At 44.9% G+C, this 230686-nt stretch carries 193 protein-coding genes, 3 riboswitches and 1 other annotated feature (2 of these 197 running past the window's edge); of the genes, 42 read left to right on the top strand and 151 right to left on the bottom strand.

Annotated elements, in window-relative coordinates; all coding sequences use genetic code 11:
• Positions 1-281: the start of an NAD(P)H-dependent oxidoreductase gene (locus tag RQP52_RS08075; protein WP_315950712.1), read on the bottom strand. 307 nt of this gene lie to the left of the window's left edge; only the first 281 of its 588 coding nucleotides appear in the window; it begins with the start codon at positions 279-281; its stop codon lies off the left edge, out of view.
• Positions 282-400: 119 nt separating this feature from the next.
• Between RQP52_RS08075 and RQP52_RS08080 the strand changes: the two genes are divergently transcribed.
• On the top strand, positions 401-829 hold the full coding sequence (locus tag RQP52_RS08080; protein WP_315950713.1) for a MarR family winged helix-turn-helix transcriptional regulator: 429 nt from the start codon (positions 401-403) through the stop codon (positions 827-829).
• A 174-nt stretch (positions 830-1003) separates the two neighbouring features.
• Here the strand turns inward: RQP52_RS08080 and RQP52_RS08085 are convergent, their stop codons facing one another.
• The 12 genes from RQP52_RS08085 to RQP52_RS08140 form a co-directional block, all read right to left on the bottom strand.
• A complete protein-coding gene (locus tag RQP52_RS08085; protein WP_315950714.1) occupies positions 1004-2578 on the bottom strand; it encodes a hypothetical protein in 1575 nt (524 codons plus the stop codon).
• Between the two features lie 104 nt (positions 2579-2682).
• Positions 2683-3201: a GNAT family N-acetyltransferase gene (locus RQP52_RS08090; protein WP_315950715.1), complete on the bottom strand. Its 519-nt coding sequence runs from the start codon at positions 3199-3201 to the stop codon at positions 2683-2685.
• Positions 3202-3226: 25 nt separating this feature from the next.
• A complete protein-coding gene (locus RQP52_RS08095; protein WP_315950716.1) occupies positions 3227-3679 on the bottom strand; it encodes a MarR family winged helix-turn-helix transcriptional regulator in 453 nt (150 codons plus the stop codon).
• A 160-nt stretch (positions 3680-3839) separates the two neighbouring features.
• Positions 3840-5132, bottom strand: a complete 1293-nt coding sequence (murA, locus tag RQP52_RS08100; protein WP_315950717.1) for a UDP-N-acetylglucosamine 1-carboxyvinyltransferase — start codon at positions 5130-5132, stop codon at positions 3840-3842.
• An 18-nt stretch (positions 5133-5150) separates the two neighbouring features.
• Positions 5151-5864 (bottom strand): FHA domain-containing protein, encoded by a 714-nt coding sequence (locus RQP52_RS08105; RefSeq protein WP_315950718.1) that lies wholly within the window; start codon positions 5862-5864, stop codon positions 5151-5153.
• A 202-nt stretch (positions 5865-6066) separates the two neighbouring features.
• A complete protein-coding gene (locus RQP52_RS08110; RefSeq protein ID WP_315950719.1) occupies positions 6067-6231 on the bottom strand; it encodes a zinc ribbon domain-containing protein in 165 nt (54 codons plus the stop codon).
• A 9-nt stretch (positions 6232-6240) separates the two neighbouring features.
• Entirely contained in the window at positions 6241-7680 is a 1440-nt protein-coding gene (locus tag RQP52_RS08115) for an MDR family MFS transporter (protein WP_315950720.1), read from the bottom strand.
• A 117-nt stretch (positions 7681-7797) separates the two neighbouring features.
• Complete coding sequence (locus tag RQP52_RS08120) at positions 7798-8838, bottom strand: ABC transporter substrate-binding protein (protein WP_315950721.1); 1041 nt, start codon at positions 8836-8838, stop codon at positions 7798-7800.
• 167 nt (positions 8839-9005) lie between these two features.
• Positions 9006-9977, bottom strand: a complete 972-nt coding sequence (gene yjfF, locus RQP52_RS08125; RefSeq protein WP_315950722.1) for a galactofuranose ABC transporter, permease protein YjfF — start codon at positions 9975-9977, stop codon at positions 9006-9008.
• The gene (locus RQP52_RS08130; RefSeq protein ID WP_315950723.1) at positions 9967-10998 is read right to left on the bottom strand and encodes an ABC transporter permease; all 1032 of its coding nucleotides are present in this window, start codon (positions 10996-10998) and stop codon (positions 9967-9969) included. The genes yjfF and RQP52_RS08130 overlap by 11 nt, the downstream gene beginning before the upstream one ends.
• A 5-nt stretch (positions 10999-11003) precedes the next feature.
• A complete protein-coding gene (locus RQP52_RS08135) occupies positions 11004-12512 on the bottom strand; it encodes a sugar ABC transporter ATP-binding protein (RefSeq protein WP_315950724.1) in 1509 nt (502 codons plus the stop codon).
• Between the two features lie 81 nt (positions 12513-12593).
• Entirely contained in the window at positions 12594-13628 is a 1035-nt protein-coding gene (locus tag RQP52_RS08140) for an ABC transporter substrate-binding protein (protein WP_315950725.1), read from the bottom strand.
• Between the two features lie 264 nt (positions 13629-13892).
• Between RQP52_RS08140 and RQP52_RS08145 the strand changes: the two genes are divergently transcribed.
• Genes RQP52_RS08145 through RQP52_RS08155 form a run of 3 tightly spaced genes read left to right on the top strand, consistent with a single transcriptional unit; the run spans position 13893 to position 18308 of the window.
• Entirely contained in the window at positions 13893-15704 is a 1812-nt protein-coding gene (locus tag RQP52_RS08145) for a sensor histidine kinase (protein ID WP_315950726.1), read from the top strand.
• Positions 15701-17350, top strand: a complete 1650-nt coding sequence (locus RQP52_RS08150; RefSeq protein ID WP_315950727.1) for a response regulator — start codon at positions 15701-15703, stop codon at positions 17348-17350. Before RQP52_RS08145 ends, RQP52_RS08150 begins: the two co-directional genes overlap by 4 nt.
• Positions 17334-18308, top strand: a complete 975-nt coding sequence (locus tag RQP52_RS08155) for a sugar ABC transporter substrate-binding protein (protein ID WP_315950728.1) — start codon at positions 17334-17336, stop codon at positions 18306-18308. Before RQP52_RS08150 ends, RQP52_RS08155 begins: the two co-directional genes overlap by 17 nt.
• A gap of 123 nt (positions 18309-18431) precedes the next feature.
• On the opposite strand, the gene RQP52_RS08160 is transcribed toward RQP52_RS08155, so the two are convergent.
• The 7 genes from RQP52_RS08160 to RQP52_RS08190 all read right to left on the bottom strand — a co-directional run bounded on the left by RQP52_RS08160 (position 18432) and on the right by RQP52_RS08190 (position 27740).
• On the bottom strand, positions 18432-19934 hold the full coding sequence (locus RQP52_RS08160) for a cohesin domain-containing protein (protein ID WP_315950729.1): 1503 nt from the start codon (positions 19932-19934) through the stop codon (positions 18432-18434).
• A 26-nt stretch (positions 19935-19960) separates the two neighbouring features.
• Positions 19961-23935, bottom strand: coding sequence for a beta-L-arabinofuranosidase domain-containing protein (locus RQP52_RS08165; protein ID WP_315950730.1), 3975 nt, complete (start codon positions 23933-23935; stop codon positions 19961-19963).
• Between the two features lie 6 nt (positions 23936-23941).
• Positions 23942-24202 (bottom strand): hypothetical protein, encoded by a 261-nt coding sequence (locus RQP52_RS08170; protein ID WP_315950731.1) that lies wholly within the window; start codon positions 24200-24202, stop codon positions 23942-23944.
• 30 nt (positions 24203-24232) lie between these two features.
• Positions 24233-24595, bottom strand: a complete 363-nt coding sequence (locus tag RQP52_RS08175) for a SurA N-terminal domain-containing protein (RefSeq protein ID WP_315950732.1) — start codon at positions 24593-24595, stop codon at positions 24233-24235.
• Between the two features lie 640 nt (positions 24596-25235).
• Positions 25236-25889, bottom strand: a complete 654-nt coding sequence (locus RQP52_RS08180) for an MBL fold metallo-hydrolase (RefSeq protein ID WP_315950733.1) — start codon at positions 25887-25889, stop codon at positions 25236-25238.
• Between the two features lie 28 nt (positions 25890-25917).
• Entirely contained in the window at positions 25918-27129 is a 1212-nt protein-coding gene (locus RQP52_RS08185; protein WP_315950734.1) for a multidrug efflux MFS transporter, read from the bottom strand.
• A gap of 44 nt (positions 27130-27173) precedes the next feature.
• Positions 27174-27740, bottom strand: coding sequence for a cysteine hydrolase family protein (locus RQP52_RS08190; protein WP_315950735.1), 567 nt, complete (start codon positions 27738-27740; stop codon positions 27174-27176).
• A 110-nt stretch (positions 27741-27850) separates the two neighbouring features.
• On the opposite strand from RQP52_RS08190, the gene RQP52_RS08195 reads away from it, so the two are divergent.
• Positions 27851-28462, top strand: a complete 612-nt coding sequence (locus tag RQP52_RS08195) for a TetR/AcrR family transcriptional regulator (protein WP_315950736.1) — start codon at positions 27851-27853, stop codon at positions 28460-28462.
• Positions 28463-28519: 57 nt separating this feature from the next.
• On the opposite strand, the gene RQP52_RS08200 is transcribed toward RQP52_RS08195, so the two are convergent.
• From RQP52_RS08200 to RQP52_RS08240, 9 genes are all read right to left on the bottom strand, one after another.
• Positions 28520-29107, bottom strand: a complete 588-nt coding sequence (locus tag RQP52_RS08200; RefSeq protein ID WP_315950737.1) for a TetR/AcrR family transcriptional regulator — start codon at positions 29105-29107, stop codon at positions 28520-28522.
• 15 nt (positions 29108-29122) lie between these two features.
• On the bottom strand, positions 29123-30034 hold the full coding sequence (locus tag RQP52_RS08205) for an SDR family oxidoreductase (protein ID WP_315950738.1): 912 nt from the start codon (positions 30032-30034) through the stop codon (positions 29123-29125).
• Positions 30035-30208: 174 nt separating this feature from the next.
• A complete protein-coding gene (locus RQP52_RS08210) occupies positions 30209-31156 on the bottom strand; it encodes a 5,10-methylenetetrahydrofolate reductase (protein WP_315951488.1) in 948 nt (315 codons plus the stop codon).
• 153 nt (positions 31157-31309) lie between these two features.
• On the bottom strand, positions 31310-32182 hold the full coding sequence (locus RQP52_RS08215) for a quinone oxidoreductase family protein (protein ID WP_315950739.1): 873 nt from the start codon (positions 32180-32182) through the stop codon (positions 31310-31312).
• 228 nt (positions 32183-32410) lie between these two features.
• Entirely contained in the window at positions 32411-33250 is an 840-nt protein-coding gene (locus RQP52_RS08220; RefSeq protein ID WP_315950740.1) for a helix-turn-helix transcriptional regulator, read from the bottom strand.
• Between the two features lie 46 nt (positions 33251-33296).
• A complete protein-coding gene (locus RQP52_RS08225; protein WP_315951490.1) occupies positions 33297-34964 on the bottom strand; it encodes a glutamine--tRNA ligase/YqeY domain fusion protein in 1668 nt (555 codons plus the stop codon).
• Positions 34965-35043: 79 nt separating this feature from the next.
• Positions 35044-35297, bottom strand: a binding site (T-box leader).
• 60 nt (positions 35298-35357) lie between these two features.
• Positions 35358-35690 (bottom strand): ArsR/SmtB family transcription factor, encoded by a 333-nt coding sequence (locus tag RQP52_RS08230; protein ID WP_315950741.1) that lies wholly within the window; start codon positions 35688-35690, stop codon positions 35358-35360.
• Between the two features lie 25 nt (positions 35691-35715).
• The gene (locus RQP52_RS08235) at positions 35716-36624 is read right to left on the bottom strand and encodes a hypothetical protein (RefSeq protein ID WP_315950742.1); all 909 of its coding nucleotides are present in this window, start codon (positions 36622-36624) and stop codon (positions 35716-35718) included.
• A gap of 46 nt (positions 36625-36670) precedes the next feature.
• Positions 36671-37654, bottom strand: a complete 984-nt coding sequence (locus RQP52_RS08240; protein WP_315950743.1) for an SLAC1 anion channel family protein — start codon at positions 37652-37654, stop codon at positions 36671-36673.
• 278 nt (positions 37655-37932) lie between these two features.
• Here RQP52_RS08240 and RQP52_RS08245 point away from each other — a divergent pair, with 278 nt between their 5' ends.
• The gene (locus RQP52_RS08245) at positions 37933-38844 is read left to right on the top strand and encodes a LysR family transcriptional regulator (RefSeq protein WP_315950744.1); all 912 of its coding nucleotides are present in this window, start codon (positions 37933-37935) and stop codon (positions 38842-38844) included.
• Here RQP52_RS08245 and RQP52_RS08250 read toward each other — a convergent pair.
• The 3 genes from RQP52_RS08250 to ilvB are packed head-to-tail and all read right to left on the bottom strand — an operon-like array spanning position 38831 to position 41060.
• On the bottom strand, positions 38831-39037 hold the full coding sequence (locus tag RQP52_RS08250; protein WP_315950745.1) for a hypothetical protein: 207 nt from the start codon (positions 39035-39037) through the stop codon (positions 38831-38833). The two genes, RQP52_RS08245 and RQP52_RS08250, sit on opposite strands and share 14 nt — an antisense overlap.
• Positions 39034-39318: an acetolactate synthase small subunit gene (ilvN, locus tag RQP52_RS08255; RefSeq protein WP_379171996.1), complete on the bottom strand. Its 285-nt coding sequence runs from the start codon at positions 39316-39318 to the stop codon at positions 39034-39036. The genes RQP52_RS08250 and ilvN overlap by 4 nt, the downstream gene beginning before the upstream one ends.
• A complete protein-coding gene (gene ilvB / locus RQP52_RS08260) occupies positions 39315-41060 on the bottom strand; it encodes a biosynthetic-type acetolactate synthase large subunit (RefSeq protein WP_315950746.1) in 1746 nt (581 codons plus the stop codon). Before ilvB ends, ilvN begins: the two co-directional genes overlap by 4 nt.
• Positions 41061-41210: 150 nt before the next feature.
• Between ilvB and RQP52_RS08265 the strand changes: the two genes are divergently transcribed.
• Positions 41211-42119, top strand: coding sequence for a LysR family transcriptional regulator (locus tag RQP52_RS08265; protein WP_315950747.1), 909 nt, complete (start codon positions 41211-41213; stop codon positions 42117-42119).
• 50 nt (positions 42120-42169) lie between these two features.
• Here the strand turns inward: RQP52_RS08265 and RQP52_RS08270 are convergent, their stop codons facing one another.
• Positions 42170-43006, bottom strand: a complete 837-nt coding sequence (locus RQP52_RS08270) for a phosphotransferase family protein (RefSeq protein ID WP_315950748.1) — start codon at positions 43004-43006, stop codon at positions 42170-42172.
• A gap of 93 nt (positions 43007-43099) precedes the next feature.
• Here RQP52_RS08270 and RQP52_RS08275 point away from each other — a divergent pair, with 93 nt between their 5' ends.
• The gene (locus RQP52_RS08275) at positions 43100-43903 is read left to right on the top strand and encodes a hypothetical protein (protein ID WP_315950749.1); all 804 of its coding nucleotides are present in this window, start codon (positions 43100-43102) and stop codon (positions 43901-43903) included.
• A gap of 9 nt (positions 43904-43912) precedes the next feature.
• Here the strand turns inward: RQP52_RS08275 and RQP52_RS08280 are convergent, their stop codons facing one another.
• From RQP52_RS08280 to RQP52_RS08325, 10 genes are all read right to left on the bottom strand, one after another.
• Positions 43913-44485 (bottom strand): DinB family protein, encoded by a 573-nt coding sequence (locus tag RQP52_RS08280; RefSeq protein ID WP_315950750.1) that lies wholly within the window; start codon positions 44483-44485, stop codon positions 43913-43915.
• A gap of 745 nt (positions 44486-45230) precedes the next feature.
• A complete protein-coding gene (locus RQP52_RS08285) occupies positions 45231-46838 on the bottom strand; it encodes a gamma-glutamyltransferase family protein (RefSeq protein ID WP_315950751.1) in 1608 nt (535 codons plus the stop codon).
• Positions 46839-46840: 2 nt separating this feature from the next.
• Positions 46841-47860, bottom strand: coding sequence for an ABC transporter ATP-binding protein (locus RQP52_RS08290; protein ID WP_315950752.1), 1020 nt, complete (start codon positions 47858-47860; stop codon positions 46841-46843).
• The gene (locus RQP52_RS08295; RefSeq protein WP_315950753.1) at positions 47808-48830 is read right to left on the bottom strand and encodes an ABC transporter ATP-binding protein; all 1023 of its coding nucleotides are present in this window, start codon (positions 48828-48830) and stop codon (positions 47808-47810) included. Before RQP52_RS08295 ends, RQP52_RS08290 begins: the two co-directional genes overlap by 53 nt.
• A gap of 12 nt (positions 48831-48842) precedes the next feature.
• A complete protein-coding gene (locus tag RQP52_RS08300) occupies positions 48843-49673 on the bottom strand; it encodes an ABC transporter permease (RefSeq protein WP_315950754.1) in 831 nt (276 codons plus the stop codon).
• A gap of 4 nt (positions 49674-49677) precedes the next feature.
• Positions 49678-50625 carry an ABC transporter permease gene (locus RQP52_RS08305; RefSeq protein WP_315950755.1) on the bottom strand — a complete coding sequence of 316 codons (948 nt, stop codon included), beginning with the start codon at positions 50623-50625 and terminating at the stop codon, positions 49678-49680.
• A 27-nt stretch (positions 50626-50652) separates the two neighbouring features.
• The gene (locus tag RQP52_RS08310) at positions 50653-52236 is read right to left on the bottom strand and encodes an ABC transporter substrate-binding protein (protein WP_315950756.1); all 1584 of its coding nucleotides are present in this window, start codon (positions 52234-52236) and stop codon (positions 50653-50655) included.
• A gap of 25 nt (positions 52237-52261) precedes the next feature.
• Positions 52262-52738, bottom strand: coding sequence for an Lrp/AsnC family transcriptional regulator (locus RQP52_RS08315; protein ID WP_127450662.1), 477 nt, complete (start codon positions 52736-52738; stop codon positions 52262-52264).
• A 321-nt stretch (positions 52739-53059) separates the two neighbouring features.
• Positions 53060-55666 carry a phosphoenolpyruvate synthase gene (gene ppsA, locus RQP52_RS08320; RefSeq protein ID WP_315950757.1) on the bottom strand — a complete coding sequence of 869 codons (2607 nt, stop codon included), beginning with the start codon at positions 55664-55666 and terminating at the stop codon, positions 53060-53062.
• Positions 55667-55886: 220 nt separating this feature from the next.
• Positions 55887-56852, bottom strand: a complete 966-nt coding sequence (locus RQP52_RS08325) for a zinc-binding alcohol dehydrogenase family protein (protein WP_315950758.1) — start codon at positions 56850-56852, stop codon at positions 55887-55889.
• Between the two features lie 221 nt (positions 56853-57073).
• On the opposite strand from RQP52_RS08325, the gene RQP52_RS08330 reads away from it, so the two are divergent.
• Positions 57074-57460, top strand: a complete 387-nt coding sequence (locus tag RQP52_RS08330; RefSeq protein ID WP_315950759.1) for a MarR family winged helix-turn-helix transcriptional regulator — start codon at positions 57074-57076, stop codon at positions 57458-57460.
• Positions 57461-57583: 123 nt separating this feature from the next.
• Here RQP52_RS08330 and RQP52_RS08335 read toward each other — a convergent pair whose 3' ends face one another.
• The 14 genes from RQP52_RS08335 to RQP52_RS08400 all read right to left on the bottom strand — a co-directional run bounded on the left by RQP52_RS08335 (position 57584) and on the right by RQP52_RS08400 (position 72194).
• Positions 57584-58189: a TetR/AcrR family transcriptional regulator gene (locus RQP52_RS08335; RefSeq protein ID WP_315950760.1), complete on the bottom strand. Its 606-nt coding sequence runs from the start codon at positions 58187-58189 to the stop codon at positions 57584-57586.
• Between the two features lie 123 nt (positions 58190-58312).
• On the bottom strand, positions 58313-59404 hold the full coding sequence (locus tag RQP52_RS08340; protein ID WP_315950761.1) for a GerAB/ArcD/ProY family transporter: 1092 nt from the start codon (positions 59402-59404) through the stop codon (positions 58313-58315).
• On the bottom strand, positions 59401-60561 hold the full coding sequence (locus RQP52_RS08345) for a Ger(x)C family spore germination protein (protein WP_315950762.1): 1161 nt from the start codon (positions 60559-60561) through the stop codon (positions 59401-59403). The genes RQP52_RS08340 and RQP52_RS08345 overlap by 4 nt, the downstream gene beginning before the upstream one ends.
• Entirely contained in the window at positions 60558-61955 is a 1398-nt protein-coding gene (locus RQP52_RS08350) for a spore germination protein (RefSeq protein WP_315950763.1), read from the bottom strand. The genes RQP52_RS08345 and RQP52_RS08350 overlap by 4 nt, the downstream gene beginning before the upstream one ends.
• 147 nt (positions 61956-62102) lie before the next feature.
• Positions 62103-63125, bottom strand: coding sequence for an ROK family transcriptional regulator (locus tag RQP52_RS08355; protein ID WP_315950764.1), 1023 nt, complete (start codon positions 63123-63125; stop codon positions 62103-62105).
• Between the two features lie 103 nt (positions 63126-63228).
• A complete protein-coding gene (locus RQP52_RS08360) occupies positions 63229-64305 on the bottom strand; it encodes a metallophosphoesterase family protein (RefSeq protein WP_315950765.1) in 1077 nt (358 codons plus the stop codon).
• A gap of 230 nt (positions 64306-64535) precedes the next feature.
• Positions 64536-65336: a class I SAM-dependent methyltransferase gene (locus RQP52_RS08365; protein ID WP_315950766.1), complete on the bottom strand. Its 801-nt coding sequence runs from the start codon at positions 65334-65336 to the stop codon at positions 64536-64538.
• A 119-nt stretch (positions 65337-65455) separates the two neighbouring features.
• Entirely contained in the window at positions 65456-66553 is a 1098-nt protein-coding gene (locus tag RQP52_RS08370) for a Gfo/Idh/MocA family protein (RefSeq protein WP_315950767.1), read from the bottom strand.
• Positions 66554-66627: 74 nt separating this feature from the next.
• On the bottom strand, positions 66628-67704 hold the full coding sequence (locus RQP52_RS08375) for a GNAT family N-acetyltransferase (protein WP_315950768.1): 1077 nt from the start codon (positions 67702-67704) through the stop codon (positions 66628-66630).
• A 50-nt stretch (positions 67705-67754) separates the two neighbouring features.
• Positions 67755-67834: riboswitch (ZMP/ZTP riboswitch) on the bottom strand.
• A 66-nt stretch (positions 67835-67900) separates the two neighbouring features.
• Complete coding sequence (locus tag RQP52_RS08380; RefSeq protein WP_315950769.1) at positions 67901-68401, bottom strand: CBO0543 family protein; 501 nt, start codon at positions 68399-68401, stop codon at positions 67901-67903.
• Positions 68402-68454: 53 nt separating this feature from the next.
• Complete coding sequence (locus RQP52_RS08385; protein WP_315950770.1) at positions 68455-69414, bottom strand: alpha/beta hydrolase; 960 nt, start codon at positions 69412-69414, stop codon at positions 68455-68457.
• A 109-nt stretch (positions 69415-69523) separates the two neighbouring features.
• Positions 69524-70147: a carboxylesterase family protein gene (locus RQP52_RS08390; protein WP_315950771.1), complete on the bottom strand. Its 624-nt coding sequence runs from the start codon at positions 70145-70147 to the stop codon at positions 69524-69526.
• A gap of 29 nt (positions 70148-70176) precedes the next feature.
• Entirely contained in the window at positions 70177-70917 is a 741-nt protein-coding gene (locus RQP52_RS08395) for an SDR family oxidoreductase (protein ID WP_315950772.1), read from the bottom strand.
• Positions 70918-71027: 110 nt separating this feature from the next.
• Positions 71028-72194 (bottom strand): MFS transporter, encoded by a 1167-nt coding sequence (locus tag RQP52_RS08400; RefSeq protein ID WP_315950773.1) that lies wholly within the window; start codon positions 72192-72194, stop codon positions 71028-71030.
• A gap of 150 nt (positions 72195-72344) precedes the next feature.
• On the opposite strand from RQP52_RS08400, the gene RQP52_RS08405 reads away from it, so the two are divergent.
• Together RQP52_RS08405 and RQP52_RS08410 are read left to right on the top strand one after the other, a co-directional pair.
• On the top strand, positions 72345-72947 hold the full coding sequence (locus RQP52_RS08405; protein WP_315950774.1) for a TetR/AcrR family transcriptional regulator: 603 nt from the start codon (positions 72345-72347) through the stop codon (positions 72945-72947).
• Complete coding sequence (locus RQP52_RS08410) at positions 72944-75010, top strand: glycoside hydrolase (protein ID WP_315950775.1); 2067 nt, start codon at positions 72944-72946, stop codon at positions 75008-75010. The genes RQP52_RS08405 and RQP52_RS08410 overlap by 4 nt, the downstream gene beginning before the upstream one ends.
• 53 nt (positions 75011-75063) lie before the next feature.
• Here the strand turns inward: RQP52_RS08410 and RQP52_RS08415 are convergent, their stop codons facing one another.
• From RQP52_RS08415 to RQP52_RS08425, 3 genes are all read right to left on the bottom strand, one after another.
• Positions 75064-75615: a dihydrofolate reductase family protein gene (locus RQP52_RS08415; protein ID WP_315950776.1), complete on the bottom strand. Its 552-nt coding sequence runs from the start codon at positions 75613-75615 to the stop codon at positions 75064-75066.
• Positions 75616-75688: 73 nt separating this feature from the next.
• Positions 75689-76099 carry a GNAT family N-acetyltransferase gene (locus tag RQP52_RS08420; protein WP_315950777.1) on the bottom strand — a complete coding sequence of 137 codons (411 nt, stop codon included), beginning with the start codon at positions 76097-76099 and terminating at the stop codon, positions 75689-75691.
• A gap of 119 nt (positions 76100-76218) precedes the next feature.
• Entirely contained in the window at positions 76219-83130 is a 6912-nt protein-coding gene (locus tag RQP52_RS08425; RefSeq protein WP_315950778.1) for an S-layer homology domain-containing protein, read from the bottom strand.
• Positions 83131-83514: 384 nt separating this feature from the next.
• Between RQP52_RS08425 and RQP52_RS08430 the strand changes: the two genes are divergently transcribed.
• Positions 83515-84282 carry a class I SAM-dependent methyltransferase gene (locus tag RQP52_RS08430; protein ID WP_315950779.1) on the top strand — a complete coding sequence of 256 codons (768 nt, stop codon included), beginning with the start codon at positions 83515-83517 and terminating at the stop codon, positions 84280-84282.
• Positions 84283-84714: 432 nt separating this feature from the next.
• On the opposite strand, the gene RQP52_RS08435 is transcribed toward RQP52_RS08430, so the two are convergent.
• The 3 genes from RQP52_RS08435 to RQP52_RS08445 all read right to left on the bottom strand — a co-directional run bounded on the left by RQP52_RS08435 (position 84715) and on the right by RQP52_RS08445 (position 88658).
• A complete protein-coding gene (locus tag RQP52_RS08435) occupies positions 84715-86421 on the bottom strand; it encodes an S-layer homology domain-containing protein (RefSeq protein ID WP_315950781.1) in 1707 nt (568 codons plus the stop codon).
• Positions 86422-86604: 183 nt separating this feature from the next.
• On the bottom strand, positions 86605-87198 hold the full coding sequence (locus tag RQP52_RS08440) for a TetR/AcrR family transcriptional regulator (protein WP_315950783.1): 594 nt from the start codon (positions 87196-87198) through the stop codon (positions 86605-86607).
• Between the two features lie 14 nt (positions 87199-87212).
• A complete protein-coding gene (locus tag RQP52_RS08445; RefSeq protein WP_315950785.1) occupies positions 87213-88658 on the bottom strand; it encodes an FAD-dependent oxidoreductase in 1446 nt (481 codons plus the stop codon).
• Between the two features lie 197 nt (positions 88659-88855).
• Here RQP52_RS08445 and RQP52_RS08450 point away from each other — a divergent pair, with 197 nt between their 5' ends.
• The 6 genes from RQP52_RS08450 (at position 88856) to RQP52_RS08475 (ending at position 95882) form a co-directional block, all read left to right on the top strand.
• Positions 88856-90613, top strand: coding sequence for a sulfatase-like hydrolase/transferase (locus RQP52_RS08450; RefSeq protein ID WP_315950787.1), 1758 nt, complete (start codon positions 88856-88858; stop codon positions 90611-90613).
• 81 nt (positions 90614-90694) lie between these two features.
• Complete coding sequence (locus RQP52_RS08455) at positions 90695-91357, top strand: class I SAM-dependent methyltransferase (protein ID WP_315950789.1); 663 nt, start codon at positions 90695-90697, stop codon at positions 91355-91357.
• Between the two features lie 12 nt (positions 91358-91369).
• Positions 91370-91975: a class I SAM-dependent methyltransferase gene (locus tag RQP52_RS08460; RefSeq protein ID WP_315950791.1), complete on the top strand. Its 606-nt coding sequence runs from the start codon at positions 91370-91372 to the stop codon at positions 91973-91975.
• Positions 91976-92106: 131 nt separating this feature from the next.
• Positions 92107-93603 (top strand): spore germination protein, encoded by a 1497-nt coding sequence (locus tag RQP52_RS08465; RefSeq protein WP_379171955.1) that lies wholly within the window; start codon positions 92107-92109, stop codon positions 93601-93603.
• A gap of 1 nt (position 93604) precedes the next feature.
• Positions 93605-94762 carry a Ger(x)C family spore germination protein gene (locus RQP52_RS08470; RefSeq protein WP_315950795.1) on the top strand — a complete coding sequence of 386 codons (1158 nt, stop codon included), beginning with the start codon at positions 93605-93607 and terminating at the stop codon, positions 94760-94762.
• A gap of 16 nt (positions 94763-94778) precedes the next feature.
• A complete protein-coding gene (locus tag RQP52_RS08475) occupies positions 94779-95882 on the top strand; it encodes a GerAB/ArcD/ProY family transporter (RefSeq protein ID WP_315950798.1) in 1104 nt (367 codons plus the stop codon).
• Positions 95883-96048: 166 nt separating this feature from the next.
• On the opposite strand, the gene RQP52_RS08480 is transcribed toward RQP52_RS08475, so the two are convergent.
• The gene (locus RQP52_RS08480; RefSeq protein WP_315950799.1) at positions 96049-96759 is read right to left on the bottom strand and encodes a metallophosphoesterase family protein; all 711 of its coding nucleotides are present in this window, start codon (positions 96757-96759) and stop codon (positions 96049-96051) included.
• A gap of 340 nt (positions 96760-97099) precedes the next feature.
• Between RQP52_RS08480 and RQP52_RS08485 the strand changes: the two genes are divergently transcribed.
• Positions 97100-99556 (top strand): S-layer homology domain-containing protein, encoded by a 2457-nt coding sequence (locus RQP52_RS08485; protein ID WP_315950801.1) that lies wholly within the window; start codon positions 97100-97102, stop codon positions 99554-99556.
• A 140-nt stretch (positions 99557-99696) separates the two neighbouring features.
• Here the strand turns inward: RQP52_RS08485 and RQP52_RS08490 are convergent, their stop codons facing one another.
• The 3 genes from RQP52_RS08490 to RQP52_RS08500 form a co-directional block, all read right to left on the bottom strand.
• Positions 99697-100659, bottom strand: coding sequence for a hypothetical protein (locus tag RQP52_RS08490; RefSeq protein ID WP_315950803.1), 963 nt, complete (start codon positions 100657-100659; stop codon positions 99697-99699).
• A gap of 2 nt (positions 100660-100661) precedes the next feature.
• A complete protein-coding gene (locus tag RQP52_RS08495; protein WP_315950805.1) occupies positions 100662-101726 on the bottom strand; it encodes an ABC transporter permease subunit in 1065 nt (354 codons plus the stop codon).
• Positions 101727-101854: 128 nt separating this feature from the next.
• Positions 101855-102622, bottom strand: a complete 768-nt coding sequence (locus tag RQP52_RS08500) for an SDR family NAD(P)-dependent oxidoreductase (protein ID WP_315950807.1) — start codon at positions 102620-102622, stop codon at positions 101855-101857.
• Positions 102623-102870: 248 nt separating this feature from the next.
• Here RQP52_RS08500 and RQP52_RS08505 point away from each other — a divergent pair, with 248 nt between their 5' ends.
• The 8 genes from RQP52_RS08505 to RQP52_RS08540 all read left to right on the top strand — a co-directional run bounded on the left by RQP52_RS08505 (position 102871) and on the right by RQP52_RS08540 (position 117714).
• Entirely contained in the window at positions 102871-105102 is a 2232-nt protein-coding gene (locus RQP52_RS08505; protein WP_315950809.1) for a helix-turn-helix domain-containing protein, read from the top strand.
• Positions 105103-105363: 261 nt separating this feature from the next.
• Positions 105364-106302 (top strand): ABC transporter permease, encoded by a 939-nt coding sequence (locus RQP52_RS08510; protein ID WP_315951491.1) that lies wholly within the window; start codon positions 105364-105366, stop codon positions 106300-106302.
• 17 nt (positions 106303-106319) lie between these two features.
• A complete protein-coding gene (locus RQP52_RS08515; RefSeq protein ID WP_127450708.1) occupies positions 106320-107195 on the top strand; it encodes a carbohydrate ABC transporter permease in 876 nt (291 codons plus the stop codon).
• 42 nt (positions 107196-107237) lie between these two features.
• Positions 107238-108911 carry an extracellular solute-binding protein gene (locus RQP52_RS08520; RefSeq protein ID WP_315950812.1) on the top strand — a complete coding sequence of 558 codons (1674 nt, stop codon included), beginning with the start codon at positions 107238-107240 and terminating at the stop codon, positions 108909-108911.
• Between the two features lie 117 nt (positions 108912-109028).
• Positions 109029-114086 (top strand): OmpL47-type beta-barrel domain-containing protein, encoded by a 5058-nt coding sequence (locus RQP52_RS08525; RefSeq protein ID WP_315950814.1) that lies wholly within the window; start codon positions 109029-109031, stop codon positions 114084-114086.
• 127 nt (positions 114087-114213) lie between these two features.
• Positions 114214-115530, top strand: coding sequence for a spore germination protein (locus RQP52_RS08530; protein ID WP_315950815.1), 1317 nt, complete (start codon positions 114214-114216; stop codon positions 115528-115530).
• Between the two features lie 26 nt (positions 115531-115556).
• On the top strand, positions 115557-116657 hold the full coding sequence (locus tag RQP52_RS08535; RefSeq protein ID WP_315950817.1) for a GerAB/ArcD/ProY family transporter: 1101 nt from the start codon (positions 115557-115559) through the stop codon (positions 116655-116657).
• The gene (locus RQP52_RS08540) at positions 116647-117714 is read left to right on the top strand and encodes a Ger(x)C family spore germination protein (RefSeq protein ID WP_315950819.1); all 1068 of its coding nucleotides are present in this window, start codon (positions 116647-116649) and stop codon (positions 117712-117714) included. The genes RQP52_RS08535 and RQP52_RS08540 overlap by 11 nt, the downstream gene beginning before the upstream one ends.
• A 38-nt stretch (positions 117715-117752) precedes the next feature.
• Here the strand turns inward: RQP52_RS08540 and RQP52_RS08545 are convergent, their stop codons facing one another.
• On the bottom strand, positions 117753-118532 hold the full coding sequence (locus RQP52_RS08545) for a class I SAM-dependent methyltransferase (protein ID WP_315950821.1): 780 nt from the start codon (positions 118530-118532) through the stop codon (positions 117753-117755).
• A 162-nt stretch (positions 118533-118694) separates the two neighbouring features.
• Between RQP52_RS08545 and RQP52_RS08550 the strand changes: the two genes are divergently transcribed.
• A complete protein-coding gene (locus tag RQP52_RS08550) occupies positions 118695-119234 on the top strand; it encodes a cupin domain-containing protein (protein ID WP_315950823.1) in 540 nt (179 codons plus the stop codon).
• A gap of 6 nt (positions 119235-119240) precedes the next feature.
• On the opposite strand, the gene RQP52_RS08555 is transcribed toward RQP52_RS08550, so the two are convergent.
• Entirely contained in the window at positions 119241-120584 is a 1344-nt protein-coding gene (locus RQP52_RS08555) for a hypothetical protein (RefSeq protein ID WP_315950825.1), read from the bottom strand.
• A 134-nt stretch (positions 120585-120718) separates the two neighbouring features.
• Positions 120719-120994: a hypothetical protein gene (locus RQP52_RS08560; protein ID WP_315950826.1), complete on the bottom strand. Its 276-nt coding sequence runs from the start codon at positions 120992-120994 to the stop codon at positions 120719-120721.
• 421 nt (positions 120995-121415) lie between these two features.
• Here RQP52_RS08560 and RQP52_RS08565 point away from each other — a divergent pair, with 421 nt between their 5' ends.
• The gene (locus RQP52_RS08565) at positions 121416-122669 is read left to right on the top strand and encodes an esterase-like activity of phytase family protein (RefSeq protein ID WP_315950828.1); all 1254 of its coding nucleotides are present in this window, start codon (positions 121416-121418) and stop codon (positions 122667-122669) included.
• Positions 122670-122713: 44 nt separating this feature from the next.
• On the opposite strand, the gene RQP52_RS08570 is transcribed toward RQP52_RS08565, so the two are convergent.
• The 7 genes from RQP52_RS08570 to RQP52_RS08600 form a co-directional block, all read right to left on the bottom strand.
• Positions 122714-124036: a hypothetical protein gene (locus tag RQP52_RS08570; protein WP_315950829.1), complete on the bottom strand. Its 1323-nt coding sequence runs from the start codon at positions 124034-124036 to the stop codon at positions 122714-122716.
• A gap of 224 nt (positions 124037-124260) precedes the next feature.
• Positions 124261-125403 (bottom strand): acyltransferase domain-containing protein, encoded by a 1143-nt coding sequence (locus RQP52_RS08575; protein WP_315950830.1) that lies wholly within the window; start codon positions 125401-125403, stop codon positions 124261-124263.
• A 153-nt stretch (positions 125404-125556) separates the two neighbouring features.
• The gene (locus RQP52_RS08580) at positions 125557-127815 is read right to left on the bottom strand and encodes an excinuclease ABC subunit UvrA (protein WP_315950832.1); all 2259 of its coding nucleotides are present in this window, start codon (positions 127813-127815) and stop codon (positions 125557-125559) included.
• A 78-nt stretch (positions 127816-127893) separates the two neighbouring features.
• Positions 127894-129138 carry a DUF4153 domain-containing protein gene (locus tag RQP52_RS08585; protein ID WP_315950834.1) on the bottom strand — a complete coding sequence of 415 codons (1245 nt, stop codon included), beginning with the start codon at positions 129136-129138 and terminating at the stop codon, positions 127894-127896.
• Positions 129128-129367, bottom strand: coding sequence for a helix-turn-helix domain-containing protein (locus RQP52_RS08590; protein ID WP_315950835.1), 240 nt, complete (start codon positions 129365-129367; stop codon positions 129128-129130). The genes RQP52_RS08585 and RQP52_RS08590 overlap by 11 nt, the downstream gene beginning before the upstream one ends.
• A 10-nt stretch (positions 129368-129377) precedes the next feature.
• Positions 129378-129860 (bottom strand): DUF2975 domain-containing protein, encoded by a 483-nt coding sequence (locus RQP52_RS08595; RefSeq protein ID WP_315950836.1) that lies wholly within the window; start codon positions 129858-129860, stop codon positions 129378-129380.
• 179 nt (positions 129861-130039) lie between these two features.
• Positions 130040-131020 carry a hypothetical protein gene (locus RQP52_RS08600; protein WP_315950837.1) on the bottom strand — a complete coding sequence of 327 codons (981 nt, stop codon included), beginning with the start codon at positions 131018-131020 and terminating at the stop codon, positions 130040-130042.
• A 130-nt stretch (positions 131021-131150) separates the two neighbouring features.
• Between RQP52_RS08600 and RQP52_RS08605 the strand changes: the two genes are divergently transcribed.
• The gene (locus RQP52_RS08605) at positions 131151-132251 is read left to right on the top strand and encodes a GerAB/ArcD/ProY family transporter (RefSeq protein WP_315950838.1); all 1101 of its coding nucleotides are present in this window, start codon (positions 131151-131153) and stop codon (positions 132249-132251) included.
• A gap of 3 nt (positions 132252-132254) precedes the next feature.
• Here the strand turns inward: RQP52_RS08605 and RQP52_RS08610 are convergent, their stop codons facing one another.
• The 16 genes from RQP52_RS08610 to RQP52_RS08685 form a co-directional block, all read right to left on the bottom strand.
• Positions 132255-132485: a hypothetical protein gene (locus RQP52_RS08610; RefSeq protein ID WP_315950840.1), complete on the bottom strand. Its 231-nt coding sequence runs from the start codon at positions 132483-132485 to the stop codon at positions 132255-132257.
• Positions 132486-132497: 12 nt separating this feature from the next.
• Positions 132498-133646, bottom strand: coding sequence for a Ger(x)C family spore germination protein (locus RQP52_RS08615; protein ID WP_315950841.1), 1149 nt, complete (start codon positions 133644-133646; stop codon positions 132498-132500).
• 1 nt (position 133647) lies between these two features.
• Positions 133648-135174, bottom strand: coding sequence for a spore germination protein (locus RQP52_RS08620; RefSeq protein ID WP_315950843.1), 1527 nt, complete (start codon positions 135172-135174; stop codon positions 133648-133650).
• Positions 135175-135307: 133 nt separating this feature from the next.
• On the bottom strand, positions 135308-136081 hold the full coding sequence (locus RQP52_RS08625; RefSeq protein ID WP_315950845.1) for a pirin family protein: 774 nt from the start codon (positions 136079-136081) through the stop codon (positions 135308-135310).
• Positions 136082-136210: 129 nt separating this feature from the next.
• On the bottom strand, positions 136211-136699 hold the full coding sequence (locus tag RQP52_RS08630; protein WP_315950847.1) for a MarR family winged helix-turn-helix transcriptional regulator: 489 nt from the start codon (positions 136697-136699) through the stop codon (positions 136211-136213).
• 143 nt (positions 136700-136842) lie between these two features.
• Positions 136843-137184: a DoxX family protein gene (locus tag RQP52_RS08635; protein WP_315950848.1), complete on the bottom strand. Its 342-nt coding sequence runs from the start codon at positions 137182-137184 to the stop codon at positions 136843-136845.
• A gap of 140 nt (positions 137185-137324) precedes the next feature.
• On the bottom strand, positions 137325-137996 hold the full coding sequence (tenA, locus tag RQP52_RS08640) for a thiaminase II (protein WP_315950849.1): 672 nt from the start codon (positions 137994-137996) through the stop codon (positions 137325-137327).
• An 88-nt stretch (positions 137997-138084) separates the two neighbouring features.
• Positions 138085-138185, bottom strand: a riboswitch (TPP riboswitch).
• Between the two features lie 37 nt (positions 138186-138222).
• Positions 138223-140211, bottom strand: a complete 1989-nt coding sequence (locus tag RQP52_RS08645; RefSeq protein WP_315950850.1) for a right-handed parallel beta-helix repeat-containing protein — start codon at positions 140209-140211, stop codon at positions 138223-138225.
• Positions 140212-140266: 55 nt separating this feature from the next.
• A complete protein-coding gene (locus tag RQP52_RS08650; RefSeq protein WP_315950851.1) occupies positions 140267-141097 on the bottom strand; it encodes a carbohydrate ABC transporter permease in 831 nt (276 codons plus the stop codon).
• Entirely contained in the window at positions 141090-141968 is an 879-nt protein-coding gene (locus RQP52_RS08655; RefSeq protein WP_315950852.1) for a carbohydrate ABC transporter permease, read from the bottom strand. Before RQP52_RS08655 ends, RQP52_RS08650 begins: the two co-directional genes overlap by 8 nt.
• 30 nt (positions 141969-141998) lie before the next feature.
• Positions 141999-143309 (bottom strand): ABC transporter substrate-binding protein, encoded by a 1311-nt coding sequence (locus RQP52_RS08660; protein ID WP_315950853.1) that lies wholly within the window; start codon positions 143307-143309, stop codon positions 141999-142001.
• 48 nt (positions 143310-143357) lie between these two features.
• Entirely contained in the window at positions 143358-144914 is a 1557-nt protein-coding gene (locus RQP52_RS08665; protein ID WP_315950854.1) for an FAD-dependent oxidoreductase, read from the bottom strand.
• Complete coding sequence (locus RQP52_RS08670) at positions 144911-146047, bottom strand: hypothetical protein (RefSeq protein ID WP_315950855.1); 1137 nt, start codon at positions 146045-146047, stop codon at positions 144911-144913. Before RQP52_RS08670 ends, RQP52_RS08665 begins: the two co-directional genes overlap by 4 nt.
• Positions 146044-146832 carry a creatininase family protein gene (locus tag RQP52_RS08675; protein ID WP_315950856.1) on the bottom strand — a complete coding sequence of 263 codons (789 nt, stop codon included), beginning with the start codon at positions 146830-146832 and terminating at the stop codon, positions 146044-146046. Before RQP52_RS08675 ends, RQP52_RS08670 begins: the two co-directional genes overlap by 4 nt.
• On the bottom strand, positions 146829-147587 hold the full coding sequence (locus tag RQP52_RS08680) for an SDR family NAD(P)-dependent oxidoreductase (protein ID WP_315950857.1): 759 nt from the start codon (positions 147585-147587) through the stop codon (positions 146829-146831). Before RQP52_RS08680 ends, RQP52_RS08675 begins: the two co-directional genes overlap by 4 nt.
• Positions 147588-147598: 11 nt before the next feature.
• Entirely contained in the window at positions 147599-149320 is a 1722-nt protein-coding gene (locus tag RQP52_RS08685) for an amylo-alpha-1,6-glucosidase (protein WP_315950859.1), read from the bottom strand.
• Positions 149321-149550: 230 nt separating this feature from the next.
• Between RQP52_RS08685 and RQP52_RS08690 the strand changes: the two genes are divergently transcribed.
• Positions 149551-150369: an AraC family transcriptional regulator gene (locus RQP52_RS08690; RefSeq protein WP_315950860.1), complete on the top strand. Its 819-nt coding sequence runs from the start codon at positions 149551-149553 to the stop codon at positions 150367-150369.
• Here the strand turns inward: RQP52_RS08690 and RQP52_RS08695 are convergent.
• Genes RQP52_RS08695 through RQP52_RS08715 form a run of 5 tightly spaced genes read right to left on the bottom strand, consistent with a single transcriptional unit; the run spans position 150366 to position 155223 of the window.
• A complete protein-coding gene (locus RQP52_RS08695) occupies positions 150366-151151 on the bottom strand; it encodes an IclR family transcriptional regulator (protein ID WP_315950861.1) in 786 nt (261 codons plus the stop codon). The two genes, RQP52_RS08690 and RQP52_RS08695, sit on opposite strands and share 4 nt — an antisense overlap.
• On the bottom strand, positions 151148-151537 hold the full coding sequence (locus RQP52_RS08700) for a RidA family protein (protein ID WP_315950862.1): 390 nt from the start codon (positions 151535-151537) through the stop codon (positions 151148-151150). The genes RQP52_RS08695 and RQP52_RS08700 overlap by 4 nt, the downstream gene beginning before the upstream one ends.
• Positions 151534-152385 carry an SMP-30/gluconolactonase/LRE family protein gene (locus RQP52_RS08705; RefSeq protein WP_315950864.1) on the bottom strand — a complete coding sequence of 284 codons (852 nt, stop codon included), beginning with the start codon at positions 152383-152385 and terminating at the stop codon, positions 151534-151536. The genes RQP52_RS08700 and RQP52_RS08705 overlap by 4 nt, the downstream gene beginning before the upstream one ends.
• Before the next feature lie 31 nt (positions 152386-152416).
• On the bottom strand, positions 152417-153742 hold the full coding sequence (locus tag RQP52_RS08710; protein ID WP_315950865.1) for an aspartate aminotransferase family protein: 1326 nt from the start codon (positions 153740-153742) through the stop codon (positions 152417-152419).
• Positions 153739-155223, bottom strand: coding sequence for a M81 family metallopeptidase (locus RQP52_RS08715; RefSeq protein WP_315950866.1), 1485 nt, complete (start codon positions 155221-155223; stop codon positions 153739-153741). The genes RQP52_RS08710 and RQP52_RS08715 overlap by 4 nt, the downstream gene beginning before the upstream one ends.
• 215 nt (positions 155224-155438) lie before the next feature.
• Between RQP52_RS08715 and RQP52_RS08720 the strand changes: the two genes are divergently transcribed.
• Entirely contained in the window at positions 155439-155648 is a 210-nt protein-coding gene (locus tag RQP52_RS08720) for an alpha/beta-type small acid-soluble spore protein (RefSeq protein ID WP_127450781.1), read from the top strand.
• A gap of 94 nt (positions 155649-155742) precedes the next feature.
• On the opposite strand, the gene RQP52_RS08725 is transcribed toward RQP52_RS08720, so the two are convergent.
• Positions 155743-156525, bottom strand: coding sequence for a phytoene/squalene synthase family protein (locus RQP52_RS08725; RefSeq protein WP_315950867.1), 783 nt, complete (start codon positions 156523-156525; stop codon positions 155743-155745).
• Positions 156526-156743: 218 nt separating this feature from the next.
• Here RQP52_RS08725 and RQP52_RS08730 point away from each other — a divergent pair, with 218 nt between their 5' ends.
• Positions 156744-157415, top strand: a complete 672-nt coding sequence (locus tag RQP52_RS08730; RefSeq protein ID WP_315950868.1) for an SIMPL domain-containing protein — start codon at positions 156744-156746, stop codon at positions 157413-157415.
• 1 nt (position 157416) lies between these two features.
• Here the strand turns inward: RQP52_RS08730 and RQP52_RS08735 are convergent, their stop codons facing one another.
• Entirely contained in the window at positions 157417-158292 is an 876-nt protein-coding gene (locus RQP52_RS08735; RefSeq protein WP_315950870.1) for a cation diffusion facilitator family transporter, read from the bottom strand.
• A gap of 261 nt (positions 158293-158553) precedes the next feature.
• Here RQP52_RS08735 and RQP52_RS08740 point away from each other — a divergent pair, with 261 nt between their 5' ends.
• Both RQP52_RS08740 and RQP52_RS08745 read left to right on the top strand, forming a co-directional pair.
• On the top strand, positions 158554-159027 hold the full coding sequence (locus RQP52_RS08740; RefSeq protein ID WP_315950871.1) for a MarR family transcriptional regulator: 474 nt from the start codon (positions 158554-158556) through the stop codon (positions 159025-159027).
• 145 nt (positions 159028-159172) lie between these two features.
• Complete coding sequence (locus tag RQP52_RS08745) at positions 159173-160408, top strand: MFS transporter (protein WP_315950872.1); 1236 nt, start codon at positions 159173-159175, stop codon at positions 160406-160408.
• Here the strand turns inward: RQP52_RS08745 and RQP52_RS08750 are convergent, their stop codons facing one another.
• On the bottom strand, positions 160409-161125 hold the full coding sequence (locus tag RQP52_RS08750) for a hypothetical protein (protein ID WP_315950873.1): 717 nt from the start codon (positions 161123-161125) through the stop codon (positions 160409-160411).
• A gap of 134 nt (positions 161126-161259) precedes the next feature.
• Here RQP52_RS08750 and RQP52_RS08755 point away from each other — a divergent pair, with 134 nt between their 5' ends.
• Positions 161260-161886 carry a nitroreductase family protein gene (locus RQP52_RS08755; protein ID WP_315950874.1) on the top strand — a complete coding sequence of 209 codons (627 nt, stop codon included), beginning with the start codon at positions 161260-161262 and terminating at the stop codon, positions 161884-161886.
• Positions 161887-162201: 315 nt separating this feature from the next.
• Here the strand turns inward: RQP52_RS08755 and RQP52_RS08760 are convergent, their stop codons facing one another.
• From RQP52_RS08760 to RQP52_RS08795, 8 genes are all read right to left on the bottom strand, one after another.
• A complete protein-coding gene (locus tag RQP52_RS08760) occupies positions 162202-164475 on the bottom strand; it encodes a chondroitinase-B domain-containing protein (protein WP_315951493.1) in 2274 nt (757 codons plus the stop codon).
• A 247-nt stretch (positions 164476-164722) separates the two neighbouring features.
• Positions 164723-166966 (bottom strand): glycosyl hydrolase family 95 catalytic domain-containing protein, encoded by a 2244-nt coding sequence (locus tag RQP52_RS08765; protein ID WP_315950875.1) that lies wholly within the window; start codon positions 166964-166966, stop codon positions 164723-164725.
• 15 nt (positions 166967-166981) lie between these two features.
• Positions 166982-167860, bottom strand: coding sequence for a carbohydrate ABC transporter permease (locus RQP52_RS08770; RefSeq protein ID WP_315950876.1), 879 nt, complete (start codon positions 167858-167860; stop codon positions 166982-166984).
• A 19-nt stretch (positions 167861-167879) separates the two neighbouring features.
• On the bottom strand, positions 167880-168812 hold the full coding sequence (locus RQP52_RS08775) for an ABC transporter permease (protein WP_315951495.1): 933 nt from the start codon (positions 168810-168812) through the stop codon (positions 167880-167882).
• A 114-nt stretch (positions 168813-168926) separates the two neighbouring features.
• On the bottom strand, positions 168927-170567 hold the full coding sequence (locus RQP52_RS08780) for a type 2 periplasmic-binding domain-containing protein (RefSeq protein WP_315950877.1): 1641 nt from the start codon (positions 170565-170567) through the stop codon (positions 168927-168929).
• Between the two features lie 204 nt (positions 170568-170771).
• Complete coding sequence (locus RQP52_RS08785) at positions 170772-173096, bottom strand: helix-turn-helix domain-containing protein (protein WP_315950878.1); 2325 nt, start codon at positions 173094-173096, stop codon at positions 170772-170774.
• 85 nt (positions 173097-173181) lie between these two features.
• Positions 173182-174309, bottom strand: coding sequence for an alginate lyase family protein (locus RQP52_RS08790; RefSeq protein ID WP_315950879.1), 1128 nt, complete (start codon positions 174307-174309; stop codon positions 173182-173184).
• 120 nt (positions 174310-174429) lie between these two features.
• Positions 174430-179358, bottom strand: a complete 4929-nt coding sequence (locus RQP52_RS08795) for a chondroitinase-B domain-containing protein (protein WP_315950880.1) — start codon at positions 179356-179358, stop codon at positions 174430-174432.
• Between the two features lie 534 nt (positions 179359-179892).
• Between RQP52_RS08795 and RQP52_RS08800 the strand changes: the two genes are divergently transcribed.
• Positions 179893-180546 carry a FusB/FusC family EF-G-binding protein gene (locus RQP52_RS08800; protein ID WP_315950882.1) on the top strand — a complete coding sequence of 218 codons (654 nt, stop codon included), beginning with the start codon at positions 179893-179895 and terminating at the stop codon, positions 180544-180546.
• Between the two features lie 61 nt (positions 180547-180607).
• On the opposite strand, the gene RQP52_RS08805 is transcribed toward RQP52_RS08800, so the two are convergent.
• The 14 genes from RQP52_RS08805 to RQP52_RS08870 form a co-directional block, all read right to left on the bottom strand.
• Positions 180608-181480, bottom strand: a complete 873-nt coding sequence (locus RQP52_RS08805; protein ID WP_315950884.1) for an NAD-dependent epimerase/dehydratase family protein — start codon at positions 181478-181480, stop codon at positions 180608-180610.
• 187 nt (positions 181481-181667) lie between these two features.
• Positions 181668-181811, bottom strand: coding sequence for a hypothetical protein (locus RQP52_RS08810; protein ID WP_157320977.1), 144 nt, complete (start codon positions 181809-181811; stop codon positions 181668-181670).
• Between the two features lie 273 nt (positions 181812-182084).
• Positions 182085-182321, bottom strand: a complete 237-nt coding sequence (locus RQP52_RS08815; RefSeq protein WP_127450801.1) for a tautomerase family protein — start codon at positions 182319-182321, stop codon at positions 182085-182087.
• 70 nt (positions 182322-182391) lie between these two features.
• Positions 182392-183132, bottom strand: coding sequence for an SDR family NAD(P)-dependent oxidoreductase (locus RQP52_RS08820; RefSeq protein ID WP_315950887.1), 741 nt, complete (start codon positions 183130-183132; stop codon positions 182392-182394).
• A gap of 48 nt (positions 183133-183180) precedes the next feature.
• Positions 183181-183810 (bottom strand): DsbA family oxidoreductase, encoded by a 630-nt coding sequence (locus RQP52_RS08825; RefSeq protein WP_315950889.1) that lies wholly within the window; start codon positions 183808-183810, stop codon positions 183181-183183.
• Positions 183807-184352 (bottom strand): NAD(P)H-dependent oxidoreductase, encoded by a 546-nt coding sequence (locus tag RQP52_RS08830; RefSeq protein ID WP_315950891.1) that lies wholly within the window; start codon positions 184350-184352, stop codon positions 183807-183809. The genes RQP52_RS08825 and RQP52_RS08830 overlap by 4 nt, the downstream gene beginning before the upstream one ends.
• Before the next feature lie 30 nt (positions 184353-184382).
• On the bottom strand, positions 184383-184706 hold the full coding sequence (locus RQP52_RS08835) for an NIPSNAP family protein (RefSeq protein ID WP_315950893.1): 324 nt from the start codon (positions 184704-184706) through the stop codon (positions 184383-184385).
• Positions 184707-184793: 87 nt separating this feature from the next.
• Complete coding sequence (locus tag RQP52_RS08840) at positions 184794-185363, bottom strand: TetR/AcrR family transcriptional regulator (RefSeq protein WP_315950895.1); 570 nt, start codon at positions 185361-185363, stop codon at positions 184794-184796.
• A 229-nt stretch (positions 185364-185592) separates the two neighbouring features.
• Complete coding sequence (locus tag RQP52_RS08845) at positions 185593-186441, bottom strand: DUF6454 family protein (RefSeq protein WP_315950897.1); 849 nt, start codon at positions 186439-186441, stop codon at positions 185593-185595.
• Positions 186442-186477: 36 nt separating this feature from the next.
• Positions 186478-187323 (bottom strand): ABC transporter permease, encoded by an 846-nt coding sequence (locus tag RQP52_RS08850; protein ID WP_315950899.1) that lies wholly within the window; start codon positions 187321-187323, stop codon positions 186478-186480.
• Complete coding sequence (locus RQP52_RS08855) at positions 187320-188501, bottom strand: extracellular solute-binding protein (RefSeq protein WP_315950900.1); 1182 nt, start codon at positions 188499-188501, stop codon at positions 187320-187322. Before RQP52_RS08855 ends, RQP52_RS08850 begins: the two co-directional genes overlap by 4 nt.
• A gap of 24 nt (positions 188502-188525) precedes the next feature.
• Positions 188526-189557, bottom strand: coding sequence for an ABC transporter ATP-binding protein (locus RQP52_RS08860; protein ID WP_315950902.1), 1032 nt, complete (start codon positions 189555-189557; stop codon positions 188526-188528).
• A gap of 35 nt (positions 189558-189592) precedes the next feature.
• Positions 189593-190417, bottom strand: a complete 825-nt coding sequence (locus tag RQP52_RS08865) for an ABC transporter permease (protein WP_315950904.1) — start codon at positions 190415-190417, stop codon at positions 189593-189595.
• Between the two features lie 5 nt (positions 190418-190422).
• The gene (locus RQP52_RS08870) at positions 190423-191454 is read right to left on the bottom strand and encodes a LacI family DNA-binding transcriptional regulator (RefSeq protein ID WP_315950906.1); all 1032 of its coding nucleotides are present in this window, start codon (positions 191452-191454) and stop codon (positions 190423-190425) included.
• 325 nt (positions 191455-191779) lie between these two features.
• Here RQP52_RS08870 and RQP52_RS08875 point away from each other — a divergent pair, with 325 nt between their 5' ends.
• Positions 191780-193279, top strand: a complete 1500-nt coding sequence (locus RQP52_RS08875) for a glycoside hydrolase family 26 protein (RefSeq protein ID WP_315950908.1) — start codon at positions 191780-191782, stop codon at positions 193277-193279.
• A 91-nt stretch (positions 193280-193370) separates the two neighbouring features.
• Here the strand turns inward: RQP52_RS08875 and gudD are convergent, their stop codons facing one another.
• Complete coding sequence (gene gudD, locus RQP52_RS08880) at positions 193371-194738, bottom strand: glucarate dehydratase (RefSeq protein WP_315950910.1); 1368 nt, start codon at positions 194736-194738, stop codon at positions 193371-193373.
• Between the two features lie 175 nt (positions 194739-194913).
• On the opposite strand from gudD, the gene RQP52_RS08885 reads away from it, so the two are divergent.
• Positions 194914-195777, top strand: a complete 864-nt coding sequence (locus RQP52_RS08885; protein ID WP_315950912.1) for an alpha/beta fold hydrolase — start codon at positions 194914-194916, stop codon at positions 195775-195777.
• Between the two features lie 51 nt (positions 195778-195828).
• On the opposite strand, the gene RQP52_RS08890 is transcribed toward RQP52_RS08885, so the two are convergent.
• The 24 genes from RQP52_RS08890 to RQP52_RS09005 all read right to left on the bottom strand — a co-directional run bounded on the left by RQP52_RS08890 (position 195829) and on the right by RQP52_RS09005 (position 225497).
• Positions 195829-196212 (bottom strand): hypothetical protein, encoded by a 384-nt coding sequence (locus tag RQP52_RS08890; protein ID WP_315950914.1) that lies wholly within the window; start codon positions 196210-196212, stop codon positions 195829-195831.
• 86 nt (positions 196213-196298) lie between these two features.
• Positions 196299-196436, bottom strand: a riboswitch (cyclic di-AMP (ydaO/yuaA leader).
• Between the two features lie 58 nt (positions 196437-196494).
• Positions 196495-197325, bottom strand: coding sequence for an alpha/beta hydrolase (locus RQP52_RS08895; RefSeq protein WP_315950915.1), 831 nt, complete (start codon positions 197323-197325; stop codon positions 196495-196497).
• Positions 197326-197379: 54 nt separating this feature from the next.
• Positions 197380-197823 (bottom strand): MarR family winged helix-turn-helix transcriptional regulator, encoded by a 444-nt coding sequence (locus tag RQP52_RS08900; protein ID WP_315950916.1) that lies wholly within the window; start codon positions 197821-197823, stop codon positions 197380-197382.
• A 61-nt stretch (positions 197824-197884) separates the two neighbouring features.
• Entirely contained in the window at positions 197885-198997 is a 1113-nt protein-coding gene (locus RQP52_RS08905; protein WP_315950917.1) for an oligogalacturonate lyase family protein, read from the bottom strand.
• A gap of 25 nt (positions 198998-199022) precedes the next feature.
• Positions 199023-200735, bottom strand: coding sequence for a hypothetical protein (locus RQP52_RS08910; RefSeq protein WP_315950918.1), 1713 nt, complete (start codon positions 200733-200735; stop codon positions 199023-199025).
• A gap of 80 nt (positions 200736-200815) precedes the next feature.
• Positions 200816-202369 carry an extracellular solute-binding protein gene (locus RQP52_RS08915; protein WP_315950919.1) on the bottom strand — a complete coding sequence of 518 codons (1554 nt, stop codon included), beginning with the start codon at positions 202367-202369 and terminating at the stop codon, positions 200816-200818.
• A 46-nt stretch (positions 202370-202415) separates the two neighbouring features.
• Positions 202416-203312: a carbohydrate ABC transporter permease gene (locus RQP52_RS08920; RefSeq protein WP_315950920.1), complete on the bottom strand. Its 897-nt coding sequence runs from the start codon at positions 203310-203312 to the stop codon at positions 202416-202418.
• Between the two features lie 12 nt (positions 203313-203324).
• A complete protein-coding gene (locus tag RQP52_RS08925; RefSeq protein ID WP_315950921.1) occupies positions 203325-204302 on the bottom strand; it encodes an ABC transporter permease in 978 nt (325 codons plus the stop codon).
• A 96-nt stretch (positions 204303-204398) separates the two neighbouring features.
• Positions 204399-206735 (bottom strand): helix-turn-helix domain-containing protein, encoded by a 2337-nt coding sequence (locus RQP52_RS08930; protein WP_315950922.1) that lies wholly within the window; start codon positions 206733-206735, stop codon positions 204399-204401.
• A 220-nt stretch (positions 206736-206955) separates the two neighbouring features.
• Entirely contained in the window at positions 206956-208365 is a 1410-nt protein-coding gene (locus RQP52_RS08935) for a PAS domain-containing sensor histidine kinase (protein WP_315950924.1), read from the bottom strand.
• Between the two features lie 77 nt (positions 208366-208442).
• Positions 208443-209075, bottom strand: coding sequence for a class I SAM-dependent methyltransferase (locus tag RQP52_RS08940; RefSeq protein ID WP_315950926.1), 633 nt, complete (start codon positions 209073-209075; stop codon positions 208443-208445).
• Positions 209076-209394: 319 nt separating this feature from the next.
• Complete coding sequence (locus tag RQP52_RS08945; protein WP_315950927.1) at positions 209395-210795, bottom strand: sulfatase family protein; 1401 nt, start codon at positions 210793-210795, stop codon at positions 209395-209397.
• A gap of 70 nt (positions 210796-210865) precedes the next feature.
• A complete protein-coding gene (locus RQP52_RS08950; protein ID WP_315950928.1) occupies positions 210866-212536 on the bottom strand; it encodes an ABC transporter substrate-binding protein in 1671 nt (556 codons plus the stop codon).
• A gap of 22 nt (positions 212537-212558) precedes the next feature.
• Positions 212559-213452 (bottom strand): carbohydrate ABC transporter permease, encoded by an 894-nt coding sequence (locus RQP52_RS08955; RefSeq protein ID WP_127450845.1) that lies wholly within the window; start codon positions 213450-213452, stop codon positions 212559-212561.
• 27 nt (positions 213453-213479) lie between these two features.
• Entirely contained in the window at positions 213480-214388 is a 909-nt protein-coding gene (locus RQP52_RS08960) for an ABC transporter permease (protein ID WP_379174730.1), read from the bottom strand.
• 203 nt (positions 214389-214591) lie between these two features.
• Positions 214592-216919 carry a helix-turn-helix domain-containing protein gene (locus tag RQP52_RS08965; RefSeq protein ID WP_315950929.1) on the bottom strand — a complete coding sequence of 776 codons (2328 nt, stop codon included), beginning with the start codon at positions 216917-216919 and terminating at the stop codon, positions 214592-214594.
• Between the two features lie 173 nt (positions 216920-217092).
• Positions 217093-218124 (bottom strand): zinc-dependent alcohol dehydrogenase, encoded by a 1032-nt coding sequence (locus RQP52_RS08970; RefSeq protein ID WP_127450849.1) that lies wholly within the window; start codon positions 218122-218124, stop codon positions 217093-217095.
• Positions 218125-218168: 44 nt separating this feature from the next.
• Positions 218169-219161, bottom strand: a complete 993-nt coding sequence (locus tag RQP52_RS08975; protein WP_315950930.1) for a hydroxyacid dehydrogenase — start codon at positions 219159-219161, stop codon at positions 218169-218171.
• Between the two features lie 42 nt (positions 219162-219203).
• On the bottom strand, positions 219204-220232 hold the full coding sequence (locus tag RQP52_RS08980) for a Gfo/Idh/MocA family protein (RefSeq protein ID WP_315950931.1): 1029 nt from the start codon (positions 220230-220232) through the stop codon (positions 219204-219206).
• A gap of 23 nt (positions 220233-220255) precedes the next feature.
• Complete coding sequence (locus tag RQP52_RS08985; RefSeq protein WP_315950932.1) at positions 220256-221800, bottom strand: type 2 periplasmic-binding domain-containing protein; 1545 nt, start codon at positions 221798-221800, stop codon at positions 220256-220258.
• A gap of 29 nt (positions 221801-221829) precedes the next feature.
• Positions 221830-222711 (bottom strand): carbohydrate ABC transporter permease, encoded by an 882-nt coding sequence (locus RQP52_RS08990; protein ID WP_315950933.1) that lies wholly within the window; start codon positions 222709-222711, stop codon positions 221830-221832.
• Between the two features lie 32 nt (positions 222712-222743).
• Entirely contained in the window at positions 222744-223709 is a 966-nt protein-coding gene (locus tag RQP52_RS08995; RefSeq protein WP_315950934.1) for an ABC transporter permease, read from the bottom strand.
• An 18-nt stretch (positions 223710-223727) separates the two neighbouring features.
• Positions 223728-224486 (bottom strand): sugar phosphate isomerase/epimerase family protein, encoded by a 759-nt coding sequence (locus RQP52_RS09000; RefSeq protein WP_315950936.1) that lies wholly within the window; start codon positions 224484-224486, stop codon positions 223728-223730.
• Between the two features lie 72 nt (positions 224487-224558).
• Positions 224559-225497: a sugar phosphate isomerase/epimerase family protein gene (locus RQP52_RS09005; protein WP_315950938.1), complete on the bottom strand. Its 939-nt coding sequence runs from the start codon at positions 225495-225497 to the stop codon at positions 224559-224561.
• 234 nt (positions 225498-225731) lie between these two features.
• On the opposite strand from RQP52_RS09005, the gene RQP52_RS09010 reads away from it, so the two are divergent.
• Complete coding sequence (locus RQP52_RS09010) at positions 225732-226937, top strand: ROK family protein (protein ID WP_315950939.1); 1206 nt, start codon at positions 225732-225734, stop codon at positions 226935-226937.
• Between the two features lie 101 nt (positions 226938-227038).
• Here the strand turns inward: RQP52_RS09010 and RQP52_RS09015 are convergent, their stop codons facing one another.
• The 3 genes from RQP52_RS09015 to RQP52_RS09025 form a co-directional block, all read right to left on the bottom strand.
• Complete coding sequence (locus RQP52_RS09015; protein WP_315950940.1) at positions 227039-228001, bottom strand: bile acid:sodium symporter family protein; 963 nt, start codon at positions 227999-228001, stop codon at positions 227039-227041.
• Positions 228002-228145: 144 nt separating this feature from the next.
• Positions 228146-228682 carry an NAD(P)H-dependent oxidoreductase gene (locus RQP52_RS09020; RefSeq protein ID WP_315950942.1) on the bottom strand — a complete coding sequence of 179 codons (537 nt, stop codon included), beginning with the start codon at positions 228680-228682 and terminating at the stop codon, positions 228146-228148.
• 168 nt (positions 228683-228850) lie between these two features.
• Positions 228851-229420: a TetR/AcrR family transcriptional regulator gene (locus RQP52_RS09025; protein ID WP_315950944.1), complete on the bottom strand. Its 570-nt coding sequence runs from the start codon at positions 229418-229420 to the stop codon at positions 228851-228853.
• Between the two features lie 129 nt (positions 229421-229549).
• Between RQP52_RS09025 and RQP52_RS09030 the strand changes: the two genes are divergently transcribed.
• Together RQP52_RS09030 and RQP52_RS09035 are read left to right on the top strand one after the other, a co-directional pair.
• A complete protein-coding gene (locus tag RQP52_RS09030; protein ID WP_315950945.1) occupies positions 229550-230431 on the top strand; it encodes a LysR family transcriptional regulator in 882 nt (293 codons plus the stop codon).
• Positions 230432-230493: 62 nt separating this feature from the next.
• Positions 230494-230686 carry the 5' portion of a GerAB/ArcD/ProY family transporter gene (locus RQP52_RS09035; RefSeq protein ID WP_315950947.1) on the top strand. It continues 908 nt past the right edge of the window, so the window shows 193 of its 1101 coding nt (coding positions 1-193); its start codon is at positions 230494-230496; its stop codon lies off the right edge, out of view.

Here is a 230686-nt window from a genome sequence, read left to right on the forward strand (position 1 = left end):
ATGGCTGGAGGTCGCCCCCACCAGATCGGATATACAAAGACAATTTTTTCGGCCCAGCTGAGTTGCTCCCTGTAGATGGCTAGATCAGGGTCGGCGTGCATATCCCTCCTACGCTTATGTTCATTAAAAACCAGGACCGGATTAAATCCTTCCTCGTATAGATCCAAAACCCTCACTTCACTAATTTTCGGATTCTCCCTACTTCCTTGAACGACCTTTTGTAAAAAGGCATAACTTAAACTTTGATGATTGGGATGTGTGTAAATAATCAATGTTTTCATTTCAACACTCCTTTACTTATCTTTTGATAAGTAAAGCGTAGCACACTTTATTTTTTATTGTCAAATGATAATTGTTTATTGATAATTATTTTGCTATTATTTTTATATGAGGTGATCATGTGGAGAACAATGTCCTATTCCAGAAATTCGTGTCCTTCACGGCCGCAGTCCACCAAGTAACGCATGAAATGACCAAAGATGTGAGATCAGAGTCGCTTACTCCCGTTCAATATAAGATTCTAGAATACATTTCCGTCAGCCAGCCCGTTACGCTCAGCGAAATCAGTGACTGTATGCATATGTCTATGCCAAATACAAGCCGTGAGCTTAGAAAACTAAGTGAAAAACAATTGTGCGAGAAGATTACCGATACTGAAGACCGTCGCAAGCAATCGATCCGCCTTTCGAAAGAAGGAAGTGCGATGATGGGCGACATTTTTCAGCAAGTTGAATCTCAGTTCGTCCAGAAAATCGGAAACGTAACCGAAGCAGATTTGAAAGAAATTGAACATGCGTTGGATGTTTTGATGAGAAGAGTATTCTATTAAAATGACAAAAAAAGCCGCTTGCTGGAAATAACAATCCACAAGTGGCTTTTTGTTAGGAATCGATGTGGTGAAACCCCCACCCGTACATATCGGTCAGAATAGCACTTAATGTTCTTCCATGGTCACCGTACCGTTTGGTCCCTGAAAACAAGGAGAACCTAGCTGATGGCAATACTAAGGTTGCAACAACATGACATAGAAATAGCCTTCGTTGCTGTAACCCGGCCCCCGCGGTGTGGCTACCGGACGATATAACTGCACTTGATACAATCCGTTGCCATTGCTTAAAGTAAGGGGCATCTGGAACTTGCCGTCCTTCACTTCCACCTGTACCGGAGAAGAAGCTCTGGTAACGAGACCTTGACCCTCTTCAAACTTGGAGACTCCATACGCAAAGCTCGAATCCGCCTTTCCAGTAAGCGTATTAGTCGAGGCATCCGTTTTGATATAGCCCACTTCAGTCTGATCCAGCTTGAAACCAGGGATACCAACATTCAGTGGAACGGCTTCATAGCTAGTCTTTACTGGGTAGGAAGCCGAGTACAAGATGCGATCACCTTGAGCTAACTCAGTAGTAATCCGATTATCTCCTAGATGCAGTCGAATCGGTGCCTCCATCCAGGAGACTCTTTCATCGGCAGCTCCTGTTTTCTGCATTGCCGTATTGAGATTGCCGAAGATATTGTCGTTATCCAGCTTCAGGGCCATTCCTCCGTTTAACGAGAAGTCCCACGGCGGCTCCGTCACAACAGCCTTCACGGTCAGCTTGTCGCTGGGCTCTTGAGTAGGGAGGCCATAATCTTTCACATCGTAGCTCGTATACCGAATCAAAAGATTCCGAGAATCCTGGTTCCATTTACCAATGTATCCGAATAAACGCTCCAAATCTATGCTGTACAAATAAATGTCTCCATCTTTCACTTGCGGAGGGAAGATCAACTCAGACGTGTGCACAGCCTCCCCGCCCCAATACGTGATCGCCTGTTCGCTCCCAGGTTGAATGGAGAAAGAATAGAGACCATCGCTAAGCTCAGTGTTCTTCCGGTCTATATGCTTCGCGAACCCAAATTTGTCAGCGAAAAAATCCAGCTTCATATACGGCAAGCCATTCTCTCCGAACCCCACCTGTTCATCCTCATAAAACTGTCCCTCTTCCCTGAAATCCAGGGAAAAGCTAACATTCTTTACCGAGTGGAGCATTAGGTTCGCTCCCGCTTCCCGCCAGGCTTCCTGCGTTCCCGACTCCGCAATTGGCTTCGCTTGGAACTGGATTGTGCGTTCCACCTCGTTCCAAGTTACCGTACCGAAGGCATAGAGATCGTTCAGGAGGATGGCCGTCCGCCCGTCAATGTTGAAAGAACGAACCGGCGTATCGCCATAATAGGCTTGGATGTCCGTGTACAGCACATCCTTCAGGTGCGTTCCGATCGGAAGCGTGGCGGGTTCCCTCATTAGCGTCGTATCCACTGGAGCCTGCTCCCCTACCGCCTTCGGAGCGATCCGCAGCGTCCTCGCGCGCGGCGACCACGAAACATCGAAGCCGCTCTCGCGTAAATCCTCTACCGCTATAGCCGTTTCACCCGCGATATTCATGGATGGTATCTGCTTCCCATTGACATAAGCGGCGATATCGGTGGATACCACTTCACCAACCCGTTCACCAACAGAGCTGGCCTCCGCCAGAGACCGGCCGTTCCAGATAACAAAGCAGCAAGCCAACAGCATCACAGCAACCTTTCGATTTCTCATGATCTTTGCCTCCATCTTCTCAAACATTCTAAGACATTAGACTTTTGAAATCAGGAAAGGTTGCTTGCTTTACCATAAAAAGTGAAAATTTCCCAGTGAAAATGTTAGTTAAGTATTTTGGTCATGATAATATCGATTTGTTCATCATCCCCCATATAAAAGGAGTGGGCTCCTGTTTTTACAAAATCCATTTTTTGATAAAAGGCTATTGCGTTCTCGTTTTGTTCCCAAACCCCTAGCCAGATCTTCTCTTTATTACGTAGCCTCGCAATTTCAATAGCTTTATTCAAAAGATATTTACCAAGCCCCTGTTTGTGAAAATGTTTCCGTATATAAATCCTTTCGATTTCCAAAGCATCTTTTCCCATTAATTCCGTCTGAGCATCGAGGATGTTTACCTTTAAATACCCTGCCACTTCTTCATTCGAATAAATAACATAAAATTCTGAGTAGATATTTGACAATTCTTTTTCTAATTGTTTCAAATTAAATGCTTTATCGAGGTAATCTCTCATATTATCAATCGAATTTTGATCCTTGAAAGTCTCTGTAAATGTTTCTATACTAATTTCTTGCAGCAATCCTAGTTCCTCGAAAGTACATCGCTTTATATAGGTAGTCATGATGGTTTTCCTCCAATTTTCCAAATCAATAATTTCGCTTGTTTCCTTTTTTTACAAACTCCCAATCTTTTTCAACATTTTTTCTGACTTTTTGCAGTAGGTTAAAAATGGTTTCTATTTCACTATCGGAGAGTCCGGACAGTGCGACATTATTGGAGTAATCGTTCTCCCTTTTTATATACGGGTAAACCGTTCTTCCTTTCTCTGTTGGAAAAAGCTTTTTGATTTTTTGGTTGTTCTGATCATCCGTCTTTTCAATAAATCCATTCATCTCCAGCTTTTGAATCGCACGGGCAGCTGTCGTTCGGTCTACCTTTATCATTTCAGCTAACTTTTCTTGAATAATTCCCGGATTTTCACAGATTCGGACAAGGTACAAATATTGACCCTTTGTAAGATCATATTTTTTAAACTCAATATTACTAATAGAATCTAACGCTCGAGCAATCATTCCAACTTCACGTAAAATTTCTTTCATCATCTTGACTCCACTACTCATGTATTTTTCATATGCGGTGTAAAAACAGTACAACACTTTTGTTGTATTTGCAACATAATGCACGCCATTTGTTTTAGTTAAATAAAAAAACACCGCCAATTTCGATGGCGATGTTTGTGACTTGCCGGTTGTATCTACTTCATTGAGATTCACGAATCTGGTCAAGGTGCTCCTGCGCGGTCAGCTCATGCATCGAAAGTTTGGCCCCTATGGATCTGAAGCTGCCAATAACGTCTTCATAACCGCGCTCAATGTGTTCAACACCGGTAATATATGTATGTCCCTCTGCCGCTAATCCCGCCATCAGCAAACAAGTGCCTGCACGCACATCGGAGGCATGCACCCATCCGCCTTGCAACGGGCGTCCACCCGTAATAAAGGCACTTTCCTGCCGTAACTCGATCTCGGCGCCGAGCCGCCGCAGCTGCGCAACATGAGCGAGCCGCTTAGGGTAGACACGATCTGTTACTATGCTCTTACCCTTGGCTTGCAGTAGAAGTGCAGTCATGGGTTGCTGTAAATCGGTAGCGAAACTCGGATACATGCCTGTACGAATACGTGTCGCTTTCAGTGAATTCGTTCCATATGCCGTAATATGGTTTTCGCCGCATTCCACGTGCATCCCTATTTCCTGCAACTTCGCTAGACATGAACCAAGATGCTCCGGGATGACGTCCATGACTGTAACCTGTCCCCCATGAAGTCCGGCTGCCATCAGAAAAGCTCCGGCAATCAGCCTGTCTGGAATAACCGTGTGCGTTCCCCCGTCCAAATAGGAGACGCCTTCAATGCGGATATGTTCCGTTCCTGCACCATAGATGCGTGCGCCTAATCGATTAAGGAAATTTGCCGTATCGCAAACTTCAGGATCCATCGCTGCGTTATGCAATTGTGTCCGCCCTTTGGCCAGCACAGCAGCTAACATGGCATTAATCGTAGCGCCAGAAGTAATGGTGTCGAAAAAAATGTCGGCACCTTTCAGCTCGGCAGCTTCGACGACGTAATAATCTTTGAAGAGATGGACCTGCGCTCCAAGCGCTTTGAAGACTTTAATATGTTGGTCAATGGGCCGTGAAACAAAATCATCCCCACCAGGCAACCCGATGGTGACCTTGCCGAATTTGGATAGTAGAGATCCTGCAAAATAATAAGACGCCCGATAGCTCGAAGCTTTGCCTGGATCGATCACAGAACTGTGAATCCATCGCGGATCAATGATAACTTGTCCGCCATCCTGGTGCAGCTTCAATCCGATATCACGGCCAATTTCGGCAATGATACGGACATCATCGATTAATGGGATGCCTTCTAATGTGACGATATTGTCTGCCAGACAAGCTGCGGCAAGTAAAGCAAGGGAGCTGTTTTTCGCTCCAGGAATATGTACGGTTCCGTTAAGTGAGCCAGAATACTCAGCCTGTATATATTTCAAGAAGTGTCCCTTCTTTCCTTATGACGATTTCAGTTCTGTTTCGAGCATATAACCGCTACCGCGCACCGCGCTAATCAAAAAGGTAGCTTTCCCGTATTTTTTTCGCACCCGATAGATCAGGGCATTCAGTTCGTCCAATGTCACATCGGAGAAGCCTTCTGCACCCGTTGACCGTTCCGGCCATACCTTGGATTTGATTTCCTCGAGCGGAACGAGCCGGTTGGCATGATCATGCAGTACACGAATCAGTAAATATTCTTTCTCGGACATGAGGATTCGCTTGCCCTCCACGACACATTCTCTTCTTTCCCAATGAATCGTAAGCGGCAGTTCAGGCATTTCTAGATGACTGGTGATGCTGAGCGGTTCGAATTCTAAGGTTTGATCGGCAAACATATAAGAAAAGTGGATGACGGTCATCCCCTTAGAAAGCTTAATAATATCGAAATTATTCAACGTGTATGGCGTGTGTGGCGTTAGCAGCACGCCGTTGATCTCAGTTCCATGGCGACTCCCTAAATCATATAGCACAGCCTTGTCCTGCTCCTTACGGATGACAAAATGCTCACGTGAAATAAAAGCGTTCGTAAAGGCTAAATCAGGAGTTAACTGATTGGATACCCGGCCGACCAGTGTTTCATCCTCACTGAGATTCACGCAGGTGCCCGGTCGATAAGGTTCGCCGCGTACGATGTATAAGCATGCAAAGTTTTCCAGTATGCTTCCCTCCATTTGCTGATGCAGCTTTACTTCTTCTAGTGAAAAATACCCCAACAATTATCGTAACCCAAAATGAGACGGATGAAAACCTCTTGACACTGACGCCTCGCTCACATTTCGGTAATAGAAATCAGTTTTAACCAATTTGAGAGCAATCTATCATTGATTACAAAAAAAGACCCACAGCAAATGAGCTGAGGATCTTAATTCAAGACTAACCTCCAAATAAAATATCCATTATGGTTCCTAACTTACCTGACTTATGTCCTTTCAATACATCCGGGTTATAGACTTCTACAAAGCCGCAGTTCAAGCAAGAAACGAATAGAAAGTGATTGTATTCGATATCCAAAATCTTACTAAGACCCGTACCATTCATTGAAATTAATTACTCCTGAAGAACCGCCGGTTGAGGCTTATTTCGTTTCTCTTTCAGTACGAAAGTAAGCGGAATTGCCACAATGCAAATAAATACGGCAATTAAGAACACATCTTGAACTGCTAACGTCATGCTCTGATCACGGATGAACGACGCATCTCCACTCAGCCCTTTCTGGTGAACAAACGACCTTGCAGCAAGCAGGGAGCTGAAAACTCCAATCGAAAGCGCCCCTGTTGCTTGCCTGACCCAGTTCGTCACAGACGAGGCATGCCCCGACCTCTCTTTTGAAATAGACGACATCCCTGCATTCATAACCGGCATGAAGGCCATGGAAATCCCGACATAACGAAGGGTCATCCAACCCGCGACATACACGTGGGAAGCATGCAAACTAATATGGCTCAACTCCCAATTGGACGCGATTAGCAGCGCTACACCGCCCATGATGAGCGGAAAAGGCCCTGTTCGGCTGTAGAGCTTGCCGACTACAGGGGAACAAAGCGCCATGACGAGCGAACCGGGCAGCAGCACGAGAGCTGTAACCAGCGGGGTCGAATGCTGGACGTCTTGCACAAATACGGGAATCAATAGAGTGCCCGAGTATAACGAAGCCGTAATGATACAGTTGATGATCAAACTGTACGTAAAGCGGTTCGTTCGAAACACGCTAAGGTTAAGCAGCGGATTAGCCAGACGCAGCTCCCTGCGGATAAAATAAATAAGCGCCGAAGTCCCAACAAGCAAACAGACGAGTGTTTTCCAATCGGTCCATCCCCAGCCGTTCCCTTCGGTAAACGAAAGAATAATAAAGGAGCTGCTGAGCAGAACGGTAATAAATCCCGGAAAATCAAACGTCTTCGATGTGTTGATACTATGATAAGGCAGGCATTTGAACGCCACGGCGACAGCTGCAATTCCGAGAGGCAAATTAAGCAGAAATAACGACTGCCAGCCGAAATATTCCGTTAGCAAACCTCCCAAGGTCGGTCCGAATGCCGGCGCCAGCATGGAGGACAAGCTCCATAAGCTCATTGCGAACGGCTGTCTGTCTTTTTCGATAAATTGATAAATCATTGTCAGTGTCGTTGGAATAATTAAACCGCTGAATACGCCTTGCAGGATTCGGAAAAGGATGAGTGAATCAATGCTCCAAGCTACCGTGCAAAGGGCAGAAAACAGCGTAAACCCCGACAGTGCGAAAATATACAACCGTTTATAGCTGAATCGGTCACCGAAATAGCCCACAATCGGAGCAACAACTCCCGTAGCGAGCAAAAATCCGGTAATCATCCACTGAACCTTGCCGAGCTCAGCGTCAAAGTCTTTCATAAATATCGGGAATGCCACGTTGATTGTGGTCGAGCTGAGAATCGACATAAAGTTCCCGAAAAAGACAGCTAAAATAATGAACCAGAACGCCGATCGGCCGGATGAGCTGCTCGTCACTTCATCTCCCCTTTCCACTGCATACGAATGGTTATTATGGAAATGATTGTATAGTGCAATTATTGTTAATATATGTATTATACAACTACATCCCCAATAGTCAATATAGGTATGAGGTCAGTATTTCCTTTTGCCAACCTCCTCCAATGCCATCGTCTCCGTAAAAACGCTCTCAGGGGTTACAATTCTTTTCGGCAAGCTCCGTCCTTGCATAAGTTCGTTGACAGCTTGCATCAAGTTAGGACCTAGCAAAGGATTGCATTCCACGACACTATTAATTTTGCCCTCAGCCATTTTCTCAAATGCTTTGTTCGTGCCATCTACAGAAATAATGATAATATCCTTTCCGGGACGAAGTCCGAACTCCTCAATCGCCTCGATGGCGCCTATAGCCATATCGTCATTATGTGAATACAAAACATTAATTTCATGACTCATCGTATTAAGAATGGACTTCATGACTTGCTTCCCCTGCGCAAACGTAAAATCGGCTGATTCACTTTTTAAAATCTTAAAGTTCTCATGTTCCTTAATGACATCGCGAAATCCTTTCCCTCTGGCAATCGAGGGGGTCGACCCTTCCGTGCCGACAAGCTCAACGATGCCGACGGTATCTTTTCGGCTGTTCATTTTATCAATCACGTATTTCCCGGCTTTTCTGCCCTCTTCGTAAAAATCTGAGCCGATATAAGTCACGTATAAGGAAGGATCACTTACATTTACTAATCGGTCCAGAATAATTAACGGAATGCCAGCTTGTTTGATCTCTTTTAAGATCGGTTCCCAGCCTGACTCGATAACAGGTGCGATCGCGATCACATCTACTTTTTGTTTGATAAAAGTCCGAATCGCTTCAAATTGCTTGGATTGCGATTGATCCGCATCCTCAAAATGCAGCTCGATGCCTGCTTCCTCCGCTGCTTCTCGAATAGATATCGTGTTCGCATTCCGCCATGCGCTTTCTGATCCCAACTGTGAGAATCCCAGTACGATCGGACGAACGAGCCCCTGATCTTGGTCACTGTGATTCACCACGTTTTTAACAGCTGTTTTCTCCTCGCTGGATGGAAAACCGGTGGAGGAATTATGCATAGAATCAAACATGTATAGAATTAAAATCATGCCCAAAAACAGAATAATCAACAATTTGCTTTTCATTAATGAGCGGAATGATCTTCCCAGCATTGGAATCCCCTTTTAGCAGAAATTTCCTTCCATTTCCTTTGGTTGTATTATAAAACGCTTTCAATAAAGTAACAATATGCAAGCAAAAAGACTTTGCTAGACAATTGTTCATTGCCCTTCAAAGCCTCGGGTAAAACCGATTACATGCTTTTTCTGGTAAACCAATTCCGTTCACTTAATGCCTTTTGAAGTAAAATAAATAAACAAAGCAGCATGCCGATCGCAATTTTCGTCCACCACGAACTAAGTGTTCCCTCGAAACTTACGATTGTCTGAATCACCCCTTGGATCAGAACCCCAAAGAAGGTGCCAGCGATATAACCAACTCCCCCTGTCAGAAGCGTACCGCCAATCACAACAGCAGCGATGGTATCCAACTCCATCCCCATGGCATGCAAGCCATAGCCAGAAAGCATGTAGAATGTGAATACTACACCAGCTAACGCAGAACAGAAACCACTGAACGCATATACGCCCATCTTCGTTCTAGCAACAGGCAAGCCCATCAGGATCGTCGACTGCTCGCTCCCTCCAATGGCATATGCATTGCGTCCGAAGCGCGTATAATGAGCAATGTACATGCCTATTGCAACAACAAGCAAAGCGATGATGACGCTGATCGAAATAAAGTTGCCGCCAGGCAGCGGAATTTTAGTCTGGGCTATGCTCGTGTATATCGGGTTATCGATGGTAATTGTGTTAATGCTGATCACATAACATAACCCTCGTGCTAAGAACATCCCGGCCAACGTGACGATGAAAGGTTGGATTTTGAAATAGTAGATGATAGCTCCCATTCCCCACCCGAACAGCGCGCCTAAGAGGAGTACAAGCGGAATAACAAGGACGGGAGACCAGCCTGCCTGCACCAGCGAAGCCGAGATCATGGTTGTTAAGGCGATTACAGAACCGACCGATAGATCGATCCCGCCGGAAACAATGACGAAGGTCATCCCCACAGCCGTTATCAATAAAAAGGCATTATCGATAAGCAGATTCAGCAGAACCTGCAGGGAGAAAAAACCTGCGTACCGGAAAGAACCTGCGATATACATCAAGGCGAATAAACAGATCGTTACATAGATTGGAATATATTTACGATTAAGCAACATGGCTTTTGACCTCCCGTTCGGCCGGATAATGGCGACTCTTCCAGCGGGTAACGATGGATTGGCGGAAGGCCTCAGATTGAATTAAGCAGACAGCCAGCACGACAAAAGCTTTCACGACCAGCGTAATTTCAGGCGGAACACCAATCATATAGATCGTAGTGGTCAGCGTTTGAATGATAAGTGCTCCGATCAGCGTACCGGTTAAGTAAAATCTTCCCCCATTCAGCGACGTACCGCCGATGACGACGGCAAGAATCGCGTCCAGCTCGTACCACAAACCAGCGTTGTTGCCGTCAGCGCTGGACACGTTCGAGCTCAAGATCAAACCGGCAATTCCCGCACATATGCCGCAGAACATATAGACAGCGAGCATAACCGTACGAGAGCGGATGCCCGCTAATCGGCTCGCTGTTGGTTTGCAGCCGACCGATTCAATAAACAGTCCGAGCGCTGTTTTGCGCGTCAATACAGCTGCTGCAGCAAACACGATAGCAACCAGAAAGATGGAGAACGGCAAAGTGGCTAGAGAACCTGCGCCAATATATTTGTACGTTGAGCTCGTGATGGTGATGATTTGCCCTCCCGTGATCAGCTGGGCAATCCCTCGTCCGGCGACCATCAGGATCAACGTAGCGATAATCGGTTGAATGCCCGCGTTCGCAACCAGGAAGCCGTTCCACAAACCGAGCAGCAGCGATAACACGAGTGAAATCGCAAGCGACAGCAGGAGTACGCCTACGCCGTTCTGATCACTGCTTTTGCTAATGGTTAGACAAGACAGCGCACCGGAAATGGCCACCACCGAGCCAACGGAAAGATCAATGCCTTTCGTTGCAATGACCAAGGTCATTCCTATAGCCACGAGAATGAGCGGAGATCCGAAATTCAAAATATCAATTAAACTTCCATATAAGTGCCCATCCTTCATTTGAATCGAGAAGAAACTGGGCGAATAAATGAAATTGAACACAAGCAGCACGGCTAACACGCTTACCGGCCAAAACAAATGATGCTTAACCATGTTCCTCAGCCTCCCGCTATCGCTTTCATGACATTACGTTGACTCATGTCTTCGCCAGACATCTCCATCACTTTCTTACGGTCCCGCAGTACGGCGATACGTTCGCTGACGCGAAGCACTTCTTCGAGCTCGGAAGAAATGAAGAGCACGGACATGCCCTTTTGAGACAAGGAGAGGACAAGCTTCTGAATTTCCGCTTTGGCCCCGATGTCGATACCCCGAGTTGGCTCATCCAAGATTAATAGCTTAGGATTCATGAGCAGCCATCTGGCAAGCAATACTTTCTGCTGATTGCCACCGCTCAAATTTTTGATAAGATGTTCCGGATTCGGCGGGTTAATATTCAAAGCGCGGATATATTCGTCCGCAATTTCATTCTGCCGCTTGCGGGGAATTGTATTGAACCAGCCACGAGTTGCCTGCAGGGCAAGGATGATATTTTCCCGAATGGTCAAATCGTCAATGATGCCTTCCGTTTTGCGGTTCTCGGAGCAGAAAGCGATGCCCTGGTCAATCGCTTGCCTCGGTGAGTGGATCGGATCATCCGAATTCGTGAACTTCAGCTTACCGGAATCGGCGCGATCCGCTGCAAAGAGCAACCTCGCAAACTCGGTTCTTCCGGATCCCAGAAGCCCTGCCAAACCAATGATTTCACCCTTATGAATGGTCAAATCCGTGGCTTCAATGGAGCCCTTTTTCCCCAGTGAATATGCCTCAATTAATGCCTCCGCTTTCATTCTTTGAACGTTCGCGCTTTTCGGAAGTTCCTCCAGCACATGCAGGTCCTTGCCAATCATCTTGGAAACCAAATCTATGCGGGAGAGCTTCTCAGCCATATACTCTCCAACAAATTCTCCATTACGAAGAATGGTTATTCGATCTGAGATTTCATACACTTGATCAATAAAATGCGTCACAAATAGAATCGCTAAGCCTTCCTTTTTCAGTCTCGTCATGACGGTAAATAGCTGCATAACTTCTCCTCGGTCCAGACTGGACGTAGGCTCATCCAAGATAAGCACCTTAGCGGAAATACTGACAGCTCTCGCAATCGCAATTAATTGCTGCACAGCGACCGAATAGTGATGCAAAGGCAGTGTCACATCAATTTCCAAGTTCATTCTTTTCTTCAGCAGATCCACAGCATCCAGGTTCATTTTCTTCCATAAAATACGACCGAAGCGACGTGGCTCGCGGCCAATAAACATATTTTCCGCTACAGAAAGGTTCGGACACAGGTTGACCTCCTGGTACACCGTGCTGATACCCGCATGCTGCGCATCCAAAGGACTGTTGATCTTGATAGGTTTCTGATCCATTTCTACGTAACCTTGGTCAATGGCATATACACCGGTGAGAACTTTAATCAAGGTTGATTTTCCAGCCCCGTTCTCTCCCATCAGAGCGTGAACTTCACCGGGGAACAACTGGAAGTTAACACCTGACAGCGCTTTGACACCTGGAAATTGTTTGTGAATATCCGACATTTGCAAGATCGGCTGACGTTCACTCATCGAAGGACTCCTCTCCATATAGAGAAAAGCCACTCCACCGGCTACTTGTATGGAGTGGCTTTCTTCTTTTCTCTTTAGTTGTTAATACTGGCGGTCAGCAAGAACTTTCTTCGCGTCTTCCGAAGTAAACACGCCCTCTTTGGTTACGATACGTTTCTCGATTTGCTTGCCGGCAATCACATCATTGACAGCTTGCATCAATTGAGGTCCAAGTAATGGGTTACATTCTACGATAAAGTTGATTTTACCTTCGCTTGCAGCTGTCATACCGTCTTTAACCGCATCTACGGAAATAATGGTAATGTCTTGACCTGGTTTGAGGCCAGCTGCTTCAATCGCTTGAATGGCTCCAAGCGCCATATCGTCATTATGGGCATATAGTACATCGATATCTTTATGAGCTTTCAGGAACGCCTGCATAACTTCTTTTCCTTTTGCCCGAGTGAAATCGCCTGTTTGCGAGGCAATGACTTTCAAGTGAGAGTTTCCTTTGATCTCTTCAGCAAAACCGGCTTTGCGATCATTAGCCGGAGCGGAACCTGTTGTTCCTTGAAGCTCAACTATGTTCACATCTTCCTTCGCATCCTTGAACTTATCGGCAACCCATTTGCCTGCTTTCTTGCCTTCTTCTACGAAATCAGAGCCAATAAAAGTTACATACAAAGAGGTATCCTTGGAATCAACCGCACGGTCTGTCAGAATGACCGGGATTTTTGCGTCCTTTGCTTCTTTCAACACCGTATCCCAACCGGACTCAACAACCGGCGAGAAAGCAATAACGTCCACTTTTTGTTGAATGTAAGTACGAATAGCTTTGATTTGATTCTCTTGCTTCTGCTGTGCATCGGAGAATTTCAAATCAAAACCGGCGTCTTTGGCTGAATCCTGAATCGACTTCGTATTCGCTGTTCGCCATCCGCTTTCCGCTCCAACCTGAGCAAAACCAAGCGAGATTTTCTTCCCTGCCGCCGGTGTTGCTGGCGCTGCAGTAGCTCCTGCGTTTGCTGCTGGAGCCGTTGTGCTTGATCCTGTGGTAGCGCTGTTCCCGCAAGCTGCTGAAAGCAGCATTAGACAGGAAGCCACAACGAGAACCCCCATTTTTTTCGTAATAATCATGTTTTTTCCTCCCCATCGTTCACCTCTTGTTCGGTGTGACCTCATTATAAAACGCTTTCACGTGCCTTTTATACGGAGTTTCACGCTCATTTCTTGTAAATTTTTTAGTGATTTACCCTGACTTTTTCGAGAAAAGTTTGTTTTTATAAGAGTAAATTGTTATTTGTGGTTGTATGTATACGTTACCATTTCCGCATGCAACACAATTTGTTATAGTAAGATAGAGGCAACTATCTCCGCATTAGAAAGGTTACTTAACCATTTATGAGATTAATCCAATGGATTTCCTCGAGCTTGCAAACCAAATTGCTCACCATGTTTATCATTCTGACTTGTATTCCTCTGATTGCGGTTGGACTTATCTCCTACCAGAAATCATTTAAAACGGTTTTCAATAACAGTAAAGCAGCCGCCATGCTTTCCGCAGATCAGCTTGCCCGTGATCTGGATACGCAATTTATTGATACGAGAAAGCTGCTTGAGATTAGCAAAAACACACAAGTGCTTCGATTCTTATTCTCCCAAGAAGATACATACGAGGATACCAAACAAATCCTAAGAACCATGGATTCCTACAGGCAAACGTACCAATATGATAGCGTTCTCAATATAACCATGATTAACTTGTACGGCCGTGGCATTAGTGAGAGGAAGGGGTTGTTCCAGCTTGAGAAAAATCCACTGCGCAACCAGCACTTGACTCATTTGACTAAAAATCCGGATGAGGTCTTGATTGTCCCTCCTTCCGAAGCCTCAACGCTGGACAGAATCGACGGTTTTCAGTATAGCAACACGAATGTGATTTCTATTATGGCCGCTGTGAAACAACAAATTACACACGAAGTCATTGGCTTTATCGTCATTGACGTCGATGATAAAGTGGTCACACAATTTTGCGATAACGTTACGATCGGTCAGACAGGGTTCTACTTTGTTGTCGATTCATCGGGCACCCCTATCTTTAAGCCATCAACGTTAAAAGCAACTGTCAAACTTCCGCTCCCCTCAGACTTAACACACATTCTTAACGGAACTGACACGAATTACATCGACTCAACCGAAGGCAAACCGAAATTCGTCTACGTAGCTCCTTCGCTGATGACAGGCTGGAGTATCGTAGGCTACGTGCCGCTTCAAGAAATTGTTGAAGAAGCAAATTCGATTCGACAGCTCATCATCATTACGGTTGTGTTAAGTTTTATCTTTGCCGTATCCCTTCATTTTTTCATTTCAAACCGCTTGATCCACCCTCTTCACCTTTTAAAAAGTAAAATGCAGCTTGCCGCTTCCGGATACCTGGAAGCCAAAGTCGTTCCCAAAGGCAATGATGAAGTGGCCTTATTGGGTAAAAGCTTTAACATCATGCTTAGCAAAATCCGCAAACTGCTCGAACAAAGCATTAAGGAGCAAGAGGAAATTAAAAAATCGGAATTACGAGCTTTGCAAGCGCAAATTAATCCCCACTTCTTGTACAACACACTGGATTCCATCGTTTGGATGGCAGAAGCGGGCAAGAATAATCAAGTCATTCAGTTGGTGCAATCACTATCCAAGCTGTTCCGAATTTCTTTAAGCAAAGGCAGAGACTGGATTATCATTAATAAAGAAGTCGAGCACGTGCATAGTTATTTAGTCATTCAACAAATGCGCTACCGCGATATTTTGGATTATGAGATTCAGATTGACTCCCGGTTAAACCCGTATCCGATCTTGAAAATGATCCTGCAGCCCATTGTAGAAAACGCTTTATATCACGGTTTAAAAAACAAGCGAAGGAAAGGCATGATTCGCATCAGCGGCCTGATAGAGAACGAGGAAGATATTGTACTGACGGTGGAAGATGACGGGATCGGAATGTCGCCGGAGAAGCTTGAACAGATGCGTGAGTATTTAGCGAACGATCAACTTCCAGAGCAAACCGGCAATGAAGTATCCGGAGGGTTCGGCCTGCATAATGTACAACAAAGAATTAAACTATATTACGGGGACAAATATGGTGTAAGGATCGACAGTATTCAAAACGAGGGAACGACCGTTTCCATTCGAATCCCCCTGACAGGAGGTAACATGCCATGAAAAAAGTACTGCTAGTTGACGATGAAATTTTAATTCGCGAAACGATTCGTGATACGATCCAATGGGAACAAGAGGGATTTATTTACTGTGGTGATGCTTCCGACGGTGAAGTTGCGCTGCCGATGATCGAACAGTATCAGCCTGATATTCTCATTACGGACATTAAGATGCCCTTCATGGATGGCTTGGAACTCAGTTCCTTTGTTAGGAGAAATTCACCGGATATCAAGATTGTCATCTTGAGCGGGCATGGGGATTTCGAATATGCGCGAACAGCTCTGCGTTTGGGCGTAGAAGAATATTGCACGAAGCCGATCAGCTCAGCGGATTTGCTCCAAACCCTACGTCAAGTGAGCGACAAGATCGATGCAGCGCGTCTGGAGAAATTGGAGATCGAGCAATTGAAGCTGGAAGAGAAAAAGCAAACCGGTTTATCGCAAAGTAAGCTGCTGAACGATTTATGCAGCGGATTTATTACAACGTCGGAAGCCGTTCATTTGAGTTCTAAACTGAACCTGAATCTTCTCTCCCGTTACTATGTTGTGGTAACCGCAGACTTCCGCAAACTAGCTCCTTCCGATTCTGCACCGGATGGCATCTCTGAGGATATGAAGCAAGCCGAGCATCTGTTGAATCTTAAGCTTGAAGGGAACAACCACTTGGTGTTCAAGCGAAGTAAGACGGAATGCGTATGGATACTGAAGTATGAATCGCAAGAGCAAATTAAACAAGCACTAGAAACGGTTCAGCAGGTGCAAAATCAGTCCATGGAGCATCTCTCCTACTCGATTTCCGTTGGCATCGGAAGTGTTCAAGACCGGATGCAGGGCATTCATGTTTCTTTCCTGGAAGCGATGGAAGACATGCACTGGCGCCGTTTATCTCGTCAGAATCGCCATGCGATGCTGGAGTCCAGAAACGGTTCTTTTGAACAGTCTCTCTTCTTAGACCGGGCAAAGTTTGTAGAATTTCTGAAGATCGGCTCTCCTGCACATGCAGATACCTTTATTCATTCTTTCGCTTCCACTCTTCAGCATACGGAATGGCACTCTTCGCTTATCGGCTACTATATTTTAAACGATTTGACGTTGGAAGTATTTCGATCAGCGAGGGATTCTTACCCCAACATAGCAAACTTCGACATGACCCTTCAGGAATTGCAGAAAACTATTGAATTAATAAGGACCCTGGATGAATCGCGCACCTACTTAATCAGATTAGCTGAACAATATTGGCAATGGCGTTCCGAAGCATCTGACAAACATGGGGATATGCTGATTAAAGTGAAAAAATACATCCACGAGCATTATGATAAAGATTATTTTTCTCTGCAAGACGCTGCTGATCATGTCAATTTAAGCTCAGGCCATTTAAGTAAAGTGTTCAGCCAGGAAAATGGCCAAACCTTCATCGAATACTTAACGCAAACAAGAATTCGCAAAGCGATGGAACTGCTTCAGACGACGCAGGCCAAATCCTATGAGATTGCCTTCCTTGTTGGCTATAACGATGCTCATTACTTTTCAAACCTGTTTAAGCGAGTAACGGGTATGACAACAAGAGAATTTCGCAAAAGCGGCCAGCTGAGCAAAGACCTGCCTGCTTCTGAGAGAGAGGAGCATAAGGGCTTTGTCAGTTACTCTTAAGAAATCCCTTCTCTTGTTCGTGTTTTTCTCACTATTTACAACCGTGGGCTGTTCGGATGCTAATTCTTCACCTGGTTCCTTATTCGCTACGGTAACCCCTTCACCACAAAAGAGTGAACGTCCTCCCGCATATACATTCGGGATTATATATCCAATGGCGCATTCTTTTTATGAAGTCATTACGCAACTTGCCGAGAAGACGGCTGCTTCCAATTCCGTTCAGTTAATTGTCAAAGCGCCGGAAGAGATTAGTTTAGAACAGCAGATACGCATGATGGAAACCATGATAAAACAAAAGGTAGACGGTATTGCGATTGCTCCTATTGACCCAGATGCACTTGTTCCTGCAATCAATAAAGCTGTGGAAGCCGGTATTCCTGTTGTTTGTTTCGAAACCGACGCCCCCTTAAGCCGCCGCCTTTCCTATATTGGTCCAGATCATTACAAAGGCGGGGCTTTAATGGGTGAAGTCGTCAGCAAGCTCATGAAAGGCAAAGGCATGGTGCTTGTTGAATCAGGCATATCTAATACACCTATTCAGAAAAACCGGCTTTCCGGCATGCTCGACTACTTGACTCGTAATACGGCTATTCAAGTGCTTGAAGTGGGATATAATGAGGGCTCCTCCGACAAGGCACTGTCTGACATGGAGCGTATGATCGATGACCACCCGCACTTTGACACGCTCATTACGCTTGATATTTTATCCAGCTCGGCTTCGATCCTGTTATGGAAAGCCAAAGGCTTGAAGCGGAATGCTCTGTCCTTCGGGATGATGCCCAATGTGAAACAAGCCCTTATCAACGGTCAAATTACCTCTGTTATCTCTCAGAATGAACAAGTATGGGGCGATTATATTATCGGACAATTGCTGCGTGCAGCACGTGGTGAAGCGATACCTGTCTATATGGATACCGGCAATAAAGAAATGACAAAAGATTCTCTTGCATTGAAATAAAAAGAACCCTTCCGGTCATGAACGGCTGGAAGGGTTCTTTTCTGTATGAACGAGTAGATTCGTTGATGCAAAGAAAAAACTGCCCCAGCTATTACACCGCTGGGACAGCCTCTTATTATTTGTTTATTCTTCCGTCAGCCACTCGTCGATAATCATTCTAGCAACTACTGCCAGATCTTGAATGTCAATCGAACCGGAATTGTTCATATCTGCTTTCTCAATTTGACTCCAGTTCGCGTCTGTCGAAGTAGTTCCGTAGTACTTAGCGATCATGGACAAGTCATTAATCGTAATTTTCGTTGCGCCAGGCACCAACGTAATGATGCTGTTCGAGAACACCTGCAGCGCTGAAGCCAATTCATCTTTCGCAGCATCCACTTGGGCTTGAGTTGCGGAAGCGTTATCGAATACAGCTTTTGCACGTGTAACCGCTGCCTGTAAAGTCGCTTTGGATTCACTTGCATATTGACCAACCTTCGTACCAACGACAACAGCATCGAGCTTGCTCTGAGCGCTGACCAGCAATGCGCCAAGGGCTTCTTTGTCTGCGTGACCTGGTTCAGGATCGGTTGAAGTGATCACCGAGTTAATGAATGTTCTTAATGCTGCGTCTAAGCTGCTCAGAGCTGATTGCACTTTCGCTTCCGTTGCTGCCGCATTGTCACGAACAACTTTCGCGTCGTTGATAGCGAGCTGCAACGTTTGTTTGGAACCGCTTGGATATTGACCGATATGAGTTCCCTCAACAGCCGCATCATGCTGGCTTTGAGCCGATGCAATCAGAGTGCTTAACGCTTCTTTATCCAAAACATGAATTTGAAGCGACAAGGAAGCTCCATCCAGATCTACATTAGTACCGTTTGAAGATACGGCGGCATCAGACACATAAACATTCGTCGTGACGGATGTGGCTACTTGGTTAGCCTTTGCATGCAGGCTAATTAAATCACCGCCGGCTACCTCATTCCCTGATCCAATACTGGACATCAGGATTAAAACTTGACCTTTTTCCGGCTTCACTCCTGTGACGAGCACCTTGAAGTTCTCTTTCAGCGAACCGATCGACGTCTCCGCCAAAGAGACAAGTCCATTATCCGTCACTGTTTCAAAATGCAACAGATTCGGATCATAATTCAATACGACATTCAAAATAGAGAATGCAGAGGATTGATTACTTACTCCCAGCTTCAAGTCGACAGGCTGACCGCCTAGGACAGAAGATGGTCCTGTCAATGTTGCCGACGGTGATCCCGTACTTGCGAGTTGGAAGCTTCCGGCATATGGAAGTGCTACGCCTTCACCGCCGATTTTGAACGTATACGCCCCCCCCAACCAACCGTTTGGCGAGTACGCAAAAGTAAAATGGCCACCTTCTCCACTGCTGGTTTGGTTCAAATACTCGAGTTGTCCTTGAGGATTGTTGACCATTATCGTGACATCTTTCCCCTTACCAAGACTGATTTCTCCATGAAAAGTGACCTTTTGTGTTGTTTGATCTACCGCAGTTTCTACGTAATTGATCTCAGCCGTTGCTCCAGCTGCTGCTGCTTTTGGCGCAGGAATAATTGCCAGCATACAGATGAGCATTGCCAGAGTTGCGACAACAGAAATGATTCTTTTAGACACACGTTCCCCTCCTTCTCGATAACTCATTACTGATTAAGTTTGAAATAAGCATGATAGGCAAAATTATAAGCGGTGTACATAGGCACTAACGTAACTCCGTTCGTTGTAAAATTCAGCGGTGTGCCGGCCACTGGTGTGATAGATTGTGAAAGATCAGATTCGTTCAAATTCAAGTTGATAAACTTCGTGCTGCTGCTTTTGCCAACCATGAGAAGCGGACCATAGAATATGCTGCCCATCGCAGGATCGTCCGGCGTTTTTTCTACACGTAAGCTATACGGCATGGAAATTTCAATCTTGTCGTTGTTTGCCCATACTTTACTTAGCGTGACATACGTGCTTGGTGTTGCCGTAATCGTTTGCTCAACCCCATTTACCTTGACTGTGAAGACTTTAACAGCCCAGTAAGGTACGCGAAGCTTAATATCCAGCTGACCGCTGCCTTTTACAGTAAGCGTACTGCCTTCCTCACTTGGGAAGTTCGTTGTTTGCACAACGGATATTCCTTTTTCAGCCCAATTCAAGGTGGATGGCATATACAAATTGACGTATAAAGATTTCTTATCGCTGGAGCGGAAATAAATGGAGTCTTGGTATTTGGTTTGGCTTTCCAAGCCCGTTCCTGCACAGCAGGTAAAGCTGGTACGGCCGTATCCCTTCGTGCTTCCCGGACCTAATGGCATGAAGTAAACAACACCATTGTTGGAAGCGCTTTGATCTTTGGAAGGAAGAATACCGTTATACAGCCCTCGCTCATAATAGTCCATATATTTGGCATCCGGATTGTGGAAGAATAACTCTCTAGTTAGTTTCAGCATGTTATATGTTGCACAATCCTCGGCTTGACTGTTTTTGCTGGTGCCGCCTTCCAGAATGTAGGAAGCAATTTTGTCCGATTCCTTGAACAACTCGCCTACACCACTGCCGCCATTACTGAATTGACGATGATTCGTCACCATGCCCCAGAAATTTTGAGCTACTTTATAGTAGGAAGGGTCATTCGTTTGATCGTATACTTTCAAAGCTCCAATAATTTGTGGTATATGCTGGTTAGCGTGAATGCCGTTTAATGTGTCTTGATTATTTGCTGTTGGCGTAAATAACTTTGAATTATCAAACAGTTTGGCTGTTGCTAAATATTTGCTGTTCCCTGTAATTGCACTAATCTCTGCTAAAGTTTCGTTCATGCCGCCAAACTCGCCGGCGATGTATCTGCCCCACATGCTGTTTAATGTGGTTTGCGGCAATTTGCTCAATCGGCCATCCACCCAATCCGACATTTTCACTAGGATGCTCAAAGCTTTAGCATTTCCAGTAGCCTTGTAACTGTCCAGTAAGCCCGCCATGATTTTGTGCAATGTGTAGTATGGAGCCCAGATCGTATTAAAATCAGTCTCGGTACCGTTGTACATAGCACCATTCTCTAATAAAATGAATTGCCATTCGCCATAGGCACTAAGATATCCTGGAGAGTTATTCCCTACTAAAGCAGGATTGCTTTTTCCGAGATTCGATTTCTCCATACTATTAGGTTGAGTGGCCAATGCATCCTGAACTTTCGCTAATTCATCGATCATGTAGTCGATTTTCGTTTTCCATTTCGCCTCGCCGCTGCTGGCATAAGCTTGAGCAAAAGCAGACAAGAAATGCCCCGTCGAGTGACCTCTTAATTTGCCCGCTGCCGAATCCCAGCCTCCCATTGCTGTGGCTCCTTTGGTATCAAGCCCCGCAGCTGCCCGGAAGGCATACAGCAATTTATCCAAGTTGTATCCATCCAGATACAAATATTCACTGTCTCTTAGCTTTGTAAAAATACTGTCCTGCAATGTCACATCACTTAAACCAAATGGCTGTACGACAAGGTTGGCCTCACCCGGCGTTGAGGTCACGTCTGCGCTGATGGATTTACTCCACGCACTGACACCTGAGGTGTTCTTAGCTCTCACCGCATAGGTATGCTTGGAGCCATAGAGCAATCCCTGATGGATAAATGGACTTGTGATATTACTAATGGTTGTGCCGTCCACTTCCAGGTCATAGCTTGCTGCCTCAGGAGATGGCTGCCATGCAATCTCAATTTGTGGAATAGTCGATGACGGGGACGTTGTCATTCCTACAGGAACCCCTGGTGCGCTTGTCAATTCTGCTGCGCCACTAAGAGGCTGCAAATGGGAAGTTTGCAAATCCGTGCCATCCCAGACAAGTACTTTGGCTGTATAACCTGTTACATTAGCAGGTAAAGTAAGGTTTGTGGATAAGGTGACAGGTGCACCATGCGTCACACTTTTGCTCACTTGTGATTTGTCGACCAATTTACCGGCAGCATCATAAAGCGCTAGCGTTACCAAAGAAGAAACAGCTGCACTGCCCTTATTCGTCCCTGTTACAGTAGCCGTAAGCGTTTGGCTGCCCTGCAAACTGCTCATATTGAACTCTGAATGGAAGCTCAGTGTTCTCACTTTAATGTGGGCAACAGCTTTGATGCCCGTTCCTTCAACCGTCCCTTGCACGGTGAAAGAACCTTCAGCCGCATAATCCGCCGGGTTCATATCATCCCATTTTACGCTCAGCTGTCTTGTCGTTTCCTCGTCATTATAGACCGCAATGACACTACTCGGCAGGACTGGCGCCGTGCCAATAACCGTATCGACATTTACGTCTTCAATACTGCTTAATGTCAACACGAATGGTTCTTCCAACACCGTCACGATGAAGGTTTTCGTATCACTCGCGTTCCCGTTTTTAATCGTGGCTGTCAGATTCACTACAGCATTGCCTGACCGAGGCGTTGGTCGAATGACCGTACCATCATGACCGATCACACTGGTATTGCTAGATTGCCAAGTAATAACAGAACCGTTGCGTCCTTCCGTTGGCAAATCCAAATTCTTGGTCACTGCGCTAATGTTCCCCAAACTAATAGCATCCTTATCTAACTGCAGTTTCTGTTGGTCGGATAATTGAGCGAGAACAACAGCTTCGAAAACTTTAGAATCGTGTGCTGCTCCTTTCGTCACAGTTGCCGTTAACGTAACGGCTGCGTCCGACTGACCTGGAGCAGGACGAGTGACTTTGCCATCCTTCGCAATCACATTTGTATTGCTGGATTGCCATGTAATATCGGAACCGTACGGCCCTTTGGTTATTAATGAGAGATCTGTGTCTACTGTTCTAAGGTTAACTCCTGCAAGAAGGGCGGCCATATCAGCTGCCACTAATTCGCTGTCCGGCTTATTGATTAACCCGGCAACCTCGGAAGCATCCAGCGCTCTATTATAAATACGAAAATCGGAGAACAAAGCGTTGATTGTCGGATCAGCAAATTGGCCTTTCCCAATATAGTTCGCCGTCGTTGCGCCAAGACTGGATGGATTCAAAGTCAACGAGGTGTTCTCCCCGACCTTCAACCCATTTTCATAAAGAGTAACCGTATGCCCATTTAAAACAACAGTTACATGTTTCCAAATATTTGTCGTTAATGCAGTGCCTTTTTGCGCCTTCTCTTCATTGGACCAACCGCTCGTCGTAATACCGAAAGCCAGGCCTTTTGCTCCGTCGTTATTCCCGGTAGGCGTTAAATACATGTAGCTGGTCGTGTTGCCGGAACCAAAATCGAAAATACGCATGTAACTCGTTGTCGCACGCATATTCACCCAGGTTGATATTGTAAAATTGGTAACACCATTTAGTATCCCGTTTGGCAGTTTGACATTAGCACCCGATGCACTCGTTCCACCGCTCAAGCTAATCGCTTTCCCCTGCTCCCAATCCGTAAAGCTATACGTTTCTCCTGCTGCTGTTGAATTGTTGCCTTTTCCTGAAGCATCTTTAATCACATTTCCGCTCACATCATCAAACTTATACCACGCAATTAATCCGTCCGTCGTTCCAGCAGCATGAGCAGTAGGCGTGATATCCGTAAAACCAAGCAGCAAATTCACGGCAAAAATAACAAGAATATTAACAATAGAAACCGTTCGCTTCAATGAGTAGGTTATCATTGTTGTTTAGCTTCCTCCTTTTGGGGAAATCATTTGGATCCCCGGTAACGATATCGCAATATTAGCTTTGGAGCGAAGTTCTTCAAACCAGGGCTCCATGAGATCAAGAATTTCTTTATTCACCAATTCATCTCGAATTTCAGCAATAACTTGCGCTTCACTTTTAGTATTGGACGCCGTATCATGCGACATGTGCTCTGCATAATGCGCTTTTACTTCATTGTCGTCAACCGTCACGCGAGGCTCCAGCAGTTTACGAATATACAACTGAGTTCTGAGCTCCGTACGCAGTGATTGCTACGTATAACCGTCCTTCTTGAGATTTTCCACAAATTCATCTTCCGTGGCATAAGAAGTTCGGACTTTATCGAAGGAGGCTTGAAACTCACTTTCGGTCACAACCACCCCCTCCGCTTTGGACTCTTTCATAATTAAGTCCTCTAAAATGAGTTTCTCCAGTATTTTCGGACCTTCGTAATCGACAAGCGCTTTATATAGCTGATCTTGGCTAATTTTTACACCATCTACAGTGGCAACAGGTATGTCACGCCCTTTATATAGGAAGACAATCAATAACGTCGTAATAAACAACACAATCGATACGATCGATAATCCTTTCCACAGCGCCACATGCTGATTCTCTTTCCTGGTAGCAGCCAAAGTAAATTCCCCCTTCTCGAGAGCAGAACCTCCTCTCCTGCAGTAATACTTTAACCTTATTTTTGCTAAAATTATAAAAAATTCCTTTAATGCACATAGCGATGGATGTGGGTAGTTGTAGCTTGCCAACGTAGATGTTTGTTCATGCTTAAGTACAGCAATCCAAGTGAATGTTGACTTGATGTGGTAGTGGATCTTTACATAGAAGGATAGGAAATAGCTCTGAGGATTATGGATATGGTTATAAAACACTGAATTTTTACATAGGTAGTATATAGAATGCGCTTACATTAAAACATTCAAAAGTTTTTGGTTTTGTGGACTTTTCTTGTCTTACCTTTAAATAGTCCACTCAACTAAAAAATGTCCACCTTACTTGTCCCCGTTAATCGTCTACAAGCGATCGTGCAAGCATTGGAAAACTCCCTCCCTCCTGCTTCTTCGCTAACCTATGGCGTATGTTTTAACCAATTCTAGGAAAAATGAGTTTAAAACTCAATGGAATATTTTATTTCGAAAATTGATTCTTTTTAGAACAAAAAAAGCCGCAACGGTGCGACTTTTAAGTTCATAAGCTATAGAGAAATCATTCGTTCCTGGTAATTATAAACTTTCACTTTTTCAGTTTGTTTTTATGTGGCTACCCTTCATACTGCATCGTTACGATGCCTGCGAATTGAGTGAGGTTTTCCTTTGACACTTGCAAAGTCTTCACATCTGTCCTGTGCGTTCCCGCAGCCTCAATAAACTTATCTACCTTTGCAAAAACAAGTCTTCCGAGAATGCCTAATGCTTTTGTACGATAATGCATCGGGATGGCAACAGTCGCCTGCAATTGGTGCATCACTTGAACAGCCTCCGCGCCGTCAAGCGTCATTTTTCCACCTACAGGAACGATGAGAATGTCCACTTTGCCGATTTCCCGGACTTGCTCCTCGGTAAGAAGATGTCCCAGATCACCACAATGACAGATCGTCAGTCCATCTATTTTGAATCGAAAAATAAGATTAGGCCCTCGTTTTTTGCCATTCACCTTGTCGTGGAACGTCTTGAATCCGTCGATGCTCACATCGCCGCGGCTATATGATTTCTGCTCCTTCACCAGCAAATAATCACCCGAAGCAGCTTGCACTTTGTTGTGATCAGCATGATCGTGCGTAACGACAACTATATCGGATTCAATCGGAACCGGCATGCGATAACCAAGAAATTTATAGTACGGATCGATGAGAATTCTCGTTCCCGATTCAGAAGTCAGCAGGAAAGATGAATGACCAAACCATTTAATCTTCATAAGAACAAACCCCTTTGATTACTCAATTTTACTGGATAATTGTCAGTTTTCTTCTGGCCTGAATCTTTTTATACACGTTAAAATAGACCCAGCCCGCATTGATCAGCAGCAAGGCACCCGTGACGAGAAATACATATCTACTGCCTAACCAAGCCGCTACCTGTCCGCCTAAAATAGCACCTGCAAAAACGCCTAAATAACCTGCCGACATGGTAAAACCGAAAACTCTGCCGGTTATCGCGGAAGGTGTGATTTTCTTGATCAATATATTGACCGTGGGGGTCAAACCTGCTGCCGTGAGCCCTAACAAAAAGCGAAGAATCATCAGCTCCCAGGGATTGGTTACGAAAGCTTGAGGAATGAAAATGATGCCAGCCGCAATCAGTGAAATCAACATCACTTTGTGCGCCCCTATGCGATCGGACAGCTTTCCCAGCCTTGGTGCAGCAAAGATATTCGCCAATCCCGATGCTGAGAATGTAAGCCCCGCAATCAAAGCTACATGGTTAAGATGATCGGTCAGCTGGGAAATATAGACCGTGAGAATCGGTTCAACGGAATAAAGCGCCACGGTTAAAATAAAAAAGGTAACAAACATCGTTATCGTCAGGCTCTTCTCAGGAATAAGCGTCCAAATTTCCTTGGCACTTTGCACTTGTCTGTCTTCGCGCGTGAATGTTTCTTTCACGAACATGGCCGTCGTAATGAAAGCAAGCAGCATCAGCCCACCTGTGATAAAAAAGACATTTTGCATGCCGAAATTCTCTACGAGAAATCCGCCTATGAGGGGTCCTAGCAATGAACCTGCAATGCTTGCCGTTGACAAGGTAGCTAATGCGTAACCTGCGTGGTCCTTCTCTGTTTGCGTAGCAATTAACGTGGTGCAGGCCGTCCCATACCCGGTTATTATGCCCTGCAACAATCGCAGCCCGATCAACACATACACATTGGGGGCAAAGCCCATGCTGCCAATCACGAGAGCCATCCCTAAACTTGCTCGCAATAACATGGGTTTCCGCCCAAATCTGTCCGCCGCTGCCCCCCAAATAGGTGAGAAAATAGCGGAAATAATAAAAGTAATCCCAAAGGCAATGCCCGAATATTGGGCAATTAAACTCGATTGACTTACACCTAGATGTTGGATAAAAAGCGGCAAAACAGGCGCAATCTGACTCATGCCCACGCCTGTTACAAACATGCCAAACCAGCAAACAATTAAATTTCTTTTCCAAATTGGCATCGAAACCAGCCTTCTTTCCATCTTCCTGCTGCTGTGTTTGTTTCTTATTGTGCTCCTAAAGAATGGATCCAAGCCTCTGTCGTCAGAACTTCTGCTTGACGAGGGAATACCTTCTCAACGAGAACCCGATGCACCTCGGGATCACCATCCAGGCAAGCATCTGCAAGAACTTTCAGCTGATAATCACGATCCGCCGCTTCTCGCAAAGTCGACAGAACGACACCGCTTGTAGCAATTCCAGTAAGAATCAAGGTGTCAATTTGAAGGGACCGGAGGATGATCTCCAGATCGCTGCCGGAGAATGCGCTGACGCGCAGCTTCGTAACGATAGGCTCACCTGGCTCGGGCTTTACAGAGTCATGAATTTGCGTCGCAATATCTGTGGTCGTCATGCCGCCGTATTGCGAAATTCTTGCCGCCATATTATTGCGCGGGTTAAGCTCAGGGTAACCTTCACGAAACGCAATTCGCACATAGATAACCGGGATGTCGTTCTTGCGTGCAGCTTCGATCGCTTTCTGGAACGGAATCAGATCCTCTTCTGCGAAACGAGAGGCGATACCATTCTGTAAATCCATGATCAACAAAGAGCTTTTGTCGTTATTCGGCATGTATTGAACACTCCTATTCCTTATGATACTATTAAACGGAGACCTCTCCATTTATGATAAACGGAGACCTCTCCACTTGTCAAGATAACGAATAGGAAGTGATGATGATCATGTTTGATTCAGAAACACCCCCTCGTACGGAACGCCGCGACGCTGCGGAGAATCGCCAGCGCATCTTGGAAGCGGCTTATCGCTTATTCGATCAGAATGGCGTCGAACAAGTTAGTATGAACCAGATTGCCGCAGAAGCACAGATCGGTCCAGGTACGCTCTATCGCCGCTATCGCAACAAGGGTGAGCTGTGTCTGGATTTAATGAAAGAGAACATCGTTCTCCTCTTCGAAAATATTGAAGCGTATATGCAGGAAAACCGCTCAGCACCGCCAAGCCAAAGATTAAATGGTCTTCTAGAGTTGTTTATGGCTTTCAGGGAGAAGAAATCCCAATTGCTTAAAGGCGTTGAGGATTCCGCTTCAACGAATCGAAATCGAGCTCGAACGCAGAGTCCTCTGTATCTCGAATTGCAGCAGCTGTTGGTCGAGCTTTTCGACGAAATTGCATTATCCAGCGGGCAGCAGCCCCAGCCTAACCATATTTTCAAGGCGGATATGCTTCTCATGGCTTTAAGCAGTGAATCTTATTCGTTTCAAAAAGAAGAGCGCGGCTATTCACCGGAGTCGTTCTTGGAACAAATCCGATTAACGTTTCATTTGTTTCCTTGAGTGGGACCAAACAAACGAAAAACCCTCACCACGATATGGCGAGGGTTTCTCTAACAATCAGGTCAAGAGCTTGATCAACCGGTTCACTTCCCGCTGCCAATACCCCTTACCCGCATGAGTCTCTTGTATCATTAACCCAGTGACAACGGAAAAATAAAGGAAGAGCATTTGTCGTGGTTCACCTTCTCCAAATTCACCAAGTTCCTGCCCTTTTTCAAAGATTGGAACTAACAAATCCATCGTATCCTGGGGACGATACCGCGAAATTGCTAACTTAGCTTGCTCCGGCACGCCTTCCGCAGTTTGAGCTTGCTGAATAAGCAAGAAATAGTGCTTGTTGGTGTCGTCCAACATGCTCCATGTCAGCGCTTTGAATTGTTCTAGTGGAGTTCCGGGAAGTATCGGTACGTTACGTATCGATGTTTGTGCCTCTTCTACAGCATCCTGAACGAGGAGTGTGAACAGTTCTTCTTTGGACTGAAAATAACGGTACGTAAGACCTTGGCTGATTTGGGCTTCCGCAGCAATCATGCTGATCTTCGTGCCGGCAATTCCCTTGCTTGCGAACACTTTAAGCGCAGCCTTTTTTATTTGCTCTCGCCTTTCATCGTTCTTGCTCTCCGTTGTGTGATTCGTTTGCGACATCTTAGTGACTCTCCTCTATCCTAATTTCAAATGCTGAGTTTGAAACTCGCTGACTTCCCATAGCTTCTGTGCTATTTCCCCGCTAAGGGCAGCAGCCGAAGGAATCGCTGCCTTCATATCCATATAGTACTTACCGCTCTCTCCACTAATGTCATTCGAATCCGCAAGCCAGACGAGCGTCTCTGCTCCTTTTTCCACTGGCCGGGAGAATCGTTTCATGACCGCCATCGTCATCCGGGCCAGCAAGCCGTTATCCTGATTAAAATTAGTCGTGACAAGCCCCGGATCAAAGCAGTTCGCGACCACTCCGGTTCCCTCAAGGAGACGGGCCAATTCTGTCGTGAACAAAATATTTGCTAACTTCGTCTCTCCATACCGGAAATTGGCCCCTCCCAATAGGACTTGAGGGAAACTATAGCGCTTCTCAGCGGTTAAATCATCAAAAACAATGCCTGTTTTCGCCATCTTATGCCCATGGGAAGACGTGGTAATGATTCGTGCTTGACCGCTCATCTTCAGCCGATCAAGGAGTAGTGTCGTTAGCAGGAAGGGTGCGAGATGGTTGACCGCCCAAGTTTTCTCAATACCGTCTCGGGTCAAGATCCGCTTCACGAACATCGCACCTGCGTTGTTAACCAGCACGTCAATCCGGGGACACCGCGTCAAAATTTCGGAAGCTGCGCTGCGAATCGACAGCTGATCGGTAAGGTCTGCCAGAAAGACGTCTACTTTCGTTTGGCCTCCAGTCAACTTCTGGATCTGTTCGACAGTCTCGTTCCCCTTAACTTGGCTTCGCGCCACGATTCCCAAATCTGCTCCTCGAACCGCCAGTTCCTTGGCTGCCGCAAGCCCGATACCGCTAGTCGCTCCTGTAATAAGCACATATTTCCCCGACACACTCCACGGCTTGGTTTTCAATTGCTCCATCACGATCTGACTCCTTTCGGATGAATGAATCGTTCATTCATTTTTATTTCATCATATTCCCATATTCAGGAAATGTCAATCGGGAACACGCATGATTCTTGATAAATTAAAAGAAGCAATCCTGCCGCGGCAGAACTGCTCCCTGTTGCGTTATAAAACGTTAACCTCACGTTACTAGATCGAAGTCAGCACGTTTCTTTTCAATTTTTTGTCCAACATAGATCTTATATCTCTGACGAGTTGAACAGATGCCTCGATCTCAACTTTTCTTGTCGAGACACTTTCAACACTACAACCAATCGGAATCCCTTTTTCCAATGCAAACTCTAAAATCTCTTCAAAGATGCCTAGTGACAATCTGATCGATTTGTCCAGTACATCTTTTGAATACAGCAATTCATTCTCTAGCCATGTCGGAATGCTGATTCCTAACCATTTCATGAATTCTAATGTTTTTTCGGAACCGCACGGCGCGAGATTGAACAGAATTGGCACCATTTCTAATCCATTATTTGTATAGTAATAATAGTAATCCGATAAGAAATTTTTCGATGCCTCCACATTATAGGTGGCTTGCGAGACGAAAAAGGAACATCCATTTTGCGTCTTATGATTCACTCTTAAGTGCTCATCATTCTTTTTCATGTGCCTTTCAGGAATGACGACTCCCCCAAAAGTTAAATTGTTATTTAATCTCTTGCTTAAATCATAAGCATCAGAAAGTTCCAAATTAATCTCTTGTTTACTGGAAGAAGCACCCACATAAACAGAGTATCGATCCTGTTCCATATCGGCTTTTACCCAATTCACGAATTGTTCTTCGCTGTACCTGCCGACGCAACGATATATAATTTGGGGAACTCGCAATTGATTTAAATACTCATCGCTATAGGTTGCAGGATCCATCGTTGGCAAATACGGGAAGGGTCTTTCTTGTTCAACTCGATCCGTTTCTTCCTGAACATCATACAAAATTAATGCATCTATATCGAGGTCATTTATTCTTTCAACTTGTTTCCGTGCAATCTCAGCTACCTTATCTGAGGTATTCGTTATCTTCGGAGGCGTCATGCCATAGGTCAAAATGCCCGCCTCTTTACTTTGTATTTTCTCTTTTAGCATATTCAACATTACCCTCCAGAACTATGATACCCCATGCCTCAATTTCGCTATAACTGTAATGATAGCATTGACTATCCTGGAAAAGGTAACTTTTTATTCCTATATCCTGTTATAGCTTTAAACTATAACAAGAAGCTCGCAAAGCCCTAGCAACTACCCTCCGACTTTCAGCAAAAGTTTACCCACCGTGTTCTTCTCCTCAAGAAGCTCATGAGCTTCGGAAGCTTTCTCCAAAGGGAAGACTCCGAATATTTCCGCCCTGATCTGGCCTTTTGCCATCAGAGTTAGCGCTTCTTTCGCCGATTTACCAACTTCAGCAGGAGCAGATTGGCTATATGCCCCGATATTAAACCCTTTCATGGATTTGTTAGAAAACCAAATATCGTTAGAAGATTGCGGGACATCCTCTGTGCCGCTAGCATTTCCGAGCATTACGATTTGTCCCATTGGACGCAACAGTTCTTGGCTAAGAATACGCATATCGCCGCCTACCGGGTCCAGAACGATATCGACATTGCGTGGACCTATCATCTTATTGATTGGCTCAATGAAATCAGATCGTATCAACAGCTCATCGTAACTTAAAGAAGTGGCTAGCTTTGTCTTTTCAATACTCCCGACTGTGCCAAAGACCTTGCCTGCTCCGGAAACTTTCGCCATTTGTCCCAAGAAGCTGCCCAGCCCCCCTGCTGCCGCGTGAACTAACACGTTTTCTCCTGCTCGCATTCTGGCTACGTTCCTGATTGTCATGTAGGCCGTCGTCAGGTTGACGATAGCTGCGGCAGCCGATGCCATATCAAGCTCCCCTCCCAATTGATCCAAAGGGACTGTCAACTCCGGCTTTACCTGGGCTACCGACGCATATCCGCCCATTTCCATTAGTGTCATCGCTGCTACCGGCTGTCCGATGTAGAAGCCTTTCACGCCTTCTCCTATTGCTTTAACGTACCCCGATACCTCGAGTCCAGGTACAACCGGCATAGGGATAAGAGACCCAAATTCCCCTCGGCGCAGCAGGACATCCACATATCCAATTCACACATAGGCAACATTAATGGTGAGCATGCCTGGTGCTGGTTGGAGTTCCGGCAGCTCCCTCACGACAAGGTCTGCAGCCTCACACGGTCGATCGATCACAATAGCTTTCATATAAAAAACCTCCTTCGGTTGACTATGAACTCAGTATAGTCAACCTAAAAGGAGGTAACCACAGTATGTTTATACGGGTAACCAGATTACTAGGCTACGTTGATCTTATAAAACCTTATCAAGAAAATCCTTTAATCTCTTCTCCGTTGGCGTACCCGTTATCGGTGTGAAAATACAGAAATGTAGATCGGAATCGGCATTTATGCTGACGAAGGAGTTGATTTCAAAGGCCAACTCGCCCGCTCCAGGGTGATTTAGAAGAAATTGGCTCGTCTTTTTCAACTGGATATCGTGCATACGCCAAAGCGAGTCAAACTCAGAACAGTCGGCTGCCAATCGTTCTGCCGTTTCTTTAAACCAAACATCACCATCATTACGTTCTAAATAAGATCGAAAGACCGCTACGGAATATCGCGCAAATTCGTCCCAATTCCTCATATGATTGCGAAAATAGGAGTCCATGAAAAAAATCCTCATGAGGACACGCTCTTCATTGGACATCGATGAAAAATCGGTGATGATCTCGCAAGCCGCTTGGTTCCAGGCGATGACTTCTGTTCTGTCATTCGCGACATATGCGGGAAAAGCCAAGTGGTCAATAATACTTTGCCATTCAGGCTTTATTTGTTCTTGTCTCTGAGGTGCACCCGTGTTTTCTGGACTCCACAAACGCAGTAAATGCAGCCTTTCATCTGAGGATAATTGAAGCGCCCTTCCAATGCTTTCTATAACTTCCCTGGAAGCTGTCACCTCTCGTCCTTGCTCCAGCCATGTATAATAGGTTGCGCTAACACCTGCCAGAATAGCGACCTCTTCCCTCCGAAGTCCCGGGGTTCTCCTCCGTCCATACGAATGCTGAAAACCCGCTTGCTCCGGGTGCAATCGCTCCCTTCTTGACTTCAGGTAGTCTCCCAAAACCTTCAGCTTGTTGTTATCAGCACCCATGCAATCCCTCCTCGATTTGTAGAAGCACTCGGATGCCTTTCTTTGTTCATTTCTCTTTTTTGCTCCAAGCATCTTTTAATGGTACGACACGGTTAAACTCAAGTCTATCGCTGCTTTTGGCTTCCAGCGAAAAATAACCATGCCGCAGAAACTGGAATTTTTGTTCCGGGTGTGCTTTTTGAATGTAAGGTTCCATGAGAACTTCATTTATGGTAACCATCGAGTTAGGATTAATCAGTTTCATCCAATCCTCACTGTCTTTCGGAACTTCCTGGTCAAGCAGCAGTTTCTCATAGAGATGGATATCAGCCTTAACGGCTTGCTCGCTTGAAACCCAGTGGATCGTACCCTTTACTTTACGCCCGGTGAATCCTGAACCACTTTTGGTCTCTGGATCATAGGTGCAACGGAGTTCTGTAATTTCTCCCGAAGCGTGATCCCGTATGATTTCTTCGCACCGAATGAAATAGGCTCCCTTCAACCTTACTTCAGCATGAAGACTAAGCCGGTGAAAACCCTTAGAGGGTACTTCCATGAAATCTTCACGTTCGATATAAATGGTTTTAGAGAAAGGAACTTCTCTCTTTCCAAGCGCCTCGTTTTCACTGTTGTTTTCAATCCATAACATTTCTACGGCATCTTCCGGATAGTTGGTAATGACCACCTTCAAGGGTTGAAGAACAGCCATAACCGTGACGGTCTTTTCTTTTAGATCCTGTCTCAGGCAATGATCCAATAGGGAAATGTCTACCGTGCTCTGAGTTCGAATGCTGCCAATTTCCTCAATAAAGGTGCGAATGCTTTCTGGTGTAAAACCTCTTCTTCGCAATCCTCGAAGGGTGGGAAGTCTGGGATCATCCCAACCATCCACATATCCCCCTTCTACCAGCTGCCTCAAAAACCGTTTACTCGTCACGACACCAGTTAAGTTCAACCGGCCGAACTCCCTTTGCCGCGGAGGCTCAGGAATCTCCAACTCATTCAAGACCCACTCATATAAGGGCCTATGATCTTTGAATTCAATAGAACATAAAGAATAAGTAATACCTTCAATGGCGTCTTGAATAGGATGAGCAAAATCGTACATGGGATAGATGCACCAGTCATCCCCCGTTCTATAATGCTCCGCATGAATGATGCGATAAATGACTGGATCCCTTAGATTCAAATTGGATGAACGCATATCGATTTTGGCGCGAAGCACTTTAGATGAAGTCGGGAATTCGCCATTTTTCATTTTCACCAAAAGCTCTAGATTTTCCTCGATGGTTCGGTTCCTATATGGGCTATCTATGCCTGGTTCCGTCAATGTGCCTCGATACGCGGTTACTTCCTCTGGCGTTAAATCACAGACATAGGCTTTCCCACGTTTAATCAAAGTGATTGCGGCGTTGTAGATCTCGTTCGAGTAGTCCGAGCCATAGTAGATATGTTCCCCCGGATCGTAACCAAGCCATTGGATATCCTCTATAATCGCGTTCACATATTTGATATCCTCCTTCAGAGGATTGGTGTCGTCAAAGCGTAAATGAAACTTCCCGTCGAACTTACGGGCAATTGTATAATTCGTGTGTATGGCGTAGGCGCTTCCAATATGAAGATAGCCGTTGGGCTCAGGGGGAAACCTTGTGCACATCTCCCTGCCGAATGCTTTTTCTCTCATTTCCTCATGAATTAACTTTAAGATAAAATTGTCCGCCAAATGTTCCTGCATCTTGTTCAATTCAGACTCCTCCTAATAAACGCAAAAGTGGTTTGAAAATAAAAAAAACTTCACCTCCAAGACGTTCAGTCTTGAGGACGAAATTTTCGTGGTACCACCCCAGGTTCATTAATATGTCGCCATATTAACCTCTTCAAGTACGGCATTGCAGGCAATGCTTATACTCTAGCTCAATAACGGGAGCGCCCGTCATGCCACCCCCCTTGCAGGTTCCGACATGCTGCTCATAGACTTGTTTCGTGGAAAAGCTCTTTACTCCTTTTCAGCTGCCGGAGCTCTCTGTGCAAGATCATCTTCCATTACTCTTCTAATCATCGCGTTCAATATTGACCTTATAATATCAAATGATTCCCTTTTTTGTAAACTGGTATTCTACTTATAACCCTATAATTTCTTGGCTTGCATCCCCGCGGCAAAGTCCTCCAAAAAGTTATCGATAGCTCCCTCATTACGTCGATAATATGTCCATTGACCATAACGACGCGATTCCAACAATCCGATTTTTTGCATGGAAGACAAGTAGGTGGAGATCACGGACTGTGCTAAACCGGCTTTTTCTTGAATGTCCGCCACACAAACTCCTCCAGGAAATTCAACTTGAATCTCGCTGGGCAAATCCTTGTGCAATTTATCCGGTTCACTCAGCCAGCAGAGGATATTGAGCCGGGTTTCATTCGATAAAGCTTTCAGCACAGCGAGCAAATCTTCATTTTTCATGACACTACACTCTCTTCTGGTTGGTTTATTCTTGTACTGCTTGTGTGTTTCTCAACTGTCGGTATGCCGCAGAGATACACATCAAAACGCCTGTTGTGGCAAAGACACCTACTGGAAACCCCCATGTCCCCCAGGCCGGGAATATAAGCGGCATCAATGAGACACCAAAGGCAACGGGAACAGGTGTTTTAAACCATTTACAGAGAATGAGCGTAATCACAACATTGATGACACCAACCCAAATAATAGATCCTTCCAATAAATGTAAAACCCCGACGGAAAGAATGGCTGTTGCCGTCAATACGGCTAGACGCGGCGGAATCAATTTCCAATGAAAATTCTTTGTATGAAACACTTCGAAAATGAGGGCAAATACCGGTGGAACCACAATCACTTCCAGATTCGTTACGAAAGCCAGTCCAATCCAAAGCGCTAAAATAATGGTGATGATCACCGTGTCTGTTTTTTTGCGAAACTTTTCAGAGCCCTCAGGCAAATTTTCTGATTTTCTCATTCTAAAAGCGGCTAACATAATCACAAACGTAAATACAGCTGTAGTTGTTGCAAAAACATAGTCATGCAAGCCTAAGAAAATCGGCAGCAAAGTCGCAGGAATCGTCGGTCCAAAATTGACGCGAAATAAGTGCATGAGAATGACAATAATCACAAGACCAAGCAATATTTTCGGCTGCGTCATAAGAGTCAACTCGTTCAATGCAGTACCAATGAATGCACCTATGGTTGGAGCAAGCCACAGATGAACAGGCTTCTTGATCCAATGAGCGACAGGAAAAACCATAACCCCCATCGCCATACCGGCGATTTCCGGGAAGAGTATATCTCTCTGATTTAGCACGACTGCTGCAACAAGCATCAGAATAACTAACAAATATGCTGACAAAAATCTTTTTGATCGTAGCGTATTCCAGATCATTTCAATCGTCTCCTTTCGACAAATCCTAACTATGACAGTTCTATTATTAACCTTTTAGTAAATTCCCATTAAATAAAGCCTTCAGCGTGCGAATAAATAATACGATTAATGCGATATTAAGCACGACCAGAATAACGGCGGAGACGGCAATTAACAGCCAGGAATTCACAAACATAGCATATTGCAAAGCGGCATTACTGAGTGCTGCAAGAGGAAAGCTTACGCCCCACCAAGAGGCTCCAAACGGGATCGATTTTTTGAATACTTTGAAGAACAACACAATGAACAGAAACAAGCCAAAATAATATAAAATGGACGCGAACTGATCAATTCGTTGCTCGAAGTTCACATAACCGAGAAAACCAACCTCGAACGGCGCAATCATAATAAGCATGGAGGGTGTTAAACCCGAATGCATAGGAGCATGGTGGATCAATCTGGATAAGATCATGGTAAGAAAAATCAGAGCAACAACTCCGCCAATCGCTAGCGAAATCAAATTAACTTCATGTGCCCATGGGAATGGCATTGACCCGCCGGCAACGGCAATATCCAGGGTCCCTACCCCAGGAATCAACCAAGCAGGCACCGCGTGACCATGCTCAATATTCCCATTCAACAAGCGTGTAACAATGATAAAACAAAGCACTAATGTCGTTACGGTTCCGATTACCCAAACCACTTGCCCTACGATATGACTGTAAGTACCTATTACGGAAGATAGCAATAGAATAGCAATCGTGATCGTACCAAAAAAATTGCCCATGATGGGATGAACGAATTCGGCTTTGACTTTCTGTGGGTATAGAACCCATTTCGAAATATAAGCTATGCTTAATATGATAAATGCTAGAACTGCAATGATCCCAATCATATCAGCGATAACAAGTGGAGCACCAAATAGCTTACTTGCTTGTCTCCAAGCCAATGCCAGTCCTGATATTCCCATAACCGACGCAAATAGATTAACGGGTAAAAATTGAACGGAACCGATGCTTTTTTGTTTTTGTACGGCAGTTATGGTTTGCATGAATAATAGTCACTACTTTCTAAAATTTGATTTATTTCCTTCGATTTTACCTATTAAAAGGTAGATGTTGAAATAACAATTTCGTTCATCTTGCATTTTCAGGGTATACGTTGTATAAATGATAAAATCACTCCTTCCACCAACATAAGTAACATTATTAATGAATTGATGAAAAGGATCAATATTCAATATTCTATTGTTATCATTCGTTAAATGAATCATTTATACATCGTACATCCTAATAACGTCCAGATGAACATCAAAGTGAGGTAACCTAGATGGAGTTTCGACAACTCGAGTATTTCGCGGCAATTTGTGAAGAATTGCATTTCACAAAGGCTGCGGAGAAACTGGGTATGAGCCAGCCGACCCTAAGTCATCAAATCAAGATGCTGGAAGATGAGCTTGGAGTCCCCTTATTCGACCGAATCGGTAAAAAAATTGCCATAACAGAAGCCGGCCACATTCTTTTAAACGAATGCAAAGTCATTTTCTCATCCATAAAAAATGTCAAAGTGCAAATTATGGAGCTCCAAAAGGTCACACGTGGAACTTTATCCATAGGTGCATTACCCGGAGAACTCACGCAGCTCGTATCGTCCTTGTTGATCGATTTTCACCAAGTCTATCCTGAAGTACAGATCAAAATCGTTAATTTTGACGATGTTGTGGAGAGAGTCATACAAAATCAGATCGATCTGGCCATCACCATTCTTCCTGTTGAAGATGATCGGGTTGTCAAATATCCTCTATACAAAGAAGATATTTATTTGACGGTCTCTAAGGACCATGTCCTGGCAGTGCGAGAAAGCATTAACTTTGACGAAATTAACAAGTATCCGTTCATCATGTTTCCTCAAACTCACAAATGCCGGCAAATTATTGATTTAACAAGCAGTACTTCTGGCTTTAATATTGAACCCATCATCGAAACGACCGCCATCGAAACCATTATAGGACTTGTCAAATCTGGTGCCGGAGTGACTGCCCTGTCCAGAACATACTTGAATTTGTACAACGACACGCAGCTAAAAGCAATAAAAATCGAGAATCCTACGCTGAGCAGGGAAATTGCCATCATCCATCATAAGGATAAATACCTAAGTCAAGCTACCCGTTTATTCATGGACCTATTATCCAATCATATTGCTGAATTAAAGCTGGCGGAAGAGATAATCACAGAGAAATAGGGGCTTGAGGAGCCGGCGCTTCAATAAAACTCGTGTTTTCACGTGCATATAATTTGTTGCCTATTTGTATCTCATAGTCATTATAGGCTTCAATAAGGCCCCCTCCGATCATTTTCCCCTCCTTCATAACCATTACATAGTGATAAAATAACATAGCATTGTCGAACTCCGTATCATGATGAAGAGTTTTCATGGTATATCTACCTCCATTATTTCTGTTGATTGGGCTGATGCTGTATCAGGTAATTCAACAATTTGAATAACGTCGATGAGTTTATTTAGCTGCTTTTGTATTTGCTCAAACGTGTGATCATCCCCCGACGTCACAATGATCATGCGTGACAATTCAGGATCTTGCGTTTTACCTACGCGGAGACTGTCAATGTTATAGCCGCGACGCCCGAATAATCCCGCAACTCTCTGTAGAACGCCTGGATGATTGTTTACAAGTACAGAAATCGTGTGCCGTTTCATTTTTCGTCCCCCATGATCATTTCGTCTATCGTTGCTCCTGGGACAACCATCGGATAAACATTCTCTTCCTGGCTAACCACAAAATCAATCAGTACAGGGCCTTGAATATCCATCGCTTTTTTCCACGCTTCTCGAGCCTCATCTTTATTGGTTGCCCTTAGGCCAGTAATACCATAGGCTTCCGCTAATTTTACAAAGTCTGGGCTGCCTGATAGCTCCATATGACTGAACCGGTTATCGTAAATGATTTCTTGCCATTGCCGGATCATGCCTAAAACCTGATTATTCAGAATAACGATCTTCACGGGGATGTTATGCGTTGCACAAATCGCAAGCTCTTGTGTACACATTTGAATCCCTCCGTCACCGTTGACAGACACCACGAGTCGCTCAGGGTTGCCTACTTGTGCCCCTATCGCGGACGGTAAACCAAACCCCATGGTCCCGAGTCCGCCTGAGGTAATCATCGATCGCGGGTGTTTAAATCGATAGAATTGAGCGGCCCACATTTGATGCTGGCCCACATCCGTAGTAATAATTGCTTCACCATTGCTGGTTTCACTGATCATTTCAATAACGAATTGTGGTTTTAGAGTTGTTTCTGAATCCGTGTAGCGAAGTGGAAACTCTCTTTTGTTTTCCTGAATTTCAGTCAACCACGCCTCTGATTTGGCCGGTTTCGCTTGAACGTTAGCCTTTTGTAGTACTGATTTTACATCGCCGATACAAGGGATCGCCGTTTGCATGATTTTCCCGATTTCTGCGGGATCGATATCGATATGAGCGATTACTTTCGCCTTTGGAGCAAATCCGCTAGTTTTCATTGTTACTCTGTCGTCAAAACGTGCGCCAATGCTGATAAGCAGATCGCAATTTTGCAAAGCTTTATTCGCTGTGTATGTTCCATGCATACCCGGCATGCCCATCCATAATTCGTGTGCGCTTGGGAAAGCTCCCAATCCAAGTAAAGTTGTTGTAATGGGGATTCGGGTTTTCTCTACAAATTCGAGCAGCTCCTTGGAAGCATCCGAATAGATAACGCCTCCGCCGGCCAGAATAACAGGACACTCCGCTTTTTCGATCGCCATGAGCAGCTTTTCGATTTGCGTAAGATTCGGCTGAACATATGGCTTGTAGCCGCGAATTTCAGGTATTTCTAATGGATATTGAAATTCCATTTGTTGACTCGTTATATCTTTCGGAATATCGATCAAGACCGGGCCTTTACGACCAGTAGAAGCAATATAAAAGGCTTCATGAATAATCTTCGGCAGTTCATTGACATCACGGACTAAAAAGTTGTGTTTTGAAATCGGCATTGTGATTCCAGTAATATCCGCTTCCTGGAAAGCATCCGTTCCAAGTAAAGCCGTAGAAACATTGCCTGTAATCACAACTAATGGAACAGAATCCATATTCGCGGTGGCGATTCCCGTAACCAGATTCGTCGCCCCAGGTCCCGATGTTGCAAAACAAACCCCAACTTTTCCAGTAGCACGTGCATAACCGTCTGCTGCATGAATAGCTCCTTGCTCATGTCGCGTTAAAATATGTTTTAATTCCGGAAGATCATGAATGGCATCATAAATGTTCAGAACACTTCCTCCAGGAATTCCAAAGACACACTCCACACCTTCAATCAGCAAACTTCTGACAATTGCCTCGGAACCTGTAACCCTGTCGTTCCTCAATAGCTTGGTAAACCATTCTTTCTCTGCATGCAGCCCCTCAATCGTCTTCATCCTATCTCCCTCCCATATTCCCTCCAATAAAAAACTTTCAATCCGTTTGCGTTGCTTAGACGTTATGTTATCATAGGCTCATCTATTTCAGTTATGGAAAGATTCAATATCTGTTATTTCGAAACCTGATAACCAAAGGGAGAGAAACTTATGATTGACTTGCTAGAGGGGAGATTTTTCAAGACATTTATTGCCGTGATGGAGGAAAAAAGCTTTAATCGTGCTTCAGAGAAATTAGGATATGTTCAGTCTACGGTTACCAACCATATTCAATTACTTGAGCGGGCATGTGGTCAGAAACTTTTTTACCGCTTATCAAGAGGAGTAAAGCCAACGGAAGCAGGCCTCAAACTTGCCAAGTTTGCACATCAATTTGTCCATTTAGGGCTGACTTTGGAAGAAGCCATGAATGAATCGAATCAACCAAGAGGGACCATTCACTTAAGTATGCATGAATCTTTTTTTGTGACGAGAATGGCATCGCTTATCGAGAAATTTCGCTTTGATTATCCAATGGTTAAATTCAAGCTGGAAACGGGCTACCATCAAGATGTTATTGACGATGTTTCTCAGCATGTTGTTGATTTTGGGATTGTACCTCGAGATCCTGGGCGAGAAGACCTAATTTTTTACCCTATGCTGCAGGAAGAATTGATTTTTATTGCCTCACATGAATTGACGGAAAAAGTGGAAACGGATGGTTTAATAGTGCTAAACCATGAAGCCGCGATCAGCTTTGGTAACAGCTGCTTGTACCATACACATGCCAACATGATCTTAGAGGAGACTGGGGTTGAAACAAGTGGTGCGATTCAATATCCTAGTATTGAAATGATTAAAAAAGCTGTGAAGTGTGGGATTGGATTTGCTTTAATTCCCAAAATAGCAGCTGAAAAAGAATTGGAAGAAGGTGACTTCCAATCGTTGCCTTTGCCTACCGGGATATTCTCCACCCATGGCATTATTGTAAATAAAGATAGAGAATTAAATTTCCCAGCCCAAATGTTCAAGTCATTCGTACTGGATAGTTATTCTAACGAGACCAATCATGATGCTTGATCATTCTTTGGCTGCGTAAAAGACTGCCGGTTCTGTGCCGGCAGCCTTCTTTAGGAAGCATATAGAGCATTTCGTATCATAGATACAAGCTTTGCAACTTGTTCTTCGGCCAATGCTCCCGATGAGATGGAACGAGCAGCAGCCGGTATATACCAGGCTCGTATTTCTTGCTCAGTATGCCCCGATAACTTACAGTACTCATCTATAAAAATGTTAAGGGCGACTTGTCGTGAAGTCTCAAAGAAATCTTTGACAGCAGTTGGGGTTTCTGGCGGCAATACAGCAAATTCAATCATTACACAAACTTCCGCGACATCCGCGGCGGGATTGCCGATGATAGCATGCATCCAGTCGACCATATACATTTTATTATTTTTTATGATGACATTCCCTGGGTTCGTATCGCCATGACAGAATTGACGTTGTACAGGCAGCTGGTCCATGTAGGTATGAATCGCAGATAATTCGTCGTCCGTAAACACGGCCGGATGACCAATAATCGATTTTAAATGCTTAATTTGCTCGGTAGCTATGCCGGTGACTTTGATCTGATGAATATCATTCAGAACTGCCGCTAATTTTCGCAGATCATGATCTGGTTCGTTAAAATCAAACGTTCGAAAAGCATACAGTCCCTCAAATATTCGATCCAAAAACGTTTCTCCTTCGATCTTTTCGAAAACGATACCGTGCCTTCCTTCCCAGCTAACTTGTTCAAAGGGACGGGCTGTTGAAAGTCCATTCTCCCAGGCGATATAGCAGTTGCGAAATTCACGTTGAACAGCATCCGCTTGCGTGTCCAAATTGAAAAGTTTGACAACTTTATTGCTGTCCATCCATTCGTATACTTCACAACTCGAACCCAAACCAATACGTTTACCAAGCAATATCAAACACCTCCCTCAGCCTTTTATATACATCTATTGCTAGTTCATGATATTCTTGGGACATCGATAGAATGATCCAATAAGGAGTAACAAGTGAACCTTTCGAGAATCTCGCAACTGTTAGTAACAAAATTCAACCGTTATCACCTTATGCTTATGGCTCTTGCAATTTTGCTTGTTTCATTCATTAATTACTATCAGAAAGACTTCAAACTACCCCATCATTATCATTATGAAAAACAAAAAGCTTCTAACGGTGTCCTCTTACATACAATACGAACTACTCCGGATAATATTCGACTTCAAGCCATCGATACGAATGTAACGAAGACTCCTTTCTACGGTATCAACGGGGGATTCTTCTGGGAAGGAGCTTTGTTGAGCATTGCGGTTCTCAACGATCAACCTCTGAAAGGTTTACCAGGCGATTATGGCTCTGGCTGGTACAATACTGGTATAGACACAAATTTAAAACGTGGAACACTCGTATGGGATGACATCACGAAACACTTCTCGATTCAAGTAGTCACACATGCCGGCGAGTTGTCCGTCACAGATAAGCACCATTATTGGGCTCAAGGGGGCGTCAGCATGAGACTTAACGATCGTTTGGATTGGGAGAACGATATGATTCTAGAGGAGATGCCAGCTTATGACGAAAGTCGTATGCGTTCGGCCATTGTTTATGATAGCCAAGAAAACGTGTACATGGTTGTTACCCCTACGAATTGTACAATTGCAGAGTTCCGAGCAGCCATTCTTGAAAGATTAGGCGACCGAAGATTAGTAGACGGCATCTATTTGGATGGCGACGGCTCTTCTCAAATGCAGTGCCGCTATGTCCGGTTGAAAGGAGATCAACGTCAAGTTTATCAGATGCTAACGCTAATCCACTGATATACGGTTCTATTCAGCAATCTTGAAGTTACTAAACTCATCTCTTACACGTTCCATTTGAGAAATATGACGTTTGGCGTGCTGACATAGGAAATAAATATACTGGTAAACATCAATCTTTCCAAGATTGATTACTGTCATTGTAGTTTGAAATAAAATGCCTTCTCCATTCGGTAGTTCTTTAAGTATTTCTTTGCATTCATTTATCTGCTCTTCCATTAAACTTTTTATTTCGGATATTGACTTATCTCCAATTGGTTCCATATGTTCAGGTCGTATCCAGACAAATGATTTATGTTTATCAATTAGATCAAGCTCCCCTAAATTGTATACGTAATTAGAAACTGCGTGATCTAGATTTATCGGTATTGCAAGATCTAGAGCTTTTTTCTTTCCTTTTCGAATCAAAATTAATAGGAAATAGTTAGTTAATGTGACATGCTCTAAAATTTGTTCTATACTCCAACCAACCTTAGGTCTAAACCTAAGCAAATCTGAATGAACATCTAACCAAGAATAGTAATCATTTAATGTTCTTGTTAGTTCATTATCAATGTGATGTATGGCTTTTTTTACTGACATTTTCTCGCCTCCAGAATACTACGTTAATCTTACAGCTGTTTTTTCTGACGATTCCTCATCCATATGGCGCTAAGTAGGTAGCAAATTGAAGTAACGATGAACAATTTAAAGATGCTGGGTGTCATAGCTAAATAGAGGCTTATAGGAAGTGACCAGATGAATGCTATGAACAATATAATTCGATTGTTAATTATTGAACCTATCAACGCTAAACATGCAGGGACTAAAAGAAACAAAACTGATCTCAGGAAAACGTCATTACTTACTTGCTCAGAATTGTACGGGTTATAAGAGACAAAAATCAGCCAAAGCGTTATCGATCCTAACGACGAGAGTATGCCCAAATGTGCCGCGTACTTCATCCTTGTCCTCCCTTATAAAATAGGAGCTAATTACTCAACATATTACCACATAATGGAACAGAATGGCGTACATGAATACGTGCTTCTACCCCAATTATCAAATGAAAGGGAACTGGAGTCCCCTATTTTAGATAAACCGAGCTGTCATCCCCCTTGAGCGGAACTACAGAGACTTATTTCTTCCCCATGGCCCGATTTCCAAGCAATAGTGGCGAATTAGCGAACTGTAGTTTCCCTAACTAGATGAAAAATTGCTTTTTCACACAAATAAGGGATCATAGTTCCCCATAAGCCCAAAAACATATAAAATCTATGCTAAAAAGACCGCGATATACGCGGCCTCATATAGAATATTTGTTCAAATCACCAGACATATCCTTAAATCACCATGCAGCAATAGATCCATCCGTTCTTGGCTCAGTTCCACCAGCATAAACATCAAATTCATCACGTATAATCACTTGCCCCCGACCAAAAGAGCCTGAATCCAAAGCCCATTCAATGTTATGTCCTCTTTTGACCAATTCCTGTGCGATATGTTCCGGAACGGAGTGCTCCAGAAGGACAGTTTTATCCTTTACCCACTGCCATCTAGGTGCATCTAGTGCCGCTTGCGGATTAAGGTGAAAATCGATCATATTCATAACAACCTGCACATGACCCTGTGGCTGCATAAATCCGCCCATAACACCGAATGGACCGATTGCTTTCCCATTCTTAGATAAAAATCCCGGAATAATCGTATGAAATGTTTTCTTCCCTGGTTCTAAACGATTATTGTGCTCAGGATTAAGGGAGAAATTATGCCCCCGGTTTTGCAAAGCAATTCCCGTTCCCGGAACGACAAGACCAGACCCAAAACCCATATAATTACTTTGAATATAGGAAATCATATTTCCCTCATCATCTGCCGCACAAAGATAAACGGTTCCTCCTCTTGGGGGATCTCCTGCTGCAGGTTGTGCAGCCAAATCGTTAAGCAGCGCTCTCCTGCGGTCTGCGTAGTTATCGGAAAGCAAATCTTCAACCGAAACCGTCATTTTATCAAACTGCGTAATATAGTGTAACCCATCGGCAAAGGCCAACTTGATCGCTTCAATTTGTTTATGGTAAACTTCAACATTATCCTTGGCAGCAAAATGAAATCCTTTTAAGATGTTTAGAGCCATCAAAGCGACCATTCCCTGTCCATTTGGTGGGAGTTCCCATACATCGTAGCCTTTGTAATTAACATGAATGGGCTTCACCCATTCAGGATGAAAATCAGCAAGGTCCTCTTTGGATATAAAACCGCCATACTGTTTTGAAAATCGGTCGATCTGAGCAGCTAAATCGCCGCGATAAAATTCTTCCGCCCCGGTCTCCGCTATCAATCTTAGTGTTTTAGCATGATCCGGTGACTTCCACACCTCCCCAATGCGAGGCGCTCTTCCTTCCGGTGCAAAAGTTTTGAACCAGCTTTGAAATTGTTCACCAACAGCTTCCGCTTTGAACTTCTTATATCCAGCTCCCCAGTACTTTCCAAGAGTTGGAGAAATCGGATACCCGTGTTCAGCATATGCAATGGCTGGTTTCAAGACTTCGGTTAGAGGAAGCTTACCGAATCTTTTGGACAAAGCCGCCCAAGCGCCCGGAGTCCCTGGTACCGTTACAGGAATAAACCCATATTGCGGCATTTCCTCGTAACCCGCATTCTTTACAGCTTCAATGGATATGGACTTGGGCGCAGGCCCGCTGGCATTCAATCCATACAACTGATCTTTTACCCAAACTAGCGCAAACGCATCTCCGCCTATGCCGTTGGATGTAGGTTCGACAACTGTTAAACAGGCAGCTGTAGCAATGGCTGCATCAATCGCGTTGCCACCTTTTTTCAAAATGTCTAATCCTGCTTGGGCTGCGAGCGGCTGAGAAGTAGCCACCATGCCATTTTTCGAAAAAACAGTATGTCTTCTCGAAGAATAAGGATACTGAGTCGCGTCATAATTCATGTTTAACCTCTTTTCTCCACGTATCCTCGTGAAGTTGCTGTATGATCAATTCCTTCTTGAACAAAGTGGCATGAAACCAGTTGACCTGCATAGATTTCGGTAAGCGTGGGAGCAATTGATTTGCAGATATCCTTCGCATACTCGCACCTAGTGTGAAACGAGCAACCGGAAGGTGGATTTGTAGGAGACGGCAGATCTCCTTTAAGAATAATGCGTGCTCTTTTGGCTAGTGGATCTGCGACTGGTAATGCTGAAAGCAGTGCTTTGGTATATGGATGGCATGGATTCCGGAAAAGCTCCTGCTTATCAGCAATCTCAACAATTTTCCCTAAATACATAACTGCTACACGATCGCAAGTATGTTTGATAACGGATAAATCATGTGAGATAAAAATCACAGTCAGATTTAATTTCTTTTTAAGATCTTTCAACAAATTTAGAATTTGAGCTTGTATGGAAACATCCAGCGCCGAAACCGCTTCATCCGCGATAATGAGCTTCGGTTTAACGATAAGGGCGCGGGCTATCCCGATACGTTGTCTTTGGCCGCCTGAGAAATCATGCGGATAACGATCCAAATGTTCTTTTTTCAAGCCAACGATTTCTATCATCTCTTCAATGTTTTGAATCCTCTCGGCTTTAGTTCCCACTTGATGAACATGAAGCGGTTCCAATAGGATTTGGCGGATTGTTTTTCTCGGATTTAATGATGCATAGGGGTCTTGAAAAATGATTTGAATGTCTTTTCTCATTCTGCGCATGACTTCATTGGAAAGCTTCGCTAAATCCTTACCTTCGAATAATACTTCACCTGCGGTCGGCTCGATTAATCTGATTATACTCCGCCCTGTCGTTGATTTACCGCAGCCAGATTCACCTACAATTCCCAAGGTTTCGCCTGTGGAGACCTGAAAATGGACACCATCCACAGCTCTTACATAACCATACTTTCGATTGAAGAAACCTTGTTTAATAGGAAAGAATTTGGTTAATCCCCTCACTTCCAGGAGCGGTTTGCTCATTCCCAAGCCCTCCTTCCGCGAACAACCAACATCTACATTTATGATTTGCTTTTGTAAATAATGGCGGCGTCTCTGATAAACATTGTTCCATCACCTGGCTGCAACGTGTAGAATATCTGCAGCCTTGGGGCATTTGATGGGCAAACGGGACAGAACCCGGAATGGCAGCCAAGTATTCCCTATCGTTATTTATATCGGGCAACGAGTTCATAAGTCCTATCGTATACGGATGCTTGGGGTTATCGAATAATGTATTTACATCTGTCTCCTCGACGACCTGCCCGGCATACATAACAATTACTTGATCACACATTTCTGCTACGATACCAAGGTCATGGGTGATTAATAAAATAGAAGTGTCAGAATGCTCCTTTAACTCCCGCATAAGATCAAGAATTTGTGCTTGAATAGTCACATCCAGAGCCGTTGTCGGTTCGTCCGCAATAATCAGCTTCGGCTCGCAGGCCATAGCCATCGCAATCATCACCCGTTGTCTCATACCGCCAGATAGTTGATAAGGATATTCATGATAAATTTCTTCGGGTCGCGGCATGCCCACAGCCTTTAACAAAGCTATTACTTTCTGTTTTGCTTCGACTTTTTTTATCTTCTGATGAATGCGGATTGACTCTTGAATTTGACGGCCTATGGTATGTAAAGGGTTCAAAGATGTTAAAGGGTCCTGAAAAATCATTGAGATTTCGTTACCGCGAATATTCTGCATCTGCTTTTCTGAGTAAGATAGTAAATCTTGACCATTGAATCGGATTTCACCTTCAGCATATCCTGTCTGCGGAAGAAGTCCCATAATCGACAAGCTTGTCACGCTCTTGCCGCTTCCGGATTCACCTACTATTCCTAATGTTTGTCCAGGTAACATGCTGAGATGCACTCCGTCCACTACAGTAATCTTTCCGTGAACTGTCTTGAAACTTGTTTTTAGATTTGTAATCTCTAATAGTAAGCTCACGATATCCACCTCCTATTCCTTTACCTTTGGATCCAGATATTGCTGCAGGCCATCTCCAAGTAGATTAAAGCCAAGAACAACAAGAAAGATCGCAGCCCCAGGGAAATAGGCGGCATACGGAGCTGCTGAAAGTAAGCCCTGAGCTTGATTCAACATGCTTCCCCAAGATGGTGCCGGCGGCTGTACACCAAGACCTAGATAAGATAAGGAAGCTTCAGCCAGAATACCGGATGCCATGGCTAAGGTGGATTGAATAATAATTGGACTTAATGCATTGGGAAGAATATGTCCAAAGATAATGTTTCGATCTTTGACTCCGATCGCCTTCGCAGCTTGAATATATTCAAGACTTCTCAGCGCCAGAACCTGACCGCGAGTAATACGCACAAAGGAAGGGGCAAACCCGATTCCAATAGCCAACATCGCATTACCGAAGCCTGTCCCTAGAACCGCTGCTATAGCTAAGGCCAAAATGAGAAATGGGAATGCCTGCATGGCGTCAACAGACCTCATAACAATCCACTCATCCCAAAAACCGCGATAATACCCAGATAACAGACCAATAGGAATGCCAATCAATAAAGCAATGCCAACGGAAATTACCGCAGCTTTAATAGAAATTTGCGCCCCATGAATAACGCGTGAGAAAATATCACGGCCAAGATCGTCAGTACCAAAAAAATGATCTTTACCTGGCTTCTCTAAAATATGGTTATAATCTTGAGCATTCGGATCAATCGGGGCTATTTGTTGAGCAAAAATCGCTGCAAGAAGTAAAGAAACGATTATAAGAGCACCAATCAATCCTAGTCCTGTGCGAAAAAACTTCTTGAACTCTTTCATTACCTCACCCCTCTCCAGCCCTGATGCGAGGATCGATAGCGGCGTAGAGCAGGTCTACGCATAAATTGACAAGAACAACCAGAGCAGCGGAAATGAGTATGGCGCCTTGAACGGTAACATAGTCCCGTTTGAAAACAGATTCAACGATCAAGCGACCAAAGCCTGGAATTGAAAAGATAGATTCCGTGATCACAAGTCCGCCAAGCAGACCTGCAATCATAATGCCGGATGTCGTGACAACAGGTATCAACGCATTACGCAGCACATGCCCTATGATCGTACGAAACTCATTTAATCCTTTTGCTTTTGCTGTCCTTACAAAATCCATATTTACAACATCAAGCAAACTCGAACGAAGCATTCTCATTAATACAGCAGACTCCCGAAGCCCAGTTGCAAGGCAAGGGAGAATCATCGCCGTTATATTTTGTGCCAAATTTTGTGTAATCGGTGTATATCCCGATGAGGGCAGCCAATTGTGTTTTACCGAAAAAAAAATGATAAGCATCATACCAAGCCAGAAGTTCGGCACACTCATTCCGCCAAGCGCTGTAAATGTGCTTGTATAATCCAGCCAAGTTTTTCGTCGCGCCGCCGCAAGAATTCCAGTAGGAATTGCAATGAGAACTGCCACGATAAATGTTCCGATCGTCAATTCTATCGTTGCAGGTAATCGTTGAGAGATTAATTGAATCACAGGAACATGATCGGTAATGGACATTCCTAGATCACCACGGAGCACTTTCCCTAACCAGTTCACATACTGAATAACAATCGGTTGATCCAATCCCAATTCGTGTCTTAAAGCTTGGTACGTTTCCGGTGTCGCTTCCTGGCCCAAGATGACCCGGGCGGGATCGCCCGGAATCAGATGGATCAGGGAAAATGTCATGATCGACACCAAGAAGAGTATTGGAATCGTGAGTACAATTCTGCGAATTAAGAAACTCATGCAAGTCCACCTCTTGATATCATGTGATTATTTTTTATCTATCGTTGCGGTGCGGAAGACACCATCGGGCACATAGTTAAATCCACTTATTTTTTTGGAAAGACCGAATACATTGTTAATATGGTAAAGGTACACATAATTAGCTTCATCATGCAGAATTGTCATTGCCTTATCGTAAATAGCTTTACGTTTTGCATCATCTAATTCTTGTCTTCCTTCGGTTGCCAATTTGTCAATCTCCGGAATCGATGAATGCGAATAGTTTTGCGGCCCTTTTGTTACAACGAAATCATAGAAACTTTGATCCGGATCTGGACGCCCAGACCAGCCTATTTGTAAAGCTTGGAAGTTACCTTTATCACCATTTTCTAATAACTGTCCGAATTCTATTTTTTCTAGCTCCACTGTTATGTTATAAGGCTTTAGCATGTTTTGAACGACAGCTCCAAACTGTTCCTGGGACGGAGAAGTCCCAATCTGGAACTTGAAGGAGAAACCGTCCGGTTTTCCGCCTTTGGCGAGCAAATCTTTAATTGTTGCAGGATCTGGCTTTTCAACTTTGTCCGAATCCCCATATGCTAAGTTTCCTGGAGCGAATGGTGAATTGGCAGGGCTGGCATATCCATCCATCAGCACTTTAATAACCGTGTCGCGATCAATAGCACGATCGACAGCTGCACGTAGATATTTATTCGTAAACGGTTCTTTGGTTGTATTTAAATGAATGCCTTGATATCCCATACCCGGATTGGAAATAACGGTTAAATTGGCATCTTCCTTAATGCTCGGAATAAGTTTGGTGGCGACTGTAAGATCATCAAGCAAATCCAATTGCCCCGATTTCAAGTTTTGAATCGCTGCAGGTCCGTTCGTAAATACTTTGAATTCGACACCGTCGAGCTTTGGCTTCCCATTCCAATAATTATCATTTCTTTTCAAAGTGACATGATCGCCATTGACGTGCTCAACGAAGATGAAAGGGCCAGTACCGACCGGATGATTAAGGAAATCATCGCCGTATTTTTTAACAGCTTCCGGTGAAACCATCATTCCAGCTCTGTCGGTAAGTACCGAAATAAAAGGTGAGAATGGCTGCGATAACTCGATCTTAACGGTGGCTGGGTCTACAACTGTTATCTTATCGACGAACTTTAACTCGTTTTTGCGTTTGGACTTGTCCACTTTATTGCGCTCAAAGTTAAACTTTACAACCTCTGCATTAAAAATTGTTCCATCCTGGAACTTCACGCCACTTTTCAATTTAATCGTATAGTTTTTACCGGCGCTATCCACTTCATAAGATTCTGCTAGCATAGGAATAATCTTACCGTCCTTGTCAAGATCGAATAATTTATCAAAAATGCTATTTTGAACCATTCGATCAACGAGAGCCGATGAGCCGTAAGGATCCAGGTTAGGAGGGTCTGCTTTTAAACCGATTTTGAGTATTTTATTTCCGGATGGAGCCGAATTGCTTGCCGTTGTTGTGCTTAGGGTTGGACTGGCAGAACTCATCGTATTAGTAGAACTATCGCCACATGCAGTAAGAGTAAACATTGTGCCAACTAGAGATGTTGCTAATAACAAACGAATATCCCTTAATGTGAACATTGGTTTCTCCTCCGTTACTATTAGTCTAGCGAATAAATTTCAGGCGAGATTTCAGCACTTTCAATTCAACTATCACATTAGTTCGTGTAATCCCATCCACCCTATTAAGTTTCTTCATCAAAAATTCTGAGAGTTCTTCATAATCGCGTGTGAAAACTTGAATGATCAATTGATACTCACCCGATGTTAGAACGACCAACCGCGCCTCATATGTATCCATTAATTCCTCTACGACTTGATCAAGCTTGTTCTGATCTACAGCGATTTGGATTAAAGCTTGCATCCGAATTCCAGCTTTTATAGGATTAACGACACCTACTAAACTTAGAATTCCATCACTTTGCATTTGCTGCACTCGCATTCGAATCGTTCTCTCTGTAACACCCAGTTCGGTTGCTATTTGCGTGAAAGGCATGCGCGCATTGTCTTCTAGAAACTTTACAATTCTGTAATCCAAATCATCTAGATCTGAATAAAGTTGTCGGTTAACTTTCTCTTCCATGTTTCGCTCCTTTCGTACTTTCTAGATGATTCTTTGAACCTTCACATAACTTTTTTTGAAAAATAGTACGAATTTGTATGAACCTTATTGTAGATTATAGTACGCTTGCCTTTTGTTGATGTTAATATATGTAACATAAATATTTAAAATTTTATTCGATAAGTCTTTAATGTTACTTTTAATAACGTTTAGTTTACATAAAAATGCCCCCACAGATATGATAGTGGACTTCCATCCAATACCGTATCAACGGGGGCACACATGGTAACGTGAATTGCCATTAGATTTTAATGACATCCCAGTTTACTTGATAATAAGCTATTACAATATCTCAATATACCCTTCTGTCCCATGCACACGGATGCGCTGCCCATCTTTAATCAATTTGGTCGCATCTTCTACGCCAACAACGGCCGGCAAGCCATATTCTCGCGCGATAACTGCGCCATGTGTCATCAGTCCCCCAACTTCGGTGACTAGTCCTTTTATAGATACGAACAAGGGTGTCCAGCCAGGATCAGTAAAGGCAGTGACCAGGATATCCCCCTCTTCTATATTTGCCTCTTCCATGTTTAAAATGACACGCGCTCTGCCCTCGATAACTCCGGAAGAAACGGGTAGTCCTACAATGGCATTGGCAGGCAGATTTTCACGTTTATACTCACCTGCAATGATTTCCCCATCAGACGTCATGACACGCGGAGGAGTTAGTTTTTCAAAAAATTTGTAATCATCCTTACGTTTGCTGATGATCTGATAATCCAGCTCATTCCTGCGTACGACCTCGTGAAGTTCTTGAAAAGTGAGATAATAAATATCTTCTTTTTCTCTTATAAGATTAGCTTTCACGAGCTGTTCGGCCTCTCTCAGTAAAGCCAACTTATATACGAAGTAGCGACTAATCATCCCATATTTGGGATATTCACGATAACCGATGAAGTTTCGAATTAGGCTGATCAACCGCTTCGTTTCTTCAACTTTTTCTTCCCCGTCCGGTAAATGTTGTAATCGATCTATAAGCTCTTTCTCTTTTTCCAAAGCTTCCTGTCGCCCTTGCTCGAATTTCCGATAAGCAGCATTCGGTTCAAAATTTTTGATATTACCGAGTATCATAGGGACTAGTGTCATTGGTTTTTCACTCCAACGAGTTCTCGTCACATCGATTTCTCCGGCGCATCGCATTCCGTATTTTTGAAGATAAGCATCGATGGCGTCACGGACTTCCGGTCCACCAGCAAATTTAACAAGCTCATCCAAAAAATTATCATCTTTTACCCGCTGTAAATATTCAATGACTTCCGGATAAGGACGAATGACATCCGCGACATCCATGAGCGCTAGACCCATTTCCGAAGTAATATTGTTTGCTACAGACTGCGAAAGCGTATCTGCAACATTCTTTTCGCCCAACCACTCGTTCATTTTTTCATTGATCCTTGATGAAGCATTCATAGCTGCCATAAAAACAGCCGAGCTTTGTGGGTCAAATAAAACCCTTTTTAATTCCTGAAAATCTTCCAGAATAAAATCAAGTAAAGCCACGCCTGATTTCGATTGTATGTTTTCTTGTAACGTTCTTATCGACGTTTGATTCTTTGTGATCAATTCTGAAACGATTAATGGTCCGAAATCGACTTGTGGCGATGATGGTATAACTTTGTTGCTGTTAGCAGGAGTCTGATTTTTTTCTTCATCTGGATCCAATTTGATGAAATCGCCACGGTTAATAATCGTCGTTAATGCGTCTTTAATGAGCGGATCGTTAGGTCCGAGCACATTAATCAAGTGATCTCTTCGAGAAGGTGAAGCCAGATGATTGGTGACATCAACAAACAATCTCCCACCGGCTCTACGCATGGGTGCTGGCGTCGTTAGCAAGTAAAAAGACAATCCCAATGGTTTGATGGGATCGGTCATCATTTGTTGATGCCCGACGGATAAATAAACGTGATTTTCTTCATCATCCGCTTCAGGAATCGGGAATAAGGTTGTGATTGGTCGACTCTGGACAATATAAAATGTACCATCAGCCAAACACCACTCAATATCTTGTGGAGATCCAAAATAGGCTTCAATTTGTCTTCCGATGCGCGCCAATTGCAAAATTTGTGGTTCAGTCAGGGTTTGTGCCTTTTGCTGATCAAGTTCGATTGGCTGAGTCTCTGTCCCGCCTTCTTTTCGACCATAGATAGCCAATTTTTTGATTGAGATCCGCTTATCGACGATTTCGTCATCTTGTACTTTATAACAATCGGCAGATACCAAGCCTGAGACCAACGCTTCGCCAAGCCCGAAACTGGCATCGATGGATAGCTGCTTTCGGTTAGAAGTTATTGGATCAGCCGTAAATAAAATTCCAGAAGCCTGCGGAAAGACCATCCGTTGAATAATAACAGATAAATAAACTTGGCTGTGATCAAAACCATTTTGCATACGGTAAATGACCGCACGGTCCGTAAATAAAGAAGCCCAACATTTGCTGATATGCTGTAGGATTGCTTCTTTACCGCTAATATTTAAGTAGGTGTCTTGTTGACCGGCAAAAGAGGCATGTGGCAAATCTTCAGAAGTTGCACTGGAACGCACCGCATAGGCATGTTCTTCGCCAAACTTGGCAAGATAGTGAGCAACTTCTTTCACTACGTCATTTGGTATCTCGGCTTCTATAATAAGTTGTCGGAGCTTTCTGCTGATCTCACTAATTTGATCTCGATCTCCAACTTTCAGTGAGTTTAGGCGTTCAAGAAAAGCATGATAAGACTCGTTTTTCTCGATCGTTTGTTGATATCCCACAGTTGTCACACAAAATCCTTCTGGTACTTGTATCCCTTGAATTTTTGATAGTTCCCCTAAATTTAAACCTTTTCCGCCAACAAGGGTAAGCTGTGTTTTCTCCATTTCCTGAAAACCGAGAACTAAAGAACTCATTCTACATCTCTCCTAACCATTAAATTGAGAAAACATTTGACAAGGGATTGACGACATGGTACACTTAGAGTGTAAGATGAATGAACTTTGACCTAAAACCAACAACAAAACATTCGTGTTCCGATTATAACACCGTGTGCACTTATATGCAATACGGAAGAACCTGATATTTTTATCAGGTTCTTTTTTGATTTTCCGCATCTGCGCGGATGCCTTCCACCTACTTCGTCGGGATAAAGATAACACGCTGCCCGGCATAAGCAGCATCATTCCATACTTCTTCAACTTTGGAAAGCGGCAAAGATATCGAGTTCACTTCAAGCTTGTCTGCAGCAATCACATCGATTAAAGATGGCAGCTCGGCCACATATCCTGAGGTCGAGACTGAACCTTGACCGCTGCCTAGCAAACAAAAGTTGGCTGATCGAAGTGCGACGGAAGGCACTGCAGCCGTAGGACCTGCAATGGACCCAATCTGAATCCATGACAATGCCCGGCTTCGCTCCGATCTATTTTTAAGCAAGGGTAACATCGCAAGTTCTGCTGGTTTGCCCCACAAATAGTCGATGACGACGTCGACTTCAGAGGCAATCTCCCCCAGTCGATCAGCAGATTCCTCCGGATCACCCGCAAGGGAAACTGTCACGTCTGCCCCCAGATCCTTTAGGCCATTAAGGCGATTCTCATCTCGCCCAGCACCAATCACCTGGCTCGCGCCGAGAAGCTTTGCAATCTGCACAGCCATCTGTCCAGAATTCCCTGTTGCACCAAGAACCAGAACCTTTTGTCCCTGCTGAAAATCAATTCGACGGCGGAATGCTACCCAAGATGACATGGCTGGATTCATTGCCGCAGCAATCCGGATAGGATCAACATCATCCGGCAAAGCTACACTTCGACGAGTGTCAATGACGGCCTTTTCTGCAAACGTCCCTATCGATGAGTCAGGTGCAACAAAATAGATGAATTGACCATTAGCCATACGACCAACGCCATCGATGCCAGGAACTAACGGCAGTTGATCGGAACTTGTATAATGGGAACCATTGGCTTGTGATCGCACGCGGGGGTGCAAACCTGCAGCAATCACATCTATAAGAACATCATTTTTTTCAGAAGGTATGGGAGTATCGACAATTTCATATTTCGGAGCAGTATCGAACGAACGCACAACAGCAGCATGCATAAAATGACCTCCATTCACGTTTCACATAAATTTAGTTTGTTACACAAACAATATAACTCGCATGGCATACAAAATCAATATCTTTTATGATAAAATACAAGATGAATTCACAGCCGCATAAGCTGTCTGTCCTTTTAATCTTATATATTTTTTGGAGTGAAATAATAATGGATAATGACCCAACAACCCATACGATGGATCAATCGTTCCTTGATGGACTGGTGCAACTCTCTTTCGCCGTTCACTCTATTCTTGGCCAGGTCGGAGCAGAGCACGATCTTTCAATCATTCAAATTCGCTTGCTTGGCATTCTGCGGGATCGAGAACCTAGCATGATGCAGCTAGCCCAGTACCTTAACCTTGATAAATCCAGCATTACCGGTTTAATCGATCGCGCTGAACGCCGCGGGCTCGTCCAACGTACCATTTCTCCCGTCGACCGACGCGGATTTAATGTGAGTGTGACTCCTGCCGGTAGGCAACTTATTCAAGTAGCTAGTCAGGAGATTAAGCATCAAATCCATGCCATCACCGCAAATCTAACCCAAGCTGAACGTTTGCAACTGACCGCCCTTGCCGGTAAAATTTTAAATCATAATTTGCAATAAAAAATAGCCGCGATACGCGGCTATTTTTTAGATTACTTTCTTATTTGAAAGAGAAGTCCCTTTGTATTCAAAAAATCGAAATTCTAAAACCATGGGCAGCTAAGCTGGTCCGACGAATCGAACCTATCCATGATCTTTTACCGTATCATCCTTAGGAGAAACGGCATTCCAGCAGGAACAGATGGCTTCGTTGATACTTTCATTCGTTAACTCAAATATCCCGTACGATTGACCTTTTAACATATAGACGAATGACCCGTAATGCATTTGAACCATCATTTGCGCATCCATCGGCACGAACAACTTATGTTTAATGGCTTCTTCATATAATTTATTCATCGGTTCGCACCAGCCACCTGTATAGACCTCTCGCTTCACCTCATCATAGATGTAAGGTGAGAAAGAATACTGCTCGATGAATTGAAACCCTTGCGGATATTTTTCACCCAATTCAATGACCCGCTTCCAGCCCAGCTCAAACTTTTCACGGATCGTTTTGCCCTGTTGTAAGCCTTCGCGCACATAATGTCCATTAAAAGTAACAATTGCTTTATAGAGTTCGTTGACTATATCTTCCTTGCTCTTAAAGTAATGATAAATGTTTCCTGTCGATACACCGGATTCTTTGGCAATTAGCGCCATGGATGTAGCTTGTAGTTCCTTCTGAATGATGATGTTAAGCGTTGTTTCCAGAACGGCTTGCTGTACCTTGTTGTATTCACCAAACATGCTGTTCCTCCTTTCCCACTTATGAATTGAACGATCAATCTATTTTAAAATACACTTCATAGTCCTATTAGTCAACTCAACGTCTATCCCCGGATATTATCTATATTTCTTAGGGATCACCTGTTATTCATGCGCGAGCGAGCGGCCTCTTAGGAAACTAACGAACAATAAAAGGATCGGCAATCCCACGATGAAAATTGGGAAAATGTAAATAATCCATACCAACTTTGCGAAATCCAATAGACCTACGATATTCGCAGGAATTAAGGAAATTGCGAAAATGACAATCGCAGCAAATCCGATGAGAATCCGCCAGTTCTTAACACCAAGCAATTGCGCAGTTCCATAACTGTTAATAAACAAATATATGGCTAACTTGACGAACACGCTGAAAATCCAGATAAACATAATCCAGACATCCATATTTTGAATGAATTCTAAATAATTAATAAATCGAACCATGCTAAAATACGGATAAATTAAAGTTGAGCCGATATTCGTTCCAAATGTCATAATAACAAAAATTGCCGTTAATACAGCAACCAAGGATGGAATACAGATCGCAAGCAGCGCGGGCTTCAGCATCTTTTGCGAGTTCACGATAAAAGGCGTTAACATCATGATCATCATAGACTCACCTAGAAATGATGCGTTCACGAATGAACCCTTCAATATTGCCATAACCCCTGAGTCTGCAAATACAGGAAAAATTAAATCAGGGTGCAGATTCGTTACATTTAATCCGAAAGTAATGAGAATGCCTAACAGCAGCAAGGGTCCAGCCATTTCACTGAAGCGAGCAATAGCTTCAATGTTTCCCGCGTAATTGATGTAGACCATAGCGGAGATCATCATGATTGTGATGACCCAAATCGGTGTATCGTGAAACAGAAATTGCTTAATAAATAAGGAGAATATTCGCAAAATGTCTGCAGATACTGAAAACCAAACCATAATATACAATGCAGCGATTAACTTTCCCACCCATTTTCCACAAAGCTTCTGTGCAAACTCGACTAGTGTATAAGCCGAATGCCGCTGGCTAACGAGAACTAAAATCATTGTCACGATAATACCAATTACGCCTGCCAATAGTAGTGATATCCAGGCATCTTGTCTAGCTGTCTCAATCGTAGGAGATACCGTGAGCCAAATACTCATTGAAATTTCTAATGTTGTGAACATCCAAAACAATTGCCAACGCGTAATTTTCACGTTCTATCTCCTATTCCCGGGATACGCTTGCCAATATCTCCCGTATTCTGAATTTTCAATTTAACATTCACGGATACTTCAACAGTCGGAAATAGTTGATCCCATTTATCCCGAAGTTCCTTCCATTGGTAAGGATGGTCTCTATGAATTTCTTCACCGATCCCAAACACATCCTGGCCAAGTTGAAGCTGTATTTTCTTGATTGTTGCTTCTACTTTCTTGGCTTTCATTTCATTAAGCTTGCGTTCCAACGGGATACGTTCTGACGAAACGGAAATATCAATATCCGTGTTGTTCTCAAGGACTCTTCCTTTTCCCTCCAGTTTCACATAGGCTTTAATTGTATGGCCATTTACTTCAGTTCGGATGGATTTTTTTAAGTTGGATTCGTATAAAGATATGCTGCCTTCCTCGGTTTCTTCTGTGAGAAATTGATCCTTTAACACACCTTTCACCCAGAACAATTCCAGTGACTCTCTTCCGCTCACTTCTCCGACCATAGCCAATTTTTTATTAAAAATGGCTACGGATTTCACTTCGATGATCTCATTTTTCTCTTGTTCATTATTCGGCGTAATTTCAACCATGGGCATGCATGGCCGGATGCCATCTCGCCCTATATCAAGTAAGACGTCTCGTAAAGCCGTGTCCCCTAACCGGCAAAACCGATCTTGATTAACAGCCACAATTGCTGAGAACTGACTAAAAGGACTGTTGATTTTCAAAACGTCTTTACCTTCTCCATTATTGACAACGAAAATATCCGTACGCATCCGAGTATCTGTGTTTCGTGTAAATTGATCCATAATATCAACTAAACCTTTTTTCGCTAGCTTTTCACCAATAAAAATAGACCTGCGGTGTCCAAGAAAAACCTTCCTGGGAAGCTTGTCTTGAATTTGTTGTGTCAGATCAACAATGGTGGTTCCGGAAGCTGTAAGTACAATGTTAGCCCTTTTTTCGGTTCCTCCTCCTCCTTTACTGCTTTTGAAATCAGCAGGAACGGCAACCTGAGCGCTTTTTGTAAGTTTACCGTTCTCCGATAGATCTAGGGCTGTCCCTATCCAGAAAGCGTAATCATTAATTTCATTCCTATCCCAACAACCGGAAATGAACAGAGTTACTGTCAAAGACAGAATTAAACACAATTTCTTCATTGTTTTCGCGACGCTGATACGTATTTTCTGTTCATTCGTATAAGCGTGTCCTTCCAGAATTTTTTTCCAATTGGCGTTACCGGACTTAAATAAGGAACACCGAATGACTTCAGTGTCACAAGATGAATCATAACGAACATGATCCCGATGGCAACACCATACAAACCTAAGAATCCGCCCAATACAAGAAGTGGAAATCTTAGTATGCGATACGGTAATGCCAAACTATAGCTCGGAAAAGCAAACGATGCGATTCCTGTTCCGGCAACGATCATGACAATCGGAGCTGAAATAAATCCTGCTTGCACAGCAGCCTCGCCAATAACCAGCGCGCCTACGATACTTACAGCTGAACCAATGGCTTTCGGCAGACGGAGACCTGCTTCCCGCAATCCCTCGAACATCAGTTCCATCAATAGAGTTTCGATCACGGTTGGAAACGGTATGCCTTCTCTAGATACTGATATACTAAGCATTAACGCTAGTGGAATCATTTGCGGATGAAATGTGGTAAGCGCAACATACACGGAAGGTAGTAAGCAAGACACGAGGGTTAGCAAGAAACGTATAATTCTGACTGCCGAAACGTATAAGAAGCGTTCATAATGATCTTCTGCTGCTTGAAAGCCAGACCAAAATGTCATGGGCAGCAATAAAGCGTTGGGAGAGCCATCGACGATAATGGCTACTCTGCCTGCAAGCAGACTCGCGGCTACGGTGTCTGGACGCTCTGTGTTTTGGATTTGCGGAAAAAAGGATAAGGACTTATCTTCGATAAATTCTTCGATATAGCCAGAATCCAGCAGTTGATTCGTTCGAAAAGAATGAAGTCTGCTTCTGACTTCCTGAAGCAGCTCCGGCTTCACTTGATCTTCGATATAGGCTACGACAAAATCGGTATGGGTCAAATCTCCTGCTTGATGCATTTCGAACTTTAAGGTGGAATGGCTTATTTTTCTTCGAATCATGCTTAAATTTGTTCTCAGATCTTCGGTAAATCCCTCACGTGGTCCACGAATCGAAGCCTCATTAGACGGTTCATTAATTGCGCGTTGTTTGAAGTCAGTCAGGTCTGCTATATAAGCAAAAGGCTTGCCGTCCAAAAAAATAGCCGTACAGCCTTTCAAAACTTCTGCTACGATTTTTGATAATTCAAAAACGGGCGTATACTGTGTGAGCCTTGTAAAATCATGACTCATCATACACGCCGAAATAATCTGCTCCAATCGATCTGAGTCTGTCATTTCTTCAATATAAACGAGGAGAATATTTGAGTGATCCATAAGTTTTAACGGTCTAAATACGATATCGGAACAATTATGAAAAATATGCTGTAACGCATCATAATTCATCTGTACATTTTCGTGAACATCCGCTGGAATGCTCTGCTCCATGCCACTTCCCCCCTTCCTCAAGTCTCGGTTTATATCATGCGTGATTTCAAGCTGTTTTATTCCATAAAATAGAAAAGAAGCCCTGCTCTGAATGACCCTAGCAGTGCTTCTTTCGTCCCGAACAATACCAAAATAATCTGATTGCTATTAACTATCCGTAATCATCAAGTTTAATGCTAAATTCTGCAAGCCGGCCAGGTAGTCCTCTCTCCAGTTGCTCCTCAAGAGTTGAGGCAAATGTTCTTGCGGGATGTAGGCCGAGCTTCTATCTACAATCTTATTCAAAAGCACTTCGTCTACTTCATCATCACAGAAAACAACTGTCCGAGGGTTGATAATGGCAGTGAATGTGGCAATTAATCGTGCGATCGCATCAATCTGATTATCTTCAGCTAATAACATTCGATGGTTGCTGCCCCCATTTTGCAAGGCTTGCAGAAACGTCCTATTATCATACTGGGGTACGAATGAAATCTCACCTGAGAAGAAGGTGCTGCCTCGCACAACATCGCCATTAATCATAATGCCGGACCCTGGCCCGTTCTGGCCGAAATACAGATAGATCAGCGACTCATTCTCTATCTCGTAGTTCGACGCATATCCAAGTACCGATGCATTCATATCATTTTCAACCACGACGGGTATCTGAAATTTGGATTCGAATTCCCCTTTCAGATCATAGTTAAAGTACTGCTGATACGGGGGTATAAAAATGATTTTGCCATTTTCGACAGCGCCAGGCACTCCGATTGCAATGGAACGAAGCCTTGGATATTTCTCGATCAACGTTTCAATAAGGTCTCCAAGCATTTGTGCATCTTGTTGTATGACGCTTGGTTTGGTCCCCTGCTCTTTGACCTGCCCAAGACAGTTGAATATCGAATAATTGGTTTCATTTTTCTCGATGAAAATGGCCAGTCCCAACATGAACTCAGGATCATAGGTATACCTCTTTGCCCTCCTGCCCCCGCTGGAATCATCATCACCTGTATAACGGATTTCGCCGTCCTTCTCCATCTGAGCTATAAATTTGCTGATCGTCGGAAAGCTGATCCCCAATCTCTGACTGAGCTCCGCTTTTGTTGCACTACCTAACAAGATGAGCCCTGCACGGATACGGTAAATTAACGGTTCGTTTAGCTCTTTCGGCGTCTTAAAGACATTTGTCATATCGATCAGAACCTTTCCTATTAAAAACAATACCACTTATTAAATGAATTTAATAAGTTTAGGTTCATCTTATCAGATGTTGCAAAAAAGGGCAAGACGCCCCTTAACCTTTAAACCAGCCTTTTCCAAGCATGTTTAACCAATGAAATAGCTCCGTTAGCGGCAATCCTTCCACTATGTGAAAGCGTTCTGGCTTTTTGTCATTTCCCCCCAATGCTACTAAGAATTGTGCCTCTTGAATATAACGATGACGATAAAAATCACGTCCTTTAATGGCCACTTTATCCTTGTACACCTCAACATACAGACCTTCACTTTCTTCTGGGCCTAATGCCACTTCACCGCCGTGGCCGTTGTCTGTCCACGGTTGTTGCACAGACGATGAATTGACCATGGTGAAATTATCTTTGACAAGTGTATCTGGGGACTTCAATTCCCAATGCGTATGGCCGGAGAAGAAGATCACCTGCGGGTAACCTGATAATATTTTTTTCAATTCCTCATGTTGAACGATTGCTCTGTTATTCGTACAGCAGAAATGCGTGCCCGCCACACTATTGGGTAAAGGTTGATGCAAAAAAACAAAGACCGGCTTACCTGCATCTACATCATCCTTCAACTTCATACTCAACCAGTCCAGTTGCTTTTGAGATAAATAGGCATCTTCCAGATTTGCCTCGTCGGATTGCCGATATTGCTCTGATCCAAGAAAAATAAAATGATACCCTTGAATGAACTGGTCATAATAGACTTGCTTTTCACCCGTAAGCTGTAAGAATCGGGATATGGAGGCCTGTTCCGTCTCCTTGTTTGGGAATGAATCCGCCCGCCATACTCGGTTTGGATCGAACCATGCTCGATAGAACTCATGATTTCCGATTGTCCACGCAATCTTTTTCGGATGAGGATTTGACTTCAGCAATTCATTTAATTCCTCATAGTCAGATGACATTCCGTTTGTTAAATCTCCATTAATAACTAGCAAATCGGAACTTGGATTCAGATCGTTTAAGTCACTCAGTGCGGCAGCGAACTTGTGTTGGGACTGCTTATCCCATGACTGCACGTGAATATCACTGATAACAGGGAAGGATAATCTAGGCTTCTCTTCTTCCTTACCGTTGAGGGGAACAGTGAATAAAGCAAGCGATAACCCAACTTTCAATAACTCTATTTTCACTCCTGCCACACTCCATTTCCTTCCATGATGAATTCCGATATGAACTACCATAACGTTGGAATGTCAGCAGGGGATTTGGTGGAGCTTAAGGTTATATGAACAACTTGAGGTCTCTTCACAACACTTTCACACAACTCGACAAGATCCGACCTGAGTTACAGGCAAAACTGACTCAGTATAAAAATAAAAAAAGCTTGATTTCTCAAGCTTTTCCTCGAAAATGTTATTTTTCATACTTTCGTGGCTTGCAGCGAGAATGTGAGGGGAATATGGTTATCGGCGTTTTTCCATCGCCACCATCCATCCTCACCTTTTTCCATGAATGGGAATCGTTGGTTGTTTCCGTGTGGAAACTCATGGAGATAATCCAATCGAAGGCCGGCAGCAATCAAGGCATTCAGTATATTGCTGAAACTGTAGCTCCAGACATATTCAACCCCCTGCTGATTAGCTGCTGGATCAGAATGTGGGATAATTCCCTCAATTCGAACGGGCTCTTCCGTGTGAAAGTAAGGATAGCGTGTGAGCAATTCGGTCACATGGGCAGCATCATCAAAGACATTGAGAAACGGATGCTCCTCTTGCAAGTAAAATATCCCCCCAGGTTTGAGGAAATGCGCGATAATCTTCGCCCACCGATCAAGATCTGAGAGCCAAAACAAAACACCGCCCGACGTAAAAACGATATCGAACTTATCCTCGAGCACCTTAGGAAGTTCGTAAATGTCCGAACAGAGAAACCGCGCATTTAACCCTGTTTCCTGGGTCAAACGTTCGGCGAGTGCAATCGCATCCTCGGAGAAATCTACCCCAGTAACTTGTGCGCCGAGACGAGCCCAGGAGAGCGTATCCAAACCGAAGTGACACTGGAAGTGCAACAACGACTTACCGGAAACATCGCCTAGTTCCTCTCGTTCGATTGGGGTCAAGGTAATTTTGCCTGCCTTAAACCCGGAGATATCGTATCTTTTGGCATTGACGGCTGTACGGGCGTTCCAGTGTTCGCGGTTCCGTTCCGTATAATCAGTCATAGCAGTCACGCTCCTCTGACGTTCTGTCTTGTGATAACAGCAGCCAGCTTGTGATAAAACATAGATATACGGATAGCTCGTTCCAATATGCCTGTTCTTACTTCCTAATGCTCGTTCATTTAGGAGGAAGCATTTGCACCGTCGTGCGCCCAAGGCTGAGTTGTTGTCGTTAACTCTTCCCCCGACTCGATGGCCGCTTGCATCATAATAGACAAATAATGATCCTGCATAGCCTCTTCCAACCCATAGCATTCCGGCCCACCTTGCAGATAGTCCGCCATCTTGCTTAAACTCGTAGCGATAGCAATCTCATCGTCAGATAAGCGGCTAGGAACAAATGGATTTTCATATACCCATTCATCATTTGCTGTAATGCCTCGGTGATAGTACCCTTCAAGGTTACCATTATGGCCAGTATCGATTCTTCGCAGATCACCGTATATCGGTGTTTTGAAATCCCGCAAATAGCGGTACGTTTCGTCTGTTAGTTCTCCGCGGTTTCCACGAACGAGGATGCGATTTTTGCGAACCCAAGAAAAATACTGATCTCCTGTAAAATCAAACAGTGCCAGCTTATTTCCGAAGGAAAGTGTAACGATATCCTGGACAGAATCAGCCATGACTTCACTTTCGGGAGGTCCATTACGCCCAGGACCTTTCACCAGATTCGACGTAAATCTCTGTCCCCGGATGACGGCATTCTCGAAGTCAATGCCTAGCAACTTTCGTATCAAACTAATGCCATGGTAACCATGAGCTGCCGAGACTTGCACTTGAGAAACGTCGCCTAGTTTGCCGGACCTCACTAAAGCAATACGCGCAGCATGCATCGGTTGATACAAGTATTGTTCGGCTACCTGTACGTGTCCTTTCAGCTTTTTCAGGGATTCGTACAAGTCGATCATGGTCGCGATGTCCTTAGCCGGAGGTGTCTCTGTCAAAACGGGAATTCCCCGCTCAGCTAATTCCAATGTGCAGGAAGGCGCTGCCTCCCATGGGACGCATACGACCGCGAACTGAATTGGCCCGCTTGAAGCGAAAGACTCCATATCACGATAGGTTTTCACACCCCACTCATCTTCAATCTCCTTGCCGCGTTCCTCGTCACGGACTAGCATCGTACGGACGGTGAAATGCTGGGGCAGCGCTTTGGCAATCCGCAAATAAAAATCGGCTCTCCACCCTCTGCCGACAATACCGAATTCTATTAATGACATGACCGTTCTCCTCGCTTTCGTTAAATGCCACTATGATAATAGAAAACTTACAAGTTTTACTAAATTTTATTTTACTAAAGGATCTGCCGTTCATACAAGTGCGCGGTCCATCCTTGAGCTTCATAGCGTCCACAAAACGCGAATCCTTCACGGGTATAATATCTGTTGAGTGTCTTGTTATCAGCCATACAATCAAGGCGAATCCAAGATTTCCCTTTTTCTCTGATATAGCTTTCCGCCCAATTGAGCAACCGCGTGCCTATCCCCATGCCTGGATAGTCCCGAGAGGTCGCCAAACGATGCACATAGCCAGCATTTTCGTGGAATTGCTCGCCCCAGATCTCTTCGTCCCTCCATTGAATGGAAAAACAGCCGACGGGTACTCCTTCCATGTGCGCCACAAAAAACTCATCCTGTCGAATCAAATCGAACACATACGCTTGCGTAAACCTCTCCTCACGCCACTGAATAAAGCCTTGCGTCCGCTCAATCCACCTGGCTGCATGAACCAGAAGCTCTCGCACCGACTCTGCATCTGCCAGTTCTGCTCTGCGAATGTCCAGCTTGCCCTGCCAACAGTACTCCAGCCGTGCAGCTGTTTCCATCGCCAATGCTTCACCTGACAACCTTGCTACAACATGTAACGCCGCATCAAATCCTGTAGTTACACCGCCGGACATGACGATTCTTCCGTTATCAACATACCGGACATTCTTCACAACTGTCGTACCAGGTGAAAGCATGCCCTGTAAAAGGTCGTACGCCATCCGATTCGTTGTCACACGAAGCCCCTCCAATAAATCCGCTTTCGCCAGCAGTAAAGCGCCTGTACATATGGAGAGCACAATTTCGGCGTTGTTCGCCGTTTCACGCACCCAATTGATCAGTGGCAAATTGTTTATTTCTGTGCGAGCTCCCCACCCTCCAGGCACAATGAGAATGTCAATTGCAGGGCAAGTATCAAAACTAAATTGTGGCGTAATAGTGATACCGCTAACGGTTGTCAATGGGGTTGCCTTTTCGGCTACCGTAAAGACCTGAAAATTGCTGCTCAAATACCCAGCCACCCCAAATACATCATGAGGACCGGTAAAATCCAACGTATCAACCTTATCGTACAGCACAACTCCGACATGCCTTGTCCTCTTCATCGACATCATCTCCTCAGAAATAAAAAAGAGCACCTGACCCATTGGATCAAACGCTCTGCCCAGGCGATCGGCTATATGACATACGCGCTCCCCCGTAGTCCTCTACGTTTCGCCAGTTACGCATACCAGAATTTCCCTTTATTATACAAATAAAAAATGAAGCCGTCTAGATGAATACACTTATTTCCTGAACCGATCATTTAATTGGAACTTTAAATAGGACTAATAAACCAAAAGCGAGTGTTATGGAAATCACATACGTAAGTATTGGCCGACTGAAATGTAAACGAAGCATTGGAAACGTGATCATATTAAATACAACGGAATAAAGCATGGTCCAACCGTTAAAATGTTTAATCGCTCCTGTAAACATGTATATGACTTCAATGAGGGAATAAATGACGACCCATAATCCTATCCATAATGTTGCTTTAGCAACTCCTTTTGGGTATAAACCAAGGAATATCAGCGTTGTAGCTGCAAATGCCACTAAACAACATATTTCAGTACCTATCCCACTATGAATTGGAGGCTTCGACTGATGCTGCCATAGAGGGTAATCTTTTGTCAGCAAAATATAAAATACGTCTCCAAGCAAGAAATATAACATTGTTGCATGGTATTTTTGCCAATTTCGCCAGTCTCCCCAACGCCATGCCGAAAGGACAGATAATATAGCCATAGCAATGAAAATCATTTCGAATACCCCGTAACATTGCATCGTTTTACTTGTATTGTTCCCAGATCCATTTACACGTATGCTCTCTCACTTTCACGGATCCATGCATTTGCAAGCAGAATAGCTCCTCTTGCTGCAGCTGTGTCCGCAAGCGCGTTGAGCATGAGGAAATCATGAATTGTACCTTGGAAGCGTACAGCTGTAACCCGAACCCCGGCTTCTCTCAATTTATTCGCATATGCTTCTCCTTCATCCCTTAGTACGTCTGCTTCAGCTGTAATCACAAGTGCTTCCGGAAGTCCTTTCAGTTGTTCTATGGAAGCTCTTAAGGGTGAGGCGGTTATTTCCGCTCTCTCTCCTGGATCAGTTGTATACTGGTCCCAGAACCATTTCATAGCATCCTGGCGAAGGAAATATCCTGTTGAAAAGTCTTTATAAGACTCCGTCTCAAACGACGCATCAGTGACTGGATAAAAAAGCACCTGTTTGCGGATCTGAGGACCTCCGCGCTCTTTGGCCATTAAGGTAATGGCAGCGCTCATATTACCACCGACACTATCCCCTGCAACTGTTATGTTGTTTGAATGTAATCCCTTTTCTTTTCCATGCTCGGCAACCCATTTTAGAGCGGCAAATACTTCCTCAATCGCAACCGGATATCTTGCTTCCGGCGACAGGCTGTAGTTTGTAAAAACAACTGCGGATTGAGACCCAACCGCTAATTCTCGAGTTAATCGGTCATGCGTATGGACATTTCCGAAGACCCAGCCTGCACCGTGAGTGTAAAGAATTACTGGTAAGGAGCCCGAATGGTTTTGAGGACGAATAATCGTTAGAGATATGTCCCCTTTGAGCCCTCCCGGGATTGTTAAATTCTCCACGTCAACAGGCAACTTGGCGATAGGTCCGTTTTGAACTTCGTCAACGGTTTCCCTTCCTTTTTTCGGCCCTAAATCAAAAAGAAATGGTGGGTTAGCTGTAGCTTTTACAAAGTCTTGTGCTGCTTTTTCAAGTACGATTTTCTTCTTCATTTTTGGAACCACCTTTCATTTAGCTTCATTTTGTGGTCCCAATTTATTAACCAATTTGATGGGAGATTAATCTCTTACTTTTCATTGTCACTTTTTAGATTGAATGGAATTACCCTAGTCGTGCATTTCTTTTGTGTTTCAGTAGCCACATATATAATTCTTGATTGTTATACGTCTCTTCCATGACTTTATGGCTGTGACCCAGTTCGGAGTAGTATGTCGCTCTGATGTTTCCACCTATATTTGTGATCGACCTAACCATATCTTCTGTCCCGGTTACTCGAACAACATCATCGTCCACACAATGAAAAGCCCAAATTGGTATATTCTTTAGCAGGTTAGCTTGCTCCGGCTCAAACCACCCTGAAATTGGCAGGATGGCTGAAAAAAATTCAGGTGCTCTTGAAGCAAAATCCCATGTTCCATTTCCGCCCATACTAAATCCAGTTAAATAAACTCTCTCGGTATCTACAGGGTTATTCATGATAATTTCATCAACCAAAGCCTTAACGGAATAGAATTGTTGTACCCAATTAGAGTCTGTAGGGCATTGAGGAGTAACCACAATAAATGGAAAATCGCTTTTTCCTTCTGCTATCCAGGTAAGTCCATAGTTATCTAACAAACTAATATCTTCGCCACGCTTTTTAACACCATGTAAAAAGACGATTAACGGATATTTTTCATCTCGGTTTATTCCATCAGCATACGGAAGGTATAATTGATAATTCATATTCACTTTAAATGGATTCTCTTTGCTAATTACGTTTCCGTCATAATGCCGCCATTTACATGAAGAACCTGACCCGTCACAACGGACGAATCGTCTGATGCCAAATAAATGTAGGTCGGTGCAAGCTCAAAAGGCTGCCCAGCCCGTTTCATCGGTGTTTCCATACCGAAAGTTTTTACGTACTCCGCAGAGTAACTGGATACAATAAGCGGTGTCCAGATCGGGCCTGGAGCTACGGCATTCACTCGGATTCCTTTACTCACTAATTGGAGAGATAACGATCTTGTAAAGGATACGATCGCACCTTTGGTTGAAGAATAATCGACAAGCAGCGGTGCTCCGGCATAAGCAGTAACAGAAGCCGTAGAAATGATCGTACTTCCCGGCTGCAAGTAGGGAAGCGCAGCTTTCGCCATATAAAATAGTGGAAATATATTGGTACGGTACGTGTCTTCCAGTTGTTCATCCGTAATATCCAAAATGCTTTCTTGTGGGAATTGAACCCCTTGATTCAAAACAAGCGTATCCAGCCTCCCATAATACTCTAAGGTCTGTTTCACGACCGCTTTAGCTGCCAGTGGCTGTCTTAAATCGCATTCATTCAACAAACATCGACCACCATAATTCTCGACCATTTGCTTCGTTGCAAGCGCATCTTCTTTTTCATACAAGTAAACAATGACTACATCTGAACCTTCTTTTGCAAATCCGATTGCCACCGCACGGCCAATACCACTGTCGCCACCTGTAATAATCGCCACCTTAATCATGGCGAGTCCTCCCTGCACTTCTTTGTACGATAGGGTATTCGCCTATATAATCATTGGTTCCTTTTTGAAAAATAGGACCGCAGTCAAGCGCCCCTATTTTCCAATCTAACTTATTTTGCAATTGATGAGCTTTGTCCCACTGTACGTTTCAAACCTATCCATGCCGCGCCAAAGAAGACTAATCCTAGAAACGCTAACCCACAGGTTAGGAACAAGGGTTTTAAATCAGTATCCGAATATAGTCTAGAACCAATCACAGGGCCAACCGCCATCCCCAAATAGCGAACCAGATTGTATACGCCAATTGCAGTCGCCCGCTCCTCCGGAAATTGTTCGGCTAGAATGGTCACAGGAAGCGACACGGTCAACCCCATTGCGAACCCAAATAGACAGATATCTCCAATTAACATTGGCAGAGACAAGTATGCTGTTATAGCAAACAAGATGACTGTGCATGACTGTAACAAAAATGCGAATACTAAACTAGCTTTATTACCTAGCTGATTCCGCATCCAGCTTCCGATTTTAATACTAACAATAGTGGAAGCGGACATAGCCAATAGAATGACTCCAATTTTCCCTGCGGCCATATGATAATGATTCCCTAAGATATGCGGTAGAAATACGAGATAAACTAAATACACAACGCTTTGTGCAAAACCATAAATCAAGACGACTGCACTAAGATGATTTTGAAAAGTCACACCGAAAGATTTCAAAGCAAAAGGCGTAGCAGTCGATCCCTGAGGTTTTGTTTCAACCAATAGTTTCACGTTGGCTATCAATAATAATAAAATGATAACTGTTAAAAATAGAAACACGCCTTGGTATCCAAATTTCTCTCCAATCACACCACCGAGAAGCGGACCGACGGCAGGGGCTAGCAGCAGCATTAGCTGATAAGTCGCCATACCTTTTGCTAATTCATTTCCACGGAACATGTCTCCGATAACAGCAGCTCCAACAACGGGAATTGCTGCTGAACCAATACCCTGAAGGACGCGGAACACAAGAAATAGACCGATGGAATGGGAAAAAACGCATCCAAAAGACGCTGCGGCATAAACAATTAATGCCGGTATAAGAATTTTTTTTCTGCCTTTTGTATCGGCTAATGAACCAAATACGACCTGCATGACAGCTAGAGCAACCAGAAATAAAGAAACCGTCAAGCTCATCATATAACTTGTTGTGTGTAAACTCTTCTGCATCTCGGCCAGTAAAGGCGTATATAAATTTTGTCCAAGAGATCCGGCAAATGCACTGAATCCGATCACGTACAAGATTAGTCTGAGTTTCATCTTAACATCACCCCTCATTATTCGACTGACAATCAGTCAGTTATTACTTTACGTTCTTATTATATTGACTAATAGTCAGTCAGTCAATACAATCATAGTAGCGATACAACGAGAGGGATGAAATTCATGGCAAGAGTATCCAAAAAACCGGAAATTCGGCGGCAAGAAATGATAGATGCTTCTTTAGAGCTTTTTAGCAGTAAGGGTTATGAACAAACGGCCGTCAGTGATATCGTCAAAAAATTAGGTGTGGCTCAAGGGACATTTTATTATCATTTCAAGACAAAAAGTGACATTATGACAGCTATTATAGACAGCTTGGTCACTGAGAAAGTGAACACGATCCGTGTCTTAACCGATAGCAATCTGACGACGGAAGAAAAGATCCATAAGCTCATATGGGCGGAAGAACCTAGTGAAGAAGAAAGTAAGATGCTTGAGTTTCTACACCATGAGAATAACGCATTTATACATCAAAAGGTTCTTGTACAGACGGTCCAGCAAAGCGTACCTTACGTGATCCGCATATTGGAGCAAGGGGTGGCGGAAGGTATTTTCCGCATTCAGCACCTGCAGGAAACCGCGGAAATTTTGCTCATGGGCATTCATTTTATGTTTGATCCAGGTATTTTCATTTGGTCTGAGGATACGCTGAAGCACAAGAAGCTGGCGTTTCAACAAGTCGTGGAGCGGATGCTAGGAGACTGCTTTGCCTTTTCTCAACGGTGAAGACAGCTCCATCTAAAGTGAGTATCGCCAAGAAAAACAATTATCTCGATATTCACTTCGATTCCATAGGCGCAGAGCAGTTTCAATGGCCTTCAGTGAAAGCACAGAGTTACGTACTTCCCTTGGGCGAAGGAAAGATCATTCCGGCAGACGACACGAATTGGCGGATTTTCTTGGATGATCAGAGCTACACTTGGAGTGAGTCGTTCTCGATGGACTTTTTTGCTTTGAAAAATGACCCCTTCTCCCTGGTTTATGTGGTTACAAATAAATTCAATGATGAGGTTCATTTCGATACGTCTTCTTCTCTTCAATTTCAATTTACACACGCATTTCCAAGCATCAATAAAGATAAAAGCTATGGATTCCGCCTGTATGTTATGGGCAATGATCCACAGCAAATGGTTCAACCTTACAAAAGCTATATAGAAGAAAGCGGAAAATACGTTACGCTTGCGGACAAATCGAAAGATAATCCGGATATTCAAAAACTGTACGGAGCGCCACAGATATACTTATGGAGCGAGTCGATCCTCACCGATCGTGATGTCCAGTGGCCGAAAATCCGCCCGCTACTCTCGGGTGCTCTTGGTGAGTGGCTGGTCAAGCTGCTCGCAGGTACAGCTGAAGGTAGCGATGAACTTGCGCAGGTGTTGAAGGACCTCGCGAAACAGAACAGTTTGGACGCCTATCAGAAAAGAGTTGTCCTAAGTGCACTCAATCAAGGAATGAAACTGAAAAGTTTCTATTCACAGGCCGTGTTTCCGAATCCGGGAAGTGAGGCGCAGAAGCTGATGGATCAGGGCATTGATCATTTAAGCGAGCAAAAACTGTACGACTTAAACAAGCTGTTGCTCAAGAGTGTGCTGAAAGATGCCGCGGGCGATATTTCTACTTGGGGACAGGCGGATTCAACCGATCTAATCAACGACATGCAGAAGTCGGGCGTTCAAAAAGCATGGATTGGACTTCCCAACTGGGCTGACGGTCTTAGCAATCCTCGAATGGTTGAAGCAGCCAATAAGGCGGGATATTTAATAGCTCCATATGATTCCTACCATTCCATTCAGGAGCAACCCGATCCTTCATGGAACACGGCGTTCTTCCCTGATCCTTCGCTTTATGATCAGGCAACGATCGCCAAAAAGGATGGTTCGAAGATTGCCGGCTTTCTTCAAAGGGGGCGAAAATTGAATCCAACTTTAGCTATGCCTAGTGTAAAACAGCGGGTTGAGGGAATCCTTCAAGACGGGATTGGTTACAACTCGTGGTTTGTCGACTCAGACGCAACTGGCGATGTCTACGACGATTTCTCCCCCAATCATCCGACGACACAGCTTCAGGACATGATGGCCCGCTTAGATCGGTTTAGGTACTTTGCGAAGGATAAACATATGGTGGTTGGCTCGGAGGGTGGTAATGATTACGCGAGTGGCGTTATCGCTTATGCGCAAGGCATCGAGAGCCCCGTCATCGCTTGGGGCGACCCGGATATGCGGGAAAATAAAAACAGCCCCTACTATGTAGGCGGATATTACGCTGCATCCGGCATCCCGGAACGTTACGGCAAGTCAGTACCGATTAAACCGCTGTATGAAAAGGTATACAATGACCCCATGTACGCCTTGCCTTTATACAAGCTTGTTTATAATAACTCCATTATTACGACTAATCATTGGGAGTGGGGTACCTATAAGATTAAGGGTGATAAAGCGGATAAAATGCTATATGGCCTTTTGTACAATGTGCCACCGTTGTATCACTTGAACCGTGCAACTTGGGAGCAAGAGAAAGCCAGCATTCTTAATTATTTGAAAGTATGGTCCCCTTTCCATCAGCAAGCCGTCACTCAACAAATGAGCAATTTCGCCGTATTAACCGAAGACAGACTTGTTCAAAGCGCTCAGTATGGTACTGATCTCAAGGTTATTGCCAACTTTTCCGAACATGAAGTCAAGGTCGAGGACGATGTTATTCCGGCGGTGTCGGCTGTTATTTATGAAGGAAAACAGCGTTCGATCTTCCATGCTGCAGATAACGTTAAGCTTCTTGCCCGTAAGTAGCATATAAACAAATAGAGAACCAACCGGCATAACGGTTGGTTCTTCTTTCGTTATTACTCATTCATATGATAGATTAGCTGCACAACGCCAGAGGAGAATGTTTTGGTAGTAATCAATTTTAGGTTTAGCCTCTGATTTATATCCGTAAACAACGGCTTTCCTTCTCCCAGAATAACAGGGTGCACAGATAATCTAAACTCATCAACTAGTCCTAAATGGATAAAAGTTGTAATAAGACTTGCTCCACCATACAGCCAAATATCTTGGCCTGGCTTATTCTTTATTTTATTTACTTCTTCCAAAATATGATCATTAATGAAGATGGCTTTATGATCTGTCCCATTTTGTGTTCTTGAAAACACATATTTCTCTTTACTATGAACGAGATCCCAAATTTCATGATCCGTCTCTTCATTTTCAGATTCAGGCGTATATTGCCCCCATAAATCATAACTTTTTCTTCCATATAGGATGGTATCAATTTGATTTAAGAATTGCGTGAACCCCATCTCAGCGTCCATCACGCACCAATCAACTTCCCCCTTACTTCCTTCAATAAAACCATCTAAAGTAACGGCTAAATCTAAAATTATTTTACGGGTCACGGATGGTTAACTCCTTTCGTTGATCTACTGCCTAGTATAGACATTAACCATGTCAATTAATGTCATAGTTCTATCAAATCAACTTTTTCGTAAAAATAATCTCCATAGCTTGATCATCCAGCAATAAGCATCCTGAGTCTTTGTAACCCAATTTTCTATAAAAATGCTGCGCCTCTTCATCAGCTTGGGTTGATGTCATAACCCGTTCAAAGCCTTGCTCTTTCATGCGATTTTCCCAAAAATCGACGACTTGCTTCCCCAACCCTTGTTTACGGTAAGGTTCGTCGAACCAAATCATATTCATAAACGGCGTATTATCCCAGAAGTAACTAAAACGCATCCAACCGATGATTTCATCACGCTCATCTCGGAACAAGAAAATTTCGTTCTCTCTGATTTTGGGTGCAATTAAGTTCTCCTTCAGATGGTGATCTCTGCTTTTTATAAAATCAATGTCTCTTTCTGTCGCTGTTATAATTCGCACACTTCTCCACCTCCGTTATTCATACATACAAATTCCTTCTATATGCTCGGATTCCTCTTACCCAAACAGCCGCCTTCGAGAAATCGAAGGCGGCTGCTTATTTTGAGACCTGGAGGAATTTAGTTAATAAAGCTCAGGAACTGCAGCACACGCTTCAAAATCGCAGCAGCTTGTGCACGATTTGCAGGTTCCTTCGAAGCGAAAACGGTGTCGGACATACCTTGAATAAGTCCGGCTTTCAAAGCCTGCGAAACGGCTTCTTTCGACCATTCCCCGATATCCGATCGGTCGGCGAATTTGTTCAATACCGAGATATCGCCTTGCATTTCCTTGCCGCCGACTTTCATAGCCCGGATTACCATCACAACCATTTGTTCACGAGTAATATTGGCGTTAGGTTGGAAATTACCGTCCTCATAGCCATCGATCAATCCAGCTTTTGAAGCCGAGCCCACGGCTCCGGCAAACCAATCCGTGGATTGAACATCGTGAAACACGTTTACTTTTGTTTCCACTAAACCAAGGGAACGAACCAGCATTGCCGCAAACTCGGCACGTGTCACATTGGCTTCCGGTGCAAATTGCTCATCGGTCATACCGTTTAGAATCAATTTACTTGCAAGCCATTCAATGTCTGTTTTAGCCCAATGCCCTTGCAAATCACGGAACGACTTCTCCGATTGGATAACGGTATAAACGCTGTTGTGAGGCGAATGAATTGTTATTTCCGTAGTTCCGTCTTTTGTTGTTACAACAGCCGGAACAAAGTGAACCTGCTTGTTGGAATCAACCCATACTGCGGTCAGTGTGGCGGGGTCCACTGTCAGCTGACCCAAGTTAATGGTACGGTCGACATAAACTCCCCCGAAATCCGTGATTTCCGAACCGTTAACTGTGATCCTAAATTCGATCGGGTTCGTAATCACTTGCTTCGCATTCAGGTTATTCACCGCAGCATTCACATCGTCTCCAGCTTTGCCCGTTACTTTTGCTATCGAGACGACCACTGTAGAGTCTTTCTGGATACTTGCAAACAGGGTTGCTGGCAATTCATAACGAATTCCGTTCGATTGAATAACCAATTTACTTTGTTTATTCGTCGCACTGAGAAGAGCATTGCCTGGAAGTTCCACTTTCATAGCCGAGTCGCTGCCTTTCACATCAATGATGACGAGCGGGTTAGCTAAGGCTTTCTCCAACGCTTTCGCATCCACAGTGACTTTTGTTACCGTACTTCCATCAGTCGCCGTTTCTTTTGTAACTTTGGCATCCTTATCAAGATTAATAATGCCCGGGTTCGTATTGGAACCACTAGGCGCTACAGGAGCTGTTGCAGAACCTGTCGAAATTGGAGTATCTGAAGAATCTCTTGATCTATTATAGGTCCGGAAACTAGCTGCCGGTCCGTACACGCTTCTAACGCCATCTTTATCTACGGCTTGAATCGTGAAGGTATAGTTGCTTCCCTCCATCAGACCCGACAGCTTATAAGTAAGAACATCACCGACCGATACGATCTCGGAATACGTGCTGCCGGTAACCGTATAAAGCTTATATGCTGCTATCCCTCTCACAGCTTGCGCTGCTGTCCATCGCAAAGTTGCCGTCGTTTCGCCAACTTCCGAAACGGTCAAAAGGGATTGAGCCGGCCATGTGACCGAACCTGAGGTAACAGCAACGTTAGCCAAAGCCTTATATACGCTTCCAGTAACGGTTCCTTCAACGGTAAAGTTCCCTGGAGCCGCGTATTGGATAGGATCAATGGGATTCCAAGCTACAGGCAGCTTTTGGGTCGAGCTGTCGCTGTAGACAGCGCTCACAACGGTCGGCATAACCGGTGCTGTCCCTACTACGGTCACAATGTTCTCCGGTGCAATGCTAACAATGACAGGATTGACATCCGTAGGTACACTAGGCACTGGATAAGTGGGTGCTGAGATCATAAATTTGCGGGAATATGGATCTGTTCCCTTTGACCTTACCGAGATTGCTGTAGTGTCAGACGAATTGTTTGGCAGTACATAACTTGTCGTATTTGCCGGCAATTCGGTAACAACTTCTGTCCCGTTATAAACCGTGAAGCCTTCACTCCGCTCACTAGAATCCCACTTTAGAACCGCAGACGAACCGTTGGTTGCTATTTTCAGATTCTGTGGAGGCGTCGGTGCGTTGAAGACTTGAACCTGTGTAAGCCGGGGAGGACCCGTTAAATCAGTACCTGCGTTGCCGCCCGATGCGTTTTCTACCATGATTTTGATATATCTGGCATGGTAGGTCTTTCCAAGATTCAACGCATAGGATGCATCTGTTGAGTCATCTCCGCCGTTAAGGTTTCCTGTAGCATAGGTATAACCTTCTTCGGTTTTGAGATCAACCTGGCTGAAAGTCAAGTTTTCCAATTCAACAGCCGACGAATGATTGCTGAAATCATCGGATACATAAACGGTCGCTCCTTTCAACCTGGTGGACTTGGCAAGCAGCCTGATTTGGCTGAAATCCATAGCTTGACCAAGGTCAATAACAAAACTACCTTTTCTAGCGCCATCCGTACCCAACCAAGAGTAATTTCCAATTTGATCCAAGTTGGTCACGTTGTTTACATTCCAAATCATAGGATCTTCAAGTACACCGCTTGTCAGTTTGTTGGCATTCCCATAAGCATTAGCATTAGCGGATGCAAGCTGCATCGGATTGGCACCTGCCGTCGAATCAACATTGTACGCTTTTTTATTCAGCGCCAGGTTCGTAGAAGATACTCCGGTTGCAACTTTGGTAATCGTGATATCAGAAAGCTGCAGCTCGGCGTCGTAAGCTGAATTGGTACCGCCGTTAGAGCTGCGGTAAATGCCCCATTTCGGACGCAAATATTGGTCAAAAGTAGCCGGATACTCGGTCTCGAAGTTGACATTGGCGCTTCCGACCTTGACGCTTCTTTCCGGTCTTCTCCACAAGTCCTTCACACCGTCTCCAGCCCCTTGTTTCGGAAACGTTTGGTACACATCCGGGCTGTCAAAGGTGTAGACTTTACCGGTAACGGTATCCGTGATTTTTATCGTCAGCCAACCCGAATCGGAGATTAATGCCTGAAGCTCAACTTTAATCCAATGACTGCCGATATCTTTCAACGGGATTCTCAGAAGGGTCTTATCGCCATCGTACCGGTTATGGTTGATGATAAGCTCCCTTGTATCCTTGCCGGTAATCGACATGGCCAGAATATACGCCCCATTCTCACCGGCACTGTTGCCTCCCGAGAGGGTATCGGCTGCCTGGGCATTCGTAGCTTTTAGTTGGAAAATATGTCTGAAGTTAGACTGGTTCCACTGATTGCCATCCGGAATGTTCCACATCCATTGATAGGAAACAATATCGCCATTATATGCCGTAAAATCCTTGGTCGAATCTTCATCCGGGCGAATCTCGATTCTTTGTCTGTCGTTGATGGCTGCACCGCCGACGACATAACCTTTTTCCCAGTCAAAAACACCTTTGTGTGCATATTCGCCGTTCCGAACTTTGTCTTCGAATTCATTTTTCAGACCTCTGCCTTGGGCAACAACTTTGAACACGTTTTTCTGAAGGGTGCTGTCCCAGACGCTTTGGACATGGTTGTCAGCTAGATTCGCTTCAGGACGATCCCCATAATAAGCATGGTAAGCATCTCGAATTCGCTTGGTTACTCCTTCAACCGGCTCGTCGGTGCCCATCGCACCTCCCAGAACATTGTATGGAGAAACGCCATCAATGGCATTCATTTTGATGGTTTTGCTATTCTCTCCAAGCCCACGCGCTGTCACGTCCAAGGTAAAAATAGAAGGTGTGCCGCTGCTGAGACGGAAAGTGAATTCATTCGTGCCCAGCGGCAGCTTCGCGAGGAACGAGGATTCGAAGGTAACCTTATTCCCAGTTACTTTATAATCCGTATTTAAAACAAGCTCCTTGCCTTGAGCATTCGTGATTCCCGTAATCGTCTGACCGCTGGCAAGGCTAACTGTGGTGCTGATTGGTTCGCTTTGATCCCAAGTGCTGTAGACAGCTTTGGATGGTGTAAGAGCCGTAGCGTTAGATACCGGATCTTTTCCATAAATCATCAAGCCGGACAACCCCATTGCCGACGTATTCTCATCCGTACGACGATCGCGTGGACCAACCAATACCGTGTTGATCATTACATAGCGCGCCGTGAACGGGTATAAGAACGTTTTGGTATCAAAGCCCCATTGCTGTCCGTTGTAGGTTACAAAGGACCACATGCCTTCGGTTTCCGTGCCTCCGGCCAGCTTCCAGCCGTTGCCTTCCCAATCATAGTTGTTAGCTACATCCGAAGTAGTTGGGCTGCTTGCCCAAGAAAGAGGATCATTGGAGTAGTAAACTTCGAATCGAGTAGCATTCTTCTGAATATTGGCAATGGCGTTCGGAATTTCAAGATATAGTTTATCCACTGTCTTCGGAGATCCCAAGTCAAGGCTTAACGCCAAGGAGGATGGCGCATAATTCTCCTTATACACATTGGAGCTAGAGTTTCGCCAAAATCCGGCTCCACCCGTCTTCAGGGCGTCTGCTCCAGGATGGTCAGGCTGCTCGGAGCTAACCTTGAGGTTCACCCCTGCTTGCGGTGTAAATCGGGATGGAGCCAACAGATTTACTGAACCGCTCTCTACCGATCGAGAAGGCTGACCGATAATGTTAAATACATTGCTTTTGATGGAGCCGGCACTGTTATCGAGTGTGAGATCGGAAACTAGCAGGACATATTGCGCATTTACCGTTTGGTTCAGTGTCAAATCGGTCTTCTCGTTGTTGCTCAGATCCGTCGTTTTTCCCGCTCCGGGGATCAGGATCCAAGAAGAACCATGCTCGGTTAGAAGCGGCTTCCTCGTTGCCGATGAGGTTGGCGAGACAGAAGTGCCTTCCTTCAGCTCGTCATATGCAGCAGCATCGTTCGTATAGTACAGCTGATAATTTTTTAGAAACTTGCTGTTGCTGGTCCATTCAAGCTGAATCCGGCTAATTTCGATGTTTTTTTCCAGTTTAACAGCAGCCCAGTATTGATACCCTTCTGTCTTGGTTAGCGAGCTGTTCGCTTGCCAAGCCGTATCCGACTGGTCGTCGATAAAGTTATTTTTGGTGCCTCCACTTTGAGAAACGACTTTAATTTCGGCAGATGGCGTAACTGCCCAGTTTTTAATGCCTGAAATATTGACTTCTACATACGGCTTAATATTTTGGGTATTCGTAATGCCAGTTCCGGCAAATTGCCCAATGATTTTGTAATTTCCCGTACCATCCGGATTATAGCCTTCCGGGCTCCACGTGACATTTACCTTTTCGATCTTGCCTGTGCTCAAGGTTACGTCCAGTTGTGCCGGTAAGCCCAAGTTCTCGAATGCAGTGCCTGGCGCCGCCGAAAGGACTGGCTTCCTATCCCATGCCACGATATCCTTAGGCTGGCTGTTTGGATCCCAACCATCAGGGAACACATAAGTGCTTGCATCCCTTTTAATTAAGTAAATATCGGATAAATACATCGTTGCAGCTTGGAATTCGTCGGCATAAACCGATTCATTCACTGTATTGTACATTCCCCGGTACAATCCCCATTTTGAACGGTTCTGTTGTCCAGGTACTGCGGGCAGATCGACTCGTTCCTTTTTCCCCGAATCCGGGTTCAAGACTTCAGGGCGTCTCAAAGTCTCCGCCGTCATGCCGCCTTTCCAGAGTTCTGTATTGCTTGCCACATCAACAAGTTTGCCGTAGACATAGCCTTTATCAGCGTTAAGAATCGTCACTTCCATATCCAGCCAACGGTCGACGACCTGATCTAATGGAATCGTGAAGAGCGGCTTAATTCGGTGTGCTTCTTGCCCATCCGGATTGTTTCTGAATTCCAAATAGCCTTTGCCATTGACGGAAACAAGCGTAAGCGTCGTTATCGGCTGCCCGGCTTCATCCCCTTCAATCGCCTTTAATTGAAAAATGTGGAAGAAACGTCGCGGAGCAATGAAGTCACCGGCTTCCTTCTCAGCGGCATCCATCTGATACTTAATCGTTTCCGAAGGAAGCATCAGCTTCCAGTGATGGGTCATAATATCGCCGCCCACACTATTGGCATCGCTATTCGATGCACTGGTATTGCTCTTGATTTCGAGACGCTGACGGTCACTGTTGACCGCTCCCCGGTCACCATCGTCACGGCTCACCCCTTCAGGCGTTTTGAAAGGTAAAAATTCATGATACCGCAAAATGTCCGTGTTTAGCTTGTCCAGTCCGGCACTAGCTTCAATTCCGTACTTCGTAAGCGCATTCACATCTGTTTTGCCGATGGTTTGCAGATACATGTTATCACCCAGCCAAGAGTCAGGAACGCTCTGAGCTGCCGGGTAGTCTCCGGAACGGTCATAAACCGATTCAAACCAATCCTTTCCGCTGTAAGACGAGGCTTTCCCAGGTCCTTCAATAGACCCTGTTGTGCTTCCAAATCCGATTTTGGAAGCGCCAAGTACGTCCCATGCACGCTCGCCTGATTTAATATTTAGCGGTAAATATTTGTCATTAGGACCCATAGAGTTGGCTATGGACGCCGGCAGTTCCTTCTCTACAGTTACGGTAATGGTGTATTTCTTACTGTTGCTGCTGTCACTCTTATCAGTTAGCACCAGATAGTACGTCGATATTCCATCTGGTGAAAATTGATCCAGCTTGGCATCGCCTAGGTTGATGCCGTCTGTAGCGAACGGAATTGCTGTTGTTTCATCGCTTCTGAAAACGGTTGGAGTAACGCCCGGATTCGTCGTTACGTTCAGCATTTGGTAAGATTCGCCGTAGGGCAACGAAATCCCAATGGTTGCATGAGAAACGTCAACTACTGCGTTTACTGGCTTGCTTACTTCGACTTCAAAAAGGCTTAACATCTCTCCCTGTGCGGCATGCGCCGTCGATGCAGAGAACCCGAAAGGGTTCAAAAGCGTAAGCATCATAGCAATTGTTAGAATAGCGCTTACAACTTTCTTCAAAGCTTGTTGCGTGAGCATCCTAGTGCCTCCTTATGATAGCTTCTAAAACATCATCCCAGCAGAACAATCAGTGAAAGTTATCCCCCCCTACTTGTAATCAAAGCAGCCTGTTTCGTTAACAACCTGCTCTCACCGAAGAACGGAAGCTTGACGACCGAATTAATAACCGTTATTTGGAAGCACATACATTCATTCGGATAGCTTCACTCTATTGCTGATAGTGGAAACAGACAATGGAGATTATTATGGTGGTATGTGTTTTTTTTGGGTTGGCGGTTGTGCTCCTATCGTCTATGGCGGTAAGTTTCGTTTTAATTGACTTTTCACATTGACCATATTTTTCCAAGCTACTTATAATTGAGTTAACTTCTGTTTTCATTCCAATCATGGAGGGAAAAGCGTATGTCGTTTAGTTATTACGGAGAACTTTGTACCGAAGTCTATAACCACACCAAAAAAATTGGTCAGTCAATTGATGGGGATTTGGAGTATTACCAGGGAAAACTTAAGTCTTGTAAAGGACGTATACTTGAAGCCATGGTCGGTTCCGGTCGTGTAATCATTCCTCTTCTTGAATCAGGCCTTCTTGTAGACGGGGTTGACTATTCTCCCGATATGTTAGCTTCTTGTCGTGAGCGATGTAAGGAACGTGGTTTAGTTACCAATCTATATGAGTCAAGCCTGCAAGATCTTTCTTTGCCCGATCAATATGAGGCTATTATTATTCCGGCCGGTTCATTTTTGTTAATTGAAAAAAGAGCAGAGTCACTTGAAGCCTTAAGGCGCCTCTACGAACATCTTCATCCAGGTGGCCGCTTAATGCTTGATATTTTCTTGCCAGATAAGAACTTTGAGTGTGGTAAATGGCATGGCACGTCGACCTTCAACTTGCCTGATGGGGACATCATCACCATGGAAAGCAAACAAATCGAGGCCGATTTATTCAATCAATATAAAGTTTCTTATATCAAATATGAAAAGTGGCGCAATGGCACGCTAATCCAAACCGAATTGCAGCGTTATGCCTTGCGTTGGTATGGCGTCGAGGAATTTAAGCTTGTTTTAGAAAGCTTAGGTTTTACCGATGTGGTTGTGTCAGCGGATTTTGACCCTACCAAAACCCCGACTCATGCGGAGCAGTCGTATGTATTTGAAGCTGTACGAAAGTAAGCTTCGTTGCCCTTTGGGACATAAATAAGCCTGACGGATCACACTCCGTCAGGCTTAAGTGGTTTCTACTTTACTAACCCCGTTACTCGTCTCCTGTTCACTTTTCAGTCGACTTCTCTCTATCCTGTCACCAACAAATTCAATAAAACTAGCTGATATATCCGGCGAATGCTTTCTTTAAGGGAACAGGAAGCCTCTATTTGGAGCAAATCGAGCCGTTTTCTTTCTTGGAGAACCTACAGGGTCTTATTTAAGCTCCAGGAAGTGATTTTCGGGTGAAAACGGTGAAATAGGGGAACGTAGTTCCCTCAGCAAGTGGAAAATGTGCTTTTTTAATGAAATAGCGGACCACAGTTCCCTGAATAGCTTCAAACATTCTATGAACATGCAATTCACGCAATTCCTTTACAGAATTGCCGATTGTAGCTGTTATCAATTAGCACTTTTCATCCGAATTTCCGTCGTGCGATCCTTAGCATCCGATTCCAGTTTTACAACATAGATACCTGCCTTGGTAGCGTTGAAAGGAATAGGTCCTGTCAGTTTATCGTCGACAAGCACTTCTTTACCGTCAGGTCCGAATATCGTCAGTTTTCTTTTTACAACTACGGTATTGTCGACTTCAGGAACTTCATCAGTAGGAGGATTCTGAAATCTCACTGCATTATTTTGGTCAATCACTACTGGTATCATTTGTTCACTGACTTCAATTGTATAATCCTTCCCTTCCTCTAATCCCATTTGATAATAAATCCCTGCGATTGAGTTGCCCTTATACCCAGTCTCCCATGTTCTTCTTCCCCATCCGATTGCAAACGCCTTATCTAAAGAGCTTCCATCCATTACTGTAAACGAGAAGGGCGTATTCACAGGTGTTGACAACTTTACTACACACTCGCAGTTGAGTGTATAAGGCTCTCCATTGAGTGTAGAAATGGAGAAATCGATATTTCTGACTTCGGGTTCAGGTTCAAGCTTGGTTAGTCTACCATTAATAAAGATGTAACGGTTATCTGTTCTGGGAGGATTCTTTTCCTTACTCACTTGAACAAGTTGATAACTAATCGCCCCTTTAGCCTGAACCATTAACGGATTGTCATGACTCGCCACGGCTTTAAAGTAAAGGTTCCCTTCTATTGGGAAAAGTTGATCAAAGTGCCCTGCCTTAAGGATAATAGGATGATCCGAATCCAGGCCAACCTCAGTGATCTTAAACGTAAACGTTCCCTTCTGCTGTTCCGTGCGTATCTTTGCATAAAAGATACCATCAGCCTCTGCCGTAACTTGCATGGAAGCGACGTTCCCTTCATTCAAGAGAGTTCCTTCTGCATTTGTCAGCTCCATGTTAAAAGAGGACTGACTCTCTCCATGCGCCTCTAACTCATACGTCTTATATTTCTTTAGCTCCGCTTGGATATAAAGCGGCTCACCGGCATTAACATTAACCGTAACTTCTTTCTTTTGTGTAGGGTCAAGAATCAGGGCATGCTCTTTAGTCGCACCATCAGGGCTAGCCGAAGCAGTTCCGGGTTGGTGTACCAGCTTCCCTTGCTCCTTAACATGCAGGGAAAGGCTGAGCAATGCCGCTGCCTCCCCACGACTTAAAGGTGCTTGCGTGTCTTCCAACATTGACTGCAATGTTCCGGGAAGAATGTCATGCCGCACGAAGGCCAATGCCCCTCCAGCCCAGTCCTGCTCATTTTGTTGCACACCCCCCGGAAAAAGCCTGCTTAACATAACGGCCGCTTCCTGTTTTCTCACATACTGCTTTGGCGAGAAGCTTTCCTCACTTGTACCTTGGATAATTCCTGCTTTGTAGGCGGATAAAATGTACGGAACGGACCATGCCTCCTTACAATCTTGAAACGGCAAACCTCCGTCTGCGGTAGGTAAATCAAACACCATAACGACTAGTTTCGCGAATTGTTCTCTGGTGAGTGGTGAATCAGGGGAAAACTGTCCGTCCGCTGTTCCTTCCACCAACTTCTTCGCTGACAACTCTTCGATGTAATTTTTATACAGATAACCATCCGGTACGTCCTGATATTTGCCTGTCTCCGCTAGTACCGAATTCCCAAACAGGAGCCCAGAACAAATAACCATTCCTAACATCCCAATAAGCTTTTGCCTTAGAATCATGTCTCAATCTCCTTATTTATTTCCGTATGTATTGGCAAAATCCGGTGTAACACAGCAAATTATACCACAATATTTTTTGCGAGATTACGTTATTTTTTTATGATTTCAACAAAAAAATGGGCTCTCTCAAAGTAGATTCTTCTACTTGGAAATAGCCCTTGCTTACCTTATCCTATTAATCTATTAAGGAGTAATCATTCTTAACAACACGTCAACTTTCGGAAGCTGGTAGCCTCCAATTTTCTGCACGTTCAGCACCATTAGACCGGAAAGGACCGATAAGTACGACGCAATCATTTCGTCCAAATCTCCCTCCGCAAGCTCACCGGCTTCCTGTCCTTCTCGGAACAAGGCACGCAGCTGCTTGACATAGTTATCCATGGAGTAGCGCTCCATTAACTCCACGACTTTCTCAGGCACTCCATCTGAAGTTCTCGCTTGATGTATAAGTAGAAAATAGTCCGTCCCGCCTTCATCCATCATGTCTTGCGTTAACGCTCTTATTTTATCAATCGGCGAGCCCGGCAGCTTGTAAACCATTTGCATAGCTTCATCCGATGCCAGCATGGCTTTTTCAACAAGCGTTGTGAAAAGCTCTTCTTTCGACGTAAAGTAATGATAGAGCAGACCATGGCTAATTTCGGCCTCAGCGGCAATCATGCTCATTTTCGTCCCAATAATCCCCCGTCTTGCAAAAACCTTAAGCGCAGCGCTCATGATTTGCTCTCTGCGTTCATCACGAATCTGAAGCTGTTGCTCTTCATTTAATGGAGACAAGACATCCTTCACTCCTAACTTGGAATCAATTTGATCAAAACTTCTTCTAATGGCAGCTCATATTCACTTAACAGATCGGCGAGTAATTGCTGCCCTTCCTCCGAAGATTCAAGAACCGACTTAACCATCTGTGGCTGAAACAACTCTTGCAGAGGCAACGATAATGAATTAACACCCCAGTACAAACCGAATAGTTTGAAATTATGATTCGCCGTACCCTCTCTCAGGATCAAATTCATATACCGGCTGCCAAATGCAATTCCCTTAAGCGGTTCTGAGCCAGCCTCGTATTCGACGCCATCCCACTGCAAATCCGCCGCACAGTTTAACCACCAAGCAGGTGTAATTGCTTTTTCTTGAAATGTACGTAAGACCTTTTGCTCAAAATGTGGTTCAGGATGATTTTGTTGCTCCTGAAGCATAGTGTCCAGCAGTTCCGCTTCTATGGCAGCAACCGTCATCCCTTGACCAAAAATAGGATCATAAATGCAGTATGCATCCCCCAATACTAACAATCCGTCCGGCCATCTGTCCATTTGGTCATAGTGGTGACGGTACAATTCAGGAACGCGAAAACCCTTAGGTGGGGTGATCGGTTCAAGCTCGCTCAGGATTTCTCCAATTAGGGAGCTAGGAAGCCCAGCGACCTCCCGCTCGAAATCTTCCGCATTCGTTGGCGGATACTTCCCGCCTGGGCGGTACAGCAGCACTTCAGCTACTTGATTTTCGATAAAGGAAAATACTCCTGTAAACGTTCCCTTTGCCGGTTGGCCCATGATGTTAATCACATCCCATTTCTCGATCAGATGCTTCATATGGGCAGGAACGTTATAGCGACGTGTACTATAACCAATAGCTGCTTTCATCCGATCAGGGGAAGGCACGTCATAGTTAAGTTCCTTCAGCCATTGCGTTAATTTGGACGAGCGGCCACTCGCATCCACGACAAGATCTGCCATGTAATCATGTTGGATGCCTGCTCCCCGCTGACGGACTTCTATGCCCGTAACAGCTTCATGATTCGGGCTCATATGCAGCCCAATGACATCATGCTCCGCTAGCAGTCGTACATTGGGAATCTTCCTTACACGATCACGTATCACCCACTCCAACACGGCACGGCTGAACTTCACATCATTCCGTTGGTAAGGTGCTTCCACGGTTCCATATTGATTCATCATATGAACGGTTTTATGAAGCGAGCTTGGTGAACCAAGCGCCACCAGTTCATCTTCGTAACCTGGAAAAAACTGCTCTGTAATCATTTTACCACGCTGTGTGAACCTATGGGGATGAAAACCGTGCGGAGCGCCATTCCGATCTGCGGGATGTTGCGGAAATGCATCCTTATCGACAAGCAGTACTTCTTCATAATACGATGAGAGGACTCTTGCCGTCATTAGACCTGTCATGCTGCCGCCGATCACGATAGCTTTGCCTGCTTTTTGCACAAAATTCATAACATTCACCTCTACAAAGTTTTTTGATTGACTAAATCAGTCAACGTTAGATTAAACCATTATTTTCCTTATGTCAATCATATAATTTCCTCATAAATTCTTCGCTGTGTTGGAAATATCTGCCATTGGATTCAGCATGGTAAACGTCTTCTCCGCATACAACTAGGTTTAGAACAGGTAAATTCGGAGGTGTATGTATGAGTAAAAAACCGAACTTCCTCCTGATCATTGTCGATGAGGAGCGGTATCCTCCAGCCTACGAAAGTCCGGAGATCTGCGCTTGGCGGCTCACGAATCTCCCTGCGCATGAACGGCTGCGTAAGAATAGCATAGAGCTACACCGCCATTATATTGGCAGTGCTGCCTGCTCTCCGAGCCGGACTACGATGTTTACCGGACATTATCCGTCCCTCCATGGTGTCTCGCAGACGAACGGCATCGCGAAGAGTGCTTTCGATTCCGATATGTTCTGGCTCCCGCCAAATACGGTGCCTACAATGGGCAACTATTTTCGCGAAGCCGGGTATCAAACGTATTACAAAGGTAAATGGCATATTTCCTATGAAGATATTCTGGTTCCAGGAACGCATACGGATATGCCCAGTTATGACCCAACTAGCGGTGTACCGGATCCAAAGCGGGAACAGCTTTATTTGTCCGCAGATCCGCTAAACGCCTTCGGCTTCTCCTCCTGGATCGGACCTGAACCACATGGCCGCAATCCCCATAACTCCGCTTCATCGTCAGCCACGGGCATGAGCGGCAGGGATGTCATGTATAGCGCAGAGACTGTTAAGTTGATTGAAGCACTGGACTATCAAAAAAGTGTAGAACCTGACACCAAGCCATGGCTCATCGTCGCCTCCTTCGTAAATCCGCATGATATTACACTTTATGGGATGCTAACCGCCAATCTGCCGAACATGTTCCATTTCCATGTTGATCCAATGCCAGAAGTCCCTCCTCCGCCAACGATTCATGAATCTTTACATACGAAACCAAGTTGTCAAGCCAGTTACAGAGATACTTATCCGAAAGCTTTGCAGCCTATTGGGAATGAGCCATTTTATCGAAAGCTGTATTATCAATTGCAAAAAAATGCCGACCATCAAATCATGAAAGTGTTAGATGCCCTAAGCCGCTCTTCTTTCGACGAGGATACCATCGTCATTTTCACTTCGGATCACGGCGAACTGCTAGGCGCCCATGGCCATTTGCGACAGAAAATGTACTGCGCCTATGAAGAAGTTCTGCATGTGCCTTTCTTCATTCACAATAGGCGGCTTTTCCCGCATAAACAAAGTTTTTCAGAGCTAACCTCCCATCTTGACCTGCTCCCTACCATGCTTGGTCTTGCGAATGCAGATATTCCTGCCATTGAAAACAGGCTGAAAAGCAGCTTCACAGAAGTTCGTCCCTTCGTTGGCCATGATTTAACACCATATTTGCTCAATCGCCCAGAGCACAAGGGAGCCGCTTATGCGAACGAACCGATTTATTTCATGACGGATGACTATATCACGCGAGGCCAACAACAATTTAATCCCTTAGGGCGTGCTTACAACTCTGTCATACAACCAAACCACATTGAGACCGTTATCGCCGATCTACCTGGGCACCGGGGACAACCGAGTCAAACATGGAAGTTTACCCGATACTTCGATAATGAACAGTTCTGGAGCGATCCCGGTGTACGCGATGTGACGATTCAGCTATTTGGCGAATTGTGTGCAGATTCTAATCAAACTACAAGTCAAGTTACATGCAAAACCGTTCCCGCTCCTGAGGAATATGAGTTGTACAACTTAACCGAAGATCCACTCGAAACGCGTAATCTCGCTCATCCTGTTTGGTCCAATTCACAAACGAAATATGTCCAATCCTATATGGCCCGCTTATTGGAGGAGCAACGGGGTCGCAAACGTTTGACACCAGAACCAATGAACCAAGAATAACACCTTCTAATGCCATCCAATTTAGCGTAGATATATAGTTTGCAGAATTGATTGCTTTGAGGAAAAAGGAGGTCTTCCAACATGTTTGATCCCCTGTTTCAAACCCGTTTTTTTATTCAGTCTGATCCTATGGAGCAAGAATTTCTTTACCGTTTACCCGACACTTGGTGGAGCCGGACCTATGAGTACGCGTGGTGCGCTTCCTTTATAGAAGATACCGACATCGCGTTGGATGCGGCTTGCGGGATCCCCCATCCTTTTAAATTTGTTCTCGGCCGTAGATGTAAGCAAGCCTATGCTTGCGATTGGGATTCGCGGGTGCTTTCAACCCAAAGCTTACTTGAGTCCATTCGTTCGGAGATTAATGAAGAGGCGGCAGAGATTGTACGAAAGGGAGATTACACGGAAACCATTCTAAGTCAAGCAAGCCTCACTCAACTTCCTTATGCCAATGACTTTTTTGATAAAATCTTCTGTATTTCGGTGCTCGAACATTTAAATCCGAATGATATGCTCCTGAGCTTGAATGAATTCAGCAGAACTTTAAAAGACGATGGACTGTTGATCCTCACACTTGACTATCCGACTGTTGACTTAAACATGTTTCAATCTATTGTCCACAATTCCGGTCTAGACTTCCTCTCCGAAACAAATTTCACTCTTCCTGCTGATGCGCTTCACACGGATTTATGGGGTGGATTGTATTGCTTCCGCGCTGTCCTAAAGAAAAGAGCATTGGATTGAGGAGGAATCGGGATGAGTTTTGATTATATTGACTTCTGGGACCAGAATTATAGGTTAGGAGGCGATTCCGGCAGCGGCTCCTATGGGTTATTGGCTGAATTCAAATCCCAAATAATCAATGATTTGATTCAAAAACATGCGATTTCCACCGTGATTGAATTTGGATGTGGGGATGGCAATCAGCTGCAAACAATGAATTATCCCCAATATTTAGGTTTAGATGTCGCGTTATCCTCAATAAACTTGTGCAAGGAAATCTATAAGGATGACAGTAGCAAAAGCTTCATGCTTTATAAGCCCGGCTATCTGATTAACCGCGGATTCTTCAGAGCGGATCTCGTTGTTTGCTTGGATGTGCTCTATCATATAACTGATGAAGAAGATTTTTGTACAACATTAAATGATTTGTTTCAATGTTCCAGCCGGTGGGTCGTCTTATATACGAAGATCACAACCGGATTAGAGCCTCAGGAGGTTCCTACGATCCTTGACCGGGATATTATTTCGTATTTATCCAAGCATTCTGATTTTAAAATGACTGAAATCATTCCGCAGCGCTATCCCCAGCTGTCTTCTTCCCATTTCATCCTAATGGAACGCGTTTCTCCTTCTCTCTGATATCGTGCATCTCAACGCATTCCTCCCGAATGAATAAGCCACTAATGCAGCTCCAGAATCGCATCTTCATCCAAAACCTTTGCATAGAAAAAACCATAAGAAGGATAATAAGGAAAAATTACTGGAGCTGCATGAGCTTGATATCCTCAAAAAATTCCGTTACCTATCCGCAGGATACCATCAGCACCGACTTGGCTGAGAACGAAGCGTTGCTTCACCAAGTATTCGCTCATTGTTTCGACATCGTCTTTCAACGGGTCGTTTTGTCTGACGAATGTACAATTCTCATGGTCTATGTCGATGGAATGATTGATAAGAACGTATTCACATCGCCTTTGTTTCAGTCATGGCTAGTGGAAAAATCCGGCGTCAGCGCCAAAGACACAGTCGACTATCCAATCTTGAAAGAGCATTTTGCGGTCGTACGTCCGCTTCGTAACGAATGCCGACTTAAGGAAATCGCCGAATCGATTCTGCAGGCTTACTTGGCTGTATTCATCGATGGTGAACCGGAAGCGATACTTCTGGAAACGGCCGCCTTGGAGCTGCGAGGAGTCGAGGAACCGGCGTCCGAGGTAAGTATTCGCGGTCCCAGAGAGAGTTTTACCGAAACACTTCAAGTCAATACGAGTCTCATTCGACGACGAATTCAAACCCCCATCCTGAAGTTTGAATCCGTCGTTCTCGGCACATTTTCCAAAACAAAAGTCGTCATCGCTTATGTGGAAGGACGAGCCCGTCCAGACTTGGTTGAACTGGTCAAACAGCGAATGTCCACCATCCGAATGGATATCGTGCTCGATTCCGGCTATATTGAAGAATTCATTGAAGATAAATCATTCACTCCTTTCCCTCAAGTCATGAATACGGAGCGGCCTGATATCGTGGCGGCTAATCTGATGGAGGGAAAAGTAGCGATTTTGACGGACGGATCACCGCAAGCCCTGCTTGTTCCGATGACGTTCTGGACGGCATTTCAAGCTGTCGAGGATTATTATGAGCGGTTTCTGTATTCCTCCCTGGTGAAGTGGTCCCGATTTATCCTGTTCTCCATTTCTTTGTACCTGCCTTCCTTATATGTCGCGATTACGACATTTCACCCGCAGCTGCTACCGTCAAACTTTTTGCTCAGCATAACGTCGGCTCGTGAAGGTGTTCCATTCCCAGCTGTTATTGAAGCGCTCTTAATGGAATTCTTGTTCGAAGGCTTGCGCGAGGCCGGTGTGCGGCTGCCGAAAGCTGTCGGCTCAGCCGTCAGTATCGTTGGTGCCTTGGTTATCGGGGAAGCTGCGGTAAGGGCGGGAATGGTCTCTGCCCCAATGGTCATCATAGTTTCCATAACGGGGATCGCGTCCTTCGCCATCCCCCGCTACAACATGAGCATCCCGTTCCGAATTCTTAGATTTCCGCTTCTTCTTATTTCCGGAGTTCTTGGCTTGTTCGGAGTTGCGATGGGAACGATCATCATCTTAATCCATATGGCTAGGCTTGAGTCGTTCGGAGTCGCTTATTTATCTCCGATCGCTCCTTTTCAACCCGACCAAATCAAGGATGTTCTTTTACGCGCTCCATGGCCAAAAATGACTTCACTTAAAGCTTTTATTCACAGAAAGCCTACACGGAGGTAATATGAGGAGCAAACGATATGCCTTGAAGCAAGCTCTCCTCCTCCTGCTTCTGGTCCCATTAACCGGATGCTGGGATCACAAAGAATTGAACGACCGCTTATTCGAATTGGGGTCTGGTGTTGATCGGCTCGATGAGGAAAAAGTATTACTGATCGGACAATTCATGAATCCGAAAAAGTCCGAAGAAGCAGGCGGCGGTGAGAAACAGTCTTACTTTATCGAGACTGGAACAGGTAAGACTGTGTCCGACTGCTTATTGGACATGCAGTTAAAACTATCGCGAAGAATAACCCGTGGACATCGCCAGAATATTTATATTGGCGAAAAGACGGCAATGATCGGCATTTCAAACGATATCGATTCGGTCACTCGGGATCCAGACAGCCGACTCAAATCGGATATATGGATTGTCAAGGGGGGAACCGCCCTTGAGTTTATGCGAATGTCCTATCAGCTGGAGAAAATGCCCGTCATTGCCCTTTCAAAGTTAAGACAAATTATTGGCAAGAGAACAGGTAATTCGTTACTAGAGTTATTAGTCGAGCAAAACGTTGAAGGAAGCGGTTCGACACTGCCTGCTGTCGAGATGTCATATGATTCGAAGCTCCAAAAAAAAACGTTGCATGTTTACGGCCGCGCGGTTCTTAACCGAAAACTGCAATTAGTCGGCTATTACGAAAGGTTGGAATCAGCTTATCGGTTATGGCTCACAGGTGAAACGGATCGTATGCCTGTCACTGTGTCCATGTCAAACGGAGAAGGATCGTACAGCGTTACGATCAGTCAATTGGGCAGCAAGGTGCGCACCGAAATCGAAGGCGAGCAAGTGGCAATTGGCGTTGAAGTGAAAGGAAATGCTGTTATAGTGGAGAGCACTGCAGCTGTCGATTTTCGAAATGATGAGATTCTGAGAACTTACGAAACCGAGTTGAACAATCATATCGAAAAGGCGATTTTGGACGTGATGCAGAAAGCACAAAAGCAGTTCAAAGTGGATGTTTTCCATTTTGGAAAAGCAATCTCCAGGCAGCATCCTGAAGCATGGGCAGAATTAAATTCCCACTGGGAGCAAGCATTTTCCGATGCCAAACTTACTGTTCATTCGAATGTGAAAATCAAGCGAATCGGACTTCAAGGGGCGCCTCCCAATAAAAGTTAACCCTAAGGAGCTTGAGATGAAGCTGACGAAATATCAATTGTTTTGGTTGTTATTTTCAATGGAGATGGGAATGACTTTGCTGATAACGATCAACCCGACATTCAAAATAGCCAGACAAGGCGCACCTCTGGCAACGCTCCTGGCTGGTGCTGCTTCCCTGATCATCACCTATATCGCGATCAAACTAAGCCTTCTTTACCCGGATCAAACATTTATCGAATATGTACCAAGAATTATCGGCAAATGGCTGGGCAAGGCAATCGTCTTCGCCTATCTGCTTATGTGGATCATCGTAGCTGGTATCATCCTTCGCCAATATGCTGATTTCGTACATTTGACCTTGTTCGTGACGACTCCTTTATGGGTCATCATCTTGTTCATGTTGTTGGTTATTGTCTACGCGGTGCACGGAGGCATTCATATCGTCGGGCGCTGCAGCGAAATCATCGGTCCGATCGTCATTTTTAACGTGTTATTGTACAGGCTTCTATCTATTAAAGATTTACGCATAGAGCGGCTGTTCCCCCTCTTGCCAACTACGGGTTGGATGCCTGTGTTAAAAGGGAGCATACCGACCATTTCCTTCTTGAGCGAATCGGTCATGATCGTGATGCTGATCGCTTTTCTTACAGAAAAAAAGAAGGCGGTTTCCTCTAGCTTGTGGGGTGTCGGCATTGCAGCTGTCATCATTGTGAGCACCACGATCGATGTGTTGCTGCTTATGGATAACACCCTTCCAGGCAAACTGCAGAACCCCATATATTCTTTCAGTCAATACATTTCCGTCTTGGAATTTATTCAAAATCTCGATAGTGTACTCGTCGTTGGCGTGAGTTTCACCGTTTTCGTTAAAGCATGCCTCTACATATTCATGGCCAGTTATGGAACGGCTCAATTGTTCCATATACGGAAATGGCGTTATCTGCTTTGGGTTGTCGGTACTCTCGTCTTCGTCATCGCCATATTCCCACGAAATGTGGACCAAGCCGAAGTAGCATTCCCTACTTTCTGGAAAAATGTGATACTTCCATGTTTCTTAATCGCTATCCCAGTGCTCTTATGGATGATCGGGACTGTCAAAAAACGCATGAAACGAATTGAACAGCCGAAAGCCCCCTGACGGGGGCTTTGCTTTTCACCGAGAAATTGATTGTAGCTGCGTGGGGTTGTCCATTTGCTGCCCAAGGTGCCATGAAATGCTTTCTCCACAAACGGCATAATTTCGAATCCACTCATCCGTCAGCATTTGTTGAACAATAAAACGCCATGCTGAGAATCTTTCAAACTTACTTCACCATGTAAACTTGCTGGCTTGGCAGTTCCAGACCATTTAACTGTCCGCCGTAAACGGCCCCGCCATCAATGCCAATAATTCGATTCATACCAAAGTAGACATTAAAGTTCTCAGTATCACCATGCAGTGTATCTGTAGAAGTGTGCCCGAAGACCACGATTTTTTTATCGGAATAACCGGTATGAAATTCATCGCGAATCCACATCAATGTATGCGGGTCCGTTTCGGAAATCGGAGTTCCGGGCTGTACACCGGCATGTACAAAGATATAGTCATCCGTTTCGATATAGTGTTCCAGATTCGTTATGAATGCCAGGTGTTGGGATAAAATCTCCGATTGCACCGTTGGTTTGATGAACGTCTCTGCGTTGTCATCGACTGCGAAATCAGCTTCCGTAAACCCATAGCTTCTAAGCGTCATATCGCCGCCATTGATTTGCGCCCAACGTCTCCAAGCACGCTCTTCCGGCGTCGTTAATGCTTTAATCATTAGGTCCTCGTGGTTACCCTTGAGTACGAGCGCTCCCGCTTCTTTTAAAGCGATCACCTTTTCAATGACTCCTCTGGCATTCGGACCACGATCCACATAATCGCCAAGCAAGATCAGTTGATCCTCTTCCGGATGATAGCGTGCAGTTTCCAGTAAACGTTCGAATTTCTCAAGTTCTCCGTGAATATCGCTAATGACAAGCATTCTTTTCATCTCGTTCTCCTCCTGATGACTGATGTCTGGTTTCAATTTTACTAGTATAAAATGAAAAGCTCTTATCTGCAATTACGGAATCTAGGCGCCTTAAGCCCTTAGAAAAGGTTGATTCAGCCTACTATTTCAGTTGAAATCGCTTACAACTTCTTAGTCCATCTTACTATAATTTCTATGTAAGCTTGTAAGTATTTTAGAAAGGGGCGGATAGGATCGTATATCTAAAAAGTGTACCAAAAACGAATTGTCTAAGATCAAGGTTATGCAATCGTATTGAAATTATGGGATAAGAAGGTGTGCGTGAATGAAGCGGCTTATATCATTATTATCTTTCGTCCTCATGAGCTTAACTTTAATCCCGGTAATCCATGCGGCGAATGACGCCGTTCCTGGAAACCGAACTACAATGGTACAACAATCAGAGAAATTTCATGATTTAAGTGATTTACCGCAGGATATCCTAGACAAATTTGACGTTTTGATTCGAGAAAATGTGTTTGATGGCGTCTCGGACCATACGTTTGGATTAAACGAGAAAATGAATCGGGCTCAGTTTGCCAAGGTTGCTGCGATGATCTTTGCACTGCCGATTCCTACAACGGCTATACAATCGTCGTTTGCCGATGTGCATGAGGATGACCCAGCTAACGGGTATGCCCTTCCTTACATTGAAGCATTAAAAACAGCCGGACTGACGAACGGAGCCGACGAGAGTGGCAAGCTTTACAACCCGGCGGGTCAAGTAACCCGTCAAGAGCTGGCAGCGTTCTTGGTCCGCGGGTTGAAGTGGCAAGTTTCCGAGGTCACACCAACGACGGACATGACCGTAGACGACTGGGCGAAAGGATATGTCACGTTGGCGATTCAGAACAAGCTTATGACGAACATAGCCGTTGGAAGCTTCGGAGGTAAAGCCCCCTCCACGCGTAAGACACTAGCGCTAGCCAGCTTTGAAGCGCGACATGCTTTCCAGACGCATACGATACCTGCTCCCAGCAGTCAAACCGCTGTGGAGAGCTTACCTCCTGGCATTACCGTGCTGCCAACAAAGATTGAGCTGGATGAAACCGTTCAACTCAGCGTTGGGGATAACTATTATGACGCCAATGGAAAAATTTCAACAACGGGGCAATCGCCGGTGATCGGCCTGAAAGTGACCGGACCGGACAAATACGAGTTTACCCTGAGCCAAATTGAAACGCTATATAGCAGTGGTTACTTGGATATCTCCGCTTCAGGCGGCCTTGTACTCGATAACCCGGTAATCGGTCAAAGCTATGCCGGACTAGGTAAAATTGTCGTTAAGCAGGTCAAGTCTGAAGGAGAAGCTTCCATCACGGCTAGCCTTACTCATATTGGTGATGCAACAGCGAGTAAGACTTATAAGATCGCACCGATGCGTATTCCCACAAGCATTGAAGTCAATACCAAGGAGATGGTTGTACTCGCAGAGAATGAACAGCCACAAGGATTCGTTTTTACAATTAAAGACCAATATGGAAAAGCATTTAATGCGGCTTCTGCGCTCGATCATATTCCGTACATGATCAAATATAAGCTCGAAAGGGTTTCCGGTGAACCTAGTTTGCAAAGTGCCGGGGGCATTTTTGACATTCCTTGGAATGAGGAAAGCTCCACCAGCTCCACCGACACGGACAATCACGTCCTAACATGGCAGCTGCCTATAGACAAAAGCGGTGATTTGAATAAATTTATGTTCAAACCAACCCAGAAAGCGGTAAGTCCAGATGGCTCGCATTATACAATCACAGCAAGCGTAATTAATAAAAACACCGATGAGTCGATAGCCTCGTCAACTTCAAATTTAGCGATTTACAACTGGAAGGATTACGATCCCTTCATGAAGTACGAGCTGGATATGCTGGATGATCATTTTGCAGCAGGTAAATATTTGTTCGGGCGAAATTTAATCAGCAGTGAGAATGATGTTGCAGCTATGAATTCGAAATATGCTTACTATGGCAAAGAAATCAACATTATCGCAACGGATGACAAGAACAGAAGAATCGATATTACGAAGGTACTCAAAGACGAAAAAGGCAAGGCGATTTCGATCATTCAACAACTCTCTGCCGATGCAAACGATTCTATCCTGGCTGCTCCAAGCGTAAATACATCAGGGATTCCCGTGTATAAGGCGTACGGCATCCAGCCGACGGAATTATTTAACGTTAACGTAACGTTTTACACGCCAAGCGGTTCCAAAACATTAACTAAACAACAAGTGACCGTCGATTATGCCGAGCCGGTAGCCAAGGCCGTGGCGTTGAAAAATACGACACTTCAATTCGACTTGAATACCGTATATACCATCCTCAAGGCGGACGGAAAATCGGAACAAATCACAGGCTCCGACTATCTCGCAAGTAACCCGTACGTGTGGGATTTTTTAAAATTTAGTGACAATAATGGTCAGAGTGTGAAAACCGAAAGCGGCTTCTTTAAATATTTTATCCAGGCGACGGATCAATTCGGTTACAAATATCAGAATACCAGTGATGGCCAACTCGCGGATTTCATCCATAACCTCGATATCCTGAAAGTTCAAATTACCATTGATACGGATAACAAATATCCGCCGAAATGGAGTGTAAAAGACGAGGCATTGAAGGACAAAATATGGATTGATGACCAGTTCCGGCTTCATTATGAGCCTGCTGCCCGAAACGCCGATGGATCATTCGACTATTCGAAGAAAAATTTGCAAAGCTTCAGCATCGAGCTTATTACCCCTTCCATGCAGCGGTCATGGTGCACCGTTACGTTAGGTAATTAAGGTATACCTGCGTACTAAAGACTAACATCACTAAGGCTTTACTAAAGGAACTGGAGTCCGCTATTTAAAGAAAATGAGCCATTTCCTCGATGAGCGGAACTACAGGGGCTTATTAGTCCTCCACAGAGAAATAGCGGACTCTAGTTTCCTTTATTCTGTTTCTTGAATTGATACAGGAAAAATTGCAAAGAAAGAATCAGCAAAGCGAACGCAATTCCTGATTCTATGACGATGTAAGGATAAACTTGGATATACTTAGCCCCGTAAGCAATCATCGCGGTCCACTCACCTGTTTTCGTCAAATAGATAAGATACGGCACTTCCCCAGGCACTAGCTTATCTACCATCACCAACGTTTCTGAACCTCCAATAATAAGATTGAAAATCGCCAACTGTCCCATAAGGAAAAGCACAAGGATAAATTCGCTTATCGCCATAAATAGCAACTCAAGTCGCATGTTGGTAACGATATGCCTTAAGATTCTATGAAAAGCTGTGCCGCCCATTAATCGGGATGCATCGACATAGGGTTTTCGATTGTAGAAGCGAGCTCTTTCGGCAATTTGATAAGCCAAAGGAAAGACGCCCAGAACGGTCACCATGACGAAAAAAACGATCGTAAACAGCTGAAAATCATGCGGATTCGCTTTATCAATCTCATTTAAGCCAAGTCCGAAGAATAAGCCTGATAGCGGCGGATATACAAACAAAAACACCGGCACGGCCGAGATGACCCATTGCATGACCCGCAGCCCCTCGGCTCCCCTGCCCGTCGTCCCCGACCACATGCCAAGCGGAATAGCAAACATAAATCTGAAAGCCGTTAATAGTCCGGCATTCACCAAGGTGTATTTCAAGCCATTCAGGAGCAAACTCAGCATATCAAATCCCCTGTGGTCGGTTCCTAGCAGATAAGTGGCATTCGGTGAGTAGGGTGGTGTTTTGCCAATCATTTTGCCATGGATGATTTCCGTTATCAAGACGACTTTATCAGCGTTCGCAAGCCCATGAGGCTTCAGCATCCCGCCGAATATCGCTAATAAAACGATGAATACGATAACTGCGCAAGCAAAATAGAACGACTTCGTGGATTTCTTTTTCATGGTCATGCCCCCTCCCTGCTCTGCAAGACAAAGAACTTGCCGAGCATCGCATACAGGATGTGAAAAAGAATGGCCAAAATCGTCAGCACAATGCAAAAAATCGGTGTTGCGCTTATGTTTTGCATTCTTGGACTAACAATGTAGCCGCCGAGCCCAAGAATATCGCACATCGCTTCCGCCACCGCCATGCTTGCTAACGCCAAAGTCGTCGCTTTGGGCAGCACAGTCAGCAGGTCAACCATGATGTTCCGCCAGATGTGCTGAAGAAGAACTTCCCGCCATGCCAAGCCTTTGGCTAGCGCCGTCCTGATGTATTCCTGCGTCATCTCGCGTTCAATCGCCAATCGCAAAGTACCGTAAATCAAGACCCCAGGAATTAATGCAATTGCAAGAAAAGGGATTAAAAGCGGAATATGATTGCCGTATTGCGCGACTAGGATAACATTTCTCCCAGTCATTCGAGTCAAGTAAATGGATATAAGCTGTAAGAGAACAATGAACAGAAAGTCCGGAAGCCCGCTCAATAGCGCGTGTATTGAATCTATGAATCTTCCTATCGCCCGCCACATCGAAGCCAGAAGCGATAGCCAAACGGATAACAACACACCTGCGATTAGACCCGGTATTAGGTAAGTGCACGTGCGGACGATTGAATCCTTAATTATACTTTTAACTGAAATCTCATAATCTCCAGTGCGAATCAAACCCAAATCACCATGCGAGTAGTCTTGTAAGAGTTCTTTAAGGGAAAACAAATAATAGCGAAATGAAATTTCTGTCTTCTCCAGCGGTATGGCTTTAGGTTGATACACACCGGTCAGTGCCGCGGCCAGCTTTCTATATGCATCGACTTTGCCGTAAGGAATAGCTATTATCCTTTTATTCGCATCAACAATTTTGCTTTCAGGAAGCTGCGAGATTACATGCTCGAGGGTCGTTTCAGAGCCGATGCCAAGCTGCAGCCTGTCGGGTTCCTCATGGATGAAGACTTTGCTGCTATTACTCATCAGGAAAACGGCTGCTATTGTAAAGAGGCTAAGCAATCCCCACTTCAAAATAATTTTCATGATGTCCAAACTCCTGAGCACCTATATTTTTGACACTAATAAGACAATTGGCGGCTTCCATCCGTGACATAACCCCCAAGCATGAACAAACGGCAGCCTCAATAACACAGGCCGCCGTTTCTTTTCTTTCAACGATATATAGGTGCCCCCAACGGTGCTGAACGCGCTCCCCCATCGACAGTAATTTCCGCTCCCTGTACGAAGGAGGATTCATCGGAAGCCAGGAACAATACCGCGTTGGCTATCTCCTCCGGATCACCCATTCGGTTCAACGGAATGGTTCGCGCCTGAGCACCCTCAAGCTTCGCGGTTTCTTCCGGCGTCGATTTCTTCCAGATCGGCGTGCGAGTTGCCCCTGGTACCACCGTGTTGACGCGAATACCCCGCGGCGACAACTCGGTGACCAACACTCTTGCCATACTGCTGATCGCACCCTTACTCGCCGCATAAGCAGCCCTTCCAGGCGCGCCGTCCGTTGCGCGTGTTGAGCCGGTCAAAATAACCGAAGCCCCTTCCTTCAAATACGGCAAAGCGGATTGTACCGTGAAGAAGGAGCCTGTCACGTTAATTTTGAGAACTTCATCGAAAACGGAAAATTCTGTGCTGCCTAATGGCGTAGCTGACGAAATGCCGGCATTCGCGTATACGATGTCTAGTCCTCCGAAAGTAGCGACGGCTTGGGACAGCGCTTTGTCCATGCTTGCCGGATCCGTTGCATCCGCTTGAAAGGCCAGGACACTCGGTCCAAGTTCTTGGGCCACTTCGTTTAGCGTGGTTTGATTGCGGCCTGTAATCACGACCTTTGCACCTTCTGCAATGAACAGTTTTGTGGTTGTCAATCCTATCCCGCTATTACCTCCTGTAATTAATGCCACTTTGCCATCAAGTTTTCCCATTTCACTTCTCCTTTGTCTACCCCTTTAATCCGATATGGAAATCGATTCGTAACTTATCTTCAGAATTTAATATTGTGTAAAATTCCCCAATTCATTCATTGGACAGTCTTGAGATGTCATCAATCGGATTCACGAATACAAGCATGATCCGCGATGATTTGGCATATAACGTACGACAGTGAGCGCACTACAACGTGGTAGAAGCGTTATTTACGGGGCATTATGTATTAATTTTGAGGAGCGTTAGTATGACAAAACCTTGGTTTTATCGACTTTTATTCTCGTATTTGCCTGTATTTTTTATGATCACTTCTGTCCTCATTGTGCTTATTATTCTTTCCATCAGCCACTTGTCCAAAAGAGAAGCTGAAAATGCAAATCAAACCTATGCTTTACATATCATGCAGTCCGTGGATTATACCTTGAAAACAATCGATGAATATGTCATTAAAGAACTGCAGACTAACCAGCGGATGGACCAGTTCTTTGATAACAAATTGGAGGGAAACCCTTACTACTCCGCCTACGAAGTTACAGAATTAATTCGAGGAATGATGAATTACAACAAGTTCATTGATTCCGTTTATTTTTACCGGGCTTCTGATCAAATGGTGATTAGTCCCAACACGATGATAGCGGCAGACCGCTTCGGAGATAAAACGTTTATCGATGAAATGATCAAAAGCCCTTCGCAATATGAACTGACAAACCAGCGGCAGTTTAAAGAATTTACCGAGATGGATCAACGTAAGGTCGTCATTTCGCTAGTCCGAAAGTTTCCTCTTTTATCGGGGCAAAAAGGCATCATTGTAGTCAACATCAGTATGGATGCTATTGTAGGCATGATCCGAGATATGTCCAATTCAAAAATCAGTTTCATCCAAGTCTTTGATCCCGCAGGCAATCAGCTGTTGGCTTCCGGAAATGCACAAGAGATTACAGAACCTAAGCTTAGAGGGTCTGAACTGACCCGCATCCATTCCAACTATACGAACTGGGAATACCGCAGTGGGCTTAATGATCGGTATTTGTATACCTTCACCTCTGTTTTCTCCTATGTCTGGATCGGATTGGGACTGGTTATGGTTGTTCTTGGCGGTATCTGGATGACCTATGTGACCCATCGTAATTACCGGCCCATTCAATTAATTATGTCTCGCATTCATGCCATCTCCGACCTGCAATCGATGAGTATTGAGGGTAAGAAAAAAGATGAATTCCAGTATATTGATCGAGCCATCAGCAACCTCATGGAATTATCCAGCCGTTATGAGAAGCAGCACGAGGAAGATATCGTATTCAGGCGGAGGCACTTTTTCAAAGAGTGGCTGGAAGGCAACCGGACGGTCGAATATGATGACTGGAAAGCCGAGATGAATCGACTGCACTTGCCTACCGGCTTCGGTCAGCTTACTGCGGCCGTTATTGAAATGGATAAATATATGGAGTTATGCCGTATGTTTTCTCAGAAGGATCAAGAATTGCTCAAATTTGTACTAAGCCGCGTCGTTTATGAAACAGCTGAATCGCAGGGCCTCACGGTATGGGCGGAATGGATGGCTTCCCACAGGCTAAGTGTTGTGATATTTACCGATGAGAATGTTAAAAACAGTGAGAAGCAAGCAGCTAATTTATGTGAAAATATTCGCTACTGGGTCGAACAGCATCTGCATTTTCGCATTACGCTGGGTGTCGGACATGTGGTCGGACAAGTACAGGAACTGGTTCATTCCTATGAAGCTGCCACCCACGTGCTCCGCTTTAAATCAACCTTAGGGACGAATCGAGTTCTATATCACTGGGAAGTTGAAGCTTCCACAGAGAAGGAAATGTATAAGCACCTGCCTTTGATCAAATCGCTGGCTCAATCGTTTCGTTTGGGGGACGAGGGTTGGAAGCCGGCTTTGGAACAATTTTTCACGGAATTAAAGATCGGATTATTGTCCTACGATGAAATTCGGAACCTTATGAATTACTTTGCTTATCATTTGCACCGGGAGATGATCGAACTCTCAACTGAGCTGCAGGAGTCCTTGCAAAGTGCACTGCCTCAGCTCAATGACGCTACCCAACAGTTCGATACGATTGAAGAACTATACGCCAGTTGTTTTCATTTATTAGATCAAGCCTCTAAGAGAATGGCTGATATTCGAGAAGTCAGAAGCAGTCATGCCGTCATGCGCCAAATCCGCAGTTATGTGGAGACTCATTATGCAGATCCTGAGTTGTCGCTTACCTCGCTAAGTGAGCAATTTCAGCTGCATGCCTCACAGATCAGCCGTGCATTCAAAGAGGAATTTGGGGAGAAGTTCGTCGATTATCTCGTAAAAATCCGGATGGAACAAGCGCAGCATTTGCTCCAAATCAGTCGCTACTCCGTCCAGGAGATCGGAGTTCAAGTCGGATACACGCATGCCATTTCGTTTATTCGCGCTTTCAAGAAATATACGGGCGTTACGCCTGGCGATTACCGGAAGTAGGCGTTGCAATGCCATTTTATCAAGAAATGTCTATCGTTAATTGTTGTTTATTCACCTTTGCCCCCATTCACGAAAGCCTTGTACAGCAAGGGATTTGAAATAGTTTACTCACTAATTCATGTATATTGAGAAGGATGGCGCTTCTAGGGTACATTGAATCCATCGATGGCAAGGTAGCATGTGATGGTTCAATGAATATTCGAAAGGAGGTGCCACACGATGCCGCATACACCGTTAGACAATACGCAATCAGTCCCCATGATGACCGCTCAGAGATCTACCCGCTATAAGGCCAAGTTGCTGCAGCCCCGTCGACGTCTCAAACAAAATATGCCTTTATTAATGATGTTTGTCCCGGTTATTGCTTACTTTATTATTTTTCGGTACTTTCCAATTTTAGGTAACCTCATTGCGTTCAAGAACTATAACTTAATGGAAGGCATATGGGGAAGCCCTTGGGTTGGCCTCAAACATTTCAAGACACTATTCACCCAACCGCAGACCCTGACGATTATCCGTAACACGGTCACTTTAAGCTTGTTAAGCATTATCACCGGGTTCCCTTTTCCAATTATCATTGCCATCTTACTGAATGAAGTTCGTGCCATGCGCTTCAAAAAGATTGTGCAAACACTGATTTATGTGCCTCACTTCTTTTCATGGGTCATTGTCGGAGGGATTGTCGTTACGATATTCTCCCAGCAATCCGGTATCATCAACAGGCTGCTGGAGCTATGGACGGGTCACACCACTGCCTTCTTGTATCAGGAACATAGCTGGATAGCGATCTTTCTCGGTTCCGGAATCTGGAAGGAAGCCGGTTGGGGAGCGATCATTTACTTGGCGGCACTTACCTCTATCGATTCACATCTGTATGAAGCAGCTAGTATCGATGGGGCTTCCAAATGGAGACAGATCTGGCATGTTACCCTGCCCGGTATTCGCAGCACGATTATTCTCATGCTGATTCTGAGTATGGGAAACGTCATGGAAGTCGGGTTTGATCACGTGTACACCCTCCAAAATGCAGCTGTTTCGGATGTCTCAAGTGTCATTAGCACCTATATTTTTATCGTAGGTGTTCAGGGAGGACAGTTCAGTTTAACTACGGCTGTCGGGTTGTTTGAGTCTCTGGTCGGCTTCTCCTTCGTCGTCCTTGCGAATCAACTTGCCCGTAAATTCGATCAAGGACTGTGGTAAGAAAGGAGCCTCCCCTCATGAAACCAGCATGGGATGAGAAAATCTTTTATACATGCAACTATCTATTCCTGGGACTTGCAGCATTAAGCTGTGTACTTCCCTTGCTTCACATCATTTCTCTCTCTCTAAGCAGCTATCAAGCGATTGTATCCGGGCATGTCTCTCTCTGGCCGCAAGGCTGGACAATGGAGGCTTATAAGGCCTTATACACAGGCACGAACATGGTAAAAGCTTTCCGCAATAGCATCGTAATTACCGTTGTAGGCGTTGTGCTCAGCATGTGGTTTACCATCATGGCGGCTTATCCGTTAGCCAAGAAATATTTCTATGCGCGTCGTTTTTTTACACTGGCTATTGTATTTACCATGCTGTTCGGGACGCCATTAATTCCTCTTTTCCTGATTGTAAAAAGCCTTGGCTTACTGGATACCTACGGCGCCATCTGGATGCCCGGACTGATCAGCGCATTTAATATGCTCGTGCTTCGGACCTTTTTTATGAACGTGCCTGAAGAGCTTGAAGAGGCAGCACGCATGGATGGTTGTGGCGAATGGCGACTTCTCACTCGGATCATTCTCCCTCTATCCCTCCCCGTGCTGGCAACGTTGACATTATTTTATGGCGTCGGATATTGGAATTCCTTCTTACATGTACTCATGTTTATCAATGACAGTACTCGGATGAACTTGGCGGTAATGATTCAACAAATGGTCGCCAGTCAATCCATTCTTCAAGAGCTTAACTCCGTAAGACCGGATGATCTGCAGCAAATGACTCCGGAATCCATCAAAGCAGCCGGCGTAATTGTTCTCATTGTGCCTATGCTCATCGTCTATCCTTTCTTGCAGAAGTATTTTGTCAAAGGGGTTATGATCGGCGCGATTAAAGGATGAATCGGAAGACCTTGAAAACGAATTATCTAAGGGGGTATTTCCATGTTCATGGTACCAAAGGGTCATCGGAAAGCCATACTTGCCACACTCGTCTGTGCCGCCGTCTTGGCAGGCTGCTCCACTCCCAAAGTAGACGATCCAGGGGCATTAACAAGTCCCCATACAACCCCAGGAGCCGAATCTGCGAAAAGAGGAGCGATTAACGTTTCCGTGTATGATCGGGGAAATATCCCACCGGAGGAAGGCAACTGGGATAAAAATCGTTGGGTGGATTGGATCAACAAGAACGGTCCCGTGGATGTGAAGTATACACCCGTCCCCCGCTGGGAGTCGTTCCCGAAATTTAATGCCTTGTTTGCCTCAGGAAGCGCACCGGACTTGATTCTGGAGTATGATGCCAATTACAGAAACAGCTGGTATTCGCAGAAACTATTGATGCCGATTGATGAGATGGTTGACAAATACAGCACGACCTACAAACAAATTCTCGAAAAGTATCCTTTGCTGCGCAAGATTGGAACTAAGGAAGACGGCAAATTGTATGAAATTGGACGTTTGAATGTCGTGGCTCCACATCATCGTCTCTTAATCCGTGAGGATTGGCTGGAGAAACTGAATCTGCAAGTCCCAACGACGACCGAAGAATTATACAATGTGGCCAATGCCTTCGTGAACCAAGATCCGGACGGCAACGGTAAAAAGGATACGTTCGGTATCAACCTGAGCGGTGTCGGCTTCTCCGTGATTAGCCATATCTTTGGGCGTTCAATCGATTGGGCTGAACAAAACGGTGCTTTCGTCCATGATTGGGACCGTCTCCAAGCTTCTGTCGAATTCCAGAAACGTTTGTTTGACAACGGTTTAGTGGATAAGGACTTTCTCACGGATAAAAACGGACAAAAAGGCATCCAGGATTTCATGAATGGTAAATTGGGGATTTTTGCGATCGACAGTGCCTGGTTTACCATCTCGAACTATGAAACTTTGAAGAAAAACAACCCTACGGCGAAGGTCATTCCCATCGCATTACCGAAAAGCCAGTACGGCCAATTCAGCCCGATTATCAGCACACCTGTGCAAATGGTCGGTGTCGTCAACGCCAAAGCCAAAGATCCGAAAGCGATTATGCAATATATAGACTGGATGGTGGATCCCGAGCACGCCAGTTTGCTGAAAAACGGCATCGAAGGTACGCATTCACAAAAAGGCTCGAATGGCTGTTTGCAGCCTATCGACACGGAGAAGAATAAGAAGGAGCTTTACACCGACGATTTGAACATGATGAGATCCGATTTACTGCTCGGCAAATGCGCGGAAGTGTATCTCGTGAATCTTCGCCCTGAAGTGCCTACGCAAAAAGAACTGCTCGATATCAATCTCAAATCCAAAGAAATTTATATCAATAAAGATCGTCCGGTTCCTTCGCTCGGTAACGACTTCCTGCCGGTCTTGCCGGATGACCTGCAAGCGATTGTCAAAAGCACCAGCAAGTCCAACAATATCGACAAAGGTGACATTTGGTTGAAAGCTTTGGTAGGCGGCCCCGGCTATACCGCACAGCAAGCGGTGAAAGATGCCAAAGATGTTTGGGAAAAGGCCGGCGGCAAGCAAGTCGATGACTATTATGCCAAATGGTACGAGAACAACAAAACCAAAATATTCAGCATTGATGATCTATACAAATTCGCTGAACAATCACAGAATGAATTGAAATAAAACGAAGGAGTAGCGGTGCTCTTAGGTTAGCAGAGTCGGAGCACCGCCTACACATGACGTGGACCCCGGATAGGATTAGGGAATCCTATTGATAATCTCATTCATTTGGAGGTAATTATGAGATCCCTACACAAGTCAAAACTCCTTGTTTCAATCCTTCTGTCGGCAATCATTGTCTCGCTGCTCCCTCTCTTCCCTGCTTACCGTGCCAGTGCTTCGGGAACAGGTATCACGCAGGACTATTGGAACAATATTCCTGGCGGGAAAGTCGAACAAATCCCAGTAAAGGCGCCTCCTTCGGGTTCGAGGGTCCTCACCAGCTTTGAGACCCCCAATAATACCGGGGATCTTTATGGTTCGCGCGTTTATGGTTTTCTGACGCCGCCGGTTAGCGGCGGTTACACCTTCTGGATTGCTGCGGATGACAGCTCAGAACTATGGCTGAGTCCGGATGGCGATCCTGCACACAAAGAGAAAATCGCATGGAACACGGTTTTCGCCAAGCCCAGAGAGTGGAACAAGTCTCCTACTCAGAAATCCGTGATCATTCCGTTATTAGGAGGCAAAAGATATTATATCGAGGCGCTGCACAAAGAAAACACCTCGAATGATAATTTGGCTGTCGCTTGGCAAGGCCCGGGTATGGCCCAACAAGTGATACCCGGTGCTTACTTAACACCTTATGTGCTGCCGGATGCGCCAACAAATCCCGTCCAGGACGACACAGCAAACACATTCGGGTGGACGCCTGTTCCCGGGTACTCGGATCTAGCCGCCTATGAATACAGCACGGATCGCGGCAACTCATGGCAAACGGTATCCATGAACCCGCTCCAGCTGGAGAATATCAATTACACGACCGGACAAATTCAGGTTCGGTTAAAAGAGACTTCGGCGCAACCTGCAGGCAAGATCTTGTTCTCAACTACCTTTTACACGCAAATTAAAGTTGTAGAGCCAACTCCTGCGTATTCGTTGCTTTGGCGGATAGGGCTTGATGATCAGCTCTCTTCTGAATTTAGCGACTATTCATCGTCTCCTACGGAATCCATCAACCTCCCTTCGGACTGGGCAACCCGCACTGATTGGAGTTCGGTATCCAAAGGCTTAAAGCTTAACCGCAACGGTACGATGGTGATTACTTACAACTTAGCCGCAATTCCGGATTATGGTGTGCAATTCAGCTTCAGGAGCTTGGATGCGTATGTATCCGTTCCACAGTTAGCTGTCTTTTCCAATGATACGATGGCCGGATTAATTCAAATTGTCGGCCTTACCGGAGGAAATACGAATCGGAAATTCAAAGAAACTTACGAGCTGTATATTCCTAAGGAAATGCTAAGGGTTGGACCTAATGAGCTGAAGCTCTCCTTGGATCGCGGTTTGTATGCCGGAACTGCAGGTGATGAATTCCATTGGTTTGAGTGGGATTATGCCAAACTTGAGGCTTTGGCGGCTCCAGCAACAGAACCCATTCACGGCCGGTATATCCGTCTGGGAACGGCGTTAGTGTCGCATGTGTTGAAAGACCGTGACTTGCAAACGATGGAAGTAACGAAGTGGCTGGGGCTTGCCTACAGCGGAAACGTCATACGCAGCAGCCAATTTTCGCGTGAATGGCTGACTGCCTTGCGGGACTTGAATTTGGCCCCCGTGCTGCTGCCTTTCGGAACCTACATCAAAGACCCGGAGCTCTCGGCCGGCGTTGTCCCGGAAAAACTGAAAGAATACTACAACAATCTCATTGCAGAAAATGGGGATTTATTTGACTACCTGGAGCTGGATAATGAACCTGGGGTGTTCAACAATGCCTTTGCCGCTGACTTGGCGCTGGCCAAGTATGTTAGCGAGCAAAAGCCATTGTTAAACCCTTGGTTGAAAGCGGTTTCTCCAGGTTGGGCCTACTGGCCATCCAAAGGCATTCCGGATGGCTGGGAGCGAGATCCCGCCTATCGCAAGCAAATCGAAGATTACACCGATTTGACAAACGGTCACAGCTATACGTTAAGCGGCATTTCAAGTGGTGATGGCGGCGCTCTTGTAGAGACACAGAAAACCTTTCCGGATTATCAGGGGGACGGATTGGCTAAACCGATGATGATGAGTGAAACCGGTGCTAATGATTTTCATACGGATAATAACCGGTATGACACCTTCACCCATCGCTTCGCCTCCATCTTCGATCGCGAAACGCGCAGTACGATTGGCTATCTGGATTACATTATGCAGCATGCCGCCTACTTCCGAGAGTACAGCCTGCTCAAAGAAGATATCGTGATGAATTCTGCTGACGATGCGGAAGCATGGATTAATGCGAGCGAGCCCGATGAAACGCGATTGAAGATTTTCCGCCGCTTGGCGCTTGCCTACAGTACGCATGGCAAACCCCTCCTTTATGTATACACAAATCAGAATGAGCTTGCCGGGAAAAAAGCTTACTTCCGTGCGGTGGATACATCAACGCTTGGTGTGAGCAGTACCGGAGCTAAATCCAACAAAATTCTGCTTAACTTTGTGAATTTCGAAACGACTCCGGTCACGATGAATGTGAACGTTACCCTGCCTGCTAACGTTCAGTATGCGGCAGAACGTTTTGGTGCAGGCAACACGTATGCGGCTGCTCGCAGTTTTAGTATCATTGACGCCGCTTCGGGCGCGCAATTATCGGAAACGATTCAGCCCGGTGAAGCCGTTCAATACATCCTGACGCCATACGAGAATGCCATACCGAGTACACCTACGCTGCAAGCGCGGGCCGTTTCTTATAAACAAATTAAGCTGACATGGCAGCCCTCTACGGATAATGCAGAAGTGGCCGGTTATAAGCTTTACGATAACGGCGTATTGCTTGCAAAGCTTCCTAGAGCAGTCACACGCTACTCACATCAAGATGTGAGTCCTGAAAGCGCTCACTCTTATACGCTTATCGCTTATGATGATTCGGGCAATGAATCCTTGCCGAGCGCCCCTATAGCCATATCATCCTTAACTTTACCTTCTTCCCCTTTTACAACGACATCTACGGGAGCTTTACATGTGGAATCGGAGCAAACGGAGCTGGAAGGTGTGACACATCATGGCACATTTGTCGGGATGTATTACACGCAAGGAAGAATGAATTTGCTGAAGCCTCCTGTCAAAGCAAATACCAATTATATTCTTAAGCTCAAATATAGCTCTGCAGCGAATAAGAAGGTCAATCTCACGATCAACAATCAGTTGATTCGCTCCATTGATTTGCCCGGAACGGAGCCTAACGTCTATACAACAATCGAATACAATGTCATGATGCCTGCGGACGTAAGCAATCTTGTGCTTTCCATTGTCAAGAGTACCGATAATGTGTTTGCTTACTTCGATTGGTTCGAGCTGACGGAAGGTCTTTTGGATGAAACGCCTCAGAACCTGTGGACAAATGTCGTTCATTCCAGTCCCAATACGTATTACTCCTCTGCTACCTTCGGTTCAGGGGCAAATGGTGCTGATCTTCATGAAACGTCAACACCTGGCGATTACGCAGCCATGGCTTTTAGAGGCACGGGAATTCGTTGGTATTCGGATATTGAGTCTACTTTGGGAGTCGCAGATGTTTATATAGACGATGTCCTGCAGGCAACGGTTGATTTGAAAACAGCAAACACACAGGGCGCAAAGAAGCTGGTTTTCGAAAAAACGGGCCTCCCCATGGCAAACCATATCATCAAAGTTGTCGCTAAAAACGGCCGTGTTATACATCAATCGTTTGAATTTTTGAGCTTGGAACGCCAGCCCCTGACACCTGGCCCTGATTTAATCGTAACCGACCTTGGAACAGATCCAGCCGGTCCTTATGCCGGGCAAACAGGTGTACGTTTCTATGTCACCGTGAAAAATGTGGGGCTTCTTCCCACCCCTGCCGGTCAAATTACTGGAGCCGTATTCGGTTTGAACGGGGGTTCGTTCGGCTATACGGATACGTACAATCAATCCATTCCAGTTGGCGGCACTGCTACGCTGTATACGAACGCAGGGGGTGAAAACGGGTATTGGGAAGTGCCCAATGGAGAAGCCACCTACCAATTAAGCGTCAATATTAATGATATCGGGCGCTTCACGGAGATGGATCGTACGAACAACACCAAAGAGATAACGTTCCAAGTAACTAAGCGGGACGTCTCCCCTCCTGTAACCACAGCGACAGCGAACGGAGCAACGGGTTCTGGCACATTTAATAAGCAAAATGTGCAGGTCGCCTTTACAGTCGCACATCCGACTGTCGGGGTAGGCATAAAGCGGACCGAGTACCGCATTCTGGGAGGAGCTGAGACTTGGCAGGCTATCACTGATCAGCCGATCACTTTCGCCGATGAAGGGATTTACCAAATCCAATACCGCTCCATTGATACGATGAATAACGAGGAAGTGCCCAAAGATTTGATTATAGGCATCGATAAAACGGCTCCAACTACCATTCATTCCTCATTAGAGGGATGGCAGCGGACACCACAAACCGTCACATTAGCGGCCTATGATGCATTAAGTGGTGTACAACAGACCTTTTATTCCCTAAACGGTGGAACGCCAAGCGCCGGAACATCAGTAACAGTAAACACTTACGGTGTGAACACAATCCACTACTACAGTACGGATATCGCTGGCAATCAAGAAGCTAGCCGCTCTGCGGAAGTACGTTATGATCCACAAGCTCCTGAAATCAACATAGCCGGTCCGTTAACCGTTTATTGGACGGATCCGATTGTCATGAATGTTGGTATCACAGATGCTTTTAGTGGAGTAGCTTCATCAAAAGTTCAACTGGACGGAATCGTTGTCAGTCCTAACATGAACCTTCAACCGCTTAGTTTATGGTTAGGTTCGCATACAATTGAAGTAACAGCAACCGATAGCGCGGGCAATACGATTGTACGTACCTATGTATTAAAGGTCATCATGGATCTGGATCATTTGGATGATCTCCTCCGGTTATTATGGAATTTAGGTTATTTCAAAAACCAAACCGTCTATAACAGCCTGCAGACAGCGGTCGCCGTGCTTCAGAAACTGGTGAACCAAAATCAACTGAAAGATCCGACTTTCTTTGATGCTGCTATTAAAGACGGCAAGTATGTGGACAGCGCGACCGCCAAGATGCTTCAAGATGCCCTGCTATTTTTACAGCAAAAATTTGGGAAGTAAATAGGAATAAGGGCCTTTGTCCAAAGCTGCTTTTGGATGATAGGCCCTTATTTGATTGCTTGCGTCCTGCAGGAGCCCGCTGAATAATTCCCATTTTATAGTAAACACTATCTCAGGGAGGTTAGCCATGAGCAATTTTTTGGAGGTCATAGGAAAAAAAGCAGAGCTACACCGTGATTTGAAAATCGAACGTTTGCAGCTCGGAGCAGAATATATGTGGTTGGTTTACTATGATTCTGTTGTGAATTCGCAGGAAACCATTATGTTTATTTGGAACTCCGGCATTACGTCAAACGTTTCCTACGATGATATTTGCATGCGATTGGCTGGCAAGCCTTGGAGCCCTGAGGCGATGAGTGAGCTTCAACTGGGACGGGTAGTTTTACTTCATGCCACGGGCGAACAAGCATTCAGTTTCCAAGGAGTTCCCGCTTCTCTTTCCCGTTCTATTGAAAAACCCGAGAACGAATCGATGCCTTTTGCTCCGGCCGTCGCCTTCATGGAACCGTTAACCACGAATATTGGACTCATTAGAAAAACATTGAATTCGCCCTATTTAATTGCTGAAGGTTTTACTTTTACAGGAGGAGCAACGAAAGAGGCGTCTTTGATTTACCATTCAGAGTTTGTGAATAAGGAACTGCTGCAACAAGTAAAAAGTCATTTGCAGAACGCTTCACACAGAGATTTACAAACAGGTCAAGACCTGATGGAAATACTTGGCTGCAGTCGTTTTGATTTGTTATCACCTTTTTACAAAACGGAAATCCCTATGCAAGCAACTTCGTCCTTGATGAAAGGCCGAGTCATCTTGTTGATAGATGGAGAGCCCGTGGCTTACGTGCTGCCCCTGCTATTTGGCGACTTTATTTCCATTCAGTGGGATAAGCAACTTCCCCTGATCATTATGTTTGCGCTCCGTTCCTTACGTTTAATGAGCCTGCTAGTCTCTTTGTTGACCCCTGGTCTTTATGTAGCTCTTGTCTCCGTAAATCCGGAAACACTGCGGATCGAACTCGCCCTCTCTGTAGCAAGCAGCCGAATCGGCATTCCGCTTCCTACTTTTTTAGAAATGGCCTTTTTATTAATTGTTAGCGAAATCAGTATTGAATCCACACAGCGGTTACCCAAGAGTATTGCAGCATCCATTACAGTCATCGGAGGCATCGTTCTTGGAACAGCCATTGTCGATGCAAAATTGGTAAGCAGTCTTGTCATCATTGTGCTGTCCATTTCCGTTACGGCCACCTTTGCTTTTCCTAATTACTTAAACACGTTGAATCTACGAATTATGAGAGCAGTTATCGTTGTACTCTCCAGCATTTTTGGTGTATTCGGTTTGTTCGCTGGTTTTATAGCGATTTGTTTCTACGTATGCAGAATTGAACACTTCGGTATACCGTTCATGAACTTTTTTGATTTCAAAAAATTAAGACAAACCTAACAACTGAAAAGGAGTGACGCCAGCCTATGAGTTCTCGATGGATTTCAATGTTAACAGTCCCCTTTTTTTTCATCGGATCTCATTGCAGTATCATATTTCTGCTGTTTCCAAGAGCGATGTTACATACGACGAAATATGGACATTGGGAACCAGCCATTATGTACATGCTTATTGAATTAATCCTCATGGTCATTTTGTTGAAGGGTTTGAACAAAGCAGGGAATTTGGATTATGCTGATCTACTTCTTCCTCTCGGTAGATGGGTTAGTACTGCCCTGCTTCTGCCACTTATTCTGTATATTCTCATGATCGGAGTTATGGGAATTCGCGGCTTTGCTGAGCTCATGATTATCGTATTCGTGGTCCGATCACCGTTAATTTCAATTTTGATATTACTTTCTTCTATTACCTTGCTTGGAGCTTCTATTGGCCCCCAAGGTATCTTAAGAGCTAGCACCTTATTGTCATTTCTGCATTTCCCTGCTCTTTTATTTGCCCTACTGGGATGTTCCGTTAATGCAAGGTTGACCAACATCTTTCCACTTGTAAATACAAGCTTTGACTTTATGCAGCATTTTGAGTTCCTCGTTCCCTTATTTACGATTTGCCCTTTTCTTCTTCTGGGTATGCTGCCTCCTGTTATAAAAGTACAGTTGAAGCCTCTTCTGATTACAATGATTCCATTGACTGTGCTGTATGTGGTCATCATCTATATTCCAATGCTTGTATTTGGTGTCAACGCGGCAACATTAATGAATTTCCCACTGGTAACAAGTATTGATACCGTCAATCTTACATGGTCCATATTTAATCGGATCTCTTTATTTTATGCCGTTGCTCTGCTTGCTTTCGTGCTAGTAATAACCTCCTATGCGCTTTGGGCTTCATCTGTGTTAGTTCGCAAAATGATACCAGGATGGAAAGAGACATATATTAGGCCCGTCCTATGCTTACTTGTGTTTGTTGCATCCGCGATGATTCCAAATTGGAGTTCCTACGTGAAGATCTACGCATCCGATATTGGGTTCCGTATCTTTGTCTTCTTGGCGATCCCCATTGCTGTCTATCTCCGAGGTGGTTTCATTCAAAGAGCGTTTAGAAAGAAGGTTTTCAAAAATGATGCGTAAGCTTCAGACTGGCGCTCTACTACTCACATGCGCAGTATTGTTAACCGGCTGTTGGGATATTAAAGACGTTAATCACCGGGTTTTACCTATTGTCATGGGTATTTCCTATGGGAAAGGGAGTAAATACAGAATTCACATTCAAATTCCATATCCTGAAAAACAAGGATTATCATCTAAAGTTTACTACAAAGAAGCCGACACGATTAGTAAAGCACTTACTGATATTGATACAGATATTGAAGCCGGAATAGATTTTATGCACGTGCAATTAATCGTAATAGATCGTGCACTTGCGGAAGATGGGATTCAAGAAGCGATAGCCTTCATCACGAGAAGCCAGCAGCTCCCTACCAAAGCGCTTGTAGCCATCACCTCGGAGGAAATCGGGGCTTTTCTAGCGCATACAGGTCGTGTCATCCAAACGGACGGAAGCGCACTCATGAATTTTTTCAATAAAAACGCAGGATGGAGTCCTGAAATTAATTTAGCTTATGTTTGGAAAATTTTTGGCGCTATGCACTCTGACACGGAAGATGTCACCATCCCTATTCTGCGATCGGGAAAATCAACAATGCTGGAGTTCCTAGGGTCTGCAGTCATGGCCAAAGGGAAAATGAAAGGGGAAATTAAAAAGGAACAATCACTGTTAATCAACTTATACGAAGAATTGTTTCAAGGTTCTGTTGTTCAAGTAACGAATCGGGCAAGCGTAGCCATAGTAAAATGTAAAAACCGCATATATACGGATTGGCGTGATGAACATCCCGTACTTCATATGAATATGCAGCTGTCCTTGCAACTTATTGAAAACAACGGTGGTTTGAATGAAAAACAAATCGAGGAAGCCTTTGCCAAAGATATGATAAAGCGTTATGAAGAACTCTTCGGTCAGCTAAAAACGATAGGTTCAGATGCTTTAGGGACTGGGCAATATTTCAGGAACAAGCTGCCCTTCGATCAGCTTGCGAACTGGCGTCAAGACTATTATCCTAAATTGGAAACGGATCTGACGATTGGATGCATAATCACGAATAGCGGCGATGTATATGAAAATTAACTGTGGGCAACAAATAAGTAATAGAGGCTTACTAGCCTCTATTTTTTTGTGGCTATCCATACGGTCCATGAATCTTTTTCGACAATAGGAAGCGTTGTATGTTCAAGCTTATTTGTAAGGAATATGACTAATTCCTGAAGCTCACTATCCGTAATTTCATGAAGAATAGAACGCCCTGTTCGTTGCAGCAAATCTTGTGTCAACGCTCCCAACTCTTCATAAACACGTCTTGTTTCCCAAAGTTGCGTCTCATTTAGCAGTTCAAATCCATTTGCTGCAAGTGCAATTTGCACTTGATCTGACGTATGTCTCCGAGCAACTTCTTTCTCAATCAATTGAGGAAATTTCTCAAAGAAGTAGCCTCTAAGGTGATTGGCATCCCCTGGAAGTGTACAATCTTTTGGGGTCCGATCTTGAATGATAAAAAGTCCATTCGTTTTTAACGTACGATTTGCTTCTTTAAAACAAGCCACTAGATCATTTAAATGATGGATTAAAGCTCTTTCCAGCACGATGTCATAGGTATTCGATGGTAGATTGGAACTAATAGCATCACCTAACACCAACGTAATATTCTCCTTTTCCTTACAGTTGTCCGCAGCCCCTTTTAACATTTCCTTCGAAAAGTCAACGCCAGTAACATGGCTTGCCCCCATCTCACTAAAGGCTTTCGTGTATATGCCGCCGCCGCAACCGATATCTGCCACTACTTTATTGCGAATTTCCATCCTTTTCTCAATGAATTTCACCCAAGTATCGTCAGCGATCCTTGTCGTATATGTAGCCTTGTTCTTATCATCGTGAAAATTGATCGGCATAAAAATTCCTCCCCAATTATTTTAATTTTGTTAATTGGCTGAGCGTATTGACGATACACAATTGGAAGGGATACCATGAAGCTGGGTGTCGTCTTTTCTTGGGATTACAACGAGGAATGACTCCCGCGTTAGCTGACTATGACCATAAATAAGGAGGCTGTCATGACAACTCTTGACAGACAAATAACGAATCCCCGCAGCGGACAAAGAATGATTTTCCGTACGACCGGGAAAGAGACGAATGGTGCCTTATTGGAAATTGAAAGCTTTAATCCCCCCTCGAAAGAACGAGAACCCGAACATATTCATCCGAGACAAACAAGTTCATTAGAAGTGATTACAGGCAAAATCCACTTCCATATAAACGGCGAAACCCGCGTTCTTGGACCAGGAGAGCGCTTGGAGATTCCTGCGGGGCTCCCCCATTATTTCTGGAATGAAGATGCTGAAGAAGCGCATACGATTCAAAAATTTACACCTGCACTGGAAATTGAAGGATTTTTCCGTACCTATTTCGCTCTTGCAAGAGACGGCAAGCTTAGCGCAAAAGGGACGCCTAACTTGGTTCGGATGTCTCTTCCAATGCTCAATTATCAGAACGAAATTCAGGTGGTAAATCCACCATGGCCCGTGCAGAAAACCGTCTTTAAGATCCTTTCCCCCCTAGCCAGGCTGCTTGGTTATAAAGAGAAATATGAGTGATAACACTTATAGAAAATCAACTGTAAAATACTGCGCTATTTTATTTAGATACCACTGATCCTTCGTAATCCATGAATCACCGGATGGCATGTAAGGTATGAAATTTGCCAATGTCTGAGAGCGATCCTCGATTTCCAATGCTTCCCTTGCATCAGAGGAGGACATCGTGCTGTCCATATGAAAGGCAACGACACCATGAATATATAGATCCTTATTGCCATTTTGCATGGAGAAAATCATGCTTGTGCTGTATCCATCGACATGCGTATGTTTGGCGGGTGTATTACGGGTTGGATTGTCGCGCCCGGCATTCCAGTTATTGTGAACCATGGAGACATATTTATCGAGCGCTTCATCTGTGGCTTGCTGATGAATGTATACCTCCGGCTTTGGTTCAGCGTTGAAATCCGCCTCTAAACTCTCGATGCGCCGGGAGAGCAATGCTAAGTTATCCGACACTTCCTTCAAAGGAAATGCGCCTAAATCTTCAGCTTTTACATATAAGAACGTATTCAAATAATCTTGAATCTGAGGAGCCAACCGTACAAGTGTTGCATCTTGTGCGATTCGGCTGTTCAACGTTTTCACCTCTTGAAGAATGGTTTTCGAGAAGTTTAGAAGATACGACTCCATCTCTTCAATGGCGGCCATATCCATAGTCAAAAGAGTATCCGGTTTGGATAAAGAAGCCATCGCATAGTAATTCAATAGCCGTTTTTTCATATCACCGGGAAAAATGTGCATGTGCGTTTTCAGATCTTCCAAGCGCGGCAGTATATCTTCCTTGCTTGTATGATCTTCAACCGTATCATAAAAAATCTCATTCTCCCCGTCGTCATTGGAGACCGTTGGGTCCAAATACAGCTTTTGAAGGACATTACTCGCAAGTTGGCTGATTTGGTCTCGAGACTGCTCCCACTGATCTTTCGCTAAATGCACGGTAAAGTCTGCTTCATCTATTTCCTGCTCCAATATCGCATTAAACGTATAAGGATTCACGCGCGCATTTGCTTTGGCCGAAAGGATTTGACTCTTCATCCCAATCAGCTCGAAAGCCTGCAACAAATCGCTTGTCGTTGCGCTGCGTTTCAAACTGTCGCTGTACTGGGCTACTAATTTCCGTTGAATACCAGGTTGCCCAATCGACGTGGTTGGTGCTGCCAGCTGTTGCGACATCATGCGCGCCACCTCTTTATTGCCAATCGTTCTCTGAAGCTGAAGAACAGAGGAAGCATTCGTCGGCATACGCAATGATGAAGATGGCTGATCCGCACTTTTTGAAGACGGGGATTGCTTCTCCAACGAGGGACCGCTCGCTCGGGTTGATTTCGAAGATGCATGGGCTTGCATACGGGTCTCGGGCCTCCTTAATGCTGATTTACATAGGTCAGATATCATTTATAGTACCACAATTTACCACGATAGCGATTAGCAGAATTGATTGAGTGCCCCGCTGTGCGAATAGTTGGTTTTTAAGCATTTACTTACGAAGCTTTTGCTGTTAACAAGTGATAATAATTAAGTATTTTCAGTCCTTGCGTTGTTGCATGCTTATTAAATATTACCTCGACATCTTGCAGACATTCTTGCCAAACAATTTCTTTTAGTTTAGAGTTCTGCCCATAACATTTTTTGATAAGTACATCTTCAGGCGTAGCAAGGTATTCTATCTCCTCAAGCAACTCTACATGAATATCCGTTAAACCACTCCCATGAAGATTAAGATCAGACAATAGGTCATTTGCCTCAGGTTGAGGCATTGGTGAATATAGACCTAGTTTAGGAGGCTACAGATCAAATCTACGGTAGAGCCAACTTATTAGTATTAAATGGAAATAATACAGTTATTCCATGCAATAACATAGTTTTTGCATGAATGAATGGTATTTCTCCTGTTAAAATAGACGATTGTGCTAGAAAGATGGGATGTCTGAGCAAATTTACTGGAGTTTTTCCAGTTAACCGGCTTACTGAGTCAGAACACGCTTAAAATAAAGGTAGGATATCCCTTTAATAAACTAATTCCGGCAGAGCGGAGCAAATATCTCACGAGTAAATGAAAGTCCCACAATTTAAGCTTATGTAAATTTTCCCATATCCTATTGTCCCGTTCTTACGCACTTCTATATAATGAGAGTGTCATCGTTACTGATGGATGAATTTGGGAGAGAAGGTGTTGACGTGAAGGTAAGAAAGCTCATATCCGCAAGTGCTGTCGCCGGTTTGTTGCTGGCCTCCGTACCATTCACTGCCGCTTCGGCCGCTACGACGGAAACAGGTGGACAAGCTCCAATGACGGAAGGCCAACAACCGAAAGCAGCGAAACCTCATAAGCAAGCTAAGCATGCTCAAAATCAAACGGTCGGACAACTTACGTTTATCGGTGAGCAACGGATTGCAAACGATCTAAAGTTCGAGGAAACGCTTGTTGGCGGATTATCCGGTATTGATTACAACCCAAGAACGCATCAGTGGATCCTGATCAGTGACGATCGTTCAGACAATGCTCCTGCCCGTTTTTACAGTGCGAAGCTGAAATACGATACCAAAAGTTTTTATGGCGTCGAACTAACCGGTATGACGGAGTTCAAACAAGAGGATGGCACCACTTATCCAAACAAAAAAGATTACACGGCTAATCAGCAAGGCATCGTCCCTGATCTGGAATCGATCCGTTTTGATCCTGACGGCAAAACGATCTGGTATACGAGCGAAGGCGATCGCACGCTTAACTTGAACCCTTTCATCCGCCAAGCGACATTAAAAGGCAAATATTTGTCTTCCATCCTGACTCCTAAAGCTTTCCAAATCGATGCCAACAGCGGAAGCTCCACGCAGAAAGGTTTCCGCAACAATCTCGCTCTGGAAGGAAGCAGCTTCTCTCCGGACGGAAAATACTACTTTACTTCCATGGAAGCCTCCCTCTACCAGGACGGCGAAATCTCGACGGTGGATGCTGGCTCTTATTCCCGTATAACGAAGTACAATCGAAGCGGTGACATCATCGCGCAGTATGCTTATCCGATTGACGCCATCCCGGCTAAACCCGGACCAGGCAAAAGCGCCGATAACGGCGTTTCGGAAATGCTTGCGATCAACGATCACCAGTACCTCATCTTAGAGCGTTCCGGCGTGCAAGCCGCCGACGGCAATTATTCCAATTATATTCGCATCTATGAAGCGGATGCCGCTCAAGCGACTAATGTGAACAATCTTAATTCCTTACCGTCCGGCCAATTTACGCCTCTTACAAAGAAGCTGGTGCTTGATCTTAATACACTAGGCTTGCCGAAGCTCGACAATGTGGAAGGCATGGCATGGGGACCGAAGCTCCAAAACGGGCACGACAGCCTTGTTCTTGTCTCTGACAACAATTTCGGCGCTTCGCAAGTGACACAGCTTCTAGCCTTCGACGTTTCACCTGAGAAGAAGTGAAAATCTCTATAAAAAAAGACCGCATTCGGCGGTCTTTTTCTTATTTATTGGCGCTCGAATTTCTTAACTCCCTTCGGAAGTGGGACATTCGCGGGATTCGGCTCCTCCCTCTTATCCGGGACGATCCTTCCATCCACGAGAATCGCCATATAAATCGTATTCGGATTCAGTTTATCTCTAGAAGGAGGTTCCATGGTTTCTACCTTACTGAAGAACAACTTTCCTCCAAATTCCCACAAAGGAAGACCACCGCTCTGCACGGCAGGACCAACCAGTTTTGTAAATTCTCCAACCTTACCATCTGGTATTACATCAATGCCTTCGGTCATACTTGAAGTAAGCGGCGTATTTTGACCATGTCGCATATTCACCTTGCCGGTTTCCCCAACTGGCATGTCACCGGTGACATCTACAGTTGCAAAGCCACCTAATGCGGATTCAAGCATATTGACAATAATCTCCCATTCTTCCTCATCTTTTGGAGGGTATACCGTAAGAAATTTATCGATAGGCTTAGAAGTTTGGGTAATATCGAATTTATGGTAGGCCTTCCAACTTTTAAGTAATGGACTGACCATCTGCGCAATTGCCAGACGCTGGCTGGCATCACCGGAGCCAACATGTGCTTTCCAACTTACGTGTGCAATCGTACCATTACCCCATGACATATAATTGCGGTCTTGCTCGTACCCACTCTTCTCCAAATAATCGTCCATCGTCTCGGAAGCTTTTATTTCTTTCTTCTCTTCCACGATCTCCTGTTGTCTTGTCAAAGGGGCCATTACTTCTCTTTTGCTAAAAGCCTCTGCACGACGGCGTCCATCTCGACCATCCGATGGTGCCTCCGCTTCTTGAATGACAGCTCGTCTCTGCTCGATACTCTCCAAAATCTCATTAACTTTAAGGAGTTTAGCCGGGTCCTTCTTCTTTAGTTTCTTATTGCTTTCTCTCAGGCTGTAGCTAGCACGCCAATCTCCAATAATAAGTTCGATCTTCTTTAATTGCTCTTTCTGAGCTGCATAATCCGTATTGCCTAATTTCTCGTAGACGACGAGCGCATCCCCGAGATTGCCCCACGATGTCTTACCGAACCCAAACTTTGTGCCGGCTGTCAGCCCATCGCTATCCAAATCCTGTTTCGTTGGCAGACCTGGTGCCCTTTGCACGACGTTTTCCGTTGGCGCTGCAGAAAGCTGCATGTCTCTTTGCAGCAACTCTCCAACTCTTCGGTTTCCCAATGTCCGCTGCAGCTGCATCCAATGGCTAGTTGTTGCGCTGCGCTCCACCTTGGGAACTGCTCGTTCGCCGCTTTCGCTATCCTTTTTCTGCACGCCCCGCATTGGAGCCTGCGAACGCATTCCTGTCATTCAAACCGCCCTTTCAGGATGGGAGTATATGGTAGTCAATATCTTTACTATACCATATCCAGCATGGAAGAGCGTTTCCCCTTTGATCACGCTCTTGTCCTTTGTTCCGCTTGATCTGAATCCTGCTCATCTCTACAGCAATCGTAACGCCAGATAAGTAAAAAGGAGTACCGACAGTTGTCAGTACTCCTTTTTCATTACTGATTCTAACAATAAATGGAATTTCATTTATCGTAAGATACGTTGCCAAAATCACCGCATAAATCAAGAAATATCCCATTCATATCAAATATCTCTTTATCCTCCTCTACATATTGAAGAACCTGTTTCCTTAACGAGGTATCAGGTTTGGCGTCTTTGACCTCCGTCAATTCATTAAACACAAAATTCCATAGGAAACGCACGGATCCCGCTGTCGGATATAGGTAGAACTGCTGTTGGAACTTTAAAATATTGCTCGTAGGCGGCAGCATCTCCCGAAGTTGAGGAGTAAAGAGCCATGTATGGCAAACCATGCCTTTATACTTGACTTCCGGGAAGTAGGCGGCAAAAAATTCCTTCGCTTTTAAATAAGTGTCTTTGATAGACTCCATATTAAATGCAGTATCTCTTGGGATGTGGATTTCAAGCAACGTATCATCTTTGTCCAGCACTTTTTCCCATTCATCTCTTTTAAGCTTAACTTGCTCCTGAAGTCCTTTGCCAATAGGAGTAATGGGATGTCCGATGAAGTACTCTTCCGTTTCTATATATTCCGTTACAAAACCATCGGTTGTCTTCTCTTTTTTACATACACCTTGCATATCGCCGTTTGCTCGCAGTTCCATTCCTTCACCGCATAAAAGTAAAAATCTTTCTTCCTTCGCATTGTAAAAACCTTTGACGACTCCGGAAAATTTCGCAGCCAGGAATTGCATGCCGCCAATCCGGAACATTCTGGCTTCGAGATGCCTCCAGATCCAGCTGAAATTTCTGATGGCATAATATCCCACTAGATTATAGGCATTTTGTACCCACACGCCGATATCCCGTAAAGTTTCTACGAATAATTCCTCACTCAGTCCCAATTCGGCATACTTCTGCTCGGCAAAAGGCAGCCTTTGCAAGGCGGCATGCAGATAAAACAACGAGGCTTCATTTCCGAACGTTTCTTCTACATAAGGGTGAATGGTTAAAGGTTCCCAAACCGTTGTCCAGTGACCACTTTCAATCGTATTTTTGTAAAAATCCATATAAATATCTAAAAGTTTTTGATCATTGTTCAGTTTATTGGCGATTTCCACCAATAGTTCGGTAGCTCCTTCAGGCATCAATATTTTCCTGCAGTACTGCTGGGTTAAATCTTTGGATAGTAACAAAAGTTCCATGAATGTACACCTCTCCTATTAAACAATTGCAAAATAAGCCGTGTTAGTATGTAAGTCTAGCTGTAACCCCATAAACGATGTTACAGCTATCAACTAACAAGTTTACAGCATGTAGGAGGTCCCTAGCAATAGAATCCGGTCATGATGGTTACGTTAAGTTCTCAAGTATTTTCCTGTGATCGAGTGCTCCGCATGGATAATCTGCTGTGGTGTTCCCTCGAACACCACTTGACCGCCATTGCTTCCTCCATCTGGCCCCATATCAATGATCCAATCCGCTTGGCTGATTACATCAAGATTATGCTCGATGACGATGACCGTATTGCCAGCATCCACTAGTCGGTTCATAATACCCAGCAGATGACCTATATCGGACATATGCAGACCAGTGGTAGGCTCGTCCATCACATATATGCTTCCCTTCTTATGCAGCTCACTGGCTAGCTTGATGCGTTGACATTCCCCGCCTGAGAGTGTGCTAAGAGGCTGACCGAGTGTAATATAGTTCAAACCCACATCACTCATCGCCTGCAGCTTGCGCACAACCTCTTTTAACTCAAAAAATTCCAAGGCCTGCTCCACAGTCATTTCCAGCACTTCAGCAATTGACTTACCGTCCAACTTGTAGGCAAGTACTTCTTCTTTGAATCTTTTACCCCCACATACTTCGCATGGCAGCTTCACGCTATCAAGGAAAGCGAGGTCTGTGTACACAACACCTAACCCTTGGCAGTTCTCGCATGCACCTTTGGAGTTGAAGCTGAACAAGCCTTGGTTCACTTTGTTCGCAGAAGCAAACGCCTTGCGTACATCATCCATAATCCCCGTATACGTTGCGGGATTCGAGCGGGTTGACACGCCAACGGCCGATTGGTCGATGACGATGGCATCCGTATGCTCGCTGAGAAACACCTCGTTAATCAGCGTGCTCTTGCCTGAACCGGCAACCCCCGTAACGACGTTCAGCACGCCGGTTGGAATATCGACAGACACGTTCTGCAAGTTGTGCAAGGAAGCATTCTTGATCGACAGCAGGCCGGATGGCTGCCTGCAATCGTGTTTCAACTGGAGCGGTCGCTTCATATGCGTACCCGTCAGAGTACCCGACGCCAGCAGGCCTTGATAGCTACCTTCATACATAATCGTTCCGCCGCGGCTGCCGGCATGTGGCCCAACGTCAACGATATGATCTGCGATCTTAATCACATCAGGATCATGCTCCACGACAATCACCGTATTGCCCTTGTCTCGCAGCTTCTGGAGCAATTCATTCAGCCTGTGCACATCACGGGGGTGCAAGCCAACGCTTGGCTCATCGAAGATGTACGTGACATCCACCAGACTACCGCTCAGGTGCTTCACCATCTTCACCCGCTGCGACTCACCGCCGGACAATGTGTCCGTCTCGCGATCCAGCGTCAAATAGTCAAGCCCGATATCCACCAGATGCTGCAACCGTTCTGTGAGCGACTTCACGACCGGTGCGGCAACCGCATCGTCGATCTCCCGAATGACGCGAATCAGCTGTCCGACCTCCATCGAAGCGAGATCGGCAATGTTGTGTCCATTAATTTTGCAATTAAGCGCAGCTTGACTGAGTCTAGCGCCGTGACAACTGTAGCAGGTCCCCTCTGAGATATACGGGGTTACTGCTTTCTGAGTACGCTCGGACATCGTCTTCAAATCCCGCTTGATGTACTTGTTCGTGAACTTCTCGAAAACACCTTCCACTGTAATATTGACAGCCTTGCCGGCGAATTGCATCTCTACTTTCCGAGCTTTGCTGTACAACAGTTGATCCAGTTCCGCTTCCGAATAATCGCTCAGCTTCTTGTCGGGGTCGAAGGACCCCGTCTGGATGATCATCGACCAGTCCATGCTGTTCACGGAATAATCCGGCAGCATAATTGCTCCTTCATTCAATGACTTGGACTTGTCTAACGCCTTGCTTATGTCAATGCCCAGCCTGCGGCCAATCCCGTTACACTCCGGACACATCCCCTGTGGATCGTTAAAAGAAAACATGTTGGATTGCCCAATATAAGGTTGACCTACACGGGAGAAAAGAAGTCGTAGAATGGGAGAAATATCGGTAATCGTACCCATCGTAGAATGAGATCCGCCGCCTAGCCGCTTCTGATCCACAATAACAGCCATGCTCAAGTTCTCTATTGCGTCCGTATCCGGCTGTGGATAGCGTGGGAGAAAATTCCGTACGAACAAGCTGAAATTCTCATTCAGCAATCGTGTGGATTCGGCAGCAATCGTATCAAATACGATGGATGACTTGCCGGATCCGGATACCCCGGTGAAGATCGAGATCTTTCGCTTGGGAATGCGCAAGGATACATTCTTGAGATTGTTCTCCCTTGCTCCAGAAATTACAATATACTCCTGGTGGAAATCGCTCATGCTAACATCCTTCCTATAGCAAAATTTTCTATCTATCTACACATTGTACCATTCTTCACTCTTTTAATAATCTTCACACTAAAAAATCAAAGGAAACATAAAGGTAACGATAGCAGCCCACAGTCCATAAATCGGCAAATACTTAGTAACCGCGTCCTGGATGCTTGAAAGCCCTGCCTTATTTTGCAGAAAACGCATATAAGCGATCATAATCCATATTAGATTAGCCCAGACAAGGAGATTTAAGCCAAGAACAGCAATCCTGTTGGGCGTTATCCCATACGAAGACAGCCTGAACACAATAGCTGATAAAGCCACACTGTCTATGATCAACGCGAGGATAATTAACGCGAAATTCAGGTAATCCGAAATGTTCTTTTTCTCGTCCTTGCCACTCTCCGTAATGGAAAAAATGGTGACGGCTAATACAGCAAGGAGTATACCGTTAAAGGAAAGGAGAAAATCACGATCCATGAATGGATTTTTCCCCACGGAAATCACCGTTACGAGATAGGCTACCAAGGTGACCAATACAAGAGGACTAAAGATTTTAGCGATATAGGGGGCAATATTCTTAGCAAGCTTAAGGTTTCTTGACACCAGATACGCAGCTACGATGGCGAGAGCGGCAGCACCGAATAATACAACGTTTTTAAAATAAAATTCCGCTATATCCATGCCTACAAATCGAAATAACTGCATGGTTAATGCGGTTAGCAGCCCCCCACTGATGGCCATAATGGCGTAGAGAATGCCGAATTCCCCATTAAACTTAAGATAAGCTAATCTTGCAAAGCCTTTGCGATAGTCATTTCCTGTAAACGCAAGCCCTACTAATACCCATAAGAAAATGGGAAGGTGGATATAAGCCAAGACAATACTGTCATTTTGTACGAGGGGCAGTGTATTTAGATAAATGCCTGAAATAATAAATAATGCAATGAGGATATACAGAATATTTTTTCTAGGAAAATTATTGTATACGAAATAGGCAGCTACAAAAGGCAGTATGCCAAAAACAAGGTTCAAGTGAGCTATGGCGTGCTGTTCAGCAAACTGGAAAATGAACCTGCTGACGAACCCGGCCAGAAGGGCTAAAATGCCCATGGAAATGAAATCCTTTTGGAACAAGGATGACTTCTCTGTATTCGCCGACTCCTTGAAATTCAGTCTTTCAAACCAGATTGCGAGAACTTGCGAACCCGGGTTTAGTTCCCAAGCCTGTGTGAAAGACTTTCTGAAAGTTTCAGGATCTTTTCGAAACAGGCGCTCCAATTCATGCGGGTTAGCCAAATTTTTAATAATCAAATTGCTAATCTCCATGGTCGTCCTCCCCTTCCGTATCGCCGCCGCTTTGATATTCTAAAATGTCGCCAGGCTGACAGTCCAAAGCTTTGCAGATCGCTTCTAATGTTGAGAATCGAATCGCTTTGGCCTTCCCATTCTTCAGAATAGAGAGATTCGCCATGGTGATGCCAACCCGCTCCGTCAGTTCGGTTACGCTCATCTTTCGTTTAGCCAACATCACATCAATATTAATAATAATTGCCATAGGGTTCACCTCAGACCGTCAAATCATTTTCAGATTTTATATCAATAGCTTCTTTCAAAAGCTTCTGGAGAACTGCTGCGAATACGGCAATGACGAAGGAAGCACCTATCAAAACCAACCCGATCACAATGATGCCGGGCGCGTCGTCTTTCTCCGCAATGAGATAAAAAATCGGCAACCCAATCACATACAAACCACTGAATGTCATTGCACAGTATTTGATGATCTTAAGAGCTCGCACAGACAATTCTGAGAAAGCCGTACCCTTGTCAATGTAGCCCAAAAGTTTAAACGCTTGATACAGTGCCAAGTAAAAAGGTATCGCTGTGGCATACAAATCCATCATAACCAGAGCATCCAAATAACCATGATCCGGATACAATTCTACGGCATAGTTCGCTATCTTTGGCACCAAATAAATGCACAATGCCAGCACTGGAATTCCAATTAGAATTAAGACAACTTTTAAAAATAGGGTTGAGCCTCGTTTCATTACCATGCACCTCACTTCTTAATTTTCGATTTAAATTTAACATAGTATTTATTGTTTTTCAATAAATAATTACCGATTATAGCTATATTTTTATTCTTAAGTTAAATTCTCATCGTCATAAACAGAAAAAGAGCACTCCTCGTGTCAAGGAAATGCTCTTTCGTCCTCTATACTCACAATCAGCCATAGTTAGCTGTATATACTTCCAAAATTTTGGCATCCAGTGCCGTTCGATTCATTTGTTTAAGTCCCATATGAATGACTTTGAGAGCTCTATCATTCAATTTTGCGCCGTCCCCAATCATGTCGAGATCTCCTTCATACTTCAGTCCCGCTTTGCTATCAATATCCACTTTCATGGAGCTATCGTCGATAAAAGCCGGCAATGATAAAACATGAATAATTTTCGCCGGTTTCTTCAGCGCCATTTTTTCTTTGTAACCATTGGCTTCGGCTCTGCTTTTCGTAATAAAGGAATGACCTTTACTCCACTTATTGTAAGTGGCGTTAGCTGCAGCGTTATCACGACCATGTGTGCTAATCCCTGAACCTTTCCCGCCCTTACTCGCTTTAATGCCTCCGGCAAGAATATCCGCTACATTCTCCTCAAACGTTGCGTGGTAGAAAATACACGCTGCTAATACCGCTTGAATTGCTTGGTCTATGTTTCCTCCAGGGTCGGCAATGGCATCATCCTGCTGATTTTTTCTGGGGTTCAGGAAGATAGCTTTGAACGGCTCCCGATTGACAATGATTTCTGCCAGCTCCCTCTCGGTATGTACAGTGTTCACATAATCTGCCATAGCATCCCTTATATTGCCCGCATAGTTCGGCATGCCATCTTTCCCTTCGCTTCGATCCCTCATTTTCGTCCATAATGCACTGAGCTTAATATGCGTCCAGGTGACTTTGGTTTCATCATCAAGCGATCGTTGAACGACAGTCCCTTGAGCTGTTTGCGGCGTGATTCGCCTTTGAACCATAGTAGCCACAGCTTGATTGCCAATCGTACGTTGAAGCAGCATCATTTGCGATAAGCTTGCGATAGATGTTGTGTCATAACTTGCTTGATCGGAAGTTGTTGCAGCGTCCATGGATTTGTTAGTAGGACTAGACGTGCTTGGTTGCCGCACCGTATGTTGGCTTCCCGCTGAACTCATGATTCATCCCCTTTTCACAATAAACATGCCATTTTATAGAAAATTATACCCCACTAATGGCTTTTGTTCACTTATTTATTGTAGGAAAGAAGGGAATACTGGAAGGATCTGATTTTCAAGGAGTACATCTATGGAGTCCGCCGAAAAAATAACAGGAACTCAAATATGTTTATTAATTTTTTCATTTGTAGCGCCTACTGTCATTCTTGTCATACCAGGCTTGATGTCGACGATATCAAAACAAGATGCTTGGATAACGATTCTTCCTGCGTTTTTGATCGGAGCATTAACGATTATGGTGATGACAACCTTATCGAAACGTTATCCAGGTCAGTCGATTATTCAGTACAGCTGTCAAATCATTGGGAAATGGCCTGGGAAATGTTTGGGCTGCTATTATATTTATTCCTGGATCAATTTTGATTTCGTTATCCTGAATCAACATGTACAGTTTATCAACACGGTTTTGCTCATGAGAACGCCTTCTATCGTTATTAGTTTAACATTGGCCATTTTATGCGGGATTGCCGTCTATATGGGGATCGAAGCTATCGCAAGAGTGAATGAATCTCTCTCTTTGCTCATTCTTGTTTTGTTGATTCCCCTCTTGATCCTCATGCTTACAGAGGCAGATCCGGAGAGGCTTCGTCCAATTCTAAGCAAAGGCATCGTACCAGTTCTTCAAGGGTCCATTTTTCCTGCTGCTTACTTAAGTCAATTTTTTATATTGGGATGGCTTATCCCATTTATGAATCAACCGAATAAAGCAACCAAAGCTTCGTTCATTTCATTGTTTACCATCTCAGGCCTTCTCGCGATTACGATTATACCGCTCATTATGGTCTTTGGGCCTTTAACGAAAAAATTAACGTTTCCCGTGCTTAGCGTGATTCAGTATGTTGGTTTGAAAGGAAGCTTTGAACGTTTAGAGGCATTAGCGGTAGCTATTTGGGTTATGGGATGCTTTATCAAAATATCTCTAACTTTTTTTATCATCTGTTTAAGTTTAGGGCATCTTTTTAACATTAAACGGTATAAGGACTTAGTCATCCCAATAACGATTTTGTCCGTGCTTGGTTCGATTTCAATTTTTGTCAATTATTCAACCGATTTGTCAAGTTATTTGAATTATACATACCCTAGCTATGCCTTATTAACACATCTAGTATTACCGCTAGGCTTACTCTTGATTGATTCCACAAAAAGGCGCTGGAAGAAGTCCGTTCATTAGCCTTCAACGGTTTAGAATAAGCTTGCCAATCGGCTGAAAAATCGTATTCAAAGGTGCTGTTGTGCTTGGAATATCAACATGGGCTGCCAATAACGAGCCGAGAATCGTACATATTCCCATCAAGCAACCATATAAACCAGCCGTTACAGGCTGGTTTTTCTTAAGAAACATTCGAACTTTATACAACGTCCAACCCAGCATTACAATAATAAGAGTTACGATTTGTAAGATCATTTTCTAAATCTCCTATTCATAGAAGGAAGAATGTACCATTCCCGCTCCATTTAGCGTTATATGAACTTCGATGGATATCTCCGCCTCTGGAAATTGCGTATCCCATTGATCTTTCAAAGCCTCCCACTGATCAGGGCTATTTTTATAAACTTCTTGGCCGAAGCCCACGCTGTCAACTTGATATTTCTTTTGGATTTTAGACAGAAAATCTTGAACTTGCTTTTTGGCCGCATCTTCCAGCGCCTTTTTAATTCGTTTCAGATTGTCCGGATCCGTAATATCCAAATCTGAAGTATTCTCAACCAAACTTCCTTGACCTTCAAGTTTAATTTTGAATTGTACGGAATCTTTTGTAGTGTGCGTAACAATTTTACCTTTGGTATGGATTAACATCATCCCGACTTCCCCGGAGCTTTGCGGGACATTTGCCGTGATTCTGCCGTACTTCAGCTTGTCGGTCACCCACATAAACGCTAAAGTTTCATTGACATCTAATAAACCGGATAATTTGTAATCTTTAAATACGCCGGCGCCAGCAACCCTATAAATTTGCCTTTGTGCTTGATTGGAGTCGATCTCAGGCTCAATTAACCCTACTACGGGGTGAACCCCTTCACTATCGGTTGAAATAAAAAAATCTCGTAAAGTGACGGCGACATCATCTCCCGAAAGTTGCAATTCTTTGGCTACTTCACTTGGTATTTCTTTTAAAAGAGACGCCATCTTCCGCTCGCTTTTCCCATCGCCGTCTTTAACTACCATAATATAAGCCTTCAAACGATTCCTGGGATCATGTGTAAAGATATCCAATAAATCTTCCGTTCCATGTCTAGCTAAACGTTCACTAATAAATACTACGCTGCGGTGAGAGTAAAACAAGCTATGAGCGCTCTTCTTCTGCAGTTTTTGATGAACCTCGTTACCCGTTTTTCCTTCAGCAAATATGACATATGAATTTTGATTATTACTGCTCCCCCCACCGCTAACTGCGCCTTTGGAAGTTGTAGGCGCAGCGATTTGCAGATAACACATGATGTTTCCATTATCCGCAAGGTCTAGTGCAGTAGCCGTAACAAAAGCAATATCATTCATTTCCGTACGGTCCCAGCACCCGCTAATGAAGAAGAATACAAGAAGAATTATATATTTGAGTATGCTCATCTCATTCCCCCTCTTGATTCGGTCTTAAGGAAGGGCGGAATTTAGCCCAAATCGGAATCCGTATCAGGACATCTTTCAAAGCCGTAAGCTTAAGCGGAGCAACTGGCGAAAAATACAGACTTCCGAATGAACGAAGGTTGGTTACGTGCAGCATAATGGCTAGCAACCCTAGTACAATGCCATAGAGGCCTAGGATCCCCGCTAGGAATAACATTGGAAAACGGAGTAATCGAATCCCGTTTGCGAAACTGTATCGCGGGATCGTAAAGGCTGAGATACCGGTAATAGACACGATAATAACAACCGGCGCAGAGATAAATCCGGCTTGAACGGCTGCCTGACCAATGACCAGACCTCCGACAATGCTTATGGCTTGGCCAATCTGTTTAGGCAGACGAATGCCTGCTTCTCTTAGGGCTTCAAAAATAACTTCAATTAATAATGCCTCAATCATCGCAGGAAAAGGAACAGCATCCCTTGAGGAGGCAATACTCAGCACAAGATTAGTAGGGATCATCTCCTGGTGGAAAGTTGTAATAGCTACGTACATGGGCGGTGCAAATATGGCAAAAATGATAAAGAGGAAGCGAATCCAACGAACAAAAGTAGCGATTGGCCAACGGATATAATAATCTTCGCTTGCCTGGAGACCTGTCCAGAATGTCATCGGTACCACAATAGCAAAAGGCGTGGTATCGACAAGAATGGCCACTTTCCCTTCAAGTAATTCAGCAACCACCACATCCGGGCGTTCTGTGCTGTGAACTTGGGGAAATGGTGAATACGGTTGATCCTCAATAAATTCTTCTATATTCCCCGAGTCAAGGACACCCTCCAGCTTGATTGGCTTCAATCTTGCTTTTACTTCGTCAACAACGGTTTCGGAGGCAATCCCTTTCAAGTACGTAATGGCTATTCGCGTCTTGGAAAGCTCGCCAAGGGTGATATACTCCATTTTTAACTTTGAAGTTTTGAGTCTGGCACGGATCAGGCTGATGTTGGTTGAAATATGCTCAATAAACCCATCCCTTGGACCGCGTATAACGGGCTCGGATGAGGCTTCATCAATACTTCTCTTGGACGTGCCGGGAATTGAAACTGTCGTCACGACGCTGCTGCCCGTCGCAAGAATAGCCGCGTGACCCTCTAAGATGTTCGTGACAGCTTCAGACACTTTTGTCGTGCGAATCGCAGTACCGATGGAGATCATTTCGCTCTTCAAATCTCCGAATTCCTTCGGATATGTATCACTTGTTACACTCATTAACAATGGCTTAATAACATTCTCTTCAAGTGTTGTTTTATCAATCAAATTCTCTATATAAACAATGAGCCAATGCACATTCTGGTTAACATCTATCCTCCGATAAGCCAAGTCGGAGCAATCCTCAAACGTTTCTTGCAGCAACTTTTCGTTTTGCTCAATATCCGCTGTGAATGGAGTAGGACTGTCTTCCTCCAGAAGGGAATTTTTCGTACCAGGAGGATATTTATGTGAACGGAATTTACCTATTTTTAACCAACCCATGCAAGATCCTCCTAATGAGCACAATCATTGCTATTATGCCGAATCGAGCGAAACCTATACGGAAAGTGCTTATGGAGCGGCAGGAAGTGCAAAAAAAGACGAAGTAACATCGCTGTTACCCCGTCCTCTATTCTTATCTTGCTTTATTATACAAAGGATATTCGACTTTCGTCGGAATCTCGACGATAAACATCCGAAGCTTCTCACCCTCAGCGTGAACCTTCACTTCTACTTCTTCTTCGGCTTGTACAATGGCAAAGTCTTTGTTTGTAAAAGAAACGCGATTCTCCTCAGTCGTCCATAGGATACCAGACTGGCCGCGAAACGCTAAAGCTGCGAACGTACGGTTTGGCAATAACCGATGAACGTACGTTGCCCCTGCTTCAATTTCGATATCGTACATGTTAACGTCGGTTACAAGCTTTTGGATCGGAGAACCTTCCCCGACAACCGTTTTCACGTTGACGCCATCCTGGGTATTACGAGGAAATTCATCGTCATGGAAAAAGGTGTACACCGGTTCGCGATTTAACGCATCTTGCAAATATGGTTCCAACCAGATTTGAAAACCTTCGTATCCCGCATTGACGGTCTCAGCGTGATGCATGCCCGATCCGGTTTGCATCAACTGAACGTCGCCTGCTGCAAGTGTACTCTCTGTGCCAAGCGTATCACGGTGAGTTCCTTTTCCGCTGATGCCGTAAGTTAGAATTTCAAAGCCCTGATGAGGATGAAAGCCAATGCCGCCTTCCTTAACCGCATGCCCCCATGACCAATAGAAAAGAGGTCCGAGCCGCACGGTAGCAGCTCCTTGGCCTGAAAATCCTAGCGGTTTCTGCGCATAAATTCTTCCTCCGTCAAATGATTCTTTCCCTTGAAACTCTGGGCTTAGAACTTGTATGTTCATTTTCATATCTCCCATCTATACCAGATATAAATGTATTATATATATATTATAATAATAGGATATTTTTCATCGATAAAAATGACCCTCATTTCTTCAGTTAGAGGGTCTTTTTTTGCGCCATACCAAAGGTTATGACTTCTTATCATCTTCATGTCCGTTTGCATCACTTTGACGATTCTTAATGCCGTATCCAATTTTCTTAAGGAGGACAATGAGTTCGAGCTTCTCTTCATCCGTCACAAACGACAAATCGTCGGAGATTGCTTGTACATGTGTCGGAAAAATGTTATCAAAATAGCTTCGACCTTCTCCGGTCAATGCCACATTCACCTTGCGGCGATCACCTGGAATAGGAAGGCGTTCCACGAATCCTTTTTTCTCAAGCTTATCCACCACATAGGTGATACTCCCGCTTGGTATCGAGAAAGTGTCGCTAATTTTCTGTATGGGATGCGGACCTTTATTGTATAGAAACTCAAGGATTTGGAACGTTTCGATACTGAGGTCAAAGCTATCAATGCTCCGTTCCATGCTCCCAAACAATTCTTTTACCATGTTTCTTATGACACGTATAAGTCTTAAATCAAGCTCTATACCCTCTTTATCACGTTCAGTCATACGCCAACCACCTTATTTGCGTTCTTATACACAAGGATATTCGACTTCTGTAGGAAATTCAATTAGAAAAAATCGAAGGTCTTCTGCTTCAGCATAATTCGTAAGAAAATTGCGTAGACATGTGTTCATATGAATAGCTTGCTTCAGTTCAAAATAATGACAATAACAGCAAGTATGAAAAGAAGGATGGGCATCATGGCTTTAGCAACTGGATCTTTCACGCGAACCAAGTGGACCAGAGCCGCAACAAACATGGTAATTGCCATAAGAATAGCACCGATTAAGGCATATGGACTAACCCAAATGCCGATAATAATGATAGCGGCTGACAGTACTTCTACTAAACCAGTAAAAATCCTCATTCCCGGCGATAACCGATAGCGCTTGAATTCGTCTACCATTTGTTTGCTGCCAAACTTCATGAAACCAAACAGCAGAAACCCGATCCCTAAAATAATTTGAAGCACGATGGACAAAATATGCATGTGAATCACCCCTATTAATATTTAGTATAACGTTAGTTATTCTATTACTAGGATATATATTAGTCAAGATATAATTTTAGAACTGAACAAAAAAAAGGAGCTGCCGCTCGGCAATCTCCTTGTTTCATTCCTGTTCCTAGCTATTCATCTGGCCAGCTTTCCATCCGGTAAGCCATCTCCCAGAACAGATATTCATATCGCGTCGTGTTCAGAAAAATCTCTTCCAGCCGAATAAGCTCGGATTCCGGCTTTCCTTCGGCAAGCCGATCGAGCAGCCCGATGCACCACTGCGCTAACGCTCCGAACTCTTCCGAGCTGTACATTTTTATCCAATCCCCATAATAGGAATGTTCGCTTACTCCGGGCAATCGGCTTAGTTCCTTGCCAATTTCGGAATAACTCCACATGCAAGGAAGAAGTGCCGCAGTTAGCTCGGCTAACGATCCGTTTTGCGCCGTATGCAGCATATAATGCGTGTAAGCCAACGTAACTGGGGAAGGTTTGGCTTGTTCCAACTCCTCTACTGTGATGCCGAATCGAGCAGCATATGCTCTGTGAAGGGACATTTCTTCATTCAATGTGGAGTCCAGCAAAGCAGCAAATTTTCCCATAACCGCCAAATCATCCGATTTGACCGCTCCTAATGCGAACAGTTTGGCATAATCTTTTAAATACACATAGTCTTGAATCATATAAAAGCGAAACTTTTCCAGATCTAGCGTACCGTCTCCCATTCCCTGAACAAACGGATGGGCGTGGTTCCTCCGCCATATCGGTTGCAGTCGCTCATATAAACGTTCAGAAAAAGTCATTGTCTTATCCCCTTTTTTAATAATTCTAGTAGTCAAAACAAAAAAACCGCTTTCTAATAGAAAGCGGCCGCGTTATGACAGGTACCCATACGACAAACAACCACTTCCCTTCGCTAGCATTACCTAGATCAGGTGTAAGGGTTAAGACCAACGTCTTTCTCAGCTATGACAGCACCCCTAGTGTTCAATACGATTCAATTGTCTAGTCAAATCTTACCACAATCTGCTATTGCAGCCAATCCCCTACCATGCTTGAAATCTCCCACTGCCCATCTGAACGGCCCACCAGCACAATAGAGTTACCCTGCAGGTTGGTTCCAATCAGGGTCTTTCCTCCATTAGGTGTCAGAATTGTCTTCCCAGGCTGTGTTTGCAAATTAAGCCGATATGCTGCTTCCACAAAAAAAGTATACGAAACACTGGCTTTAGCTGTTGGCAATAGCAGGGTGACCTCAGCGGATGCGCCGGCGTTGGTGATTTTGAAGCCTATGTAATCGAAAGTGACGGATCCGGATGCGGGATAAGCATGAATAAGCAGCGGTTGTTTGACGGCATAGATATCCTCGGCTGAGGGGTCTATTGCATATAGCTTTTGGCCTCCACCTTTGACTGAACAGCCCAAATAGGAGACGTTCCGCAGCAATTCTGCGTTGTTTTTCTTTAACGAGAATCCTCGCTTTATCAGCGGAACCTGACGCGTATCAACGGATTCGCACTCCGTATAAACCGCATTTCCGATAGAGGTCCTTACCTGCGACGGCACCGTTGTGAGGATGAACGAGGAGCCGTAACCATAAGGGTCTTCCGGCTGGTTTACTGTGTTACAGTTTATCGCCCGGCACCGAATATAGGAGCGCTTCGCGCCGTCGGCTGAGAAAGATAAGTCCGAGAATCCGGCGTATTGCTCACTTTCCGCGATACAATCAATCAGTTTGATCTCGCCTTGCACGGCTTTCGTGCCATCTCCACCATAATTCATGGAGAAACCAAACGAATTCCCTTTCGTTTTGCATTTATCAAAAACGATATCGATAGGCTCACTGGTAGCCGTTGGTTTCAGCAAAGTGACGAGGAAGCCCCGGCCTGTATTCCCATCTGCCACACATTGGATGAACCGAATATTTTTCAACAAATCAAGTTGGCCGTTCGGTTCAATATCGACTCCACTTTGCGGGGCTGTTCCTTTCGTATTGGAGAAGCGACAGTTCTCCACGGTGAGGCCATCTACAGAGATCACGGAGAGTCCTTGTCTTCGGTTATTATCCGCGCGGCAATTGCGAAGCACGATATTCCGGCAGAAACCTACCGTCGATTCGAAATATCCGATATAAAATCCATCTCCGCCGCTGTCATTTGCGTTGATATTCTCAAGGATAATATTCTCCGAACCGCTAATATCGAAAATATGGGCTTGTTCGCCTGTCGTGTACGCCGCCTTGTTCATACGTAACGTGGAGCCGTTTCCGTTGATATACACGTCTTTAACGGTTTTGATGCGGATCAATCGTTCATAGACAGGCCCTACTTTGCTCAGTGTATCTACCGCTTGTATGACGGTCCCCGGCTCGAATTCAATCGCAATTTGACCCGGAATGAACAATTGGCCTGTTAAATAAAAGCCAGTCCGCTGCTTGGGAATAAACAATTTGTGACCTGACGCGGTATTTAACGCTGTCTGTAACGCCAGCGTATCGTTCGTGACGCCGTCTCCTTTGGTGCCGAACCAAGAAGCAATCAGCGTATCCCCGTAGATCCGCTTGAACCGCTTGCCGTTAGAGGACACAAGTACGGTTCCCGTATTATCTACGGATGTAGTGTCGTTCGGGTCATAACGGAAGAAGCCCTCCTGCATCTCGTTCGTTACATAATAAGCGAGCGCAGGATCGGGCTCGAGTTCGACCCTCAGGTCCTCCAACTTAACTGCGACGCAGAATTTCATGTCCAGAATCTCAAGCATCTCGGTTTTACGTTTCTTAATCGCCACGCCATATACGGAACTTGTAACGGATTGATCGCTGGCAAAAGCGGTAGACCCGCCTGCTATCTGCCATAATCCGCTGGAGACAGCGGCAATTCCTCCTAACCCTAGCGTGGTCAGCAATTTCCTGCGGCTAAATAATGGCTCCTTATATCCTTCCTTCTCCCCTGCTTCCTTTGCGTCCACTGGAGCAGCCGCTTCTTCCATTTCATGTAATTGGTTAGATTGTTTAGACATAGCTGTAGTCACTCTCCTTTTCCCGATTCGGGCCATTTGTTGGAGTTCCGTAAAGTCAGCCTTTCAATCCAGTTGAAGCGATTCCTTGGACGAAGTATTTTTGAGCAAATAAAAACACGACAAGGACGGGGACAATGGTGATGACAGCACCAGCCATGATCAGGGTCATCCGGTTTTGAACTTCGTTTTTCAGAAACAACAGCCCAAGAGGCAGGGTAAACATTTGTTTATTTTGCAAGTAAATAAGCGGTTCTAATGTGTTATTCCAAGCGCTGATGAAGGTGAATACAGCTAGTGCAGACAAGGCAGGTTTCGCTAAAGGAAGATAGATCTTATAGAAAATTTTCCAAGGGTTCGCTCCATCCACCCAAGCCGCATCATACAGTTCCTTCGGGAGTGTTTTGTAAAATTGGTGCAGCAGAAAGATGCCAAAAGCCCCGCCGAGGAAGCTCCTCAGAATGAGCGGATAATACGTATCGAGCGCACCGACGGATTTCCAGATAAAATACGTTGGAATCATCGTAATTTGGGATGGCAGCATCATTGTGCCAAGCATCGCCAAAAATATCAGGTTCCTGCCGCGAAATTGGAAAAACGCCAACCCATAAGCTACGATTGCACAGGAAGCTACGGTGCCGATTAAATCCATGATCGTGACAAAGATGCTGTTCATCGTGTACTGCAGAAAGTTGACCTCAATCCATACCTGACGGTAATTTTTCCAGACGAACGGGTCCGGGATCAGTTTGGGCGGCAAGGTTAGTTCCGAGCCAGCTGCTGTTAATGAAGTCGAGAGCATGTATAGAAAAGGCACAAGCATAAGAACAGACCCGAGACCTAATATCGCATAAGCGGTAACTTTCAAGCTGGTGTAGGAATTATTCATAATGCACCCACCTCTTTTCCGTTACCTTCTGTACAATGGTGATGGCTAGAATAACGAGGAACAGTCCCCATGCCATTGCGGATGCGCTGCCCATTTTGAAATTCAGGAAGGAATCGCGGTAGATCAAGATGTTAGGCACCATATTCCGGTCGGCGACAGAAATAACATCACCCAGCATGACTAGAAACACATCAAAGGCATGGAAAGCAGAGATCGTTGAAAGGATCATGACCATATACACCATGGGGGACACGATCGGCATCGTTATTTTGGTAAAAAGCGTCCAACCCGTCGCCCCATCCATCCGCGCCGCTTCCAGCATTTCTTCGGAGATATTCTGCATGCCGGCCAAAATGAGAACCATGGAATACCCGGCACCCTTCCAGATGTTAACAAGTGCAATAGAACCAATGACTAACCACCATTTCCCACTGCGTATCCAATCGACAGGTTGGAGTCCGAGCGTGTGCAGAATCCAGTTCAGCAGGCCGTATTCATTGTTGTAAATCCACAGCCAGATCATGCCCCCTGCAACCCATGGCGTGATCACAGGGAGAAAGTAAATCATCCGGAACAAGGATTTGCCACGGATCTGCTGATTGAGCAGATAGGCAAGAATGAGCGCAGTGAATGTCTGAAGCGGAACGAACAATATGGCAAAATAACCGACGTTGCGCATCGAAAGCCAGAAAACTTGCTGGTGCAGGAATTGGCTCCAATTACGCAGTCCGATCCATTGCGGCGGGTTGAATAGGTCCCACTTCGTAAACGTTAAATAGAGTGAAAATACGAAGGGAAACAAGAAGAATATCAGCAGTTGCAGGACAAAAGGTACGGTGAAGACGAAGCCCCACCAGCCTTGTTTGCGCATCGGAGCACCTCTTTTCAAGTCCAATCCGGTTTATTTGTTTTCGTCGAGTACGCCTTGGACTTTCTGCTGAATTTCTTTGGCGCCATCTTCCGCAGTTCGCTTGCCATCCATGATATCGTTCAGGATTGGCCCCGCTGCTGCACGCCATTCGTTCCAGGATGCGTTCTCATCCAGGGTGCCCCCCGCTTCTTCAATCCCTTTCGTATAAGCCTTCTTGTTAACCGGTTTCGTCGTGGACTTCTCAAGCTCGGCCAGTGCTGTTTTCTTCACGGGCAAGCTTGTGCCGCTTTCAGAAAGCAAGCCTTGACCCTCATCGCTCAAATAGTACTTGAGGAATGTCCAGGCAGCTTCTTTCACTTCGGGTTTCGATTTGGAATAAACAATCCATTGGTTCACAACCATTGGAACGAAGCGTTTGCCATCCATGCCGATCGGCATTTTGACGGTGTCCCAATCAAGGTCCGGCTTATTTTTATTAAGAGAAACTTGTGTGGCGTATTGGAAAAAAGTCATGGCCACTTTCCCGTTCTCGAAAAACTTGCCGGTGGTTGCCGCTTCTCGCGTAGGGCTAATCTTCAGCTTGTTGATGGTATCAGCCCATGCCGTCAGTCCTTGAATCGACTTGGGATCTGTGAACGTGGCTTTCGTTAATGTCAAATCAAGCGAGGAACCGCCATAAGCCCTCATCCAGGGCAGCCATCCTAACGTAATATTGCTGCCTGCCTGAAAGCCATAAATATCCGGTTTTCCATCCCCGTTCGTATCTTTCGTCAGCTTTTTGGCCGTTTCAATCATGTCGTTATACGTCCAGTCGTCCGTCGGAAAAGGAATGTTATTCTCTTTAAAAATTTGTTTATTGTAGGCTAGCGCTCCTGGGTTGATGCCATGTGGAATCCCGTAAATTTTGTCATCTAATTTAGCGGATGTCAGTGCACTCACATAGTCGTCGGTTTTCAGATCGCGCTTGATGTATGGTGCCAGGTTCTCCGCTACCCCGCGTTTCCCGTATCCGAGAACCACCGCATTTTCTTGCAGCCAAAGATCAGGGGGATTATTCCCCGCGATACGAGTGACGATTTTCGTGACAAAATCCGCCCATGGCGTCTCCTCGATTTCCAGCTTAATATTCGGGTACTTCGCTTGAAAATTCGTGATGATCTTCTGGCTGGTGATGTCATAACCGCCGGGTAAGCCGATTTTCAGTGTGACATCTTTCAAAGGGGCTGCTGTTGCCGTTCCTCCTGAATCGCTAGGTACAGTAGCCGCAGGTTTACCGGTTGAACAGGCTGTGAGGAGAGATAGAGCTACCATAAATCCAATAACGGTTGTCTTTTTGCTCATGAGTGTGACCTCCCATTAAGAACAATTTCGAATCATTGACACATGTCTTTATGAATTCGCATGAAGGATTTGACCGTCTAGCAGCAATTGTTTACGCAGCAGTCCGTAATCCAGGTCTTGCAATGCGCACTGGTGCTGCAGCGCTATTGCGGCTGCCGTAGCTGCAGATTGGCCAAGAATCATAAACACAGGCTCCATTCGAATGGACCCATACGCGATATGCGAGGAAGACAAGCACACGGGTACAACGAGATTGGTACATTCCTCCCCTTTTGGAATTATCGCTCGATACGAAATCGGGTAAGGCCCATTAGGACTGATTTCAACATTGCCTTCATTGATGCACCGACCGTCCAGAACCAATCGCCGGCAGTTGTGCGAGTCCATGGTGTAGGCGGCTAATCCGACGGAATCCTCCTCAACTTTAAAATGCCGGCAATGATGCTCGGTCATCACAACGTCCGATATCATGCGCCTCGCTTCTCGAATATAGAGCTGATGCGGCCATCCACCCGTAGTGGTAAACTCGTCAGCCGGAAGCCCCCACGTTCGAACCTGCGCTCGAATGGCTGCCGGAAGCGTGTCATCATTCGCCAGAAAATAAAGCATTCCCATATTATAGTGAAGATGCTGTTGGAAGAGCTGTTCACGAACCGCATAGCTCGCTTCCGGCCAAGCATAGTTACGCCCAATATAATCGGTCGAGACAGCCCCCCAATTATTCAAGTCGCTTTTGCTGCCCGGCATCACCTTGTTCAGCTTCAAAGCATCCCAAACGCCACTGCGAATATATCTCGCGAGTAAGGCGAATTCGTCGCGGTTGTAGTTCGGCGGTTCAGGGTAAGGAATTTGATTATCCGGGTTGCTGCTCAAGCAGATTCGGAAATTGTAGGCCTGCACCGAATCATCGCCCTGACCTTGCACGCCTGGCTGCGCATCAGATATGCCCGGCAGCAGCCCGCTGTCTATCTTCCCTTCGATCACATACGGGTCTACCCAGGCTGTAAAGTTATGTTTGGGATGACCAAAATGGATCCCGTTCAAAATCTCTTTGTACACCGTATTGGATTCTCTGCCTACATGATAGGAAACGCCGGCTCGTGCGAGCAAATCCCCCTCATACGATGCATCTATAAACATAGGTGCTGTATATATGTTGCCGTCTTCCATTCTAATTTGCGTGATGCGCCCTGATAGAAGCTCTACCGAATCTAAATGCTGCTCAAAATACACCGGTATTTCAGCTTGCTGCAACCATTCCGTGAAGATCCGCTCCGCCACATGGGGCTCTAAAGCCCAAGTTCTTCCATCCGGCTCATCGCTGCCGTAGTGCTTTCCCAATGCTTGATAAAATTCACTGGAAATCCCGCCAATAGCTCCCATATCCCCGACATCCGTGCGTCCGAGGCCGCTTGAAGTCATTCCGCCTATATGCTGGCTGAATTCGGCAATCACCGCTTTAAGACCCATGCGGCTTGCTTGAATAGCTGCTGCCACACCTGCAGGAGTACCTCCATAGATGCAAAGATCAGCCTCAATCTGATGAGGTTGACGAGGCAGATCCTGCTTGGGCTTATAATAGTATAAATTTGGAAAAATACTCATATGTATTCCTCCTCCGCTCTATGTGTATAGGAAATAGAACAAAGCTGCGGTGAATCTATCTTTTTCCCTAGATGTAGAGATTCCATGGCCAGATTGATCATTCCTGTCGTAATAAAAGTCCGTTCCTTACGCACGGGTGAACGCCCAGTCAACACCATCTGCTCAATCTGCTCAGTAAGCTTATCAAAATGCTTGTAAGGGCGCCCCATACCGCTATCACAGCGAGCAGCTGTCACCTCGCCATTCGCTTCCCGGAAAGCAAGCCCCCACTCTCGAATAAAACGCTGAAGCTGAAGAACGTAACCTTTCAAACCGTCCGTATAGGTAATAATGAACAATACAGGTACGTCCACATGATCTCTCGGATGCCCTGGCGGAACATCTCTTAGCGAGCCTAATGCCTGCATCATTAAATCCTCGGGAACCTCTCCTCGATCCATTGCCGCCCACACCGATCGTCCCTCCAACGTTTGGATCGAAGTGACTCCCGTTTCACCACCTTTTCTTTGTTCGGCTGCAGCCTGCAGCACCTCCATACCATGAAAGCCATAAGACTCGATGCCAAGCCAACTGACCACGAAGATCTCTTTCACCTGTTTTAGTTTTCCTGATGGATAACTCGGAACTTGAGGCGCAAGCGGAATAGAGGATCCCCCCAGAAAAGGCAGTCCTCTTTTCATCAGCTCACGGTATATCCACTCTGCATCCTGCATGCAATAAGCGAGATGTTTATCATTAAATATAGGCACACTCAACCCTAATAGATCCAGAGCGCGGAACGTTTCTTCAAAAAAGTAGCGGCGTGGATACAGCTTTTGACGCTTCTCGTTCCATGGATAATCGCCATGTTCGCCTATCAAGAGGACGCCATCAATCGGACTCCCGGCATGGGGAGCGGCTATTGCCTCCATAATGGAACCATAAATGGGAATACCCCGCTGTTGCGCTTCCGCCGTACCCAAGTCGTTAGATGGCACCTGATCCAGATATAACGAAACCACTTCGATCTGTGGTGCATACCCGAACAAGCCGAACAAGCGTCCGATGATCACTTCCGCATGGGAATCAGGCCGATATTCCGTTACGATGGCAGCCACTTTTTTCCGCTCAGTCCGTTTAGTCCGTTCGCTCATTGGGTTGATTCCACTCCTTCATCCATCCAATTACCGACCTGCACAAGCCACTCTGCCGTTGAATCAATGATGGCTTGCAAGTACATGGATCCCTTAACTGCATCAGCTTGATGAGCAGAATCCGTATAACCATCCACGCCTGTTAAGAAGTTGTGTTTCCCGATAAAAGAACCAGGTGGACCGGCATTAATCCAAGCCCGCTGAGGATGCACCAGGCGATCCGTTGTCTGATTCCGCAGCAGATCCGGTGCGAGAGAAGCGATAAGTGAAGCTTCGAAACCTCCGGCATGCCCAGGAACCATCCCCATCTCCTGAGCCCCAAGCTCTGCAAGAGCTGATCTGGATAAACTCCAGTAAGAGGAGGAGGCGGTCCAAATATCATGCTGTACGGCAAGATCTTGAGCTGCCTGATGCATCATGGATTCATTACCACCATGTGCGTTCAGAAAGATGATTTTGCGGAACCCGCCTTTTATCAGACTTTCACCTATTTCCTTCAGCATGAGGAAATAAGTTGTCGAAGTGAATGATAGCGTACCCCCGAAAGCCAAATGATGCTGCGAACACCCAATAACAAGCGTTGGGGCCAAGAGAAGCTTCGTAGACACGGCTGCCTTCCTGCTGGCCTCAAAAGCGATATGTTCGCCAATCAAACTGTCGGTAAATACCGGCAGATGAGGCCCATGCTGCTCCGTAGCGGCAAGTGGAACCACTACGGCATACCCCTCCTGGGCTTGCCGCTTTAACGTTTCGCGAGTTCCGTGCTGAAACAAGAGATCATTCATAGCGCAAATCCCCCGTCAATGGTAAGTAAAGCGCCTGTAATATAGGAGGCAGAATCAGATAGTAAAAAGGCAGCCAATTCCGAAACTTCATCAGGCGTACCCGAGCGCCCAAGCGGTGTCATTTTGGCAACCGCTTCTTTGAAGGAGGGCGGCAATGTGTGTAGTGCCTTTTCTGTCTTGATATCACCGGGGAGCAGAGCGTTAGCCCGAACACCTTTGTGGGCGTAGTCAGCAGCGATGACTCGGGTCATCTGATTGACGCCTGCTTTGGCAGCGCCATAGGCTAGACAAGTTGGTTTCACTTTATGGCTTAAGACAGAAGATGCATTAAGAATGACGCCTCCACCCGATTCAATCAGGAGCGGAAGAGCATATTTATTAATTAGAAACGTACTCGTCAAAGTTCCTAGAAGTACTTGATTCCATTCGTCTAAAGTGAGCTGCATAGCGGGTTTGGAGATCTGTGTATAGGCATTATGGTATATACCATCCAAGCGGCCCCATCGACTCTGAACACTTTCAAACGCAATGCTGACCTGCTTCTCATCTCGCGCATCGGATTGGATGTACAATAAGTCATTTGGGAGATAAGAAGCGATGGCCGGTTCGTTTAACCTTAGGTTTGCATCCTCGGGCGCAGCAAGATCAGTCGCTACAACTTTGGCGCCACGTTCCAGAAACATCCGAACGGCCGACAAACCCAATTTGCCCAGCGCGCCTGTCACTAGAATTACTTTTCCGCTTAACTGAGCCACAATGGTTCCCCCTATGCCTGTTCCATTAATAGACAAGCTGTCAACGCAGCTGACCAATGAAAATCTCTAACAACGTCCATCTTCTGGCGAATATTATACGTACCTGTCGGTGGACCTTTTCGATCGCATTCGGAAGGCGGTACGAGGTCCGCAGAATCAAAATACTCAAAAATAACGCCGTATTGTTCATAGTATTTTTGCACCATTTGGATACTTTGCTGAGCAAGTTGATCTGCTTCCGTACGTCTCCCCTGCTTCTTAAGGCCGGTATAGACAAGATAGTTCATATTCATCCATACAGGACCTCTCCACATGTCTGTGCTGTAGGTTTGTTCAGAGGCGGCTGTTGTTGGAATAGGGAATTTCGTTTGAAAATGACTAGGATCCTGCAGTATGGATACCAATCGTTCTGTTCGTTCTTGAGGCAAATGATCCAGCAGCAGGGGCAAAAATCCACTTACTGCCTTCACTCGAGAGAAGTTTCCGTCCATGTCTCGATCATAATAAAAGCCTTCGCTCTCATCCCAGAGCATATGCTGAATCTGATGGTTCAGATCAGCTGCTTTTTGCTGCCAACGCTGTGCTATTGCCGTCTCTCCGAGTTCATCCGCGATTAATCCGAGGTAATGAGCATCCTGAGCGGCGAAGACAGAGAAATCAACGGCATCCAATATCGCTGCACGATCAAACCGAGGAGAGTTATCCATCCCGGATTCTCCCGATCGGCAAAGCGGATTGCCTTCGATCATCCATTCCAGGAGTCCATTTCCATTGCGGTCGCGGTTCGTGATATCCCAATTTAAATATCGTTCCAATATAGGGAGCGCATAGCGTAAGTAATTGCTTTGCTTCGTATGCAGGTAGTTCTCCCAGACACCCCATGCCAGTAAGGGAGGCTGCGTCAAGCTGGAACCTGTTCCGTCAACTTTGCAGGTATGAGGTATCATGCCATCTTCACGCTGCGTATCCAAGACGGATTTCAGGAATTCCCATGATAACTCAGGGTTCAACCTATTCATCGCAAACGAATGAAATACGGAGTCCCACAACCACATCGCTTGGTGAGGAACACGATCAGGCGTGGACCAGTGCTGGCGGATGACGCCTTCAGGAGCAAGTGTATTGACTTTCATTACGCTAAAACACTTATTAAGTAGTCGTTCTTTCAACGGGTCTTCGAGGCTGGGAACATGCTCATAAAATTGCAGCCTGGCTTCCATCACTTTCCAAGCATCGAAAGTCAATCCCTTCATCACCCGGCTGACTGCTTCATCGAGATGGCTGCCGTAAGCTAAGGCCCATCGTTCCTTGCCTCTTAACAGTACGATGACATCCCTTCCGTTTGCTGACTCCGTTACGACAAGGGCATCTTTGGTCCAAACTTTGCCCCCCTCATCTTCTTCAAAGCTTAAACGGATATCAATGGTCGAAGGAGCTAGCCCGATTAATGTATGCCAACTCTGATACACCGCTAGCAGCGGGCCTTCATCCATTTCGCTTAACAGGACATCTCCTGTGGCGATTCGGACCTCACCTGAATGGGGGACGGGAAATTGCAACCTTCTGCGCTTCGGTGTATGAAATAGCAAGCTAATCTCTTCAGCCCCCACCGTTGCTACGAATTGAGAATTTGAATCCGTTTGTCCGTCATATCCGGAGAAAGCAAACAGTGCTCCCTCTTTCCACAGATCTGGTAAATGCTTCTGAACATCCAGCGCCATCTTGCCCGTCAAATTTGCTCTCTCCTCTATGAACCCTTTTATTGACTTTATTATGGCTTATTTCAGATATCAGGTTCTATAGAAGAAATTGCGCTTTCATTACATGATTTTGCTCTTTTCTTCGTTTCGGTACGGATTCGTCTATGATATACTCAGAATCATCTAATAGATAAGGCGGGTGAGCAGATTTGGATGCTTTGAAGAAAATTGAACCCTTCGAAGGCAGACGTTTCCCTTTACGAATGACCGAAGTCATTAGCTGTTTTCACTTGGTTAGACCTCATTGGCATGAACACCTTGAGTTTATCCAGCTTATGGAAGGTGAAGCGCAGATTCATATCGATAATCGTTCCTTTGTCGTGCGTGCACCGGCTATTTTATTTATTAATAGCTGCAAGATTCATTCGATGCAGTCGCTGAACGGCAAGAGCAGTACCATCCACGGGATGATCTTCGATATGTCCTTGTTATCCGGCTCTTTTGAGCATTCCGAATTACAGCACCTATACGCCCGCTTCATTCAGACTGCTCCCATCCTGGAGCCCATTCTCCCCTCACATCCGTTATGGAACGAACTGACAACCCACTTTGAACTTGCCTACAAAGAGTACGCGGCACAAGAGATTGGCTGTGAGCTCATCATCAAATCTTCCCTGTATCGCATGATGATTCCTATGCTTCGCAGCTATCAGCAAGAGCTCTCTCTGTCGAAAGACTTGAACAAAAGCTTCGATCAATACAAGCGGCTCAAACCAGCCATTGATTTCATAGAGACTAGTTACGCTCAAAAGATTTATACCGACACTCTCGGCGGACTGGTCAATTTGAGCCCTTTTCACTTTACCCGTTTATTTAAAAAAGTTACGGGACTTTCCCCGATGAACTACATCAACCGCTATCGGGTAGAGATGGCTAAACGTTTATTGATCGAAAAAGACCTCACGATTACGCAAATTGCGGAGCGCACCGGTTTCTGTAATGTTAATTACTTTGACAAGGTATTTAAGGAAATGAACGGTTTCACGCCGCTGGAATTGAGAAAGCAGTTTACCGATGGTTAAGTAGCTTGATAATAATGTATCGAAGTCAGTTTCTTCGCCCCTTGCACGACCAGCTCCGTCATCTGGCTCCATGTTTCTTCCTTCCACCGCGTTGTCGGAATGGAAATACTCATCGCGGCTATCATTTCTTGATTCGCATTGAAAATGGGGGCGGCTGTACAACGGATGCCGTGTACCGCTTCCCCTTCGCTGAAAGCCACGCCATCCCGGCGAATTTCCTGGAGCTGCTCCAATAATTTCCCAAGATCGGAAATCGTCCGATTGGTCAAAAGGCCGAGTTCTTGCTCACTGTACAACTGCACGACATCGTCATCACGCATGGCACTTAAAAATAACTTTCCCATTGCTGTCGTGTGGAGCGGCAGCTTCATACCCAGATGCGAGACAAAACGGACATGGTGCGTGCTCTGTTTTTCAGCAATATACAAGATATTCCTATCGCTCCGAATCGCTAAATACACGGCTTCATTTACTTCCGCCACGATCTGCGCAGCAATATATTGAAACTCCGTCGTTAAGTTTGTCTGCTGTGCATATTTGGCACCGATTTGAAAGATTTTATAACCCAGATGAAACATTTTTCCGTTCTCATCCTTCTCCAAATAACCACGTTGGACCAGATTCTGCAAAATTTTAAATACACTGCTTGCTGGGAGCTCCAGACGGCGCGTGATATCCATTAAACTTAATTCACGTGTATCCACTTCCCCGAACAATTCAAATATATCCAGTACGCGGTCAGCCGATTTGACGGTTTGGCCCGATTTATCCGTTATACTCATTCCTGATCCACCCTTTTTGGAGAAAGTGCGATAACATCGATTTCGACCAAAATATCAAAATTCAAATCACAATAGATGGTCGTCCTAGCAGGATAAGGATAAGCAAAATAGCTTCCGTACACCTCGTTAAATGCTTCATAATGGGATCGTTCCTTTAAATAAACGTTCACTTTCACTACATCCTCTAATGCAGTGTTTGCTTCTTGTAAAATATGCCGAATGTTCTCCAGTGTCTGCAGGGTTTGAGCCTTCAAGTCCGTGCTTACGACTCGTCCGGTTGCAGGGTCCAGTCCGCCTTGACCGGATACGAACACGAAACCTCCCGCTTGGATCGCGGAAGAAAAAGGCTTGCCGCTTGCTCCATCAGTAGCAATGGGTTGTTTCAATTTGCACCACTCCTTCCATTGTTGTCGTTCCATAGAGCCCAGCATCTACCGGGTGTTTCTGTTCGGAAGCTCTCAATCGTTCCCGTATCCGCCATGGTGACATAACAAGTACGTCCATCTGCTCCGCCAAATGTTACATTGGTGCATAATTTGCCATTTAGCGTAATCTCTCTTACCAATTCCCCTTGCGGGGAAAGAACGGCAATCGTTCCCTTTCCGTATCGAGTAACGTACAAATTCCCTTTGATATCGCAGCGCATGCCATCCAGTCCAAAGTCGGCAAACTCATAAAATAATCGTTTGCTGCTGACATCATACCCGCCTATAAGATCGTATTGCCAAATCCGCCGCTGAACCGTTTCGTTCACGTACAAACTTCGTTCGTCATAACTGACCTCAATGCCATTCGTAGTTCCCATCCCAGCTTCCAACAGCTTAGATTTGCCGTTCTGATCAATACGCCAAAGCATCCCGTTGGATTGCTTCCAGTTCGGATCACTTGCAAACCACACGCCATTTTTCGTGACGGCAAGGTCATTAGGCTGGTTCATCGCAGGCTGCTCGGCAAAAGTGTGAATTTGAAGGGTTTGCATGTCCACACGTAGAATTCGGTGTCCGATGTAATCGGCGATGAACATATGTCCTTGATGAAAGCGAATTGCATTCCCTGTAGCACCTGCAGGAAGTTCAAGGAATAAACTGCCACTCCCTTCTGGCGTTACTTTCCCGATCGTATGTCTTCTGGCATAGTTCACCGCATACACATTCCCCTGTTGATCACAGGCCGGCCCTTCAATCCCTGAGGTAAACAAGTGGGGTTCCGTTAAAGTCTGGCTCACATACAACATTTGCTTCCGCCTCCTCCTGTGCCCACTCTGCTTAGCTACGATGAGCAGCGATTCGTTGTGCAACCTTTTCTACAGCAGCAAGTGTTTCCTGAACTTCCTTCTCCCCATGTGCGGTGGACACATACCAAAGTCCATTCGGACGGACGAGGATGCCCTCATGCAGCATTTCTTCGGCAAATCGTGTGTATAGCTGTGAATCTCGAAGGTTGAACGTATCGAAATCTGACACCTCTACGCGATCGATAAACATGAGATGAAATACAGGACCCTGTTGATTCACAACCGCTTGGAGTCCGTTCGTTCTGAGAATCGAACGAATTCCTTCTGTCAATTGCGTAGCTGTATGTTCCATGCCCTTGAAGGCCTGCCCATCCGATTTGGACAACTCTTGGATCACAGCTAATCCCGCGGCTGTAGCCAGGCCATTTCCGTTTAATGTCCCGAGATGCATAACCTTTCCTTCCTCAATGAGGCGCATGATGTCTCTCTTACCGGCTACCGCGCTTAAGGGAATCCCTCCTGCCATCGCTTTGCCGATCGTCACAAGATCTGGAACAATGCCGAAACGCTCGTGAGCACCGCCTAGACCTAGTCGAAATCCGGTAATCACTTCATCCCAAATTAATACGATGCCAAATTTTGCAGTTAACTCCCTCATTTTCTCCATATACCCCGGTTTAGGAGCAATACATCCGGAATTACACATAACCGGCTCTGTGATAACCGCCGAAATCTCATGCTGATGCTTCGTTAAAGTTGCCTCCAACGCTTCAGAATCGTTCCATGGCAGCAAAATGAGATCCTGCAGGCTATTTAGGCTTTGCCCCGCAGTTCCCTGGATAATTTCTGATCCAGCCGCTTCTGTATGTCCAGATGAGGAAAAATCCGGGCTTGGGAAGGACGTGAAAATCGCATCCGACCACCCATGATAATGGCCATAAAAGCGGACCGTTTTGGTCTTGCCCGTATAGGCGCGCGCCAGCCGCAGAGCCAACATCACCGCTTCGGTCCCCGATCCGCTGAACGCCACTTGTTCCGCACAGGGCAGTATTTCGGTTAAGCGCTGGCCCAAGCGGATTTCGCCCTCGTGCTGCAAACCGTATGTACTTCCTTTTAGCATAGCCTCATACAATTGTTCGTTAAATGCAGGATGAGCATGACCTAGAATCAATGGCCCATACGCCAACATATAGTCGATATATTCATGATGGTCCACATCCAAAATTCTTGCGCCATAGGCCTTTTGCACATACAAAGGCGTCGGTTTCATAGATGCTCGAAGACTGCTTGCCACACCTCCCGCCACATAAGCTTTTGCTTCTTGCAATCTCTCTATGGATTGTAAGTATCGGTTCATTGGGAATGCTCCTTTTCAAGGAATTGAAATGGAAAGACGGATCGTGGAACATGATGGTAGGTTAGACGATGAAGTGAGGGGGTACAACATCCTGGGGTATCTACTTCGATGACTTGCTTGGCGATAGGACCAAATGCGCTAATCCAGGCGACGGCTGATTTAACCACGATGAGATGAAAATCTTTCGGGTTCAAGCCTATGGATTCGACATGTCCAATATCCCATGGGGGGACTCGTTCTTCTGTAAGAACAATTGTAACCTGATTAGCTTCAATGACAGCAGTTTTCCCCATAAAAGCCACGGTGCCCTTCATATATGGCCCTCTATGCGTATACTTACCATCGAAAAGCAGCTTGATTTTTCCTTCAATTTCAACCGGATTACCATGCAAGCTATCGCTTTTTCCACCTATAGCGCATGAAATTTCATTGCCCACTCCTCGCTCACATGCCATGGAAACAGCTTCGCGATCACGAATAACGATCAAACTCTGAAGTGGAAGCTTTAATAGCTCAGGCAACAAATGCGTCCCATCGGCTGGAGCTCCTCCGCCTACATTATCCGAGGCTTCTACAAGAAGGATGGGTCCCTCTTTGGCATCCATGGCAAGCCTGATCGCTTGTTCAGCTTCAACTTGTTGGACGAGAAATTCATCTCGGTGTAACCAGGCAAGATTAGCCAGCTTCTTCGCATAATGATGTGCCAATGCTTCATCCCGATTGGTTGTTACTGCAAACGCCATTCCTGCAAAAGGCACATCACTATAAGGAAATCCACCACAGACAGTCACGTTAAGAACGTCGGGATCTTTCTCCATATCAAAGGCTTCTTCCATGATGACCTTCATAATCCCTTTTGTCGTTATCATTTTTTGCGGTGCAACGAGCATGTTCGATCTGGCAATGGCCATGACAGGCCTAATGTCGCCGCGAATCTGACGAATCAAGAGATACATCGCTTCTTCTCCACGCTCATAGGCATCAATATGCGGGTAAGTATCATAACCGACGAGCAAGTCGCATAATTGAGACATCTTCTCGCCCAAATTGGCATGAAGGTCTACCGTAACCGCTATAGGAATTTGCTCACCTATCACACTACGGATAGCCTCCAATATGGCCGTTTCCATGTCGAAACATGGTTCGGAAACCATAGCCCCATGAAGAATAACGACCATTCCATCAAGATCAGATGGAATTGAGCGTGTTAACTGTTCTAGAAGCAGCCCGGCTGCTTCTTCCGACACGATGCCACTTGGCGTCGCAGACGTGTAAAGCCCCGGTAAAAGGGTAACTTTCTCTTCTGCCGATGCAGCGATAATGCCTCCCATTGTCGTTCGGGTTTGCTCAAATAAGTCGAAGAAAGCATCCCTCCCAAGCGTGAAACAATGTTGAAAATCATTCCAATGCGTCTGTACAGGAGCGAAAGTGTTCGTTTCATGGTAAACACCGACGACTCCAATGCGTAGCTGGCTTGACATGCAAATGTTCACCACCTAACAAATAATGGAATAAAATTGAGATATTCTGGAAGTAGTGTAGCATACGAATTTTATTTATATCAAGAAAAATATTTTACATCCAGAAAATTAGTTCCAGGGTAAAATTACCAATCTTTTTTGCAAAAAAAGCATGCATAATAGTTCCTCTCCCTCCGCATGATAGGAGTACACCAAAAAAAGGAGTGATTTTTTCCATGGCAAACAATAGTACATTAGTGGTTCCTCAAGCGAAAGCAGCTTTAAATCAAATGAAGTATGAAGTAGCTCAACAACTGGGAATTCCTCTATCACCAGATGGTTACAATGGGAATCTCGCGACTCGCGACGCAGGCTCTATTGGTGGCAGCATCACAAAAAGATTGGTACAAATGGCTGAACAACAACTGCAAGGTTTCCAACGTTAATATCGCAACTTAAGCAGCAAACACAAAAAAGACTCCACTCACCTTTCCTCCTCCTGGTGAATGAAGTCTTTTTTTCTATTTATGTACGATCCGTTTATCCGGATACACGACTCACAATTTTCAGAACCGCATCTCTTGTCAGTTTATTGCCACCAACCGCGATAAGGTTAACTGTAGCATGTGCGAGCGCTAAGGGCACTTTGCAAAATTTCAATGCCGGACCTTCCTTAAGGTCTGCGATATAAGAGTCGGCAAGTTGTAAATTGCGACGCGTGTACTGTTGCATTTCCTTGAATCCCCAACCGTCTGGAAAAAAGTCCACACCGCGTTTCAGATCCTCTCCACGATTTCGAAGAATATTTACCGCTTGCAGTCCTCTTCCGAAGCCAATCGCCTTCGTTCGATCAGACTGTGTCCCGTCATGCCACAGCCATAGTTCGGATAGCATTTCACCGACCATGCCGGCAACGCTGTACGTATAGCGATCCAAATCCTCTTCCGTATGGATATTCCATCCGCTTTTAACCCAATCGGCCATATCTAAAGACATCTTCGCGATGTATTGAAATACAATAGGTGCTCCGGAAGTTGGACATAGCTGCGCCCACTCATCTAGCTGCATAGTAACGGCAGGCAGTACCGCCTTATGCGGTGACAGTAATTCTTGTATCTCCCCCATCGGGTTAGGAGATTGGAATGCTTGATGTACTCCGACTAGTAATTCAATTTTCAAAGAGTCTGCGAGCTCATCATGATCTTCGATTTCGTCTATAGCCCGCATACATAGATAGGCTGATGTGACAGCCTCTTTCAAGCCTAATTCCAAACTATTTATAGGTATATAAAAAGTACGGCTTGTTTCCTTCAACATGGTCATTGCATCATTCAGGACGACGTTATTAATGAAATTCTCCCTCCAAGTAATCGTTTAGCATATAACTTCTAGATAGCTAGTTATCATGATAACACACGTTGTCATTGTCAATCCAAATTTTATGATCATTTCTCTACGAAGCTCCCCGTCAGCCTCCCGTTATGTTTCAGAGGAAATCCTCATACATTGAGTAATAACTGCCACTAGAGAGGAGTCCTTCCATGTACGGGTATCCCATTGACAAGACAGCATCTCCTTCGTATTCAAAACACTCATCTACCATCGAAGTCCTAGGTGAGGGTACTGTGACCGCAACACCCAACCGGGCCGTGGTTGATCTTGGCGTTGTGACGGATGGTCCTAACTTGCAGGCCATTCAGGCTGAAAACGCCAAAGCCATATCCAACATCATTCAATCCGTGATGAGTCTAAACATCCCCCGAGAAAAGATACAAACGCAAGATTATCGTATCGAAATCGTTTATGATTATGTGGACGGGAAACAAATCTTTCGAGGTTATAAGATCACCCATCTGCTACGAATTACCACGGATCATGTAGATCAGACAGGAAAACTTGTTGATACAGCCGTTGCGAATGGTGCGAATCAAGTCACGAGCATTCAGTTTACTATAGCACATCCAGAATTTTATGAGAATCAAGCTTTATCGGTAGCTATTCAACATGCACGTCAAAAAGCTTATACCATCGCAAATACACTAGGTGTGACACTTGGTGCAATCCCTTCTCAAGTCCAAGAATCTCCGCGGCCGGCAGGGCCAATACCTTACATGGCTACTGCCAAGTTTGCTGCAAGTGCGGTTGAAACCCCTATTGAACCTGGACAATTAACGATCAAAGCCGCGGTACGCGTGTGGTTTCATTTTGCTTAATTCATTTAGCAGGTTCGTAATGGACATGAACTTCAAAAACTTCGGACGTCTTCTTTAACTCATTTTCCACTTTTGTTGCAATATCATGTGCCTTTTGAAATTCCAAATCTGCTTTTATCGAAAGAACAACATCAACAACCGCATTGCTCCCGTAATTTCTAGCGCGGAGGTCCTTCACACTTTCGACCCCTTCCACCTGAAGCACGGTATCTTTAAAAGCTTGAATAGCGGCTTCATCGAAACCATCTGATAAATGATGTGAGGCTTCACGGAATATGTCCCATGCTGTTTTACATATAATAAATCCAACCAATACCGCGGTCAAAGGGTCAAGCCACGGCAAACGGAATTGGGAACCAATGATGCCGATTACAGTCCCGATACTCACAAATGCATCGGATAAATTATCTTTCGCTGCCGCCATGACGGCTTGACTTTTAATTTTTTGGGCAAGATTTTTATTATAACGATACACAACATACATAACAACCGCACAGAAAATCCCCGTCCACACCGATGTGAGGTCCGGAGCTTGCTCTTTCGCTTGAAAAATGGATTTGACAGCGGTGATAAATACATCCAGTCCGACTGCCATCATGATGAATGACGCGACTAATGAGGCAATCGTCTCTGATTTCCAGTGTCCATACGGATGGTTTTCGTCCGCCGGTTTTTGAGCTAATTTTAATCCGATCAATACCGCTATTGATGCTACAATATCTGTCGCATTATTTAATCCATCCGCTTTTAAAGCTTCGGAACCTGAGAAATGGCCAACAACTAGCTTCAAGGCGGAAAGGCATATGTAGGCAACAATGCTGATGATAGCCCCACGCTCTCCCATTTTTAAGTTTTCATATCTCATCTCTTGTTCCATAGCCCCTGTACTCCCCTCGGCTTTTCGATGCGCTAGCTAATCATATCAACCGAAGTTTGTGTGGGTCTAGAGAAACGTTTTTTCATATGGGTGAAAAAATAGGTAGGGGTAAAGAAAGTTGCCTCATACAAAAAGATTAGGCTTATAGCAATCTATTATGGGTTTTGATCATTTTCATATATTGCTTATAATGAAAATTCGATAGATAATTAATTTCATATATTGTTATTGTTAATGCTCCAAGGGCTGGGAGGACAAGCTATGCATAAAGAAGATCAAGTCATCATGAGGTTCAGGGACTTATTCAATAAGATGGTCTGGCTGAATAAATCAAAGATGGAAGTTAGTCTTAAGGGGTATACATCTACTGAGGTGCATTGCCTCGAATACATTGGCAGAAATGAAGATTCCAACGTGACCAAGCTTGCGGAATCCTTTTATATGACTAGCGGTGCCATAAGTAAACTAACGAAGAAACTCATAAAAAAGGGCCTTATCGAAAGCTATCAGAAGCAGGAAAATAAGAAAGAAATCTATTTCAGGCTTACTGAGCAAGGCAAAGCAATTGATAAAGTCCACGAGGAGCTCCACAAGGAATTTAAAGAGCGGGATAAAGCCGTATTTGAACACGTAACCGATGAACAATTTGACAGTATGCTTAAATTCATAGAATCCTATAGTAGGCATTTGGATGCAGAGATTAAGAAAAAAGGCGTGTATGATAAGTCGGAATAAAGTTGAATCCTAAAAGCATAAGCAGCTGGACTCTCTGAAGAGTTGGCTGCTTTTTTATTGCTCTCATTTTGTTGACAAGGAAGCAAAATCGTGATAATTTTGTTTCCTAGGAAGCAAAATAACCAATATTGAAAGGAGACTTTACGTGTCTTCAATTCCATCACACAATGAACAGAACATAGAGCAAACCATAGATAAAAAGGCTTTACTATTCGGCTTAATGTCTGTGTTTCTTTGCGGAATAGGCTTCAGTATCATAGCTCCTGTCGTCCCATTCCTAGTGCAGCCCTATACAAATAGTCCAAGCGAACAAGCCGTAGCTGTTACCCTGCTGACTTCTGTTTACGCAGTCTGCGTGTTTTTTGCGGCTCCCGTACTTGGAGCGCTTAGCGACAGATATGGCCGTCGTCCCTTGCTCTTACTATGCCTCACAGGTTCCGCGATCGGTTACTTCGTCTTTGGCTTAGGAGGTGCCCTTTGGATACTATTTGTCGGGCGCATCATTGAAGGTATTACCGGCGGAAGCATAAGCACGATTTTCGCATATTTTGCAGACATCATTCCGCCGCAACAAAGAACCAAATACTTCGGATGGGTTAGTGCAGTTGTAGGTGTTGGTACGGTCATTGGCCCAACGCTAGGCGGTTTACTTGCCAAGTTTGGATATGCTGCGCCCATGTATTTTGGAGCTATTATCACCTTATTGAATGTTGGTTTTGGATTGCTATATATGCCTGAGAGCCTTGACAAGAAAAATAGGCTGAAAGAGATCACCTTTGCAAGATTGAATCCATTTTCACAACTCACAAACCTACTTTCCATGAAAAGTTTAAAAAGGCTGCTTATTTCAGCATTCTTACTGTGGATTCCCAACGGATCTTTACAGGCTGTTTTCTCTCAATTTACCATGGATACTTTCAGTTGGAAGCCTGCAGTAATCGGACTTATGTTCTCAATCATCGGATTCCAAGATATCCTTTCACAAGGATTAATAATGCCGAAGCTTCTGATAAAACTTAAGGATGCACAAATAGCCATTCTTGGGATGGTCTCGGAAATAATGGGCTACATCCTTATTGCATTATCGGCTTTGTTCACTTACTATCCTCTTTTTATCGCTGGAATGTTTATATTCGGTTTCGGAGATTCGATTTTTGGACCATCGTTCAACGGCATGCTCTCCAAATCTGTCGATGCTAGTGAACAAGGAAGGATTCAAGGTGGCAGCCAGTCTATTCAAGCATTAGCGCGAATGATTGGACCTGTTATCGGAGGACAAATCTACGTCTCATTTGGCCATGCGGCACCTGCTTTTATGGGGATGATTCTGATAGCTGCGGCGATATTTGTTTTGTATAGGAGGACTGCACCTGGTAATTAATCATTCAAATGGTAAAATCAATTTACGGATTTCATTGTCAACAATTCTTGTTTGCGTTGAGGAGAATGAAACGTGACCTCCATCATCGGTTAATATAAAGGAATTGGCAATCGGCTCGTTGGTAAAGATAACAAACAGATAGTAGGTCGGATCGCCCACTTTGCTCTGGGTATAATAATCCTCCGTTACTTTTCCACTTTCCAATAACTGAATAAACTGTTCTTTCTCGCTATCATTTAGGGTTTTGTAGGGCTTTACTTCATCAAAATGATAGAGCTCTACTCGCTCGATTTTTTCTTTAGGGAGATCTTCATAGTTTCGCCTCAACGTTCTTGCAAAGTCATCCCCCGCATATAGACGGTATCCACTAATCCGTTTCTCATCTTTCGCAGCTATTAATTGATTTGATTCAAAGCCTTTGACTTTGTACAATTTTGTTCCAATTTCTAAAAAGGCAGCATCTCCTGCTTTTGTCTGATATTCGGGATTAGTAACAACATCCCCCACTTTAAAATGAACTTCACCAACCACCTCATTGGTGATATCATTTGTGTCTTTTATCACACCTTCAAACAATCCAGTATACGAATTTCCAGATAATTTAACAAAATCAACCCAATCGATCACAGCGTTCCCATGAATGGAATTACTGTTAACCCACGAACATCCACTTGTAAAGACAACGAATAAGGCCCATATACCAATCCAAATTCTCACAATCAACCCCCCTTTCTTTTATAGACGTTCTCCTTCAGACAATTGTTACTTCGATTATTGACATTCATCCAAATATAGGCATATGATTCGTTTATACTTATTAGTCTTGTACATCCTATAGGAGGCATCCATCCATGAGTGATTTTTCAACAATTGTTAAAGAGCGTAGGTCTGCCAATAAATTCATCCCGAATATTGAAATTCCTAATGAAGATTTGACTGATATCCTGAATACGGTGAAATTTGCCCCATCTGCTTTTAACCTGCAACATGCCCACTACATCATTGTAAAAGATCCGGCTATAAAAGAGGAAGTTTACCAAGCGGCTTATAAACAATATAAAGTTCAAACAGCTTCGGCGGTTATTCTCGTATTAGGTAACCTTGATGCTTATAAAGACGCTGCCAGATTGAATGAGGGATTACTGCAACTTGGGGTGATCAGCAAACAGGAATATGATATGACCGTGGAAGATGTTACGAATTTTTATGAAAATCGAGGCGACGGCTTTAAGCGCGACGAGGCGATCCGAAATGCTAGCCTCTCGGCTCAGCTCTTCATGCTGGCTGCTAAAGAGAAGGGCTGGGATACTTGCCCGATGATCGGATTTGATCCGGAAATGATGCGTCAAATCCTGCATATACCGGACAATTATGTTCCCGCCCTGCTCCTCACGATAGGGAAAGAAGATTTAGAAAAACGCAGACCGCGTGGCTACCGCAAACCGGTGGGAGAATTCACAAGTTTTGATCGCTTCTAGAATGGTACAAGCAAGCTACTAAAAAAATCCCGGCGAGATAGATCTCGCCGGGATTTTTTGCGCTAACGGACTGTAATGACCCTATTCGCTGCTTTTGAGTCAAGAATTGCAGCTAACGGACCCACGTGCCTCTAATGGTCAAGAAGTTACGGAAATCAGCATCATATTCAATAGATAACAGCACCTCAGTCCGTTAGCTTCTTAAATTTAGCCAAATTGGCAGAATAACGGCTACTAGGTCCGTTACAGGGGCCGGGTTGATTGAGCAGCTCGTGGTATCCGTTAGGCCTACAAGCATAAGACGCCAAAACGCGATTACGGTGATAAAGGCCCTACCTCCGCTACAGATAACGGATGATTGACAAATACGGAGCCTCCGGATTGCTCATCCGCTCCGACATCTGCGGTCAAACGTGTTTCACCGTCCATGTCCTCCGTGACAAATGGATAACTGCCCACGGCAGCATTGATTGCCGGACTGGTAGACGAAAGTTTTTGCAAACCATTGACGGTTGTGAATAACGGATTAATCGAACGAATCTGCGCTGCTGTGCGAGAGCCGTTATTGGTTAACGTGCCGCCAAACCCGATATTACCTTGGAAAGTGGTGTTACTGGTTACATTTTCCTGGTAAAGGGTACCGGTTGTGTTCTTCACGATGTTGTTGGCTATTGTGCTGTCTTGCGGAGCGTAAGTTTTGCCCGCATTCCCGATAACGATGCCCGTGGTACTATTCACGATCGTGTTGTTGATAATCTGTGCTCGGTACACTTTCCATTGCGCTCTCAAATCGTCATCGGACGGATTAGCCGGATACCCCCCGGTACCGCCGTCATAATTGCCGCTATCTACGAAGATTGCTGCCTCTGTTAGGTTCTCCATGTAGTTATTATAGATTTTATGATCGTTCCCATAAATACGAATTCCCGCTTCTTCAGACTCAACCCCGTCGCCAAGAAAAAAATTTCCATAAAACGAGTTGTTATGCCCGTGTCTGGAAGTCAGACCTCCTTTTGACGTTTTAAAAGTGTTGTAACGCACCGTATTGCTGCTGCTTTTGACAGAAACGATTTCAGGCTCTCCGTCGCAGTTTTCGAACAAATTGTACTGAATCGTATTATAACCGTTGGACAAGGAAATGCCGGACAGGCCGAGTCTGATCGTTTCTTTGCCGTTATCCACCCATGGTCCAATACCATGAAAATAATTGTATTCAATCACATCATACTGAGAGATATGCCCGTTGTTGTCCCCTTGATAAGCGATGAGCGGTTCCGTATCGCTTTTTGGCCCGAAATCGTTGTGATCAATCCGGTTGTGATGGCTGTTGACGCCGCTGACTTGCAGCCAGATTAAACCTGTGCCCGTTGGCTGCAAGGCAAAACTATTACGAGTAACTCGAATGTTATTAGAGCCATCTAACAGGAGCCCTGTTTTACCCAAGTTCGCAAACTTTAGCCCTTCAACGATGACATTTGAACTATTTTTTATTTGCAGTGCGGCGCCTCCGGATATGACGGCCTGACCTTGATTAGCTGCCTTAATCCGGATTGGGCTGGACGCTGTGCCGTTTTTACCATTGAGAACGAATTCACTCGTTTGTGAGTAATTACCGTTTGCCAAAATGATGGTGGAACCGGGAACCGCAGCATTTAGCGCTAGCGCAAATTCACTAGCTGTCGATACAGGCACGTAGCCATAAACTTCGACTTCGGTATAGCTATTCCAGGCATTGACGGAGTTGCCGTGACCGACAATTCGTACATACCGGCTTAAGGCGGCATCTGTAAAATCAAAGGTTTGCAGTCCAGCGTTCAGGCTGCTCGTTACGTTCGCCTGGATCGTTGTGTAGGCAATGCCATCTTGGGACGTTTGTATGTCAAAAGTGGACGTTCGCGTATCGCCATTCAAGAAGGCCATTTTCAAATAAGCAACGCTTGATTTCGTTCCCAAATCAATTCGGATCCATTGTCCATCGCCATTCGCTGACCAGCGGGTCGTCAGGTTGCCATCTGCCACATTTGCCGCAACATTCCCGTCATCCGAACTAGCAGACAGAGCTGAGCCTGGGACTGAAAGTTTGGTGCTGAGAGAAGGAGCGCTTGAGGAATCTCCGTAAATCTCCACTTCGGTATAGCTGTTCCAGGCATTAACCGAGTTGCCGTGACCAACAATACGGACATAACGGACGGGGTCTGCATCTGGAAAATCAAATGTTTGCAAAGCTGCACTTAAGCTGCTCGTCACATTCGCCTGAATGGTTGTAAAACTGATATTGTCAGCCGATGTCTGGATATCGAAGGTGGACGTTCTTGTGTCACCGTTTAAAAAAGCAATCTTAAGGAATGCGACTCTCATATCGGCATCCAGTTTAAACTGAATCCACTGCCCATCCCCACTTGCTGACCAGCGAGTTGCCAAATTGCCATCCACGACATTAGCGGGAACGTTGCCATCATCAGCGCTTGCCGTGACATTCGACGATGAAATCGTCAATTTCGTGTCTATGGCGAAACCGGCTTGAGGTACCATCATGAACAATAAACTGGATATCAGGAGTACAGTCCATAGAAAACGGCCTACTTTCATTAACACACACCCTCTCCAAATTCATAATTAAAACGCTTACATTATTAAGTTGAGTGCGCACTCAATGTCAATCTTACCCTCCAATCCTGGCCATGATAATCATCACTTTCTCAAATCCATCATTAAAATCACAACTGCTCATCCTCAATTTCCAAAAAAGACCTTTATTTTCAAAAAAAAAACACCAGCAAACGCGGATGCTATCCACTTTTACTAGTGTTCTATACTCGGGCGATTAACGCTCTACTCACAATCGGCCAGAGTGAAAGCCGTAAAGTCTCCACGGCTTATGTCCTCCAAAATAACGCGATACCTTGTCGGTTCCTTGGACAGGCTGCACACGCAGATCGGGTACTGCTTCGCCAATGAAAAGAATAACTTCTTCATCTTCATGCAAATCCAGTGCTATTTCATCGTCGATAAACGATTCACCAGACACTCGAACATTGTTGTCATTCCCAATAATGTTCCAGCGTACAAGCCCCTTCCACCCCGTCTTGACCAAACATGGCTCTCCTGCCAAACTTTTTACTCGGATCCACTGGGTGACGGCCTCTTTGCGTACAGCGCTGACCAGGAAGGCTCCTTCTGCTCGCAAATCATGGAACGCCAGCTCCGTCCAAGCTTCCGGCACCGCCGGAAGCACACGCAGCTTGCCGCCCCAGCTCTGAAGCAGCATATCGTGTATCGACTCGGCGCCAGCGAGCGGTGTTTCGATCACCGGTCCTGCTTCCTTATACATGGTATTCGGCTTGATGATGAGCAAAAGCGATTGCAGCAATCGCCATGCCTCATCCCCCCAACCAAGAACAGCGGCAATTGAAGCCGCCCCAGTCATACTGAATCCCCGCAGATCTCCTTCTTTGCTCAGCCAATGACGCAAAGAAGTGGCGATTAATTCGTACTCCTCTTGCGTATCACCGCTAACGAGATGCAGCGGAAAAATCGCCAGCAAGTGGCTGAAATGTCGATGCCCATAAGCAAGCGGCATGTCTTGCCCAACCATAAAACCTGTCTCATCGACGGGCAGCGGAACCAGCTTCTTCAGAATATCTTCCCATTCCTGGATCAATGGATCCTTCATCGCCAGCTTTTGACTAATATGAAGCAATGTCTCGCATCCCCAGCGGAGCAAGGATACATCATAATGGCAATCCCGCACGGTGGTGCGCATGAATGAGCCGTATTCCGGTGAAATTGTCGGAGGCAAATGAAGGAAACCGTCTGTCCCCTCCTCTAACAAATGCCGATAATAGTTCACGCTGCGTTTTAAAATCGGGAATAAGACTTCTCCCAGCATCTTTTCATCCATGGCATATCGGTAATGCCGCCAAATACTATGACTAATCCAAGTCAAGTTTCCGACCTCATCCTCGACTTGAGCCCTCAAATCAAAACTGCAGCTGCGCCCTAATCCAGCCGAATCATGCCGGCAATCTTCCGGAACATTCAGAATCAAATTGTCCCAGTTGTCCGTTAATGAACGAACCAGCGATTCTCCCATATGCAAACGATTGGCTGTATAAACCGGCGAGTAACTCATCTGCACGTTCATATTGAACCAAACACCTGGCCATGGTGTGGATGTGAGCCATGGCCCTTGATTATCGATCAATGGCTTATCCGGTCTGGTTGCCGATGCCAATTTGTACATTTGAATCCAGTAAAAGCTTTCCAGACGACCATCCGGCAGTGAAACGAAGCTTTGACGATAATACTGGTGCCACCAAGCACGGTGGGCCTGCACCCACTCTTCAAAATTGGCTGCTGATGCCTGCGCCACAGCCTCTACCGCTTCGGCAACCGCTGATTCATTGTGCCCATTGGCTACGGAAAGCCAACAGATGCGGCGATTCGGAGTAATCTGTACATCCTTCCAAGCGGTCACGCAGCCATCTTCACCCGAATAGCGCTGGGTGCACACATGGATTCCGTCCGCTACTTCCGTGTGTTCCACTTCCGTCGAAGGTATATATTGATTTAAATTCACGCCGTCTGCATTTTTCAGTACAGGGTCAACTTCCGGATAGGCATACCAAGCACATCGGGCGGCGCTTTCCCCGGGTGTTGTCTCAATCTCTACAGCTATCACCGGATAGAGACTATGTACAAGCGAGCGAAGTTTAACCTCTCCGCTCGTTGTCGTAAGCGTAGCTAGTAATTCAGCATTCCACAAGCTAACCCGCATATGTGTCGGATGATAGATTCTTCCTGCCAATTCCAGATCCAGCTCGCCGAGAGGAACACGAGGAGGAAACCCCGGTTTGTCCACCCGATTTGCCGTCACATCCGTACGGCCGGTAACCATGCGGAGCACATGCCGTTTGCTGGCATGTTCCTCGCCATAAACCATCGTACCCAGTAATCCGTTGCCAAGGAATGCCCCTTCATCCCAGCTAACCGGCTTTACTACCCATTCCATATCGTTGGCTGACATGAAACGCTCCCAATCTACCTCCATGTGAATCGCCGAGCCCTTGCTTTCTTTCACGCCAAGTCTCCTCCTTTATCCCTTGATGGCACCAATAAGAGCACCTTTGACGAAATATTTCTGCAAAAATGGATAAACGAACAAAATCGGAACTGTCGCAACGATAATCGTTGCATACTTCAACGTAGCGGCAAGCATTGCCGCATCCCCGTCTGAAGCGCCTGTGTTCGCATTGGCTTCCCCTTGCAGCAGGATTTCCCTGAGCACTAATTGCAGCGGGTAGAGCGAACGCTCCTGCAGAAAAATCATCGCATTGAACCAGGAGTTCCAATGACTCACACCGTAATACAGCAGCATCACGGCAATCACGGGCATCGAAAGCGGCAGAACGATTCGGAATAAAATGACGAAATCATTCGCTCCATCCATTTTGGCCGACTCCTCCAGCGCATCGGGTATAGCTTCGAATGCGGTCTTCATCAGAATCAAGTTGAACGTATTAATAGCCTGTGGAATGATAAGCGCCCACAGGGAATCAACAAGTCCCACTCCCTTGACCGTCAAGTAGAGCGGAATCAACCCTCCGCTAAAGAACATGGTAAAGATGATGAATAACATCAGCGGCTTACGATATTGCAAGCTCTTGCGCGAGAGAGCATAAGCTCCGAATGAGGTCAGCGTAATATTAAGAGCCAAGCCCATGAGTACAACAAATAATGTGTTTCCATAGCCTTTTAAGATCATCGGATTGCGGAAGACATTCGTATAGGCATCAAGCGAGAAACCAATGGGACGCCATAAGATGCCTTTGTGCCCCATCAGGCTTCCGGCGTCACTGACGGAAGCAAACGCCACATAAAGCAGCGGATATACGGTAAGGATCATTAGCAAGAGCAGCAGCACCGTATTGATATAATCGAAACATTTCTCAGAGAAGCTCGCTTTGTTCAGCATGATGATCTCTCTCTCCTTTTTACCACAAGCTCGTATCGTTAAATTTGCGGCTTAACCAGTTGGATGAAATGAGCAGGACAAAATTGATGACCGAGTTAAACAAGCCCACCGCTGAACTGAAGCTGTAATTGAAATCTTGCAGACCAACGCGATAGACATACGAGGAAATCACGTCAGCTGTTTCATAAGTACCCGGATTATACAGCAAAATGATTTTCTCAAACCCGACATTCATCATACGGCCGATATCGAGGATAAGCAGAATAATGATCGTTGGCATAAGTCCCGGTAAGGTGACATGCGTCATTTGCTTCCAGCGTCCAGCGCCGTCGATTTTGGCTGCTTCGTACTGCTCTTGGTCGATCCCGGTTAAAGCGGCTAAGAAAATGATTGTCCCCCAACCGATATTTTGCCAGATGCCTGACGATACATACACCGTACGGAACAAGCTGGGTTCGAGCAAAAAGGTCACGCGCTCTCCGCCGAAGAAAGCGACAATATCGTTGATCACCCCTTCACTCGAAGTGAAGTCTTTGAGAATCCCGCAAATGACAATTAATGAAATAAAATGAGGCATGTACGTTATCGTTTGCACAGTTCTTTTAAACAAAGCATGTTTTAATTCATTCAACAAAAGTGCCAGGACAATTGGAGCCGGGAATCCGAATAACAACTGATAGAAGCTGATCAGAACCGTATTCTTGATCGTTCTCCAGAAATAAGGGCCCGTAAAGAATTCACGGAAATGCTCGAATCCGACCCAATCGCTGCCCCAAATGCCAAGTCTCGGGGAGAAATCCTTAAATGCGATCATAGCACCATACATGGGTGCATAGTGGAATACAATATAGTAAAGCAGAACAGGGAGCAGCATCACATAAAGCAGTTTGTTTTTACGAATATCCAGAAAAATGCCGAAGTTCAATTTCCTTTTTTCTCCAAGGGTTGTCATCGGTTTGGTTTTGGAAATCATGGTGTTCATAGCATCACCCTCTCCATCCTTGGCGCTGCTAGGCCGAAGGACGGAACACAATGTCCCTTCCTCCGCCAGCATGCCGCAGACTAATTATCGCTTATTGTATCGATCCAGAGCGCCTTGATAGATTTGGGTGACCTTATCGATTCCCATCTCTTTGATACGCTTCACATAATCATCGAATTTGTCGATCGGCTCTTTGCCCATTACAAACTTGACGAACATCTCTTCTTTGTAACTCGTAATCGCCGTGTTTAATTTGGCCAGTTCTTTACTTTCCTCCGCTGTCGGCGTCAAGAAGAGCGGCATCACGTGCTTGACAGCGTCCGTTTGTTCCCAAATTTTGATCGCTTCATCTTGTTCTTTGAACGTATTGAAACTTTTCCGGCTATCGCCCAGGAATGGACCGTTCGGCTTCGTGTACTGGGAAACCATTTGCTGCAAGTTATATTTCGGATCTTTCGTGATTTTTTCAGAAAATTTAGGGACGCCGTTATCCATGGTGTAGCTTTCGCCTTCAATACCGAAATTGAAGAGCATGCTGCCTTTTGAGCTATAGGCGTAATCCATCCATTTGACGGCAAGTTCCGCATGTTTGGAATCCCCGGAAACCGCCTTGCTTGCAGCAGGATTATATTTGAAGTCACGTTGGCCGATGAAAGCGCGCTCACCTTTATTCAACGTAGGATATGGAGCGGCAACGAGCTGGAATTTCGGATTTTTCTTCTTACCGGTATCCATCCATCTGCCCATACCTCCGCTTAATAAGCCGACTGTTGCACCAGACGCATCACTCATCAATTTGGTATCCAGCGACTTGGAGTCCGTGTTAAGCGCAAAGTCTTTATCCAGCAATCCTTCGGCATACCATTTGTGCAGCAAAGCCAGTGCATCCTTGAATTGAGGATCCGTAGGGCCGTATTTCACTTTGCCCTGATCGTCGATATAGAAACGGTTTGCTGTTTTGTAAGCGCCAATAAAGGCATCTTGGATATTCAATTCATTGCTGTATTGCGCTGAAAATGGTGCGGTTGCCCCTTTTTTCTCCTTGAACGCCTTGAGCACCGTATACCATTCGTCGATTGTCGTAGGTACTTGAAGGTTCAACTCATCCAACCAGTCTTTGCGGATCATCGGTCCTCTGAATACCAATCCGTTGTCGGGGCGAATCATAGGAAATGCGTAATAGGTGCCATTGTCCGTCTTGATCATTTTATCCAGCTCTTTATCCTGCTGAAGCAGTTTTTTTAAATTAGGAGCATTTTTATCGATCAAATCGTTCAGAGGTAAAATAACCTTGTCCGTAATGGCTTTCTCTGGTCCACCCGGATAGGCTGCCGCTCCGCCGCCGCCCCAATTGTATTCAATGACATCCGGTAAATTGTTCGATGCGATCAACAGGTTGAATTGGTCCTTCGATTGACCGTCTGCCGGGTGCGTATATTTCACCTTAACCCCTGTTTCGCTCTCTAACCGCTTACCGAATGGCGATTCAGCCAAGTTAGGGACGAATGACGCCAGGTTCGTGTCGATCTGTTCCCAAGAAGTTAATGTTTCCTGTGTGCTAATCGGATATTGGCCAGCTGCGGTTGACGGCGTTGCCGTCGTTTTCGCAGTTCCTGTTTCACTTGGCGCCCCCGTATTCACTTTGGAACAGGCAACGAACATGCTGGAAGCTACTACAACGCTTAGCGCGATGCTAATTGACTTTCTTTTGGAATGTTTCCTCATAGGTAATCCCCCTCGTATCATCTAGTGCTGATTCTCGTCTTGCAGCACCATGGCTTAAGTATGGAGGGTAGACCGCCATTTTGAATATCGTCAAAACTGCAAATCCCCCTTTAAAATCCGTAAAAGGCAATCATCAGAATCCAAAATCACTATGCAAAAAATGAAAAGCCGCCCAAGCAAGCTTGTACGACTTTCATAATCAGATCACAATGGTTTCAGTTCTTTGTATTTCCCTGGTGTGATGCCCTCGAATTTCTTAAACGTCCGGTTAAACGTATTGATATCGTTGTACCCGACCTTTCGTGCAATTTCCATAATCGATAACGGTTGTTCGGTTAGCAGCTTTTTGGCCTCTTCCAAACGTGTACGGCTTATGAAATCAAGAAGAGCATCACCGGTTTGAGCTTTAAATTGTTTGGATAGATAAGAAGGCGTGATGCCAAATTTCTCTCCAATCATGGAAATGTTCAAATTTTCTTCAGCATAGTTGGCCTTCACATAAGCGCTAACCAGATCGCCTAGCGGACTATACTCCTGCTTACGATCGGCTTGAATGGACTCACAGACCTGTTCGAGGATCGAAAGAATTTCTCTTTTCATTTCTTTTATAGTTTCACATTCGGATAACCGTTCGACAGGGTTGAATTGTTCCATAAAGGACTTTTTATTCCCTTGCGAACCCATCTCATTCATTGTTTTCAGCATTGTACTAGCAAGATCGAACATCAGACATTTGCCAAGTGGCACCGACAAAACGGAATTAGAACCATTTGTTTCAATAATTTGCTCAATGATCGTGCTCGATTTCTCATAATCGCCAGTCTTGACGAAATTAATCAATTGCTGCTCCACGTGCAGCGGATAATAATAATTTCCAGCCTGCCGGACAGCCTCGGAGCTCGGTAATTCGTCGTAACGAATGATCGCTCCGCTTCCTTTGACAAGCCGATAAGCCATCGCTGACAGAGCTTCTTGATACGCTTCGGCAATACCAAACAGATCTTCATGTATGGAACTGATCGACACCGTCAAATGCACATGAAAATGATCAAGCAGGAATAGTTTCACCGATTCAGCAACTCGGCGCAGCTCATCTGTATCCGGCTCTTGGGATCCAAAATTAAAAATACAAGCTTGCATATCGTCAATTTCCGTCGTGAAGCCCCGGTTCTGAAGGCCAATCACTTCTTCTACCACATTCATAAGAATGAATTGCATCAATTTTACTTTCTGCGGATCAATGGCGACATCTTCCTGAAATTTGCCGAAATGATCGATGTGGAACAAAATCACGGCAAAATGCGGGGAATCCAGCCGAATATCATGAGCGGAAAGCGATTCATGCACAGGGATGTCCTGCTCTAAATTGCCCTTCAGCAGCCCCTGCAAGAAATGGGAGCGAATGGCGTCCCGATGCTGGTGCAGCCGGCGGTCCACCTGCTCTTTCTCCGCAAACGTATTATTGAGCGCATCTTGCAAAAAACCGTATTCATTCGTCCCCTCCGCAAATGAAATTCCTGCTTTCATCGAGAAACTTCGAATGAGGTGATGAATCGGATTGTAATTTTTGCGCAGGAACAAGAATGTAACCAGCCCTCCCAGAAGAAGACTAAGAATAATGCTTGCATAGACCAAGCTTTTCATATACTTCATCTTATCGTCAAAGCGCTCGGCAGGAATCATCGACATGTACTTCCATCCTGTCCTGGCCGAGGTTGTATACGATACAGCAACTTGTTTATTTGCTACATCCCCATAAAATAGCCCATTTTCACCCGTAAACTTGTCATAGGTGAGAAAGTCAGGGCTTTGCTCAAGGCCACTGGAAGCAACTAATCGATTTTCTTTATCGAGCACCGCTACCGACGTTGCTTCGGATGGCGGGATATTGGCGAGCAGCTTGGAATCTCTCATAACAAACAGGAGCACAGCTCCGGGCTGATCCCGATTCGCCAACGTAACCGATTTGGCAAAGAGAACGGCTTTATAGGCATTCTCATCCTCCGTTATCGTAACGGGGGTATATTCCTGGATGTAGCGTTTATCCAAATACGTCTTCCACGCCTCATAACCTTTGAGGGTCTGTCCGTCCAGCATTTGAAACAGTTGGCGGCTATCTGTCCGATTGCGCGTGGATATGACCGTGTCGCTATTTTTGTAATACAGATAAATTTGTTCAATAAACTCATTAGCTGTCTGGTAAATCCGCAAATCATTGGATATTGTGACTAAATCGTAATAATCGTTATCCGTGAGCGGCTGTGATGTATTGATAAAAGCATTCACTTGTTTATTAAGCGAAATTTCCAAACTCAATCGCTCAATACCGCCCAGGCTGTTGTCGATTGCCAATTCCATCTGCTTCAGTGCGTTATTGTTGGCGCGATTCACCTCCGATTCGACCACATGCCAGGAAGCCGCATATAAAATTCCGCTAATGATAATCGGAACGAGAAGAACCGAAATATAAGAGGTAAGCCAAGTAACGATGACACTGCGTTTATTGAACCGGATCCGATTAAACTTCATTAGCACTAACCCCTTATCGCCATGATGTAACTGCTTTCATTTATTATAACGAAAATTTGTGGAACCGTCTTGCCGATATGACAACTCATATCCAAAGCAGCGGTTGCCGGATCGCTATATTCCGTCTGACTTCGGCCTGCTGCGGGTTATGCTCAAGCGTTCTCCATAAGGCAAGCAGCCTATCAGAATCATTTGCAAGCCCGGTAAACAGCAAGAAAGGCATAGCGGCCGGCCAATCTTTCTCATATTCGACATCAGCCCCATAAGGCCACAATGATTTATTTTCCAGATACGGCAGGAGAAATTGGATTCCCTTCTGTACGCCTCGCCCATCAGGAAGTTGGAATTCCCAAAGGTTATCTTCCGGTGTGGCGAGGATATGAGTAAGAGTAACAAAATTATCCAACGTGAACAGAGAATACGCATAGGGCTTCGTTCGTGACAACTCCCTTGGAAAACTGCCATCGAGATCCATCTGCTCCGCGAGCAATCGGCTCTTGTATGCTTCTCTGCAATAATCCAGCATACCATGATGACCAGTCAACTTTGCGAAAGCAGCAGCCTGAACGAACCAACAAATCCCGTGATTGTTGGGTTCATTTCGTTCTTCCACCCCTTGCGGGTGCTCGTTCATCCATTGCAAATAATCTGCGAACCAGAGAGTAACCTCATGTAAGACCTGTTTATCAGGTAAGGAGGTATCTTCACTATTCAGCACGTGTACAGCTGCCGCCACATCAATCAAATGCAGCGTATCGATGACGCCGATCCCTCGTCCGTTGCAAATACCAGGAATCGCTTGTGCATAAAGCAGGTGCGGATTCATTCGCGTATTCTTATCTACAAAAAATGCTTCTAACAGCCCCACAGCTTTCGCTGCATACTTCTGCTCCCCCGTTATGCGGTAAGCGGAAGTCAAACAAGCAACCAAGGACCGCATACGTCTAAGCAAAATTCGATGTTCTTGGAAATTATCCGGATTGCTTTCACCGTCACGGCGAACATAAGGCAACCCATCCGGCGTGTTTGGATTTGGCCACCAATAATCTCCGTTTGAATAATAATCGTGCGCACTCCCGGGGCTTTGCAGCGCTATCGCTTCTGTTATATGTACATTTGGAGAAGTCAGTGCAGCTTCAGCCTCTTGAACGATCGCTTCCAAATCCAAATATTGACCCCAATTCTCTCTGTTTACTTGGCAGTTTCCTCGCATACACTCAAGCTCCTTTTTATTCAAATTATATAAAGCACCAAATGCAGCAGATCGGCCCCTGAACTCCAGGAAACCAAATCTGCTGCATACCATGTGCCGTTTATTGCAGAAACCACAAAACTACTGCCGATTCAACATACGCATGACGACTGTAACGGCTTCCGCCCTTGTAGCGGTAACAAACGGCTCAAAAGTTTGATTCTCCCGACCGTTTATAAGCCCTAAGGAAACCGCTCGCGAAACCGCTGGCAATGCCCATGCTGGAATCCGAGAACTGTCATTAAACTTGGTTGAAAGTGCCCCCTCCTCTTTTGGAGAATAGGCCCTTACAAGCATAACAACCATTTCCGTCCGGTTAATGGATGCATTGGGACGTAGTGACTGGTCTTCATATCCCTGCAGAATCCCAGCTGCCAGCGCTGCGCCCAGTTCTCCCTCCGCCCATGCCGGAATATCCGCTTGATCGGAGAATGTCCGTTTCGAAGGTTCCGCCTTCAAACCTAATGCTCGTACCAGCATAGCAGCGAATTGTAATCTTGTCATCGGTTCGTCAGGTTTGAAGCTTCCGTCCGCGTAACCGTTCACGATGCCTTTGGCAGCAGCGCGAGAAATTTCTTCCGATGCCCAATGTTTCGACACATCCGCAAAAGATTCCTGCGACGGCGCGGTTGGCGAAGGATTTACAGGCAGCGGGTTAGCCGGTTCAGGAACTGGATTCGGTAAAGGCGCTGGCGCAGGTGCCGAGCTATTACCGGATGAAGAGTTCCTCGATGACGAGCTGCTGCTTGATGGTCGCTGCACCATAATGCTATACGTCTTATGAACGCCGGTTGGCAACGACACATCGATTAGTACAACACTGCCAGTCCCGGCAATGGCAAGCGGTTCGCTTTCGCTGCCGCTGCGAACGGTTTGCCGTACTGTGCCGTCAACGCTCACTTGAATCTCAGCAAATTGACTTGCCGATGTTGGTGTCATTTTCAAGTTGCTTATTCCCGTTGGGAGCATCACTGTATAATAAGTGACTTCCGGGCGAAAGGCAGGCGCGAATGTTAAATTCGAGCTAAGCTGCAAGCTGCTCAATTCTGGCGTCACTTCTTCCACTGGCTGATTCTGTCCAGCCGCAGGTCCAACATCCGCTGCAGTAAGGGGCCGATGTGTCAAATCACTCGACGGTTCGTACTCGTCGCTACCAACATCAGCGGTGTGTATCCGTCTTTGACCGTCCATATCGTCTGAAGCGATATACTGACCTTTTGCCGCATCAACCGCAGGACTTAGCGGCGATATACGGATTAATCCGTCGCTGCCGCGAATTAGTTTCAGATCGCCTTTGTAAGTGGCGCTTACAACCGTTGCATTCGCTGCCACCGCAGCAATCCCATCGGCCATATTGCCGACATACGTTGGCCGGCCTGCATCTGTAATATCTTTTGTCTCATTGAAAATAGTCCCTGCGTTACTGAAAATCAAATTGTTATAAATTTGTGTTCCCGTCGGCTGGAATGTGCGCTGTGCAATTTTTACCGCCGATGCTTTATTACTTAAATTTACGAAGGTATTGTTATAAATCTGTACATCGTATTGTCTCCAATGCCCGCGCAGCAGCTCCTGCTGCCTTTCCGGCGTAAGGCTCTTCAGCTCAGCGAAATCGTTCGCACCTGTGCCCCAACGGATGATCGGATTCGTGCCCCCATCCGGCCCGGTGTCTTCCGTTCCTCCATCCAGCTGAACCGCATCATCCGTAAGCCCTTCCATGTAATTATTATAAATTTGGTGATCATTTCCATAAATGCGGAATCCGCTAGTACCTGCTTTCTTGCCATCCGCGATGATGAAGTTGCCATAAAAGCTGTTGCGATGACCGTGACGGGCAACCATTCCTCCATAAGAATTGAGGACGGTGTTATAACGGATTGTGTTGTCACTGCTTTTCACCGAGACGATTTCGTCCTCCCCGTTTAACCCGTCGAACAAATTGTATTGAACCGTAACGTGCCCAGGAGCCAATGATAATCCGGAAAGCCCTAAGCGGATCGCTTCCAAGCCATTGGTCACTCGCGGACCGATATCATGAAAGTGATTGTATTCAATCACATCATATTGTGAAACCGCGTCCTTACCGTCATAAGTAATCACTGCTCCAAAGCCTGTCTTCGGTCCGATATCATTATAGGCGATACGGTTGTGACTGCTCGTCCCCTCAACCCGAATATAATGCCGGTCAGTCCCGCTGTCTGTGAGCAGTGTCGTGTTCGGCGAATGTGATGTTTCCCCCGTGTAGACGGCTCCATTAGGGTCATAATTGGCACCGTAACGGCAACTATTTTCCACCCCGATGACACACCAGATTTGTTTGCTGACGTTATTCTCAGCTTTCGTAAAACGGTATTTCTGACCTGTTTCATCCAAAGCAAATGTATTTCGCAAAATTGTGATATTGCTGGAATCGTACAGCTGCACCCCTGGATGCACGCCACTCATACTGGCAATTCTTTCTTCGGGGACTGCTCTGCTCCGCAGTGTATCCTCACCATGTTCCGATCCGCCGCCCGAGTGAAAGGTGAGACCCTTAACTTCGACGTATTCGGAGTTTTCGATATGCATGTAGCTGTCACCGGCAATAACTGCCTTGCCTTGCTCCGCAGCAATAATTCGTATCGGCAGCGCGGCTGTACCTTTTTTATCCTTCATTACGAATGGTCCCTTTTGCTGATAAGTACCGTTTTGCAATTCAATCGTCATGCCTTTCGCAGCCTGATCCAGCGCAGCCTGCAAATCATCCGAAGAGCTGACTTTCACCACTTGAACAGGAGGAAGCGGTTCCACCGGCTTATCACCTGCTTGCGGCGGCCCGCTAGGTACAGTGGGCTCCTCGACATCAGGCGCAGTACCTGTGTAAAGCTCAACTTCCGTTATACTATTCCAATTGCCCGAGCTTCCCGAAGCTGAATTGCCATATCCGACCAGCCGCAAATACCGTACGGATGCCGGATTACTCAGCACATAAGGTTGAAGGATATCATCCCCGACCTTTAGAACACGGCTTGACCGCTTGGGAAGCAAAACGGTCGGATTCTGGAAATCCGGTTGATTCGAACCAATAATTTCAAAATTAGTTTGACGATCGAGCGCATTCAAGAAAGCAATATTTAAATAGGTGACCTTCTCTGGTTGCCCTAAATCGAACTGCAGCCACTCCCCTTGTCCCGAAGCCGACCAGCGAACATCATTATCCCAAATCCCGTCCACCACATTCGCGGGAATATTCGTGGTGTTCGGCTGATAGGAACTAGCGGTAACCGTGCTTGCGTTCAATGGTATTTGACCGTTTGTTCCTTTGGCCGATAGCCTATAGGCCTGAAGCGTATAAGTATTCGTTGCATCTCCACTTGATAAACGAATATTAATTTTATTCACGCCGGGTGCAAGCGGCACATTGGCAAAATCACTCACCGGCTGATTCATGCCATTGTTGTTCGTCAGATTCACTGTCGTCGAAATACCTGCGCCAGCTTGCATCTCAAACCGAACAGGACTTGCATCCAGTGGGACAATGACCTCATACCCACCCATCTTGGAAGGTGAAAATGGTATGTTCAACCCTAACTTTTGGCCGCCTGCCCAAACGTCAAGGCTAGAAAGCTGGATTTCCGGCATTTTCTCGGCAAAGGTGAAGAAGGATCCGTCTGCCAGCTCCGTATCCGCTGCATAATAGACTCCTCCATGGAGTTCCACCGGAGCCAATGGATGTGGTACCGCGTCGCTGAAATCACCGCTCGTACTGGTTAATAGCAATCCGCCTAACGGGAGCATGGCTTCCGGGAAAGCGACTTGCACCGTCCCGACATTGCCGGTGTTCTGGACTTTCCACGTCCGCGCCGACTGCTTGAAACCCGTTCCGTAAGGAACCGATGGCGCTGTACTTCCGTTATCTCCCCAGAGAAGATATTGCTTATCCGCTAAAGCTCCTTTCGCACTAACGATGACCTGAGATGCCGCCGGTCCTTCACTGCTTCGGCTTGCTTCTTGAGCCAATGCGCCTTGCTGATCTCGAACAATGCCTGCGATGTTATGGCCAAAATCCGCATTGGCCGCTGTGGGCCACACAACCTGAGGCGACAAACCGGCTGATACATAATCCTTCCCTCTCAGTGGCGTTCCGAACTTGAGGGCCATGTACGTTTGCACTTGATTTTGCTGGATGCTGCTTAGCGAATCGCCAAAAACGATCATCTCAGCAACTTGTCCATCATAGCCAGAGCCCCCCGTGACAGCAGAACCGAGGGACATCGGGTTACTTCCGTTGCCAACCATCGCAAGTCGAGCCTGAGACGATGTTGCAATCGTTTGCCCATCTAAAGTAATGGCTTGATAGACGTTATTTGTAACAGATGGACGTGATTCATACTGAAAGCCCCAGCTGTTGTAGGAAAGAGGCGGAACTGAATAACCCGTTGTTTGCCGTGGATTACCCGATGTGACAGAACCCGAATCCCATAGGATTTGTGAGGTACTTGAAAAGAAAGGAATATAAGCCCCGAACTTTCCTGTCCCTTGTAAATTTTCATAGAAAATTTGCGAGGTCTGATTGGATAATGTGATCCCGCCTGCAACCACATAAGCACTTGCCCGTTCAACGGCTTCATTCTGAGCAAATAAGCCGTCTTTATCCAATAAAAGACTTCCGTTGCCTGAACGGATGAATTGGACCGACGGTTGGAAATTCAGTGATGGATTGGATGCCACATACTTTGGTTTCGTCCGCGGACTCTTGTCTCCGACCGTCCCGTCGTTGAGGAAATCGTTCCCTTGCGGACTGCTATCCTTCCATTTCGTCACCTCACCATTTCCATTTAGTGTCATACTCGATGGATCCGCTTTCAGCCACAATTTCAGCAAGTTGGCATCGACACCACCAGGTGTCCCGGTCGCTTCACCTATCGCAGCGGCTTTGGAGAAACCTGCTGGCAAACTTGTGAAAATTAAAGTTGCTGAGAGGATCAAGCTGATCTTTCGCTTCCAAGAAACCTTGAATACCTTGTTCAAATTTACATCACCCCTTCATCATCATGGATCTTTAAGGCATCAAAGTTGATGCTGACTAGCGTGAAAGCCAATACACACATCATATGTAAACCCTTACAAACAATAAATCATCAAAACCTAAACTCATCGTCAAAATCTCGAATACCACTGCTCATTATCGGATATGAACCATTAATTTGTGGAATCTGCCTGAATTCTCTATGATTTGAAGGGTTATAGTGTCAAAAAAAGAGCTGCACGCCGGCAGCTCCTTCATCCTGTATCTGTCATTTTTAATTATACATAGACTTTCCTTTGAAATACCGTCGTGAGTCTCTTATAATAGATGTTATCGCAAGTATAAGGAGTTGGTATCGATGGCAATAACCGATTGCCAGATTGGCACAGCCTCATGCAAAGCCTGTTTCGGAGGCGATACTTTGCATGGGCGAGAATTGAGCAGTAACAACATCGCCTAATTCAGCATAGATCGGTTCCACGATTTGGCTTTGCACCTTATTCATTTTACGATTATAAAATAAGGGGCTGTTCCATATGTGTGAACCATTCATTAGAAACCATCAATTCAATTTTATTAAAAAACAAGCCGGGATTCTGGAGCATGCGCTGAAAACGAACGCAGATTCGAAAGTATTGGAATCCGTTCGGTATAGCTCAGAATCGAAGATTTCTGAACTATTCCCAGACGCTACAGACAACCAGAAACAAATGCTGGAAGCCATTTTCAAGCTGCAAGCAGCGGACGATTTTCAAAAACATCTCAAAGCGTTAGAGCCTCATTTGATGGAATTTCCGCCAATTAGCGCAAAGCAGATTCTGAAGCTGTTCCCCAAGAACAAAAAGCTTAAGCTGCCTGATTTGTCAGCGATCGACTACCGGTATGTCACCTATCTTAGTTGGATCGATATAGCCACGAATAAACTGTTCATTGTCTATCATTTGAATGGGCAATTCGTTGGTGTAGAGGGGAAATATACCCCGACTAACAAAAAAGGCTTTTGTTTTTTATGTAATAGATATGAAGAACTTGCTCTTTTTACGGCAATCTCCAAGAAAAGGCCGGCTTATACTACGCCTGATTATTATAAAGCGGTCGGTAACTATTTATGTATGAATGGTCAAGAATGTAATAAGAATTTGACGGATGTTGCTTCGTTAGAAAAGTTTATTGACACTGTGATCGGTTAAATGAAAGACCGGGACCTCTTGCTGCATAAGGTCCCGGTCTTTTTCTGGCTTCTGGCGGGTATCACATTGCAGGAATCTCAGAAGGCACCTTCAGATTAGTTACATCGAGGCACTTCTCATCTCGCGCTTTCAAGTCTTTTAGAAACTCAAGGAAGTTATATCTAGGTTTCCAACCCAATATTTCTTCTGCCATAGATAGGTCATGTTGTTCCACTTGATCTGGCAATTCGATCTCGTATTTGTTCAGCAGTTGAATGGCGCCTGGAACTTGTGTCTCGCACCACGTAGGACCCTTATTCTTAAAATCTTGAATAACATCCACGGGCATACCATGATTCGTATGTACAATTGTCCGAAATAGCCCGACTTTTTTTTCCAAAACGGTCTTCACAGAAGCAACTGTAGCTTCAGCCACATCCCTTCTATCCACACCATTGCGAAGCAAACGAGCACCGAACTCTAGATAGGGGCGAGGAATAAACTCATGATAACGCAGCATCGCTATTGAGGCACCCGTCATTTGATGATAAGTCTTACACAAATCTTCGCCAATAACTTTACTAACCCCGTAGACTGATCCCCAGCCATAAGCCATTGAAGAAGCATAGACGATAGCTTGAATTCCAGCTTGCTTGCATGCTTCCATCACATGAAAGGTTCCATCCACGTTCACTGCAAAAATAGTTTCATCACTTACTGGCGGATTATGCGCGCAATGCCAGGCTGCCAAATGAACGACAGCATCCATTCCATGTACCGTAGAACGCACATCACCAGGGCTTCTTGTGTCGCACCTTACAAACTCGAGTTCCCTCAAATCGTCTGCCTGGGGAGGCATAATGTCTGCCATCCTAACCGTGTAGCCTGCTTGAACTAATGCTCTGCATACTGCTTGACCACCATTGCCCGCGGCACCGGTAACAAGAACTTTCATGATCTCACACCACCTAACTTTGTATGTTGGTTATCTATTCGTCATTCTACATGCTACACCTTCCTTTGCGATAAAAAGTCCTACTCCGCGAGCGCGTATCACTAAGAATAAGCGAATAGAGAAACCAAAAAATCCCCGAAGTTAATCTTCCGGGATTATGTAAGTGACAAATTTGAATTTCACAGCATTAACGGATAAAACTTAAAGGCAGCAATTTGGTGAAAAAGCTAGTTTCATTTTCTACTTTTATTTTCTCCGGTTTCATGACTTGTTCATTTTTCATCGTATTATGAGACATCAAATTTTCCCATGCGTAGGTATTGATATTCACTCCATAATCCTCCTTCAATATCTCAGGTGTACTTCTATATCTTAGCTTTCATTTGTTCACCTGGTGTAAAAGAGGAATAGATTTATTGTAAAGAAAAAACACCGCCATGTTCCTTGGCGATGTCTTCCTTTTGGCGTGATATATTATTTAATAAATTGATCTAATGGACCTAAAGTAACGGCATTATACTTCTTGGAAAACTCCAAAAGTCTTTACCGACTTGGCTTTGTTGCGTATTTATTGCATGACTAGACAATGTAATACAACCTTCGATTACTTCAACTTCTCTGCAAGTTTCTTGCGATATTCCAAGGCAGGCAGTCCACCCCAACCCCAATTATCAGTGTCAACTTCTTCTATAACCACAAAAGTAGATTCTAATGGTTTGTTCAAAACATTGAGCAGAACCTCACTGACCCCTTTAATAATCGCGGCTTTCTCTTCAGCGGTAACGGATTGACGATCCGGCGTGGTGCCCTCGCGGGTCACTTGGATATTTACGATTGGCATCGATATTCTCCCCATTTCTATTAAAATTAGATGGATCTAATTTGCTAGTAGATTGGTTGATTTGCTAGATTTACATAGTTCCTGCGTTTTGCCCACCATCAACATAAAGGATTTCACCTGTAACAAAGTTAGCAGAATCCAGGTATAAAACAGCGTCCACGATGTCTTTAGACTCACCCATACGTCCAACTGGATGTAAACCGGCAAGAGCTTCATGTGTCTCAACAGCGTGCATTGGTGTTTTGATGACCCCCGGAGAAACAGCATTTACGCGAATACCACTTGCTGCATACTCAATTGCCAATGATTTGGTAGCTGACTTCAGACCGCCTTTTGTCAATGAAGCAAGCACGGAAGGCACTTTTACCGACGGCTGATCAACCAGACTTGTCGTAATATTCACGATGTGTCCTGAACCTTGTTTCAGCATCTGCGTCACTGCACGCTGGGTAACGTGGAAGAAACCAACCACATTCGTGGATAAATACGTTGCAAAATCTTCTTCTGTATACTCCGTAAATGGTTTAGACATGAAAATACCAGCATTATTAACCAGCGTATCAATGCGTCCGAAGTGAGTTAACCCTTCTTCGATTAAGCGCTGCGCAACCTTAGGATCGGCGATATTACCAGCGACGAACCGCACGCTTTTTCCTGTGGGATCGATTTCTTTCGCAACCTCAGCCAATGCCTCTTCGCGGCGCCCATTGATGACGACTTTCGCTCCCTGATTCACCATCTCGATCGCCATCGCTTTCCCGAGACCGCTGCTTCCGCCAGTAATTACTACTACTTTGCCTTGTATCGTCATTGGTTATTCTCCTTTATGATGTTCTAGATGTTCATCGATCAAGCGGGCTTACATTTGTTCAAACAATTTTACAAACTCTGCAGGTGATTGCAGCCCGGATAAGCTGAATTCTTCATTAATCACAAAGAAAGGTACGCCTCTGACACCGAGTTTCTGAGCTGTCCGCTGTCCAAGTTCTACTTTATCCAGTTCTTCACCCTGATTAAGTCGCTCTTTGAGATCCGCGGCTTCACCGACGCCGACAGAAGCTCCTATTTTCGCAAGTTCATCCGCATCGCCGATATTTACGCCCTCTTCAAAATAGGCCGTATATATTTTCTCAATCAATTGCACTTTTAAGTGATCAGGCGCCATCGAGATTAACTGATGAGATAACGTTGTATTAGGCGTATATTTGACAAGATCCATATTATATTTAAGACCGAAACGATTCCCGTTTTCGTGATATTGCTGCTTCCTTGCTTCGAATTGAGGAACTCCGCCTAACCGCCCTATCATCACCTGGCGATAATCTTCTCCCTCAGGACGAATACCTGGGTTGATCTGAAAGGCATTCCAACGGACCGTTGCCTTTTTATCTTCAGGCAATTGCTTTAGAGCGGTTAACAGACTAGTCGTTCCCATACGGCACCATGGGCAACTAGTATCCATATACACGTCAATCAGCAAATCACTCATTTCGTCAACACCTCAGCTGGTCTCACAGTTTTAATATGGTTTACGAAGTCTTTGCTGCTTTGTGCTAATCTTTCATCCGTCACGTCGGAAGTATCGTTTAGTACAAAGTGAGGTAGATAGGTGCCACTAATAAAGCGAGTGAGCGCCTGCATAGGTGTCAAAATTTGTTCGATTGTAAAACGGTTGGACCCGGTTGCTTGATAAGACTCTTCCGTGCCATATGCGGAAATCGCAAAGCCAAATTCTTTACCGACTGTTTTAGTTGCTTCAGGTCCATAAGCCCAGTTGTAAAGCAGGACATTATCAAACCATTTTTTCAGTAATGGCGGTGTGCTGTACCAAAATAGCGGGTATTGGAAAATAATCCGATCGTGTGCCTCGACCAATTGCTGCTCTCTAGCTACATCGATATTTTCGTCTGGGTACTCTTTGTGTAATTCATGAATCGTGATATCGTCATGCTTTTTCAATTCATTTACCCATGATTTGTTCCAATTGGATGCTTCGATGTTCGGGTGAGTTACGATAACTAAAATTTTCATTGTATTTGCTCCTATTCGATCATTGGATTTTTATTTGTTTTCGAAAAAGGGGACATCTTTCATAAAGATGCTTTCTTGCTTTTTAACCAGCGGTCCATCAAGTTCTGAAAGTCGTTTTACTTCAATCCACTCCGGGTCGTTGCGGAATCTATCATAGTTCAGGTTACGATCCTCCATGGAGGCATGTTCAACAATATAATAGAGCCGGTTATTTGATTCATCGAAATCTTCCCAAAAAAGCGTTATTTTCATCTGATGTTTGTTAAATAATTGAATAACATGATCCCTGAATCTATCTAAAATAACCTGCATCTTGCCAGGATTAACATCATAAATCCTCAGCTCATATATCATCCTTTACGCCTCCTAGTAACTAGTTTCGTTCATTCCATTTACCTATTAAAAGGTAGATATGCATTAAAAAAACACTCGTTTTTCTCTTTACGTTAGGCTCGCAATTAATCCTTCGGCGATCACTTCAAACCTGTTTTTATCGCGAAAACTTCTTGCAAGTAACTGTGCTCCCTGAAGGGAAGCCAAAAATTTGTGGGCCTGTACATCCGCGGCACCTTCAAAGTTAATATGCCCTTCCCGACGCCCCTGATCCAATACACGCTCTAGCCATGTTAGGTTTGTTGTGAAAAACTGTGCTAACCTGTCTCGTACTTTAGCTGATAAAGTAGCTAGTTCCGTAGAAAGCATGACACTCAAACACGTACAGTAATCCTGAACTGGGCCATCAAAGATCAAGATGAATTTGCGCAATTTTTCTAAATTGTTCTGGGTTTCGATATCGATTTGAGCAATGGCTGACATCGAATGTTTGTGATAGCGAGTGATCAGCGCTTCTCCTAAATCCTCTTTGTTTGGAAAATGGTAATGAATGCTAGCTGTCCGTATCCCTACTTTTTCCGCAATATGTGCATAGCTGAATCCGTTAAACCCAACTTCTTGCACAATGTACTGGGCTGTATCTAAAATAATCTCTGCGGTATTCTTATGATTACTCATCGCGTTCTACCTTTTAGTAGATAGAGTTTCAACTCCTCTCTTCCTCAGATATTCAACCGCCCACTCATCATACTATGATTGAAGACATCCTGCATAATATAGAATCGTGATACTGAATATCTCGATTACAGATACCTGCTCGTACCATTGTATAAGTGCAATCCACATGGCGAATCCTATTGATAAATGAAAAAAGCACTCTAATGAGTGCTTCTTCACATCGATCTTTTTATATAGCCGCTTCATATATCAGCAATGATCCATGATTATCATCTGGAACGGCATAAAGTCTTATCGTTTCACCAGATATCTCTAAGAACACAGGATTACGGGTAATTACGTGACCTTGTGGGGAAAATTCAGTAATAGGTATTTCGTGAATGGTTTCTAATGTAAACAAATCTATTAGTGCTAATCCACCCAACTCGTAAGGCTTGGATTTGCTAGCAGGATTAACTAGCTCAGAGATACCGCTCACAATCATTTTACCATCACCTACATAATGCCCATCTTGATAGTCGATAAAATGGCTCGTATTTTCTTTGTCCAGTAGCTGCCGCCCACTTGAATCCCATTCATAGAATCTGCGTGAGCCCCAGCAGTTGCCGATTAGCTTACCATTCTGACCCTCACGGACCAATCCTCCGATATGATCTTGAACTCGGAACGATTCTTCTGCTTTTAAAGTAAGAGGATCAATTTTGTAAACGATAGATTGGCTGTGAGGCCGATATTCTGCGACAGGAACCCAAATATGCGTACCATCAAAATCAATACCACCTGGATGATACATGTCACCCTCACCTAATGGTGTCTTCTTCACGAGCCTTCCTTGACCATCGAAGACAAATAAATGGCCAATTCCTTTGCCAGGCGTACGATCATAACCCTGATTAGACTGGTCATATCTGATTGGCCATTCAATAAGTTCAACCGATGACATATAAAAGAAATCGCCGATTCGAACCATCCCTTGAGAGTGGTGATTGTTGAACTGCAGTTCTATTTGGTTTTTTAGCACCCATTTCGTGCTGCGTGTTAGATTTCTGAACCGCGCGATGAGTTTCTGATCATCCATGTGCATTGTCTCCAGTTAATCTTCATTTGCGTTGAATCATCTAGCCCTAGCACGTTCCTCTGTAATCATACTACGAATATAAAAGTACCCCATTACCGAACAAAGCAGGAACGTAAAGAAAGCAATCGCCGCAGCTAATTGTTTCTCCTGGAACACACCGAAAACCTGTTCCATCGAAACCCCTAACATTTGCGGAGCATTGGGCCCAATGAGAAATGGTGCCGTAAACGAACCGATCACGCCCATAAACACAAAAGTAACGGCCACTAGCAATGTTTTATACGTCAGCGGCAAAATGAAACGAACGAAGATTTGCAATTTACGTGCCCCTACGTCCTTCGCGCTTTCAATAATCGAATTAGGAACTGCGGATAAAGCTGAACCAAGCAGCATCGTCGTAAAAGGAATGTTAAACCATAAATTCGCGATAATAATCCCCTTCATGTCGAAAATAATACGTGGCATCTCTCCACCGTTAACCAGAAGCAGCAGGCGTGAAACCCATCCATGATTGCCAAGCAATTGGATTAAACCGTAGGTCGCGATAACAGATGGGATAAAGATTGGAATCATATACAATTTACGTATCCATTTTACCATCGTACCTGTATTAAATCTCATATAAGCAGCTAATGCATAGCTGATAATCAACACGAGAATTACGGAAACAACCGTTACTTCCAAGGTAAAAATAATGTTGGAGCGCATCAGCTTATCTGTGAATAAATACGTGTAATTGGATAAATCATAGCCGCCCGATTTATTCGTCAAGCTTTCCTTAAAGGAAATGATAATAGGAATGACGACAGTGACGAAAAGTAATAAAAAAGAGGGGATAACCAGAAGTAATCCGAATATCCCCATTTTCATTTGTTTACTCATTGCGCAGCAACTTCACTTTGCCAACGCTTCGTCATATCTTTATCCAGTTCGCCGATATTGAATGAGCGGAATCCTTCGGACGCACCTTTGAATGAATCTTGAATTTCTTTGGACATGTTAGAAAGCTTGATACCTGGGAAGCCATGCATTTTATCAACAACTACGCCTTGTGCCTCAGGTGAAAGAACGAAATCTAGGAATTTGTAGACAGCATCTTTCTTCTCTGACAGCTTAGGCACCATTAAGTATGTTGGTCCTCCATTAAAACCTGGCGTCAATTGCGTCATTTTCGTTGATTTCGGAAGCTGCCCTTTCGCGACTTGCTCAAGTACCATGTCGGACCAAGCTGGAATCATATCGACTTCACCGCTTGTCAACAAATCTAGAGTCCCTTGGTTTTTCTTCGGATAAATCCCTTTGCCATACACGGTTTTCCCAAGTTCTTTGAGCAGAGCAAAACCTTGATCCCAACCTTTTTCAACGCTTGGATCGGAATTATGAATCGCTTCCTCCGGCAAGAACTTATACAGGGCAGTCGCTACAAAAGAGTTACCGGCCCCACCTGTAGATGGATCGTTATAAGCGAATTTGGACGGATTTTTCTTGATCCAATCGTACAATTCATCCAAAGTTTTTGGTGGTGTAGCTACTTTATCGCTGTTATAAGCCAATACAACGGCAGATGAACGATAAGGAATAGCGAGATTGGAGATATCTTTCAGTGTTTTTTCATCGACAGCAGCTAGATTTTTAATTTTGTCAACTGCTAAGGAATCCCACAGATCATCTTTTTGTCCCCGAGTGACATTAGACAAGCCATCTTCGTACAAATCGATATCGCCGGATCCTTTATTCGCTTGTTTGGCAGCAAGAATACGGTCATACGTTGGTTGTGCGCCAGTACCTGAAGGAATGTACACCGGTTTTACCTTCACATCTGCATTTTGTTTCTCAAACATAGGGATTAACGTATCCCATAGATCTTTAACATTTTGCGATCCCGTAAAATAGAAGGTAAACTCAACAGGTTTTTTGCTATCTGCCGTTGCTTTAACTGGAGCGTTGCTTGGAGCAGCAGATGAACCTGCATTTGTCGCAGAATTACCACACCCGGAGATGAAAGCTGCCGTAGCGGTCATTAAAGTGACTAGCGTAATCGCGGATTTCTTGCGTAACATGGAAATGCCTCCTTGGATTTGGGTTTAATTTTCGGAAAATGCAATGATTTTGGCAAAGTTTGCTTTTACATGTTGTCCTGTATGGAGATCCTTGACAGAATCCCTTGGTTGAAACGCCCGGATTGTTCCGTACTGAGGTAAATCAATGGATACTTCGGCATAATGCCCAAGCACCATCACTTGTTTAATCACACCCGAAAGGCCGTGTCCTTCTTCACTTTCTATGATCACATCTTCAGGTCGAACGGCAAGATGTACATGCCCGGACAGATTTTTTGAATTTGGAAAACTTAGATGCCCGACGGTCACGCGTTCGGCAGCGATCACCCCTTTCAAAAAGTTCATTTTGCCGATAAATTGAGAAACGAACAAAGTACTTGGTTCATCGTAAATTTCTTGTGGTGAAGCGATTTGCTCGATGTTCCCTTGATTCATAACGACAATACGATCCGAAATCGATAACGCTTCTTCCTGATCATGAGTGACGAATACCATCGTAAGGCCTGTTTTGGACTGAATTTCCCTTAGCTCTTCCCTCATCTCGTGGCGAAGCTTAGCGTCCAGCGCGGAGAAGGGCTCATCGAGCAAAAGAACAGCCGGCTTCAGAAGCAGTGATCTTGCAACCGCGATACGCTGCTGTTGTCCACCGGAAAGTTCGCCCGGATATTTCTTCTCGGCTCCAGGCAAGCGAACCAACTGCAGCACTTCATTTACGGCTTTATCGATTTCCGCCTTTTTGATCTTGCGTATTTTAAGACCGAATGCGAGGTTGTCATACACCGTCATATGCGGCCATAAATTGTAACCTTGAAAAACCATGGATGTCGGACGTTTCTCAGGAGGCGCTTGAAGCACACTTTTACCCTCAATAAGAATGTCGCCGGAATCGGGATCGAGAAATCCTCCGATGCTGCGAAGAACAGTTGTTTTACCACAGCCTGAAGGGCCAAGCAAAGTAATTAACTCCCCTTTACGAACATCAAGGGAAATTCCGGTTACGCCTTCTCCTGTTTTATAGCGTTTCGTCAATTGTTGAACTGAAAGCTGAATGTCCATGTGTGCCCCCTTCTATTTGATAAATGGATCTGTCGTCATTTGAGTTGGAAGCCGCTGGACATAATATCCGCGCTCACAAAGCGCTGTGCAGCCAGCAAGAGAATAATCGTCGGCGCTGTCAAAATAATGGAAAATACAGCTCCTGCATAGGCCGGATAATCGCTAATAATCGAGTACATGACAATCGGCATCGTTTTATAGTTTGGGATACCCACAAGGAACGTGCCCTGAGCTTCGTCCAGCGAATTCAAGAATGTAAAGATAGAAGCTACGATAATTCCCGGCATAGCCATAGGAAGTGTAATACTGCGGAACACGCGGAACGGGCTCGCTCCCACATCCCTGGCTGATTCCTCTTGTGCCATATGCACATTGCGGAAAGCAGCCGTTGGAATCCATGTCATGAACATGAGTACGTTAATCATATGGATCAAAACAACGCCTATTAACGTGTTCATCAGTCCGAGTTTGAAGAAAAGCACAGCAATCGAAACGTAAAGTCCCATTTTTGGAAAAGCATGTGTCAGAAGAAACGAGAACAAGAAAAACTTGCTAAGTGGAAATCGTATGCGTGCAAACGCATAAGCTGCCGGAATGCAAAGCACAATGGAAAGTGCCGTTACGATTGTTGCGATGACAAAAGACAAACCGATCGATTTTGCTATATCTTCTTGCTGGAACACAAACGTCCACCACTTCAGTGACCACTCATGCGGCAAGATATCGGGGTAGGTCCATTTGCCGGTAAAAGCCAGAATAGCGAGATTGAGCAGCGGGCCCAAGAAAAAAATGACAAACACAACAAGAATGAGAAATTCTACGATTTTACGTGGGCCTAATGCTTTTAAATACCAACGCATGCGGACTAACCACTCCTTTCAATGGAAAATGTTTGAGTCGATTGACGGACAATGAGTTTGGGCACTAGCTGCTTGGGATGCTCAATGTGTGCTTCCTGGCGGATAAGCTTGTCGAGCAAACTGAAGGCCTGAATCCCCATCTCTTCCGTATTGACCCTGATCGTTGTCAAAGAGGGTGTAAACATTGCGGCAAAGTCGATATCATCGAAGCCGACAACCGCTACTTGTTCGGGAATGCGTACCGACTGTTCCAGCATAAACTTCATCGCGCCAAGCGCGATCATGTCGTTGGTGGCAAATAACGATGTATATCCGCCTGAGCGAAACTGCTCCCAATGGGCGCGCATGAGCTCATACCCCTCGCCAAACGTGGACGTCGATGCCTGTAAGATCGAGCTTGACGGGAACGTAATCCCCAATTCTTTCAAATGATTTTTGAAGCCTTTCAGCCTCAAATTGTGACTGCGATGCGTTTGTGGTCCAGCGATCACGAAGATGTGACGATGACCCTGATCTGCGAGATGTTCAGCAACCATTCGGCCGCCTTCCTCGTCTTGATTCACAATGTGCATGACACCATCGACATCCGTGGAGCCATTGACCATGACATAGGGAACTCCGAAGTTTGCGATGTAATCAATGACATTTTGCTGCAAACGGCTAATAAGGATTAGCCCGTCCACCCTTTTTTCCATCATAAAATCGGCCGAACGCAGCGACATTTCATGATCTGTCGTAACGAAAACGGAATAATTCAGGCTTGCAGCTGTCATTAAAATAGCATCTAGAATTTTCCCATAAAATGGATGAGATGCAATCGGATGATGCCGGCGATAAATCAGAACGCCAATGTTATGTGTTCTTTGTGAAACCATTGCCCTTGCTACGGCATTAGGCTTATATTGCAGTTCTTCAATCAGCTGCAGCACTTTATTGCGTACTTCCAAGCTGGTATAGCCCTTGCCAGATATCACGCGAGACACAGTGGATTTGGATACACCGGCGCGCAGGGCAATTTCCTTAATCGTATGCTCCATGATGCGACCTCATTCCTGTATGTGAGACCGTTCCCACACACTTAATTTAACTTAGAAATATTATTGCTGTGTTAGCAGCAATATAAGTAATTGTAAAGGCAAAGAAGCTGCCCCCAGGTTCTCGCAACTTTCGGAACAGCCCATTAGTAGGTAAACCTTACGAATTATTTGTACAACGGCAGCTGAAATGACCACTCCATTGACCGTCTCCCAGCTTTGGGCATACAATTAACTTACTGATTCCACGGAGGCTTCTATCTTCCTTACGAGAGGAACTTATCACATGTTTAAAAAGGTTATCTGGACATTAGGAGCCCTAAGTCTAGTGAGTTGCATCGTGATTACTTTGGTAGTCATAGAAAGTAAATTGGATGGTCTCGAACAAAGTCGATCAGAATCTGCTGTCGCACTGACTCCTCCCAATTCCTCTTCTACTCCCAAGTCCAAACAGCCGGATATTTTAACCTATTGGAAGAACCAAGAGAAGAAATCCGCACAATCCGGTTATTCGGAAGCCGCTTCAGTCTATCAAAATCGGATCATAGCATACTCAGCAGGTCTTCCTTCGATATCGCCATTAACTTATGATTGGTCTAGCATCCAAAGTCCTTCAGTGAATATGGAGCTTTATCTCCGCGTTCCTATGACAACGGAATCTACCAATCTTGCAAAACATGAGCCAGCTTCAGGGACTTATATAGGTATGTTAGGGGCAGATCGCAGAGTCGGGTACGATGTTACGAAGATTGAAGATGTGTACGGGCGAAAACACGCCCTTTATTTGGCTTATGTCGGTTGGCGGAAGGTACAGACCGATACGAATACCTATTTCCCCGCGCGAACAGCGGAAAGAGTCAAAGAGCTTGGCGGCGCACTCCAGATCGGTTGGGAGCCGCGCTTTGGTTTAGACGACGTGCTGGATGACGAATACATTCGCCGTTTTGCCCGGGAAGCCAAGGCTTCCGGCATTCCCATTTTCTTGCGTTATGCTTCGGAGATGAATGGCGCATGGGTGCCATGGCATGGAAGTCCCCAGCAGTATATTGAGAAATTCCGCCTTGTTCATGACATTATGGCCGAAGAAGCGCCTAATGTTGCGATGGTTTGGTCCCCTAATTTCTCGCCGTCGAATACGATTGATGACTACTATCCAGGGGACTCTTACGTAGACTGGGTTGGTTTCTCTTTGTATAACACACCCTATTCAGCAGATAAAGAGCAGCTAAAAGGAACCGTAATTGATACCTTCACACCTCTCTACGAGCGCTATCGTCATAAGCCCATTATGATTTCAGAGGGCGCTATTGCTCACACCTACCTGCCTACGAACCAAACGTACTGGAGCTGGGCTGAAGGACAACTGGGCTATATGTACGGTTTACTGCCGCGATTGTTTCCGCAGGTAAAAGCGATTACCTACTTTAACTTCAGTCGAGCTCAAGCGATTCGAACGAATGGGCCTTATGTGTATGATATCGGGGAGAACCCCTTCATGGACGGCTTATATCAACGGCTCATCCAATCCGATTGGTTCCTAGGTAAGGTTCAGACAGGCGTTGACCCCATACAATATCGCTATACGCCTGTTACCGATCAATCTCTTCCTACTGGCAAACAAACTGTTCTTGTTTATCCTAAGCTTGAGAACGAACGGGGTGAACCCCCATTTGCTATCGCCATTTACCAAGGCAATCAGCTTCTTGGCGTCAGTTATGAGGCTCCCTGGGATATAGACATTCAAGTGAATGTGGAATCAGCGGCAGAACCTTGGTACGCCGTCGCTTACAATGATAAGATGGAGCCCACTGCTGTCAGCAAAAACTAAATGAAATTGGAGTTTTCTATTTTATTTTCACTGAACATAGGCAAAAATAGCCGCTGTTTCCTCTATTCAGGAAACAGCGGCTATCTATTATCTATCTCAAAAGGCAAGGTCGTTTGTGGTCAAATTTCCAATTGGGAATATAAAATTGCATGGCCAGCGCATCATCACGCGCTCCCAAGCCCTCTTGGTTGTATAGCTGATGCGCCTTTTCAATGGCTTCCATGTCAATTTCTACTCCCAGACCCGGCTTGCTCGGAACATCCACCATGCCCCCAACAATCTGAAACGGCTCCTTGGTTAACTGCTGTCCATCCTGCCAAATCCAGTGTGTATCAATGGCCGTAATTTTCCCCGGCGCTGCGGCTGCCACATGGGTAAACATCGCAAGCGATATATCAAAATGGTTGTTCGAGTGAGATCCCCATGTAAGCCCCCATTCCTGACACATCTGAGCTACTCTAACAGAGCCCTGCATCGTCCAGAAATGTGGATCAGCTAACGGAATGTCGACAGATTGCAGCTGAATCGTATGGCCCATCTGGCGCCAATCGGTAGCGATCATGTTCGTTGCCGTTGGAAGGCCTGTCTCACGCCGGAACTCGGCCATGATCTCACGGCCTGAATAACCGTTTTCTGCACCGCATGGGTCTTCCGCATAAGCCAATATGTGATGCTGATCACGGCATAGGTGAATCGCCTCAGCTAAAGACCATGCCCCGTTAGGGTCAAGTGTAATTCTGGCTTGAGGGAAACGTTCCGCCAGCGCAGTGACCGCTTCAATCTCCTCCTCACCGCGCAGGACGCCACCTTTTAACTTAAAATCGTTAAAGCCATATCGTTGATACGCCGCTTCGGCAAGTTTCACCACGGCTTCAGGTGTAAGCGCTTCCTCGTGACGCAGTCGAAACCAGTCATTCGGAGCATTTTCAGCGCCCTGATACGGAAGGTTTGTCCGATTTCGGTCCCCCACATAGAACAAGTAGCCTAACATTTCTACTTTATCGCGCTGTTGACCTTCTCCTAGCAATGCTGCAACCGGTACATCCAAGAATTTACCTAAGAGATCAAGTAATGCCGCTTCCAACGCCGAAACGGCGTGTATTGTGATGCGTAGATCAAAAGTCTGCAAACCGCGTCCTCCCAGATCCCGATCAGCGAATTGCTTGCGAACTTTAGTAAGAATGTTATTGTATTGGCCGATCGATTGACCGATAACCAGTGGGCTTGTGTCTTCAAGCGTTTTACGAATATTCTCGCCGCCCGGTACTTCACCAACGCCCGTATGACCTGCACTGTCTTTGAGGATAACGATGTTACGTGTAAAGAATGGAGCATGCGCTCCACTTAGATTGAAGAGCATACTATCGTGCCCTGCAACTGGAATTACTTTTAGTTCGGTAATAATTGGCGTGCTGGACGCTTGATTTCTCGATTGCTCATTTAGCAGTTCTTGTTTCATGGCTGATCTCTCCCTTTCCAATGGATGAATACCAGTTTAATGAAGATGACAACTAATTCGCATAACTTAAGTTAAATTGTACCACGTCATCTAGCTCCTAAGTACTTAAATAACTTTTATTCACATATTTTTGTTAGGGAATAATATGCGCTTCGCTGGAGAGGACGTTGAAATGATGATTCATTATAAAAAAATGAAGATCGACGGCTGGGAGTTATTTTTTCGCCAAGCCGGTAGTCCGTACAACCCAACCATCATCCTTCTTCATGGTTTTCCAAGCTCATCCCATATGTTCAGGGATTTGATTCCTCAACTCACAGACCGATTTCATGTCATTGCTCCTGACTATCTAGGGTACGGAAATAGCAGTATGCCTTCCGTTGAAGAATTTGCGTACACCTTTGAGAATCTATCACTTATGATTGAAAAGCTTATAGATAATCTCTGTATTTCTCACTATATTTTGTACACCCATGATTATGGAGGTCCTATCGGCTTCAGACTGGCTGTACGGAATCCGCATCGTATTCTAGGATTCGTTATTCAGAATGCTGTGGTTAGTGAAGACGGATTAGGGAAACCGTTCGATCTTTTCAAAGCACTTTGGGCGGATCGAAATCCTGCAACTGAAGCGGCCTTTGCCCAGCTTGCAACCTTTCATTTTACAAAAATGCAGTATGTAACGGGCGTGTGTCATCCCTATCGAATTAGTCCCGATGGTTACCTAATGGACCAGTTATTTTTGGATCGACCCGGTAATAGCCAAATTCAGTTGGAATTGGGCTACGATTATCGGACCAACGTCGAACAATACCCTGTTTGGCAGCAATACTTGCGAACTTATCAACCTCCTACGCTTATAACCTGGGGCAAAAATGATTTTATTTTTACGGTGCAAGGAGCTCTTGCTTTCGGAGAACTATTAACATGTGTGGAAACTCACTTTTTATGCGGGGGACATTTTGTTCTGGAAGAGCAAAGTCAGCAAGTTGCGGAGCTTATCAAGTGCTTTTTTGGCCGTATCTATGCGCGAAAATAAACGAAAAAGGAGCTGCCGTCAGGCAAGCTCCTTCTCTATTGTTGAAAATCGTTAATTCGTATGGCTGATGTACGCTCTGAGGCAAGGATACGGACCACTGAAAATATGCGCCATGGCTACGATAAAGTTAAGGTGATCCAGTAAAATTTGGAGAGTGGTTCCGACGAGATGGGCTAGCGATTGTTCAACCGCTAATTCCTTTTCTGAACTCAGTTGGTTAAGCAGCTCATTATTTTGAGCGACCGTTTTACTAATTTCCATTAACGTCTGTGTTTCGACGTCTGATGGCCGGTAAGCCAAATTCGGAAATTGAATGTCGTACGTCTCCAACCGCTGTTTCAAATGAAGAATCTCATGTTGGCGCTGTACGGAATCGTTGGCTCTCTTCCATGGAAAAAGATTCTTCCATTCTTTGGTTACTTTCATAAGCAGCATGTCTAGTTCCTCCTATTTTCTCTAGAAGAGAAAAAGGAAGCGAGGGAATAGAACCTCAAATCACAATGTTCCATTGAATGTTTCTATCCATTTCTTTCTACGCTGACGAAGTTAGCTGACGGATTCGGGTTGAAAGTTAACCCTAACACTTCACTTTGTGTACTCACCCCAGGAAACTTGGTTCCCCCGCTTCTTTAATCTAAAGAATTAAGCGTATTTTATCAATTTACTCCAATGTATACCGAGAAGCAATAGTAATATTTTCTTATCTATTCAATGTCCTTAGTCATACATCCCTTGTAACCATAACATGATCCGATCTACTACCTCCATATATCTTTGCCCAACAAGCAATCCGGTGTGAGTCGTATCCCAAAGTCCTGTATACTCTGCATGGAGATGCTCCGCTGTCGCCTTTCCCCGCCGGTCATCCTCTTCACGATTAATTGCTTTAATAACCAAGGCTGGATTAACCATCAAACTGCTGTCTATCGATATCCCACCGCTTGCCCCCAAAGAGAAATAAAAATCGTTAAATGCTTTTAATGACTCCACAGTTATATACTTTCTCTGAAAATTAATGTCATCCATTGATTCATCTATACTGGAATTCTCTTCTCGGGATGGTGCGGGCATTAATACTCCTGTTGTCCTTCTAGCTATTTCTTTGTAGGGTACAGCTTCATAAACTTCCTTACTTATGCTTGTATCGATCACCACTAAGCCTGCAAGTTCGTTGGTTTCAGCCAGCTTCTGGCTCAAAATTCCTCCCATGCTAAATCCTATGAGTATCGGTGGAGCCTCACACTCGGCCAAAACCTCTTTCATATCCTCCAAATAATCTTCGAATGTTACATTTGTCAAATCGAGCACTCTACTTTTGTAGTGACCTCTCAAATTCATAACATAGCAATTCCATCCCTTGTTTATAAAGTGTGGGATGTATTTGCTCCACATCCAACTGCCCGTGTAGGCACCGTGTACAAATAAAAGCGGAGGTTTTTGGGAGGCTTCCTTCGGTAGCTCCTCTCCCTCGAAAATTTCTATAAATAGATCATTTTCTCCGATATATTTCACACGATGATCTGGCAAATCTTTTGTATAATCTTTCATGATAAGTTTCACCTCGTTATATAGTTTGACATCAAACTATTAGTCTAAAAAAATTTAAAAATTGTTATAAATTTTCGTTAGAATTCTCAGTAATTCTTCCTTTTCTTTATCCGTAATGTCCATGTAAAATACATCTAACATTTTTTCTGAGATGGTTTCAAATATCGGTTTCAGTTCCTCCCCTTTTGGCGTTAAGGCAACATAGACGACCCTTGAATCTACGGTGTCCCTTTCCTTTGTCACGTATCCTAGACGGACCAATTTATCTACGAGTGCAGTCACTGTAGACTTATCTTTATCAATTTTCTTGGCAATCTCCGCCATAGTCAATCTAGGCATCTTAAATAGAGCAAAGATAATATCCCCATGTGAAATGGCAATATCGTCGACCCCATATTTCGCCATCTCGGCTATGATAAACCGATTGGTCTTTTCTCTGATTCTGGAAATAATTGATACAGCGTCTCTTGGTTTCATATCTGTATTATAGTTTGACATCAAACTAATGTCAAATATATTTGAGGCAGCCGATGCAACTAGCCGGCTGCCTCGAACATTGTCACAAATCCACTTTATACATACAAGGAACGCCCTCCATATCAGAGGTAAAGATGATAAATGTGCCATCTGGAGAAAAAGCCGGATGCGGATGAGCATCCTGTGTGTTACCGTATGACTTCCAGCTAGTTCCATGGGAGCATAAACGCTCTTCTTGCCTCCGTTCTACATCCACTAAATAGATGAAGTGCTGCTCGGGCAGCTGCCCGTCCCCGACGATCATCGTATGATTGGCATTCGAAATAAAGTGGCAATACTTAGAGCAATTCATCCAGATTTCTTCCTCTAATGTCTCCGAGTCCATGAAACGGATACTTTCGTGATAGAGATCATCTTTATGTCTGTACACATAAGCGAATCTAGAGCCATCGGCAAGCCAATATTCATGTGTGATGAGCTCATCATGCGTCTGTTCCTTCGCACAGCGCAGCAGCGTCCCGTCCTTTTGGACTAGCCAGAGTCTGGCATCAATCAAATGCCCAGGACCTTCATGACAAAATAAAATGGTTGATGGGTCATTGGGACGAATTTGCGGATGCCCCAGCCAGCAGTCCAGCTCCTCATGCGCGATATGGCTGGTTCGCTGTTCGATATCCAGGTAGATGATTCGGCAGTGCGGCTTCGCTGCCCATTGTGGCTCGAAGTTGGACCAGTCCCCTTTGCCCGGTACAACATCCTTTTCATTAATTTCGACCAGAACGAGATACTTGTCATCTGAGCTGAGGCCGGGATTCGCATTGGATTTCCAGCCTGCAGGTGATGTATAGAGAACGTCTTCCTTCAGCGTCGTCATATCCAATCGCATAATCCGCTGATCTCGGCAATAGATCAAGTAGTTATCGTCACTCGTCAGACTGCAGCTGAAATCGTGAATATCGGGTCCTTCCGTTAATTGCAGAGCCGATCCATCGTTCAGATCCATCTTGTAAAGCTGACGGAATCCCTCTCGCTCACTAGCGTAAATGAGATAGCGATTGTCGTTTGTAATCATTTTATAATAAAAATAAGGATGATGATTTACCTGCTCCGGGGCTGTCAAACGAGTCATAGATCGGCCCGTGTAGGCATCGACAAACGGATGGAACTCGTTACGAATCGTAGATCCTTTAGCCATCTGTGATCACTCCATTCTCTTAATGTTAGGGACGAGGCCGCAGCATTTTCATCTTCTCAGCAGGTTTAAGCGGTAAGGTCAATTGAAGCGGCGAGCGGTTAGGGGTACGGAATACCGCCCGAACCTCTGCGTTCGCTTCTAAGACGGAAGCCGAAGTGTCGAGCTCTTCTCCTTGTTCGCCCAAACGCCATGCAAACAGAAGCAGCGCTTCCTGCATACGATCAAAAGCAAATCTCTTCCGCTCGCCGGCGTAGATAACATAGTCAAGGAACAGTTTATCCTGTTCCTGCCTGAGCTCCCAGCTTGGCTGTTCCCCGTCAAAGGCTGCGAATATTCTTTTCACCTGCAGCGTCTGCTCTGCTACGTGTACTGTAGCTGCTTCGGCTTCTCGCGAGACAGCTTCTGCCCTAACCTCATGCAGGCTTCCTCCAATCTCAAAGCGAACTCTTAGGTCCGCTGATTCGATGGCACCATCAATGGGATCGAGCCCAATGTGCGTATTGCCGCCATTTGTGCAAAATCCGATGCCGAACAACACATCCTTCCCCTTTTGAACACTGGAATAGATACCGGAAGAATAGTCATAACCTTCGTTCAGCAGGCGCAAATGAATATAGGTAGATGCATCACCGTTGCGTACATAAGCTAGCAAATTGCGGCGCTGATTCCACATCACATCTTTGCTGAAGGTTCCCACACTAACCGGCCCTTCCATATACGTAGTTGCTTGGTTAACAATGTCGCCAGCCTCGTCTTTGCTAATTGTTTGTACATGTTCCGCTGTCTCTGTTCGTTTGAACGCCGGTATGTACTTCTCAGGACATCCAATATCATTGCCATACCAATCCAGATTGTATGTCAGTTGATCGACTGGCATGAAGTCCAACTCACCTCGGCTGGCAATCTGCAAGAAGGATAAAACTTCCGGCGTCATCATCGTATGATAGGCACGGCTGTGCGGGCCTGACCATTGCTTGCTGGGGACATGGAAATGCTCGGCCACCATCCCCCATGCCACATCCAGCATTTCCGAGCTGAGCTGTTTCGCTTCCGCAACTCGGGTCGCTGTATGAATGCTCGACAATTCCTGTATCGCCACGATCGTATATGTCGGACTGTTATACTCCTGGAACGTTCCCAGCTGTTTCGTGTACTCGCTGAAAAGACGTAACCGCTCCAAGCCATAATTCAAGTACTTTTCTTCGCCATAGACCTCGCCTGTAAGCAACGTAACGAAGGCGCCCATTATGGCAATGTTCGTATAGCTAGGACCGACATTTCGCTTGATAATGGCGTCGCATGCACAATAAAGCGCATGCCTCATTTGTTCGCGCAGACCCGGGCTCAGGATATCGGAATGCCTCTGCTCGGCCAGCACCAGCCGCTTTCCGCAGAAGTCCGCCCAATTCCAGTCTGGCGGAGCCATCCTCTCCAGCGGCTCTTCGTAGAACCAAGACCAGATGCCGAAGGTAGCATGCTCCGGATTCTGATCCTGCAGGCTGATTACCTGTTCTAGTATGCCTTCTGCTCTTTCGATATGATGAGGCTGACGGCTGTCCAGCATTCCCAGCGCATAAACACACGCTGCCAAGGTGGGGTGAGTAAACGCTACATCTTTTAACGTACTGTGATAACCCGGCGTATGAAAAGGCTTGCGAACCATCCGCAGTTCAGGCGTATAGTCTTCGTGCCATTTATTAAGCTGATCAAGCAGCATCTTATTTGCATCCATTGTCATTTGATTACACTCCCTTATTCGAATGAAATAGCCCCCCAACTCCTGTTCGAATCGGGAGGCTGCTTAGCCTTCAATGAAGTTTACTTGCCTTTCACATTGTTCTGATACCAATCTTGCGCTAACTTATCAACGTTATCGCCGCCGAGACGTTTCCATTCCTTGCGAAGCTGCTCCATCCCCCATTGCGGCGTATATTGGGCACCACCTGTAATGACTTTTGTTTCAATATCATCAGACAATGGGCCATATGACGTAGAAGTTTCGCTCAGCTCAGGGAATGTTGGGTTGAACGGAATATCGCGTCTGTATTTGTTTTTCATAGCCACCTTGAGCGATTCACCCTGCACTTTGGCATATTCTTGTGAAATTGCATCCGTTGCCGCCATCACGGCGAAATCCTCTGGCTTCGGACTCCATTGATCGAGCACGGCATACTCTGGCGCATAGATCGTTTCCTTCTTATTCTTCTCAGCATCAATCGTTTGAGGGACACCATTAACCAGCTTGTAATGAACACCTTCCGTGCCGAATCTGACATCGAACCAGTTTTTGTCTATCCACCAATCCAGCAATTTGATTGCAGCTTCCGGATTTTTCATATCCTTATTAAACACAATCAAACGGTTTGCCGGCGGTTCTTGATACAAACCGAACTTCCCATACTTCGTTGAAACCGGCTCTAAAGGGACAAGCTGCGAATTAGGGACATTTTGCTTCAATTCCCGGTATTCGGCTCCAATGTTCCAACTCGCGAAGTAGATGCCTGCTTTCCCTGTCACGAACAGCTGTCTTTCCTTCTGGAAGTTCTTGTCCGTAATATATTCTTTGTCAATCAGCCCTTCATCGAAGAAAAGTTTAAGTTCTGCAAGCACATCGGCATACCGATCCGTTAAGCCGCCGTACACGATTTTATCGTTGTCCAGATACCAGTTACTCTTGTTAGATGCATACATCGCCTGAATAATACCTGCGTAGTTATAGTTAAAAGCAGCACCCAACGTATCATTTTTACCATTGCCATCAGGATCTTTATCCCTAAACGCCCGCATCACATTGACCATCTCATCCATTGTCGTCGGCGCCTTCAGTCCCAGCTTATCGAGCCAGTCTTGGCGGATCCACATTCCGTGATTCGCAATGGCGTCAATGCCCCGAGCGCTGGTCGCCATATAGGTTTTGCCATCAAACATCGTGTATGGCTTCAGCTCCGGATGCGCTTTCAAATAAGCTTTGTAGGAGGTGCTGTATTTCTCGATATAGTCGTCAATGGGTTGAATGGCTCCTTGCTCTTTCAATGTCGCCATGTAATCACGCCCGAATTCCCACATCATATCCGGCGCTTCGCCGGCAGCGATGAGCGTGTTTAACTTCTTCGTTGATTCGGTCCGCAGGATCGGAACCCACTTCACATTGATACCCGATTTCTCACTGATGTATTTGGTCGTCCGGTTACTCTCATAAGTTCCTTCGTCACTCGCCACTTGGCCGCGGTCAAGGATAGAAACACTGACTTCCAGTTTCTTATTCTCTCCTGACGCTTTACCAGGATTATCCGTGCTAGTTGGAGAGGAGCAAGCTGCAATTGTGAATAAAGAAGCGACTAGCGTTAAAGCTACGTGCTTTTGTTTAATCATGAATTCTTCGCCTCCTGCAATAAGAATGATAAGCATGGATTTTCGATTAGCCCTTAATCGAACCAATCAAGACACCTTTTACAAAATACTTCTGTAAGAATGGGTAGACACACAGGATTGGAAGCACCGAGATAATGATGGCAGCAGCCCTTAATCCCTCCGGAGTTACCATCGTTTGCATAGAAGCGCCTTCGCTCCCGTTCGTTGCATTCGTATTCAGCAGATTCTGACTTGTCGTATCGATCATCTGCAGCAGCTTCACCATCAATGAGAGCTTCCCCGAATTCGTGATATACATGAGAACGTTCATATACGAATTCCACCAGGTTACCGAATAGAATAACGTCAGCGCTGCTATAATCGGCATGGAGAGAGGAAGAATAATTTTCCAAATAATAAACAGATCATTAGCTCCATCAATCGCTGCGGATTCCTCAAGTTCCGAAGGCAATCCTTCAAAAAATGATTTCATGACGAAAAAATTGTACGTGCTCAGAAGTCCAGGCAGCCAAAGCGCCCAATACGTGTTCATGATGCCCAGCGTCTTGATAAGAATATAGTTGGGGATGATCCCCCCGCCGAACAGCATCGTGAACGTTATGATCATAAGCAGGACATTCCTGCCCTTGAGCCGCTTGCGACTTAACGGATAGGCCGCCATGATCGTTGCCACTAGGTTGATGGAAGTTCCCACAACCGTAATGGTTAATGTATTTTTCATGGCATGAAACAGCTGGCCGTCTTCAATCAAATTTTTAAAAGAAGTGAATGTGATTTCCTTCGGCCATAGGAAGACTTCCCCTGACATAATAGCCCGAGAACTGCTTAATGAGGTAGATAGCACATGAATGAACGGGAACAATGTCATCATGGCAAGTACCGCCAGAAATACATAGATGACGCCATAAACCAGTTTAATTGACGAGCTCTGACTGCCGGACACAGCATTCCCCTCCTACCATAGCCCATTCTCGCCTAAGGCTTTAATTAATCGATTCACGCTGACAACCAGAATCAAGCCAATGACGGATTGAAACAAACCAAGCGCCGTCGTATAGCTGTACTGCGAGCCTTCAAGACCTACGTGATAAACATAGGTGCTGATGACATTCGCAACCTCTGAAACCGCTTTATTTTGCAATACGAAAATATGCTCGAATCCAACGTCCATCATCTGTCCCACACGCAGAATCAGCAGAATTGCAATCGTGGACCGGATACCCGGCAGTGTAACGTGCCAGATCCGCCGAAGCTTGCTCGCGCCGTCAATCTTCGCTGCTTCATACAGCTGAGGATCAATGCCGGCCATGGCGGCCAGGTAGAGAATGGTTCCCCAACCCGCATTCTGCCAGATCCCCGACAAAATGAACGTAATCGGCCACCAGAAGGTGCTTGCCATGAAGTAAATCGGCTCTATACCGAACAGCTTCACCAAAGTAAAGTTTACGATTCCCGTGGATGGAGACAGCAGCGCGATAACAATTCCGCCAAGTACGACCCAGGAGATAAAATGCGGAATATAGAGTAAATTCTGAATCGTTCGCTTGTACCATTCCAACCGGACTTCATTTAAAAGGATGGCTAGTGCAATAGGAACCGGGAAAGCGAAAACGATACTGTACACATTCAGCAAAAGCGTATTCTTTAATACAGTGAAAAAATCCGGACTTGTGAACAATCTGTTGAAATGTTTCAGGCCAACCCATTGACTCCCCCATATGCCATCGGCGAAACGATAATTCTTGAAGGCAATGATCTCACCGAACATCGGCGTGTACTTAAATAGGAAATAGTAAGCAAAAATCGGAAGCAGCAATAGATACAAGTATTTGTCCCGCTTCACATACTTCCATGCCCGTTTAAGCTTCGTTGTCTGCTCCTTCTTTCCGATAATGGCTTGTGCGGTGGTAGCCCCGACGGTTCGTGATTTCATGTCCCTACCTCCTCTCAGGTCGATGTCTTGCACCTTTATGGTAACGTTCTAGGATGGATTTGGCATATAGACACTTTTTAAAAATACACACCTTTTTTAACCGGATACGTATTCGCCATTTTTATCATCTTCGCCTTTTTTAAGATTTTCCCTGAATTCACCTGGTGTTTGGCCTGTATATTTCTTGAAAATACGGATAAAGCTTTGAACATTGTTATAACCTACGCTCTCCGCGATGGTGTTGACCTTCTGTTTCGAACCCAGCAGCAGCTCTTTTGACTTCTCCATGCGGATCTGAATCAGACAATCCATAAAATTCGTTTCCGTTGTTTCCTTGAAGAGTTTACTTAAATAAGGAACGCTTAGCTCAAATTGCGCCGCCAACAGATTGAGCGAGAGATCGCTGTCCATATAATGCTGCTCGAGATACGCCAGAACCTGCCCGATGGTATCGTGGTGCCCTTTGGAGAGCCGCTTCTCTTCGGTGCGCACAATGAGCTGATGGAGGAAATCGGACATGTAGCTCTTCAGTTCAGCGACTTTGACGCAGCTCTCAATCCGGTCATAGATATTTTCCTTCGGATCCAGGAATTCTTTGATTTCCAGACCTTTATCCGAAATGACCTTAATCGATTTCATAATCATCTGAATGCACATCTGCTTAATTAACTCGGGAGGAACATTGCCCACCACGACCTCGCCAAAAATTTTATCCAGCTGCGATCGAAGCTTGTTTTTATCTGTTTCCCGAATCAAGTTGACGACAGAATCAATTAACGCCGTAATCCTGTAAAATTTCTCATTATAATTGCTGCCCGCAATATCGTCGATGGAGACAACGGTGTTATCGCCCATAATTAATTTGTATTTCAGTGCATTCAGCGCTTCTTCATAGGAAGTTTGGATGCCTTCCAGATTGGTCTGTGGACTACCAACACCGATGGTTACCGTTTGTTTAAAATGAATCCCTACATAATTTTTCACCAAATCAGCAACCTGCAGAGCTTGAATTTGATTGCCTTGCGAATCCTCCGATTCGAAGCTCATGATGACGGTGACTCTCCCATCGGTCAATTCCACGGAAGTCCCCTTGCATACGCCTGCGATGAGTTCGTCGGCAACATTGCTGATGGCATAAGTAAATAAATAAACATCTCGCGGTGTGTGATTCTCTTGGATACGATCCAGTTCAATGATGAGCACGATGAATTGTTTATGATATAAGTCTATACCGAGCGTATGGAAATACGGCTTCATCCGGTCATAGTTCGTTTTGTCCCCCATCAGCAAACTCATGATCAGACGCCATTTCAATGCTGGCAAGCTGTCGTTCATTTGTTTCTGCAAGGATTCGTTGTCAGATATCATCTGTTTGAAAAACTGCTCCATATAGGTAAGGTCGCCGGAGCGAACCGATTTCTTACCCGCAACGGAATGAAAGAAAAGTTCGAGAGGCCGGAACGTGTAATTGCTTACTGCAAATACAAGCACAATTGCTAGCAAGAACATTCCCGATGTCACAACCAGCAGCAAATTGCGGACAATCATTAACGGTCGGTTCATCTCGGGATCAGGGACAATACTGATATATTTCCAACCATTATAACTGGAAGTTAGATAAAAGGTTGTGTAGCTTCCGCTTTTCGTATGCGTCGTAATATAACCGTTATCCTTAAACTCACTTAACTCGGGGGCGCCGGGAATCGTGCTGAAGGAATGAAACAGATGCTCTTTGTTCTGCGAAGAAATAATCATCCCTTGGTTATTAATAACTAACGTTTGACCTGCCCTTTGCTGATCCACATCTTGAATGAGATTGGAAAGCGTGCTTTCCGCGACATTGACAATAATGGCACCCTTCCGAAACTGCGGTAAGCTAATTAGAGGGTAAGTACGCACCAATGTAATCATATTTTTCTCTATTTGCAGTCCTGAGCTGACCTCCGTGACCTTCCTGGTGTCGAGCCATTCGCCGTAGCCCTTCATGCTGACATAAGCATCATGCCAAGCCATATCGTAGAAGCTGGATTCATCCGAGTATGTTACATCAGTCAACAAGCTCTTGTTCGCTAGAGAATACAAATAAAACGAGGAGATATTGCTGTTCGTAAACATCAGCGTCTTGAACCGTGTATTCAAAATGCGGAAATAATTGAGCCGCAGTTCATCGCTCGCGTATCTGCCATTGAGGAATAACTCGACATCCGGTTCTTGTATGAAATTAATCGTGCTTGTATCTATTTCATGCAGCATCATTTCAATCTTCTGTTGACTCAGATGGAGCAGCGCTGTATTTGTGCGGCGGAGCTGATCTTCCATGCCCCCTTTCGAGCTTAAATAGGACAACCACACGGTGGATGAGATGATGATTAGGAAAAAAACACCATAAATCACCTTGAATCTGGCCGAAATGTTACCTTGTAAAAATTGCATGGTTATCTCCTTTTCTCCTAGAAAAATAGAGGCTGGACAATGTGGCACATCTTTATTGGTAACGCTTACAAATTTCCATTTGTAAATCCTTTCCTCATATGATAAAGCAACAATGGGGATTGTTCAACCTGACAAAAAGAAGGTAACTGCCCGACAAATGGAAAATACCCCTACAAGTAAACGGCTGTCTACCTGAAGGGATATGATCCTGACGCAAACGCTATTTTTTTATTGGCAGTTCGATCTGTACCGTAGTTCCATGGTTAATCTTACTCTGAATCGTCAAATCTCCATCATGTCCATGAATAATTCGTTTGCAAACCATTAGCCCTAAACCGGTGCCATTCGTCTTTGTCGTGAAAAACGGCTCCCCCAACTGAGTCAGCTTATCTTCAGAAATACCTACACCTTGATCTTCGACACAAATAATCAATCGTTCATCCAGGACATTTCTTACAGATATCTGTATCAATCCACCATTCACCATGGACTCAATCGCATTCTTCAATATATTAATTAAGACTTGTTTAATTTGGTCTGGAATACAATAAATGACGGGGATGTCCTGATCCATGTCCAATTGTATTTGCACGTTATACAGATGAGCATGTGGCTGAAGAAAGGCAATGACACTTTGTACAAGCTCCCGAGGATTACTCTCCAGATAGTAACTCAAGTGTGGTTTGGCCAGCGTCATAAATTCATTCACAACATAATTGATATGCTCGAGTTCTTCCATCATCACATCAACATAGTCGGCATTTTTCGCTTTTAATAAATGTACGAACCCTTTTAAAGACGTTAAGGGATTACGGATATCATGCGCGATGCCAGCTGCCAATTGACCGATTAACGACAGTTTCTCTGATCGGATAATCGCTTCTTCCGACTTCTTGCGCTCCGTGAGATCGCGAATGACGCTCTGCATGACCGGATTCCCAATATTTTTGTGAACATAAATCGAGGATATTTCCGCATCAAAAAACGTGCCGTCTTTCTTGCGCATTTTCCGCTCCACAAAATCACTGTAGTTATCCATCTGCATGATCTGTTCAATTCGCTCAATGATGACTTCCTTATCCTTTGGACAGAAATAATCATAAATTGAATTTCCTATGAATTCATCGGATGAAGCTTCGCCAAAAAGATTACAGCAGGCATCATTCACAAACAGGACGAGCCCGTCTTTATGCAAAACAATGGGTTCAGGATTAAGCTTAAGAAGTCTCCTGTACTGTTTCTCACTCTCAAAAAGCTCCTCTTCCACTCTTTTCTTTTCACTAATATCTCGTTCCAAACCGACAAAGCCGACTACGTTTCCATCCGTATCTTTCAAAGGCGAGACGGACACATTGGCAATAAATGTCGTCCCGTCTTTTCTAAGTTTTATCGCTTCGAAATCCTTGATTTGTTCACCGTTGATTAATGACTTGTACAATTGAAGAGCATCTTCTTTAAAATCATCCGGTGTCATTGGCAACACTTGTCCAATAACCTCATCCCTCGTCCAGCCATGTAACTCTTCAAATTTCTTATTTACTTCCAGCACGGTTCCATTTATATCGACGATTACAATCCCATCGGATGTTAAATTCATGAAGGAATCAATTAAGTATTCTTTTAAATTCATGAGTAAATATCCCCTAGTTCAATCAAGTGATAGTAACTGTATTCGTCTCCAATGGTTAAAAACCTTTATTAATCGTCCTATTCAGATGTTTTTTTACATTTTATCATTAGAAATTTAAATGGCGGTTTATTTTCCACATTCTTATGCGGCTCAACAATTTCCGAAAATTCTAACAGCCCATATTTCCCGAATTCTTGGGTGATCGAATCTGCGTCATAGAAAAACATCTTTACACCTGCGGCGGTCTCATAATAGTCTTTACCCAGTTGTTTGCCCTTTCCAAACATGGGGGCTTCTTTGGAAATCGTCGTAAAAACCATATATCCGTTCGGCTTTAACTGGTTATAACAATCCTTGATAAACTTTTCTCTCTCGTCTTCATTCAACAAATGAATAAGCGCATAGCTAAATATGCCGTCATATAGCTTGTTCTCAAACGGCATGTCAGCCACTGAACCATGAAAAATGTCAATATGCAATCCTTCTTGTCTGGCCAGTTCAATCGCTGTTTTCGAAATCTCAATACCTGTTACATGGATATCATTATCCATAAAAACCTTTGCGTTTCTACCATATCCGATACCAGGGATCAAAATATCCTTGACGGTTTTCTCCAGGAAAAAGTCCTTGGTCAAGATGGCTGAGTCTGCAGGTTCAAATCCCCACATCCTTTGATTCTCGATAAAGCTGGATTCCCAAAATTCTGTCATACTACGCTCTCCTTGAATATGTGATTTTGGTTTATTTGTCAGCAAGATGTATGCCCATTATAGAACGGACGTTCTAAAAAATCAAATTTTTATCCCCAGTTTCCTTCCGCGTGTAAAAGGGCGCATTTCGATGAAATAGCGCCCTGGAGTTCCCTTCGCTGAATGAGAAAGCGCAACGCGCTTCGAATTCAGCGCTGCTCAAGGGCTCGGTGGTGAGGCTCGACCTCACCCTATCGCCAGAGCCCTCCCCAAACACTAAAAAAAGACCGCAGCGGCGATCTTTTTCCTTTCACACACGAAATGGTGAGAAATCCGCGTGTCATTTCGATGAAACAGCTGTGCTTCTCCCCGATTCCTGATATCTTTCAAGGACAAGCTTCATTGCTTGGACAATCTCAGGGTACTCATCGACCAGATTATTCGTTTCACCAATATCTTTACTGAGATCATACAATTGGTACAGCGGCGATCCTTCCGGTTCTTCACCAGGCTTTGGATAGCTCCACCCGCCCGAGCCCGGGCATAACTCCAGCTTCCACTTCCCTTGGCGAATAGAGAACGCCCCCTGAATGGAATGATGAACAATGGCTTCTCGCAATGGCCGCTCATAAGGCAGATCAGCCCAAACGGGCAGATTGCTAACGCTATCCTCACCTGCGTCCGGGGGTAATGTTACTTCTAATATCTCTGCAACCGTTGCGAGCAAATCCGTGAGGCAGACGGGCTCATCGCTCATGCGCCCAGCTTGTATGCGCTGCGGCCATTTCACAATCAGCGGTATCCGATGCCCGCCTTCATAAATATCCGCTTTATGACCGCGGAAAACATAACTTGGGTTATGTCCAAATGCTGCAAGCTCCTCATAATTAGCACGAGGTGAGCAGCCATTATCGCTCGTATAGATTACGATTGTATTGTCGGACAGCTGTAATTCATCGAGTTTATTCATTATTTGACCGATCACATCGTCACACATGAGTACGAAATCACCGTACGCGTTTGTACCGGATTGACCAACGAAGGCTTCCGATGGCAGGATGGGGGTATGCGGAGCAGGTAACGGGAAATAGATGAAAAAAGGCTTCTCCTTGCTCATCTCGATCCACGCCAGTGTTCTGGCTGTAAGTTTAGGAAGAACTTGGTGGTGTTCGAAATCCGGTGAGGTAACCCCTTCACGCCAATAAGCCACCGGATCATCGTTGCGAGTTATGCGATCCGGCAGCTGAGTAACCCGGTCGTTCTCGATATAGACATAAGGAGGCATATCCAGCGATGCGCTAATCCCGTAATAATAGTCAAATCCATGCGATATCGGGCCTTTTTGGACGGGCTCTCGATAATCAACTTCACTTTCCGCGTCGCCTACCTTCGCCCATTCCATGCCTAAATGCCATTTGCCGATACAAGCCGTCTTATATCCCTGTTCACGAAGTAAACTGGCGACAGTCATTCGGCCATCCTCAATGAGTGGAGCGGAGAATCCATTCAGAACGCCCTTCTTGAGAGATGATCGCCAATTGTACCTTCCAGTTAAAATGCTATATCGAGATGGCGTACAAACGGCCGATGAAGAATGAGCATCCGTAAAGGCGATCCCTTCTTTGGCCAATCGGTCGAAATGAACCGTATGAATTTTGGAATTTTTGTTCAGGTAGGAAATATCGCCATATCCCATATCATCCGCCAGTATATAAATAATGTTCGGTTGTTTGGATTTCATCTGTTTCTCCTCCTAAATGATATGAGCAGTTTAAAAAAGCATGGATTACTCCATGCTTTTCGCTAGAACCTTATTTTTTCATTTTCGCATCATAAGCGGCTTGATAGATGTCCAAATATTTTTTCAGATTCATATCATTCAGTTTCTTCACATAACCGTCCCATTCTTTATCAATATTGGCGTCACCTGTTGTGAAACGAGCGATCATCTGATTGATATAGCCCGTCAAAGTCTTCTCTAGATCAGCAAGCTCTGTCGCTTGGTCGTTCGAGAAGAATAAAGCTGGAAGGACAGACTCGGGCTTTTGCCTATACGGCTCATAGTTATTTCTGGTCTCTGTAAAGAGCTTGACTTCCTGCGGATTTTTCGGATCTGCCATCTGCCCAAGCCGAAAATCGTTGGAACGGAGCGACGGTGCGGATTGCCCGCTCCAATTGATATTGTTGGCTGCATTGGTCGGAATGGCACTAGGAAGTGTTTTCCATATCGCTTGTTTTCCATTAATGCCTAACTCTCCGCTTGCTGCGTAATCCCACTCGGTTCCAGGACGACCAATCGTTTGACGTAACGTCATCTCCGTATTGTAGAGAAGGTCACCTAAACGGAATGCAGCCTCTGGATTTTTCGCTGTGCGTGTTACGACATAATAGCCTTGAAGTACGCTTGATTTCCATGGCGTCGTTTGTACACCTGCAGGTCCTTTCAAGGAAGGTACGGATTGCACTTCCAACCACCTGCCGCTCGGACCGTTAAAAGCGGTGAATATGCCGTTATGCTGTGAAACTTCGCCGCCCAGAATATTAATATCCGGATTCTCACCCATCGCTTTCGCTTGATCCCGATCTTGTGTGAACGATTGCGGTGCAATCAAGCCCTCAGCATACAACTTGTGAAGGTAAGTCAACCCTTCTTTCCAACCTGGTGTATTGACCGATGTCGTCACCTTGCCATTATCAACAAACAACCGCGTCGTAATGCCGGAGTCAAGTACAAAGGAGTTCATGATAAAGGAATCGATATTTACGTTCGGCCCAACCGCTGCACCCGACAGCGGAATCTCATCCGCTTTACCATTTCCATTGGGATCCTTCGTCTTAAATGCTTTTAGAACGTTATACAAGTCGTCTGTTGTTTTCGGCATCTGAAGACCCAACTTGTCTAACCATGGCTGGTAAATCCACATTTTTTGCGACATCGAGCAGTGATAGCACTCATTCACTTGGGGCAAAGCATATATTTTACCTCCAGGTGCTGTAATCTCCTCTTTAACCCCTTGAACGATATCGAACATTTTCTTCGTTTCCACGCCGTATTGATTAATATAGGGTGCGAGATCCAGGAAGTCTCCCTGCGTGCCATAGATCAACTGTTGGGTTGGCGAAATCCCGAAACCCATGATGACATCAGGCAGATCACCACTGCCAAGCACAAGGTTCAATTTTTCCACAGCTGACTTTTCAGGAGCAACCGTCCATTCAATATGAATATTCGTTTTCTCCTCCAAATATTTCGTGAACTCGTTGTTCGCGTAATCACTTACGCCTGGAAAGCCTTTGACCAATACTTTAATCGTCGTTTTCTCTTTGGTTATCGGCAATTCTCCTGCTGCTGTGACGTTGCTGGTTTTCACCGGATCCTTTGCCGCTTCTGCAGGCGCATCTGCTTGTTTATCTGCACACCCTGCAAGGACAACCCCGCTTGCCAGAAGAACGCTTAATCCCATACCCCACATTTTTTTCATTCCAAGAACAACCTCCCCTTATTTATCCTTTCAAAGAGCCAATCATAACGCCTTTAATAAAATATTTTTGCACAAAGGGATAAACGAGCAGTAATGGCAGTGATGAAACAACAATTAACGAGTATTTCAAAAGTGCGCGTAAACCTTCTTGAGCGGCAATTTCTTTCATGTCCAGCATTGAAGCATCCACTTCGTTTTGCACGAGAATTTCTCTTAAGACTAATTGCAACGGATATAACTTCTGATTATCGAGGTACAATAAGCCATTAAAATATTGATTCCAATATCCAACCGCAGAATAAAGGGCTACTACAGCGATGATCGGACCTGACAGCTGCAGAACGATTGAAAACACATATCGGAAATCGTTGCAACCATCGATTTGAGCCGCTTCCAGCATTTCATCCGGTAATGTCGTTTTGAAATAAGTACGTGTAATGATAATGTTAAACACACTCATCGCACTTGGAATAATCATAGCCCACGCCGTGTTCAGCATCCCCAGATCTTTCACCAATAGATAAGAAGGAATTAGCCCTCCTGAGAACATGGTCGTGAAAACAAACAACAGCATAAACCAGTTTTTACCGAATAAATCACGTCTGGAAAGTGGATATGCAGCAGCAATCGTCAGTACAACACTAAGTAATGTACCTGCTACCGTATAAAAAACGGAATTTCGAAAGGAACTCCAAATTAACTTGTGCTTAAACACAGCCGCATAGCCATCTAAGGTTGGTTGTACCGGCCAAAGCCAAACTTTCCCCGAAATCACAGCGTCAGGAGAACTGATAGAAGCGCTTACAACAAACACTAGCGGGTACAAGATGACCACAAGAAACAGACAAATCAGCAGCATATTGACCCAATTAAACCATTTGTCACCTCGTGATTCGAGGATATGTGACTCTTTCATACCTCCTTGCACCTCCCTGCTACACCGTTACCATAAGCTTTCTTGCTTTGCACGTTTCGCGATTTGATTGACAATAATGAGCATGGCAAGTCCAACAACTGATTTGAACAAGTTAATAGCCGTTGAGTATGAGTAGTTCATCGCTTGTGAGGCGAGTCCCACCTTATACACGTAAGTATCAATGACCTCTGAGGATCTAAGGTTTAATTGATTTTGCAGGAGCAGTACCTTCTCGAAGCCAGAATCCATAATATGCCCTGTGTTCAAAATAAGTAAAATGATGACAACAGGCATAATACCAGGAATATCAATGTGCAAAATTCGCTTAAATTTACTAGCGCCGTCGATCACCGCAGCTTCATGCTGAGACGGGTCGATACCTGAAAGCGCTGCCAAGTAAATGATGCAAGAGAAACCTACGTTTTGCCAGATGCCCGACCAGACAAAAACAGAACTAAAATAGCTTGGCTTCGCCATGAAATGAATGGGTTCAAAACCAAACACCCCAAGCAATAGATTGACAATCCCCTTTTCTGGATCCAGAAGGACGAGCACAATCCCCGCCATAACGACGACAGAAATGAAATGCGGTGCATACGTGATCATTTGTACCGATTTCTTAAACCACTTGTTTTGAATGTTATTAATGGCCAGTGCCAGAAGGATTGGGAAAGGAATACCTGCAAGCAAGCTGTAGAAGTTTAGAACCAATGTGTTTTTTAAAAGGGTGCCAAATTCATACGAATTGAAGAATCTGATGAAATGCTTGAATCCCACCCAACTACTGCCTGTGATTCCTTTCGAAGCAATAAAATTTTTGAAAGCGATTTGCGCACCATACATCGGATAATACTTGAACACGATAATGTAAAGAACAGGCAGCGCTAATAGAACGTACAGCTGCCAACTGCGATGCAGCTTCTTTAAGAACGGCATTCGTTTGATCCCCGTATTGGTTTTTGCCAACGTATTTACACCTGCCACTGTTTTCAATTGGGTAACCTCCCTTCGTCGTTGTATAGCTTCAATGTAAGGGTTACCCTCGTTGCATGTATATATGAAAACGTTTAAATCCTGTGCAATCCTTAGGTTTTGAGGATGTGCAATTACTTTATTCATGTGCAAATGTTATTTTTCCGCTAAACATTCACTTCTACAGACCTTTGATAAACCGTTGCGCTAACCCCATGGAGCCGCTTGAACGCCCGGCAGAATGTATTGGATGAGGCGTATCCTACTTTGTCTGCAATCTCTTGAATGGCATACTCCGAATTTCTTAACAAATGCTTCGCATGCTCCATGCGCAATTGCTCCAAATAATCTGAGAAATTGATACCCGTTTGATCCTTGAAAAACTGTGACAAATACACCTTGGATACACGAAGTCTATCAGCGGCCTCATCCAGACATAACGCTTTGTCAGCAAAGTTTTTCTGAAGCATCGTACGAATATTATCCAGTAGTTCAATGTTACGACTTGAGCGCTGCTCCACGACATGCTGACAAATCGTCGAATAAGCAAGACGTATCGCTGCAAAATGTTGCTGCAAAGTCTCATAAGAAGGCTCCGCGCCATCTATCCGCTGAATTTGGATATAAACTTCCTCAGCTTGCATGCCTAATTGCCGTAGAAGTTTGATGAGATTCCCCCACAATTCACCAATAAATAAACGGAGAACGGTTTGTGAAAGGTGTCTGTTTTCAAAATTTTCGGTGTACAGGGCTTGTAATAGACGTGTAACCTCTTCCTGCTCACCAGCCAATGCGACATTCATGAGCCGTCCTTCCATGTCTTGCGGGTAATGGTAATCATTGAGCGCCGCTGGGAGCTCGTCAAACCACTGCAATCCATCCTTGCCCAATCGTACTAGGGCGAATAAAGCCTCTCTAGCCTGCTCATAGGAGCGTGAGATTGCGGTTACCCGGTCACAGTACCCCCCGATGCCACAATCGGATACAATCTGAAACCGCAAGTTAATCGCCTGACAGACCTGTTCCATTAGTTTCGTTATGTTTTCTCGATGCTTGTTAGCATCATGCGAATATACACTTAGTAAAACGGCAATTTGGTCTTGCGCCACATCATATGCAAATCCGTCTGCGCCTACAAGTTCCCTGATTAACTCAGCGGATGCGAAGCGGACTCGATCCAGATCTTTGAGCAGCCGTTCATTATAGCCATTGTCATACCCTTGAATGCGAATGAGCGCGACGACATATTGCCGATCTTCATCCTCCATCCCTAACCCTAGATGCTTGAGCAGGACATCCGCATCCCTTGTTGATAGAAATTGTCCTTGCATAAGCCTTCTGAAATAGGATGCGCGTAATAAAGGCACCTGCAGCTCCAACTCGGATTGCAGTTTACGGTTAGAAAGCGCCAGGCCGGACACCGCTTCACTTATAAAGCCATACACATCGTGCTGTTTCACTCCGCCTCCAACGAGTTCTTTCAGCGACTGGGCAAGAGCTCGAAGCGGTTTGCTATTCCGATATGCCAGAAAATAGGCCATGGATACACCAATCACAAGAAAAAGCAGCGTTAAGGAGAAAATAATCTTTTGAATATAATGCACTTTTCCTAAAAGAATAACTTTCGGTTGACCAACAACGTACGTCCATCCATTTGTCGTTGATTTTGTATACGTAACAATCATGGATTGATTATTCAGCTTTTGCTCAACAATGCCATGCTGTTCCTTCAAATCAGCCAATCGCACGGGAAGTCCCGTATCTTCGCCAGATAACGAGCTCATAATGCGGCCCTGATCATCCAGAATATACGCCCAGCCACCTTCCGTTAAGTTAAGTCCCTGAAACAGCTTACGGATCTCAGCTTGATCAATCATCACAGCGATAACCGCCTGCGGATTACCCGGTAGACCTAACGATTGTAAATACGTCATCATTTGGTAGGAGCTATTTCCAGTATTCATGTGTTCAGAGGGGAGAAAAGAGCGGGAATGATAGGTCTGCAGCCAATTCTTCCGCATCTTCTCTGTATCTCCGCCATCATAAACGGCAATCCGGCTAAAAAATTCGTCCATGGTATAGCTGGAACCCGGTGTGAGAACAAGGTCGCTATTCTTGAAAAGAATATAATAGTTATAGACGAAGTTATTGGAAAGCTTAAAATCATATAAGCTTTTAATCGTATCTAGGACGGAATACGTGTTGGCACCTTGGAAAGGATCCGTCACCGTCATAAATTGAATGACTTTCGTGTTGGCGGCAACTTGACGTCCAATTGAAGTAATCTCATCCATTCTTCGTTCAAGAATATCTCTGCTTTGCTCCAGAACAAGCCTGTGATTCTCAGTGGCATCTTTTTCCATTACATGAATGGTTTCTCGGTAGACGATATAACCAATACCTAACAGCATACAAATAAATAAAAGATAAGGGATTAACATACGAATAAAAACTTTATGTCTGACATTCGTATCCGGTACAAGCCACTTACGCATGGGCCATTTCCTCCTTGCTACCTCTAAGCCGATTGGATGCATTTACTCTCAGTATAACAAAGTATTGTGAGCGCTTGCATAAAATTTCACCTAGATTCAAAAGTCTGAAACGATGTTTCTCATCGTTACATCAAAAAAAGAGCTAAGCAGATCCAGCTGCTTAGCCCCTCATTTTATTTAACTTCACAGTCAATCATGACGTGAATGGTATCTCCCTTATGCTCGTTCCTCAATTGGAAAGCTCGGGAAACTTCCGCAAGCGGAACGATGTGAGTAATCATTTCCTCCGTATTCACTAATCCGTCGAGAACCAACCGCAATCCTTCATCGAAGTAACGCCGATTATCGATGTCACGTTTGGGTTCCGTTGACAGGATATCCAGCCGTTTTTTATGCACCTTGAAAAAATCAACCGGCTTGTGACACGTGCCAATGCACCCATACATGACGATTCGCCCATTCTGCGCTGCCGCATTAATGGCATCAACCATACCTGCTCCTTCCAGAAGACAAGGAATGACGACATCAAAGCCATCGGGGAAATCTGCTCCCACGATATCCATCGTATCCGCATGTTCATGCGGAATTTTGTACGTATGGGTGGCGCCATATTTGCGTGCAAGCGCCAGTTTCTCGTCAAACAAATCGGTGACGACCAAATTTCTAGGACTAAACATATTGATAACCTGCGTCATCACTAGACCGCTGACGCCCTGACCCGTGATCAATACGTTCTTATTCGGTGAAATGTCTCCGAGTTCTGCGGCATGGATAATACCTGGAAGCACTTCAATCAGCGAGCCCTCGATTAAGGGCAAATCTTTCGGCAACACCTTCAGAGAAAACGGGGTGCAGCATACATACTCGGCAAAAGCTCCCCAAACATATCGAAGAGCAACATGATCGCCAACCTTGACACCAATCACATTAGGGCCGACTTTATCAATGATGCCTGCAACTTCATGTCCCAGCCTTGTAGGATATGATATAAATTCAGGTTCGCGTGCGCCACGGAATACTTCAACATCACTGCCGCATATCCCCACCCACTTAACTTTTACTCTTACTTCGCCATCCTTGGGTTCTGGAATCAAAGCTCTTCTCACGCTAATCTCGCCAATGGCGTCCATAACCGCACACATCTGCGTACCAGGACCATCATAATCAACCAATTCCATGGGAGGTACGGACATTTTTCTAACCATTTACATTATTCTCCTTCCATCTATCCAAAGTATTCTTCAGCCTGTTAAGCCATAACTTCCCACATTTTCTCGTTCACTTCATACATGGTCTTCTCTTCCTGCAAGCCTCTAATGATGTCTTCGACGACTTCCTCCATTAAGGCGAGATGACCTTGTACGGAGGCTCCGGCAATATGAGGTGAAAGAAGAACATTCGGAAGAGAGCGGATAGGATGATCAACAGCAAGAGGCTCTTTTTCAAACACATCTAGAGCAGCAAAGAACCGTCCGCTTTGAAGCTCTTCCATGAATGCCTGTTCATCTACCACAGGACCTCTAGAAGAGTTAATGAAGACAGCACCATCCGGAATTAGCGCGAGCAATTCTCGGGTCAGCATTCTTTCCGTAGCAGGAAGCTTGGGCGCGTGAACCGATATAATAGGACAATTCATAACCTCCTCGAGTGTAGCCCTTTTAGCATTCAGTCGGGCCGCTGCATCTTCACTCAAATAGGGATCGTAAATGAGAACATTGACTTGAAAAGGCGCAAGCAGCTTGATAAACGCGCGAGCCGTAGAGCTAGCTGAGATGATGCCCACCGTACTTCCGGTAAGCTCTCTGCCTTTCAAACCAGCAATCTTCCATTTGCCATCCCGCATGGTGGTATGAAATTCAGTCAAGTGCCGAAGGGATGTCAGCAGCGCTGCGAGGCAATATTCACCCACACTCAAGGCAATCCTTGGGGCTGCCGAGTAAACTTTGACCCCTTGCGCGAAAATTTGTTTGGGAACAAGGTTCTTCACAGTTCCCGCTGCATGCCCGACGGCACGAAGCTTGACGGCCTTCTCAAGCATTTCATCAGTTAAGCTAGGCGAGCCCCAACTGGTAATAATGACTTCAGCCTCAGCAATTCGTTCTGAAAGCTCTTCCTGCGTGTAATCACGTCCTGTCTCGTTCCACACAGGTTCGAAGTACTCATTTATTCGTGCACGGCACGCCTCTGAACAGACTTCATCCAATCGAGATTGTGGTGAAAGCACCCATGTTTTTAACTTCATTGCAGAAAGTCCTCCTTCGTTTTCCTTAGACAAGTCCAAGATTTAGAGCTGCACAACCTGCCCGGTCCGCATAGATTCAAAGCAACCATCCATGACCTTCATCACCTGGATGATCTCCCGACCTGATGCCAGCGGTTCACGTCCTTCTCTAATCGCATTAGCAAATTCTTCAAGCTGCCATTTGAAATTAGGGAATGTAGACTCACAGGTTTCCAGCTTCTCGCCGTTCAGGCTAAGTTCATACTCATCTTTCAGATGCAGCAAACCGTTCGATCCAATTAAATAGCGCTCATAAATGCTGTTTTGCGTCGACCATATCCGCTTCCCGGTAAGACCAACTTCATCGGTTGGGCGGCAACCGGCGTTAAACGACATCCACACATTCGCCATTTGACCATCGCCAAAATTCATGGAAATGGCCACTTCATCTTCACCCGACCAATTCGGATTGTTGGAATGTCCCTGCGCATAAACGGACTTCGGAGCTCTACCATATGCCCACTGAATATAGTCTAGTATATGGCTTCCCCATAATGGAATGATAAATCCACCAATTTTCGATTCGTCCTTCCACCAATCTGCCGCTGGCTTATCCATATGCGCCAATAGCATCGCATTGATGTTAATTAATTCACCAATGGCTTTCTTTCTCACCTGCCGAATCGATTCCATGACCGGTTGGTAGAAACGGCGGCTTTGCCCAATCATTAACGTAACTTTACCACGATTCGCCGCCTCCGCCATCTCCTCCGCTTCCTGCACATTCATCGCCATAGGTTTCTCAACTAGCACATGTTTGCCGGCACGAAGCGCCTTAATTGAGTACTCCGCGTGAAGATCATGTGGCAGAAGCAGCAAAAACGCGTCAATATCCGGATCATTTACCGCATCATCGTAGGAAGTGTAGGTATGTATCCCTTCGCACTTTTCGGCTTCTTGCCGCAATTTACCTTCATCGCGAGAAACAAGGGCAACAAGTTTAATTTGATCGGATAGCTCCCGGATGGCCGGAAGATGGGACTTCGACACGCGCCCCAATCCGACAACGGCTAATCGCAATTTATGCAGCATGTTTGCTCGACTCCTTTTTCTCTTTATTTACCGGATTTCCTGTCTTGATAGGACTTATTAAATTCATCCGTCATCTTCATGTAGTTGGCATCCGCTTTATACGTCTTTACCATCGCATCCCAGGATTCGATCGGTTCTTTCCCCATAATTACTTTGACCTTCATATCGTCCATCTTCTTCTTGTAGTCTGGTCCCATTTTCAAGTCAATATCGGACATCAAACCAATGGATACATCAGGTACGCCATAATTTCCTCGTTCATCGATAATTTTCTTATTACGCTCGAAGGTCGCTTTCGGCATGCCCACGCGATATGCCCATAAGTACGGATCAAATCTTTCGAAGATTTTACCGAACGAGCTTTGCGATACACTGTCCTTCACCGCTTGCTCTGTCGCCGTTTTAAAACCGTCCACCACGGTGAAGTGGATATCCTTCAAGCCGTAACAGGCCAATTCGAAACCTTCCTCGGATGCGCCATAATCCATCAAAGCCAGGATTTTCTTCATTTTGGCCTCAGGGACTTTTTTCGGAATCACATACAGCCCTGCGAAACCAGAACCGGTAGGAACCATTTTACCTGCTGCACTTTCCAAATACGTCATAGCCACAAAATCCGCTTTCGGATCAAGCTTTTGCGCACCTTCCGTAGCACGGAAAACACCTTCTGTTGTATCCACTTGGACACCGACTTTACCGGCTTTCCCCATGTTTTCAAAATCGGTTGTTTTCATAGCAACGAAATCTTCAGGCAATATTTTATCCTTATACATCTTGTTAAGATAAATAAGTCCTTCTCTTGTCCCCTGTTCTAGATCAGTGTCAACCAGTTTGCCGTCTTGCAACTTCCACTTGCCATTACTTTTATTGAAAATATCAATGACTTTCTCCCAGTTCTTTCCGTTATATCCGTACGTGTCAGCTTTCCCGTTCTTGTCTGGATCTTTGTCGACGAAAGCTTTCAAAGCGGTGTAGAACTCATCCATGGTGTGCGGCATCTTCAGCCCTACGTTATCCAACCAATCTTGACGGATGTTAAAGAAGCTGCTTCCATGAAGCGGTCGTACCGACGGCAGGATATATTGCTTGCCGTTTACTTTGACACTGTCCATAATCTCTTGCGGATAAGCCGATAAATTTTTATAATCCTTCAAATATGGCGTCAAATCCCAAAAAGCACCTTGCTTGATCATAGTGATCGCCTGCGTTTGCTTCATGTCTTTGATTTTCATCAAATCCGGCATATCGCCTGAAGCTAACATGACGTTCTGCTTCTCTTCCCACGCATTGGGAGATGCCCAAGTAATCGTCAACTTCGTATTCGTGCGCTTCTCGAATTCCTTGGTCACCGGATTATCGGCAGCCGGTGGTTCCGGTGTGCTAAACTCCGTAAAAATGCTAATTTCCGTTGGTGGACCGCTGTCAGCTGCAGTTCCCGTTCCTGTACCTGTTCCTGTTGTTGAAGCCGGTGCTCCGCCTGAGCAAGCTGACAGAACCGATGCAGCCATCATGAAGGTTATAGATACAGGCAGCGCTTTGCTCGTCATTGACCTCTCATTTTTTTTCATATGAACCCTCCTCTTTCATTTTAAAAAGATTATCCTTTCACCGAACCCAGCATGACGCCTTTGGCAAAATGCTTTTGCAGGAACGGATAAACACACAGGATTGGCAATGTCGCAATGACGACAGCAGCCATTTTTAAAGTTTCGGTAGGGATGCTTTGTTCGGCCATCATCTGTGCTGCAGCAGCCCCTCCTGCTTGCGTCGATGAGTCGATTAACATATTGCGGAGCACCAGCTGAAGCGGCCACTTAGTGTAATCATTGATGTACAGTACCGCACTAAAAAATGTGTTCCAATACGCCACTGCGTAGAATAATCCAAATGCGGCAAGAGCTGGAAGAGATAGAGGAAGGACAATGCGGAAGAAAACGCCGATATCCGTGGAACCGTCAATAATGGCGGATTCTTCTAATTCAACAGGGATGCTGTCGAAAAAGCTTTTCATGAGAATAACGTACCACCCGCTTGTCAGCACCGGTAGAATTAAGGACCAGACGCTGTTAATCAATCCCAAGTCGCGAACCAGCAGGTAAGGTGGGATCAGTCCCGGACTGAACAAAAGTGTGATCAGAATCAATAACATGATCAGTCTTCTGCCCTGCAACCGCTTACGGGATAACCCATAGGCCAGTGCAGCTGTTATCACAAGGCTGAGCGCTGTTCCGACAGTTGCTAGAAAACCACTGATCATCGTTGCATTTTGAAAAGCTGATGTAGACAACAAATATTTGTAGGAATCCAGTGTCCATTTCTGCGGAAATAAGAGATAACCTTGCTTTTGGATGTACTCTGCTGGATCCGTAAATGAAACGACAAAGACATAATAAAGCGGAAAAATCGTAATGATCGCTATGACACCGAGCACGATTATATTCATCGTATCAAATAGACGCTCGCCTAAGGTTCGATTCATCATTCTCACCCCGTTTCCCGTATTTGCGGAGATCAGTATACGCCTTCCTCACCAAATCGTTTAGCCAACTTATTGGCTCCAATAACCAAAATCAATCCAACCACTGATTTGAACAAGCCGACGGCGGTGCTGAAGCTGAATTGCCCCTGCTGAATACCTAGACGATAAGCATAGGTTTCAAAAACATCGGCCACATTGGAAACGGCGCCATTCATCATCAGAAATACTTGCTCGAATCCAACATCCATGATATGCCCGAGCTTGAGGATGAACAACACGATAATGACACTTCGAATCGCGGGCAGCGTTACGTGCCAAGCTTGCCGAATACGGCCCGCTCCGTCTATTTTCGCCGCTTCATACAGTCCAGGATCGACTCCCGCGATAGCAGCAAGGAAAATGATCGTTCCCCATCCCGCTTCTTTCCAGACGTTCTGCACGGTAAGCAGGATCCAGAAACTGTTTTCATTCGTTAAAAAGTCGTATTTGGCAGCCCCTAAACTGACTAGCATCTTATTAATAATCCCCGACGATTGCGATAACAACAAGAAAGTAATCCCTGCGATAATGACCCACGAAAGAAAGTGCGGCATATAAACGATGGATTGAATCCATTTCTTGTAGACTTCATTGCGCAGTTCATTCAGCATAAGAGCAAGCAAGATCGGCAGCGGGAAAAAGAATATCAAACTTAACAAACTGATGGCCATCGTATTTCGGAATAATAGGTAGAAGTCTTGGTTGGAGAAGAAGCGGATAAAATGGTCAAAACCAACCCATGGGCTTCCCGATACCCCCATATATGGCGAGTAATCTTGAAAAGCGATGACGACTCCCCACATCGGGACGTATTTGAAGATCAGGAAAAACAACACACCTGGAGCAATTAACAAATACAGAAATTTGTCTCGTCTAAGTCCATGTAGTACATGCTTCCATCTGCTTTGCGGGACAGTTTCTGGGATACTACCCAGATGCCATTCACTCTGAGCTGCCATTTGCCCTGCACCTCCTATTTACTTAAAAAGCGACTTCGCATAAGCAAGATCTTCGGTAATGTAGCGGTCTTTGTTTGCCAAATCCGTGTACTCTGCCGTCAAACAGATGACACCGGCATAGTTTCGTTCTTTCACATAGCTGGCAATTCTCGGCCAGTGCGCCATCCCGTGCCGTCCGGTCGTGAAATGACGTTTCCACTCCGCTGTTTCAGCCTCGGGTCCGTTACTGCGCAGAAAGAACCCATTTTTCAAATTCACCATTGCCAGATGGGACCAAACGATATCCAATCCATATTCAGGCTGTTGCCCCGCGAATGCATCGTGCGCAGCATCCCAGACGACGCCGATATGCTCGGGGTTTATTTGATGCATCAACTGCATAATACCGTTCGAATCGATGATGTAGTTTCCGTAATGCTGCTGGATGCCGACCTTTACGCCATACTTTTCGCAAAGCGGGACAAGCGCCTCCAGTTTCCGCTTGGTCCTCTCTTCCGTTGCCTTATACCCGTCCTGATCGATGTTGACCATGATTCGGATCAGAGGTACACCGGCTTCCGAACATGCAGCGAAAATCGATTCATCCGTTGATGCGGCAACGCTATAAATGTTGACCCCTTGCTCGTTTAACTGCTTGGCAAATTGCGGCAGTGTTTTCCAAGCTGTCTCAGGCTCTACCTGAAACCCGTCTCGAATAGGAAGCTCGATGCCGTCAAATCCAACTCGGCTTACAAAGCTGGCCAGCTCGGGAGCCATTTTATCTTTCCAATGTTTCACAAACAGTGAAAATGAATAAGGTTTTTCCGAATGTTCCACAGCTGCCGTTCCTCCCTTTCCCTCGCGCATTTTTTATACATTAACATTAGATTTTGTGACGCTAAGAAGGTGCTGCACATCGTGATAACATTGCTGAGCTAATTCGGTATGTACGGGAAGATCGGAGCCAGGCTTGCTTACACTTTCAACGGTGAGGTAACCGTTGTATCCGATTTGTTCCAGCCCTCGGAACACTTCGTACCAATCAATCCCACCTTGATTAATAAGACGATGACAGAAATATTGCTCTTCTTGTTTACCCTGCTTCGGTATGACTCTATGATACCTGCCGATATGCGGTACATAATCACTATATTCGAAAGCCCAAGGATACTGGTTTCCTTGCAGCTTCACTATATCCTTAATATGAACGTTGAGGAGATACGGTTTTAAACGTTCAATGGTTGCTATCCCATAATCGGTCGGCACTTGATACAGGTTAACCGGATCCATGATTAGCCCTACATTACTGCGCCCTACTGCTTCTACAAAAGCGATCGAGGAATCGGCATGATCGCAAAGCGTTCCGTGATGCATCTCAATAACCGCCCGTATATTTCGGATGTTTGCCGCATCGGCGCATTGCTGGAACCACTTGATTGCCTTAGCAAAGTCGTCCTTGGACACCTCATCGGAATGCTGGAATCCTGGGTTCAATCGCATCATGCCGCATCCAATGGTTGAGGCAAATTCGAGATAGCGCTCCCACTTCAGAAATTCCGCATGGTTTTCCTCTTCCGTATTACAAGCAAAATTCCCAACAAAAAGGGATAGATTGATTGGAGTTAGCCGATAATCTACGAGCAAACTTTTAATCTGCTCCGCTCGTTCTTGCGAGATATGACCATCTTTTAATTCACCAACACCTCGAATCTCGACGCCCTCATAACCAATAGCAGCCGCATCTTTCAAAAAATGCTCAATAGTTGAATCATCATACATATTACCGCCTAAAACGATCATTGATTTCATCCCGCCCTTTCTGTAATAGCGCTTTCAATAGTATGAGGATATCATAAGTTATACCTGCAACTTATGTCAACATTTAAATTAAGTTATTACGTTACCTGTTAAATGTTATTATAATCAATAGAAAAACATTGATCTTTGTTCTGATTTTTATTAAAGTAAGCTCATTACCACTATTCGTATGGGTTCAGGTATAATCGTTTTAATTACATAATGATATAGCGACGGTGATAACACATGATAAGTCCATATAAAAGCGATCAAAAGGGTACCAAAACCAGCATCATTCAAGCTTTGCGTATGCACGGTTCCATGCCTCGAATTAAATTGACCAAAGTTACGGAACTGAGCAGAGCGACCATCTCTTCCACGATTTCCGAACTCATGGATTGTAATCTTGTCCAAGAAACAGAAAAAGCCCCATCAACGGGAGGCCGTCCAGCTATCTCATTGGAGCTAGTCCCAGGATCACCTGGCATTATGGGCGCCGATCTGGATAATCAAATATGGACGTTAGGTGTGTTTGATTTACTGGGGAATGTCATCCATCTTACGAAAATACCTGTCAGCTCTCCCCTGCCCGAGATTGCGATTCAAGAGTTAACGGATCAAACGGCAAAATTTGTTAAAGAATTGAATATCAGTGTCATCCAATTATTCGGTCTGGGAGTTCCAGGTCTTGTCGACACAAGAAGAGGTATAATTAAAAGCGCTTCAGATTTGGGTTGGTCGAACGTGGAGATTGAGGACATAGTAAGTAAAAAACTTGGATGGCCCACTGTAGCCATCAACAGGCACCGTGCCCGTGGGCTTGCTGAATGCCGATTCGGTTCGGGCAGCAGCTATAAGCATATGATCTATGTTGGGGTCGGTTCCGGGATTGCTGCCGGAATTTTTAATGATCGACAGTTGGTTTCAGGTTCGTTCGGCGGAGCAGGTGAGCTCGGACATATTACGGTTGAGCCGGACGGTCCGGTATGCCCTTGCGGAAATAACGGTTGTTTGCACCTCTATTCAACGGCTTCTGCCATTGAACAGGAAGCGCGCAGACAACTTCGGTCCGGACAGGAAGATAGTGTGCTCAACCGTGTGATAGCTGGAAACGATCTTCAACTTCTGCAAGTAAAGGACGTTTGCTTGGCTGCGGATCAAGGTGATGCTTTGGCCTTACGTATCGTTAACCGCGCCGCCACGTATCTCGGGATCGCGTTGGCTAATGTGGTCAATTTGCTCAATCCGGAGGCGATCATTCTTGGGGGATCCATTCCCAGCATGTGCAGCACATATGTCCAAACCGCCACAAAAGTTATGAAACAGCGGTCCATGTTAGCCCTCTCTGCCGGAATAGCCGTGGACACGGCCGTCTTACCCGAAATCGGCGGTGCACTCGGCGCAATTAATTTTGCGCTTGATCAACATTTTTCTTTTACTATGATTCAATAAGAAAAGCGTAAAAAAGCCTCCAGCCCACTTGAGAGTGGTCCTGAAGGCTTTTTTAGTTTCGCTATATCCTTATGTTAACGTCAAGTGTACTCACATCTCAACTATGCTGCTTTTGCTGTGTGGCCGTTTACTCCGTAACTTTTAGCCAGACGCTGCCCGAATATCGCCGCCAAAATCTGCTGAAACAGCATGCCTGCGACAACTGGAAGCGCCACTGGCGGCGGAAAAAAGCTGATGGCGAGCACCGCACCTGCACTTAAATTTCGCATCCCGGAATTAAACGTTAAGGCTATCGTAACTTCGCGTTCCCATTTCATCATCCGTGATACCAGCCAACCTGCCAAATATCCGATGGTAGCGCTCACGAAAGCGATTACAATGATTTTGATCAACTGCCCATTCATGTTCTTGAGATAAGGAGCTATGACCGAGGAATTAATCGCGACGACCACAAAAAGGCCTATTTTAGAAAAAGGCGCAAACCTGGGTCCCCATGTGGTTTTAATTCTCCCTTTTGTCCACTGATTAAGCATCGTGCCGATCAATGAGGGAATCACGACCATTAAGAATAATCCTCTCATAATTTCCCATTGGTCCATATGTACCTTCGCTCCAACGATGATTGAAAGACTAAGTGGCACAATAAAGGGAGACAGAAGTGTGTCTAGCAAGATCAGCGCCAAAGTAAGCGCTATATTTCCTCCGTAAATAGTGACCCATACCAAGCTAACTACACCGGTAGGAATAACGAATAGGAGAACAAAACCAGTCTGAGTCAAATCATCTCCTGGGAAAAAAAGCGAGCCGGCGGCCCAACCAAGCAATGGCATGGCAAGATGCAAAATGATAAAGTTAGCGACAATCGGCAGCGGATGCATCAACACCTTCTGTAAATCTTTAAAATTAGAGCCAATGCTACCGAAGAACGTCATCAACGCAAATATCCATGGCACCAGAAAGCTCAGATTGTGCAGCCAAACACTGCAAATTAGCCCAACAATAACAGCCGTTGGCGTAACAAAAGGCATTGCTTTCTCGAGAACTTTATTCAATCGGATAAGCATATACACCCCTCCTTTCTCTATTGATAAGGATTCATTTTAATTACGAGACAATTGTAGCACAATTGTGAGTCTTGATACTTACTATTTCAACAAAATAAAAAGGCTTCCACCCAAGTGGGCGAAAACCTTGTAACGACATCTTTCTTAAACCAGCACTCCTGGTTTGACCGTTTTGAGATGCTGCACATAATCTTGAGCGCTTTTTGCTACACGTTCATCTGTCACATTAGACGTATCGTTCAAAGCAAAGTGTGGCAGATACGAGGCGCTAATAAAATGAGCAAGCGCTTCTACCGGGCGCAGCATCTCTTCTAAAGTAAATCGATTGGACCCGCTTTTTGAATACGACTCTTTGGTGCCATACGTCGAGATCGCAACACCGATTTCTTTTCCAGCCAGTTTGCCCTCTGGTCCATAAGCCCAACCGTATAACAATACGTTGTCAAACCACTTTTTTAATAATGGCGGTGTGCTGTACCAATAAAATGGGTATTGAAAGATAATGCGGTCATGCGACTCCATTAACTTCTGCTCTTTCGCAACATCGATATTTTCGTCTGGATACGTTTTGTATAGCTCATGGATGGTGTAATCCGTTTGATCTTGCAAGGCCTTCACCCATGCTTTATTCCAAGTGGATCCTTCCATGTTCGGATGCGTAACGATGACTAAAGTTTTCATTTTATTTGCCTCATTTCATCATTGATTTCGTTTAATTTACGATTGACGGCATACTCATTTACCTTCATTATTTTTCTTTATTTCTCAAGAAATGATACGCCATAATAAAATATTATTAATTAACCTATTAATAGGTAGTCAAAATTAAAAAATAATCCGCCTGCTTTTTCAAGTTAAGGCGGATAGCAAACCATCGACAATCATATCAAACTTTTTGACATCACTAAAACTTCTTGCTAGTAGTTGCGCTCCTTGAAGTGAAGCCAGAAATTGATGGGCTCTCACATCTGCGGGGCCTTCAAATTTAAGCTGATCATCGAGACGCCCCTGCTCCAGCACACGTTCCAACCATTCTAAATTCGATGTGAAAAATTGAGCTAAGCCATCTCGAACTTTGCCGGAAAGAGTAGCTAAATCCGTTGAGAGCATAACGCTCAGACAAGTACGGTAATCTTGGACTGGTTCACTGTAAAGTAAAGTGAATTTGCGCAGTTTCTCCAAACTATGCTGAGTTTCCAAATCAATTTGTGAGACATAGGTAATAAAATTTCTTTGATACCGTGTAATCAGCGCTTCTCCCAGATCCTCTTTGTTGGGGAAATAATAATGAATACTGGCATTCCGTATCCCTACTTTGTCTGCAATGTGAGAGTAGCTAAATCCGTTAAAGCCAAATTGCTGCACAAGCGACTGAGCGGTGTCCAAAATAAATTCTGCTGTATTTTTATTTTTATCCATAAGTAAATTCTAGCTATCAGTAGATAGCATGTCAACATGCAAGGTATTCTTTTATCATGTATAATGCAGAATAATGACATTCATTATCTCAATCTCAGATATCTAATCGCACCGATACAGGAGGCTTTTATGGATATTCAGTTGCTCAAAGTTTTTTTTACCACGGCACACGAAGGCAGCATTTCCAAAGCAGCAAATAAATTAAAGTTCGCCCAGTCCAACGTCACGCATAAGATTCAACAACTGGAAGCTGATTTGCAAACACAGCTCTTCTATCGCCACAATCGGGGAATAACGCTTACGCCTTCCGGTCAAATCCTTGTTTCCTATGCGGAGAAAATATTGCATGTGATTCAGGAAGCCCGGCTTGCCGTGGGGGACTCCTCCGAGCCCGCAGGTCCCTTGCATATTGGCTCCATGGAAACAACCGCCTCCGCCCGGCTGCCCATGCTGCTCACCAACTATCATACGGAATTTCCCGCAGTCGATTTCACATTAACAACGGGTCCTACAGAACAGCATATCCATGGCGTGCTTCATTATGAGCTTAACGGAGCCTTTGTGGCAGGTCCCGTAGAACATCCAGATCTGATTCAAGAAAAAGTCATTGATGAAGAACTGGTCCTAGTCACTTCATCTTCCCACCCTCCCATCCGTTCTATCCATGACGTGCAGGATCGCCCGCTTCTCGTCTTACGCAGCGGTTGTGCCTATCGGGCAAAATTAAATCTGCTGCTCAAAGAAGAAGGTTTAATCCCTGTTAAACTGATGGATTTCGGATCACCGGAAACGATTATCGGTTGTGTCGGCGCAGGCTTAGGCATTTCGCTTTTGCCACGTACAATCGCTGCCGAACCAGAAGAACAAGGACGAATCCGCACGCATAAAATTACAGGCAAGCATGCCATCGTCACAACGGTGTTCATCCGGCGCAGGGATGCTTTAATCACACCAGCATTATCCGCTTTCTTATCGGCTATGCGTAAGCATTTCACGGGATCTAACGTATAATTAGCTATCGAAAAGTCAATACTTGGAGCAACCTCTGTGAGGTTAGGTGAGGGGGGGCTGCTATGCAACATACAGAAAAAATTACAGGTAACCAATTAGGTATCCTACTATTCTCTTTTATCGCTTCCACGATCGTCTTAACCATTCCTGGATTGATGGCGATGTTTGCCAAACAAGATGCTTGGATATCGGTGATACCATCGACTACAACAGGTTTACTAAGTATTTGGGTGATGACCAAACTCGCGAATCGAT

Origin of the sequence: Paenibacillus violae, assembly GCF_032461945.1 — a bacterium.
In the GTDB taxonomy this organism is placed as follows: Bacteria; Bacillota; Bacilli; order Paenibacillales; family NBRC-103111; genus Paenibacillus_E; species Paenibacillus_E violae.

What these genes read in the sequence shown, in the direction of transcription:
- RQP52_RS08085 (WP_315950714.1), bottom strand. Translation starts at nt 2,578, where the DNA reads ATGAGAAATCGAAAGGTTGCTGTGATGCTGTTGGCTTGCTGCTTTGTT.
- RQP52_RS08090 (WP_315950715.1), bottom strand. Translation starts at nt 3,201, where the DNA reads ATGACTACCTATATAAAGCGATGTACTTTCGAGGAACTAGGATTGCTG.
- RQP52_RS08095 (WP_315950716.1), bottom strand. Translation starts at nt 3,679, where the DNA reads ATGAAAGAAATTTTACGTGAAGTTGGAATGATTGCTCGAGCGTTAGAT.
- RQP52_RS08105 (WP_315950718.1), bottom strand. Translation starts at nt 5,864, where the DNA reads ATGGAGGGAAGCATACTGGAAAACTTTGCATGCTTATACATCGTACGC.
- RQP52_RS08110 (WP_315950719.1), bottom strand. Translation starts at nt 6,231, where the DNA reads ATGAATGGTACGGGTCTTAGTAAGATTTTGGATATCGAATACAATCAC.
- RQP52_RS08120 (WP_315950721.1), bottom strand. Translation starts at nt 8,838, where the DNA reads ATGAAAAGCAAATTGTTGATTATTCTGTTTTTGGGCATGATTTTAATT.
- yjfF (WP_315950722.1), bottom strand. Translation starts at nt 9,977, where the DNA reads ATGTTGCTTAATCGTAAATATATTCCAATCTATGTAACGATCTGTTTA.
- RQP52_RS08130 (WP_315950723.1), bottom strand. Translation starts at nt 10,998, where the DNA reads ATGGTTAAGCATCATTTGTTTTGGCCGGTAAGCGTGTTAGCCGTGCTG.
- RQP52_RS08135 (WP_315950724.1), bottom strand. Translation starts at nt 12,512, where the DNA reads ATGAGTGAACGTCAGCCGATCTTGCAAATGTCGGATATTCACAAACAA.
- RQP52_RS08140 (WP_315950725.1), bottom strand. Translation starts at nt 13,628, where the DNA reads ATGATTATTACGAAAAAAATGGGGGTTCTCGTTGTGGCTTCCTGTCTA.
- RQP52_RS08145 (WP_315950726.1), top strand. Translation starts at nt 13,893, where the DNA reads ATGAGATTAATCCAATGGATTTCCTCGAGCTTGCAAACCAAATTGCTC.
- RQP52_RS08150 (WP_315950727.1), top strand. Translation starts at nt 15,701, where the DNA reads ATGAAAAAAGTACTGCTAGTTGACGATGAAATTTTAATTCGCGAAACG.
- RQP52_RS08165 (WP_315950730.1), bottom strand. Translation starts at nt 23,935, where the DNA reads ATGATAACCTACTCATTGAAGCGAACGGTTTCTATTGTTAATATTCTT.
- RQP52_RS08180 (WP_315950733.1), bottom strand. Translation starts at nt 25,889, where the DNA reads ATGAAGATTAAATGGTTTGGTCATTCATCTTTCCTGCTGACTTCTGAA.
- RQP52_RS08185 (WP_315950734.1), bottom strand. Translation starts at nt 27,129, where the DNA reads ATGCCAATTTGGAAAAGAAATTTAATTGTTTGCTGGTTTGGCATGTTT.
- RQP52_RS08190 (WP_315950735.1), bottom strand. Translation starts at nt 27,740, where the DNA reads ATGCCGAATAACGACAAAAGCTCTTTGTTGATCATGGATTTACAGAAT.
- RQP52_RS08195 (WP_315950736.1), top strand. Translation starts at nt 27,851, where the DNA reads ATGTTTGATTCAGAAACACCCCCTCGTACGGAACGCCGCGACGCTGCG.
- RQP52_RS08200 (WP_315950737.1), bottom strand. Translation starts at nt 29,107, where the DNA reads ATGTCGCAAACGAATCACACAACGGAGAGCAAGAACGATGAAAGGCGA.
- RQP52_RS08205 (WP_315950738.1), bottom strand. Translation starts at nt 30,034, where the DNA reads ATGGAGCAATTGAAAACCAAGCCGTGGAGTGTGTCGGGGAAATATGTG.
- RQP52_RS08210 (WP_315951488.1), bottom strand. Translation starts at nt 31,156, where the DNA reads ATGCTAAAAGAGAAAATACAAAGTAAAGAGGCGGGCATTTTGACCTAT.
- RQP52_RS08220 (WP_315950740.1), bottom strand. Translation starts at nt 33,250, where the DNA reads ATGGGTGCTGATAACAACAAGCTGAAGGTTTTGGGAGACTACCTGAAG.
- RQP52_RS08225 (WP_315951490.1), bottom strand. Translation starts at nt 34,964, where the DNA reads ATGCAGGAACATTTGGCGGACAATTTTATCTTAAAGTTAATTCATGAG.
- RQP52_RS08230 (WP_315950741.1), bottom strand. Translation starts at nt 35,690, where the DNA reads ATGAAAAATGAAGATTTGCTCGCTGTGCTGAAAGCTTTATCGAATGAA.
- RQP52_RS08235 (WP_315950742.1), bottom strand. Translation starts at nt 36,624, where the DNA reads ATGATCTGGAATACGCTACGATCAAAAAGATTTTTGTCAGCATATTTG.
- RQP52_RS08240 (WP_315950743.1), bottom strand. Translation starts at nt 37,654, where the DNA reads ATGCAAACCATAACTGCCGTACAAAAACAAAAAAGCATCGGTTCCGTT.
- RQP52_RS08245 (WP_315950744.1), top strand. Translation starts at nt 37,933, where the DNA reads ATGGAGTTTCGACAACTCGAGTATTTCGCGGCAATTTGTGAAGAATTG.
- RQP52_RS08250 (WP_315950745.1), bottom strand. Translation starts at nt 39,037, where the DNA reads ATGAAAACTCTTCATCATGATACGGAGTTCGACAATGCTATGTTATTT.
- ilvN (WP_379171996.1), bottom strand. Translation starts at nt 39,318, where the DNA reads ATGAAACGGCACACGATTTCTGTACTTGTAAACAATCATCCAGGCGTT.
- ilvB (WP_315950746.1), bottom strand. Translation starts at nt 41,060, where the DNA reads ATGAAGACGATTGAGGGGCTGCATGCAGAGAAAGAATGGTTTACCAAG.
- RQP52_RS08265 (WP_315950747.1), top strand. Translation starts at nt 41,211, where the DNA reads ATGATTGACTTGCTAGAGGGGAGATTTTTCAAGACATTTATTGCCGTG.
- RQP52_RS08280 (WP_315950750.1), bottom strand. Translation starts at nt 44,485, where the DNA reads ATGTCAGTAAAAAAAGCCATACATCACATTGATAATGAACTAACAAGA.
- RQP52_RS08285 (WP_315950751.1), bottom strand. Translation starts at nt 46,838, where the DNA reads ATGAATTATGACGCGACTCAGTATCCTTATTCTTCGAGAAGACATACT.
- RQP52_RS08290 (WP_315950752.1), bottom strand. Translation starts at nt 47,860, where the DNA reads ATGAGCAAACCGCTCCTGGAAGTGAGGGGATTAACCAAATTCTTTCCT.
- RQP52_RS08300 (WP_315950754.1), bottom strand. Translation starts at nt 49,673, where the DNA reads ATGAAAGAGTTCAAGAAGTTTTTTCGCACAGGACTAGGATTGATTGGT.
- RQP52_RS08305 (WP_315950755.1), bottom strand. Translation starts at nt 50,625, where the DNA reads ATGAGTTTCTTAATTCGCAGAATTGTACTCACGATTCCAATACTCTTC.
- RQP52_RS08310 (WP_315950756.1), bottom strand. Translation starts at nt 52,236, where the DNA reads ATGTTCACATTAAGGGATATTCGTTTGTTATTAGCAACATCTCTAGTT.
- RQP52_RS08315 (WP_127450662.1), bottom strand. Translation starts at nt 52,738, where the DNA reads ATGGAAGAGAAAGTTAACCGACAACTTTATTCAGATCTAGATGATTTG.
- ppsA (WP_315950757.1), bottom strand. Translation starts at nt 55,666, where the DNA reads ATGAGTTCTTTAGTTCTCGGTTTTCAGGAAATGGAGAAAACACAGCTT.
- RQP52_RS08325 (WP_315950758.1), bottom strand. Translation starts at nt 56,852, where the DNA reads ATGCATGCTGCTGTTGTGCGTTCGTTCGATACTGCTCCGAAATATGAA.
- RQP52_RS08335 (WP_315950760.1), bottom strand. Translation starts at nt 58,189, where the DNA reads ATGTTTGGTGAATACAACAAGGTACAGCAAGCCGTTCTGGAAACAACG.
- RQP52_RS08345 (WP_315950762.1), bottom strand. Translation starts at nt 60,561, where the DNA reads ATGAAGAAATTGTGTTTAATTCTGTCTTTGACAGTAACTCTGTTCATT.
- RQP52_RS08350 (WP_315950763.1), bottom strand. Translation starts at nt 61,955, where the DNA reads ATGGAGCAGAGCATTCCAGCGGATGTTCACGAAAATGTACAGATGAAT.
- RQP52_RS08355 (WP_315950764.1), bottom strand. Translation starts at nt 63,125, where the DNA reads ATGACAAATGTCTTTAAGACGCCGAAAGAGCTAAACGAACCGTTAATT.
- RQP52_RS08365 (WP_315950766.1), bottom strand. Translation starts at nt 65,336, where the DNA reads ATGACTGATTATACGGAACGGAACCGCGAACACTGGAACGCCCGTACA.
- RQP52_RS08370 (WP_315950767.1), bottom strand. Translation starts at nt 66,553, where the DNA reads ATGTCATTAATAGAATTCGGTATTGTCGGCAGAGGGTGGAGAGCCGAT.
- RQP52_RS08375 (WP_315950768.1), bottom strand. Translation starts at nt 67,704, where the DNA reads ATGAAGAGGACAAGGCATGTCGGAGTTGTGCTGTACGATAAGGTTGAT.
- RQP52_RS08380 (WP_315950769.1), bottom strand. Translation starts at nt 68,401, where the DNA reads ATGATTTTCATTGCTATGGCTATATTATCTGTCCTTTCGGCATGGCGT.
- RQP52_RS08385 (WP_315950770.1), bottom strand. Translation starts at nt 69,414, where the DNA reads ATGAAGAAGAAAATCGTACTTGAAAAAGCAGCACAAGACTTTGTAAAA.
- RQP52_RS08390 (WP_315950771.1), bottom strand. Translation starts at nt 70,147, where the DNA reads ATGAATTATCAATTATACCTTCCGTATGCTGATGGAATAAACCGAGAT.
- RQP52_RS08395 (WP_315950772.1), bottom strand. Translation starts at nt 70,917, where the DNA reads ATGATTAAGGTGGCGATTATTACAGGTGGCGACAGTGGTATTGGCCGT.
- RQP52_RS08405 (WP_315950774.1), top strand. Translation starts at nt 72,345, where the DNA reads ATGGCAAGAGTATCCAAAAAACCGGAAATTCGGCGGCAAGAAATGATA.
- RQP52_RS08425 (WP_315950778.1), bottom strand. Translation starts at nt 83,130, where the DNA reads ATGCTCACGCAACAAGCTTTGAAGAAAGTTGTAAGCGCTATTCTAACA.
- RQP52_RS08430 (WP_315950779.1), top strand. Translation starts at nt 83,515, where the DNA reads ATGTCGTTTAGTTATTACGGAGAACTTTGTACCGAAGTCTATAACCAC.
- RQP52_RS08435 (WP_315950781.1), bottom strand. Translation starts at nt 86,421, where the DNA reads ATGATTCTAAGGCAAAAGCTTATTGGGATGTTAGGAATGGTTATTTGT.
- RQP52_RS08445 (WP_315950785.1), bottom strand. Translation starts at nt 88,658, where the DNA reads ATGAATTTTGTGCAAAAAGCAGGCAAAGCTATCGTGATCGGCGGCAGC.
- RQP52_RS08450 (WP_315950787.1), top strand. Translation starts at nt 88,856, where the DNA reads ATGAGTAAAAAACCGAACTTCCTCCTGATCATTGTCGATGAGGAGCGG.
- RQP52_RS08455 (WP_315950789.1), top strand. Translation starts at nt 90,695, where the DNA reads ATGTTTGATCCCCTGTTTCAAACCCGTTTTTTTATTCAGTCTGATCCT.
- RQP52_RS08460 (WP_315950791.1), top strand. Translation starts at nt 91,370, where the DNA reads ATGAGTTTTGATTATATTGACTTCTGGGACCAGAATTATAGGTTAGGA.
- RQP52_RS08465 (WP_379171955.1), top strand. Translation starts at nt 92,107, where the DNA reads ATGAGCTTGATATCCTCAAAAAATTCCGTTACCTATCCGCAGGATACC.
- RQP52_RS08470 (WP_315950795.1), top strand. Translation starts at nt 93,605, where the DNA reads ATGAGGAGCAAACGATATGCCTTGAAGCAAGCTCTCCTCCTCCTGCTT.
- RQP52_RS08475 (WP_315950798.1), top strand. Translation starts at nt 94,779, where the DNA reads ATGAAGCTGACGAAATATCAATTGTTTTGGTTGTTATTTTCAATGGAG.
- RQP52_RS08480 (WP_315950799.1), bottom strand. Translation starts at nt 96,759, where the DNA reads ATGAAAAGAATGCTTGTCATTAGCGATATTCACGGAGAACTTGAGAAA.
- RQP52_RS08485 (WP_315950801.1), top strand. Translation starts at nt 97,100, where the DNA reads ATGAGCTTAACTTTAATCCCGGTAATCCATGCGGCGAATGACGCCGTT.
- RQP52_RS08490 (WP_315950803.1), bottom strand. Translation starts at nt 100,659, where the DNA reads ATGAAAAAGAAATCCACGAAGTCGTTCTATTTTGCTTGCGCAGTTATC.
- RQP52_RS08495 (WP_315950805.1), bottom strand. Translation starts at nt 101,726, where the DNA reads ATGAAAATTATTTTGAAGTGGGGATTGCTTAGCCTCTTTACAATAGCA.
- RQP52_RS08500 (WP_315950807.1), bottom strand. Translation starts at nt 102,622, where the DNA reads ATGGGAAAACTTGATGGCAAAGTGGCATTAATTACAGGAGGTAATAGC.
- RQP52_RS08505 (WP_315950809.1), top strand. Translation starts at nt 102,871, where the DNA reads ATGACAAAACCTTGGTTTTATCGACTTTTATTCTCGTATTTGCCTGTA.
- RQP52_RS08510 (WP_315951491.1), top strand. Translation starts at nt 105,364, where the DNA reads ATGACCGCTCAGAGATCTACCCGCTATAAGGCCAAGTTGCTGCAGCCC.
- RQP52_RS08515 (WP_127450708.1), top strand. Translation starts at nt 106,320, where the DNA reads ATGAAACCAGCATGGGATGAGAAAATCTTTTATACATGCAACTATCTA.
- RQP52_RS08520 (WP_315950812.1), top strand. Translation starts at nt 107,238, where the DNA reads ATGTTCATGGTACCAAAGGGTCATCGGAAAGCCATACTTGCCACACTC.
- RQP52_RS08525 (WP_315950814.1), top strand. Translation starts at nt 109,029, where the DNA reads ATGAGATCCCTACACAAGTCAAAACTCCTTGTTTCAATCCTTCTGTCG.
- RQP52_RS08530 (WP_315950815.1), top strand. Translation starts at nt 114,214, where the DNA reads ATGAGCAATTTTTTGGAGGTCATAGGAAAAAAAGCAGAGCTACACCGT.
- RQP52_RS08535 (WP_315950817.1), top strand. Translation starts at nt 115,557, where the DNA reads ATGAGTTCTCGATGGATTTCAATGTTAACAGTCCCCTTTTTTTTCATC.
- RQP52_RS08540 (WP_315950819.1), top strand. Translation starts at nt 116,647, where the DNA reads ATGATGCGTAAGCTTCAGACTGGCGCTCTACTACTCACATGCGCAGTA.
- RQP52_RS08545 (WP_315950821.1), bottom strand. Translation starts at nt 118,532, where the DNA reads ATGCCGATCAATTTTCACGATGATAAGAACAAGGCTACATATACGACA.
- RQP52_RS08550 (WP_315950823.1), top strand. Translation starts at nt 118,695, where the DNA reads ATGACAACTCTTGACAGACAAATAACGAATCCCCGCAGCGGACAAAGA.
- RQP52_RS08555 (WP_315950825.1), bottom strand. Translation starts at nt 120,584, where the DNA reads ATGCAAGCCCATGCATCTTCGAAATCAACCCGAGCGAGCGGTCCCTCG.
- RQP52_RS08560 (WP_315950826.1), bottom strand. Translation starts at nt 120,994, where the DNA reads ATGCCTCAACCTGAGGCAAATGACCTATTGTCTGATCTTAATCTTCAT.
- RQP52_RS08570 (WP_315950829.1), bottom strand. Translation starts at nt 124,036, where the DNA reads ATGACAGGAATGCGTTCGCAGGCTCCAATGCGGGGCGTGCAGAAAAAG.
- RQP52_RS08575 (WP_315950830.1), bottom strand. Translation starts at nt 125,403, where the DNA reads ATGGAACTTTTGTTACTATCCAAAGATTTAACCCAGCAGTACTGCAGG.
- RQP52_RS08580 (WP_315950832.1), bottom strand. Translation starts at nt 127,815, where the DNA reads ATGAGCGATTTCCACCAGGAGTATATTGTAATTTCTGGAGCAAGGGAG.
- RQP52_RS08585 (WP_315950834.1), bottom strand. Translation starts at nt 129,138, where the DNA reads ATGGAGATTAGCAATTTGATTATTAAAAATTTGGCTAACCCGCATGAA.
- RQP52_RS08590 (WP_315950835.1), bottom strand. Translation starts at nt 129,367, where the DNA reads ATGGCAATTATTATTAATATTGATGTGATGTTGGCTAAACGAAAGATG.
- RQP52_RS08595 (WP_315950836.1), bottom strand. Translation starts at nt 129,860, where the DNA reads ATGAAACGAGGCTCAACCCTATTTTTAAAAGTTGTCTTAATTCTAATT.
- RQP52_RS08600 (WP_315950837.1), bottom strand. Translation starts at nt 131,020, where the DNA reads ATGAGTTCAGCGGGAAGCCAACATACGGTGCGGCAACCAAGCACGTCT.
- RQP52_RS08605 (WP_315950838.1), top strand. Translation starts at nt 131,151, where the DNA reads ATGGAGTCCGCCGAAAAAATAACAGGAACTCAAATATGTTTATTAATT.
- RQP52_RS08610 (WP_315950840.1), bottom strand. Translation starts at nt 132,485, where the DNA reads ATGATCTTACAAATCGTAACTCTTATTATTGTAATGCTGGGTTGGACG.
- RQP52_RS08615 (WP_315950841.1), bottom strand. Translation starts at nt 133,646, where the DNA reads ATGAGCATACTCAAATATATAATTCTTCTTGTATTCTTCTTCATTAGC.
- RQP52_RS08620 (WP_315950843.1), bottom strand. Translation starts at nt 135,174, where the DNA reads ATGGGTTGGTTAAAAATAGGTAAATTCCGTTCACATAAATATCCTCCT.
- RQP52_RS08625 (WP_315950845.1), bottom strand. Translation starts at nt 136,081, where the DNA reads ATGAACATACAAGTTCTAAGCCCAGAGTTTCAAGGGAAAGAATCATTT.
- RQP52_RS08630 (WP_315950847.1), bottom strand. Translation starts at nt 136,699, where the DNA reads ATGACTGAACGTGATAAAGAGGGTATAGAGCTTGATTTAAGACTTATA.
- RQP52_RS08635 (WP_315950848.1), bottom strand. Translation starts at nt 137,184, where the DNA reads ATGCATATTTTGTCCATCGTGCTTCAAATTATTTTAGGGATCGGGTTT.
- tenA (WP_315950849.1), bottom strand. Translation starts at nt 137,996, where the DNA reads ATGACTTTTTCTGAACGTTTATATGAGCGACTGCAACCGATATGGCGG.
- RQP52_RS08645 (WP_315950850.1), bottom strand. Translation starts at nt 140,211, where the DNA reads ATGTCTAAACAATCTAACCAATTACATGAAATGGAAGAAGCGGCTGCT.
- RQP52_RS08650 (WP_315950851.1), bottom strand. Translation starts at nt 141,097, where the DNA reads ATGAATAATTCCTACACCAGCTTGAAAGTTACCGCTTATGCGATATTA.
- RQP52_RS08655 (WP_315950852.1), bottom strand. Translation starts at nt 141,968, where the DNA reads ATGCGCAAACAAGGCTGGTGGGGCTTCGTCTTCACCGTACCTTTTGTC.
- RQP52_RS08660 (WP_315950853.1), bottom strand. Translation starts at nt 143,309, where the DNA reads ATGAGCAAAAAGACAACCGTTATTGGATTTATGGTAGCTCTATCTCTC.
- RQP52_RS08665 (WP_315950854.1), bottom strand. Translation starts at nt 144,914, where the DNA reads ATGAGTATTTTTCCAAATTTATACTATTATAAGCCCAAGCAGGATCTG.
- RQP52_RS08670 (WP_315950855.1), bottom strand. Translation starts at nt 146,047, where the DNA reads ATGAGCGAACGGACTAAACGGACTGAGCGGAAAAAAGTGGCTGCCATC.
- RQP52_RS08675 (WP_315950856.1), bottom strand. Translation starts at nt 146,832, where the DNA reads ATGAATGATCTCTTGTTTCAGCACGGAACTCGCGAAACGTTAAAGCGG.
- RQP52_RS08690 (WP_315950860.1), top strand. Translation starts at nt 149,551, where the DNA reads ATGACCGAAGTCATTAGCTGTTTTCACTTGGTTAGACCTCATTGGCAT.
- RQP52_RS08695 (WP_315950861.1), bottom strand. Translation starts at nt 151,151, where the DNA reads ATGAGTATAACGGATAAATCGGGCCAAACCGTCAAATCGGCTGACCGC.
- RQP52_RS08705 (WP_315950864.1), bottom strand. Translation starts at nt 152,385, where the DNA reads ATGTTGTATGTGAGCCAGACTTTAACGGAACCCCACTTGTTTACCTCA.
- RQP52_RS08710 (WP_315950865.1), bottom strand. Translation starts at nt 153,742, where the DNA reads ATGAACCGATACTTACAATCCATAGAGAGATTGCAAGAAGCAAAAGCT.
- RQP52_RS08715 (WP_315950866.1), bottom strand. Translation starts at nt 155,223, where the DNA reads ATGTCAAGCCAGCTACGCATTGGAGTCGTCGGTGTTTACCATGAAACG.
- RQP52_RS08720 (WP_127450781.1), top strand. Translation starts at nt 155,439, where the DNA reads ATGGCAAACAATAGTACATTAGTGGTTCCTCAAGCGAAAGCAGCTTTA.
- RQP52_RS08725 (WP_315950867.1), bottom strand. Translation starts at nt 156,525, where the DNA reads ATGACCATGTTGAAGGAAACAAGCCGTACTTTTTATATACCTATAAAT.
- RQP52_RS08730 (WP_315950868.1), top strand. Translation starts at nt 156,744, where the DNA reads ATGTACGGGTATCCCATTGACAAGACAGCATCTCCTTCGTATTCAAAA.
- RQP52_RS08735 (WP_315950870.1), bottom strand. Translation starts at nt 158,292, where the DNA reads ATGGAACAAGAGATGAGATATGAAAACTTAAAAATGGGAGAGCGTGGG.
- RQP52_RS08740 (WP_315950871.1), top strand. Translation starts at nt 158,554, where the DNA reads ATGCATAAAGAAGATCAAGTCATCATGAGGTTCAGGGACTTATTCAAT.
- RQP52_RS08755 (WP_315950874.1), top strand. Translation starts at nt 161,260, where the DNA reads ATGAGTGATTTTTCAACAATTGTTAAAGAGCGTAGGTCTGCCAATAAA.
- RQP52_RS08760 (WP_315951493.1), bottom strand. Translation starts at nt 164,475, where the DNA reads ATGAAAGTAGGCCGTTTTCTATGGACTGTACTCCTGATATCCAGTTTA.
- RQP52_RS08770 (WP_315950876.1), bottom strand. Translation starts at nt 167,860, where the DNA reads ATGCTGAACAAAGCGAGCTTCTCTGAGAAATGTTTCGATTATATCAAT.
- RQP52_RS08775 (WP_315951495.1), bottom strand. Translation starts at nt 168,812, where the DNA reads ATGACAACCCTTGGAGAAAAAAGGAAATTGAACTTCGGCATTTTTCTG.
- RQP52_RS08780 (WP_315950877.1), bottom strand. Translation starts at nt 170,567, where the DNA reads ATGAGGAAACATTCCAAAAGAAAGTCAATTAGCATCGCGCTAAGCGTT.
- RQP52_RS08785 (WP_315950878.1), bottom strand. Translation starts at nt 173,096, where the DNA reads ATGAAGTTTAATCGGATCCGGTTCAATAAACGCAGTGTCATCGTTACT.
- RQP52_RS08790 (WP_315950879.1), bottom strand. Translation starts at nt 174,309, where the DNA reads ATGCGAGGAAACTGCCAAGTAAACAGAGAGAATTGGGGTCAATATTTG.
- RQP52_RS08800 (WP_315950882.1), top strand. Translation starts at nt 179,893, where the DNA reads ATGTGTGAACCATTCATTAGAAACCATCAATTCAATTTTATTAAAAAA.
- RQP52_RS08805 (WP_315950884.1), bottom strand. Translation starts at nt 181,480, where the DNA reads ATGAAAGTTCTTGTTACCGGTGCCGCGGGCAATGGTGGTCAAGCAGTA.
- RQP52_RS08815 (WP_127450801.1), bottom strand. Translation starts at nt 182,321, where the DNA reads ATGCCAATCGTAAATATCCAAGTGACCCGCGAGGGCACCACGCCGGAT.
- RQP52_RS08820 (WP_315950887.1), bottom strand. Translation starts at nt 183,132, where the DNA reads ATGACGATACAAGGCAAAGTAGTAGTAATTACTGGCGGAAGCAGCGGT.
- RQP52_RS08825 (WP_315950889.1), bottom strand. Translation starts at nt 183,810, where the DNA reads ATGAGTGATTTGCTGATTGACGTGTATATGGATACTAGTTGCCCATGG.
- RQP52_RS08830 (WP_315950891.1), bottom strand. Translation starts at nt 184,352, where the DNA reads ATGAAAATTTTAGTTATCGTAACTCACCCGAACATCGAAGCATCCAAT.
- RQP52_RS08835 (WP_315950893.1), bottom strand. Translation starts at nt 184,706, where the DNA reads ATGATATATGAGCTGAGGATTTATGATGTTAATCCTGGCAAGATGCAG.
- RQP52_RS08840 (WP_315950895.1), bottom strand. Translation starts at nt 185,363, where the DNA reads ATGAGTAATCATAAGAATACCGCAGAGATTATTTTAGATACAGCCCAG.
- RQP52_RS08845 (WP_315950897.1), bottom strand. Translation starts at nt 186,441, where the DNA reads ATGGATGATCAGAAACTCATCGCGCGGTTCAGAAATCTAACACGCAGC.
- RQP52_RS08850 (WP_315950899.1), bottom strand. Translation starts at nt 187,323, where the DNA reads ATGAGTAAACAAATGAAAATGGGGATATTCGGATTACTTCTGGTTATC.
- RQP52_RS08855 (WP_315950900.1), bottom strand. Translation starts at nt 188,501, where the DNA reads ATGTTACGCAAGAAATCCGCGATTACGCTAGTCACTTTAATGACCGCT.
- RQP52_RS08860 (WP_315950902.1), bottom strand. Translation starts at nt 189,557, where the DNA reads ATGGACATTCAGCTTTCAGTTCAACAATTGACGAAACGCTATAAAACA.
- RQP52_RS08865 (WP_315950904.1), bottom strand. Translation starts at nt 190,417, where the DNA reads ATGCGTTGGTATTTAAAAGCATTAGGCCCACGTAAAATCGTAGAATTT.
- RQP52_RS08870 (WP_315950906.1), bottom strand. Translation starts at nt 191,454, where the DNA reads ATGGAGCATACGATTAAGGAAATTGCCCTGCGCGCCGGTGTATCCAAA.
- gudD (WP_315950910.1), bottom strand. Translation starts at nt 194,738, where the DNA reads ATGAAACAAGAACTGCTAAATGAGCAATCGAGAAATCAAGCGTCCAGC.
- RQP52_RS08885 (WP_315950912.1), top strand. Translation starts at nt 194,914, where the DNA reads ATGATTCATTATAAAAAAATGAAGATCGACGGCTGGGAGTTATTTTTT.
- RQP52_RS08890 (WP_315950914.1), bottom strand. Translation starts at nt 196,212, where the DNA reads ATGCTGCTTATGAAAGTAACCAAAGAATGGAAGAATCTTTTTCCATGG.
- RQP52_RS08895 (WP_315950915.1), bottom strand. Translation starts at nt 197,325, where the DNA reads ATGAAAGATTATACAAAAGATTTGCCAGATCATCGTGTGAAATATATC.
- RQP52_RS08900 (WP_315950916.1), bottom strand. Translation starts at nt 197,823, where the DNA reads ATGTCAAACTATAATACAGATATGAAACCAAGAGACGCTGTATCAATT.
- RQP52_RS08905 (WP_315950917.1), bottom strand. Translation starts at nt 198,997, where the DNA reads ATGGCTAAAGGATCTACGATTCGTAACGAGTTCCATCCGTTTGTCGAT.
- RQP52_RS08910 (WP_315950918.1), bottom strand. Translation starts at nt 200,735, where the DNA reads ATGACAATGGATGCAAATAAGATGCTGCTTGATCAGCTTAATAAATGG.
- RQP52_RS08915 (WP_315950919.1), bottom strand. Translation starts at nt 202,369, where the DNA reads ATGATTAAACAAAAGCACGTAGCTTTAACGCTAGTCGCTTCTTTATTC.
- RQP52_RS08925 (WP_315950921.1), bottom strand. Translation starts at nt 204,302, where the DNA reads ATGAAATCACGAACCGTCGGGGCTACCACCGCACAAGCCATTATCGGA.
- RQP52_RS08930 (WP_315950922.1), bottom strand. Translation starts at nt 206,735, where the DNA reads ATGCAATTTTTACAAGGTAACATTTCGGCCAGATTCAAGGTGATTTAT.
- RQP52_RS08935 (WP_315950924.1), bottom strand. Translation starts at nt 208,365, where the DNA reads ATGAATTTAAAAGAATACTTAATTGATTCCTTCATGAATTTAACATCC.
- RQP52_RS08940 (WP_315950926.1), bottom strand. Translation starts at nt 209,075, where the DNA reads ATGACAGAATTTTGGGAATCCAGCTTTATCGAGAATCAAAGGATGTGG.
- RQP52_RS08945 (WP_315950927.1), bottom strand. Translation starts at nt 210,795, where the DNA reads ATGAAATCCAAACAACCGAACATTATTTATATACTGGCGGATGATATG.
- RQP52_RS08950 (WP_315950928.1), bottom strand. Translation starts at nt 212,536, where the DNA reads ATGAAAAAAATGTGGGGTATGGGATTAAGCGTTCTTCTGGCAAGCGGG.
- RQP52_RS08955 (WP_127450845.1), bottom strand. Translation starts at nt 213,452, where the DNA reads ATGAAAGAGTCACATATCCTCGAATCACGAGGTGACAAATGGTTTAAT.
- RQP52_RS08960 (WP_379174730.1), bottom strand. Translation starts at nt 214,388, where the DNA reads ATGCCGTTCTTAAAGAAGCTGCATCGCAGTTGGCAGCTGTACGTTCTA.
- RQP52_RS08965 (WP_315950929.1), bottom strand. Translation starts at nt 216,919, where the DNA reads ATGCGTAAGTGGCTTGTACCGGATACGAATGTCAGACATAAAGTTTTT.
- RQP52_RS08970 (WP_127450849.1), bottom strand. Translation starts at nt 218,124, where the DNA reads ATGGTTAGAAAAATGTCCGTACCTCCCATGGAATTGGTTGATTATGAT.
- RQP52_RS08975 (WP_315950930.1), bottom strand. Translation starts at nt 219,161, where the DNA reads ATGAAGTTAAAAACATGGGTGCTTTCACCACAATCTCGATTGGATGAA.
- RQP52_RS08980 (WP_315950931.1), bottom strand. Translation starts at nt 220,232, where the DNA reads ATGCTGCATAAATTGCGATTAGCCGTTGTCGGATTGGGGCGCGTGTCG.
- RQP52_RS08985 (WP_315950932.1), bottom strand. Translation starts at nt 221,800, where the DNA reads ATGAAAAAAAATGAGAGGTCAATGACGAGCAAAGCGCTGCCTGTATCT.
- RQP52_RS08990 (WP_315950933.1), bottom strand. Translation starts at nt 222,711, where the DNA reads ATGAATCGAACCTTAGGCGAGCGTCTATTTGATACGATGAATATAATC.
- RQP52_RS08995 (WP_315950934.1), bottom strand. Translation starts at nt 223,709, where the DNA reads ATGGCAGCTCAGAGTGAATGGCATCTGGGTAGTATCCCAGAAACTGTC.
- RQP52_RS09005 (WP_315950938.1), bottom strand. Translation starts at nt 225,497, where the DNA reads ATGAAATCAATGATCGTTTTAGGCGGTAATATGTATGATGATTCAACT.
- RQP52_RS09010 (WP_315950939.1), top strand. Translation starts at nt 225,732, where the DNA reads ATGATAAGTCCATATAAAAGCGATCAAAAGGGTACCAAAACCAGCATC.
- RQP52_RS09015 (WP_315950940.1), bottom strand. Translation starts at nt 228,001, where the DNA reads ATGCTTATCCGATTGAATAAAGTTCTCGAGAAAGCAATGCCTTTTGTT.
- RQP52_RS09020 (WP_315950942.1), bottom strand. Translation starts at nt 228,682, where the DNA reads ATGAAAACTTTAGTCATCGTTACGCATCCGAACATGGAAGGATCCACT.
- RQP52_RS09025 (WP_315950944.1), bottom strand. Translation starts at nt 229,420, where the DNA reads ATGGATAAAAATAAAAATACAGCAGAATTTATTTTGGACACCGCTCAG.
- RQP52_RS09030 (WP_315950945.1), top strand. Translation starts at nt 229,550, where the DNA reads ATGGATATTCAGTTGCTCAAAGTTTTTTTTACCACGGCACACGAAGGC.